The sequence below is a fragment of the Stutzerimonas sp. 21-1 genome, assembly GCF_056336065.1.
Genome location: NZ_CM150500.1, coordinates 1,580,742 through 1,811,427, shown reverse-complemented (window position 1 = coordinate 1,811,427; position 230,686 = coordinate 1,580,742). Strand labels below are relative to the sequence as shown.

Below are 230,686 nucleotides of genomic sequence, written 5' to 3'. Positions count from 1 at the left end.
TGTCGGTACGCGATCTCCAGCGCTGGAACAAGCTCTCCGGCAGCAGCTTGAAGGTAGGTCAGGCGCTCTTTCTGCAAGGCCCGGCGCCCGCGAGCGCCACCAAGGCAGCGGCACCGACTTACTACAAGGTACGCAAGGGCGATTCGCTGTACCAGATCGCCAAACGCTTCAACGTCCACGTCAGCAAGTTGAAGAACTGGAATCCCAAGGGGACACAGGTGCTGCGCCCCGGACAGCTGCTCACGCTCTACCTGCCGAACTGATCGCGCGTCAGCTGCGCCGCGATAGCGATGCGAGACAACGCCCGACCAACTGGGTGAAGCGCTGGAACGCCACGAACTGCTCATGCTTGAGCGCGCGCGCCGATATTCGACAATCGGCGTACAGCACACCGATCTCATGGGTGCCCGCCATGAGCGGCGCAATGAAGAACATGCCTTTGCCCAGCCACTGCCGGATCGGTTGCGTCACCAGGTCCTCAAGGTTGTAACTGGCCGGCACCCCCATCCAGAGCGATTGCCGCTGACGCAGGGCGTAACTGAAGATGTGCGGCTGTTCGGGCTGCTCGGCCGGAAGCAGGAACTCTTCCGCCCACTTCTGAGTGCCCTCGCCGATCGCGCCACGTACTCGGAAGCACGTCTGCCGGTCGGCCAGCACAGCGACCATCACCCGCTCCAGCCCGGCGCCGTAATGAAGCCCGTCGAGCAGCGTTTGCAGAATCAACCCAACATCGCCACCACGCGTCGCCATCAGCCCCAGATCCTGCAAGGCCTGCTGCATCTTCAGCAGATTCGGTTGCAGCAGACTGGCCTGGCGCTGCGACTGCTGCAGCTGAATCTGCTCCGGATCGGTGCTGGGAATCAGTCGACACAGCCTATCGGCGCCGAACGTCGAGGCGACCTCCACCGCCTCGTCGGCGCTGGCCAGGATCAGTCGCAGCGCATCCTCTTCGGTCACGCCGGTAAAGGCGGCGTACTCGCTGATAAGTCCGCTCATGCGTGACGATCCCCAGCCCTCCAGCGCCGCCTCGCTGATCCGCACACCGAGCGACACCGAGCGCACCCCGGCATCGCTGCTGCTGGCTGCACTGTGCGCGAGCGAGATCAGCTCGCCGAGGTTCCAGCTCTTGGTCAGTCCCAACGTCAGTTGGCGGAAACTTGTACCCAGCACCTGCTGTACGGCCTCCTCGGCCTTCACTCCGGGCTGCGCAAGCATCGCCGCCAGTTCATCAGCCTGCTCGCCACCGCAGCCCCAGAACGCCAACTCGCCGACGTTGAACAGCAGCGCTGCGATGAACACCTCTTCCTCGTGGCGCGGCATCACATAGCCGGAAACATTGCGTGCCTGTACCGCTGCATGAAAGGAGCGAGCCAGCAATTCCTGCAGTTGGTGTCGCGGCGCCCGGTCGAGCAAGCCGTCAATCAGGCTCACCGACAGGCTGATCAGGCGGACGTTGTCGAAGCCGATCATGACGATCGCGCGGGTGATCGTCTTGATGGCCTCCTGCGAGGGGTTGTAATAGCTGCTGTTGCCGATCCGCAGGACCTTCGAGGTGAGCGCCGCGTCGCGCAACAGGACATCGGCCAGTTGTTGCACCGAAGCATGCTGCTCCTGGGTCAGCCGCTGCAGGTCCTGGACCACCCCGGCCAGCGCCGGCAATTCGGATTGGTTCAGGCGTTCGATCCAAGCCTGCAAACCCTGACTACGTGCACCCAACGCAGGCCACCTTGCCGCTTCGACGGCATATTTAATTAGCTGGCAGTTTGCCCGACTCCATCTGCCTTTTTCCAGCGCAGACAAGCTGTTACTGTACCCGGCCGAGAAGCCCGAAAGCGCCATGGATCGGATTCCCAGCCTGATGCGATGCCTGTTCTCGTTACTCACCTGCCTGGTCTTGAGCTTTCCCGCCCTCGCAACCATCAGCGAAAGCCACGGTTATGCGCAGTTCGGCGTCCTCAAGTATCCGGCGACATTCACCCATTTCGATTGGGTGAATCCCGAAGCGCCCAAGGGCGGCCTTCTCAAGCTGATGGCCTTCGGCACGTTCGACACGCTCAATCCCTATACCTTCAAGGGCACCAGCCCGAGTGCCACTCCGGATTTCCTCGAATATGGCATCAGCGAGCTGAACGAGCCGCTGATGGTTGGCACTGGCTTTTACGACCCCTCCGGAGACGAGCCGGCGTCAAGCTACGGGCTGATCGCCGAATCGATCGAGTACAGCGAGAACCCAAGCTGGGTGGTGTTCAACCTGCGCAAGCAGGCGCGGTTTCACGATGGCCAGCCGATCACCGCCTATGACGTCGCCTTCTCCTATCGGCTGCTGACCCGCGACGGCCACCCGCGTTATCGGACCAACCTGCAGGGCGTCAAGCGGATCGACATCCTCTCGCGCCATCGCATCCGCTTCGTCTTCGAGCAGCCGAATGCACTGCTCATCCAACGCATCGGCGAGCTACCGGTACTGCCGCAGCACTACTGGAAAGGTCGCGATTTCAAGGCAACTACCTTCGATCCGCCGCTCGGCAGCGGACCTTATCGCCTGGTCGAGGTGCTGCCCGGACGCAAGCTGGTTTTCGAGCGGGTAAAGGATTGGTGGGGCGAAGACCTGGCAGTCAATCGCGGCAAGTACAACTTCAACCGCGTCGACGTGGAGTTCTATCGCGACAACACGGTGGCGTTCGAAGCGTTCAAGGTCGGCGAGTTCGATTTCTTCATCGAGCATCAGGCCAAGAACTGGGCCAATGGCTACCAGTTCCCGGCGCTGGCGCGCGGCGAGATCATCCGGGCCGAGATACCTCACCGGATTCCCAGCAACACCCAGGCGCTGTTCATGAACAACCGCCGTCCGGCATTCGCCGACCAGCGCGTGCGCGAAGCGCTGGGCATGCTGTTCGATTTCGAATGGACCAACCGGGCCTTGTTCTACTCCGCCTACCAGCGCAGCGAGAGCTACTACCCCAACAGCGAATTCGCCGCGGTCGGTAAACCGGAAGGCAGCGAGTGGCTGCAGCTCTCGCCGTTTCGCGAACAGTTGCCGGCCAGGCTCTTCAGCGAACCATTCCAGCTGCCACGCACGGACGGCCATGGCATCCCGCGCGACACGCTGCGCCAAGCGCTGGCGTTGCTCGCCGAAGCCGGCTGGAAACTCTCGGGCGAGTACCTGCTCGATCGCAGCGGGCGGCCGCTGAGTTTCGAGATTCTTCTAGTCAACCCGCGCCTGGAGCGAATCCTGCAGCCCTATGTGGCGAATCTCGCGCGCATCGGCATCCAGGCGCACCTGCGCACCGTCGACGGCGCCCAGTACAAGCAGCGTCTGGACCAATACGATTACGACATGATCCTCACCACCCTGGCGCAGAGTCTCAGCCCCGGCATCGAGCAGTGGCTGTACTTCCATTCCAGTCAGGTCGATGTGAAGGGCGGGCGCAACTATGCCGGTATCGCCAACCCGGTGGTCGACGCCCTGCTGGAGAAACTCCTTGCTGCCAGCACACGTGACGAGCAGGTGGCGATCAGTCGTGCCATCGATCGCGTCCTGCTGTGGAATCACTACACCATTCCCAACTGGTTCATCAGCAATCATCGCCTGGCCTACCGCAACCGGTTCGCCCATGCCGCCACGCCGCCCTACACACTGGGGCTGCGCACCTGGTGGCTGAAGGACCTGGAGACAGCCAAATGATCACTTACATCCGCCCCGCCCTGCTTCGCAGCGGACTGTTCGGTCTGCTTTGCGTCGCCGCGCTTTCCGACGCCGCGCCCCGTCATGCGCTGACGCTCTATGACGAGAAGCCGAAATATTCGGCCGACTTCAGCCACTTCGAGTACGCCAATCCCGATGCCCCCAAGGGCGGCACGCTGCGTCAGGCCGGATTTGGCAGCTTCGACTCGCTCAATCCCTTCGTCAACAAGGGTGTCGCCGCCGACGACATCGGTCTGATCTACGACACGCTCACCACCAACAGTCTGGACGAGCCATTCACCGTCTATGGCCTGCTTGCCGAGAAGATCGAAAAGGGTCCGAACAACAGCTGGGTGCGCTTCCATCTGCGCCCGCAGGCGCGTTTCCACGATGGCCAGCCGGTGACCGCCGAGGACGTGGTATTTACCTTCGAGACCCTGATGAGCCAGGGCGCGCCGCATTACCGCGGCTATTACGCCGATGTGGCGAAGGTGACAGCCGAAAGCCAGCGTCGCGTGCGCTTCGATTTCAAACATGCCGGCAACCGCGAGCTGCCGATGATCCTTGGTCAGCTGCCGGTACTGCCCAAGCATTGGTGGGAAGGTCGCGACTTCGCCTCCGGCAGCCTGGAACCGCCGCTGGGCAGCGGACCGTATCGCGTCGAGGAAGTCCAGGCGGGCCGTTCCATCCGCTACGCCCGGGTGAAGGACTACTGGGGCAAGGATCTGGCGGTCAATCGCGGCTTCTACAATTTCGACCGTCTGGTCTTCGACTATTACCGCGACAACACCGTGGCCTTGCACGCATTCAAGGCCGGACACTTCGACTACTGGCTGGAGACCAGTGCGAAGAACTGGGCAACCGCCTATGACATCGCTGCGGTGAGTGACGGCCGGATCATCAAGGAGGAAATTGCCAATCACAACCCGACCGGCATGCAGGGCTTCATCTTCAATATCCGCCGCCCCCTGCTGCAGGACCGTCGGGTTCGTGAGGCGCTGGCATTGCTGTTCGATTTCGAATGGACCAATCGCCAGCTGTTCAATGGCGCCTATACCCGCACCCGTAGCTATTTCGACAACTCCGAGCTGGCCTCCAGCGGCCTGCCGGAGAAGGCGGAGCTGAAACTACTCGAGCCCCTGCGCGGCAAGATCCCGGAGGAAGTCTTCGAACAGCCCTTCGACCTGCCCAAGACCGACGCCAACGGCATCATTCGCGAGCAGCAACGCCGCGCCTACCGCCTGCTCACCGAAGCCGGCTGGCAGGTGCGGGACGATCGAATGGTCGATGCCGATGGCAAGCCGATGAAGCTGGAATTTTTGCTGGTACAGGCCGAGTTCGAGCGTGTCCTGCTGCCGTACAAGCGCAACCTGGCCGAACTGGGGATCGAGCTCGAGATCCGCCGCGTGGACGTCTCGCAGTACATCAATCGGCTGCGCTCACGCGATTACGACATGATTGTCAGCGGCTTCGGCCAGTCCAACTCGCCCGGCAACGAGCAGCGCGAATATTGGCATTCGGCGAGCGCCGACAACCCCGGCAGCCGCAACTTCATCGGTTTGAAGGACCCGGCCATCGACAGCCTGGTGGAGCAGCTGATCGCCGCCGACTCGCGCCGGGAACTGGTGACCCGCACGCGCGCGCTGGACCGTGTCCTGCTCTGGGGGCACTATGTGGTTCCCAACTGGCATATCAAGACCTGGCGCGTCGCCTACTGGAATCACCTTGCGCACCCTGAGACCACGCCGCGGCAGGATATCGGCCTGATGACCTGGTGGAAGAAACCCGACGCAGCCGCCCCGGTCGCCAAGCCCGTCGACGAGCGCAGCGGGAAGCCGGCCGGCGAGACGGAGCACTGAAATGCTGGCTTATATCGTTCGCCGTCTTTTGCTGATCATCCCGACGCTGTTCGGCATCCTGCTGATCAACTTCATCATCATTCAGGCCGCTCCCGGCGGGCCGGTCGAACAGGCCATCGCCAAGCTGGAAGGCTTCGAAGGTGCCACCAGCCGGATCGCCGGCGGCGGCTCGGAGGTTTCCGTAGCGGGCACCAGTTACCGCGGCGCGCAAGGCCTGGATCCCGAGCTGGTGGCCGAGATCGAGCGTCTCTACGGCTTCGACAAACCGCCCGCCGAGCGCTTCTGGATCATGCTCAGCAATTACCTGCGGCTGGACTTCGGCGAGAGCTTCTTTCGCGATGCGTCGGTCACCGAGCTGATCGTCGAGAAGATGCCGGTATCGATCTCGCTCGGGCTGTGGAGCACGCTGATCATGTATCTGGCGTCGATCCCTCTCGGTATCGCCAAGGCCACACGCCACGGCAGCACCTTCGACGTCTGGACCAGTTCGGCGATCATCGTCGGCTACGCGATTCCGGCATTCCTCTTTGCGATCCTGCTGATCGTGCTGTTCGCCGGCGGTAGCTACTGGAACTGGTTTCCGCTACGAGGTCTGACGTCCGGTAACTTCGAGGAACTCAGTCTAGGGGGCAAGATTCTCGACTACTTCTGGCATCTGGCTCTGCCGGTGACCGCACTGGTCATCGGCAACTTCGCTACGCTGACGCTGCTGACCAAGAACAGTTTCCTCGACGAAATCAACAAACAGTACGTGATCACCGCCCGCGCCAAGGGCCTGAGCAAGAACCGTGTGCTTTACGGCCATGTGTTCCGCAATGCCATGCTGATCATCATCGCCGGCTTCCCGTCGGCGTTCATCGGCATGTTCTTCACCGGCTCGCTGCTGATCGAGGTGATCTTCTCCCTGGACGGCCTCGGCCTGCTGAGTTTCGAGGCAGCGATCAATCGCGACTATCCGGTGGTGTTCGGCACCCTCTTCCTCTTCACCCTGCTCGGCCTGGTGGTAAAACTGATCGGCGACCTGACCTACACCTTGGTCGATCCGCGCATCGACTTCGAAAGCAGGGAGGCCTGATATGCAGTTGTCTCCCCTCAATCAGCGTCGGCTGGCGCTGTTCAAGGCGCACAAGCGTGGCTGGTGGTCGCTGTGGGTCTTCCTTGCGCTGTTCGTGCTCAGCCTGGGCGCGGAGCTGATCGCCAACGACAAGCCGATTGTCGTGCGCTATGACGGTGAATGGTTCTTCCCGGTGTTCAAGCGTTACCCGGAAACGACTTTTGGCGGCGAATTTCCGCTACAGGCCAACTACAAGAGTCCATACATCCGCGAGCTCATCGAGGCCGGCGATGGCTGGATGATCTGGCCGCCGATTCCGTTCGACTATTCGAGCATCAACTATGACCTGCAGGTTCCGGCACCCGCGCCGCCCTCGCTGCACAACTGGCTGGGCACCGACGATCAGGGCCGCGACGTACTGGCGCGGGTGATCTACGGGTTTCGTATTTCGGTGCTGTTCGCCTTGACTCTGACGCTGATCAGCTCGGTCATCGGCGTCATCGCCGGTGCGCTACAGGGCTTCTATGGCGGCTGGGTGGACCTGGTCGGCCAGCGAGTGCTGGAAATCTGGTCGGGCCTGCCGGTGCTTTATTTGCTGATCATCCTGGCGAGCTTCGTGCAGCCGAATTTCTGGTGGCTGCTGGGCATCATGCTGTTGTTCTCCTGGATGAGCCTGGTGGACGTGGTGCGCGCCGAATTCCTGCGCGGGCGCAACCTGGAGTACGTCCGCGCGGCCCGCGCGCTGGGCATGCAGAACGGTGCGATCATGTTCCGCCACATCCTGCCCAACGCCATGGTTTCGACCATGACCTTCATGCCATTCATCCTCACCGGCGCCATCGGCACCCTGACGGCTCTGGATTTTCTCGGTTTCGGTCTGCCCCCGGGCGCGCCGTCGCTCGGCGAACTGGTCGCTCAGGGTAAATCCAACCTGCAGGCGCCGTGGCTGGGTATCAGTGCCTTTGTCGTGCTGGCGCTGATGCTGACGCTGCTGGTGTTCATCGGCGAAGCCGCCCGCGATGCCTTCGATCCGAGGAAATAGGATGGCCGAGAATCTGATTGAAGTACGCGAACTCGCCGTCGAGTTCACCCACGGCAGCCAGGCCCAGCGTGTAGTCGAGGGAGTCAGCTTCGATATCCGCCGGGGCGAGACACTCGCGTTAGTCGGTGAAAGCGGCTCGGGCAAATCGGTCACCGCACATTCGATTTTGCGCCTGCTGCCCTACCCGCTGGCGCGCCACCCTGCGGGGCGGATTCTCTATGGCGGCGAAGACCTGCTGCAGGCCGACGAGAAGCGTATGCGCGGCATTCGCGGCAATCGCATTGCAATGGTGTTCCAGGAGCCGATGACGTCGCTCAACCCGTTGCACACGGTCGGCAGGCAGATCAACGAAGTGCTGGAAATCCATAAGGGCCTGCGCGGCAAGGCCGCTACCGCTCGGACCCTGGAGCTGCTCGAGCTGGTAGGCATTCCCGATCCGCGCGAGCGCATCCGTGCCTATCCGCACGAACTTTCCGGCGGGCAACGGCAGCGCGTGATGATCGCGATGGCGCTGGCTAACGAGCCGGAACTGCTGATCGCTGACGAGCCGACCACCGCGCTGGACGTCACTGTTCAGCTGAAGATCCTGGAGCTGCTGCGCGACCTGCAGAACCGCCTGGGCATGGCCATGCTGCTGATCAGTCACGATCTCAATCTCGTGCGGCGCGTGGCGCATCGCGTATGTGTCATGCAGCGCGGTTGTGTCGTCGAACAGGCATCGTGTGAAGAGCTGTTTCGCTCGCCGCAGCATCCATACACCCGCGAACTGCTGGCGGCGGAGCCTAGCGGCAGTCCGCTGGCGGTCGAGGCGGCAGAGCCACTGCTGGAAGTCGACGACCTGCGCGTCTGGTTTCCAATCAAGAAGGGCTTGCTGCGGCGCACCGTGGACCATGTGAAAGCCGTGGATGGCGTCAGTTTCAGCCTGCCAAAGGGGCAGACACTGGGCATTGTCGGTGAAAGCGGTTCCGGTAAGTCGACGCTGGGTCTGGCGATTCTCCGTCTGATCGGCAGTCGCGGAGCCGTTCGTTTCCAGCAGCGCGATCTACAGTTGCTTTCGCAGCGCGAAATTCGCCCGCTGCGACGGCAGATGCAGGTGGTATTCCAGGATCCGTTCGGCAGTCTGAGTCCACGCATGTCAGTGGGCCAGATCATCGGCGAAGGATTGCGCATCCACCGCATGGGCAGTGCGGCCGAGCAGGAACAGGTGATCATCGATGCACTGCGGGAGGTAGGCCTGGATCCGGAAACCCGGCATCGCTACCCGCATGAGTTTTCCGGCGGGCAACGGCAACGTATTGCCATTGCCCGGGCTCTGGTATTGAAGCCGGCGTTGATACTGCTCGACGAGCCCACCTCGGCGCTTGATCGAACGGTGCAACGCCAAGTGGTTGAGCTCCTGCGCTCGTTGCAGGCCAAGTACAACCTGACCTACCTGTTCATCAGCCATGATCTGGCGGTGGTCAGGGCGCTGAGCCACCAGATGATGGTGGTCAAGCAAGGTCAGGTGGTGGAACAAGGTGCGGCCGCCGATATTTTTGCTGCACCGCAACATCCATATACACAGCAGTTGCTGGAATCCGCCTTCATGGCGCCCGGCACTGCCGAACAACCAGAAGAGGGACAAGCACATGGGTTTTCTCACCGGTAAGCGCGTACTGATCGTCGGCGTTGCCAGTAAACTGTCGATCGCCTCGGGCATCGCCGCCGCCATGCACCGTGAGGGCGCCGAACTGGCGTTCACTTATCAGAACGACAAGCTCAAGGGTCGCGTCGAGGAGTTCGCCGCCGGCTGGGGCTCCAGCGCCGAGATGTGCTTCCCCTGCGACGTCGCCAACGACGCGGATATCGCCAAGGTATTCGAGGAGCTGAGCAAGAAGTGGGATGGCCTGGACTGCATCGTCCACTCCGTCGGCTTCGCCCCGGGCGACCAGCTCAATGGTGATTTCACCGAAGTCACTACCCGCGAAGGCTTCAAGATCGCCCACGACATCAGCGCCTACAGCTTCGTAGCACTGGCCAAGGCGGGTCGCGAAATGATGAAAGGCCGTAACGGCAGCCTGCTGACCCTTTCCTACCTGGGCGCCGAGCGCACCATGCCCAACTACAACGTGATGGGCATGGCCAAGGCCTCGCTGGAAGCGGGCGTGCGCTACCTGGCCACCAGCCTCGGCCCGGAGGGCACCCGCGTGAACTGCGTCTCCGCAGGCCCCATCCGCACCCTCGCTGCGAGTGGCATCGCCAGCTTCCGCAAGATGCTCGCTGCCAACGAGAAGCAGACCCCGCTGCGTCGCAACGTGACCATCGAGGAAGTAGGCAACGCCGGCGCCTTCCTCTGCTCGGATCTGGCCTCGGGTATCAGCGGCGAGATTCTCTATGTCGACGGCGGTTTCAACACCACCGCAATGGGCTCTCTGGAAGACTGATCGCTTCGCGAGATACAAAAAACCCGCGTTTAACGCGGGTTTTTTGTATCTGCGGATCGTGCGTCAGTAGCGTTCGATTTCTGCCTGTTCCTGCAGTTTCTGGCGATAGGCGGCAAAGTCTTGCTGGCCAGCCCGCGAAGCCAGGAAGCGCCGATAGTTATCGCGCTCCGCATCGGAAAGTGCTTGCTCCGGTTCATTCACGCCATTGAGTCGCAGCAACACGAAGTCCCCGTTGGCCAATGGCATTCCGGCATAGGTCGGCTGATCCTTGGCGGCAGGTTTGGGCATACGAAAAACAGCCTGCAACACGGCCGGCTGCACACCTTCCTGATTACGGGTAGCAGCCTCGACGACCTGCCACTGCCGCTCAACAACCTGACCATCGCGCAGCTTCGTCAGCAACTCCTCGCCTTCGCTACGTGCTTTCTCGGCAGCTTTGCTACGTTGCAGCTGCTGCACGATCGCGTCACGCACCTGATCGAGCTCCAGTGCTTTTGCTTCAAGGTGCTGCTTGACCCGCACGACAACCGTGGTGTTCGGGTCAAGCTCGATTACCGAGCTGTTCGCGCCGTCGACCAATACCTCGTCGCTGAACGCAGCCTGAATGACCTGCCTGTTGGCAGCGATACCTTCTCCACCTTCACGCGGAAACGCTGGCGTGGTCTGTACAGTAAGGCCCAGTTCCTGCGCTGGCTGCGCTAGGTCCGAAGCTTCGAATGCCGAATCTTCCAGCTGCTTGCTCGCCTCGACGAATCGCTGCTCGACTTGCTGCGCCTTGAGCTCCCGCACCAGCTCCGGCTTCATGCTGTCGAAACTCGGAATCTCCGGCGATTGGACACCGAGTAGTTTGATCAGGTGCCAACCGAACTCGGTTTGCACGGGAGCGGACACCTGGCCCTCCTGCAGCGCGTACAGGGCTTCTTCGAAAGCCGGGTCATACACGTCGCGACCGGCAAAACCGAGATCGCCTCCCTCGCTGGCCGACCCCGGATCCTGCGAAAATTCCTTGGCCAGCGCTGCGAAGTCCTCTCCGGCTTGCAGGCGCTTGGAGATGTCCTCAAGCGTGCTCTTTGCGTTGGGATCGCTACCTTCGATCAAGATATGCGCCGCCCGGCGTTGCTCTGACAGGTTAGCAATCTGCTTCTGGTAGAGCTCCTGCAACGCCTCGTCAGATACCTCTACCTGATCGAAAAACGCTTCTTTATTCAGCTCGACGTACTCGAGAACAACCTGCTCGGGCGAACGAAAACGCTCGGCGTTCGCGTCGTAGAACTTGCGAACCTCATCGTCGGTAGGGGTAACTGCGCTCGAGTCCGCAGATACGATTAGGCTGGAGAAATCGCGCGTCTGCATTTCCAGACGGGCGAAATTGTCGACTTGCTGCTCTGTCACGAACCCCGTACCGGAAATGCCGGCACGCAGTTGACCGATCAGCATCTCCTGTTTCAGCAGATCGCGAAACTGCAGGCGCGAATAGCCCATCTGCTGGATCACCTGATCGAAGCGTGCAGCATTGAAGACGCCGTCAACCTGAAACTCGGGTGTCTGCAGGATCAACTGATCCAGCGCCTGGGTCGAAAAGTCGAAGCCGTTTTTCTGTGCGCCCTGAAGCAGCAACGTGCGCTCGACCAACGAACTCAGAGCTGCATCACGAAGCAGCTTATCGTCCAGCAGCGAGGCATCGAAATCACCGCCAAGCTGCTGAGCGAGCTGACGACGCTGCATATTCACTGCCTGATCGAGATCGTAGCGAGAAATCTTCTCGCCATTAACCTCAGCCGCGCTGTTGTCATTGCCTGCGCTATTGAATATCGCGTCGAAGCCCGTCAGTGCCAGAAGCACGACGATGACTCCGATGATGGTCTTGGCAATCCAGCCTTGTGAATTGTCCCTGATGTTCTGAAGCATGCGTCCCCCAAGGAGTCTGCGGCGCGATGGGTTGCGCAGCACGCGGGTCGAACTGGATAAAAGAAAGGCGCATCCAGGGATGCGCCTTCTCGGAGTTTTGCGGCAGTTGGGAATCCCAACACTTAACCCACAGATCGTAACTGTCGGCAACCGCCTCGCCAGCGTGACATGTGTCAGCCGCCAGCCGGATAGAAAAGACGCTTAGTTGACGGCGTCCTTCAGAGCCTTGCCGGCCTTGAAGCCCGGAATCTTTGCGGCAGCGATGTTGATCGGCTTACCAGTCTGCGGGTTGCGGCCAGTGCGCGCAGCGCGCTCCTTGACAGCAAAGGTACCGAAACCAACCAGTACGACAGAATCACCAGCCTGCAGGGCACCGGTGACGGATTCGATCACTGCATCCAGCGCGCGGCCAGCAACAGCTTTAGGAATATCAGCAGATGCAGCGATAGCATCGATCAGTTCCGACTTGTTCACTCTAAGTCCCCTTATTTCTGTTGAGTCGTATCTTTAATTTTCGGGTGTAAGCAAAGCGGTGCTGGAACGGCACTGACATAAAGGGCCGTTTTATAACAAGGGCCCTGAAAATATGTCAAGGAAGCCTCCCCGGCTAATGCGTGCTGATTCGCTCCTTGGAATCAGACTCGCGCGTATCTTCCTTTGCAACAATCTCGGGAGCCGCATCAGGCAAGGGCTCCGGCACGTATTGCAGCGCAATTTGCAGGACCTCGTCAATCCACTTGACCGGTTTAATCTGCAGGTCCTGCTTAATATTTTCAGGAATCTCTTTCAGATCACGCTGATTTTCTTCCGGGATGATTACCGTCTTGATCCCGCCACGATGAGCAGCAAGTAGCTTTTCCTTTAAGCCACCGATGGCGAGCACTTGCCCCCTGAGGGTGATCTCACCGGTCATCGCGACATCAGCCCGCACCGGGATCTGCGTCAGCGCCGAGACCAGAGCCGTGCACATGCCGATACCAGCGCTGGGCCCGTCCTTCGGAGTTGCGCCTTCGGGTACGTGAATGTGAATGTCCTGCTTCTCGTGGAAATCCGGGGCAATACCCATCGCCCGAGCACGGCTGCGTACCACGGTTAAAGCAGCTGTGATCGATTCACCCATCACCTCGCCCAGCGAGCCGGTCTTGGTGAGCCGCCCCTTACCCGGCACAACCGCCGCCTCGATGGTCAGCAGCTCGCCGCCGACCTGGGTCCAGGCCAACCCCGTGACCTGGCCAACCTGATCCTGCAGCTCTGCGAGCCCATAGCGGAACTTACGAACCCCAAGAAAATGCTCCAGCGAATCAGCCGTTACGTCGACATGGAAGCTCTTTTGCGTCGCATGCTCCTTGACCACCTTACGGCACACCTTGGCCAGCTGTCGCTCCAGGCTCCGCACACCTGCTTCACGGGTGTAGTAGCGGATGATGTCGCGAATCGCTGATTCATCAATGCTGAGTTCGCCTTTCTTCAACCCGTTAGCCTGGATTTGCTTCGGCGCCAGGTAGCGGGTAGCAATGTTGATCTTCTCGTCCTCGGTGTAACCCGGCAGACGGATCACCTCCATACGGTCGAGCAGCGGCGCAGGGATGTTCATCGAGTTGGCCGTACAGATGAACATCACATCCGAAAGATCGTAATCCACCTCAAGGTAGTGATCGTTGAAATTGTGGTTCTGCTCGGGATCGAGAACCTCCAGCAACGCCGAGGCCGGATCGCCACGCATATCGCTGGCCATCTTGTCGATTTCATCGAGTAGGAACAGCGGGTTACGCACACCAACCTTGGTCATTTTCTGGATCAGCCGCCCGGGCATCGAGCCGATGTAGGTGCGTCGATGCCCACGAATCTCCGCCTCGTCACGAACCCCGCCGAGGGCCATGCGCACGAACTTGCGATTGGTCGAGCGCGCAATGGACTCTGCCAGCGAGGTCTTGCCGACGCCGGGCGGTCCGACGAGGCATAGCACCGGCCCCTTCAGCTTCTTGACCCGCTTTTGCACGGCGAGATATTCAAGGATGCGATCCTTGACCTCATCCAAGCCGTAATGGTCGGCATCCAGAACCTCTTCAGCCTTGGCCAGGTCAAGGCGCACCTTGCTGGCCGCCTTCCAGGGCACATTTACCAGCCAGTCGATATAGGTGCGCACGACCGTGGCTTCGGCAGACATCGGTGACATCTGCTTGAGCTTGTTCAGCTCCGCCTGGGCCTTGGCGTAGGCATCTTTGCTCAGACCAGCGTTCTCGATGCGCTTTTTCAGATCATCGATCTCGTTGTGCCCTTCATCGATGTCGCCGAGCTCTTTCTGAATGGCCTTCATCTGCTCGTTCAGATAGTACTCGCGCTGGCTGCGCTCCATCTGCTTCTTCACGCGACCACGAATACGCTTTTCCACCTGCAACAGGTCGATTTCCGCATCCAGCAATGCGAGGACGTGCTCGACGCGAGCCGCAAGGTCGGTGATCTCCAGAATAGCCTGTTTCTGCTCGATCTTAAGCGCCATGTGAGCCGCCATGGTGTCCACCAGGCGCGCCGGATCATCAATGCCGGTCAGGGATGTCAGCACCTCTGCCGGCACCTTCTTGCCCATCTGTACGTACTGCTCGAACTGACTAAGCAGACTGCGGATGAAGACTTCCGCCTCACGAGCATCCGCCTCGGTTTCGTCGATCAGCCGAACCTCGACGCGGCAATGCTCATCCACGTCGAAGAAACGTTCGATGACGCCACGCTGCTCACCTTCCACCAGAACCTTCACCGTTCCATCGGGTAGCTTCAGCAACTGCAGCACGGTCGCGATCGTACCGACCCGGTACAGCGCTTCTTCGGCCGGATCATCGTCGGCAGGGTTTTTCTGTGCGACGAGCAGAATCTGCTTGTCACCAGCCATAGCCGATTCGAGCGCTTCAATAGATTTTTCACGGCCAACGAAGAGCGGGATCACCATGTGCGGGTAAACCACGACGTCGCGCAGCGGCAAAAGGGGCAATTCGATGGTTGTCTTCATAAATTCTGCTCTACGACGGCCATACGGCGAAAACGGGCGGGTTGCCTAGGCAACAAGATGGGGGCATGCCCGATGAAAAACAAGCTGCCCAAAATGCGAAGGGGCCCGCAGGCCCCTTGTTCATCATGCGTCAGGCGCAGCCTTTGCGGGCGGCTCATTATTTTCGTAGATCAACAACGGCTTGGACGCACCTTCGATCACGCTCTCATCAATGACGACCTTGCTGACATCCTTCTGCGAGGGAATTTCATACATGGTGTCCAGCAATACACCTTCCAGAATCGAGCGCAAACCGCGTGCACCGGTCTTGCGCTCAAGCGCACGACTGGCGATCGCCTTGAGCGCGTCCGGACGGAACTCCAGATCAACGCCCTCCAGCTCGAATAGCTTGGCGTACTGCTTGGTCAGCGCATTCTTGGGCTCGGTGAGAATCTGGATCAGTGCTGGCTCATCGAGCTCATCGAGCGTAGCGATCACAGGCAAGCGCCCCACGAACTCGGGAATCAGACCGAACTTGACCAAATCATCCGGCTCGACCGAACGCAGAGCCTCGCCAATCTTCTTGCCGGGATCCTTGCTGCGCACCTCGGCACTAAAGCCGATACCGCCTCGCGTCGATCGCGCTTGAATGACTTTCTCCAGACCGGCAAACGCCCCACCACAGATGAACAGGATGTTGCGCGTATCCACTTGCAGGAATTCCTGCTGCGGATGCTTGCGCCCACCCTGAGGCGGAACGGAGGCAACGGTGCCTTCGATCAACTTGAGCAGTGCCTGCTGCACACCTTCGCCCGAGACATCGCGCGTGATGGAAGGGTTGTCGGATTTGCGAGAAATCTTGTCGATCTCGTCGATATAGACGATACCCATTTGGGCTTTTTCGACGTCGTAATCACACTTCTGCAGCAGTTTCTGAATGATGTTCTCGACATCTTCGCCCACGTACCCCGCTTCAGTCAGGGTTGTAGCATCGGCGATGGTAAACGGAACGTTCAGCAACCGAGCCAGTGTCTCGGCCAGCAGAGTCTTACCCGACCCCGTCGGGCCGATCAGCAGAATGTTGCTCTTGCCCAGCTCGACTTCTTCTTTTTTGTCGCGCTGGTTGAGACGCTTGTAGTGATTGTAAACCGCTACCGCCAGGATCTTCTTCGCGCGCTCCTGACCAATGACATACTGGTCAAGAATGCCGCTGATTTCCTTGGGCGCAGGCAGCTTGTGCGCGCTGCTTTCCGCCTGGGCTTCCTGCACCTCCTCGCGGATGATGTCATTGCACAGGTCGACGCACTCGTCGCAGATGAAAACGGAGGGACCAGCGATCAACTTGCGCACTTCGTGCTGGCTTTTGCCACAGAAGGAGCAATAGAGCAGTTTGCCGGAATCCTCGCCGTTGCGGGTGTCAGTCATTCGAACAATCCAATCGGGAAGGCTTGAAACACAAGATGAAGGCAATCGTGGGCTTTTTCAAGCCCACGGAGCAGCCGCATATCGCGGGCTGTGGAGATCAGACAGCCAGCTGGCGCTGCGTCAGAACCTGGTCGATCAGCCCGTACTTGACGGCCTCGTCACCACTCATGAAGTTGTCGCGGTCGGTATCGCGGGCAATCACATCCATCGGCTGACCGGTGTGGTGCGCAAGCACCTTGTTCAGCCGCTCGCGGATGGTGAGGATCTCACGGGCGTGAATCTCGATGTCTGATGCCTGCCCCTGAAAACCGCCCAATGGCTGGTGGATCATCATTCGCGAATGCGGCAGGCAGTAACGCTTGCCGGCAGCTCCGCCAGTCAACAGCAGAGCGCCCATGGAACAGGCTTGCCCGATGCAAATCGTTGAAACATCCGGTTTGATGAACTGCATGGTGTCGTAGATCGACATGCCTGCAGTGACCGAACCGCCTGGCGAGTTGATATACAGGTGGATGTCCTTTTCAGGATTTTCTGCCTCGAGGAACAACAACTGGGCCACGATCAGGTTGGCCATGTAGTCCTCGACTTGGCCAACCATGAAGATCACCCGCTCCTTCAGGAGGCGAGAGTAGATGTCATAAGCCCGCTCGCCGCGTGCGGACTGTTCGATCACCATCGGGACCAGACCGCCAGCGGCCTGAATGTCCGGAACTTGCATAAAAGGATTGCGGGACATGTTCCAACGATACTCCCTTGTCATGCCTCAAAAGACACAAGCCAGCACGAGGGCTGGCTTGTGTTTGTGCACTCGAACGTTTTGAAGATCAGGCTGCTTGCGGAGCTTCCGCAGGCTTGATGGCTTCTTCGTAAGAGACCGATTTGTCGGTCACTTTCGCCTGCTGCAGAACAGTATCTACAACTTGTTCTTCGAGTACAACCGAACGGACTTCGTTCAGTTGCTCGTTGTTCTTGTAGTACCACGCAACAACCTGCTCGGGCTCCTGGTAGGCCGACGCCATTTCCTCGATGAGTTCGCGAACACGCGCCTCGTCGGGCTTCAGCTCTTTCTGCTTGACGACTTCAGCGACGATCAGCCCCAGAACAACGCGGCGCTTGGCCTGCTCTTGGAACAGCTCTGCCGGCAGCTGGTCAGGCTTGATGTTGCCACCGAACTGCTGGACTGCCTGCACACGCAAACGATTGACTTCGTTGTCGATCAGCGCTTTCGGAACCTCGATCGGATTGCCGGCAACCAAACCTTCCATTACTTGGTTCTTCACCTTGGTCTTGATGGCCTGGCGCAGTTCACGCTCCATGTTCTTCTTCACTTCGGCGCGGAAGCCTTCGACCCCACCTTCCTGCACACCGAACTGGGCAAAGAATTCATCGTTCAGCTCCGGCAGCTGTGGTGCCGCAACGCTGTTCACTGTGACGGTGAACTCCGCAGCCTTGCCGGCCAGATCGAGATTCTGGTAATCCTCGGGGAAGGTCGGATTGATCACGCGCTCTTCACCTGCTTTGGCGCCGACCAGAGCGTCCTCGAAACCGGGAATCATACGACCCGAACCCAGGACCAGCTGCGTGCCCTTGGCTGAACCACCAGCAAAGACTTCGCCATCGATCTTGCCTACGAAATCAATGTTCAGCTGGTCGCCGCTCTCAGCCGCGCGATCGACATTTTCGAAACGGGTGTTCTGCTTGCGCAGGATTTCCAGCATGTTGTCGACGTCGCTATCGGCCACTTCCGCTTGCAGACGCTCGACTTCGATGGCTTCGAAGCCGCCGACTTCAAACTCCGGGAACACTTCGAAGGTAGCGACGTACTCGAGATCCTTGCCCTTTTCAAACACTTTCGGCTCGACGGACGGAGCGCCGGCCGGGTTCAGCTTCTCGGCGACAATGGCTTCATAGAAGGTCGACTGGATCAGGTCACCCAGGGCTTCCTGGCGAGCGGCTTCCTCGTAGCGCTGACGAATAACGCTCATCGGCACCTTGCCGGGACGGAAACCGGGGATCTTGGCACGACTGGCGGTCTGTTGCAGACGCTTGTTGACTTCGGTCTCGATGCGCTCGACCGGCACGCCAATGGTCATGCGGCGCTCAAGAGCGGAGGTGCTTTCAACAGAAACTTGCATGGATTTTCCTCGTTGCACAGACATAAGCCGGGCGTTCCGGCCCCAGAATGGGCAAGCATTCTAGTGGCTCAATAAAGAGAAGTCACCCCGTCGTGGGGCAGAGGCCGCGGGCGCTCTACCGCACGATAGGATTACGGCAAAGCGCCGGACCGGACGCGACGCGGACTATTAAGAAGTAAGAGTGACGGCTCGCTCAGCGCTTGAGTGTCATCTGCCGACGTTCGAATTCGACGATACGCTGGCGATAGTGCTCGATGGTCTGAGCAGTCAGGACACTGCGCTGATCGTCCTTCAGCTCGCCATTCAGCTCAGCGGAAAGTTTGCGGGCAGCCGCAACCATCACATCGAACGCCTGCTTCGGATGGCGCGGGCCGGGTAGACCAAGGAAGAAGCTCACCGCCGGCGTGGTGAAATGATCAATATCATCCAGGTCGAAAGTGCCGGGCTTGACCGCGTTAGCCATCGAGAACAGCACCTCACCGTTGCCGGCCATGCTCTCGTGGCGGTGGAAGATATCCATCTCACCGAAGCGCAGACCGCTTTCGAGAATGTTCTGCAGCAGCGCCGGACCACGGAACCCCTGGGGATCGCGGCATATCACGTTGATGACCAGCACCTCTTCCACCGCTGCTGGGTCACGCGGCTCGTCGTTCGCCTCGTCTTCCTCATCGAGCACCGGATCGAGCAATGTCGGAACCGGCTCATCCGCCGCAAAATGCAGATCGCCCTGGCGCGGCTCGACTGGTGCGCGCCGCTTGGCGGACTCACGGGCACTCATCGATGGCATGTCAGTTTCGTCGAGCGACGGCTCGCCGGTGCGGCTGACCACTCTGGATGGCCCAAGCAGCTCTTTCGAATCTTCATCGAGCTCGGGTAGGTTTGCAGTCAAATTGCGGTCCAGCTTGAATTTCAGCTTTCCCTTGCCGCCTCGCATACGGCGCCAGCCATCGAACAGAATGCCCGCGATGACAATGATGCCGATGACGATCAGCCACTCGCGCAGACCGATATCCATTAATCCGTTTACCTCTGAACTCGATGATAACGGCGGGAATTCAACCACTTAGGTCAACATTGCCCGCATCATAAAAAATTGTGCATTAAGCTAGCACGACGAACGGTAGGTTTGCACTGTGCGCCCGTTCTCTTTGTATCGACGAATGAGAATGCCGAAGCGCCGTTGCCGTACCACGGTTCACCCCGTTCATGCTTCCACCAGCGCTACCGCCTGCTCCACATCCACGGTCACCAGCCGCGAGCAGCCGGGTTCGTGCATGGTCACGCCCATGAGCTGGTCCGCCATTTCCATGGCGATTTTGTTGTGGGTGATATAGATGAACTGCACCTTCTCCGACATCTCCTTGACCAGCCGCGCATAACGGCCAACGTTCGCGTCATCCAGCGGCGCATCGACTTCGTCGAGCATGCAGAACGGCGCTGGATTCAATTGGAAGATCGCGAACACCAGCGCCAGGGCAGTCAGCGCCTTCTCGCCACCGGAGAGCAGATGGATGGTGCTGTTCTTCTTGCCAGGCGGGCGCGCCATGATCGCCACCCCGGTATCGAGTAAATCTTCCCCGGTAAGTTCCAGATAGGCGTTGCCGCCGCCGAAGACTTTCGGGAACAGCGCCTGCAGCCCGCCATTGATCTGATCGAAGGTTTCCTTGAAGCGATTGCGGGTCTCCCGGTCGATCTTGCGGATGACGTTCTCCAGTGTATCCAGCGCCTCGACGAGATCGTCGTTCTGCGCATCGAGATACCGCTTGCGCTCGGACTGCTGCTGGTACTCGTCGATCGCCGCCAGGTTGATCGGACCGAGACGCTGGATGCGCTGAGCAAGGCGTTCCAGCTCCCCTTCCCAGCCCTGCTCGCTGGCTTCGGCTGGCAAGGTCGCCAGAACGCCGTGCAGGTCGTAGCCATCCTGGTGCAACTGATCCTGCAGCGCCTTGCGCCTGACGCTCAATTCCTGCCAGCTCAGCCGCTGCTGTTCCAGCTGGCCACGCAACACCTGCGCCTGCTGTTCCGCCTGGGTACGGCGCCGCTCGGCCTCGCGCAGTTCGCGATCGGCATCCTCCAACGCCAGTCGCGCGTGCTTGAGCTCATCCTCGACCGCCATACGCCGCTCCAGCAGCTCTTCGAGCTTCATCCGCAGCTCTTCCAGCGGCGCCTCGCCCTCTTCCAGATTCAGGCTCAGCTGTTCGCGCCGCTCGACAGTGCGTTCGAACTGCTGCTGCAGGCGCTCCAATGCCTGGCGGGTCGAGTCATGCTGTGCCCGGAGCGATCCAATCCGCAGTGCCAGCTGGTGCGCATGGTCCTTTTGCTGGCGGGCGTCCTGACGGATGCGGTCGAGCTGTTCACGCATACCGTCGCGACTGGCCAACAGCGCTTCCCGCTGCTCGGTGTCCTGCGACATGGCATCCAGCGCTTCCTGCAGGTGCAGACGAGCCTCACCCAGCTGCTCGATCTCCAGCGCGCGCTGCTCGTGCTGCTCGGTCAGCTCCTCATCCAGCCGTCGATGGCGCAGCGCCAGCTGCTCGACCTTGGCCTGCCGTGCCGACAGCTGGGCCTTGAGTTCGCCGTGCCGGCGCGCCTCGTCCTGCTGCTGGCGACGTCGCACCTCACGCTCCTGTTCGAGCTGCCGCTGGTCCGTCTGCGCCTGCTGCAGGCTCTGCTGCAGATCGTCGAGACTCGCCTCACGCTCGTCGCGCTCGGCCTGCAGGCGCTCCAGTTCCTGGCCGCGCGCAATCAGGCCGGACTCCGCCTCGCCGCCGCGGCGCACGCGCAGAAAGTGCCGACCGACCCAATAGCCTTCACGACTGATCAGGCTTTCGCCCTCGCCCAGCTCGGCACGAGCGGCCAACGCCTGTTCCAGCGACTCCACCGCGCGCACGCCGGCCAGCCACGGCGCCAGATCGTGCGGGCTCTCAACCTTATCGAGCAGGCTGCCCGGGCGCGCGGCAGCGCGATCGGTCGAGCAGACCAAGCGCAGTTCGCCCTGCTCCAGATCGTCGAAACTCAGCCCGGCGAAATCGTCCAGCACCACCGCCTGCAGATCGGCCCCGAGTACGGTCTCCACCGCCCGCTCCCAGCCCGGCTCGACGCGCAGGCCCTCGGCCAGCCGCGGCAGCTGTTGCAGTTGCTGCGTCTCCAGCCAATCAACGACGCCTTTGCCCGGGTCCAGTGCGGCCTGCTGCAGGGTTTCCAGTGAGGCGATCCGGCCATTGAGCCGCTGCAGTTCGCCATGCGCCTGCTGCTGCGCCTGCATCAGTTGCCGCACCCGCTCGCGCTGCTGCTCCAACTGCTCGTCGAGCAGTTCGCCCGCCGCAAGCAGTTCCTCCAGATTGAGCTCGCCGATCGCCAGCTGCTCGCCGAGTTCAAGAATCGCCGCATCCTCAGGATCAGCGGCAAGCAAGGCGCGCTCATCATCCAGCCGGCGCTGGCGCTCGGCCAGCCGCTCCAGGCTCTGCTCGAGATGGGCAATACGGGCCTGCTGTACTTCAGCCGCCCGGCGCGGCTCGGCACTGCGCTGGTTGAAGCGCTCCCATTGCTCCTGCCAGGCCTGCATCGAGGTTTCCGCTTCTTCCAGCTGAGCCGCGGATTCCTCGGCCGCCGCGCTGGCCAGCGCCTGTTCCGGTTCGAGCATGGCCAGCTCTTCATCGAGCGTCGCCAGCAAGGTGCGGTCGTGGCCCAGATGCGATTCGGTTTCCAGCCGTGCCTGTTCGGCCTCGCGCAAATCGTCCTGCAGCTGGCGCAGGCGCTGCTGGCCGTGCTGAATGCTCTGCTCGACGCGCGCGATGTCGCCACCGACCGAATAGAACCGCCCCTGCACCTGATTAAAACGTTCGGACAGCTCATGATGACCGTCACGCAGGCGCTCGATGCTAGCGTCGGCATTGCGTTGCTCGGCCACCAGCGCCTCGAAGGCGACCTCCTGATCGCCGATGACCTGCTCGCGCTGCCCCACCTGCTCGTTCAGTGCCTGCCAGCGCAAGGCCGACAGCTGCGCTTTGAGCTGGCGCTCCTCGGCCTTGTACTCCTGATACTTTTCCGCCGATTGCGCCTGGCGGTGCAAGCGTTCGAGCTGGCGCTCCAGTTCCTCGCGCAGGTCAGTCAGGCGCGCCAGGTTCTCGTGAGTACGACGGATGCGGTTCTCCGTCTCGCGACGGCGCTCCTTGTACTTGGAAATGCCGGCCGCTTCCTCGATGAAGTTGCGCAGGTCCTCCGGCTTGGCCTCGATCAGCTTGGAGATCATTCCCTGCTCGATGATCGAGTAGCTGCGCGGGCCGAGACCGGTGCCGAGAAAGATGTCGGTGATGTCGCGCCGGCGGCATTTGGTGCCGTTGAGGAAGTAGGTGTTCTGCCCGTCGCGGGTAACGCGGCGGCGGATGGAGATTTCGGCGAAGGCCGCGTACTCGCCGGTCAGGCTGCCGTCGGAGTTGTCGAAGACCAGCTCGATGCTGGCCTGCGTTACCGGCTTGCGGGTGTTGGAGCCGTTGAAGATGACATCGGTCATCGACTCGCCGCGCAGGTTCTTCGCCGAGCTTTCACCCATCACCCAGCGCACGGCGTCGATGATGTTGGACTTGCCGCAGCCGTTAGGCCCGACCACCGCCGACATGTTGCTGGGAAAGCTCACTGTGGTGGGGTCGACGAAGGATTTGAAGCCGGCGAGTTTGATGCTTTTCAGTCGCATGCGGCCTGTCCGTGGCGGTCAGCGTGAGAAGAAACGAGCAGGGTCGCCGCGAGCATCGGATGTCCTGGCATCGAGTAGTGGGTGCAAGGCGGCGGAGTTTATCACGCGGTTTCGCGGCCACGGCACGGACGATGCGCAGCCGTTCGCAACGCTGATGCGGCGCGCGGACGAGCGTCGCGCGCCGCATCCGGGGCAGATCAGCCGCCGGTCATGCTCATGAAGCGCACCACCTGGACCTGATCGTCGGTATTGAAATGGTGCTTCTCCGGCTTGAGCTGCAGCGCATCGACCAGCGCATTGCGCAGGCGCTCGCCGTCGCCCGGATGGGCACGCATCAGGCTTTTGAGGTCCAGCGCGCCCTCATGCCCCAGACAGAGCACCAGCTTGCCCTCGGCGGTGACCCGCACGCGGTTGCAGCTGCCGCAGAAGTTGTTGCTGTGCGGGGAGATGAAACCGACCTGAGTCTGCGTCCCGGCCACCTGCCAGTAACGCGACGGCCCGCCGGTGGCATGGCTGCTGCGCACCAGCGGGTAGCGCGTTTCGATGCGTTGGCGCACTTCGTCGCTGGAGCAGAAGGTGACGTGCCGCTCGTGGCTGGACACGCTGCCCAGCGGCATCTCCTCGATGAAGCTGATATCCAGCCCGCGGTCGATGGCGAACGTCACCAGATCGATGATTTCGTCGTCGTTGCGACCCTTCAGAATCACGCTATTGAGCTTGATGCGCTTGAAGCCCGCCGCGCGTGCCGCCTCGATTCCGACCAACACGCGCTCAAGGCGATCACGCCGGGTCAATTCAGCGAAACGCTCGCGCTTGAGCGAATCCAGGCTGATGTTCAAGCGCTTCACGCCCGCCTCGCGCAGCGTCGAGGCCAGCGCGTGCAACTGCGAGCCGTTGGTGGTGATGGCCAGGTCTTCCAATTCCTCGCGCGCACCGAGCCGCGCCAGCAGCGTCGGCAGCCCCTTGCGCACCAGCGGCTCGCCGCCGGTCACGCGAATGCGCTTCACGCCCAGGCTGATGAAGGCATCGGCGACGGCGTACAGCTCTTCCAGGCTGAGGATTTCCTCGCGCGGCGCGAAGACCATGTCCTCGCTCATGCAGTAGGTGCAACGGAAATCGCAGCGATCGGTCACCGACAAGCGGAGGTACGTGATACGCCGGCCGAACGGGTCGACCAACTGTGAATCGGACATGAGCGTCTCCAACTGCCTTGCTGTCCCCTTGTGCCCAGCCTATGCGCTCGGAGCGATTCAGGCAAAGTCTTAGGCCCACCGTTCGGCGCCGGGAGCGCCAGCAATCATCCCGAACGGCATCGGCAGCGGGCTGTCACAGCTTCAGATTCGCTATCAGCGGGACGATGCGCATGCCTTTGCTGAAACTGCTGCATTTCGCAGCCCTGCTCTGCTGGTGCGGGTCGCTGCTGTACCTGCCGGCGCTGATTAGCGCCGGAACGCGGTCGGGCGACCGGCTGTTCTACCGCGACCACGCGCACCTCACCCGCCTGGTTTTCACCCTGATCAGCACCCCGGCGGCCCTGCTGGCGATCGGCTCCGGTACGGCCCTGTTCCTGCGCGACGGCACGCTCGCTGGCTGGCTGATCATGAAACTCACGGTGGTCACCGCGATGGCGCTCTGCCACGCGCTATGCGGCGTGCTGGTGCTGCGCGTGGAACGCGCGCCCGAGCGCAGCGTGACACGCCAGTGCCTGGCCATCGGCGTGCTGGTACCGCTGCTGATCGTCATCACGCTCTGGCTGGTGCTGGCCAAACCCTTCTGACCGAGGAATGACCGTCCGCATGACCGCTAAACCGGCGTCGCCCGAAACGATCCTAGCTATCGAGCTCGACGCCCACGGCATGCTCGTACACCAGCCTTCCGCCGAGAAACGCGGCCAGCGAAATGAGCACGGCCGTCAGCAGCGAGAGGAACAGCCCCCACAGCGCATCACTGTCGCCGCCATCGATGCCCTTGTAGCGCAGCAGCCAGTTCAGCGACGCCAGCGAGAGCATCATCACGGCAAGGATCGCGTGGCACCAGGCGGTGACCTTGCGGCGTATCTGCGCCACGCTGAGCAAATCGACCACCCCGGCGATACTCGCCAGCCAGCCACCGATGGCGCCGACGCCGGCCAGCCAGAGGCCGGCACGCGACCAGAACGGATCGAGTGTCCACAGGTAGGCAAGATCGGCCGGCACCAGGCCGAGCAAGGCGGCTACCGGAAAGTGGATCATCATCGGATGCAACGGATGGCCGGCAATCGCGGCGTTGCTGCTGATGGACTCGCGGTCGATGGCCATCGGGCACTCCCAGGCGCTGAGGTTGGTGCCGCCCGCGAGATCGCGAAGCGTGGCGGCAGGCTCTTGCAATGGACCACGCTGGCGCTGGCAGTTCCTTGGCTCGCCGGCTGCGGCGGTGCGCAATCGGCGCTGGCGCCGGCCGGGCCGATGGCGCGCGACGTGGCGAACGTCTGGTGGGCGATGTTCGCTTTCTCGGTGCTGGTGCTGGTGGTCGTCAGCTGGCTGTGGATTCACGCCATGCTGCGCCAGCCGCGCGAAGTCGATGCCGAGCAGGCCGAGCGCATCAACCGGCGCTGGCTGGTCGGTGGCGGCCTGATATTGCCGACCGTCAGCATCCTCGCCCTGCTCGCCTTTGGCGTCCCCGCCGGCCGCGGCATGCTGCCGTTACCCGTCGCCGGCGAGCAGCCGCTGCGGGTCGAGATCACCGGCCACCAGTGGTGGTGGGAGGTGCGCTACCCGGACAGCGGCGTGGTGACGGCCAACCAGTTCATCCTGCCAGTCGACCGCCCGCTGGACGTCGTGGTGAGCAGTGCCGACGTGATCCATTCGTTCTGGGTGCCGCGCCTGGGCGGCAAGCTGGACATGATGCCGGGCCGGCGCAACACCCTGCGCCTGGCGGCCAGCGAAACCGGCGTGATGCGCGGGCAATGTGCCGAGTTCTGCGGCAGCCAGCACGCGCACATGATCCTGCATGTCGAGGTGCTGGAAGCGGACGCCTTCGACGGCTGGCTGGCCGCACGCGGTTCGCTTGCACACAGCCCGGCGCCTGGCGCTGCCGGCCAGGTCTTCGGCGAGCGCTGCGGCCAATGCCACCGCGTCGCTGGCGTCAGCGACGGCCAACGCGCACCGGATCTGAGCGATCTCGCCAGCCGACCGACGCTGGGCGCCGGCGTCATCACCAAAGACGCGGAAGGCCTGCGTCGCTGGCTGCGCGAGCACCAGAGCCTCAAGCACGGCAATGCCATGCCGAGCCACGACGATATTCCCGCCGAGACGCTCGGCCAGCTCGCCGACTGGCTGGAGACCCTTGCACCATGAACACGCGATCCAACAGCGCCGCGCCCGCGACCGATCCCGACCAGCTGCATGACCAGTTCAATGAAGTCTGGGGCAACCCGCGCGGCTGGCGCGCGCTGACCATCGTCAACCACACCACCATCGGCCTGCGCTTCATGGTCACCGGCGGGTTTTTCTTCCTCATTGGCGGGCTGCTGGCGATGCTGATCCGCACCCAGCTCGCGCTGCCCGGATACCAGCTGATGGAGCCGGACGTCTACAACCAGGTCTTCACCATGCACGGCACGGTGATGATGTTCCTCTTCGCGGTGCCGATGATGGAGGGGCTGGCGGTCTATCTGATCCCGAAGATGCTCGGCGCACGCGATCTGGTCTTTCCCCGGCTCTCCGCGCTGGGCTACTTCTGTTACCTGTTCGGCGGGCTGATCCTGCTGTCGAGCATCTTTCTCGACGTCGCGCCCAAGGCGGGCTGGTTCATGTATACGCCGCTGTCCAGTTCCGCCCATACGCCGGGCGTGAATTCGGACTTCTGGCTGCTGGGCATCACCTTCGTCGAGATTTCCGCGGTGAGCGCAGGCGTCGAACTGGTGGTGTCGATCCTGCGCACCCGCGCCAGCGGCATGGCGCTGCACAAGATGCCGCTCTATGCGTGGTACATCCTGGTGATGGCGATGATGATCGTCGTCGGCTTCCCGCCACTGATCCTCGGCTCGATCCTGCTGGAGCTGGAACGCGCGGCCGATATGCCGTTCTTCGACGTCGCCCGTGGCGGCGATCCGCTGCTCTGGCAGCACCTGTTCTGGCTGTTCGGCCACCCGGAGGTGTACATCATCTTCCTGCCCGGCGCCGGGATCGTCTCGACACTGATCCCGGTGTTTTGCCAGCGCCCGCTGGTGGGCTACCGCTGGGTCGTGCTGGGCGTGCTGACCACCGGGTTCATCAGCTTCGGGCTGTGGGTGCATCACATGTTCACCGTCGGCATCCCCCAGCTGGCACAGGCATTTTTTTCGGCGGCGAGCATGCTGGTGGCGATCCCGACCGGCGTGCAGATCTTCGCCTGGATCGCCACGCTCTGGCTGGGCCGGCCGGTGTATCGGGTGCCGATGCTCTGGCTGGTGGGCTTTCTGCTCGTCTTCGTCGCCGGCGGGCTGACCGGGGTGATGCTGGCGCTGGTGCCGTTCAACTGGCAGGTGCATGACACCCACTTCGTCGTCGCGCACATGCATTACGTATTGGTCGGCGGCATGTTCTTCCCGTTGATGGCGGGGCTGTACTACTGGCTGCCGCACTTCTCAGGGCGCATGCCTTCGGAACGGCTCGGCCGCTGGGGCTTCTGGCTGTTCTTCATCGGTTTCAACGCAACCTTTCTGATCATGCACTGGACCGGACTGATCGGCATGCCGCGCCGGGTCTACACGTACGACACCGGCCTGGGCTGGGACATGCCCAACCTGGTGTCGTCGATCGGCAGTTTCATCATGGCCGCGGGGGTCGCCACCATCCTCCTGGACATCATTCTGCACTTCCGCTTCGGCATTCCCGCGCGGAAGAACCCGTGGAATGCCGATACCCTGGAGTGGGCAACCAGCCTGCCGCCAAGCGCCTACAACTTCGTCAGTCTCCCTAACGTCACCGACCGCCATCCGCTGTGGCAAGACCCGGACCTGCCGGACAGCATCGCTCGCGGCGAGCACGCCCTGACGGTGATCGACCACGGCCGACGCGAAACCTGGGGCGTCGACCCGCTGACCGGCAAAATCCGCGAAATCATCCATCTGCCCGGCAACAGCTGGCTGCCCTTCATCACGGCGCTGATTCTTACTGTCCTGTGCCTGAGCCTGTTGAACAAGGCTTACGGGCTCGCCCTGGCGGCAACCATCGCGACCGCCGTGGTCGTGCTGCGCTGGTCGTGGGAAAACGGCGCGCACCCGGCCGCCGCACCGGACGCCCACACCCAGCCCGGCGAGCCGCCGCTGCATTCACGCACCTTCGACGGGCCGGGACTCTGGGGCATGGGCGTCACGCTGCTAGCCGATGGCGCGCTGTACCTCTCGCTGCTGTTCGGCTGGTTCTATCTGTGGACCGTATCGCCACAGTGGCGGGTGCCGGACAGTCAGCTCAACGGCTGGCTGATGCTGGCGAGCGCACTGCTGCTCAGCGGCGGCACACTCTGGCTGCATCGCCTGATCAAGCGCCTGCGCGCCGGCATTCATCGTGGCCTGCTGGAACAACTGACGCTGCTCGCGCTGCTGGCACTGGTGCAGTCGGCCATGCTGCTGTGGCTGCTGCTCTCGGCAGGGCTGGCGCCGACCGAAACGGCCGACGATGCGGTGATCTTCGTGTTGCTGGCCTACAGCCTGTTCCATTGCGCGCTGGCCGCAGTCGCCACCGGCCTGCAGGCATGGCGGGTGAGCTATGGTTACGTCGGCGAAGCCGCGCCGTACGAGCCGGTGGTGGTCGAGCAGCTCTGGTACTACAACCTTGGCGTGCTCTGGGTCAGCTATGCGGCGATCGTGTTGTTTCCCGCGACCTGGGGAGGCGCCTGATGCAACCCGCACGCAGCTCGCCGTTTCATCCGATCCAGATTCCGATCGGCCTGATCATCTGGAGCCTCTGGTTCGTTAGCATTTATGGCGGCCAGGCGGTCGCCTGCAAGATCAGCCCGCCCGATCCGGCACAGGGCGTGTGGAACTGGCTGAATGGCAGCCTCGGCCTGCTGACCGTGCTGACGCTGGCACTGTTGCTCTGGCTGACGCGCTACTTCTGGCGCCTGTCGCGACCGCCGCAGGAGTTGAACGAGCGGCAGCTGTTCGTCACCCGACTGGCCGCGGGCATTCACTTCATCGCGGCGCTGGCGACCCTGTTCGTCGGCATCCCGCTGTTGCAGATTCCACCATGCCTATGAGCGCTCTGGCGATGGCCGTGCTGCTGAGCCTGCCGAGTCCGGCGCTGGCCCACGGTCTGTTCGACACGCACCTGTTGGACCGCTTGCCACTACTGCTCACTGCGCTGCTGGTCGCTGCCGCGTGGCTGCTTTATGTCCTAGGCGCCCGCAAGGTGCCGGCGCGGCGCAACGAAGCCTTCTGCTTTCACAGCGCCATGCTGCTGGCAGCGTTCGCCGTCTTCGGCCCCATCGACGACTGGGCGGAAAGCAGCACCAGCTGGCACATGACCCAGCACATGCTGTTCATCATCGTGATCGCGCCGTTGTGGGCACTGGCGCGGCCGCTGCCGCAGTGGCGCGGCGTCACTGGTCGCTTCGCGCAACCCCTGTGGACGGCCATCCTGCGCGCCGGCCGCTACCCGACCCTGCTGGCGTTGCTGCATGGCGCGGTGATCTGGATCTGGCACACACCGAAACTCTATGTGCTGGCGCTGGACAACCTGTGGTGGCACGCCTTCGAGCACGCCTGCTTCCTCTTCAGCGGCTGGCTGTTCTGGTGGTCGGTGCTGCGCGCCAACCCGAAACAGGTGCCGCAGGCGCTGATGGCAGTGGTGCTGACGCTGATGCACACCGGTCTGCTCGGCGCGCTGCTCACCTTCGGCAGCACCTCGTTCTATGGCGCAGGCCGTTCGGTGGAGGATCAGCAGCTAGCGGGGCTGCTCATGTGGGTGCCAGGCGGGCTGATCTACCTGCTCGGTGGCGGCTGGATCGCCTGGCGCTGGCTGACGCGCATCTGGCGACGCCAGCCGGCGCACCGGCTCGATCAATCATCCTGACCAGGTTCGCTCGACAGCATCGGCTCCTGCTGCAGTTGCTCGATCTGCCAGCCGCCACCCAGCGCGGCGATCAGCTGCACGCTGGTCACCAGGCGGTCGCCCAGCAGGGTCAGGTTGGTGCGCTGGTTGTTCAGCGCGGTGGTCTGCACCGTCACCACGCTCAGGTAGTCGACGGTGCCGGCGCGATACTGGTTCTCGATCAGCCGCAGCGACTCCTGCGCGGCGTCCAGCGCTTCGCGTTGCACCACGGCTTCCTCATCGAGCACGCGCAGCTGCACGAGGTAATCCTCGACCTCGCGGAAGCTGTCGAGCACCGTTTGCCGGTAGGTCGCCACGGTCTGGTCGTAGGCCGCCTCGGCACGCTCCAGTTCGGCACGCCGGCCGCCGAAATCCAGCAGCGTCAGTGCCAGCTGCGGGCCGAGCGACCAGAAGCGGTTCGGCACCTCGAACAGCTGGTTGAAACTGCTGTTGCGATAGCCACCGCTGGCCGACAGGGTCAGGTCGGGATACCAGGCGGCCTCGGCGATGCCGATCTCGGCGTTGGCGGCCATCACCTCGCGCTCGGCCGCCGCGACATCCGGGCGGCGCTCGAGCAGCTGCGACGGCATGGCCAGCGGCACCTCGGGCAGCGCGGGGATGTCTTCGCGCACGGCGATGTTCAGCTCAACCGGCGGCACGCCGATCAGCACCGCGATGGCATGTTCCAGCTGCGCCCGCTGCCACTTGAGGTCGATGGCCTGGGCCTGGGTGCTCTTGAGCTGGGTCTGCGCCTGGGCAACGTCGGACTTGGGCACGATGCCGGCGCGATACTGGTTCTCGGTGAGGCGCAGCGAACGCGCATAGGCGGCGACTGTCTGGTCAAGCAGACGCTGCTGCTCGTCCATCACTCGCAATTGCAGGTAGGTCTGCACCAGCTCCGCCTGCAGGCTCAGGCGGACCGCCGCAAGGTCGGCCGCGCTGGCCTGCATGCTTGCGCGGTTGGCTTCCAGGCCACGGCGCAGGCGGCCCCAGAGGTCCAGCTCCCAGGATGCGCTGAGCCCTGCCTCGTAGCTTTCGCTGACGCCCACACTGCTAGTGGAGGAGCTGCCGCCGGTAGCCTGCCGCGAACGGGTAACCCCGGCGTTGCCGGACAGCGTCGGGAACAGCTGCGAACGCGCGCTGCGCACCAGTGCGCGCGCCTGGCGATACTGCGCCTCCGCCACGGCAAGGTTCTGGTTGGACACGTTCAACCGGCTCACCAGCGCATCAAGCTCAGCGTCGCCGTACAACTGCCACCAGTCGCCGCGCTGCAGGGCGTCGGCCGGCGCCGCGCTCTTCCAGCCTTCGGCCTGCTTGAACGCGCCGGCAACCGGCAACTGCGGCCGCTGGTAATCCGGGCCGAGGGTGCAGGCAGCGAGCGTGAGGGCCATGCCGATCACGGCCAGGGGACGAAGGGTACAGCTCGGGCTCATAGCGGATTTTCCATGGCGGCATCGGTACGCACACCGCGCCAGTTGTTGAAGCGATGGCGCAGGCGGTCCAGGTACAGGTAGACCACCGGCGTGGTGTAGAGGGTAAGAATCTGGCTGAGCACCAGCCCGCCGATGATGGTCAGGCCCAGCGGCTGGCGCATCTCCGCGCCTTCCGAGCCACCCAGCAGCAGCGGCAGTGCACCAAGAATCGCCGCCAGGGTGGTCATCAGAATCGGTCGGAAACGCAGCAGACAGGCCTTGTGGATCGAGTCGGCCGGTGGCAGACGGTCGTTGCGCTCGAATTGCAGCGCGAGGTCGATCATCAGGATGGCGTTCTTCTTCACCACACCGATCAGCAGGAACAGCCCGAGCAGCGAGATCAGGCTGAATTCGTCGCCGGTCACGATGATCGCCAGCAGCGCGCCAACTCCGGCCGACGGCAGCGTCGAGAGAATCGTCAGCGGGTGGATGTAGCTCTCGTAGAGCACGCCGAGCACGATGTACACCAGCAGCAGCGCACCGAGGATCATGAACGGCTGGCTTTCCTGCGCGGCCTTGAACACGTCGCCGGTGCCGCCCAGGCGGCCCTGCACCGAACTCGGCAGGCCGATGGCGGCGACCGCACGCTCGATGGCGCGGGTGGCCTGATCCAGGCTGACGCCCGGAGCGAGGTCGAAGTCGATGTTCTCCGCGGCGAACTGCCCTTCATGCGTGACGCGATCTTCCTCGAGGCTGCGCTCGTAGCGGGCGAAGGCGGACAGCGGCACACGGCGGCCGTCCTCGGTGACCACGTGAACCTGCTCGAGCACCTCGGGATGCTGCGCGTAGCTAGGATCGATCTCCATCACCACGCGGTACTGGTTGAGCGTCTCGTAGATGGTGGAAATCTGCCGCTGGCTGAAGGAGTTGTTGAGCAGCGTGGTCACCGTACTCATGTCGACACCGAGGCGCTTGGCGGCGTCGCGATCGACCTGCAGGCTGATCTGCTGCGCGCCCTCGCCCTCATTGGCATCAATGCTGGTCAGCTCGGGCAGCGCCATGAGCGCCTGGGTGACCTTCGGCAGCCAGGTGCGCAGGTCGGCCAGATCGCCGGCCAGCAACGAATAGGCGTAGGCCGAACTGCTCTGCCGGCCGCCGCCGAATTGCAGGTCCTGATCGGCCATCAGGAACAGCCGTCCGCCCGGCACTTGCGGCTGATTCTTGCGGATGCGCTCGATCACCTGCTGCGCCGACAGCTTGCGCTCCTCCAGCGGCTTGAGGCGCACGATCATGAACGCGTTGTTGATGCCGCCCTGCCCGCCGATGAATCCGGCCACACTCTCCACCGCCGGATCGGCGAGGATCGCCTTGCGGAATATCTCCATCTTCGGCTGCATGACCTGGAACGACAGGCCGTCGTCGCCACGGATGAAGCCGGTCAGCTGGCCGGTATCCTGCTGCGGCAGGAAGGTCTTGGGCACCTGCACGTAGAGCACCACGTTGAGCGCGATGGTTGCCAGCAGGCTCAACAGCGTGATGCGCCGATGCCGCAGCGCCCAGCTCAGCGAGCGGTCGTAGTAACCGAGCAGCCACTGGTGAGCATTGTGGCTCCAGCGATGCAAACGGCTGTCGCGCTCGGCCTGGTAGGGTTTGAGCCAGCGCGCACAGAGCATCGGCGTCAGCGTCAACGACACCAGCAGCGAAACCAGGATCGCCGCCGCCAGCGTCAGCGAGAACTCGCGGAACAGTCGCTCGACGATGCCGCCCATGAACAGGATGGAGACGAACACCACCACCAGCGACAGGTTCATCGACAGCAGCGTGAAGCCCACCTCGCGGGTGCCGATGTAGGCCGCGCGCAGCGGCGGCACGCCATCGTCGATGTGTCGGGCGATGTTCTCCAGCACCACGATGGCGTCGTCCACCACCAGCCCCGCCGCGAGGATCAACGCCATCAGCGACAGGGTATTGAGCGAAAAGCCGAACAGGTACATCACCGCGAACGTGCCGACCAGCGAGACCGGCACCGCCAGCGCTGGGATCAGCGCGCTGCGCACATGGCCGAGAAACACGAACACCAGCACGATCACCAGCACCACGGCGATCAGCAGCGTGCGCTCGGCCTCGTGCAGGGTGGCGCGGATCACCGGCGAGCGGTCCATCGCCACGTTCAGCTCGACGCTGCCCGGCAGAATCGCCTGCAACGCCGGCAGCTCGGCGCGAATGCCGGCGATGGTCTCGATGATGTTGGCGCCAGCCTGGCGGTTGACGATCAGCAGCACCGCCTGCTCGTTGTTGAAGAACCCGCTGTTGTAGCGATCCTCCACCGCGTCCTCGACCTTGGCCACATCGCTCAGGCGCAGCGTCGCACCATCCTGATAGCGCAGGATCAGCGGCATGTAGTCGGCGGCGGCATGCAACTGGTCGTTGGCGCGCACCTGCCAATGCCGCTCGGCGTCCTCGACCATGCCCTTGGGCCGACGCACGTTGGCGTTGGCAATGGTGGTACGCACGTCATCCAGCGAGACGCCGTACTGCTCCAGCTGCTGCGGCTGCAGCTCGACGCGCACGGCCGGCAGCGAGCTGCCGCCGACCTGCACCTCGCCGACGCCAGGCACCTGGGAGAGCTTCTGCGCGAGGATGGTCGAACCGATGTCGTACAGCTGGCCCTTGTCGAGGACTTCGGAGGTCAGCGACAGCACCATGATCGGCGCCTGCGAGGGGTTGATCTTGCGGTAGGTCGGCATGCTGCGCATGCCGCTGGGCAACAGGTTGCGCGCGGCATTGATCGCCGCCTGCACGTCGCGCGCGGCGCCGTTGATGTCGCGCTCCAGGTCGAACTGGATGATGATCCGCGTCGAGCCCTGGCTGCTGCGGCTACTCATCTGGCTGACCCCGGCAATGCTGCCCAGCGAGCGTTCCAGCGGTGTCGCCACGCTGGAAGCCATGATCTCCGGGCTGGCGCCGGGCAGGCTGGCCTGCACGGTGATCACCGGAAAATCCATGTTCGGCAATGGCGAAACCGGCAGCAGGCCGAAACTGACCCCGCCCAGCAGCAGAATCGCCAGGCTGAGCAGCATGGTCGCCACCGGCCGCGCAATGAACGGTGCCGACAGGTTCATCGCGTCCTGCCTACTGGCGTGCGACCGCCGTTCACGCTTGCGCCTCGCTCGGCACCGCGCCGCGACGACCGAAGCGTTGGCCCAGGCGGTCGAAGAACAGGTAGATCACCGGCGTGGTGAACAGCGTCAGCAGCTGGCTGAGCAGCAGGCCGCCGACCAGCACCAGACCCAGCGGCTGGCGCAGTTCGGCACCCGAGCCGGTGGCCAGCATCAGCGGAATGGCGCCGAACAGCGCAGCCAGCGTGGTCATCAGGATCGGCCGGAAACGCAGCAGCGCCGCGCGGTAGATCGCCTGCTCCGGCGTCATGCCCTGGTGGCGTTCGGCCTCCAGCGCGAAGTCGATCATCATGATCGCGTTCTTCTTGACGATGCCGATCAGCAGGATGATGCCGATGATCGCGATCAGCCCCAGATCGTTGCCCGTCAGCAGCAGCGCCAGCAGCGCGCCCACCGCCGCCGACGGCAGCGTGGAAAGGATGGTGATCGGGTGGATGTAGCTCTCGTAGAGCACGCCGAGCACGATGTACATGGTCACCACCGCCGCCAGGATCAGCAGCAGCGTGCTCGACAGCGACGCGCGAAACGCCTCGGCGGCGCCCTGGAAATGGCTCTGGATGCCGGCCGGCAGACCGATCTCCTGCTTCACCGCCTCGATCACCTCCACCGCCTCGCCCAGCGACACGCCCGGCGCGAGGTTGAACGACAGCGTCACCGCCGGGAACTGGCCGATGTGGTTGATCAGCAGCGGCGCGGTATGCTGCTCCAGCCGCGCCAGGCTCGACAGCCGTACCGGCGTGCCGCCCTCGCTCTGCACGAACAGCTGCTCCAGCGCCTGCGGCCCCAGGCGATTGCCGGCCTCGGCCTCGAGCACCACGCGGTACTGGCTGGCCTGGGTGAAGATGGTGGAAATCTGCCGCTGACCGAAGGCGTCGTACAGCGCATTGGTGATCGCCGAAACCTCAATGCCCAAGCGTGCGGCGGCGTCGCGGTCGATCTCCAGATAGATCTGCAGGCCGTCGTGCTGCAGGTCGCTGGCCACATCGGTGAGTTCCGCCCGCTCGCGCAGTGCCTCGACCAGCTTGGGCGTCCACTCCTGCAGCAGCGCGCCATCCGGCGACTCCAGGCTGAACTGGAACTGCGTGCGGCTGACCCGGTCCTCGATGGAGAGGTCCTGCACCGGCTGCAGGTACAGCGCGATGCCCGGCAGCTTGGCCAGTTCCGGGCGCAGGCGTTCGATCACTTCGCTGGCGGTGACGTCGCGCTCGGCGTGCGGCTTGAGGTTGATCAGCAGGCGGCCGCTGTTGAGCGTGACGTTGTCGCCGTCCACACCGATGTAGGACGACAGGCTGGCAACCGCCGGATCGGCGAGGATCACCCGGCTCAGCGATTGCTGACGCTCGCTCATGGCGCGGAAGGAGATCGACTGCGGCGCCTCGCTGATGCCCTGGATCACGCCGGTGTCCTGCACCGGGAAGAAGCCCTTGGGCACGGCGAGATAGAGCACCACAGTCAGGCCGAGGGTGGCCACCGCCACCAGCAGCGTCAGCGTCTGGTGACCGAGCACCCAGGTCAGCCAGCGCGAATAGCCGCCAATCAGCCGCTCGACCCAGTCCGGGCGCTCCGGATCATGGCTCACCGGCTTGAGCAGGCGCGCGCACATCATCGGCGTCAGGGTCAGCGAGACCACCAGCGAGATCAGAATCGCCACCGCCAGGGTGATGGCGAACTCGCGGAACAGCCGGCCGACCACGTCCTGCATGAACAGCAGTGGAATCAGCACGGCGATCAGCGAGAGGGTCAGCGAGATCAGGGTGAAACCGATCTGCTTGGCGCCCTTGAGCGCGGCATTCAGCGGCGTCTCGCCCTCCTCCAGGTGCCGCGCGATGTTCTCCAGCATGACGATGGCGTCATCCACCACGAAGCCGGTGGCGATGGTCAGCGCCATCAGCGTCAGGTTGTTCAGCGAGAAGCCGCACAGATACATCACCGCGAAGGTGCCGATCAGCGAAAGCGGCACGGCGATCGACGGGATGACGGTGGCCGAGAGTTTCTTGAGGAAAATGAAAGTCACCATCACCACCAGGATGGTGGCGAGGATCAGCTCGTGCTGCACGTCGGTGACAGCGGCGCGGATGGTCTGGGTGCGGTCGGTGAGCACGGTCACGTCGAGACCGGCGGGCATGCTGGCAGTGACTTCCGGCAGTAGCGCCTGGATGCGCTCGACCACGTCGATGACGTTGGCCCCCGGCTGGCGCTGGATGTTCAGCAGCACCGCCCGGCTTTCGTTGGCCCAGGCCGCCAGCCGCTCGTTCTCGGCGCCGGCGATGATGTCGGCGACATCCTTGAGTCGCAGCGCGGCGCCGTCCTGATAGGTGAGGATCAGTTCGGCATATTCCTCCGGCGTCTTCAGCTGGTCGTTGGCGTCGAGCATGGACACCCGTGTTGGACCGTCGAAGTTGCCCTTGGGCTGGTTGACGTTGGCGTTGCCAATCAGCTCGCGCACATCGGCCAGCGACAGGCCGTAGGCGGCCAGCGCCTCGGGATTGGTGCGGATGCGCACCGCCGGCCGCTGGCCGCCGGCGATGCTGACCATGCCGACGCCGCTGATCTGCGCCAGTTTCTGCGCCATGCGCGTATCGACCAGATCGTGCAACTGCGGCAGCGGCAGGGTTGCCGAGGTCACTGCGAGAGTGATCACCGGCGTATCGGCCGGGTTGACCTTGTTGTATACCGGCGGCGCCGGCAGGTCGCTGGGCAGTAGGTTGTCTGCCGCATTGATCGCCGCCTGCACTTCCTGCTCGGCGACATCCAACTCAACGTCAAGCGAGAAGCGCAGGGTAATCACCGAGGCGCCGCCGGAACTGCTCGAGGACATCTGCGTCAGCCCCGGCATCTGCCCGAACTGGCGTTCAAGCGGTGCGGTCACCGCGCTGGTCATCACTTCCGGGCTGGCACCGGGATACAGCGTCAGCACGCGGATGGTCGGATAGTCGACCTGCGGCAGCGCCGCGACCGGCAACAGCTTGTAGGCGATCAGACCGGCCAGCAGGATGGCGACCATCGTCAGGGTGGTCGCTACCGGCCGCAGGATGAACAGCCGCGAGATGTTCATTGCGCCGGGCGCTCCCCGGCGCTCTCACCGCCCACCTTGGGTTGCTGCGCGGCCTCTTCGGCCATCGTCGCGCGGTCGACGACCTCCACCTCGCTGCCATCGCGCAGGCGATCGGTGCCTTCCATGACGATGCACTCACCCGCCGTCAGACCCTGGGTGATCACCGTGGTCTCGCCGTTGCTCGGGCCGACTTCGACGCTGCGCAGCTGGACCTTGCTGTCCTCGCCGACGACATAGGCGAAGTTGCCGCGCGAGCCGAACTGCAGCGCCGCCGAGGGAATCAGCGTGGCGTCTTTGAGGGTTTCCACCCGCAGGCGCACGTTGACGAACTGGTTGGGGATGAGCATTTCGGTTTCGTTGTCGAAGCGCGCCTTGAGCTTGAGCGTACCGGTGGTCACGTCGATCTGGTTGTCGACGCTCTCCAGTACGCCCTCGCCCAACAGCAGCCGCTCACCACGGTCCCATGCCTGCACCTTCAGCTCGGCGCCTTGGCGAAAGCGCGTCAGCACCGGCGGCAGATCGCCCTCCGGCAGGGTGAAGGTGACCGCCATCGGCTGGCTCTGGGTGATCACCACCAGCGGTGTGGTGTCGCTGGCCGAGACCAGGTTGCCGATGTCCAGCTGGCGCAGGCCGAGGCGGCCGTCGATCGGTGCGCGGATCTGGGTGAATTCCAGGTTGAGCTTGGCTTCGTTGACCGCCGCCTGATTGGCCGCCAGCGTGCCCTGGTACTGGTTGACCAGCGCCTGCTGGGTGTCGAGCGTCTGCTTGGCGATGCTGTCGTCGGCGTACAGCCCGCGGTAGCGCTCCAGATCGACCTGGGCGTTCTGCAACAGCGCGCGATTCTGCTGCAGCGTGCCTTCGGCCTGCTGCAGGGCGACCTTGTATGGCCGCGGATCGATCACCGCCAGCAGCTCACCGGCCTTGACCCGCTGGCCCTCGTCGAAGCGCACCTCGACCAGTTCGCCGCCGACGCGGCTGCGTACGTTCACCGTGTTCAGCGGCGTCACCGTGCCGAGCGCCTTGTAGAACACCTCGAACTCACCCTGCTTCACCGTCGTCACGCGCACCGGCACCGGCCCGCTGAACGCGCCGAAGCCCGGTCGCCCGCCCGGCTGCGGCGACTTCGCCGGAGAGCTCGGCCATAACCACCAGGCAAGCAAGGCGATGGCCAGCACGGCAAGACCGATGATCAGCCAGCGACGACGGGAAGCAGCGGGAGACGAATGCGCGACGGACATGAACTGGGTTCGCTCGGGAAGGAGCGTGAACCTTAAGCAGTCGCGCCCGCCTCGCAAAGGGGATTTACGGCATTTTTACGTATCGACGCTTGTCCATCCGCGCGCGAACGGCCGGAACCATGCCGCGCCGGCCCAGTCTATGTAAGCGTTCGACCAGGGGCCAGCATCTCGCCAGCCCTGGCAGACGGAACTGTCCCAGGCACGCCACCCAACCGAACGGCGGCGCGCCGTATTACCGGAGTACCGCAGGCTGGCCTGCTACAGGATCAAGGAATGAATGCATCACTGGTCATCCTGGCGTTGACCGTCGCCAGTTTTCTGCTCGGTTTCCTGCGCGATCTGTTCATCGCCCGCGCCTTCGGCCTGAGCTGGGAAGCCGACCTGATCTTCGTCGCGCTGATCCTGCCGCTGTTCTTCGAGAACTTCCTCGGTCTCGCCCTGCGCGACACCATGATTCCCTACCTGCAGAAGCTGCGCAGCCAGTCGGAGACGCTGTTCGAGTCGGTCAGTCGCTGGCTGTACTGGCGCGTGATGCTGATGGGCGTGGCCGCCAGCGCCCTGGTGATCGTCGCCAGCTACGGGATTCTCACCCTGCTGGCGCCGGGCTGGAGCGCCGAGCAGGTGGCGACCGGGCAGTTGGTGTTCTGCGTCGGCGCGCTGCTGATCGCAGTGCAGGCGACGCTGTACTGCCAGGGCGCACTGCTCAACATGGATAGCGTGTTCATCCTGCCGATGACGCGCACCGTGCTGCTCAACGCTGGAGCGATCATCGGTATCCTGCTGTTCGAGCCGACCGGCATGGTGATCTTCATCGGCATGCTGCTGCCGCAGTTCGGTCTGATCGTCGCCCAGCACGGGCGCCTGGCCTATCTGCGCGGCGAGCCGCACCCCGTGGCCGAAGGACACGGCAGCGCTTTCGGCCTGGCCTTCGCGCCGGTGCTGCTGGCCGCCGGCGCGCAGCAGGCATGCATCCTCGCCGAACGGATGTTCGCCTCGTTCCTCGATGAAGGCAGCATCACCATGCTCTCGTTCGCCTTCCGCATCGTCACCATTCCGCTGACGCTATACGCGATGTCGGTGCTCTCGGTGCTGTTCCCGCAGTTCTCCGCGAGCTGGAACGACAACGACCACGGCGCCCACGCCGCGGTGATTCGCAAGGGGTTGCTGGCAACGCTGCTGTTCCTGGTGCCGGCGGCGGTGGTGCTCTGCTCGTTCCCGGACACCGTGGTCGCCGTGCTGCTCGAGCGCGGCCAGTTCGGCGCGGCGCAGACCAGCGCCACCGCCTCGCTGGTGATCATCTATGCGTTCGGCCTGCCGGCGATGGGGCTCGCCCTGCTCTGGGGCCGCGCCCTGCTCGCCCAGCATCAGGCCCGGTTGTTCCTGGTGCTCACGCTGATCAGCTCGGCGCTGACCATCGGTCTCGATGCGGCGCTGTATCGCCCCTACGGCGCCGAAGGACTGGCCATCGCCTTCTCCAGCGGCGCGGCGTTGCAGGCGCTGTTCATGGGTTTGTACGTCTACCGCGCGTCACCCAAGGGTCTGGGCATTGCGCTGCTGCTGCGCTGGGCGGCCACCGCCGCGGCGCTGGCGGTGGCGTTGCACTGGCTACCCGAGCCGCAGGGCTTCCTCGAGCTGTGCCTGTACATCGCACTGGTGCTGGCGGGCTTCGCCTTCGGCGTGGTGCTGCTGGGCGAGCGTGACCTGTTCCGCCGCAGCTACTGGTCGATGCGCCGCGCCTGATCTGCGTTTCGGCTATTGCTGGTCGACGCGCTGCAGCTGCTGCGCCTCGTATTTCGGATAGAGATGGGTGACGCTGCGGATCAGCTCGAAGCGCGTCAGGCTGATGCCGGCGAAGCGCTCGGGAATCGGGCTGTCGATCACCTCGTTCATGTCCGCACCGCTGGCCGCAGCGTCGCGCAGCAGACCATCGAGCCAGCCGAGGTAATCACGCATCTGCACGAAAGGCGCGTCGTCACCGGCAACCGGCCCATGACCGGGCACCGCCAGCTTCCACGGCTGGGCCTGCAACTCGTCGAGATCGGCCAGCCAGATGTCCAGCCCCGGGCTGTTCGGCGTGGTCAGCGCGCGCTGGTAGAACAGGATGTCGCTGGCGAACAGCACACCGCTGTTCTCATCGAGTACCGCCAGATCGGCGCCGGTATGCCCGCGCAGGGCGAGCAGGCGCAGCCTGTGGCCGCCGATTTCCAGCGTGCCGGGCTGCAGCGTCTCGTTCGGCAACACCACTTCGGTGCCACGCATCCAGTCGCCGACCAGCCGATACATGTTTTCCGCCATCGCATCGCCCTGCTCACGCAGCAGCTCGGTGGTGCCGGCCAGCGCGGCGATGGGGACGTCGGCGAATGCCTGGTTGCCGAGCACATGGTCAGGATGATGATGGGTGAGCAGCACCTTGATCACCGGACGGTCGGTGACGCCTGCGATGGCTTCGCGCATGGCCTCGCCGTAGCGTTTCGACGGCCCGCTATCGATCACCACCACACCCGCCTCGGTGACGATGAAGCCGGTGTTGACGATGTTGCCGCCGTTGCGCTGCTCGAAGTTGTCGGTCGAGCCTTCGAGCAGCCAGACATTCTCGGCGATCTGTTTGGGCTGCAGGTCGTAGCGCAGCTCGGCCTGCGCCGGCAGCGCCAGGCAGCAGGCAAGGATCAGGGTGAAAAGGCGCATGACGTCTCCTTGGCTGGGTGAACGAGCGCAGGCGCGGTAGCGCTACAGCGCCGCCTCGAACTCATTACCGTTGTTGTCGCGCAGCCACAGGCGGGTTTCCTCCTGGCCCTCGACTTCCAGGCTCAGACTGGGGTTCTCGCCGACTGCAGGAAACAGCTCCAGCGTCGCCAGCACCTCGCCATCGACGGTGCGCAGTTCGGCCTGGTTGACGAAGAACTCCGGAATGCCACCTACCAGGCCATTGTCCATCGGGTGCGAGACCTGCATGCGCAGCCGGCTGAATTCCCCACGGGCGAAGCGTGCGCCGTGGACCTGGCCGAGACGGTCTTCCCAGCCCGGCTGGGCCCGCACCACGCTGGGCGCCGTGCAGCCGCCACCGGCCGCATCGACCTTGGCGCCACCGACATGCCAGACACCGTCGCGCGTGAGTATCGCCGCGCGGATCGGCGTGGCCTGTTCGACGCGAATGCGGATGGCCACCAGCGGCTCGACCCGCTCGCCGGGAGTGAAGGTGAAAATGCGCGGAATCGGATTGAGATCGGCCCAGGCCTCGATACGCACCACCTGGTCGCCGAGGGCACGGGCATCGATATGCACCGGCACCTGCCGGGCATCTTCGGCGAACGGCGGGACCTGTACCTGCACACGCTCGTCGAACACGTAGGGCTCGCCGTTGAGCAGGTTGCGGTGGTGGTGCTCCCACATCACCGATTGCAGCGGATCGGGTTCGCCAGCCAGCAGGCCGCCGGCCTGGGCGAACGTCAGAAGCAACAGCAGAACGCGCATGCTCATCTCGAACTCCTCGGGCGTGGCCCGGCGGCCCGCTGAAAGGATGGCGTCAGTTGCCAGCCGCCATCTCGTTCTCTACATCCTGGTAAAGCCCGGGCAGCTCGTAGCGCAGCCCATAGCCAGCATAGATCTTCGCCAGCCGCCCTTCGGTGATCATCGGCTCCAGCACGCCTTCCAGCGCGTAGGCCAGCTGGCGGTTGGACTCGTGCACCGCCATGCCCAGATCCCAGACCTGTTTGCCCATGTCGGGGTAGGCGTTCTCGGCGAGCTTCAGATGGTTATCGTCGGCCTGCTTGAGCAGCCAGTCGATTTCCCCGCGCATGGCCATCGTCGCGTCCACCTCACCGGCCTGCATGGCAGCGAACGCGGCCTGCGGGCTGGGATAGTGATGCAGCATCTTGCTCATGCGCCCGCCGAACACCGACGACAGGTAGAAGGACGGCACGCTCTCTACCTCGACGCCCACCGGGTGGTACTGGAACACCGCCACGGTCGGCACCTCCTTCAAACGGCGATCATCGAAGGCGGACTGCCAGCGTTCGCGCTGATAAGGCCCGAACATCACCACCAGCTCATTGATCAGCTCGCCCAGCTCGTTGCGCTTGTAGGAGAACTCGCGGTCGTACGGCACGCGCAGCATCACATCGGCCAGCACGTTGGGGCGCAGGTAGTGCCCCTTCCAGATGAAGTTGCGCAGGTCATCATCCAGCGTTTCGTCCGGCGCGACCCACAGCACTTCCAGCTTGAGGCCGAGGCCGTCCGCCAGTTCGCGCGCCATGTCCACATCCACGCCGCGTGGCTGGCCGTCGACGACGAAGCTGTACGGCGGGAAGTCCTGGTACATCGCCACCTTGAGCACACCCGAGGCGATGATGTCGTCGTAAGCGCGCACCCGCACCACGTCCGCCTGCGCCAGCGCGCAGACGGCCGACAGGCACAGCGCGACGAGCCAGCGGCCGAGGCGCATCACCGCTTGGCCGCTTCGCTTTCGATATAGGTACGGATCGCCCACAGCGCTTCCTGGCTGAGGGTGTCAGCCATGCGCGGCATGTACACCGCACCGTCGCGCACCGCGCCGTTGATCACACGCTCCTTGAACCACTCGTCGCCGTCGTAGCTGGCTTCCAGATCGCGCAGATCGGGCGCGATACCGCCGGAGATGGCCTCCAGGCCGTGGCAACGGGCACAGTTCTGGTTGTAGGCGGACGAACCGATCTGCACGGCCAGATCATGGTGTTCGCTCGGGGCGCGATAGGGGTTTTCTTCTGTCCACTCCTCGCCGAGGGATGGCAGGCCCTTGGTGTCCACGGCCTGCGGTGTCACATCACCATGCGCCAGGACCAGGCCGGACATACCCAGGACACCCGCCGCCAGCAGCGAGCGCAGAAAGTTCTTGTTGTTCATGACTACCACCTCTGTTCGGAACCTGTACAAGGCAGCCCCATCGGAGCGCATGGTGGCCATGTTGGCGGCGCGACCCGGTCGGCAGAATCCTGCTTTGGATGCCTGCATCTCCTCCCTTGGTACTAGGTTTTATCCCCGTCTTTTGCAGCGGGTCGTGGCGGCACCGCGGTAGCAAGGCGAAAACAGCGCACCGATGGGAAGTTTTCCCGGCATCGGCGGGCGTTTTTCCGTGTCGGCGCGCGCGAGCGCGCTCCCACTATTCGTATCGCCAGGCTACCGGCAGACGGCGGCCTCGTCCGAATCGACCAAGGGAATCGCAACCATGACAACAAGATCGCACCCCGGCACAACCCGCCCGCTCGCCCTCGCCGTGCTGTTCGGCAGCCTCGCGCTGGCCGGCGTTGCCCAGGCCAAGCCGGTCAGCTGGGAAGACATCGCCAACGACCACCTGTCCACCGAGAACGTGCTGCAGTACGGCCTGGGCACCCATGCACAGCGCTGGAGCCCGCTGGCCCAGGTCAACGACAAGAACGTGTTCAAGCTGACGCCGGCGTGGTCGTTCTCCTTCGGTGACGAGAAGCAACGCGGCCAGGAATCCCAGGCCATCGTCCACGACGGCGTGATCTACGTGACCGGCTCCTATTCGCGCGTGTTCGCCCTGGATGCCAAGACCGGCAAACGCCTGTGGTCCTACGCGCACCGCCTGCCCGACGATATCCGCCCGTGCTGCGATGTGGTCAACCGCGGCGCGGCGATCTACGGCGACAAGATCTACTTCGGCACGCTGGATGCCCGCGTCGTGGCGCTGAACAAGGACACCGGCAAGGTCGTCTGGAACAAGAAATTCGGCGATCACGGCGCCGGCTACACCATGACCGGCGCGCCGACGCTGGTGAAGGACGGTAAGACCGGCAAGGTGCTGCTGGTTCACGGCAGCTCGGGCGACGAGTTCGGTGTGGTCGGCAAGCTGTTCGCCCGTGATCCGGATACCGGTGAAGAAGTCTGGATGCGTCCCTTCGTCGAGGGCCACATGGGCCGCCTGAACGGCAAGGACAGCACACCGACCGGCGACATCAAGGCGCCCTCCTGGCCGGACGATGCCAACTCGCCGACCGGCAAGGTCGAAGCCTGGAGCCAGGGCGGCGGCGCACCGTGGCAGAGCGCGAGCTTCGATGCCGAAACCAATACCATCATCGTCGGCGCCGGCAACCCCGCGCCGTGGAACGGCTGGGCGCGCACGTCCAAGGACGGCAAGCCGCAGGACTACGACAGCCTCTACACCTCCGGCCAGGTCGGCGTCGATCCTTCCACCGGCGAAGTGAAGTGGTTCTATCAGCACACGCCGAACGACGCCTGGGACTTCTCCGGCAACAACGAACTGGTGCTGTTCGACTACAAGGACAAGAACGGCAAGACCGTCAAGGCCACCGCCCACGCCGACCGTAACGGCTTCTTCTATGTGGTCGACCGCAAGGATGGCAAACTGCAGAACGCCTTCCCCTTCGTCGACAACATCACCTGGGCCAGCCACATCGACCTGAAAACCGGCCGCCCGGTGGAGAACGAAGGCCAGCGCCCGCCGAAACCCGAACCCGGCGAGCAGCACGGCAAGTCCGTCGAGGTTTCTCCGCCCTTCCTCGGCGGCAAGAACTGGAACCCGATGGCCTACAGCCAGGACACCGGCCTGTTCTACGTGCCGGCCAACCACTGGAAAGAGGACTACTGGACCGAAGAGGTCAGCTACAAGAAGGGCTCGGCCTATCTCGGCCAGGGCTTCCGCATCAAGCGCATGTATGACGATCACGTCGGCATCCTGCGCGCCATGAACCCCACCACCGGCAAGGTCGCCTGGGAACACAAGGAAAAACTGCCGCTGTGGGCCGGCGTGCTCGCCACCAAGGGCAACCTCGTGTTCACCGGCACCAGTGACGGCTACTTCAAGGCATTCGACGCGAAAACCGGCGACGAGCTGTGGAAGTTCCAGACCGGCAGCGGCGTCATCTCCCCGCCGATCACCTGGGAGCAGGACGGCGAGCAGTACCTCGGCGTGACCGTCGGCTATGGCGGTGCCGTGCCGCTGTGGGGTGGCGACATGGCCGTGCTGACCAAGCCGGTCGCCCAGGGCGGCTCCTTCTGGGTGTTCAAGCTGCCGGAGTGGGAGAAGAACACCGCGCAGCGCTGAGCACCGCGCCGTGCCCGCTTCGGCCGGCACGGCGTTCCCCTGTACGACGGTTCGCGGAACGTTCCCGTGGCATGTCCGGCCCCGAGTTGGCGCTCTCGCCGGCACGCCACGTGAGCCTCCGCGCAACCGCCCCTCCCTACCGCTTCGCAGGAGTACCGTCATGAAGACCTTCCAGCTACTGCTTTTGCCACTGGCCCTGCTCGTCGGTAACGCCGCGCTCGCCGCCAGCGACCAGCCCGCGGTCATCAACGGCTGCGTGATCCAGCCGGAAAGCCAGTGCCCGAACGCCGATCTGCGCGGCGCGGACCTGAGCAATCAGGACCTGCGCAAGATCAATCTCGCCGGCGCCAAGCTGGCGGGTGCCAACCTGCGCCACGCCAACCTGGACCTGGCCAATCTGGAAAAGGCCGATCTCAGCGGCGCCACGCTCAACCGCGCCAGCCTGCAGCAGGCCAATCTGCGCCTGGCCAACTTCACCGACGCCCGGCTGGTCGCCATCCAGGGTTGGGGTCTGTTCGCTCAGGCTGCGCGCTTCAATGGTGCCGACCTCACCGGTGCCTATCTCGAATTTGCCCGCCTGAGCGGCGCGAAGATGCAGCGCAGCACCCTGCGTGCCGCCGACCTGGAAATGACCTGGCTGAGCAAGGCCGACCTCGCCGGCGCCGACCTGACCGACGCCAACCTGCAGGAAGCCAAGCTCAACGATGCCAACCTGGCCGACGCTGTGCTCAGCGGCGCGCGGCGGCATTACGCGACGTTCCAGGGAACCAACATGGAAGGCTGCAAGGACTGCCCGCACGACTGGGAAAAGTAGCCGGCGCCAGAGCGATTCGATATCGACTTGCCCGTCGTGCTCGGCTAGCGTTGCCTGATCGCTCCCGCTGGCGAGCCCCGGAGCACCGACGATGCAGCAGCCCATCCGCATTCCCCACCCTAGCGACGACGACACCCTGCCGGCCTTCGCCGCGCTGACGGCCGCACACATCGTCATGCCCGCCGATGCCGCAGCGCTGGCCAGCGCCATCGGCGAGCTGCGCGCCTGCCCCTGCGTCGGCTTCGATACCGAATCCCGGCCAACCTTCCGCGTCGGCGAAGTCTCCACCGGCCCGCACCTGATCCAGCTCGCCACGCCGACGCAGGCGTACCTGTTCCAGGTCGCCGTGCCGGGCTGCGTCGAGGCGGCACGCACGATATTGCAGGCGCCCGACGTGCTGAAGATCGGCTTCGGTCTGAAAGCGGACCGCAGCCGGCTGCGCGGCAGGCTCGGCATCGAGCTGGCGAACTGTCTCGACCTCGGCACCGTGCTGCGCTACCAGGACCGCAAGGGTCAAGTCGGCCTGCGCGGCGCGGTGGCCGGCGTGCTTGGCGCGCGCATTCACAAGTCGCGCCGCGTGACGACCTCGAACTGGGCCAGCGCCGAGCTGAGCGAGGCCCAGCAGGTCTATGCGGCAAATGATGCCTATGCGGCGCTACACGTCTTCCTCGGGCTGCCCGCCGAGCAGCAGCGCCTGCTGCTGCAGCTGGCCAGCATGCCGCCGCAGGCGCGCCGCGCCAAACCCAGGCACCCGCTTCGAGAGGACGCTTCGCGATGAAAACCCTGACGATCCGCTGGCAGCGACTGGTCGACGAACACGGCCAGACCTGCGACCGCTGCGGCGCCACCGAAGTGGCCGTAACGCGCGCCACCGCTGATCTGCGCCAGGCCTTGCACATCCTCGGCATCGAGGTGCGCCTCGAAACCAGCGTGCTGAGCCCTGCCCGCTTCGCCCCGGCACCGCTGGAGTCCAATCGCCTGTGGATCGACGACGTGCCGCTGGAACAGTGGCTCGGTGCGAGCACCGGCGCGAGCCGCTGCTGTTCGGCCTGCGGTGACGCCAGCTGCCGCACGCTTAGCGTCGCGGACACGACTTACGAAGCCATCCCGGCCGAACTGATCGTCAAGGCCGGCTTGCTGGCCGCCGCCCGTCTGTCCGACCCCGTACCCGCGCGCTGTTGCGCACCGGCAGACGAGGATGGGAACGGCAGCTGCTGCAGCTGAGAGGCCGCTCAGCCAAGACCACGCGCGGTCCGCTGCAGCAGCGACAGCGCAGCGTAAGCCAGCACGCCCAGCACAGCCGACAGCCACAGCGCGCCGCTGCCGTAGCCATCGATCAGCAGCGCGAAGACGAACGGCGCGAAGGCCTGGACGAAACGCGCCGGCACCATCAGCAGCCCCTGGCGCAGGCCGTAGCCGTGCGGACCGAAGAGCACCAGCGGCAAGGTGCCTTTGGCGATGGTCAGGATGCCGTTGCCACCGCCGTGCAACAGCGCAAACCCGGTGGTCGCCGGCGCGCCGAACAGCATCACGCCGGCGGCACCGATGGGATGCGCGATGGCCGCCAGGCGTGCCGAAAGCAGCGGATGGAAGCGCTGCAGCAAAACAAACTCCAGACAGCGCGCACCGACCTGCGCCGGCCCGACCAGAGCCGCGACGGCGATGGCCGCAGCCGCCGACAGCCCGGTCTCCTGCAGCAGTCGCGGCAGGTGCGCCGCCATCGCCGTGCTGACGAACCAGGTGGCGGCGAAGACGAACGCCAGCAGCCCCATGGTCAGGCCGGCGCCAGCCGGTTCCTGCACAGGTCTGTCGGTCGGCGGCGATGCGGGCTGGATGCCCAGCGGAATCATCAGGCGGTTCAGCGGCAGGCCGAGGACGATATGCGCCGCGGCCCAGACCAGGCAGGTGCCACGCCAGCCGAGCGCAGCCTCCAGCCAGCCGCTGATCGGCCAGCACACGGTGCTGGCGAATCCGGCAAGCAAGGTGATCCCGGTGATCGCGCCACGCGCATCGCGGCCGTAGATGCCGGTAAGGGTGGAGAACGCCGACTCGTAAAGCCCCAGCGCCATGCCGATGCCGATCACCAGCCAGCCGAGCCAGAGCATCAGCGGCCCGTTCGCAAGGCCGAGGGTCGCCAGCCCTGCCGCGAAGACCAGACTGGAAAGCGCCAGCACATCGCGCCCGCCGTGATGGTCGATGCGCTTGCCACACAGCGGCCCGAGAACGGCCGTCACCACCAGCGCCAGGGAAAATGCCGCGAACACGTTGCCGCTGGTAATGCCCAACTCGCGCGCCATCGGCTCGGCGAGAATCGCCGGCAGGTAGTAGGTCGAGCCCCAGGCCAGCGTCTGCGCGCTGCCGAGTGCGAGCACGACGCGTAGGCGCGACGACTTGCTCAACACACCAGGCCTGCCGCGGTCAGGGGTGACGGCCGGGAACAGCAGGTGACTGCACAAGCGTGGTTCATTCGGGCTCCGCCAGTCGCCGCACGGGATGGCGGCCTAGCACACCAGCATACGCAGTCCGCCGTGACCATTTTGCGTCACGCCTGACACATCGTCCCGCAAAACCGGCAAGCCCGAGGCAAAAGGCCCGCACCGTCCGTACGGGCCTTTGTCCTTCGAACTACAGCGCGTCCCACTGATAGCGCACGCCCAGCCAGCCGGCGCGTGGCGCACCGGGAGCGATGAACTGCTCGTGGCGCCAGCCGTCCGGGTCGTCGGCGAAGGCGTTGCCGGCGCCGACGAAGGGGTTCTCCGCCAGCGCGCCGCTGGTGGCGTAACGCTTGTCGAACAGGTTGTCGACTCGTCCGAACAGCGTCCAGTCGCGGGCGAAACGGTAGTCGGCGGTGAGGTTGAGCACCGCGTAGCCCGGCAGCTTGCCACTGCCCTCGAACTCACCGCTCGCCTGGTGGCGGTTGTTCTCGTTGCCGCGCACGTATTGCCCGGAATAGGCCAGCAACGTGGTGCCCAGGCGCAGGCGCTCGTTCAGGTTCCAGTCCAGCCCGAGCTTGAGATTGTGCTTGGGCAAGCCCGGCAGATGGTCGCCGCTGGCGATACGGATTTCGTCATCCGGGCAGCCGCCCTCGCCTTCAGTGCTGTTGTTCTCGGCGAGGATGCATGCCGAGGAACGGAACGTCGCCTGCAGGTAGGTGTAATCCGCTCGCCAGTCGAATGCGCCGTAGCTGCCGTTCAGTCCCAGCTCGATGCCCTGGCGTCGGGTGCGGCCGAAATTGGTGAAGTAACCCTGGCTGCCACCGGTGCCGACGAACAGCAGATCGTCGTGGTTCATGCTGCGAAACGCGGTGACGTTCCATTCGGTGCCGCCCGCCAGTTGTCCGCGCACGCCGAGTTCGAGGGTACGGGTAACCACCTGCTCGAGGAACGGGTCGGCGGCCATCGCGTTGGGCAGACTGCAGGGGTTCTGCGGATCGGCGCAGCCCAGCTCGATGGGCGTTGGCGCGCGATTGCCTTGCGAGAAGCCGCCATAGACGGTCAGCGCCGGTTGCAGCTGCCAGGCGAAACCCAGCGCCGGGTTGAGCTTGCGATAGGTGAAGTCGCCGTCGAGGTCGTCGCCCATGCGATCGCTGTTGACCACGCGCGTGCGGTTGTAGCGCAGCGAGCCAGTCAGCTGCAGCGCCTCGCTCAGCGCCCAGGTGTCGGTTGCGTAAAGGCTGGAGGTACGCGTACGGCCCAGCAGGCTGTTGGCCTGTTCCTCGTCCTCGGTCGGCAGGATGCCGCGCTCGTCGGTCAGCTCGCCGCCCTGCTCGCTCTGGTGAAAGCTGGCACGGGTGTTGTCATGCGACAGACCGAAGGCGAACTGGTGATCGCCGGCATAACGCGTCCATTGCAACGCCAGACCATAGGCGCGCTGCGCGGTGCGGGTGCGGTTGAGCACGCCGCTTTGCGGCCCGTCGCCGATAAAGCCGGCGTCTTCCCATTCCTCGTATTCGTCCTCGTACTCGTCGTTGCCATCGCCATTCAGCGTCGCGGTGCGGGTGCGGCGCAGATATACCGTGCCGGACAGCCGGTCGGCGTCGCTCAGCCAGTGGCTGGCCGACAGCGCCATCAGGTGGCTGCGGTTCTCGGTCTGGTCGGGATGGGTGAAGATCGCGTCGTGATCGCGGTCATGCATGCTCTCGGGCAGCAGGCCGTTGCCGATCAGGTCGTTGTCGGCGTGCGCGAGGGTCAGCGCGATGTCGGTGGTCGCCGTGGTCCAGGCGAACTTGCCGAATAGCTGGCCGACATCCGATGGCGAGTGATCGCGCCAGCCATCCTCCTCCATGCCCTCGGCCGCCAGATACCAGGAAAATTCTTCGTGCTGGCCGCCGTGCTGCACCGCGCCACCCTTGCGCCCGAACGAGCCGGCGTAAACCTCGGCGGAACCGCCGGGATGGGTGTCGCCGCGCTTGGTCTGCAGCGCCAGCGCGCCGCCCAGGGTGTTCAGGCCGTACAGCGGATTGGAGCCGGGCACCAGCGCCATGTCGGCGATGGCGCTGCGGGGAATCAGGTCCCAGTGCACCACATCGCCGAAGGCCTCGTTGACCCGCACGCCGTCGAGGAATACCGACAGACCCTGGGCGGTGCCCAACAGCGGCGATGCGGTGAAGCCGCGGTAGTTGAGGTCGGCCTGGTATGGGTTGCCCTGGGTCTCGTTCAGATTGACGCTCGGCAGCCCGCGCTGCAGCGCTTCGGCCAGCGACTGGCCGCCGAGCTTGCGCAGTTGCGCCTCGTCCAGCGTCTGGACGTTGGCCGGCAGGCGATCCTTGGACAGACCGATACCCGGCAACGGTGTGGTGGCGACGATTTCTTCGCTGGCCAGTTCGAGCGGCTCGGCGGCATGCGCCATACCCGGCAGGAGGCTGGCGATGGCGAGCGAAAGCAGCGTGCGCCGGGGCAGCGCGCGGCGGCAGACCTGATACGACATGGATATTCCTTGTTGTTGTGCGGCGAATCGAACGGATCACGGCTGCATGCTGGCAACCTGCCAGACCGATTATCGAAAGCCGCCGAGTCGCGCCGACAGGGAAGAATTCCCGGCTCATTCGGGAAAATTTCCCGAACCGCCGGCACTTGGTCGTACGACCGATGGCGCGGTACGGACCAAGACCTGCGTGGCGGCCGGGCACGCGCAGGCCGCCCGCCTACGGCGGCAGGCGGGTTCGCGAACAGGGAACAGTCGGGGGCGGGGCGGGGCTCAGGCCTCGCAGAGCATGCGTTCGCCGACGCGCAGCAGGCCCTGATCGATGGCCAGGTGCACCAGCTCCGCCTGGGAGCTGACGTCCAGCTTGCTCTTGAGCAGAGCCATGTGATTGGAGACGGTTTTGCTGCTGATACACAGCCGCTCGGCGATCTCGCGGTTGCCGATGCCACGGGCGAGCATGATGAAGATCTCCATCTCGCGCGGGGTCATCTCGGCCAGACGGCCCTGCATCGGTGAGGTGCTGGGACGCTGGCGGGCCAGTGCGGTGGCCAGCGGCTGCTCGATAAAGGGCTGGCCGGCAAGCACCTTGCGCACCGCCTCGACCAGCACGTCCGGCGCGCAGCGTTTGGTCAGATAGCCGGACGCCCCGGCATCCAGCGCCTGGCGTACCAGCGCCAGTTCGTCATGCATGCTGAAAATCAGCACCGGCAGCAGCGGCAAACGCTGACGCAGGCGCCGGCAGGTCTCCAGCCCGCTGATGCCAGGCAGCCCGAGGTCCAGCACGACGAGGCTGGGAATTTCCTCCTGCACCCGTTGCAGCGCCAGTTCGCCGCTCTCGGCCTCAGTCACCACCACCTCGGGTAGCAGCGCGGTCAGCAGGCTGGCGTAGCCCTGGCGCACCACCGCGTGATCGTCCACCAGCAGGATTTTCATGCTGTCGCTCCTTTGCACGGCAGGTTGAGATAAAGCGTCCAGCCCTGTCCCGGGCAGTGCCGCAAACGCAGGTTGGCGCCGAGGCAGCGAGCGCGCTCGCGCATTGAACGCAGACCGACCCCGGCACGCTGCGGCGGCTCGCCGTGGCCATCGTCACGCAACAGCACACGCAGCCCATGCGCGCCGCCGCGCAGGCGCAGACGTACGCAACGGGCCTGCGCATGACGCGCGACATTGGTCAGCGCCTCCTGCAGCAGCCGGTACAGGTGCAGCTTGTCTTCGGTGGTGAACTCGGGAATCGCTCCACTCAGCTGCAGGCGGCATTCGATGCCCTGCGCGCCCTGCCATTGCTCAACCAACTGGCCAACGGCTTCTTCCAGCGGCAGGTGTTCGAGCATCACCGGATAGAGATCGCGCACCAGCGTGCGAAATCCGTTCTGCAGATCGAGGCTGTGCCGTTCCAGATGCGCCGCCGTTTCGCGCACCGCATCCGGTTGCTCGGCCTGGATGCGCAGCAGGCAGGCGCGGGCTCGAATGCCTGCAACGTACTGGCCGAGATCGTCGTGCATCACCTGCGCCAGACGGGTGCGTTCGCGCTCCTGCAGTTCCAGCAGCGTGCCGGTAAGCCGCGCGTTCGCCGCCTCGGCTTCCTCCAGTGCGCCAGCCATCTGGTTGAAATGTCCGGCCAGCCGGCGTGCCTCCGGCAGCCGCCGCGCGACCAGCCGTGTGGCCAGCTGCCCGCGGGAAATCTGCCGCAGGCCGCCGAGCAGGTCTTCCAGCACGCCGAGTGCGTGGCCGACCGCCCAGCGTATGGTCAGCAGGCTGAGCGCCAGCGCCAGGCCGAACAGCGCGAGCAGCTGCAACAGCGAATCCCAGACTTCTTCCACTTCGTCGTCGGGATTGACCGCCAGGCGAATCTGCTCGCCGTTCGCCCGCTCGATGACACGCGCCGGCATCACCTGCGGGTACAGCCAGCGGCTCAGCCAGGGCCGATCGAACGGCCCGGCAGGCTGTTCATTGCCGGCCGATACCCGCTCGATGCGGATATGTCGCAGGCTTTGCTCCAGGCCGGCCGCCAGTGCCTGCGGCTCATCGCGCAGGCTGAGTGCCAGGTAGTCGACGACCTGCTGCGCGGCATCGAGCTCGCGCTGCACGTCATGCGCGGCCTGGCGCAGCAGCACCGCCGTGCAGACCAGCGCCACCGCGACGAAGAACAGCGCCACCAGCAGGTAGGTACGCCTGAGCGCACTCATGGCCGCGCCCTCACTTGATCACGAAGCGCCCTTCCATGCCCTTGTTCTGCAGGCCCTTGCAGTAGAACGGATAGGTGCCGGGCTTGACCGGCAGAAAGAAGATCTCCGCCTCGCCGGCATCCTCGAACTCCAGCTCGACCAGCGTGACCGCCTTGATCTCCACGCCACCGGCCTCGACCTTGCGCAGGAAGATCGACTGGGCGAACTCCGGCGCCTGGAAGGCGCACTCCTTCTGCCCATCGGCAATCACCTTGAGCTGATAGGCGACGCCGGTTTCCAGCTGGTACTCCTTCTGCGAGACGGCGTAATCGCTTTCTTCGGAGCCGAACTTGAGGTCCGGCAGCGCCTGGGTGCGGCGGGTGAGATCGCCGGCGGCGTGGCTCTGGTCGAAGCCGAGCAGGCTGCCGATGAACAGCAGATTGAGCAGCATGGCTTTGCATGTGGGCATGGTGATGGCCTCTTTATTGTTTTGGATGCCCCATCCTAGGCGCCCGCGCGCCATCCACCCTCCTACCTTGGTACCGATCCGATACCGCCGCCCATCCCCGCCAGCGCCTGACGGAACGAAAAACACCGGAGTCCGCCGGTGCCCCGATCCGTTTTCGCCCGCCGCGCCACGCAGCACCGCGCCTGCGCCGGTGCCCGCCAGAAGCCACGCCAAAAGCCGCATCGCGCGTACCGCTACCAACGCAGCAGTACCAAGGTAGCGATCAATTTCTCGGCCGGCGCGCCGCAACATTCGGCATCCGGGATGCCGTTTTGCCATCGGCGATCTTCGGCCGCCCTTCGGCGTTCAGGCACGCCCCCGCAGGTTCTTTTGCATTGCTCAGGAGTAGGAACCGTCATGACACTCAGATCCATACAACAGCGAATCGCTCTCATCGGCGGGCTATGCCTGCTCGCAACGGCGGGCATACTCATCGGCTACAGCGTCTACCTCGCAAGCTCCACGCAGCAACTGGTGTCGAACCGCGTCAGCCAGCAAGCGCAGGATGAGGCGCTGCAAACCCTGCAACACCTCGGCGGCAAGTACGCCGGGGAAATCCGCGCGGAATTCACCAAGGCGCTGGAAGCCGCCCGTGGCATGGCCACGACCTTCGCCGTCGCGAAGATGGGCGCGGCCGACAATGGCGGCCTCGAGATCGGCCGCGACCAGGTCAATGCCGTCCTGCTGAACGTGCTCAAGAGTTACCCGGACTTCAACGGCACCTACTCGTGCTGGGAGCCGGACGCCATCGACGGCCAGGACGCGCTGTTCGCCGGTACGCAGAACGGCAACAACGAGCAGACCGGGCGCTTCACGCCCTACTGGACGCGCGGCGCAGACGGCAAGATCGCCGTCCAGCCGCTGGTCGAATACGACACCATGGACAAGCACCCGAACGGCGTGCTGAAGGGCGGCTGGTACATCGGCCCGAAGGAAAACCGGCGCGAAAGCGTGCTCGGCCCGCTGCCCTACATCGTGCAGGGCAAGCAGGTGTGGCTGGCGACGCTGTCGGTGCCCATCGTGGTCAACGGGCGCTTCATGGGCGTAGCGGGCACCGACTACAACCTCGATTTCGTGCAGAAGATCAGCCAGGAAGTCTCCGGCAAGCTGTTCGACGGCCAGGGCGAGGTGGCGATCATCAGCGATCAGGGTCTGGTCGTCGCGGAAAGCCGCCATCCCAACCTGATCGGCGAACACTTCAAGCAGGTGCTTCCCGATGACTGGCAAGCCGCGCTCGGCTCCATCCAGAAAGGCGAAGAGCTGGCACGGCTGGACGACAGCGGCATGGTGATCGTCTTCGCGCCCATCGCGCTTGGCCGGACCGGCAAGCCGTGGTCGATGATGCTCAAGATCGACAAAGACATCGTGCTGGCAAAAGCCGCCGCCCTCGAAGCGGAAATGCAGACCCAGAGCAGCCGGAGCATGCTTCAGCAGATCGGCGTCGGGGTGTTCATCTCGCTGCTCGCGGTCATCGCGCTGTGGATCTCCTCGCGCTCGGTGGCGCTGCCGATCCGCAAGGCGGCGCAGCTCGCTGGTGCGATACAGCGCGGCGACTTCTCGCAACGCCTCGCACACCGCTCGGCGGACGAAGTGGGCCAGCTTTCCGCCAGCCTCGACCGCATGGCCGAGAGCCTGCAGCAACAGGTGCATGTCGCCGAGCGCATTTCGCAGGGCGATCTGACGGTGGACGTGCGCCTGGCCTCGGACGGCGACCAGCTCGGCCTGGCACTGCGCCGAATGGTCGACAACCTCAACGAGCTGGTCTCCCAGGTGCAGCTCAGCTCGGCGCTGATCAACGACAAGGCCGGCGAAGTGACGCGCCTGAGCCATGACCTGTCCGGGGGCGCGACGGAGTCGGCCTCGGCGGTCACCGAGATCAGCGCCACCATCAACCAGATGGCTTCGCAGATCCGCCAGACTTCCGAGTACGCCGGCGAGGCCAATTCGCTGTCGCGCGATTCCGAGCAATCCGCGCGTGGCGGCAACGAACTCATGGCGACGCTCAAGGGCGCGATGCAGGAAATCAACCAGTCCGGCCAGGACATCACCAACATCATCCGCGCCATCGAGGAGATCGCTACCCAGACCAACCTGCTGGCCCTCAACGCGGCCATCGAAGCGGCGCGTGCCGGCGAGCACGGACGCGGCTTCGCGGTGGTGGCCGATGAAGTTCGCCAGCTGGCCGCCCGCAGCGCCGAAGCGGCGCAGCGCTCCACCCGCCTGATTCAGGAATCCAACGCGCGGACCGTCAAGGGCATGGAGCTCACCGACGAAACCGCGCAGGCGCTGGAAGCGATCGTCCAGGGCGCCGCGCAGGTCTCGCAGCTGGTCGATGAGATCGCCTCCGCCTCCAGCCAGCAGGCATCCGGCATCGAGCAGGTCAGCCTGGCCATCGAGCAGATCGATCAGGTCGTGCACCACAACAGCAGCAACTCCGAGCAGTCGACCCAGGCCGCGCAGGAGCTGACGCAACAGGCCCAGCAGATGATCGTGCAGGTCGGTCGCTTTACCGTCAGACGCACCCGCTGAGCACCCGAGCGGCACCCTCGCGGGTGCCGCTTCGATCTGTCGCATTTCTACGACCTTGGTACACCACGACTGGTACTTTCTGCATATTCCCCCCTGGTGGAGCGCTTCCTATGCTGCCCGCAAGCCTCAGGAGTCGCCCCATGCATCCATTCGCGTTCCATGCCGCGGTCTGTCTGATCGCCCTCGCCTGCGCCGACGCGTTCGCCGCACCGGCCGCGCCCGAGCCGCTGGAGGTACGCATCGGCTATCTGGGCTATCGGCCCGATCCGGGGCCGCTGCTGTCCAACGTCATACCCGAGCCGGAAGACGCCGGCCTGCGCGGCGCCGAGCTGGCCATCGTCGACAGCAACAGCACGGGGCGCTTTCTCAAGCATCACTACCGTCTCGATTCCGCCACCAGCGAAACGCCCGAAGCGCTGATCGAGCAGGCCGCGCGGCTGCACGCCGACGGCCTGCGCCTGTTCGTGGTCAGCGCCCCGGTCGACACGCTGCGCCAGCTGTCCGCGGCGCTGCCCGACAGCCTGCTGTACAACGCCGGCAGTGCCGACGATGCGCTGCGCAGCCAGAGCTGCCTGAACAACGTGCTGCACACCCTGCCCAGCCGCAGCATGCTGGCCGATGCCCTCGGCCAGTTCCTCGCCGCGCGGCGCTGGAATCGCTGGCTGCTGATCAGCGGGCCTACCGCGGACGATCAGGCCTACGCCGATGCGCTGCGCCGTGCGGCCAAGCGTTTCGGCCACAAGATCGTTGCGGAAAAACCCTGGAGCTTCGAGAACGACCAACGCCGCACGGCGCAGGCCGATATGCCGCTGTTCACCCAGACCACCGAGTACGACGTGGTGCTGGTCGCCGACGAACGCGGCGATTTCGGCGAATACGTGCCCTATCACACCTGGTATCCGCGACCGGTCGCCGGAACCCAGGGGCTGACCCCAACCGGCTGGCACAAGACCGTGGAAACCTACGGCGCCGCTCAGCTGCAGAAGCGTTTCGAGGCGCACGCCGGGCGCTGGATGAACGACCGCGATTTCGCCGCCTGGATGGCCGTGCGCAGCCTTGCGGCAGCGGTGACCAAATTGCGTACCGCCGAGGTACCGGCGGTCCGTCAGCTGTCGCTGAGCGATGAGCTGCCGCTCGATGGCTTCAAGGGCCGCAAGCTGAGCTTCCGCTCGTGGAACGGCCAGCTGCGCCAACCGATCCCCCTGGTCCACCCGCGCGCGCTGGTCTCCACCTCGCCGCAGGACGGTTTTCTGCACCCCACCAGCGAGCTGGACACCCTGGGCTTCGACGCCCCCGAGAGCCGCTGCCGGCTGAGCGAGGCACAACCATGAAGCGCCTTCCCGTGGCCGCCCTGCTGGCATTGGCCGCCCTGCCCGGCACCTCGGCGCTCGCCGACGAGCTGGGCTACGAGGCCTATGTCGACAGTCCCAAGCGCATCAAATGCCTGTACGGCTACGTCACCGCCAAGACCGGCAATTTCGAGGCGGCCAAGGCCATCTTCGAGGACTGCATCGCGCGCTGGAACGACGTCTACTCGATGATCTCCCTGGCGCAGATGTACGAGAGCGGCAACGGCGTGGAGCAGGACCTGAGCAAGTCCGCCGCGCTGCTCAAACAGGGCGCCGAACAACCCGACGACGCCAGCTACGTGAGTCTGGCCCGCTATCACTGGGGCGTCGCGCTGGCCGAAGGCCGCGGTGTGGAGGCCGATCGCGTCGCTGCGCGCGACTGGCTGCAACGCGCCGCTGCCGGCGGGCAGAGCGAAGCCGACGAATACCTGCTGCGCCTGGATGCCGCCAACGCGCCGGCCCGCTGACACACCCATTCCTATAACAACAAAGGACTCCCTCATGCCCAGAACCCTGCTTGCCTCCGCCATCGCCTGCGCCCTGAGCTGCCTGGCCGGCTCCGCCCTGGCCGCTACTGCGTACGTTTCCAACGAGAAGGATGACAGCATCAGCGTCATCGACCTGGACAAGATGGAAACGGTCGAGACCCTCGAAGTCGGCATGCGTCCACGCGGGCTGACCCTTTCGCACGACAACAAGCTGCTCTACATCTGCGCCAGCGATTCGGACACCGTGCAGGTGATGGACCTGGCCACGCGGCAGATCATCAAACAGCTGCCGTCCGGTGCCGACCCGGAGCAGTTTGCCCTGCATCCCAACAACAAGTGGCTGTACATCTCCAACGAGGACGATGCGCTGGTGACGGTGGTCGACGTCGACAAGGAAGAGGTGCTGGCGCAGATCGACGTCGGCGTCGAGCCCGAGGGCATGGCGGTCAGCCCGGATGGCAAGTGGGCAGTCAACACCAGCGAAACCACCAACATGCTGCACTGGATCGACACCGCCACCAACCAGCTGGTGGACAACACCCTGGTCGACCAACGCCCGCGGCACGTCGAGTTCACCAAGGACAGCAAGATCCTCTGGGCCTCGGCGGAAATCGGCGGCACGGTCAGCGTGGTCGACGTGGACAAGCGCGAAATCCTCAAGACCCTGACCTTCAAGATCAAGGGCATCCACCCGGACAAGGTCCAGCCGGTGGGCATCAAGCTCACCTCCGACGGCAAATACGCCTTCGTCGCGCTCGGCCCGGCCAACCACATCGCCGTGGTCGATGCGAAAACCTACGAAGTGCTGGATTACCTGCTGGTTGGCCGGCGCGTCTGGCACATGGCGTTCAACCCGGATGAAAGCCTGCTGCTGACCACCAACGGCGTGAGCAGCGACGTGTCAGTCATCGATGTCGCCAAGCTCAAGGTGACCAAGTCGATCAAGGTCGGCCGCTTCCCGTGGGGCGTGGTGGTCGCGCCATGAACGCGCTGGAAGTCGAGGGCGTCCGCTTCGCCTACGGGCCGCGGCAGGCGCTCGACGACGTTTCCTTCGCCACCAGCGCGGGGCGCTTCACCGCCCTGCTCGGCCCCAACGGCGCCGGCAAGTCGACGCTGATCGCGCTGCTGACGCGGCTGTACGACCTGCAGCACGGGGCCATCCGCATCGCCGGCGCCAGCCTGCGCCAGCAACCGCGCGAGGCGCTGCGCCGGCTCGGCGTGGTGTTCCAGCAGAGCACACTGGACCTCGATCTGACCGTGGAGCAGAACCTGCGCTATCACGCTGCGCTACACGGCATGCCGCGCGTGCTGGCCAGCGAGCGCATCGAGCGCGAACTGGAGCGCCAGCAACTCGGCGACCGCCGCAAAAGCAAGGTACGCGAGCTCAACGGTGGCCATCGCCGGCGCGTCGAGATCGCCCGTGCGCTGCTGCACAAACCCGGCCTGCTGCTGCTCGACGAAGCCAGCGCCGGTCTCGATCCGCCCAGCCGCCAGGCGCTCAACCGGCACGTCCGCGAGCTGTGCCGCACGGAAGGCATGAGCGTGCTGTGGACCACTCACCTGCTCGACGAAGTCCAGACGGACGACGACCTGCTCATTCTCAACCGCGGCCGGCTGGTCGCGCAGGGCAACGTGGCCAGCCTGACGCAACATGGCGAAGACCTGGCCGCAAGTTTCGCTCGCCTCACCGAGGTGGCGGCATGAACGCAGCGCACACCGCCCTCCAACCTCGCCCGGTGGAAAATCGCTGCGCAAGTTTTCCACCCTACGGCTGCCACACCCTGCCCGTAGGGTGGATAACGGCCGCAGGCCTTATCCACCATGATTCCACTCACCCGAGGGCACGACCATGAGCCTGTACTGGGAATGCCTGCGCGGCATCGTGCTGCGCGAGTGGCTGCGTTTCGTCCAGCAGCGTTCGCGTTTCTTCAGCGCGCTGGTGCGGCCACTGCTGTGGCTGGTGGTGTTCGCCGCCGGTTTTCGCGCCGCGCTGGGCATCGCCATCATCGAGCCGTACGACACCTACATCACCTACGAGACCTACATCGTCCCCGGTCTGGCCTGCATGATCCTGCTGTTCAACGGCATGCAGGGCTCGCTGTCGATGGTCTACGACCGCGAGATGGGCAGCATGCGCGTGCTGCTCACCAGCCCGCTGCCACGCGGTTTCCTGCTGGCGAGCAAGCTGCTGGCCACGGCATTGATTTCGCTGCTACAGGTCTACGCCTTTCTCGCCATCGCCTGGGTGTATGGCGTACAGCCGCCGCCGCTCGGGCTGCTGACCGCCCTGCCCGCACTGCTGCTGGTGGCGCTGCTGCTCAGCGCGCTGGGCTTGCTGCTATCCAACGGCATCCGCCAGCTGGAGAACTTCGCCGGCGTGATGAATTTCGTCATCTTCCCGATGTTCTTCCTTTCCTCGGCGCTGTATCCGCTGTGGAAGATGCGCGAGGCCAGCGAGTGGCTGTACTGGGTCTGCGCGTTCAACCCGTTCAGCCATGCGGTGGAGCTGGTGCGCTACGGGCTGTACCAGCGTCTCGAACCGACGGCGCTGGCCGTGTGCGTGGGTCTGACGGTGCTGTTCAGCCTGCTGGCGGTGGCCAGTTTCAATCCGCAGCACGCCGCACTGCGGCGCTCAGCATAAGGCAACCGGTACTTTGGTACTGGTTGGCGCCTCCATCGTAGGATTTCAAAGACACCTCCTTTGCTCTGTAATCGACCCCACCGACGTACGGAGAACAAAGATAAATGCCCAGGTCGTTGCTGCCCCTGCTGTTCGTCGCCCTCACCGGGATTGGCCTGAGTCCGCTCGCCAGCGCGACCGAAGACCCGGCACTGTTCTCCGCCGATGGCTACCGCCAGACGCAATACCGCAGCCCCACGCCGGCGACCGCCGAGGGCGCGCAGACGGTGGACACCGCGACGCTCCAACGCCTGCTGGCCGAGCGCTCCGACATGCTGCTGGTGGATGTCTACCGCCGCCAATGGCTGGCCGGTCAGTTCATCGACAACGAGGCCCACGCCAACCTGCCGGGCAGTGTCTGGCTGGCCAACACCGGCGACGGCTCGCTCACCCCGCTATGGGCGGACTACTTCAGCGAGAACCTGGCGCGCATCACCGAAGGCGACCTGCAACGGCCGCTGGTGTTCTACTGCCGCTCCGACTGCTGGCTGGGCTGGAATGCCACCCGGCGCGCCCGCGCGCTGGGCTACACCGACCTGTACTGGTACCGTGACGGCATTGATGGCTGGGAGCAGGCTGGTCTGCCGCTGCACCCTGCGACCCCTGAGCCCGTGCAGAGCAGCCAGCACGCTGACTAAGCTCACCATAATCAAAACAAAGAGGTGACCGGCCTTGTACAAGATTCTGATTGCCGACGACCATCCGCTGTTTCGCGAGGCCATCCACAACGTCATCCGCGACGGTTTTCCGGACAGCGAAATCCTGGAAACCGCCGACCTCGACAGCGCCCTGGCGCTGACCCTGGAACATGACGACCTCGATCTGGTGCTGCTCGACCTGAACATGCCCGGCATGCATGGGCTGAACGGCCTGATCAACCTGCGCAACGAGGCGCCGACCATCCCGGTGGTGATCGTCTCCGCCGAGCAGGACAAGCAGATCGTGCTGCAGGCCATCACCTATGGCGCGGTCGGCTTCATCACCAAATCCTCGCCGCGCGCGCAGATGACCGAAGCCATCGAGCAGATCCTCAACGGCAACGTCTACCTGCCTTCGGACATCATCCGCAGCCAGAAGGCCACCAGCCGCCATACCCATCACAGCGAACCGTCGATCCCGCCGGAGCTGCTGCAGGCGCTGACGCGCAAGCAACTGCTGGTGCTGGAACGCATGACCAAGGGCGAATCGAACAAGCAGATCGCCTACAACCTCGACATCGCCGAAACCACCGTGAAGGCGCACGTCTCGGCGATCCTGCGCAAGCTCAACGTGCACAACCGCGTGCAGGCGATCCTCTCGGCCGGCGATATCGATTTCACCGCTTATCTGCGGCGCTGAACGGCACCGCATCGCGCGGCGCCAGCCACGAGCCGGCGCGCAACCATGCGGCTTCGCAACTAACGAAGCCTGTATGACGACGCGACGCCAAGCAGTCCTTTCGAAACAGCGCCGGCAGCTCACGCCGGCGTCGTCCGCTTCCGAACCCAAGCCCTCGCACCCTGCGCATCGCCCCGCTCACACCGGCGGTTCGATGCCCAGCAAACGCATGCGGCGATACACCGTCGGCCGTGAAACCCCCAGCTCCCGGGCGACTGCGCTGACGTTCCAGCGCTGGCGCCGCAGCAAGCTGCGCAGATCATCGCCCGCGTCCTGCACCGCGGCCGGCGCGGCGGCGCGCGTCACCGCGTGCGGTAGGCACTCCTCGGGCAGGTCGTGCACGGTGATTTCGTTGCCCTCGCAAGTGGCCAGCGCGCACTGCAGCACGTTGCGCAGCTCGCGAATGTTGCCCGGCCAGGGGTAGGCCAGCAGCGCACTCATGGCATCGCCGCGCAGGTGCGGGGCGTTGCTGCGCCCCTGCGCCAGTTCGGCGTAGACCCGTTCGATCAGATAGCCCTTGTCGGCTCGCTCGCGCAGCGGCGGCAGTTTCAGCAGGGCGCCGTTGAGGCGGTAGAACAGGTCTTCGCGAAATTCGCCGGCCTCGACCATCTGTCGCAGGTCGCGGTGGCTGGCGGCGATCACGCGGATATCCACCTTGACGGGCCGCTCGGCCCCCAGCGGTGTCACCTCGCGCTCGGCCAGAACACGCAGCAGGCGGGTCTGCAGATGCAACGGCATATCGCCGATCTCATCGAGGAACAGCGTGCCGCCGTCGGCCTGCTGGATCAGCCCGCGCATGCCCTTGCTGCGCGCACCGGTGAAGGTGCCCGGCGCGTAGCCGAACAGCTCGCTTTCGATCAGCGACTCGGGCACCGCGCCGCAGTTGATCGCCACGAATGGCGCCTGGCTTCGGCTGCCGCTCTCGTGCAGGGCGCGGGCCAGGCGTTCCTTGCCGGTGCCGGTCTCGCCGTTGAGCAGCACGTTGAGCGGCTCGCTGCACAGCCGGCGGGCGCGGGCAAGCATCTTGCGCATCGCCGGATCGTCGTCGGCCAGAGCATCGAGCGCGCAGCGCGGCGCGCCCTGGGTGCGCTCGGCCGGCAGCGACACGGCACGGCGCGGCTCCATCAGTGCGGCGAAGAACAAGCGGTTGTGCCGCTGGGTGCGGAAGGCGCGCACCTGGTCGTGGCTGGCGTAGGGAATGCTGAGGATGTCCGCCAGCTCGCAATCGAAGAATTCGTCGATGCGCGCCCGCGTCAGGCTGCCGAACGGCCCCGGCGTCATCAGCCCGTGCTCGGCCAGCAGGCCGCGAGCGGCGGTGTTGCCGGCCAGCAGCTCGCCGTCGTCGCCCAAGGCCAGCAGGTAGTGGCGGTTGATCAGCACGAACTCGCGCGAGGCGTCGAAGCAGAGAATCGGCCGGTCGCGGTACAGGCGCAGGAAGTAGGCATCCTCGATCATCCGCGCGTACTGCTTGACCAGTTGCAGGGCAAAGGTCTGCGAGTCCTTGGACGGCGGCGAATACAGCGCCGAGATATCGAGCACCGCCAGCAGCTGGCCCTGCGGGTTGAACATCGGCACCGCGGTGCAGGTGAGGTTGGTGTGCCAGGCGCTGAAATGGTCGTGCTGGTGGCAGGTCAGCGCCTGCTGTTCCTTGATGCAGGTGCCCACCGCGCAGGTACCGGCGTGGTCCTCGCCCCAGTCGGAGCCAAGGTAGAGACCAGTCTTGCGGTGCGCCTTCTCGTCGGCCGGATCGCCGAGAAACTGCACGGCGATGCCACGGCTGTCGGTCAGCAGGATGATGTAGCCGAGTTCCGCGACATGCCGGTAAAGCTGCTCGACGCCGGCGCGGGCGACGTTGATCAGCTCATCGGCGTGGTCCTGGTGTTCGCGCAACACCTGGCGCGGCACGAAGCGCGCCTCGGCCGGGCGCGCCGGGTCCAGTCCGTAGTCATGCACGCAGCGCCGCCAGGAACGGGCGATGATCGGATCGCGATCACCGAGCAGCTGCGATGCGTTGGCCAGCGACAGCACCGCCTCGATATGACTGGCAGGGGTGGCAAGCGGCGTCATGCGTCCTCCTCGTCCCGAGGTGCAGGCGCTCGGGCGGATGATTCTTGTTGTTTTCGTTTCAGTTCTGCGACTGCGCCAAGAATAAATCAAATGTTCCGGCGGGGAAGTTCAACTTTGGAACATGCGCTCCCAATAAATTGCTCGTACGTTGTAAAGCCATTTACAACGACGTTACAGGTGTAAAGCCGAAGAGCTTTACAATCCAACTGACAAGTCATCCCAACTAAAAATTTAGTTCTTTATTTTCAATCTGTTAGAGAACTAAACGCGCAAACAAAGAAGTTGGCACGCCATCTGCTCCTGAAGTATTTGCGGAACAAGCCCCCCGCATAACAAGAGCGCCGCGTGCCTGCACTTTCTTTCAGGCTCCGGCAATAAGTCAGGAGCTGAGCCATGCAAAAACCCAACTGCCATGAAACCGCCATCAGTCGACGGCGCTTTCTTTCCCTCTCCGGTCAGACCGCCCTCGCCTTCAGTCTGGCGCAGCTGATTCCCGTGCGCCTGCTGGCCGACGAAGCGCTGCCGGAACTACCGCCCGGCCTGCTGCGCGTGGGCCGCGACGTGTTCCCGCATGACGCCATCGGCGATGCGCATTACGCCCGCCCGCTGGCCGAACTCGCCAAAGAGCAGCCGAAGCTGGTCGCCGACGGCCTTGCTGACCTGAATCGACGCGCCATCGAGGCCCATGACCGCCCGTTCGAGGCGCTCGACGAAGCGCAGCGCGTCGCCCTGCTGACCGAGGTCGAGCGCTCGCCGTTCTTCAAGGCGGTGCGCAGCAACCTGATGTTCGGCCTGTACGACAACAAGGCGCTGTTCCCGCTGTTCGGCTACGAGGGCTCGTCGTGGGAATACGGCGGCTACGTCAACCGCGGCTTCGACGACCTGAACTGGCTCTGAGCCGGGGCGCTTGAGCGCGCCGACTCCACAACAAGAACAAGACGAGGAATACCCCATGGCAACTTTTGCCCAGGACGACGATGGCGTCGTGGTGATCATCGGCTCCGGCGCTGGCGGCGGCACGCTCGCCAACGCGCTGGCCAAACAGAAGATTCGCAGCGTGGTGCTCGAAGCTGGCAAGCGCTTCAGCCTCGACGACATCGAAAACGACGAATGGGCGATGTTCAAGAAGATCTCCTGGCTCGACAAACGCCAGGCCACCGGTGGCTGGCACCTGGCCGAGAACAACCCGACGCTGCCCGCGTGGATCGTCAAGGCGGTCGGCGGCAGCACGGTGCACTGGGCCGGCATTGCGCTGCGCTTCCGCGACTTCGAATTCAAGATGCAGAGCATCAACGGCGACATCGCCGGCGCCAATCTGCTCGACTGGCCGGTGACGCTGGAAGAGATGGCGCCCTGGTACGAAAAGGCCGAGAAGCACATGGGCGTGACCGGGCCGAGCACCGGCATGGCCTATCACCCGTGGCACAACTCCTTCAAGGTGCTGGCCACCGGTGCAAAGCGGGTCGGCTACAAGGAGATCCTCTCCGGGCCGATGGCGATCAACACCGAGCCCTACGACGACCGCGCCGCCTGCCAGCAGATCGGCTTCTGCATGCAGGGCTGCAAGATGGGCGCGAAGTGGTCGACGCTCTATACCGACATCCCGCGCGCCGAAGCCAGTGGCTATTGCGAAGTGCGCCCGCAATCGATGGTGCTGCGCATCGAGCACGACGCCAAGGGCCGCGCCAGTGGCGTGGTCTACGCCGATGCCCAGGGCAACATCCAACGGCAGAAGGCCCGCGTGGTGTGCGTAGCGGGCAACTCCATCGAGTCGCCGCGCCTGTTGCTCAACTCCGCCTCCTCCATGTTCCCCGACGGGCTGGCCAACTCCTCCGGCCAGGTCGGGCGCAACTACATGACGCATACCACCGCCGGCATCTTCGCAGTGATGCCCAAGCCGGTGCACATGTACCGCGGCACGACCTGCGCCGGAGTCATCTCCGACGAATCCTACAACGACCCATCGCGCGGCTTCGTCGGCGGTTACCGGCTGGAAATCCTCGCCCTCGGCCTGCCCTTCCTCTCCGCCTTCCTCGACCCGACGCCACAAGGCTGGGGCCGCCAGTTCACCTCGCGGATGGAGAAGTACGACCACATGTCCGGCGTCTGGCTGTGTGGCGAAGACCTGCCACTGGAAAGCAACCGCATCACCCTGCACGCCAGCGAAAAGGACCAGTACGGCCTGCCGATCCCGGTAGTGACCAAGAGCGACCACCCGATGGATGCCGCCATGCGCAAGCACGGCGTCACCGCCACCGCCAAGTGCTACGAGGCCGCCGGCGCCACCGACATCATCGAGCTGCCGCCCTACCCGGCCAGCCACAACATGGGCACCAACCGCATGAGCGCCAAGGCGCGTGACGGCGTGGTGAACAAGTGGGGCCAGAGCCATGACATCGCCAACCTGTTCGTCTCCGATGGCAGCCAGTTCACCACCAGCGGCGGCCAGAACCCCACCCTCACCATCGTCGCGCTGGCCCTGCGCCAGGCCGAGCAGATCGGCCGCCTGCTCAACGAACGCGCGATCTGACCCGCCACTTCAAGGGAGTCCACCCATGACCCAGCCAACCCAATCACAGCGCCTGTGGATGTACGAGCGGATGCTGACCAGCCGCTACATGGAGGAATCCATCGAGCGCATCTACATGGAAGGCAAGACGCCGGTATTCAACATGGCCAAGGGGCCGATCCCCGGCGAGATGCACCTTTCCAACGGCCAGGAGCCCTGCGCCGTGGGCGTCTGCGCCCACCTGAACGCCGAGGACATCGTCACCGCCACCCACCGCCCGCACCACATCGCCGTAGCCAAGGGCGTGGACCTCAACGAGATGATGGCCGAGATCTTCGGCAAGGCCACCGGCCTCTCCGGTGGGCGCGGCGGGCACATGCACCTGTTCGACGGCCGGGTGAATTTCTCCTGCTCGGGGATCATCGCCGAGGGCATGGGCCCGGCTGTCGGCGCGGCGCTGTCGCGACAGCTGCAGGGCAAGCCCGGTGTGGCGGTCGCCTTCATCGGCGAGGGTGCAGCCAACCAGGGCGCCTTCCACGAAACGCTGAACCTCGCGGCGCTGTGGAAGCTGCCGGTGGTGTTCGTCATCGAGGACAACGCCTGGGGCATCTCGGTGGCCAAGGCCAGCGCCACCTGCATCAAGCAACACCACGTGCGCGCGGCGGCCTACGGCATGCCCGGTGTGTTCGTCGAGAACAACGACCCGGACGGCGTGTTCCGCGCCGCCGGCGAAGCCATCGAGCGCGCCCGTGCCGGTGGTGGCCCGACCCTCATCGAGATCGAAACCTACCGCCTGGCCGGCCACTTCATGGGCGACGGCGAAACCTACCGCCCCGAAGGCGAGAAGGACGGCCTGATGAAAAAGGACCCGATCCCCGGCTACCGCCAGCGCCTGATCGACGAAGGCGTGCTGAGCGAAGCGCAGGCCGAAGACATCGCGGCGCGCGCCCGCGGCCGCATCGATGAAGCCGTGCAGTTCGCCCGCGAAAGCCCCTACCCGCGCCCGGAAGAGGCGCTGGAGAAGGTGTTCGTCTGAGCCCATCCGAGAACAACAAGAGGAACACTCATGAACAGCCAAGCCACCATGACCGCCGCCGTCTGGCACGGTCGCAAGGACATTCGCCTGGAACAGGTGCCGCTGCCCGGCGCGCCGCAATCGGGCTGGGTGCAGATCCGCGTACACTGGTGCGGCATCTGCGGTTCCGACCTGCACGAATACCTCGCCGGCCCGGTGTTCATTCCGGTGGATGCACCGCACCCGCTCACCGGCATCAAGGGCCAGTGCATCCTCGGCCACGAGTTCTGCGGCGAGATCGTCGCCATCGGTGACGGCGTCGAGGGTTACGCGCCGGGCGACAAGGTCGCCGCCGATGCCTGCCAGCACTGCGGGCAGTGCCGTTTCTGCAAGACCGGCCAGTACAACCTCTGCGAACAGCTGGCCTTCACCGGGCTGATGAACAACGGCGCCTTTGCCGAATTCGTCAACGTGCCGGCCGAACTGCTCTACCGCCTGCCGGAAGGCTTTCCGCTGGAGGCCGGCGCGCTGATCGAGCCGCTGGCCGTCGGCATGCACGCAGTGAAAAAGGCCGGCAGCCTGCTCGGCGAAACCGTGGTGGTGGTCGGCGCCGGCACCATCGGCCTGTGCACCATCATGTGCGCCAAGGCCGCCGGTGCCGGCCAGGTGATCGCGCTGGAGATGTCCGCCGCACGCAAGGCCAAGGCGCTGGAAGTCGGTGCCAACCGGGTCATCGACCCCAGCGAGTGCGACGCCATCGCCGAAATCAAGGCGCTCACCGGCGGCTACGGTGCCGGCATCTCCTTCGAGTGCATCGGCCACAAGGCCACCGCCAAGCTCGCCATCGACGTGATCCGCAAGGCCGGTCGCTGCGTGATGGTCGGCATCTTCGAGGAACCCTCGGAATTCAACTTCTTCGAGATCGTCGCCACTGAAAAACAGGTGATCGGCTCGCTCGCCTACGCCGGTGAATTCGCCGACGTCATCGCCCTGATCACTGACGGCCGCATGGACGTCACCCCGCTGATCACCGGGCGCATCGGGCTGGACAGCATCCTCGAGCAGGGCTTCGAGGAGCTGGCCAACCACAAGGACCGCAACGTCAAGATCATCGTCAGCCCCAGCGCGCTGGCCGGCTGAGCAGGAGACCACCATGACCACAGCAGTAAAAGAGAGAAAGCTCACCGTCGCCCGCGCCATGGCCGAAGCCGTGGCCCAGGAGATGCGCCTGGACCCGAAGGTGTTCGTGATGGGCGAGGACATCGGCCAGCTCGGCGGCGTATTCGGCAACACCCGCGGGCTGTATGACGAGTTCGGCAAGACGCGCATCCGCGACACGCCGATCTCCGAAACCGCCTTTATCGGCGCCGCCGTGGGCGCCGCCTCGGACGGCATGCGGCCGATCGTCGAGCTGATGTTCGTCGACTTCTTTGGCGTCTGCATGGATGCCATCTACAACCTGATGGCGAAGAACACCTACTTCTCCGGCGGCAAGGTGCCGGTGCCCATGGTGCTGATGGCCTCGACCGGCGCCGGCTACTCGGACGCCGCCCAGCATTCGCAGTGCCTGTACGGCACCTTCGCCCACCTGCCGGGCATGAAGGTGGTGGTGCCGAGCAACGCCTATGACGCCAAGGGCCTGATGACCGCGGCGATCCGCGATGACAACCCGGTGGTCTACCTCTTCCACAAGGCGCTGCAGGGCATGGGCTGGCTGGGCACCGAGAAAGGCGCCACGGTGCCGGTGCCGGAAGAGCCCTACATCGTCGAGATCGGCAAGGCCAAAACCGTGCGCGAAGGCCGCGACGTCAGCCTGGTCAGCCTCGGCGCCGGCGTGCACCACGCCTTGCGCGCCGCCGCGCAGCTGGAGAAGGACGGCGTCAGCGCCGAGGTCATCGACCTGCGCAGCCTGGTGCCACTGGACCGCGAGCACGTCATCGCCTCGGTGAAGAAAACCGGCCGGCTGATCGTGATCGACGAGGACTACCACAGCTTCGGCGTCAGCGGCGAAATCATCGCCAGCGTGGTCGAGCACGACATCGGCATGCTCAAGGCCCGCCCGCAGCGGGTGGCCTTCCCCGACATCCCCATCCCCTTCACCCCGGTCATGGAGCAATGGGCCCTGCCCAACGCCGACAAGATCGTGGCCGCCTACCACGCCATGCATAAGGAATGATGTTTATGAGTACCCCCATCGTGATTGCAGACGACCTCTGGGAAGGCGACGCCGAAGCGGTGATCACCTCCTGGCTGGTCAGCGACGGCGCCGAAGTGGCGGCCGGTGACCTGGTTGCCGAGGTCATGTCGGAAAAGGCCCAGTTCGAGATCGAGGCGCCGGCTGCCGGCGTGCTGAAGATCATCGAGGAAGAAGACGCGGTGATCGCCAAGGGTGCGGTCATCGGCCAGGTGGAATAGCCATGACTCGACTGGAAATCCTGCCCGAGCGCGCGCCCGAACGGGTGCCCGAACGGGTACCGCTCAAAGGCATGCGCAAGATGATCGCGGCGAAGATGCACGAAAGCCTGCAGACCACCGCGCAGCTGACCCACCACAGCGAATGCCGGCTGGATGCGCTGAAAACCCGGCGCGCCGAACTGAAGGCTGCGGGCAGCGCGGTGTCCGTGCAGGACCTGTTGCTGCTCAAGGTGATCGAAACGCTCAAGGCCCATCCCGGCCTCAACGCGACGCTGGAAGATGAGGTGATTCACCAGCACGCGGCGGTGCATCTGGGCCTTGCCATCCCGCTGGCGGGCGATCTGCTGGTTGCCCCGGCGCTGTTCAATGCCGAACAGCTGGACGGCGAAGGCCTGTGCCTGGCGCGCAAGGCGCTGGTGGACAAGGCCCAGGCCGGCAAGCTGTCGGTCAAGGAGCTGACCGGCGCCACCTTTACCGTCTCCAACCTGGGGCTGTCGCGGGTGCACCACTTCACGCCGATCCTCAATCCGCCGCAGGTGGCGATCCTGGGTGTCGGCGGCATTCAGCGGCGGCTGGAACTCGGACCAAGCGGCGAGCTGGTGGAAGTCGAGTGGATGGGCCTGTCGCTGACCTTCGATCACCGCGCCGTCAACGGCTCCCCGGCGGCGGAGTTTCTCGACGAGCTGTGCCGACGCATCGAGGAGTACGCGGCATGAACGGCATCGCCCGGTTCAGCGTGGCAGCCGGCCTGAATGCCGAGCGGGCCTTGCTGCAGCGCGTCTGTGACGGGTTGTTCGACTGCCAGCTGCTGCTCTGGCGGCCGACCAATCAGGCACTGGTGATGCCCGGCAGCTTCGCACGCCGGCCCGGTTTCGCCCTGGCCAGCCAACGCTGCGCGGCGCAGGGCTGGCCGATCCTGCTGCGCGACACCGGCGGTGAGCCGGTGCCGCAATCGCCGGCCGTGCTCAATATCGCCCTGGCTTGCGCCCTGCCGGCCAGCGACGAGATCGACAAGCGCATCGTCGTTGCCTACGAGCGACTACTCGATCCCCTGGCGCTATGGCTTGCCGAACATGGTCTGCGGGCCGGAGTCGGCGCGGTTTCGGGGGCTTTCTGCGACGGTCGCTACAACCTCACGCTGGAGGGTCGCAAGCTGGCCGGCACCGCACAACGCTGGCGGCGCAGCCACGACGGTCGCCCGGCGGTGCTCGCGCATGCGGCTCTGCTAATGGACGACTGGCGCGAACCGATGGCCGAAGTCGTCAACCGCTTCTATCACGCCTGCGCCAACGACCTGCGCTGCCGGGCCGACAGCCATCTGGCCCTTGGCGAGCGGCTGCCGGGCGCCTGGAGCGAGGCCGAGTCATTGTCCGACCGTTATCAGCGCGTTCTGGCCTGGCAAGGCCTGGAACTCGGTGCCCGTCCATTGCCCTGTCCGGCCGCAAGCGCGGTCGCCGCTCCGCCCTCCCCTTTGCTTTGAACAACAACATGGCCAGCCAACCAGCCCGGCCACGCATCGGAGGAAACACCATGAGCCACCTCACGCCCGACCCGCCCAACGGCAGCCTGCCCGGCCAGCGCGGCATACAGCAGTTCCTTTGTAGAGCTTCGCCGCAGCGGGGCGTAACGCCACTAACGCTGGCAACAGAAGCGCAACCAGGCCGGACAATGCAGTTGTAGAAGTTTAAATAACGGCACTGAAAAACAGTTATGTACACGTATGTCGTTGCTCGCTATTGCAGCGCGCAACGCTGGGCGTTTTTTTACAAAAATAAATATCAGAAGAGCCTTAGCAATGGGCGCCCGCTTAAGGCATGCCTGAAGTGAGAAACAACCCTAAACAAGGAAATAATAAAAATGAAATTCAAACAGTCGAACCTAAGGGTACAGGTAATCATGGCGGTCTCGCTTCTTGCGATTACGCCACTGCACGCATCAGACAGAGTCATTACTGACAAGGAACTGTCTGATGAATCAAACACCACTGATTGGCTGGCTTACGGGCGAACACACTCCGAACAGCGATTCAGCCCTCTCAAAGACATCAACGTAGAAAACGTCAGCCAGCTCAAGCCTGAATGGTACGCGCCGCTGCCGGACCGCTCAGATATGGTCGGCACGCCCTTGGTGGTCGATGGCGTCATGTATTACGTTGGTGAAATGAATAGAACCCGTGCATTCGACGCTCGCACAGGCAAGATGCTTTGGGAATATGACCCAAAAGTTTCCAAAGAAATACTCGATAACAACATGAAGAAAGTCTTCTGGAAGCATAGCCGGGGCCTTTCGACCTATGGTGACAAGTTATTCATTGCCACTTGGGATGGTCGCCTGATTGCAATCAACAGAAAGGACGGCAAGGAAGTCTGGCAGACCCGAACATTCGATCACGACCAGCCATTGAATATTACCGGCCACCCGAAGGCCTTCGATGGCAAGGTATTTATCGGTAATGGCGGAACGGAGCTCGGCCCGATGCGCGGTTATGTGACCGCTTACGATACTGAAACGGGCAAGCAGATCTGGCGTTTCTATATCGTCCCCGGTAATCCTGCCAATGGATTCGAGGATAAAGCCCAAGAGATGGCCGCCAAAACATGGACTGGCCGGTGGTGGGAAAACGGCGGTGGCGGCAATGCCTGGCATGGCTGGACTTACGACGAGAAATACAACCAGCTCATCTTTGGTACAGGTAACGGCGGGCCATGGAATATCAAAGTGCGTAGCCCGGAGGGCGGCGATAACTTGTTCCTGTGTTCTGTCGTGGCTGTAGATGCGGATACAGGCGAATACAAATGGCACGTGCAAACTGCACCAGGCGACACCTGGGACTACAACTCCAACATGGACATCGTGTTGGCCGATCTGAAAATCGATGGCAAAGATGTTGATGCCGTACTGCATGCGCCAAAAAACGGCTTCTTCTATACGATTGACCGCTCGAACGGCAAGGTACTGTCCGCCGAGAAATTCACAGACGCCAACTGGTCAACCAAGTATGACCTGAAAGAACAGCGCCACATCGTTGCTGAAGATGCCAGGTATCCCGATGGCGAGAAGAATATCTATCCCTCGGCATTCGGCGCTCACTCATGGCATGCGATGTCTTATAACCCCGAGTTGAATCTTGCCTTTATCCCCACCAATCACTTAGGCAACACCTTCAAGGACAACGGCAAGGACACCAAGCCTGGCCACAAGATGGCGAGCCATAAACTTTATCTGGGACTGACCGGTTGGGAATTGACCAAAGACCCGCATGAATCCCGCGGCTCCCTACAGGCCTGGGACCCGGTCCAGAACAAGCGGGTGTGGCAAGTGAACCAGAAGAGCCCGTGGGGTGGCGGAACCTTGACCACGGCCGGCAACCTGGTTTTCCAGGGCCAGCCTGACGGCATGTTCAAGGCTTACGATGCCCGCACCGGTGACGAACTTTGGTCTTATGACGTAGGCCTCGGTATCTCTGCGCCACCGATTACTTACAAGCTGGATGGCAAGCAGATGGTTTCCCTGCTGGTCGGTCCTGGTGGTGCATTGGCCTCTAACTTCGGCGGTTCCGGTGAACTGGGCTTTGAAAGCCATGGCTGGAAATATGGTGCGCATGAGCGCCGCATCATGACGTTCTCGCTGGACGGAAAGGCGGTTATTCCCAAACAGCCGGCACCGCAGCTTGCCAAGCCAGTTATCGATGCGAAGTTTGAGATCGATGCCAAGAAAGCAGAGGCCGGCGCGGGTGTTTTTGCGGAAAACCTCTGCGTTGGTTGTCATGGCGCCGGAGCTGTTGCGGGTATGAAAGCACCCGACCTGCGGGAGTCGCCGATATTGCTCAAAGGCAATGAAAAGGCCTTTGAGAGTGTCGTTCGCGGTGGCGCGCTACTTGCCAACGGGATGCCTAAATTCCCGGATTTGACAGACGCAGAGCTTGAAAGCATTCGCCATTTCGTTCGCAGGCAAGCGCACGATGGAGTGAAGTCTGGCGGCGGACATTAGGCCAGCAATTCAAACGCCAACTGAACAAACCGGTAACGCCAACTAGCAATGTAGTCAGGCGTTACCAATGGGCAGAAGTGCACGCGAATATCGTTCATTACATAGGCCTTGCAACTAACGATATTCGCTGCACGCCGCACCGTTACATCCCAAAGGATCAAAACAATGACAACCAGCCTGCGCTTCGGCAGCGGCCTTCTCGCCGCCTGCCTGTTCACTGCTGCCCACGCGGCGGACTACTCACCCGACCAGTTCCTGCTCGGCGACTGGAACGGCAGCCGCACCCGCCTGCATGAGGCCGGCGTCGATCTGCAGATCACCTACGTCAACGAGCTGGCCTGGAACACCCAGGGCGGCGATGACCACACCGGCACCTACTCCGATCAGTTGATGTTTGATGCCGCGCTGGATCTGGAGAAATTACTGGGCTGGTCCGGCGCCGGTTTCCGCTTCACGGTGGTCAACCGCAACGGCGAGAACCTCAACGCCGAGGCGGACCTCGACGTGCTGCTGCAACCGCAGGAAATTTATGGCTACGGCAGCACCACACGGCTGGTGCAGTTCTATTACCAGCAGGCGCTGCTGGATGACCGCCTGCTGCTCAAGCTCGGTCGTCTGCCCATGAGCGGCGAGGTCTTCCCGTTCGCCTGCCCGTTTCAGAACCTCGGCTTCTGCGGCACGGTGCCCGGCTACATCACGCCCAACTGGCACACCTGGCCGATCAGCCAGTGGGGCGCCACCGCGCGTTATCAGTTGAACGAAGAATGGTCGATGCAGACCGCGCTTTATCAGGTCAATCCGCGTTTCACCGAGCGCGGGCAGGGCCTGAACGTCGGCAGCCCGTCGGGCACCACGGGCTACCACGCGGTCGCCGAACTGGGTTGGACGCCGACCTTCGCCGGCCAGCCCGGCGCCTATCGGCTGGGCCTGTGGCGCAATACCGGCGACTTCGAGGACGTCTACCGTGACGCTGCCGGGCGTCCGATGGCGCTTTCCGGCGCGCCGGCCGCCGAGCATGACCAGGCCAGCGGCGGCTATCTGATGGCCGAGCAGCAGCTCTGGCAGAGCACCGCGGTGGCGGCCAGGCGCTTCAAGCTGTTCGCCCACTTCATCCAGTCCGACCCGGACGTGACCTACATCGAGCGCATCTGGCAGGTCGGCGGCATCCTCTCCGCCCCTTTCGCCGGCCGCCCCGACGACGAAGTCGGCCTGGCCCTCGCACGGCTGGAAGTGAACGACGATTCGCGCCGCCGGCTGCGCGAACAAGGCGAGCCGGTACCGGACAGGGAATATCCGGCCGAACTCTACTACCGCATCGCGGTGACCCCGGCGGTTTCGCTGAGTCCGAACATCCAGTACTTCCACCAGCCCGGCGGCTACACGGATGAGCGGGACAGCGTCGTATTCGGCTTGAAGACCGTCATCAGCTTCTGAGCTGCTGCACTGAAGGGCGCCCTTTGCGAAGCACCCGTCGTGCGCCAATTGGCGAGTTGAGACTAGGCTTGCTGGTCTGACTCGCCTGCATCGAACCGGTGCCACGTTTGCCCGCCCCTTCGTTCTTGCCCTCGCCGGCAGCGCAGCCTGGTTGCGCTGCCGGCGAGCCCGGAAGGCGAAAGACGGCGGCGCCAAGGAGAACTTCGTGAACCCTCCCAGTGTTTCGCAAAAGCGCGCCGCCTTTCGCGCGCTGCATCAGTCCGGTTGTTTCGTGCTGCCTAATCCGTGGGATGCCGGCAGCGCCAGCGTGCTGGCCGGGCTCGGCTTCAAGGCGCTAGCCACGACCAGTTCGGGCTACGCCTGGTCGTGCGCCCGTGCGGATGGCCAGCTACCCCGCGACGCGGTGCTGGCGCACCTGCGCTGCATGGCCCAGGCCACCCACCTTCCGCTGAACGCCGATTTCGAGAGTGGCTTTGCCGACACGCCCGAAGGCGTCGCTGAAAACGTGCGTTTGGCGATCGAGACCGGCGTGGCCGGCCTGTCCATCGAAGATTCGACCGGCGATGCGCAGGCACCGCTGCGCGGCATTTCCGAGGCGGTCGAGCGCATCGCGGCCGCGCGCGCGGCGATCGACACGCACGGCGGCGATACCGTGCTGATCGGCCGTGCGGAAACCTTCTTCGTCGGTCGTGCCGATCTCGACGACGCCATTTCGCGCCTGCAGGCCTATGCCGCTGCCGGCGCTGACTGCCTCTACGCACCGGGTATCCGCACACGTGAGCAGATCGCCGCCGTCGTCGCCGCGGTCGCGCCGAAGCCGGTCAACGTGCTGATCGGCTGGGACAGCGAGCTGACCGTGCAGGACCTCGCCGACCTCGGCGTCCGACGCATCAGTGTCGGTGGCGCCCTGGCGCGGGCGGCATGGGGCGGTTTTCTGCGCGCCGCACGCGCCCTCGCCGAGCACGGCCGCTTCGACGGCTTTGCCGACGCCGCCTCCGGTGCGGAACTCGACGCGCTGTTCGGCAAGCCGGACCGGCCGTGAAACGCCAGATAGCGGGGATTTGCCGCTTGGTGAAGGGAACCCTGTGCCACCGCGTGCCTCTACTGCTCGAACGCTTGCAAGGCGAAACGAATGAACAACCCTGACCGTCCGGTGGTAGTGATCTGCGGTGCCAGCGCCGGTGTCGGGCGCGCCACGGCCCATGTTTTCGCCGCTGCCGGCTACGCCATCGGCCTGGTCGCACGCAGCGACGAGGGTCTGGCGCTGACGCTGGAAGAGTTGCAGCCCTATGAGGTCGCGACGCTGGCGATCAGTGCGGACGTGGCCGATGCGCAACAGCTGAACAGCGCTGCGCGTCGATTCGAGGCCGAACTCGGTCCGGTCGACGTCTGGATCAACGCGGCGATGGTGACGGTATTCGCGCCGGTCGACCAATTGCTGCCGGAAGAGATACGGCGAGTCACCGAAGTGACCTACCTGGGCACCGTGCACGGCACGCTGGCGGCGCTCGAGCTGATGCGTCCGCGCAACCGCGGGCTGATCATCCAGGTCGGTTCGGCGCTGGCCTATCGCGCCATTCCACTGCAATCGGCCTATTGCGGCGCCAAGTTCGCGGTGCGTGGTTTTACCGACTCGCTGAGGTGCGAGCTCATCCATCACGCCAGCAAGATCAGGCTGTGCATGGTTCAGCTGCCGGCGATGAACACGCCCCAGTTCGACTGGGCGCGCAACAAGCTCGGCAAGCGCGTTCAACCGGTCCCGCCGATCCACGATCCTTACGTCGCGGCGCGAGCCATCTTCAATGTGGTGAACGCGCCGCCGCGCGAGTTGTGGCTCGGGGCGCCGACCATCAAGGCGATCATCGGCACGCTGTTTTTTCCGGGGCTGCTCGATCGGCTCCTGGCGCGCAGCGCCTGGTCCGGCCAGATGAGCGGCGACACGGAGCTGGCACCGCAGGCGGGCAACCTGTTCGAGCCGGTCAACGGCCTGCACGACGCGCGCGGCCGGTTCGATCGCAATTCGCGCCAGCGCGCGTGGGGCCTGAGTTCGAGCCATGTCATCGCCGTGCTGATCATCGCCACCGCCCTGGTGGCCTTGTTGATTCCGTAGCACGCACGGCCCGGTCCTTCTTCATTGAAAACCGGGGTCGCAGGTCAGCTCATCCATGACCTTCACCCCGCACCTTTCGATGCGTTGCGCCTTGCGGCCGAGCAGCGCGTCACCGTGCCCGCCAGTTTTGCTTAGTCTGCCGCTGACGGCGGATCTCCCTGATTTGAAAGGCATTACCGAACAGAAAACACTCAATTCGCAGCCAGCACCCGGCCAGCAAGGCGTCGCGCGAGTTGTTCTCGAGATATCAACGCCGTTATCCACAGCATCTGTGGATTAATCCCGGTTACCGTTCGAGTCGAATTTCATCAGTTCAATGCAGCCGCACTGTGGCGATAGCCCCACGGCTCGGTTCGGGCAGTTCTCGTGTAAGCGGACCGCCGGTCAGCCGAAGCTCATGCATCGCACCCACGCGCCGATAGAACGCCATCGCCACGCCCATCCGCCGGGCCGGCTGTCTTAATGCTGAGGATTAGATGTTCGCTTTCAACACGATAAAGGCGCGTTACACCATCACCTTCATCGGCTTCGTGCTGCTTGTCATGCTGCTGACGATGCTTGGCATCCAGCGCTTCGTCGCGCCACAACTCATGGCTGCGGGCGAAACCATCGTGATGTCGCAGGTCACCGAAATCGGTGAGCACATCGCGATGGAGCTGGCGCGCGTCGAAGCCCAGGCACGCAGCATTACCCAGACCGTGCCGATGCTGGAAAGCGATGAGATCGACCGCATCCTGCCTGGCCTGATCGATCAGTACGGTGACGTGAAGGTGTTTGGTGGCGGAATCTGGCCCATGCCGGGTGCGCGAACCGCCGGACAGGATAAACACAGCACCTTCTATCACCGCGATCCGGCGGGAAAACTGATCGTCAACACGCACTGGAATTCGGCCGAATCGCTGAACTACTTCGAGCAGCCCTGGCACCGTGGCGGCATGCAGGCTCCGCGCGGGAAATGCGTCTGGGCCGCGGCCTACAAGGACGACGCCAGCGCCGAGCCACGTACCAACTGCGCGATGACCATCTACCAGAACGGCACCGCCTGGGGCGTTTCGACGATCGACCTGACGCTCGGCTTCTTCAATCGACTGGTCGCCGAGAAGCAGGATGAGATCGGCGGCGAGGTGATGGTCGTCGAGGCCGACGGCAAGATCCTCAGCAACCAGCCGCAGCTGCCGGGCGACATGGTGCTGCGCAACGTCGCGGAGCTGGCCGGCCAGTCGCCGTTCATCGCCACCATCCAGCAGGCGCTCGCGGGTCGCTCGCAGCAGGAGCACACGACCTACAGCGCCAAGGACGGTGAAGCATTCAGCTTCTTCCTGACACCGATCGAAGGCACGCCCTGGCTGCTGGCGGCGGCGTTGCCCACCGCGCAACTCGAAGCGCGCAGCGATGCCATGCTCAAGACGCTCGCATCGCTGCAGATTCCCATGGTCGTCGTGCTGCTGGCGCTGATGATCGTCGCCCTCAACCAGCTGATGAAGCGCCTCGGCGTGCTGCGCTCGAACATCGATGCGCTGTCGGCCGGCGACGCCGATCTGACCAAGCGAATCGCCATCAAGGGCGATGACGAAGTCGATCAGGTGGGACGTTCGGTCAACGGTTTCATCGGCTATCTGCAGAAGATGATGATCGACGTGAGCGACGCCACCACGCAGATCCACAGCGAGATCGGCCAGCTCAAGCAACTGTCCCGCACGACCAACGAGGCCCTGGCGCGGCATGCGCTGGAAACGGACCAGGCCGTCACCGCCATCAACGAAATGAGTTCGACGGCCGAATCCGTTGCGCAGAGCGCCAGCGATACCGCCACCTTCACCCAGACCGCCAATCACAACGCGCTCTCGTCGAAGCGGGTCGTCGACGATGCCTCCGGCAGCGTTCGGTCGCTGGTCAGCGAAGTTGAAAGCGCAACGGCGAAGGTGCAGGCGATGGAGGCCGACGCGCAGCGCATCAACGACGTGCTGGGCGTCATCGGTGACATCGCCGGACAGACCAACCTGCTGGCACTGAACGCGGCCATCGAAGCCGCGCGTGCCGGCGAGCAAGGCCGCGGCTTCGCCGTGGTCGCCGATGAAGTCCGCGCCCTGGCCGCACGTACGCAGCAGAGCACCTCGGAAATCAACGAGACGCTGCAGCGTCTGCAGGAAGCGGTCGGTTCCGCCGTGCAGGCCATGGAACAGACCAAGGTCAGCTGCCAGGCCACGGCGGACAAGACCGCCCAGGTCACCGTCGGGCTGGACGAGATGGCCGGCTCGGTGGTGCACATCAACGACCTGAGCACGCAGATCGCCACAGCCGCCGAGGAACAAAGTGCGGTGGCCGAGGAGATCAACCGCAACATGGTAGCCGTGCGGCAGGTCGTCGATGAGCTGGTGGAAAGTGGCGTGAGCGTCGACCGCAGCGCCGAATCGCTGCTGAACACCAACGGGCGCCTCACGGCTGTCGTCAACCGGTTCAAGGTGCGCTGAGTGCCCTCGGGGCATGGCGCTACCGCCATGCCCAACCTGCCCGATTCCAAGTGGCGCCTGCCGCAAGGGAGGCAACAGCCGTTTGGCCTCCTGCGCCGGCAGTGCGGATCAGCTCAGCGGGTTATGGCTGCGCCATCGAGGAACATCCGCTCGAGCATGCCCGCGGAACTGGAGCTGGCCGCACGCCCGCGGCGCTCGGCATCGACCATGCCGTATATCAGTGCGAGAAAGAGTTCGGTGAAGACCGCCGCGGTGATGTCGATACGCAGCACCCCAGCCTGCTGTCCGCGGAGGAAGAAGGCGTCCAGCGCATCGCTGTAGGGCTGCCAGCGGCCGTCGACAGCCGGGTCGAGGCTGTCCGGGCCTGCGTCGTGAGGAAACCGCACGGCGGAACCTGGCCAATACCAGCAACGCGACGCTGAAGCTCGCCAAGGCGCGCTACGAGGGCGGCGTGGATAGCCACCTGCGCTACCTCGATGCGCAACGTAGCCACTTCACCAATGAGTCCGACTACATCGAGACCAGCACACGACGACAGATCGCCCTGGTCGACCTGTTCCGCAGCCTGGGCGGTGGCTGGAGCAACGGCGCGCCGCTCGCGAATCGGTGAAGGCTGCGTCAGCGCTTCGCGGTAAGCATCGCCCGCACTGAGACGAACAGGATGAAACGCACTATGTGGTCAATACTCAGCGAACAGCCGTAACGCTGACTCAGGTCATTTCCGACGCAGCGATACAAGCGCTTGATAGCTGGGAATCGACGATAGGGAGCGTTTTCGAATGTCTCAATCTGCGCAAAAGCTGCGCCTGAGCGCGCTGGTTGCACTCGTGGTCGGCTCGATGATCGGCGGCGGTATCTTTTCGCTGCCACAGAACATGGCGGCCAGCGCCGGCGCTGGCGCCGTGCTGATCGGCTGGGCAATCACCGGGGTCGGCATGCTCACGCTGGCGCTGGTGTTCCAGACGCTGGCGAACCGTAAACCCGAGCTGGACACCGGCGTCTATGCCTACGCCAAGGCAGGCTTCGGCGACTACATGGGCTTCTCGTCGGCCTGGGGTTACTGGATCAGTGCCTGGATCGGCAACGTGAGTTACATGGTGCTGTTGTTCAGCACCCTCGGACTGTTCTTCCCGGCCTTCGGCGAGGGCAATACCGGGCTGGCGATCGCCTGCGCGTCGGTATTGCTCTGGGCCATCCACTTCCTGGTGCTGCGCGGCATTCGCGAGGCGGCCTTCCTCAACCTGATCACCACCATCGCCAAGGTCGTCCCGCTGGTGCTGTTCATCGTGCTCGCTGCGCTGGCCTTCAGGTTCGACATTTTCGTCGCCGACTTCTGGGGCAAAGGCAACCTGGAGCTGGGCAGCGTCATGAACCAGGTGCGCGGGATGATGCTGGTCACCGTCTGGGTATTCATCGGTATCGAAGGCGCCAACATCTACTCGGCGCGGGCGCAGGATCGACGGGACATCGGCAAGGCGACGGTGATCGGCTTCTATGGCGTACTGCTTCTGCTGGTGCTGGTGAACGTGCTTTCGATGGGCATCATGAGCCAGCCGGAACTGGCGGCGTTGAAGAACCCGTCGATGGCCGGCGTGCTGGAGCATGTGGTCGGGCGCTGGGGGGCCTTGCTGGTCAGCGTCGGCCTGATCGTCTCGTTGCTCGGCGGCCTGCTGGCCTGGACGCTGCTTTGCGCCGAGATTCTCTTCGCCGGCGCCCGGGATCACACCATGCCGGCGTTCCTGCGCAAGGAGAACGCCCGGCAAGTCCCGAGCAACGCGCTGTGGCTGTCCAACGGGCTGATCCAGCTGATGCTGGTGATCACCCTGTTCAACGACGCCACCTACCTCAAGTTGCTGTACCTGGCGACGTCGATGATCCTGGTGCCCTACTTCTGGTCGGCTGCCTATGCGGTACTGGTGAGCTGGCGCGGCGAAAGCTACGAGAACGAACCGGGCGAGCGCCGCAAAGACCTGCTGATCGCTTTGGTCGCGCTGCTCTATGCCGCGTGGCTGCTGTATGCCGGTGGTGTTCAGTACCTGCTGCTGTCGGCCCTGCTCTATGCCCCTGGCGCGTTGCTGTTCGCCAGAGCCAGGCGTGAGTGTGGCCAGCCGGTGTTCACCTTGCTGGAAAAGCTGATCTTCGCCGGCGTACTGATCGGTGCACTGATCGCCGCCTACGGCCTGTATGACGGCTTCCTGACCCTTTGATCGGCCTGGCCTGCCGTCGGCACGGCCAAGTCATGACAGGAGATTTCCTCATGGCTATTCCCACCCCACCCCTGGGCGTGCACTCGGAAGTCGGCAAGCTGCGCCAGGTGCTGGTCTGCTCGCCGGGGCTGGCCCATCAACGTCTCACGCCATCCAACTGCGACGAACTGCTGTTCGACGATGTGCTATGGGTCAGCCAGGCCAAGCGTGACCATTTCGACTTCGTCACCAAGATGCGCGAGCGCGGCGTCGAGGTGATGGAGATGCACAACCTGCTCACCGAAACCCTGCACAACGCCGACGCCAAGCGCTGGCTGCTCGACCGCAAGCTGACGCCCAATCTGATCGGCCTCGGCCTGCATCACGAGGTGCGCGCCTGGATGGAGGAGCTGGAGCCACGCCGGCTGGCCGAATACCTGATCGGCGGCGTCTGCGCCGACGACCTGCGCGGGACGCAGAGCGGCGACATCGTGCAGATGTTTCGCGACTACCTGGGCCACTCCAGCTTCATCCTGCCGCCGCTGCCGAACACGCTGTTCACCCGCGACACCACGTGCTGGATCTATGGCGGCGTGACGCTGAATCCGATGCACTGGACCGCGCGCCGGCAGGAAACGCTGCTCGCCGCCGCCATCTACCGCTTTCACCCGACCTTCGCCCATGCGGATTACCAGGTCTGGTACGGCGACCCGGAGCAGGATCACGGCCTCGCCACACTCGAGGGCGGCGATGTGATGCCGCTGGGCAATGGTGTGGTGCTGATCGGCATGGGCGAGCGCTCCTCGCGCCAGGCCATCGGCCAGCTGGCGCAATCGCTGTTCCAGCAGGGCGCCGCCGAGCGGGTGATCGTCGCCGGGCTGCCGGTAAGCCGCGCCGCCATGCACCTGGATACCGTGTTCAGCTTCTGCGATCGCGATCTGGTGACCATCTACCCCGAAGCCGTGCAGGCGATCACCCCCTTCAGCTTGCGCCCGGACGAGAGCAGATCCGGCGGGATCGACGTGCGCCGCGAAGAAAAGAGTTTTCTCGAGGTGGTCGCCGAGGCCCTCGGCATCCAGAAGCTGCGCACCGTGGCAACCGGCGGCGACAGCTACGAAGCCGAGCGCGAGCAGTGGGACGACGGCAACAACGTGGTCGCGCTCGAGCCCGGCGTGGTCATCGGTTACGACCGCAACACCTATACCAACACCCTGCTGCGCAAAGCCGGCGTCGAGGTCATCACCATCGATGCCAGCGAACTGGGCCGCGGCCGTGGCGGCGGCCACTGCATGACCTGCCCGATCATCCGCGATCCGGTCGACTATTAAGGAGGCAATCCGATGGCCTTCAACCTGCACAACCGGCACCTGCTCAGCCTCACCCACCACAGCGAGCGCGAGCTGCGCTACCTGCTCGATCTGGCGCGCGATCTCAAGCACGCCAAGTACAGCGGTACCGAGCACCAGCACCTCAAGGGCAAGAACATCGCGCTGATCTTCGAGAAGACCTCGACCCGCACCCGCTGCGCCTTCGAGGTTGCCGCCTACGACCAGGGCGCCAACGTCACCTACATCGACCCAACGTCTTCGCAGATCGGCCACAAGGAAACCATGAAGGACACCGCCCGCGTGCTCGGGCGCATGTACGACGCCATCGAATACCGTGGTTTCAGCCAGCATGTGGTCGAGGAGCTTGCGCAGTTTTCCGGAGTGCCGGTGTTCAACGGCCTGACCGACGAGTACCACCCCACCCAGATGCTCGCCGACGTGCTGACCATGCGCGAGCACAGCGACCAGCCGCTGCACCAGATCCGCTACGCCTATGTCGGCGATGCGCGCAACAACATGGGCAATTCGCTGCTGCTGGTCGGCGCCAAGCTGGGCATGGACGTGCGCATCGGCGCGCCCAAGGCGCTCTGGCCGCATGAAGAACACCTGGCCGCCTGTCGCACCTTCGCCGCGCAGTCCGGCGCGCAGCTGACACTGACCGAGGACCCGCGCGAAGCGGTCCGCGACGTCGACTTCATCCACACCGATGTCTGGGTGTCGATGGGCGAGCCGGTCGAAGCCTGGGGCGAGCGCATCGCCCTGCTGCTGCCCTATCAGGTCAACGCTGCGCTGATGCAGGCCGCCGGCAATCCGCGGGTGAAGTTCATGCACTGCCTGCCGGCGCTCCACAACGCCGAGACCATGGTCGGCAAGGAGATCGCCGAGCATCATCCCGAGCTGGCCGGCGGGATCGAAGTCACCGACGAGGTGTTCGAGTCGCCAGCGAGCATCGTCTTCGATCAGGCCGAGAACCGCATGCACACCATAAAGGCCGTGCTGGTGGCCACGCTCGGCGGCATCTGAGCATCCTCAGCGCAGCAGGCGGCGCGTCTGCTGGGGATGCCTCCGATGCATCGGTCGCCGCACCTACAGGGTGCCGGTGACCGCGGCGCGAATGTCATCGGCCAGCTGCCGCACGCGGGCTTCGCTGGTGTCCCATGAGCACATGAACCGCGCACCGCCGACCCCGATAAAGGTGTAGAACATCCAGCCGCGACTTCTCAGGGCGTCCAGCGCGGCTGGCGGCAGGCTGACGAAGACGCCGTTGGCCTGCACCGGAAACATCAGCTCGACGCCCGGCAGGTCCCGTATCAGCTCAGCCAGCAGCCGGGCACAACGGTTGGCGTGTTCGGCGTATTTCAGCCAGGCGCCGTTTTCCAGCAGGCCGACCCAGGGCGCCGAAAGAAAACGCATCTTGGAGGCGAGCTGACCGGCCTGCTTGCAGCGGTACTCGAAATCGGTCGCCAGTTCGCGATTGAAAAACAGAATGGCGTCGCCTACCGCCATGCCGTTCTTGGTGCCACCGAAGCAGAGCACGTCGACGCCGACTTTCCAGCTGAGCTCCGCCGGCGACAGGCCCAGGTGCGCGCAGGCGTTGGCGAAGCGCGCGCCATCCATGTGCAGGTGCAGCCCAAGCTCCCGGCAGGTCGCGCTGATCGCACGCAGCTCGTCGGGCTGGTAGACGGTGCCGACTTCGGTGGCCTGGGTCAGGCTCACCACGCGGGGCTTGGGGTAATGGATGTCCTTGCGCTTGAGCGCGACCTCGCGAATCGCTGCAGGCGTCAGCTTGCCCTGCTCCGTCGGGGCCAGCAGCAGCTTGGAGCCGTTCGAGAAGAACTCCGGGGCGCCGCATTCGTCGGTTTCGATATGAGCGATGTCACCGCAGATCACGCTGTGGTAGCTCTGGCAAAGCGACGACAACGCCAGGGAATTGGCCGCCGTGCCGTTGAAGGCGAAGAACACCTCGCAGTCGGTTTCGAACAGCTGGCGAAAGTGATTGGCCGCGCGCGTGGTCCACTGGTCGTCGCCGTAGGCCCTTTCGTGGCCCTGGTTTGCGCGGGCCATGGCCTCCCAGGCTTCTGGGCAGATGCCGGAATAGTTGTCGCTGGCGAATTGCTGATTGGCGATTGTCATCACATCCTCGTCATATGACGCTGCGGGGCGGTTGAGGCAGTAGGTTCGATTGTAGAACCCCGCAAGCCGGGTCTCGCAGTGAAGACTTCGCGGGCAGCGAAAGTGTTCCGGCCAGAGGCTAGTACGCCCGCCCCTCGCCAGCCTCTTCGTGGGTCACGCCATCTCGAATATGGTAGATGCGCTTGAAGGTCGGAATGATCTTTTCATCGTGCGTGACGACGATGATCGCCGTCTCGAAGGAGCGCGCCATCTCGTTGAGGATGCGGATGACCGCCATCGCGCGCTCGCTGTCCAGCGGCGCGGTCGGCTCGTCAGCCAGGATCACCGGTGGACGATTGACCAGGCCTCGGGCTATCGCCACGCGCTGTTGCTCACCGCCGGACAGCTGCGAGGGCATGGCATCGGCCCGATGCCGCACATCCAGTGCGCCCAGCAGGTCGAGCGCGCGGCGCCGGGCCTCGGCGTTGGGTACGTTGGCCAGCATCGGCAGCAACGCCACATTGTCGGTCACATTGAGGAAGGGGATCAGGTACGGTGCCTGGAACACGAAGCCGATCTTGTCCCGACGCAGGGCGCGCAGGTCGCTGACACTCCAGCCATCGTCGTAGATCACGTCGTCGCCCAGGGTCATCCGCCCGGTCGTGGGTTCGATGACCGCGCCCAGGCATTTGAGGAGCGTGCTTTTGCCCGACCCCGAGGGGCCGATCAGCCCCACCACCTCGCCGGGTGCGACATGCATGTTCACCTCTTTCAGGGCGAACACCGCCGTGTCGCCCTCGCCATAGCGCTTGCTCAGCCGCTCGATGCGAATGCCGTTGCCTGCCATGTCAGCCTCCTATGGCCTGCGCCGGATCAACCTTGAGCGCGATACGGATGGCAACCAGGCTGGCCAGCACGCAGATCGCCAGGACAGCGAGGAAGCCGGCAATGGAGTCGCGCGGAATCAGCAGCACGTACTTTGGAAACACCGGCGCGGAGAACGTCGCGCTGATCTTGCCCACCACAAAGCCGATCACCCCCAACGCTATCGCCTGCTGCAGGATCATCGCGGCAATGGTGCGATTGCGCGTGCCGATGAGCTTGAGTACGGCAATCTCGCGAATCTTGTCCATCGTCAGCGAATAGATGATGAACGCCACGATCGCGGCGCTGACGATGGCCAGGATCACCAGGAACATGCCGATCTGCTTGGCCGACGTCGCGATCAGCTTGCCGACGAGGATCTGCTCCATCTGATCGCGGGTGTAGACGGTCAGGCGCTTCCAGCGCCGTATGGAGTCGGCCACCACATCCGCCGAATGCCCGGGCTTCAGTGTGACCAGCACAGCATTGACGTAGGGATTGGCGACCTGCAGCGCGTTGACGGTTCCGAGGATGTCCGGCGCACCGGGGCGATTGAGCTCGGGATCGGCCGCGGTGCGACGACGCTCCTGCCAGATCGCATCGTTGTCCTTGAGGAACTGGGCTTGCTGCGCATCCTTGAGCGCAATGAACACCATCGGATCGCCGCTGGAGGACACCATGCGCCGGGTCAGGCCTACGACCGTGTATTGATTGCGGCGAATCGTCAGCCGGTCTCCCAGCTGGAACCCGGTGGCGACATCGGCCACCGCCTCGTAGTGGCCTCGGGTGATCTGGCGCCCTGCGACCAGGTAGGCCGGCCAGCCCGGTGTCACGCCTGGCGAGCCCGGCGCGATACCGACCACCATCGCGCGGACATCGCTCGCACCCTTGCGCACCTGCATGGTCAGGTAGGTGACATTCGCTGCCTGGGAAACGCCCGGCATGGCCAGGATCGTGCGGTACAGGTCGTCGTGGATGCTGGATGATTCGGCGTATGGCCCCAAGGTGTCCTGTTGCACGACCCACAGATCGGCGCCGCTGTTGTCCAGCAGCACCTTGCCGTCATCGACCATACCGCGATACAGCCCGGCCATGACCAGCGTGACACCGATCAGCAGGCCCAGACCCACCCCGGTGAAGACGAACTTGCCCCAGGCATGCAGGATGTCGCGCCCGGCGAGACTGATCATCTCGGCGCGCCCACGATGTGCTCGACGACCTGCACGCGATGGTGCGCCGCCAGCGCCTTCTCGCTATACACCACGATCTGGTCGCCGCGCTCGAGGCCTGCCGCAACCTGCACATAGCCATCGAGGTCGGCGGCTCCAAGGCGGACCGGCGCAAATCGCAAGCCCCGTTCCATGAGCTGCCAGACACCTGTGGTCTCGTGGTCACGCCTGATCGCGGCGTTCGGAATGACCAGCGTGGCAGGCAGCGCGGGCATGTCGACCGTGACCTCTGCCAGCTCCCCCACCGCCGGCAGCGGTTCAGGCATCGTCTGGAAGACCACCTTGGCCAGCAGCTCCTCGGTTACCGCATCGGCCATCGGCTCGACCCGAAGCACCCGACCTTGCAGCGCCTGGCCGCCACGCGAGCGCAGCACGACCCGAGCCGGCAGATCCTGCGCCAAGCCGGCGGCACCGACCTGGTCAAAGCGAACATTGATCCAGTAGCTGCCCGGATCAATGACGTTCACCACGGCCTGCCCGGCGACGATCGTCGAGCCGGGATCAGCCGTTCGCTCAGCCACCAGGCCGTCCACCGGAGCGATCAGGCGCAAATCCGCGCGCTGCGCCAACAGGACTTCCCGATCAGCCCTGGCGCGCGCCAGCTGTTCTTCGGCAGCAGTCAAGGCTGCGTCGGCTATCCGCAGCTCGTGACGCTTCGTTGCAGCATTCTCCTCGCTGGTCGCCCGCGCCTCGTACAGTCGTGTGTAGCGTCCAGCCTGGGTGCTGGCGTAGCTCTGTCGCTGTTGCGCCTCACGCAAGGCCGCCTCGGCAGCGTTGACGGTCGATGCCTGCGCAGCAATCCGCTTGTCGAGGTCCACCGGGTCCATTTCCCCGATCACCTGTCCTGCAATGACACGATCACCGACCTGCACGGCGAGGCGCAGCAGACGCCCGGTGGAGGTGGGACCGATCCTGTAGGTGTAGCGCGCCTCCACGGTGCCGATGCCAAACAGTGCCGGCGCCAGCGGGCGCGACTCTACCGCCGCGACCGTCACCGCAACGGGTGCGAGAGGACCGGAACGCAACGCCACATAGCCGAACAGACCAGCCAAAGGCACCACGACCGCCAGCAGTACCAGCGCGCGGCGGTGCAGGATCGGTCGCTTCATACGGCAGCCTCGATGCCACGCCGATAGACCGCGAAAACGCGCGGTGCATCGCGGCGGATTCGTTGCATATCGCCATCGAGCATCGACTGCATCACCAGCCCCTGGATCGTGCCGATGAAAAGCATCGCCGCGGCCTCGTCATCCAGTTCGGCAGCCAGCTCGCCGTTGGCTTTGCCCTTCTCGATCAGCACCTGCAAACGCTCGGCATAACGCCTGATCAACGTCTGCACCATGCGCTTGGCAGCCGACGATTCAGCGCGCTGAAGTTCGCCGAAGATCATGCGCGGCACACCCGGATGCTCGGCCACGAAGTCGACGTGACTCATGAACATCGCTTCCATCGCCTCGAGCGCGGACTCGATGCCACGAGCCGAACGGTCTATGCGCGTGAGCAGCCGTTCGGCCACCCACTCCATCGTCGCCTGCCAGATGGCGTCCTTGTTCGCGAAGTGCCGAAACAGCGCGCCCTGGGTTACATGCATGTGCTTGGCAATCGCGGCGGTGGTGATCTCGCTGGGATTGTTCGACCCAGCGAGTTCCACGACCGCCTCGATCGTTACAGCGCGACGCTCGTCAGCGGGGAGATGTTTCGAAGGATTGTCCATGAGCCGCTCAAAAGATAGTAATCGATTACTATCTTAGTCACCGAAACGAATTTTGCAACGACGCGCGCCGCAATCCGCCTCCGTCCAGACCGGCTTAGCCTTGAGGTCGCCCGCAGCACATCGAGAAAAGTCGTGGGCTGCGAGGAATGCTGACCACCCCGAAGGCCGTGCCCGCGACTCCCGACGTTCTTGATATCCAAGTGGACGCCGTCAGCTGGAGCCGTGCGACGAACTCGGCTCCACGCTGGTCGTTCAGCAAACCGAAGCGCTCATTCGATCAGCGGCACGGCTCTGTCACTGCTCGCCGCCGCGCTCAGCGCGCTCCGTCGTCAGCCACCGTGCCATCGGGCTGCACGTTCCGGGTCTTGTACATCGACACGATGACGCCTCCGGCCAGCAATGCCACGGTCACACTCAAGGAGATAACCGACGGAATCTTGCCGATGATGCCTACCAGGAAGATCTTCGCGCCGATGAACACCAGTACCAGCGCCAGTGCGTATTTCAGGTACGCAAAGCGATGGATCATCGCGGCGAGCGCGAAATAGAGCGCCCGAAGCCCGAGGATGGCGAAGATGTTCGACGTATAGACGATGAACGGATCCTGGGTAATGGCGAAAATCGCCGGGACGCTGTCGACCGCGAAGACCAGGTCGGCACACTCGATCAGGATCAGCGCGAGGAACAGCGGCGTCGCCCACAGCACCGGCTTGCCCGTCGCGTCTGGCTGACGCACGAAGAAGCGCTGCTCGTGCAGCGTATTCGTTACCCGCAGGTGCTTGCGCAGAAACCTGACCAGCAGATTGCGTTCGAGATCCGGGTGGTCATCAACCTTGCTGAAGAGCATCTTCAGACCGGTCGCGGCGAGGAAGAGCCCGAACACATAGAGAATCCAGCTGAATTCGTGGATCAGGGTCGCGCCCAGACCAATCATCAGCGCCCGCAGCACGAGCACGCCCATGATTCCCCAAAACAGCACTTTATGCTGGTACTGCCGCGGGATCGCCAGGAAGCCGAAGATGGTCGCCATGAGAAAGACGTTGTCCATCGACAGCGATTTCTCGATCAGGAAGCCGGTCAGGTAATCCATGCTGGCATCGCTGCCCTTCTGGAAATACACCCACAGACCGAACAGCAGACCGGCACTGATGTAGCCTGCCGACAGCATCAGGCTCTCGCGCACGCCGATTTCGTGATTGTCTCGGTGAAGGACTCCCAGATCGAAGGCAAGCAGCGACACCACGACGGCGATGAAGACCAGCCACAGCCAAGTGGCCGTGCCGAGAAATTCGGCAAGGAGAAACGGTTCTAGGGCAGTCATCGAGCCCCTCCTTTCAGTCATAGTCAAAACGACTGTGACTCCGACATCGCGGTAAGAAACCGCCAGAGGGGCCCGGTGTCACCCCGCTACTCTAGTGAGGCGAAGCGTCACGCCACAAGCGCGAGGTATTGCGAAGTATTTCTCATGTTTTGCCACATCTGAACGCCCTGACCGGCGCTCACGGAGGGCACTTTTCGCTAGAGACAGGTCGGTATCAATCGATCGGCCACCCCTCCCCCGGAATCGGCGCCACGATCACGAGGCGATTCGCAACCTGACGCACCGGTCACGCTGCGATTTCAACCTGCGCCGTTTCCTTTCAAATTGAAATCCGAAGAACTCAGAATTCGCCTTTAAAATCAATAAGTTAATAGTTGGCAGGCTCCTTGCTAGTTCAGGTCAGAGGACCGTTGAATGAAATAGCGAGGAGCCGCAATGACGAATCGTATAAAAATCATCATCCCGATCCCTATGGATCAGGCTGCCGCGGCCAATCGGGCCAGCCAGCTTCCGCCACATCTGATTCTTCCTGGCTTTCACCCCGAGTTCGTGCCGGTCGCCCGCGGGGCCTCGCTGGCCGACAGCCCCTACGACGTTCTGCTGATGGATTTCTCGGTGGTCGAGGCGGGTCTGCGCGCCGAGGAAGAAGGCTATGACGCGGTGTGCATCGACACCGTCAGCGACTCGGGCCTGGCCGCCCTGCGCTCGCGTCTGAATATCCCGGTGGTCGCACCCGGCATGTCGGCGTTTCACATGGCCTGCATGCTCGGCAAGAAGTTCAGCGTGATCACGATGTGGGAACCGTGGTTCGCGCTCTACGAAAAGACCCTCACCGAATACCAGCTGTGGCCGCGCGTGGCCTCGATCCGTTCGATCAAGACGCGCCCGGATCTGAAGGAGCTACTGGGCGGCAAGGAAGAAGTGGTATTCGCCAAGCTCGAAGCCGAGGCCCGTCTGGCGATGGAGGAAGACGGCGCGGATGTCATCGTGCTGGGCTCGACCACCATGCACCAATCCCACGCCTACCTCAGCGAGCGCCTGCCCATCCCGGTGATCAATCCCGGCCAGGTGGCCTACAAGCTCTGCGAGCTGATGCTGACCCTGGGCCTGAAGCCCAGCCGCAAGGCCTATCCGGCGCCGGAAAACCCCAACGACGCCGCCTACCACGCGTTCACCCGCTGACAACAAGAACAAGAGAGGAAGGAAATCATGTCCCAGCTGACCCGTGATGAGCTGATCGAACTGGCCACCCAGAAGTACTTCGCCAACGTCGACCGCAAGGCGATGGCGCCGGTGCTCGACTGCTGCAACGAGGATGTGCAGTTCACCATCCAGACCGACAACCTGACGCACAGCGGCCATGCCGGGGTGCGCAAAATGTTCGAGAACCTGTTTTCCGGTTACGAGAAAATCTGGCACGGCGATTTCGAGGTCGCCGCCGACGAGCAGTCCCAGACGGTCTGTGCGCGCTTCAACGTCTATCTCAAGGATCACCAGGGCAACGAAACACGCCTGAAGAACTGCAACTTCTGGTACGTCCAGAACGGTCGCTTCAGCCGCGTGTTCGTCTTCATGAGCGGCGAGAACGTGCTGCGCTGAGCCGCAGCCCCCACACCGCCTGATCGCTCACACGCGCAACCGGCCCGGTTGCGCCGAGGAATAACAATGTTCAGTGACCAGATGATCGTCTTGACCTACGTGATCCGCCACGACGCCGACCGGCGTGGATACAACCCCTGGCTGCGCGGCGTCGACAATCCGTTCTTCAACTCCGTGTCGCAGATCGACCGGTACGAGAACTGGAAGCTCGCCGATGCCACCGGCGACAGCCCGCGCTGGACTCACTTCGACCTGCTGCATCCGTCCAGGGGTGTCGCGCCACAGGACGTTTTCCGCATACCCGTGGTCGCGGAATTCGCCGCCAACTGGTCGCGCCTCTGGGGCGTCGACCCGGCTGCCGCAGACCAGTCGGTGAACTATCAGATTCACATCCTCGAGCGGATGCGCCAAGGCAAGCGCGCGCGCGGCGGGCTGCTGGCACTGATCGTCGACCCCGATCTGGAACGGCTGCCGACCGAGGCCGAGCTCTGGCGCACGCGCAGCATGGTAGTGGGCGACAACCAGCTCGGTGAAGTCTTCGCCCTACAGCCCCTGGCACTGAGCGATGGCCAAGCCGATGCCGGCTGGGGCCGCCAGGTGCTGGTCGGCGAGTGCATCGCCAGTCCGGCCTACCCGTGAAACCGCACCGACAGGCGTCACCGGACACCTGCTTCGACTGATTCGTCCCGAGGCACAACGAGTAGCCGACATGACCGAGAACAACAAGAAACCGGGCGAGATTGCCTACCCGCATCTTTTTTCACCCCTGCGGATCAACTCCATCACCGTGCGCAACCGGCTGATGCAGACCGCGCATGCCAAGGGCTTTCATTCCGGCTCGGGGCTGACCAACAACCGCGACATCTACTACCAGGCCGAGCGCGCCAAGGGCGGTATCGGCCTGATCGTCACCGGCGCGCGCCACACCCACCCCACATCCACCGGCCCGAACCGCTCGCTGGCGCGTGGCAACCGCCCGGAGATCATCGAGCGCGACGCCGAGATGGTCCGCGCCGTGCACGCGTTCGGCGGCCACATCATCGCGCAGATCATCCATTTCGGCCCGCAGGGTCGCAGCGGCGCCCTGGACGATTACCGCGAACTGTGGGGACCGTCGACGATGAAGTCGCCGGCCTACAACGAATGGGCGCGGGAGATGACCCGCGAACAGATGCGCGAAGTCTCCGAGCACTTCGCCCAGACGGCGCTCAACTCCAAAGCCGCCGGCTTCGACGGCGTGGAACTGCACTACTCCCACGGCTACCTGCACCAGCAATTTCTGTCCTTCGTCTACAACAAGCGCACCGACGAATACGGCGGCACGCTGGACAACATCGTCCGTTTCCCGATCGAGACCATGCAGGCCGTGCGCGATGCCGTGGGGCCGGATTTTGTCGTCGGCATCCGCATCTCGATGGATGAATGCACGGTGGGTGGCATGAAGGCCGATACCGCCATCGAGATGACCTGCAAGCTGGTGGAGACCGGGTTGATCGACTACGTCAGTGCGACCGCCGGAACCTACGCCGCCCACGCCGACCAGATTCCGCCTGGGGACTACGCCGAAGACTGGCTGGTGGAGGACGGCGCCCGTCTGCGCAAGGCGGTGCAGGCCATCCGCGACATCCCGGTGTTCATCGTCGGGCACATCGTCGATCCGAAGAAGGCCGAAGCACTGGTGGCCGAAGGCGCCGCCGACATGATTGCCATGACCCGCACACAGATCGCCGACCCGGCCTTCGCCAACAAGCTGCTCGAAGGTCGCGAGGACGAGATCAACCACTGCATCCGCTGCAACCAGGCCTGCATCGCCCGGCTGATGGCCGGCAACGCCATTTCCTGCGTGGTCAACCCCGCCGCCGGGCGCGAACAGCGCTTCGGCAGCCACACCATCGAGCCGGCCGCCGCGCCGGGTCGATGGCTGGTGGTGGGTGGCGGCCCGGCGGGCATGCGCGCAGCGCTGGAGCTGGCCAACCGCGGTCATGCGGTCGAGCTGGTGGAGGCATCGGAACGACTTGGCGGGCAAGTCAACCTGGCGGCCATGCTGCCGCGTCGCCACAAGTTCGGCTTCATCCCCCGCGACCTGCAGCGGCAACTGCACAAGGCGGGCGTGAACGTGCGCCTGAACACACGCATGACTGCCGACGAAATCGTCGCGCACGACGCCGACGGGGTGATCGTCGCCACCGGCTCCACGCCGCTGAAGACCGGTTTCACCTCCACCCGACCGGCTGTAGATCAGGTCCCCGGCATGCAACAGGCCAACGTGTTCAGCGTGGTCGAGGTGCTGGAGGGCAAGACGCCGCTGGGCAGGTGCGTGGTGCTGTTCGACGAGGACGGCGGCCGCTATGCCCTGGGCACCGCCGAGTACCTGCTCGACCGCGGCCACGAGGTGCATCTGGTCAGCCGCTTCAACGCGCTGTCGCCCAACCTCGCGCTCACGCTCGATCTGCCGGTGAACTACCGGCATGTGTTCGCCAAGGGCCTGCGCTACACGCTCAACAGCTGGGTGCGCCGCATCGAGGGTGGCACTGCGCAGCTGTTCAACCTGTTCACCGACCAGGACGAAGCGCGACTGCAGGCCGACAGCTTCGTGATCGCTGCCGGCCATCGTGCCAACGACACGCTGTACCACCAGCTGCTCGGGCGCGTGGAGCGGCTCTATTGCATCGGCGACGCTCGCCTGCCCCGCCCGCTGCAGGACAGCCTCTACGAAGCGATGCTGGCCGGACGCGAGCTGCTGGACGACCCCAACCGCTTCATCGAGCAGGGCGAACTGGAGGGCTTCGACCTCCAGTGGCAAAGGACCCTGATCACGCGTGCTTCCTGAACACGCCGCCGACCTGACCTGACGAGGGAACATTCATGACTGTCGAACGCTATCCCAACCTGTTCCAGCCGTTGCAAATCGGCAACATCACCGTGCGCAACCGCATCATGCAGTCCGCCCACGCGATGTCGTTCAACTCGCCGGACGGCCTGACCAACGACCGCGACATCCACTACCACGCCGCCCGCGCGCGCGGCGGCATCGGCCTGATGATCACCGGCAACCGGCTGATCCACCCCACCTCGAACACCTTCTGCCGCGGCTACTCATACGGCTACCGGGAGGAGATGGTCGAGCGTGACCGGGCGCTGACCGACACCGTGCACCGCCTCGGCTCGCACATCTTCGCCCAGCTCAACCACTTCGGCGTGATGGGCGAAACCCACGCGATGGATGACTACCGGGTGCTGTGGTCGTCCTCCAACATCAAGTCGCCGGTGTTCGGCGAGATGGCCAAGGCGATGGAACGCAGCGACATGGACGAAATCGTCGAGGGCTGGGTGCGCTCGGCCGAGTACTCCAAGCTCGCCGGCTTCGATGGCGTCGAGGTACACCTGGCGCACAGCTACCTGCTGCACCAGTTCATCTCGCCGCTGTTCAACAAGCGCGACGACGAATACGGCGGCAGCTTCGAGAACCGCATGCGCTTCCCGCTGGAGGTGATCCGCGCGGTGCGCGAGCGGGTAGGCCGCGATTTCATCGTCGGCATCCGCCTGTCGATGGACGAGATGGTCCCCGGCGGCATGGAAGTCAGCGACTGGATCGAGGTGGCGCGCACTGTCGAAGCCACCGGCGACATCGACTACATCATGGCCACCGCCGGGGTGTACCAGTCCGCCACCTACATCATGCCGCCGTACGACGTGCCCAACGGCTGGCTGGTCAACCCGGTCGCACGCTTGAAGCGCGCGGTGAACATCCCGGTGTTCTGCGTCTCCGGCATCGGCAGCGCTGGCGAGGCCGAAGCCATTCTGGCCCGCGGCGATGCCGACATGGTCGCCATGACCCGCGCGCAGATCGCCGACCCGGAATTCGCCAACAAGACCCGCGAAGGCCGCGAGGACGAGATCTACCACTGCCTGCGCTGCAACCAGGGCTGCGTCGGTCGGCTGTTCCAGGGCACGTCGATGACCTGCCAGATCAACCCGGCCACCGGCCGCGAAGAGGTGTTCGGTCCGCAGACGCTGAAACCGGCGACCGCGCAGAAGCACTGGGTCGTGGTTGGCGGTGGGCCGGCCGGCATGAAGGCCGCCGAAGGACTGGCCAAGCGCGGCCATCGCGTCACCCTGCTGGAGAAATCCGGCGAACTGGGCGGCCAGGTCAACTACGTGGTGCGCATGCCGCGGCGCGACTCCTTCGCCTGGATCACCGAAGACCTCAAGGTGCACATGGCCAAGGCCGACGTAAGCGTGCGCCTGAACCACACCGCCACGGTCGAGTCGGTGCAGGCACTGGCACCAGACGGCGTCATCGTCGCCACCGGCTCGCTGCCGGACCGCAGCGGCTATTCGGACATCAACCCGCTGGTTGAGCGGGTTCCCGGCATCGACGCCGACCACGTCTTCACCGCGCTGGATGTGCTGGATCACCCGGAGCGCCTGGGCAAGCGGGTGCTGGTGATCGACGACGAAGGCACCCGCTATTCCGCTGGCATCACCGAACTGTTGGTGGACAACGGCCACCAGGTACATGTGCTGACCCGCTGGAACGCGCTGTTCCACAAGCTCGGCGTCACTCTGGACCAGCCGGTGATCTACGCCAACCTGTTCGCCCAGGGCCTGACCTACACGCTGAACGCCTGGGTCAACCAGATCCGCGGCGCGGACGTGGACATCTTCAACCTCTACACCGGGGACGAGGAAACCCTCGCCGGCTTCGACAGCATCGTCCTGTGCATCCGCCACCTGCCGCAGCAGCAGCTCTATTTCGACCTGAAAGCGGCGCTACCCAACGTGCACCGGGTCGGCGACTGCGTCACGCCGCGACGCACGGACCACGCCATCTTCGAGGGCTTCCTGGCCGGCCGGGAAATCTTCGACAACTGGCAGCGCTACATCGAGCCGGGCTCCATCGAGCGCTTCAGCGGGCCGCTGGCGGACGAGGCATTGGGCTAATCCTGGGGTCGTGTTGCCTGGAGCCAGGGAAGGCTCGCCTTTTTGCACGAACCGAACGCCACGACCGTGCTCGTCCGAACGAGCGCCCGAACAAGGAATTGGATCATGCTGGACAGCCACCACCTCAACGATCTGCGAGAGATCCTCGGCCAGGACGCCCTGCTGGCGGACGAACCCTCGCGTCAGTATTTTTCCACCGACCTCAGCTTCCAGCCCGAGGCCGTCGCCGGAGCCGTGCTCCAGCCCGCCACGCTAGAGGCGCTGGCGCAGGCGGTCGCCTACTGCCACGAACAGAACATCGCCCTGGTGCCACGCGGCGGCGGCATGTCCTACACCCGCGGCTACGTGCCGACCCGCGCGCGCAGCGTGATCGTCGATCTGCGCGGGCTCAATTGCATCCTGGAGATCAACGAGCAGGACATGTACGTGCGGGTGCAGACCGGCTGCACCTGGAGCGAACTCTACGAGGCGCTGAAGGCCAAGGGCCTGCGCACGCCCTACTACGGCCCGCTGTCGGGTATGTACGCCACCGTTGGCGGGGCGCTGTCGCAGAACAGCCTGTTTCATGGCTCGGGCATCCACCACACGGCGGCAGAGAGCTGCCTGGGGCTGAAGGTCATCCTCGCCGACGGCCAGGTGGTGCAGACCGGCTCCTCGGCCCATCTGCACAGCAACGGCTTCTACCGGCATTTCGGCCCCGATCTCACCGGCCTGTTCACCGCCGATACCGGTGCCTTCGGCCTGAAGGTCGAGGCCTGCCTGCGGCTGATCAAGATGCCCGCTGAAACCCTCTGCGCGTCTTACGGCTTCGAAACCCTGCAAGCCATGTTGCAAGCGCAGACGGCCATCGCCCGCGAGGGCATCGCCAGCGAGTGCTACGGTTTCGATCCGTTCTACAACGCCGGATTCGAGGACAAGGGCTTCACCCTCAGCGAAGGCCTGTCGGTGCTGGCCGACGTGACGACCTCCGGCAAGAGCCTGCTCAGCGGCCTGAAGAATGCGGTGAAGATCGCCACTCAGGGCCGCAAGCTGCTGAGCAAGGTCAACTACTCGCTGCACATCGCCGTGGACGGCCCGACCCCGGAAGCCGTCGCCAGCATGCTGCTGATCGCCGAAACCATCGTCGGCGAAAACGGCGGCGCGCCGATCGGCAACGCCATTCCGCTGGCCTTCCGTTCCCAGCCCTTCGGCGGGGTGCGCACCATCCTGCTGGGCAGCCAGGGCGAGGTGTGGATACCGGTGCATGGCTTCTTCCCGCTGTCGCGGGCGGTGGATGCCGCGCTCACCACCGAGCGCTTCTTCGCCGAGAACGCCGAGCTGATGCAGCGCCACAACATCAAGTACTCGTACCTGACCTGCTTCTCCGGCGCCGAATTCGTCATCGAGCCCAGCCTGTACTGGTTCGATGAACTGGGACAGTTCCGCCTCGACCTCATCGAACCGTCGTACCGCAAGGACTGGGGCGCCATCCCGGCCGACCCGCAAACCCGCGAGGTCGCCCTCGGGCTGCGCGAACGCCTGCGCGAGCTGTACTTCGAGCTGGGCGCCTGCCACCTGCAGCTCGGCAAGTACTACCCCTTCCAGCGCTCCATCGGCAACGTCGGCACCCGCCAGTTGCTCGAGCAGATGAAGCGCACGGTGGATGCGAAGGGCCTGATGAACCCCGGCGCACTGGGGCTGGAGTGAAGCCATGACGACGGTGAAGAAAACCTACGTGGACGTGGCGGACGGGCAGATTCATCTGCGCTACGTCGCCGGCCGGCAGGCCGTGCCGACCGTCTTCCTGCACCAGACGGCCAGCTCCTCGGCCATGTACCAGGCGGTGATGGAGCAGCTCGGCGACCTCGCTCCGCTCTACGCCCTCGATACACCGGGATTTGGCGGCTCCTACCGGCCGCCGCTGGTTCCCACCACCGACTACTACGTCCGCGCCCTGCTGGAAGCCGTCGACGCGCTGGGCATCGAGCGCTTCAACCTGTTCGGCCATCACACCGGCGCGGCCCTGGCCTGCCAACTGGCGGCGCAGCACCCGCAACGGGTACGCCGGCTGGCGATGATCGGGCCGGTACAGCTCACCGAACAGGAGCGCCGTCTGTGGCGCGACAGCGCGGTGAAACCGCTGACCATCGACGACCAGGCCACCCATCTGGCCGAGGTGTGGCAGCGCGTCACCCACCTCGACCAGCAACCGATCGCCTATCCACCGTCGACGGCGCTGGCCACCCGCGAGGCCATCGACACCCTGATCGCCGGGGATCGCTGGCACGAGGCCTACGCGGCGGTATTCGACCAGGACTTCCCCGCCTGGTTGGCGCAGGTCGATTGCCCGCTGCTACTGATCTGCGGCGACCGCGATGTGCTTCACCCCTACTTCCAGCGCGCCTGCCAGGCGCGACCGGATGCTGAAGTGCTGGAACTGGAAGCCGGGGCCTATGTGCTGGATCAGCAGCCGCAGTACATGGCGCAGGTGATCCGCACGTTCTTTCAACAGGCCGGGACATCGGCAACGACGGCCTGAACGACGAGGTGCAACGAGATGCAAACAATAAACGACACCACAACGCAGTATCGGCACGACGTCCTGGTCGACATGACCCACGACGAGGAGGCGCGCCAGGAGTTCGTGCGCTCCTTCAAGCAATACCTGGCGCTGCACGTCTCGCCCGGCAACCGCAAGGTCTACGAGGAAAAGGTCGAGCCGCAGCTGCAGGCCAAGGGTCAGGAGCCGAGCCTGGTGGACATCGAACGGCTGATGAAGCGCGAGGAGTACTACCGCTTCTGGAGCAGCCTGCAGCGCTGCAGCCAGGAAATGATGTGGAACTCGGTGCAGATCCCGGTCGAGCGACAGCTGCCCGGGCTGGTGGAGGCCGCCCGCGAGACCGGCGCCAAGCCGGAACTGGGCAGCCTGACCCTCAATCCCGAACTGAAGATTCCCGACTACCACACCGCAATCGACATCCACTGCATGCCCGGCGGCTATCACTCCGAGTTCGGCGCCGACGACGTCGCCGCCGGCGCCGTCTATGACCGCGCCGTGTACATCTACTCGATGGGCCGCATGGGGCCGTTCAACGACGATATCGGCGCCTCCACCGCCAAGTGGCTGAAGGAAAACCACCCGGAGTTCAAGCCACAGCGCATCCTCGACCTGGGCTGCACGGTGGGCCACTCCACCCTGGCCTGGGCCGAGTACTACCCCGAGGCCGAGCTGTACGCCATCGACGTCGGCGCGCCGGTGCTGCGCTACGCCCATGCGCGTGCCGAATCCCTCGGCGTCAAGGTGCACTTCATCCAGATGAACGCCGAGCAGCTGGATTTCCCCGACGGCTACTTCGACGTGGTCAACGGCAGCATCCTGATCCACGAAACCTCGAAGAAGGCGGCGCGCAACATCTTCCGCGAGTGCTATCGCGTACTGCGTGACGGCGGCGTGATGCTCCACGGCGAGACACCGCCCTACAAGGACCTGCCGCCCTACGATGCCTTCATGCTCGACTGGGATACCCGCAACAACAACGAGCCGTTCTGGCGCGGCAGCCACCTGATCGACCCTGTCACCGACTGCAGCGCAGCCGGTTTCGCCCGCGACAAGGTGTTCGAAATCCTTGCGCCCAGCGCATTCGAATCGAAGCTGAGCCAGCGCTACACCCACGTGTTCCAGGGTGGCGATTTCGGCGGCGGCGGTCAGTGGTACGTCTATGGAGCCTGGAAATGACAGCACAATCCCCCTACAGCCTGCCGAAGAAGGCCAAGGGCGCACGCCCGTATTTCTTCGATGACCCCGCGGTGGACAAGCTGCTGGCGATGCTCATGGGCCTGGCCGGCGAGGTGTCGGTCCTCGCCGATCGCGTGGACAGCCTGGAGCGCCTGCTGGTGGCCCAGGGCACCCTGGCTGGCGACGCCGTCGAGCACTACGTCGCCGACGCGGCGGTACGCGAGGCACGGGACGCCCGGCGCGAACAGATGCTGCGCAATGTGTTGCGCATCATCGCGCAGGATCACGAGGACCCGGACGCGGGCAAGCCCAACGATGCGGCGTACCTGGCGGCGGTGGAACAGGTGGAGCAGTAATCGTCGCGCACACGACAGGCCGCCCGCTGGGCGGCCTTTTTGTTCGTTCGGCGTACTTGCGAATGCTGGGGGTAAGCAGGGGAAGTTGAGCGTTTTGCTGCATATGATTGTTTGGCGAGTTGCTTGAGAGCTTGGTTTCGCCCTGCTGGGCGAGTCACTTTTGCCAATCGCGGCAAAAGTAACCAAAACCGCTTGCCCCTACATCCGGCCCTGCGCTCCGCTCCGGGTCCGTTCGCTCCATCACTGCTCCAGGGGTCGGCTTACAAGGGCCGTCCTTGGCCCTTTAAGCCTTTCGCCGCATCCATGCGGCTCATCCCCTTACGCAGCGACTGCGCTCACCCTCCTGAAAGGGGCGGTGGGTGCTGCTTGGCAGGTCGTGCACAGAAAAAGCAAAGCCAAAGCCAAGCGCAGCGCAACCGGCTTCTCGATCTTCCAGGCGACTCAGACCCCGATCCCGTCAGGAGGCCGAGTCGCGGTGCGCGTAGGGGGATGCGATGCATGGACGCCGAGGAGCGAAGGACGGGGTCGCCTAGGCAGGGACCTCGACCGGGCACCTACGCCCCCATTGCAAGTTGAACGAAATTTTCCAAAGCGAACCGCAACCCCACCCCGAACACCGCAGAAACCCCAGCGGCAAGGGGCCTCAGGGCAATTGGCTCACTAATTGCTCCATGCAGCATGAGCAAAACCCGCAAGGAACCGCCCATGCCGTTGCCCCAGATCCTGATCGTGTCCGGCAGCCATTCGCCCGACAGCCAGTCGGCCCGCCTGGCCGACTATCTGCGCCAGCGCCTGCAAGCGCTGGAGATCGCCGACGAGGTCGCCCTGCACGACCTGGGCAGCGCGCCCCTGCCGCTCTGGCAGGAAGGCGTGCCCTACCCGTTCGCCGCGCAGGCCGCCAGCGCCGAGGCGCTGATCCTGATCTCGCCCGAGTGGCACGGCATGGCCACGCCCGCGTTGAAGAACTGGTTCCTCTACATGGACCTCGCCTGGCTGGCGCACAAGCCGGTGCTGCTGTGCGGCGTGTCCGGAGGCGCCGGCGGGCTTTATCCGGTGCTGGAGCTGCGCAGCTACTCGTTCAAGAATTTCCGCCCCTGCTACCTGCCCGACCACCTGGTCGTCCGCGACGTGCAGGCGGTGCTGCACAGCGACGAAGCAAACCCGGAGGCAACCCGCTGCCGGCAGCGCATCGACCATACGCTGCAGTTGCTGCGGGCCTACATCAGCGGCTTCGACCATATCCGCCGCGCCCTGCCGGAACCGGTCGCGGCCTTCCGCTACGGCCTGTGAACCCATCAACGCCACGCAAGCGAGGACTGTCATGAAGTTCGGAATCTTCCTTCCCAACGGTAGCAACGGCTACATCCCGTCCAAGGGCAGCCCGGTCTACCTGCCCACCTTCGAGCACAACAAGCAGATCACCCTGGAGGCGGAACGCCAGGGCCTGGACTTCGTGCTCTCGATGATGAAGTTCAAGGGCTTTGGCGGCGAAACCGGCTACTGGGATTCATGCCTGGAGACCTTCACCCTGATGGCCGGCTTGGCCGCCGTCACCGAGCGCATCGGCCTGTTCCCCACCGTCACCGTGCTTGCCCGGCATCCGGCGGTGGTCGCGCGCATGGTGGCGACCATCGACGACATCAGCGGCGGGCGCTGCGGGCTCAACGTGGTGACCGGCTGGAACCGCCCCGAATACACGCAGATGGGGGTCTGGCCGGGTGACGACTATTACGGTCGTCGCTACGAGTACGCCGCCGACTACCTGACCCTGGTGAAGAAGTTCTGGACCGAGCCCTCGGTGACCTACAAGAGCCCCTTCTTCGAGGTGCTGGATTGCGTGGTCAACCCGCGCCCAAGCCGACAGATTCCCATCGTCTGCGCCGGCCAGTCGCCTGCAGGGCTGGCGTTCACCGCCCGGCATGGCGATCACAGTTTCATCATGGCGGAGAAGCCGGCACTCGCCGCGGCCTGCGAGCAGATGCGCGAGGAAGCAGCCAAGGCCGGGCGGCAGGTGGGCATCTACGCGCTGTTCCAACTGGTGCTGGCCCCAACCGATGCCGAGGCGCGCGCGCAGTGCGAAGCCATCGTCGCCGGTGCCGACCAGGGCGCCATCGCCAACATCCTCGCCAGCGCCGCGCTGGACTCCAACCCGGGCGGCACCGCGAACCGCATGCTCAGCGGCCTGCAGCGCAGTTTCGAGGACGGCAACCTGGCCTTCATGGGCATGCCGGTGATCCACGGCTCGCCGGCCACGGTAGCCAGCAAGATCGATGACATCGCGGCGCAAACCGGGGTGGACGGCATCCTGTTCAGCATCCCCGACTTCGTGCCGAGCATCCGCCTGTTCGGCGAGCAGGTCATGCCGAAGCTGACCTGCTAGCGCGCGCCGCTTCCCCGGCAGAAGGATCGCCATGTCCATCCAGCTACTGTTCGGCGCGGCCCTCGCGCCGATGCTTTGGGGCACCACCTACTGGCTGACCACCGAGGTGCTGTGGACCGACCGGCCGCTGACCACGGCGCTGATCCGGCTGTTGCTGCCCGGTCTGCTGCTGGTTGCCGCGCTGCGCTACCGGCCGCAGCCGGGGCAATGGAAGCCGCTGCTGCTGATCAGCCTGCCGAGCATGGCGCTGACCCATGCCTGCCTGTTCTACGCCGCCTCGCGCCTGGCCGGGCCGTTGGCGGCACTGCTGGTATCGACCCAGCCGCTGCTGGTGTGGGGTCTGGCCTGGCTGCTGTTTCGCCAGCGCACCAGCCGGCTGATCAGCGCCGGCGCGCTGCTGGGTTTTTGCGGCATGCTGCTGGTGCTGGTCGCGCCCAGTCGGATGCACTGGGACCTGCCGGCCGCCGCCGCGGCGCTGGCGGCCTCGGCGAGCATGGGCACCGGCACCTTGCTGATGAAACGCTGGAAACTGGACATCCCCGCCCTGCCCTACGTCGGCTGGCAACTCACGCTGGGCGGGCTGATGCTGCTGCCGCTGGCCGCCTGGCTGGAGTTTCCGCTGCCGCTGCCAAATGCCCGCGAGATCGCCGGCTACGGCTTCCTCACCCTGTTCGGCACCCTGCTGCCTTATCTGCTGTGGTTCCGCGCCCTGCCACGCCTGGACCCGGTGCAGCTTTCGGTCTACCTGCTGCTCAGCCCGCTGACCGCCATCTGCCTCGGCTACCTGTTGCTGGACCAGACGCTGACGCCGCTGCAACTCGCCGGTGCGCTGATCGTCTTCGCCGGCATCCTGCTCAGCCAGCGACCAGCCACGACGCCCGCCTCCTCCCGCTGATCGACGGCTTGCGCGGCGCCTCGTCAGGCCAGTCCGCGAAAGCCTTTCACCACTGTGAAACCCCACCTTTCAAGTTGAAAAACAGCGCAGCTCGGCGTGGCTGAGCAACTGCTGCGCGCAACAAATAAATCTTCAATTATCAACCAGATAGAAAAACTTCGCGAAGTTGGCAGCGCAATTGCAATGGTCTGGTCGTGGCTCCAATGCACTTATAAGAGAAACAATATGAGCAAGCCTTTAGAAGGGATAAGGGTCATTGATCTGACCCACATGCTGTCCGGTCCGTATGCGGGCATGATCCTGGCCGACCTTGGTGCCGACACGATCAAGGTGGAGCCGCTGGCAGGCGAAGGTACCCGCGCCCTGCTGGCCAAGGACCCGAACAATTCACTGCACGGCATGGGGGCGTACTTCCTCACCCTCAACCGCAACAAGAAAAGCATCTGCATCGACCTCAAGAGCGAATCCGGTCTGGAGCTGTTCTACGACCTGGTCCGCACCGCCGACGTGGTACTCGACAACTTCAGCGCCGGGGTGACGACCAAGCTGAAGATCGACTTCGCGCACCTTGAGACCATCAACCCGCGCATCGTCACCTGCTCGGTCACCGGCTTCGGCCAGGACGGCCCCAACTACCAGCGCCCGGCCTTCGACCAGGTGGTGCAGGGCATCGGTGGCGGCATGTCGATCACCGGCGAGAATGCCGACAAGCCCACCCGGGCCGGCATTCCGATCGGCGATCTGGGTGGCGGCATGTTCGCCGTCATGGGCGTACTCGCCGCGCTGCAGGCGCGCAACGCCAAGGGCCATGGCCAGCACGTCGATATCTCGATGCTGGACTGCCAGATCAGCATGCTCAACTACATGGCCACCATGTACTTCCTCAGCGGCCAGAACCCCACGCCGCTGGGCAACGGCCACTTCGTCCATGTGCCGTACAACACCTTCAAGACCCAGGACGGCTTCCTCATCGTCGCGGTGATCTTCGACAGCTTCTGGGACAACCTGGTCAACCTGCTCAACATCGAGGCGCTCAAGGACCCGAAGTTCAAGGCCCAGCCCGAACGCCTGGCCAACAAGGTGCTGATCGAAGGCATCCTCAACGAGGTCTTCGCCACCCAGACCACCGACCACTGGGTCGCCCTGCTGAGTTCGGTGCGCGTGCCCTGTGCCCCGGTGAACAACTTCGGCCAGGCGCTGAGCGATCCGCAGATCCTCTACCGCCGCATGGTGGTCGAGATCGAGCACCCCGAGGGCGGCAAGGTCAACGCGCCGGGCAATCCGATCAAGCTTTCGGTGGACGGCGACGACCACTTCAGCCCGCCGCCCCTGCTCGGCCAGCACACCGACGAAGTGCTCAAGACCCTGCTCGGCTACGGCGACGCACGCATCGCGCAGTTGCGCGCCAGCAAGGTGGTGAGGTGAGCCATGAGCGAGCGCATCGTCGTCAATGAAGTCAGCCCGCGCGACGGGCTGCAGAGCCAGGGCAAGACCCTCACCGTCGAGCAGCGCCTGGAAATGATCCAGGCGCTGCTGGCCACCGGCATTCGCAGCATCGAGGTCGGCAGTTTCGTGTCGCCCAAGGCGGTGCCGCAGATGGCCGGCACCGACGCGCTGTTCGCCCGCCTGCCGATGCCCGATCAGGTCGCGTATTCGGCGCTGATCCCCAACGCCAAGGGCTACGAGCTGGCGCGGGCCGCAGGTGCTCGTTCGGTGGCTGTGGTGCTGTCGGCCACCGAGACCATGAACCAGCGCAACATCCGCATGAGTCTCGACGAGACCACCGCCGTATGCCTGGAGCTGATGCAGCAGGCGCGGCGCGACGGCCTCGAGGCGCGCGCCTACGTCGCGGTCGCCTTCGAGTGCCCGTTCGAGGGCGTCACCCCGGCCGAGCGCGTGATCGCTCTCACCCAGCGGCTGTTCGACGCCGGCGCGGACAAGGTCATCATCGCCGACACCATCGGCGCAGCCCATCCGACCAGCGTGCGCGGCGTGCTCGAACCGCTGCGTTCGCTAGGCCTGCAGGAGCGGCTGTCCTGCCACTTCCATGACACCCGCGGCATGGCGCTGGCCAACGTGCTGGCCTCGCTCGACGCCGGCGTGCGCGAGTTCGACAGCTCCATCGGCGGCCTTGGCGGCTGCCCGTTCTCACCAGGAGCGACCGGCAACCTGGCCACCGAGGACCTGGTGCTGATGCTCAACGCCATGGGCCTGGACACCGGGATCGACAGCCTGGCGCTGGTGGACGCGGTGCAGCGGGTGCAGGCACTGACCGAAACCCCGCTCGGCGGCCACAGCTTCCGCTGGCTGCAGCGCCAGCATCAGGCACATCGGGAGGCAACGCATGCTTAAGTCCAGTCTCAGCTGGGCCGGGCGGTTGTCGCCCTGGCTCATCATCGGGGGGCTGTCCTATGCGGCCCTGTTCGTTCAGCCGACGGTCAATCCGCATCCGCTCGACCAGCCGCTGCTGGAAACCCGCGATGCCTTCTTCGATGCCGAAGTGCTGGGCCAGCACTGGTGGGCAGTCGGCCAGAACGGCGCGCTGCTGGAGTCGTCCGACGACGGCCAGAGCTGGCAACGTGCCGAGGTCCCCGGCCGCGACAACCTGCAAGGCATCGCCAGCTCGCCGGATGGCCGCGTGGTGGTGGTTGGCAACCAGGGCCGCGCGTGGGTCCGCCAGGCTGACGGCAGCTGGCAGCAACAGCAGCTGCTGGGCGAGGACTCGGTGGCCAAGCTGCTCGACGTGTCGTTCATCGACGGGCACTTCTGGGCGGTCGGCGAGATGGGCAGCCTGCTGCGCGCCGATGCCGACCTCAGCCAGTGGCAAGCGCTGAGCATCGATGAGGACGTAACCCTCAACAGCATCCGCGCCGGCGCCAACGGCGATCTGTGGATCGCCGCCGAGTTCGGCCGCCTGCTGCACAGCGTCGATCACGGCGAGAGCTGGCGGGTGCAGGAGCTGAGCAGCGAAAGCCTGCGCGCGGTGCACTTCAACGGCGACACCGGCGTCGCCGTCGGCAATCGCGGCGGCGTGTACCTCAGCGAGAACGGCGGCCAGGACTGGCGCGAGCTGCCGCCGTTCACCGAGGAACACCTCTACGACGTGACCTTCCACGAGCAACGCTGGATCGCCACCGGCGACCGCGGCGCGCTCTACCAGACCCGCAATGCCGTGCCCGACCAGGGCTGGCAGCGCTGGAGCCCGGCCAGCCTGGACAAGAGCTACCACAGCCGCCTGGTCAATACCGACCGCGGCGTGCTGCTGGTCGGCAAGCAGGTCGGCCTGCTCGAAGCGCAAGACCTTCGGCTGCTGATCAAGGAGACCCCGTGATGAATAGCGTCAAGAGCTATACCGCGCGTCTGGCCGCCTGGTCCATTCGCAATCGCGTCATGGTCTGCGTGGCCATCGCGCTGGCCACCGTAGCCTTCGCCGCTTCACTGGGCGGCCTGGACATCCGCACCCGCTTCAGCGACATGGTGCCCCACGACCATCCGTACGTGCAGGTGCACCGCAAGTACCAGGACAGCTTCGCGGCCAGCAACCGCGTCACCATCCTGGTCAAGGCGCGCGAGGGGGAAATCTTCGAGCGCGACATCCTCGAGGAGATCCGCCGCATCACCTACGACCTGCAGAAGGTCGAGGGCGTCAACCCGATGCAGATCACCTCGCTGGCGTCGAAGAAGCTCAAGCGCGTCAACGCCTCCAGCGAGGGCATCGAGACGCAGCCGATGATGTGGCCGAACGTGCCGCAGACGCGGGACGAGATCAACGAGCTGCGCCAGGCGGTGCTGAACAACCCGATGGTGTACGGCCTGTACGTGGACCGCGAGCTGAGTTCGGCACTGATCCAGGTGGACTTCTACGACCACCTGGTGGACTACGGCAAGATCTTCCCGCAGATCCAGACGCTGCTCGATGCCTCGCAGGTGCAGGATCAGGTCACGCTGCATCTGGTGGGCGAGCCGATCCTCTATGGCTGGGTGGCGCATTACCTCGGCGAGACCGTCAGCCTGTCGCTGCTGTCGCTGGGCGCAATGCTGGTGCTGCTGTTCGTCTTCAGCCGCACCTGGCGCGGCACCATCCTGCCGCTGCTGGCCGGCCTGGTTTCGGCGATCTGGGCGCTGGGCATCGGCAACCTGCTGGGCTTCAACTTCGACCCGCTGGTGATCGTGGTGGCCTTCATCATCACCGCCCGGGCGCTGTCGCACTCGGTGCAGATGATCACCCGCTTCGACGACCTGACGCTGGGCGGTGAACACGTCGATCCGCGGCGCGCCGCCGAGCAGACCATGAAGGAGCTGTGGCGGCCGAGCATGCTGGGGCTGTATGCCGACGCGGGCGCGATCCTGTGCGTGATCCTCACGCCCATCCCGCTGCTGCAGAAGGTCGCCATCGTCGGTGCGGTGTGGGTGATGACCATCACTGTGTCGGCGGTGTTCCTCACCCCGGCGCTGCTGTCGTTCATCAAGCGTCCGCAGGGCTACGCCCACCCGTTCAACCTGGACGGCTTCATGCGCGCCATTCTGGCCGGTGCCAAGTGGGTGGTGCGCAGCCGTACCCGCTACTACATCGCGCCACTGGTGATCGTGCTGATGGCTGGACTGGTATTCGAGGCCACCCGGCTGACCATCGGCGATGCCAGCGATGGCTCGCCGATCCTCTGGCAGGACTCCTCCTTCAACCAGGACAGCGCGCTGATCAACCGCCTGTACCCCGGCTCCGAGCAGATGTTCGTGGTAATCGAGGGCCAGGAGCTGGACACGCTGAAAACGCCGCAGGTGCTCGACTGGATGCTGCGCTTCTCGCGCTACATGGAACGCCAGGAGGAGATCGGCGGTGCCATTTCCCTGGCCGACATCGTGGTCGACATCCGCCGCAACCTCTACGAAGGCAACCCGCGTTTCCGTGAACTGGGCGGCAGCCAGGTAGAGAACGGCGAGCTGATCAGCTTCTACATGCAGGGCGCCGACCCGGGCGATCTGGCGCAGTTCAGCGATGTGCACTTCAAGAACGGCGCCGTCACCCTGTTCTTCCGCGACCACAAGGGCGACACCCTGCGCAAGGCCACCCACTACGCCAAGGAGTTCATCGCCGAGAACCCCATCGAGGGCGCCGAGGTGAAGCTGGTCGGTGGCGTGCTCGGCATCATCGCGGCGGTCAACGAGATTCTCCTCAGCGACCAGATCGAGGCGGTGGCTCTGGCCTTCCTGGTGGTGGTGCTGTGCTGCCTGGTGGTGTACCGCTCTTCGGTCAGCGGGGTGTTCTTCATCATCCCGGTGGCGATCTCCAACGTCGTCACCTTCGCCTTCATGGCCTGGCAGGACATCGGCATGAGCATCAGCACGCTGCCGGTGGTGGCCCTGGGGATCGGCCTGGGCGTGGACTACGCCTTCTACATCGTCGACTCCATGAAGGAATACCTGGAGAAGCACCCCGACGCCGCTCCGCTGGATGCCGTGCTGCAATCGCTCGGCTCGGCCGGCCGCGGCGTGCTGCTGACGGCCTTCACCCTGGCCGCCGGCGTGCTGTTCTGGTCCTTCTCCTCCCTTCGTTTCCAAGCAGAGATGGGCATGCTGATCGGGCTCTGGCTCATGGTTTCGGCACTCACCTCCCTGTTTGTCATGCCTTCGCTGGCGCTGGTGTTCAAGCCGAAATTCATCTTCGAACACAGCACACCGAAAAAAGCCCAGTCCACCGGGCGCGCGCTAAACCTCGAGCACAATGGAGCGGCTGATAATGAAAAAAAGAATGAAGCACTTAACCCCGTTAGCTAGCGCCGTGATGTTGGCGGCCGGTGTGCACGGGCCGGCAATGGCACAGGACGGTTTCTTCGACAACTGGGAAGTCAGCGGCTACGCGCGCATGCACCTGTCCTGGAACCTCGAGAATCCCTACCTGATGGATGGCGAGGATCCGAACGGCCTGGTCGGCGCGGACCGCAAGGGCAACTACCGCTACGACATGTCGATGGCGCGCAGCATCCTCAAGCTCAACTTGTTCAAGGACTTCGGCGACTCGCAGTTCTTCGTCTCCGGTCGACTGAACCGCGAGTACGAGACCGACTACCTGGAAGACCTTCAGGAGGTGATGGACCAGAACGCACGCTCCGACCTGTTCAGCAACCGCAGCAAGTCGCAGGTCGATCTGATGGACGACGTCTACAACAGCGAAGAGCTGCGCGAGCTGTGGTGGCAGACGAACGTCACCCCGACCACCACGCTGAAGCTGGGCAAGCAGCAGGTGGTCTGGGGCGAGACCGACTTCTTCCAGTCGCTGGATGTGATCCACGGCTACGACCAGCGCATCCGCTCGTTCCTCGAGCCGGAGAACGAGGACGTGCGCAAGCCGCTGTGGATGGTCAACCTGCAGGAGGAATTCAACCAGCTCGGCGGCACCCTGCAGCTGATCTTCATCCCCGGCCAGCTCAACGGCGCGTATGACCGCGGCAACAGCTTCGACCTGGATGGCGGCCGCTGGGCCAACAACCCGAACAAGGGCATCACCTTCCGCACCGCCACCTTCGGCGCCGACGTGCCGTATAACTTCGACCACAAGGACGCCGACATGGACGATCCGTCCTACGGTCTGCGCTGGAAGTCGATGCTCGGCGACTGGGAATACTCGCTGGCCTGGTTCCACGGCCCGTCGGTCAACCCGGTGATCAACCCCAACCCGAACAACCCGCTGGGTGTCGGCGACGCCGCCAGCGGCGCGCAGTTCGGCGGCGCGTACAAGGGTGAATACAACTCGGCCGCGGATTCCACCGTGGGCGAGCTGATCTACCCGTTCGTCAACGTGTTCGGCTTCTCGGCGAACCGCTACATGGAGTCCATCGACTCGGTGTTCTCCACCGAGCTCTCCTACATCCCCGACTCGCCGTACAACTACGGCCTGCAGGCGGGCGAAGCCGGCGGCTGTGCGTTCTTCCCGGGCTTCTGCGGCATCAAGGAGAAGGACGTGGTCAAGACCATGCTGCGCCTGGACAAGCAGGTCGCGCTGCAGCACTTCCTCGGCACCAGCCGGCCGTCGTTCCTCTCGGTGCAGCTGTTCAACACCTGGATCACGGACTACGACCGCGACGACGAACTGGTCAACTCCGCCGGCTTCAGCGGCCGTACCAAGGAGTTTTCCACCATCGCCACCGCGATCCTGGCCATGAACTACGACAACGACCGGATCAACCCGAGTCTGGCCGTGGGTACGGACATGACCTACGGCGGCGCCTTCGTGATTCCGGCCGTGGAGTTCGCCTACGGCGACCACTGGCGGATTCGTGCCGAGGCCGACATCTTCTTCGATGACGAGAGCCAGGACCGTGCTCTGCAAGGCTTCAACAACACCAACCTGTTCGGCTACTTCAACGGCAACGACCAGCTGTCGTTGCGCGTGACTTACAACTTCTAAGACCAGGAGATGAAAACAATGAACATGCGTCTTAGCTGTCTGGCCACTGCATTGGCCCTGTCCAGCGTGCTCACCGCCCATGCCGCCGAGCTAAAGCCCGGCGACCAGATCAACGCCGCCAACCTCGCGCAGCAGCTCGGCAATACCTTCGAAGGCACCGCCATCGCCGACCTGCTCACCGAGCGCATGCAGACCCTGATCCGCGAGGAAGGCCTGAACATCACTCTCAAGGCGTCGCAGCCGGTCACGCTCGGCAAGGACTACATGGCGGCGACCCAGGCCAACGCCGGCAAGGCCAAGTACAACCCCGACACCCGCCAGGTGGAGGGCTGGGTCGCCGGCATACCGTTCCCGGAGGTGAAGGCCGATGATCCCCATGCGGCGGACAAGCTGATCTGGAACCACCATTACGCCCAGCCGGGCAAGAACGTGATGGACTACCCGAAGTTCGCCTACCTGTTCGTCGACGGCAAGAGCGGCCTGGAGCGCAAGCAGGAATGGCGCTTCCTGCGCTATCAGATGAAGGGCCGGCTGGGGGTGGACAACCCGGTCGAGGGCGACGGCAGCATCTTCACCAAGACCCTGCTGTACGCGACCTACCCCTCCGATATCCGTGGCCTGGGCCTGTTCACCATCCGCTACGACTCGCCCAAGCTCGAGGACTCCTGGGCCTACGTGAAGTCGGTGCGCCGCACCCGCCGGCTGTCCGGCGGTACCTGGATGGACCCGATCGGCGGTACCGACCAGCTTAACGACGACATCGAGATATTCAACGCGCACCCCAGCTGGTACCCGGAATACAAGCTGCTCGGCAAGCGCAAGCTGCTGGTCGTGGCCAACTCCACCACCACCCCCTGGGACGCCAAGGCCAAGGGTAACGCCGAGTTCCCCATCGTCGATCTCGACAACGCGCCGCACTGGAACCCCAAGGACGGCTGGGAGCCGCGCGACGTCTGGGTCATCGAGGCGATCACCCCGCCGGAGCACCCCTACGGTCGCAAGGTGATGTACATGGACACCGAGTTCCCGCGCTTCTACCAGGCCGAGGCGTATGACCGCAAAGGCCAGTTCTGGAAGTGGATGAACTACCACCTCAAGACCATCAAGCTGGCCGACGGCGATACTGCGATCACCTCGGCCGCGGGCTTCACCCTGGACTACCAGCGGCGCCACGGCACCGTCTTCATCCTCGGCGAAGGCACCACGATGAACACTCCGGGGATCACCGCGGACAACGTCAACCTGCGCGAACTGGAAAAAATCGCTCGCTAGGGCGCGCGAGGCCTGGTCGTCGCAAAGACGGCCAGGCTCTACAAGAATCAGGAAGCGTTTGGAGAGCAACCATGAGTTTTCGTTTGGGCGTAGACGTGGGCGGTACCTTCACCGACCTGCTACTGATCAATGATGTGACCGGCGAGAGCTTCACCGCCAAGGTCCCATCCACTCCTCACAACCCTTCCGTCGCGGTACTCAACGGCATCGAGCGGATCTGCGGCATCGCCGCCATCGACGCCGCGCAGATCAATTGCGTGATGCACGGCACCACCGTCGCGACCAACGCCATTCTCACCCGCCGCGGCGCCAAGGTCGGACTGGTGACCACCCGCGGCTACAAGCAGGTGCTGCACATCGCCCGTTCCTTCGTGCCGGGCGGGCTGGGTGGCTGGGTCATCTGGAACAAGGGCGAGCTGCTGGCGCCGCTGGAGCTGACCATCGAGGCCGACGAGCGCATGGGCGCCGACGGTAGCGTGGTCCGGCCGCTGGACCGCGAGGCGATCCGCCAGGAACTCGCGCGGCTGGCCGCAGCCGGCATCGAGGCGCTGACCATCAGCCTGGTCAACGCCTACGTCAACGGCGAACACGAGCGCGAGATCATGGCGATCGCCAGCGAGGTGATGCCGCACATTCCCGTGTCGCTGTCCTCGGAAGTCGTACCGGAGATGCAGGAGTACGAGCGCACCGAAACCACCGTGGTCAACAGCTACGTGCGGCCGGAGGTGGAGCGCTACATCGGCCATCTGCAGAACGAGCTGGACCGGCGCATCGGCGGCCACGCGCAGCTCTCCATCCTGCGCTCCGATGGCGGCCTGGCCACCAGCCAGTCGGCGGCCAACACCCCGGTCAACCTGCTGCTGTCGGGACCTGCCGGCGGTGTCGCCGGGGCGATCTGGTTCTGCTCGCGCGGCGGCTTCGACCGCGTACTGACCTTCGACGTCGGCGGCACCTCCACCGACGTGGCGCTGATCGATGGCAACCAGGCGCGCATCCGCCGCGAAACCCGCGTCGGCGACGTGGCCGTGCGCGCACCGTCGGTAGACGTGCGTACCGTCGGCGCTGGCGGCGGCTCGATCGCCAGCGTGCCGGAGCTGACCCGCGCCCTGCGCGTCGGCCCGGAAAGCGCCGGCGCCGTGCCCGGCCCGGCGGCTTACGATCGCGGTGGCGAGCAGGCCACTGTGACCGATGCCAACGTCGTGCTCGGCTACCTGCCGGCGGTGCAGAAACTCGGCGGCGATTTCCAGGTTCGCCATGACTTGGCCACCGCTGCGGTACAGCGGGTCGCCGATGCCATGGGCGTGTCGCTGTTCGACGCTGCCGAAGGGATCGTGCGGCTGGCTAACGAACACATGTACGGCGCCCTGCGCCTGATCAGCGTCGAGCAGGGCTACGACCCGCGCGACTTCGCGCTCTGCGGCTTCGGCGGCGCCGGTCCGCTGCATGCCAATGCGATGGGCATCCTGATGAACGCCTGGCCGGTGATCATCCCGCCGGGGCCGGGCGTGCTCTGCGCCTACGGCGACGCCACCACGCGGGTCAAGGACGAGGCGTCGCGCTCGATCATCCGCCGCCTGAGCGAGCTCGACCTGGACGAAGTGATGCAGACCCTCGATCAGCTGAGCAGCCAGGTGAGCCAGTCGCTGGCCAGCCAGGGCGTCGAGCCGCATCTGCAACAGCTGAACTATCAGGCCGACGTGCGCTACCAGGGCCAGGCCTTGCAGCTGACCTTGGAAGTGGACCGCGAACGGCTGGCCAGCGAGGGACTGCAGGTGATCACCGGCGCGTTCGATGCCGAACACGAGCAGCTGTTCAGCTTCTCGCTCGGCGATTCCCACGAGCTGATCAACCTGCGGGCGATCGCCCGTGCGCCGCGTCCGCAGATCACCGAGCGCCAGTACGAAGGCAGCGCGCCGGACCTCGCCGCGGCGGTCAGCGGCCAGAGCCCGATCTACTACGCCGGCAACAACTACAGCGCCACGCTCTATGACCGCGCCAGACTGGCACCCGGCCTGGTCGTGACCGGCCCCGCCATCGTCATGGAGATGGATTCCACCACCGTTGTGTTCCCAGGTTACGAAGCGGCGGTTGACCGCGTCGGCAACCTGCTGATCCGGCCGCAGGAGTAAGCATCATGGTTGCGCGTATCACCCAGACCAATAACACCCCTTTCGAACGCGTAGCGGTGGACAGCATCACCATCGACATCGTCGAGAACGCGCTGAGCAACGCCCGTCACGAGATGGACGCGGTGCTGTTCCGCACCGCCATGAGCCCGGGCATCCGCGAGCAGGGCGATGCCTTCCCGCTGATCGCCACCAACGAAGGCAAGATGATCGTCGGCCAGTTCGGCTCGTTCATCACCGGCTTCCTGGAGAGCTACACCGGCGAGATCGAGGAAGGCGACATCTTCCTCACCAACGACCCCTACCTGTGCAACGGCGCCGTGAGTCACCTGCCGGACTGGCTGGTGCTGATGCCGATCTTCAAGGATGGCCGCGTCATCAACTATTCGGCCATGTTCGGCCACATGTCCGATGTCGGCGGCAAGGTGCCCGGCTCGCTGCCGACCAATGCCGCCTCGATCTGGGAGGAAGGCATCCGCATTCCGCCAGTCAAGCTGTACCGCAAGGGCGTGATGAACAGCGACATGCTCGACGTCATCCTGCACAACGTGCGCCTGCCGCGCTGGAACCGCTCGGACCTCAACGCCATCGTCGCCGCCTGCCGTACCGCCGGCAAACGCTGCGTGGAACTGGCCGAGCGCTTCGGCGACGACATCTTCTACAGCGCCCAGCAGGAAATGCTCGACCGCACCCGCCGCGCGATGAAGGAGGTCATCCAGCGCGTGGTGCCGGAGCAGCGTCAGGTGTTCGAGGACTACATCTGCGACGACGGCGCCGGACTCGGGCCCTACACCCTGCGCTGCGCCCTGTGGCGCGAGGGCGAGAAAGCGATCTTCGACTTCACCGGCACCGATCCGCAGGCGCCGTCGTCGGTGAACTTCTACCTCAACGAGGAGATGTTCAAGATCTTCTTCGGCGCGCTGACCATCAGCCTGTTCGACCCGGCGATCCTGCTCAACGACGGCTTCTACGACCTGGTTGAAGTACGCATCCCGCAGGGCTCGCTGCTCAAGCCGAATTTCCCCGCCGCGCTGTCCTGCCGGACCCACGCGCTGGGACGCATCTTCGACATGATGAGCGGCCTGCTCGGCCAGGGCGCGCCGGATGCAATGAACGCCGCGGGCTTCTCCGATTCGCCGCACTTCATGTACTCGGGCTACGACAAGAACGGCGAATGGTTCCAGCTGTTCCAGATCGGCTTCGGCGGTATTCCGGGGCGGCCGGCCGGCGACGGCGCCGATGGCCACTCGCTGTGGCCGGGTTTCACCAACGTGCCCAACGAGTTCGTCGAGGCCTACTTCCCGCTGCGCATCGAAAGCTACGAGACCTTGGCGGATACCGGCGGCGCCGGCCTGCATCGCGGCGGCAACGGCCTGCGGGTCAGCTATCGCATGCTGGCCGATGGCGAGATTTCCATCCACGATGACCGCTGGCTGACCTATCCGTGGGGCGTGAGTGGTGGCGAGCCGGGCGAGCGCAGCCGCAAGGAACTGCTGCGCGCCGACGGCACCCGCCAGATGCTGCCGTCCAAGTGCGACAACATCCGGGTCAGCGCCGGCGACCTGCTGCTGTTCGACACCTGGGGCGGCGGCGGCTGGGGCGATCCGTTCAAGCGCGACCCGGCCAAGGTGCTGACCGACGTGCGGCGCGGGCTGGTCAGCGTCGACGGCGCGCGCCGCTATGGCGTGGTGATCGTCAACGATGCCGTGGATCAGGCCGCGACCGACGAACTGCGCGCTGCCTTGATCGATGCCCGTGGCCCGGTGCCGCTGTTCGATCGCGGTGGCAGCCTGGAGGAGCTCAAGGCGCGCTGCCTGGAAGAAACCGGCCTGCCCGCCCCCGCCACGCCGACCTGGAGCTGAGCCATGTCCTTGCAATCTTCCGAGCTGCAGGCTGCCGGCCGTTACGCGCTGGTGCTGGTGGACCTCAGCCTGGGGTTCACCGACCCCGGCCTGAGCCCGCTGGCCAGCGACTGTCCGCAGGTGATCGAGGCTAACCGGCAACTGCTGGAGGCCTTCCGCCGGCGCGGCTGGCCGGTGTTCTTCACCACCGTGGCCTACGACAACCCGGACCAGGCGCGGGTATTCCGCGAGAAGCTGCCGAGTCTGAATGTGCTCGCCGCCGGCAGCCGGCTGGTGGAGATCGACCCGCGCCTGGCACCGCGCGACGGCGAGCCGATCGTGGTCAAGCACTGGGCCAGCGCGTTCTTCGGTACCGAACTGAAGGCCATGCTGGATGCCGCGGGTGTCGACGGGGTGATGGTGACCGGACTGACCACCAGCGGCTGCGTGCGCGCTACGGCGGTGGACGCCCTGCAACACGACCTGCGCGTGCTGATTCCCGAGCAGGCCGTGGGCGACCGCAACCCGGCCGCGCATCAGGCCAACCTGTTCGACCTGCAGCTGAAGTACGCCGATGTGCGACCGCTGGAGCACTGCCTTGCGTTACTGGCGTGAAACCGGCTGCGCGGCCCTGGCCCTGCTGGCCGGCTGCGCGGGGGAGCGGCAGGCGATCGACAGTTCGCCGATCGTCAGCCAATCCCCCGCCTGCCGGGCCTACTCCCAGGCCTGGGTCGAACACTTTCGCGCCAACGTCGCCGCGCTGGAGGATCGGCGCGACGAAGCGGCGCGCACCCAACTGGTACAGGCCCGCACACGGCTGCGACAGCTGGAAACCGACGAGGCCTGCTACCGGCCCTATTGCCTGATCCAGCCCAGGTCCGAAGGACGACTCGATGCCTACTGCGGGTACAAGGTGCCCGACTCCAGCGGCGCCGAACTCTACCGGTGGATTCCCTGGTCCAACTTGAACTGAACCCTGACAGAGGACGATAACGTGGGAGCGCAGACACTCTACGACAAGCTGTGGGCGCGCCACCGGGTGGACGAACTGCCCGATGGCTCCACGCTGCTGTATATCGACCGGCACCTGCTGCACGAGGTGACGTCTCCGCAGGCGTTTTCCAACCTGCGCCTGGCCGGACGCAAACCCTGGCGGCTGGACACCAGCCTGGCTACGCCGGACCACAATGTTCCGACGCTCAGCCGTGAGCAAGGCGTCGAGGGCGTCAGCGACGTCATCGCCCGGCAGCAGATCGCCACGTTGGAACGCAACAGCCGCGAATTTGGCGTGCCGCTGTTTCCCCTCAACGACGTGCGCCAGGGCATCGTGCATGTCGTCGGCCCCGAGCAGGGCCTGACACTACCGGGCACCACCCTGGTCTGCGGCGACTCGCATACCGCCACCCACGGCGCGCTCGCCGCGCTTGCCCACGGCATCGGCAGCAGCGAGGTGGAGCATGTGCTGGCTACCCAGACGCTGCGCAGCCGCAAGCAGAAGAACTTCCGCATCCAGGTGAACAACCGCTTGGGCCTGGGCGTCACCGCCAAGGACCTGGCCCTGTACATCATCGGCCGGATCGGCACGGCCGGCGCCACCGGGCACGCCATCGAGTTCTGCGGCGAGGCGATTCGCGCGCTGAGCATGGAAGCGCGCATGACGCTGTGCAACATGAGCATCGAGGCCGGCGCCCGCGTGGGCCTGGTGGCGTACGACGACAAGACCGAGGCCTACGTGAAGGGGCGACCGCTGGCACCGTGCGGCGCGCACTGGGAGCAGGCCATCACCTACTGGCGCACCCTGCATTCCGATGCCGAGGCGCAGTTCGACCGCGAACTGGAAATCGATGCCGCCGAGGTCCGCAATCAGGTGAGCTGGGGCACCTCGCCCGAGCAGGTGGCCGCCATCGACGGCCGCATCCCGACCCTGGATCAGGCCCGCGACGCCCTGCAGCGCGCCGACTGGGAGCGCGCGCTGCGCTACATGGGCCTCGAACCCGGCCAGCCGCTGGCGGGCATTCCGGTTGACCGCATCTTCATCGGCTCCTGCACCAACGCCCGCATCGAGGACTTGCGCGCCGCCGCCGAGGTGTTGCGTGGGCGCACCGTTCACGAGCGGGTCCGCCAGGCTCTGGTCGTGCCGGGCTCCGGTCTGGTGCGCCTGCAGGCCGAGCGCGAGGGGCTGGATCGCATCTTCAAGGCCGCCGGATTCGAGTGGCGCTCACCCGGTTGCTCCATGTGCCTGGGCATGAACGCCGACCGCCTCAATCCCGGCGAACGCTGCGCGGCCACGTCCAACCGCAACTTCGAGGGGCGTCAGGGCAAGGGCGGCCGCACCCATCTGATGTCACCGGCGATGGCCGCGGCGGCCGCGGTGATGGGCGAACTCACGGACCTGGGGAGCTTTTGAGATGCAGCCATTGAGCGAACACGAAGGTGTGATCATCCCCTTCAACCGCGCCAACATCGATACCGACCTGCTGCTGCCCAAGCAGTACCTCAAGAGCCTGGAGGCCCGTGGATTCGGCGATTTCCTCTTCGACGACGAGCGTTACCTGGACCCCGGCGAGATCGACACGCCGATCGCCAGCCGCCGGCGCAACCCGGCATGTATCTTGAATAACCCTCCGTGGGATAAGGGTAGCGTGGTGCTGGCCCAGGCCAACTTCGGCTGCGGCTCCAGCCGCGAACACGCGGTGTGGGCCTTGCGGGACTTTGGCGTGCGGGTCGTGATAGCGCCCAGCTTCGGGGATATCTTCCGTAACAACTGCTTCAACAACGGGGTACTTCCGTTACAGCTGGCGCAGCAAGACGTGGATACGCTGTTCACCATCGTGCAAAGCCAGCCCGGCATCTGCGCGCAGGTCAGCGTCAGCGAACGCAGGCTGCGCGTCGGGGAGCTTGAACTGGACTTCGAGCTGGAGGAAGGGCGGCGCCAGCGCCTGCTGCAGGGACTGGACGAAATCGGCGAAACACTGGCTTTTGCAGACCGGATCAAAGCGTACGAGAACATGCGAAAGGCGGAGGAACCCTGGCTGTTCAAAGGGTGAATGCATCGCGACCAATACTAAGAACAAGAGGTGCGCTGTGGAGTTTGCGAACGAAGAACTGGAACGGGTGAAGATCTGCTTCATCGGCAATTCGAAGGTCAGTCGTCTGGTACACAGCCTGATCCCGGAATTCGAATCGCTGGCGAACATCACCATCGTCGACAACATTTTCAACGATGCGGTGCGCGTGGCCCGCGAGCTGGTCGAGCGCCAGGAGGTGGACATTTTCGCCAGCGCCGGCGCCAACGCCTTCTACCTGCAGGACACCCTGCCCGTCCCGGTGCTGGCGCTGAAGGTCGAGCAATCGGACCTGATCCACGCCTTCCTCACCGCGCGCCGCGTTGCCGACAAGGCGCTGCTGCTGACCTACGAGCGCCAGGAAGCCAATATCGAACTGCTGCGCCTGTTCGGCGGCATGGAGCTGATCCACCGCACCTACAGCACGGCCGAACAGGCTCACGAGATCTTCCACAGCCTGCGCGCCGAAGGCATCGGCGCGGTTATCGGTTCCAGCTATGTCTGCGACCTGGCCGACCAATGGAAGCTCGAATCGGTGCTGGTCTACTCTCGCGAATCCTGCCGCAACCTGCTGCGCAAGGCGATCCGCCACGCCGGGCTGTACAAGCGCGAACGCCAGCAGGCGGCCACCGAGCAATTCCTGCTGGAGCAGAACCCCAATCCGCAGGTCGTCACCAACCGCAACGGCGTGGTGGTGGCCTGGAACAGCGCTGCACAGAGCCTGATCCCCGGTCTGCCCAAACGTCGTCGTCTGAATGGCATCCTCGACTCGCGCGTGCTCGAAGCCGAGAGCCTCAGCGCCGAGGGTCTGCTGCTCGGCGACCGCCTGTGCACGCTGAACAAGGTCCCCTTCGACGTGGATGGCGAAGGCGTCGGCTCGCTCTATGTGTTCTATCCGCAGCCGCTGGCCCAGCCCAGCGACCAACAGCGCCGGCTGGTCTACCAATCCAGCCGCATGGTCGAAATGCAGAGCCAACTGATGCTCTACGGCTCCACCCCGGGCACGGTACTGTTGCGCGGCGAGACCGGCACCGGCAAGGAACTGGCGGCGCGACAGATCCATACCGCCAGCAGCAACGCCGCGGGCCCGTTCGTGGCGATCAACTGCGCAGCGATCCCCGCGGAGCTGTTCGAGTCCGAGCTGTTCGGCTATGCCGACGGTGCCTTCACCAGCGCCAAGAACGGCGGCAAGTCCGGCCTGCTCGAGAGCGCCAACAACGGCACCTTCTTCCTCGACGAGATCAACTCGATGCCGCTGCCGCAGCAGGCCAAGCTGTTACGTGTGCTGCAGGAACGCGAGGTGCGGCCGGTCGGTGCCAAGCGCGCCATCGCGCTGAACATCAAGTTCGTGGTGGCGTGCAACACCGACCTGCAGGCCGAAGTCCGCGCCGGGCGCTTCCGCGAGGACCTTTACTACCGCCTGAGCACGTTTGTCATCGTGCTGCCGCCGCTGCGCGAGCGCATGGAAGACATTCCGCTGCTCACCGAATACCTGGTCCGTCGCGCCGGCCAGCGCTACGCGGTGGACGTCGATCCGGCAGACATGGCGCGCGCGCTGACCCCGGTATTCCGCCGCTACAACTGGCCCGGCAACGTACGCCAGCTGGAAAACATCATCGAGCGGCTGGTGGTCTCCCTGCGCCTCTATGGCAGCAGCGACGCGCTGGTCGAAGCCATGCCACGACTGGCGCCGGAATTGTTCAACCCGATCAGCGAGGTGGACGAAGGCGGCCATCTGCACCAGGTCGAGCAGGAGGAGATCGTCAAAGCGCTCCAGCAGTTCGGTGGCAACAAGAGTCTCGCCGCCGAATACCTGGGCATCAGCCAGACCACGCTGTGGCGCCGCCTCAAGCGCATCGCCGGCGAAGTGAGCCATCCATGAAGAAGACCGCGATACAACCGCTGCCCGATCCCTTCGCGCCGTTTGCCCTGTCGCCGGGCATCGCCTATGGCGACCTGCTGTTCATTTCCGGGCAGGCAGCGCTGGACGCGCAGGGCCGAATCGTGGGCGAAGGCGACTTCATCGCCCAGGCCGAATGCGCCTTCGGCAACCTTGCGCGCGTGCTGGAAACCGCGGGCGCCACCCTGGACGACGTGCTGAAGGTCACCCTCTTCGTCACCGACATGGCCTGCTTCCCCGACGTCGTCGCGCTGCGTAAGCGCTTCTTCCGCCCGCCCTACCCGGCCGATTCGATTGTCCAGGTCAGCGCGCTGGCGTTGCCGGGGCTGCTGTTCGAGATCGAGGCCATCGCAGCCCGCCCTCGGCAGGCGGACCACTAGCCGCCCGGAACCGCCTGGCCACGCCACTTAGCGAGGCGCGGCCAGCGCAGACTGGTGCGGCGGCAACAGTCAGTCCATCGGGAGGGGCCAAGCTACCCAGCCACGCGCTGGGCTGTACGGCGCACCAGCCTTCAACACTCGTTTCAGAGGTCGGATTTAGCGTTCGTAGCGGAACGCGAGAAACGCCAAATGTTCTTCCTGCAAAAACACTTTGAAAGCCTGCCAAAGCGGGCTGCGATAGCGCTCAGGGTGCCAGACGACCGAGAAAGTGCGGCTCAGTGGCGGTGGGCTATCCCGCTCCGGTAGACATCCCCGGCCTAAGCTTTGAGCATAGGAGGAAGTTATGAGCACCCAACGATTTACCTCCGGAATTCAAGGCCGAGGCCGTCAGGCAGGTAGTTGAGCGTGGATATTCAGTAGCAGAAATCGCCGCGCGCCTCGGCGTCTACGGGTTCTACCCCGTTTCCACGGACGGTTTGAAAAGGGCTGAAAACTTCAGATCTTGCCTGGCGACTCTACGACGCATTCGTGGGTTATGAAACCGCTCGATGTAGTCGAATAAATCCGCCCGTGCTTCATCACGAGTTCGATACGACTGATGGGCAACCCGCTCCCGTTTGAGCTGACCGAAGAAGCCTTCACAGGCTGCGTTGTCGCCGCAATGCCCGACGGCACTCATGCTGCAGACCAGCGTGTTGCGATTCAGAAAGCGCTGGTAGTCGGTGCTGGTGAATTGGCTACCGCGATCCGAATGCAGGATTACTGACCAGTCACCCTGGCGCTGCCAAATCGCCATCTCCACTGCTCGAATCACCATCTGCCGATCCTGGCGGTGATGCATCGACCAACCGATCACCAGCTTGCTGTACAAGTCGAGCACCACACATAGGAAAAGCTTGCCTTCCAGTGTGGCTATTTCCGTGATGTCCGTGACCCACTTGCGCTCCGGCTCCTGCGCGGTGAAATCGCGCTCCAGCAGGTTTTTCACGCCTGCTGGGCGGCCACTGACGGCTCTTCCAAAGCCACGTCGTTTCCGGCGTGGCCAGCCTTGAATTCGCTCAGCCGCCATCAGGCGAGCAACTCGGTTCAGGCTGACGACTTCGCCCTCGTCGAGCAAATCCTCGTGCATTCGTGGCGCTCCAATCACGCCCCGGCTGTCCTCGTGAATCTCCCGAATGCGCTTCACCAAGCGCGCATTCTCCTGAGCTCGCGCACTTGGTTCACGATCCTGCCAGGCGTAATAGCCGCTGGCAGAAACCTTCAGGCAACGGCACATCAATCGTACCGGGTACTCGTTGCGGCAGCGCTGGATCACCGTGTACCGCTCGATGACTCCTTGGCAAAGTACGCTGCCGCGTCTCTTAAAAAATCACGTTCCTTGGTTACTCGGGCCAACTCGCGCTTGAGACGGGCAAGCTCCTCATCCCGCGGACTTCCCGTTCCAGGGAAGACTTTCTCAGTGCCTGGTTGCGCCTCCCGAACCCAGCGGGTGAGCAGGTTGGGAGCCACACCAATCTCTAGGGCCACCTGTCGGCAGCTGGCCCCTGAACGACGAACCAGCTCGATGGCTTCCCGCTTGAACTCGGGACTGTATTTCTTGCGCTTCATGAACACTCCTTCAGCTCGGTGTGAGCTTACTTGAAAGTGTCCGTGCTAACGGGGTAGAACCCGCCCAAGTCGGCACGCGCCAAAGACGATCAGCGCTTGCTGGGTTTGATCAAGCACTCCTAGCTTGAGAGCGGTGGCGTCTACGGCTATCGCAAGATCCATGCAGATCTGCGCGAGTTGGGCGAAGGCTGCGGACGGCATCGAGTAGCCAGGCTGATGCGTGCAGAAGGATTGCGCTCGCAGACCGGCTACCGTCGGCGCCCCGGCTATTATGGTGGCAAGCCGACGGTGGCCTCGCCCAACCGCCTGGAGCGGCAGTTCAATGTCAGTGAGCCAAACAAGGTCTGGCTTACCGACATCACTTACATCCGCACGTATGAGGGCTGGTTGTACTTGGCGGTGGTGCTGGATTTGTTTTCACGCCAAGTGAGTGGCTGGTCGATGAAGCCACGGATGTGCAGCGACCTGGCCATTGATGCATTGCTGATGACGGTCTGGCGACGCAAGCCCAAACAGGAAGTGATGATTCACTCCGACCAGGGCAGCCAGTTCAGCAGTTCGGACTGGCAGAGCTTTCTCAAGGCTAACAACCTGGTCAGCGGCATGAGTCGCCGTGGCAACTGTCATGACAATGCCGTGGCCGAGAGCTTCTTCCAGCTGCTCAAGCGTGAGCGGATCAAGCGCAGGATTTACGGCAACCGGGATGAGACACGAAGCGATGTGTTCGATTACATCGAGATGTTTTACAACCCCAAGCGGCGACAATGGTTTCGCCGAGAAGCTGTCGCCAGTAGAGTTCGAGCGACGTTATTTTCTGAGGCAGGACGGTCTCTAGAAAAGTCGAGGCTATTCAGACATTACCTAATGCACCGCTACGCTGGACTAGATCGCATTAGCCATGGACTACTCCTGCCGTGGCCGATCAAAAACTTAGGCAGCTGCTCTAGATAACCTGAGCGCAAATCCCTGCATAAGCTGGCGCAGAAAACCACCAGGCTGATGAGGGGCGGCTCTTTTCAGGAAAAGAACGAGCGCATTCCCTCGTATCCTGGCCGGCATCTTGGCACGCCGCGCTCGGTCACTCGACATTTCTTGCGCGCAAAGACAAACCCCCGATCCGCATAAGCAGATCGGGGGTTTGGGATAGAAGCTTGACGATGACCTACTCTCACATGGGGAGACCCCACACTACCATCGGCGATGCGTCGTTTCACTACTGAGTTCGGGATGGGATCAGGTGGTTCCAACGCTCTATGATCGTCAAGCAATTCGGTTGCTGCTTCGGTTTTAGCCGCTGCAGCGAATTGGGTATGTGATCTTGGTAACGCGAATTCTTGCAAATTTTCGGTTTGTTTGTCGACTTACCGTCTAACAGCCAAATTGTTTGGGTGTTATATGGTCAAGCCTCACGGGCAATTAGTACTGGTTAGCTCAACGCCTCACAACGCTTACACACCCAGCCTATCAACGTCGTAGTCTTCGACGGCCCTTCAGGGAGCTCAAGGCTCCAGTGAGATCTCATCTTGAGGCGAGTTTCCCGCTTAGATGCTTTCAGCGGTTATCTCTTCCGAACATAGCTACCCGGCAATGCCACTGGCGTGACAACCGGAACACCAGAGGTTCGTCCACTCCGGTCCTCTCGTACTAGGAGCAGCCCCTCTCAAATCTCAAACGTCCACGGCAGATAGGGACCGAACTGTCTCACGACGTTCTAAACCCAGCTCGCGTACCACTTTAAATGGCGAACAGCCATACCCTTGGGACCGGCTTCAGCCCCAGGATGTGATGAGCCGACATCGAGGTGCCAAACACCGCCGTCGATATGAACTCTTGGGCGGTATCAGCCTGTTATCCCCGGAGTACCTTTTATCCGTTGAGCGATGGCCCTTCCATACAGAACCACCGGATCACTAAGACCTACTTTCGTACCTGCTCGACGTGTCTGTCTCGCAGTCAAGCGCGCTTTTGCCTTTATACTCTACGACCGATTTCCGACCGGTCTGAGCGCACCTTCGTACTCCTCCGTTACTCTTTAGGAGGAGACCGCCCCAGTCAAACTACCCACCATACACTGTCCTCGATCCGGATAACGGACCAGAGTTAGAACCTCAAAGTTGCCAGGGTGGTATTTCAAGGTTGGCTCCACGCGAACTGGCGTCCACGCTTCAAAGCCTCCCACCTATCCTACACAAGCAAATTCAAAGTCCAGTGCAAAGCTATAGTAAAGGTTCACGGGGTCTTTCCGTCTAGCCGCGGATACACTGCATCTTCACAGCGATTTCAATTTCACTGAGTCTCGGGTGGAGACAGCGCCGCCATCGTTACGCCATTCGTGCAGGTCGGAACTTACCCGACAAGGAATTTCGCTACCTTAGGACCGTTATAGTTACGGCCGCCGTTTACCGGGGCTTCGATCAAGAGCTTCGCTTGCGCTAACCCCATCAATTAACCTTCCGGCACCGGGCAGGCGTCACACCCTATACGTCCACTTTCGTGTTTGCAGAGTGCTGTGTTTTTAATAAACAGTCGCAGCGGCCTGGTATCTTCGACCGGCATGGGCTTACTGAGTAAATCATTCACCCTCACCGGCGCACCTTCTCCCGAAGTTACGGTGCCATTTTGCCTAGTTCCTTCACCCGAGTTCTCTCAAGCGCCTTGGTATTCTCTACCCAACCACCTGTGTCGGTTTGGGGTACGGTTCCTAGTTACCTGAAGCTTAGAGGCTTTTCCTGGAAGCATGGCATCAACCACTTCGCTTTCTAAAAGAAAGCTCGTCATCAGCTCTCGGCATTAAGACCCCGGATTTACCTAAGATCTCTGCCTACCACCTTAAACAAGGACAACCAACGCCTTGCTGGCCTAGCCTTCTCCGTCCCCCCATCGCAGTAACTAGAAGTACGGGAATATTAACCCGTTTCCCATCGACTACGCTCTTCAGCCTCGCCTTAGGGACCGACTCACCCTGCGTCGATTAACGTTGCGCAGGAACCCTTGGTCTTTCGGCGTGCGAGTTTTTCACTCGCATTGTCGTTACTCATGTCAGCATTCGCACTTCTGATACCTCCAGCAAGCTTCTCAACTCACCTTCACAGGCTTACAGAACGCTCCTCTACCGCTCAACTTACGTTGAACCCGTAGCTTCGGTGCATGGTTTGAGCCCCGTTACATCTTCCGCGCAGGCCGACTCGACTAGTGAGCTATTACGCTTTCTTTAAAGGATGGCTGCTTCTAAGCCAACCTCCTAGCTGTCTAAGCCTTCCCACATCGTTTCCCACTTAACCATGACTTTGGGACCTTAGCTGACGGTCTGGGTTGTTTCCCTTTTCACGACGGACGTTAGCACCCGCCGTGTGTCTCCCGTGCTGACACTTGCCGGTATTCGGAGTTTGCATCGGTTTGGTAAGTCGGGATGACCCCCTAGCCGAAACAGTGCTCTACCCCCAGCAGTGATACACGAGGCGCTACCTAAATAGCTTTCGAGGAGAACCAGCTATCTCCGAGCTTGATTAGCCTTTCACTCCGATCCACAGGTCATCCGCTAACTTTTCAACGGTAGTCGGTTCGGTCCTCCAGTCAGTGTTACCTAACCTTCAACCTGCCCATGGATAGATCGCCCGGTTTCGGGTCTATACCCAGCGACTAAACGCCCTATTAAGACTCGCTTTCGCTACGCCTCCCCTATTCGGTTAAGCTCGCCACTGAATATAAGTCGCTGACCCATTATACAAAAGGTACGCAGTCACCTAACAAAGTAGGCTCCCACTGCTTGTACGCATACGGTTTCAGGTTCTATTTCACTCCCCTCTCCGGGGTTCTTTTCGCCTTTCCCTCACGGTACTGGTTCACTATCGGTCAGTCAGTAGTATTTAGCCTTGGAGGATGGTCCCCCCATATTCAGACAAAGTTTCTCGTGCTCCGTCCTACTCGATTTCATTGAAAAGAGATTTTCGCGTACAGGGCTATCACCCACTATGGCCGCACTTTCCAGAGCGTTCCGCTAATCTCAAATCAACTTAAGGGCTAATCCCCGTTCGCTCGCCACTACTAAGGGAATCTCGGTTGATTTCTTTTCCTCAGGGTACTTAGATGTTTCAGTTCCCCTGGTTCGCCTCTTACACCTATGTATTCAGTGCAAGATACTGAGCTTGTGCTCAGTGGGTTTCCCCATTCAGATATCTCCGGATCACAGTCTGTTTGCCGACTCCCCGAAGCTTTTCGCAGGCTACCACGTCTTTCATCGCCTCTGACTGCCAAGGCATCCACCGTATGCGCTTCTTCACTTGACCATATAACCCCAAGCAATCTGGTTACTGTCTATAACGTGAAGACGACATTCGCCGAAAATTCGCGCTTGAATTCGCAAATTTTACCTTGAGCTATCCGATCATCAGTGAAAATGATCGAACAGTCACTTCTATCACATACCCAAATTTTTAAAGAACGATTCTGGTAAAGACCAGAAATCAACATTTCACAGCAAACCTGCAAATGTTCATTTCTGAACTCTAACGAGTGGTGGTGGAGCCAAGGAGGATCGAACTCCTGACCTCCTGCGTGCAAAGCAGGCGCTCTCCCAGCTGAGCTATGGCCCCAATGTCTTGAAGCCTACGCCCCATAACATTGGTGGGTCTGGGCAGATTCGAACTGCCGACCTCACCCTTATCAGGGGTGCGCTCTAACCAACTGAGCTACAGACCCAATCGTCTTCGCAATGAATCAAGCAATTCGTGTGGGAGCTTATGAAGAAGCTGATGTCTTCGATTAAGGAGGTGATCCAGCCGCAGGTTCCCCTACGGCTACCTTGTTACGACTTCACCCCAGTCATGAATCACTCCGTGGTAACCGTCCCCCCGAAGGTTAGACTAGCTACTTCTGGAGCAACCCACTCCCATGGTGTGACGGGCGGTGTGTACAAGGCCCGGGAACGTATTCACCGTGACATTCTGATTCACGATTACTAGCGATTCCGACTTCACGCAGTCGAGTTGCAGACTGCGATCCGGACTACGATCGGTTTTATGGGATTAGCTCCACCTCGCGGCTTGGCAACCCTTTGTACCGACCATTGTAGCACGTGTGTAGCCCAGGCCGTAAGGGCCATGATGACTTGACGTCATCCCCACCTTCCTCCGGTTTGTCACCGGCAGTCTCCTTAGAGTGCCCACCATAACGTGCTGGTAACTAAGGACAAGGGTTGCGCTCGTTACGGGACTTAACCCAACATCTCACGACACGAGCTGACGACAGCCATGCAGCACCTGTGTCTGAGTTCCCGAAGGCACCCCGCCATCTCTGGCAGGTTCTCAGCATGTCAAGGCCTGGTAAGGTTCTTCGCGTTGCTTCGAATTAAACCACATGCTCCACCGCTTGTGCGGGCCCCCGTCAATTCATTTGAGTTTTAACCTTGCGGCCGTACTCCCCAGGCGGTCGACTTAATGCGTTAGCTGCGCCACTAAGATCTCAAGGATCCCAACGGCTAGTCGACATCGTTTACGGCGTGGACTACCAGGGTATCTAATCCTGTTTGCTCCCCACGCTTTCGCACCTCAGTGTCAGTATTAGCCCAGGTGGTCGCCTTCGCCACTGGTGTTCCTTCCTATATCTACGCATTTCACCGCTACACAGGAAATTCCACCACCCTCTGCCATACTCTAGCTCGCCAGTTTTGGATGCAGTTCCCAGGTTGAGCCCGGGGCTTTCACATCCAACTTAACGAACCACCTACGCGCGCTTTACGCCCAGTAATTCCGATTAACGCTTGCACCCTTCGTATTACCGCGGCTGCTGGCACGAAGTTAGCCGGTGCTTATTCTGTCGGTAACGTCAAAACAGCAAGGTATTAGCTTACTGCCCTTCCTCCCAACTTAAAGTGCTTTACAATCCGAAGACCTTCTTCACACACGCGGCATGGCTGGATCAGGCTTTCGCCCATTGTCCAATATTCCCCACTGCTGCCTCCCGTAGGAGTCTGGACCGTGTCTCAGTTCCAGTGTGACTGATCATCCTCTCAGACCAGTTACGGATCGTCGCCTTGGTGAGCCTTTACCTCGCCAACTAGCTAATCCGACCTAGGCTCATCTGATAGCGTGAGGTCCGAAGATCCCCCACTTTCTCCCGTAGGACGTATGCGGTATTAGCGTTCCTTTCGAAACGTTGTCCCCCACTACCAGGCAGATTCCTAGGCATTACTCACCCGTCCGCCGCTGAATCATGGAGCAAGCTCCACTCATCCGCTCGACTTGCATGTGTTAGGCCTGCCGCCAGCGTTCAATCTGAGCCATGATCAAACTCTTCAGTTCAATACTGCTTGGGTTTTGAGAAAACCCTAAACTTGGCTCAGCAATCGCAAATCTCTTTACAAGTAAAGAGTAACTCTCGAATTAACGAGTGTTGCTTTGTGATGCTGATAATCTTGCGACTATTCAGTCTTACATTCACAAGCACCCACACGAATTGCTTGATTCAGTTGTTAAAGAGCGTTTCGATCAAGCCTTTCGTCTCAACCGAGGCCGCGCATTCTACAGCAGCCTTTCTCACTGTCAAGCTGTTTTTTTCGAAAATCTCTTTTCTACTCAACCGCTTGCCGCTTCGATCAATCTTCATCTCTCGTCAGCGGGAGGCGAATCATACAGCGTTCAAAACCGCTGTCAACCACCTCTTTCAACCGCCTCCAATCAACCCGATCGAAGCCACCAACAGGACTCAACCACCACCCCGTCAGCCCGGCGCATCCTACTCGAATCCGCCACCAGCACAACCCTCAATCTCAAGCAACTTGCTGATTTACAAGAACTTTTAGCAGAGGACCGCGCCAGAAGTGGTGCGCATTATAGGGGGCTGAAAGTGTGAGTCAAGCGCTTTGTGCGCTCATGTCTCAACCCAACTGAGACCATGGGGGCGATTCCCCCTTGCGGAGTTTCATTCGCCCCGAAAACCCATCGGCTTTACACTGCCGCCTTTGTTATTGCTTTGGCCATGCCATGTCAGAACTCGACTCCGAACAGCTGGACCTCCTCCTTTTTCCTACCTGGCTCGTTCCGGTCGAGCCGGCGGGCGTAATTCTGCGAGAGCATGGCCTGGGTATTCGCGACGGGCGCATCGCCTTGATCGCTCCTCGGCTGGACGCTAACAAGCATGCAGCGAAATGCGTTCTGGAGCTGCCTGACATGCTTCTGGCACCAGGGCTGATCAATGCGCATGGGCACGCAGCGATGACCTTGTTTCGCGGACTTGCTGACGACCTTCCGTTCAAGAATTGGCTGCACGACCACATCTGGCCGGCGGAAAATCGCTGGGTTGACGAAGCCTTCATTCAGGCCGGCACGGAACTGGCGATTGCCGAGCAACTGCTAGGCGGTATCACCTGCTTTTCGGACATGTATTTCTTTCCAGATGTAGCCAGTGAAGTCGTACATAGATGTGGGGTGCGTGCTCAGATCACCGTTCCGGTAATGGATTTCCCCGTTCCAGGAGCCCGCGACGCAGGCGAAGCGTTGCGCAAGGGGGTCGCTCTTTTCGACGATCTCAAGCACCATCCGAGGATTAGCATTGCGTTCGGGCCGCACGCCCCCTATTCCGTCAGCGACGACAGTCTGGAAAAAATGCGCATCCTCGTCGCGGAGACGGACGCAGGCATTCATATGCACGTTCATGAAACTGCGTCGGAGATTTACGAAGCCTTGCAGCAACACGGCCAACGACCCCTAGCCCGCTTGGCAAAAAGACAACTTCTAGGACCGCGCTTTCAGGCTGTACATATGACGCAGGTCGACGACGAAGATCTCGCCCTCCTCGTCGAGCATAATTGCAGCGTCATTCATTGCCCCGAATCGAACCTGAAACTGGCAAGCGGATTCTGTCCGGTAGAACGGCTCTGGGCCGCCGGCGTGAATGTAGCGATTGGCACAGACGGCGCAGCAAGCAACAACGATCTCGATCTGCTGGGCGAAACCCGCACCGCGGCGCTTCTTGCCAAAGCCGTCGCCGGATCGGCCAGTGCACTGGACGCACATCGAGCCTTGCGCATGGCGACCTTGAATGGCGCCCGGGCGTTGGGTCTGGACGAGCATACGGGTTCGCTGGAAGTCGGCAAAGTCGCTGATCTGGTGGCATTCGATCTTTCAGGCCTGGCGCAGCAACCCGTTTACGATCCGGTGTCACAGCTTATCTATACCTGCGGCCGAGACTGCGTTCGCCATGTTTGGGTAGCAGGAAAGCAACTGCTCACCGATCGTCGATTGACCCGCATCGATCAGGACCAACTGATGGCGAACGTGCGCCAGTGGAGCACGAAGATACGCGATGGGAAAAAGCCCTGACTCTTCCTACCAGAACACTACGCCACTGCGACAAACTGCCCCACGAGAGAGAACATTACCTCTCTCCTTTATCGGACTGAGGCTGGCAACATGAGCGATTGCAGCTCAATCTTCACCTCAAGATCTTAAACGGAACAGACCATGAGCAACGTCGACAACGCCGAAATCGCCAAATTCGAAGCACTCGCCCATCGCTGGTGGGATCGTGAAAGCGAATTCAAACCGCTACACGAAATCAATCCACTACGCGTCAACTGGATCGACGAACACGTCGCCCTGGCCGGCAAGAAGGTGCTCGATGTCGGTTGCGGCGGGGGGATTCTCAGCGAGGCGATGGCTCAGCGCGGCGCCCAGGTCACGGGTATCGACATGGGCGAAGCGCCGCTTTCGGTGGCGCGCCTGCACCTGCTGGAGTCGGGACTGGAGATCGATTACCGGCAAATCACCGCCGAAGACCTGGCTGCGCAATCTCCCGAACAGTTCGATGTCGTAACCTGCCTGGAAATGCTGGAACACGTGCCGGACCCGGCTTCGGTGATTCGCGCCTGCTGCGCACTGGTGAAGCCCGGTGGCCAAGTGTTTTTCTCGACCATCAACCGCAATCCGAAAGCCTATGCGCTTGCCATCATCGGGGCGGAATATTTGCTGCAATTGCTGCCGCGCGGCACGCACGATTTCAAGAAGTTCATCCGGCCGTCGGAGCTGGGCGCTTGGAGCCGCGATGCCGGCTTGGCGGTCAAGGATATCGTCGGCCTCACCTACAATCCGCTGACCAAGTTCTACAAGCTGTCGGCGGATGTCGATGTCAACTACATGGTTCAGACCATCAAGGAGGCTTGATGCGCCTGCGCGCCGTTTTATTCGATATGGACGGAACGCTGCTCGATACCGCGCCTGACTTCATCGCCGTTGCCCAAGCCATGCGACTGGCGCGCGGCCTGAACCCGGTCCCGGATCAGCAGATACGCGATGTGGTTTCTGGCGGTGCGCGGGCGATGGTACTGAGTGCATTCGACGTCGACCCGATGTCAGGCGAATTCGAAACGCTGCGTCTGGAGTTTCTCGAGCGCTACCAATCGCATTGCGCGGTGTTCAGCCGCCTGTATGACGGGATGGAGCAACTGCTTCAGGACATCGAGCAAGCGAAGCTGATCTGGGGCGTGGTAACCAACAAGCCATTGCGTTTCGCCGAACCGATCATGCAGCAGCTCGGGCTCGCTTCGCGCTCCTCGGTGCTGATCTGTCCCGACCATGTCAGTCGCAGCAAGCCTGATCCAGAACCGATGCTGCTCGCATGCAGCAAGCTGCAGCTGGACCCGTCTACCGTGCTCTTCGTCGGCGACGATCTGCGCGATATCGAATCGGGGCGCGCCGCCGGCAGTAAGACTGCCGCAGTGCGTTACGGCTACATCCACCCGGACGATAACCCGGGCCTGTGGGGTGCCGACGTGGTGGTAGACAACCCGTTTGAACTGCGCTCCGTGCTCGACCGGGCACTGTGCAGCTGCTGAACCATAGCGTGCTGCGTTCAGATTTCTGAAACAAGAGAGACCTTCAATGTTTGACTACACCGCCCGCCCCGACCTTCTCGCGGGCCGAATCATCATGGTGACCGGCGCTGGCCGCGGCATCGGCGAAGCGGCCGCGAAGGCCTACGCCGCTCATGGCGCCACGGTGCTGCTGCTGGGCAAGAACGAAGACAACCTCAACCGCGTCTACGACGATATCGAGGCAGCGGGCCACCCACGTCCGGCAGTCATTCCGTTCAATCTGGAGACGGCACTGCCGCACCAGTACGACGAGCTTGCCGCGATGATTGAGCGCGAGTTCGGCCGTCTGGACGGCCTGTTGCACAACGCCGCCATCGTCGGTCCGCGTACACCGCTGGAGCAGCTCTCGGGCGACAACTTCATGCGTGTGATGCAGGTGAACGTGAACGCGATGTTCATGCTCACCAGTACGCTGCTGCCGCTGCTCAGACTGTCGACGGATGCGTCGGTCATCTTCACCTCCAGCAGCGTCGGTCGTAAGGGCCGCGCATACTGGGGCGCGTACGCGGTGTCGAAATTCGCCACCGAAGGGCTGATGCAGGTCCTGGCCGATGAACTCGATGGCACCGCCTCGATTCGCGCCAACAGCGTGAATCCGGGCGCTACGCGCACCGACATGCGCGCCAAGGCCTACCCAGGGGAGAATCCGCTGGTCAATCCGCTGCCACAGGACATCATGCCGGTCTATCTGTATCTCATGGGTCCCGATAGCGCAGGCATCAACGGCCAGGCATTGAACGCTCAATAACCGAAGTCGTATAGAGAAACGGGGTGCACCGCATGCGGGCACCCCGTTTTTGTTAGCGAAGAAGGTAATCACTCGCCGAACGTTGCCACCGCGCTAGGCGATGCGAGGCCCGGCGGATGCATTCACGAGCTCCGCAGCTGCTCGTCGGCGAGGAAATCCTCCTCCAGCAGCGCATCCTGCATGCCGGCGCCGCCTTCATTTTCTTGTGCCTGGGTGACGGCACGCTTGCTGCGCAGCTTGCCGAAGTGGTGATTCAACGCGTTGCCCAGCTTATCGATCGCACCGTCGATGGCCAGCTCCAGCGACTCGGCCTTGTGGGTCACGGAAATCGGCTGCTGCCCTTTCGGGCGGGCCTCGATCTGGCAGCGCTTGTCATGTGCGCCGGCCTTCTCGCCATTTTCGTCATTGAGATGCACGACGATCCGGGTCAGTTCGTCGTCGAAACGCTCCAGCTTGCTGGCGACACTGGCACTCACCCAGTCGACCAACCGGGCACTGCCTTCGATGTGGTTATCGCTATGAACCTGGATTTGCATACGTCGTCCTTACTTCCGCTTCGTGAAGGCCATCTTTTCGGATGGCTTGATACAAGCTATGCCACCGTTGCCGCTTTTAAGCAACGGGGAAAATCAGCGCAGCTGTGAAAGGAGCGCGATGGCTGCCGGCACGACCATGCCGTTTCGCAGCGCGATGCTGGCAATTGCCCGATGGTTGACGAGCGTTCGCAGCCGGCCCCGATTTTGAGGGGGCCGCATCGAAAACCTGCGAAACCACGCATCGTTTTCATGCGGCCTCGGGGAACAGCCTCACGCCGTGATCAAGACATTGATCTACCAGCCATTTTCCATGTGCCAAGGAAAGACGCTGGGCCTTGTCCAGCTCCGCCATGAAGGCGTGCTCGACGGGTAGAGGCATGCGGCGGGTAGCATGGCCTGAAGGGTCGCTGATTCGGCAACCGCCGGCCCAGGGTGTGGGCGAACCGGGATACTCCATCACATCGGCGATGATGTGATAGCCCCGGTAGGTGCATTGCATCGTGCTCATGATCGGTACCTCGCAGTCTCGAAGGCATCCATCAGGACGATACGACTGTTCAACAGCAACAAAAGCCCCGCTGGAGTACCAAGCATCCACCCGGCAAGCACTCCGAGAACGGATTCTATCCGGGCGTGTTCGACAGGCTGCGCGCCTCACTACGGCAATGCAATGCGCGACCGACGAAGGGCGCCTCAGCCATCCAGCGACGGACCGATCAATTCCGCCAGCTGGTCATAAACGCCTGGACAGGCCACCAGATAAGGATTGCCATCGAGCAAGCCATCGTTGCGAAAGAAATCGTTGATCCGCCCCCCGGCTTCCGTCACAAGCACAAGACCTGCGAGGCAATCCCAACTTTTGAGCTGCGTTTCGTAGTAGCCAATCAAGCGCCCGGCTGCGACATAGGCCGTCATCAGCGCACCAGAACCGTTGCGGATGAACATGCCGCCCTCCTCCAGCAGCTGTTGCAGAAAGGGGATGAAATGCTCCTTGCCGCGCGGATGGAAGGTTCCGGTCCCCGTCAATCCCTCGCGCACGTGCTGCGCCTGGCTGACGGCCAGCGGTGTGTCATTGACGAAGGCACCGCTGCCCTTGCAGCCGTGGAACAGTTCGCGGTGATTCGGGTCTGCGATGGCACCGAGATAGGGCTCACCATCCACCAGCAGGCCGACGGATACACACCAGTTATGCAGCCCATTGACGAAGCAGGCAGTGCCGTCGATGGGATCGATGACCCAGACGCAGCGTGCATTGAGATCGGCCGAGCCGCTCTCCTCGCCGAGAAAGCCATCCTCGGGGAAATGCTCGCTCAGCTGCGCACGGATGAAGGCTTCGATCTGCTTGTCGGCAATGCTGACCACGTCCTGTCGGTCATCCCCCTTGTGCTCTACCGTTAGATCGTCGCGTTGCAGATAGAACTCCATGCCCATTTGCGCGGCCTGCTGCGCCACGCTTTTCGCCCAGGCATAACGCGCCTCGATATCGAGCGCAGTGTCGGTATTGTGGGAAGAAGCCATCGCAAAATCCTCAGAACCCGAAGTGAAGACGGGATTCTAGAGACAGGCAGCGCTCGGGCATACCGCATCACAGCAATTTTTAGTGGCCTTTATAGGCAACATTTGAATAAGTAGCCATTTAAGGCTACTTTCTGGCAGGTAGCGCATTTACACCACGGAGCGACTCGTGAACCTGAAGGCAGTCCTGACCGGAGACCTCATCGACTCACGCGCGATGCGTGATCCCAATGCATTCATCGCTCGGCTGAAGACCTTGCTCGGCGAACTCGGCGCGCATTTTGACGCCCAGGCCGAAACCTTCCGCGGCGATGGCTTTCAGGTTGTCATGCGCCACGCGCAGGACGCCTTCGACTGCGCGGTGGCGATACGCGCCGGCCTGCTTGCCGCTAGCGCGCCAGGCGAACGCTGGGACGCGCGGCTGGCCCTGGGCATCAGTCAGGACGACACTGCCGCGCAGCCCTACAGCGAAGCCTTCGTTCTCTCGGGTAGAGGGTTGGATGGGATGAAAAAGGAAACACTCTGCATCTTCAGCGACGAGCCCCAGCTCCAGCGCTGCACCGAGTTGCCAACTGCATTCCTCGCCGCGCTGATTGATCGCTGGACCCCCGTGGAGGCGCACACCTATTTCCTGCATCTGATTCAAGGTCGCGACCAGCAAAGCATCGCCGAACAGCTGGGCAAATCCCGCGTGACGGTGACCAAGGCCCTGCAGCGCGCCGACGCGCGCCTGGTGGATCGCTATCTGACCTGCACTCGCAGCTGGGTCGAGGAGCTACCGCATGCCTGACTCGACGACGCTGTTGCTGGCGCTGCTGCTCGGGCATGTCGCCGTGGATTTCCTGCTGCCGCTGCGCCAGCGTATTCGGACTCACTCGCCAGCCTGGCGCAGCCCGGCGCTCTATCTTCTGGCATTTGCCCAAGGACTCATGGCGCTGGCGCTATTCGGGCTGCTGCGCGGCGGACTGGCGTTCGCCTGCGGTGCGGCCCTGGTATTGGCGTCGGGCCGCCTGCTGACCGCCGGCTGGGCGGCCAGTCGGGGACAACGCACTGCTGCCACACTCCTTCTGGAGCATGGCGTGCAGGTAGTACTGGTGCTGGCGCTCTGGTTAACCAGCGAACGGCTGTGGACTGCGTTGCCGAGCTTTCTGCAATCGCAGGCAAGCGTTCATCACCTGTCGATCCTGCTGACCTATCTGGTGGTCTTCAAACCAGCTTCGGCGTTGATCGGCGCCCTGCTCAAACCCTGGCAGGAGCGCATAGGCACCGACGATTCGCTGGTCAACGGCGGCGCTTTCGTCGGCTATCTGGAGCGTGGCTTGATCGTGACCTTCGTGCTGCTGGACCAATGGCAGGCAATCGGCTTTTTGCTAACGGCTAAAAGTATCCTGCGCTTCAACGAACTCAAGGGCCGCAACAACCGCCAGCGCAGCGAATATGTACTGTTGGGTACGCTGTTGAGCTTTTCGCTGAGTATCGCGCTGGGGCTGGCCGTCGCGCTTACGCAGAATGCCTGAGCGCGCCGGAGATCACGGCGCGTTGTGTTCGTGCAGACGCACGTTGAGTTCATCGACGATCGGCGCCCACTCGGCGTCCTCCAGCAATTCGCCCTTGAGGAATGCCGCTTGCGATTCGTTCCAGAACGGCGCCTCGGACACCTTCACCTCGTTGGGCAGCGGCGCATGCTGGGCGATGAACGCGTCGATACTGGCCGGATCGGAGTCCAGCCCCAGTTGCTCGAACAGGGTACCGAGGTCTTTATTGGGCAGTTCCATGAAGATTCTCCGCATCGATGGCGCAAGCGATCATGCACGCGCCGTTGCAGATAAGAGGCCATCGCAAGCGATGCAGTTCCACCAAGTTTTCTCCGGCACGATGGCATAGCGCACTCCGCGACCGCCCTCCGCTGCCTCCAGCTACAGCGCCGACAGCGCGCGGTATTCGTCCTGAGCGAGCTGATCGGTCATGCCGCTGACTAGGTCCTGCAGCAGGCGGCTACGGTAGTAGAACTCCCACAGCGGAAAATCCGGCGAATCCTGCGGCACGTCCTTCAGCGCCTCGTGATAGGCCTTGACCAGCTGATCGGGCAGGCGCCGAGCGAGCATCTGCAGTTGCGGCTCGCGCCGGCAGTCACCGGCAGCCAGCGCGCGGAAGGTCGCCGGCGCAACCCGCAGCAAAGCGCCATAGTCATCCAGCAGTCCCTGGAGGATGCGATAGCCCTGCAGTTGCAGCGTTTCCACTTCGCGATGGCAGAACACCCGATCCATCGCCACGTCCTTGAAGGTCTGCACGATGGCGTTCGGCAGGCTGCGATCCTCCAGCAGCGCTCGATCCAGTGTGCCGTGATAGACCGCTTCGATGTTGTCGATGAACTGCCGCGCGGCGTGCTGTACCAGCGGGTGAATCATCGTCACCCGCAGCCAGATGAAGAATTCGCCGGTTTTGTTAATCGGCTCACGCCCGGCGCGCTCCAGTGCGTAGCCAACCATGCTGCGGAAACTGCGCTCGGCACCGGGAATCGGCTCATCCAGCGCACCATGCTCGGCGAACTTGACCAGCAACAGCTGCGCCAACTGCTCGATGGTGAAGATGCCCTTCTCCACCGAGTCCTCGATATCGGCCAAGCAATAGGCGATGTCATCCGCGGCCTCCATGATGTAGGCGAGCGGATGGCGGCTACCGGGTCGCAAGTCGAGCACCTGCTGCAATTGCTCGATGAACGGCTGCTCCGACAGGTAGAAACCGGGCTTTTTCTGCAGATAAGCGCCGGGGCTGCCTTGCGGCGGACGCTCGGCATACGCGGCACGCACGTACTTGAGCAGTCCGGCGGTCTGGGTATAGGTCAGATTCAACCGCAACAGACTCACTACCAGACGGATCGCCTGAGCGTTGCCCTCGAAGCGCTTGAGGTCGGCCAGCATGCGCGCGCGTAGCTCGGCATCGCCTTGCTCAAGCGGCACCGCGCCGGCAAACAGCTCGTCGAGGTGACGTGCGAACCATTCGCCGATAGCGAATTCGCCGAAATGGCCGAAGGGTGGATTGCCGATGTCGTGCATCAGGCAGGCCATCTCCACCAGGGTCTGCAGCACGTTTTCCAGCCCATCCAGACCGTAGTCCGAGGCTCTGGCACCCAGTTGCTTGTACAGCGTGCGGACGATAAACCGGCCGGTCTGCTGCACCTCCAGCGAATGCGTGAGGCGGCTGCGCACCGCGGCGTTGCGCTCCAGCGGAAAGACCTGCGTCTTCTGCTGCAGCCGACGCACGGCAGCGGAATTGATGATACGGCCACGATCGCTTTCCAGCTGATCGAGGATTGCAGCAATGTCGCCGTCGCTCGCCCTCATGCCAGCCTCGACCCTGCCGTAGGGACGTTGGCGGGAAATCTTTTCCTTGAAATCAACCGGCATAGCTCGCACTCGCGCAACGGAAAGCGCCGAGCCTAACGCGCTGTCGCCGCGATACCAAGCGTGGGGCTGGCATTGGCGCACGGGCTCTGCTATCCAGTCGCCCACATCGACAGGAGGCCCCATGAAACGAGCGGATTTCCATCAGCAGAACGCAGCACGCGCCCAGGCCGAAGCACAGCGACTGCTCGACCAGCGCGCTACGCTGGGTGCGCAATGGCTCGCTTGGGTCGCGACCGAGCTTTATCGGCTCAGTCCCGCCGAATACGCCTCGATGGTCCGTCGCGAACTCGAGCGGCTCAGCCGCGAACCCGGGAATGAGCGCAGCCGCCCGTCTCGCTGAACAGGCTGCCTGACGACAGCGGGTCCATACTGTTTGGGCAGGCAGGCGCGGTTCGACCAGTCGCTCCGTACCGCCGAGTCGAAGTACCCAGCCACTTACCGTCCGAGGTGAACATCATGAGCAAGGGTATGGATACGAAGAAGCAGGCCAAGAAGAAGCCGCTGAAAAGCGCTCAGGAAAAACGCCTGGCCAAGCGCGCCAAGAAGAGCGGCTCCACACTCCTGGGCAGCCACACCGCAACCCACTAGGCGACACTCCCGCCAGACACGCCCCGCACGCTGCGGGGCGTTCGGCCTTACGGGCGTGCTCCGAGCGGACGCATGAGCCCGACCAGCCGCGCACCGCCGACATTGACCAGCAACCCCAGCATGACCAGCAGGGCGCCAGCCATCTGTAGCGTATCGAGGCGCTCGCCGAGCAGCAGCGCCGACGACGACAGACCAACCACCGGCACCAGCAGCGAGAACGGCGCCACCTGGCTCGCCGGATAGCGCGACAACAGTCGACTCCACAGGCTGTAGCCGAGAATGGTCGCGCCGAACGACAGATAGGCCAGCACCAACAAGGACTTCAGGCCGAAGCCCTGCAGTGCGGTCTCGATGGCTACCGGCCCTTCCAGCCACCACGATAGCCCCAGAAACGGCAACGGCGGCACCAGGCTGCCCCACACCACCAGGCCAACCAGATTCACATCGCCGATCTTGCGCGTCACGACGTTGCCCAGCGCCCACATCGACGCTGCGCCGATGGTCAGCACGAAGCCGGCCAGCGTCATCCCCTGCCCACTCTGCGCGCCGATCAGCGCCAGCCCGCCGGCAGCAACCAGCAACCCCAACAGATTAACGGCACGCACCCGCTCGCCCAGCAGCAGCGCGGCAAAGAACAGCGTGAAGAACGCCTGCGACTGCAGAACCAGCGAAGCCAGCCCGGCGGGCATGCCTACCTTCATTGCCGAGAACAGGAACGCGAACTGCCCCAGTGAAATGGTCAGGCCATAGGCCAACAACCAGCGCAACGGCACCCGCGGCGGCCTGATGAAGAAAACCGCCGGCAACGCCGCCAGCAAAAAGCGCAACGCCCCGAGCAGCATGGGCGGCACATCTTGCAACCCCACCATGATGACGACGAAGTTCAAGCCCCAGACCACGATCACGACCAGAGCGAGCAACAGATCTCTCGGCGACATGACACCCCACCCCGCATCGGGTAAAGAATCATTAGAGCCGCTGTCCGGCCGGGCCTCTCCGTACAGTGAACAGGCATTTCGTCGATACAGTTCGCCGCCATTCGCTGCATACAGATGCCGCCGGAACGGCGACCAGCTAGAATTCGCCGCTCGAACGACCTCACACGAGACAGGCTATGGGCGCACAGTGGAAAGCGAAGCATAAGGAAGCGGCAGCGAACGCCAAAGGACGGATCTTCGGCAAGCTGTCGAAGGAAATCATGATTGCCGCCCGCAGCGGCGCCGACCCTGACATGAACCCCCGTCTGCGTCTGGTGGTCGAGCAGGCCAAGAAGGCCTCCATGCCCAAAGACACCCTGGAGCGTGCCATCAAGAAAGGCGCGGGGCTGAGCGGTGAGGTCGTCCATTACGAGCGCACCCTCTACGAAGGCTTCGCGCCGCATCAGGTTCCGCTGATCGTCGAGTGCCTCACCGACAACCTCAACCGCACCGTGGCGGAAATCCGCGTGCTGTTCCGCAAGGGCCAGCTGGGCTCCTCCGGTTCGGTGAGCTGGGATTTCGACCATGTCGGCATGATCGAAGCGGCCCCCGAAGGCGATGCCGATCCCGAAATGGCCGCCATCGAGGCCGGCGCACAGGATTTCGAAGCGGCAGATGAAGGTGCCACGCTGTTCATCACCGAGCCTACCGACCTCGATGCGGTGTGCAAGGCACTGCCGGAATTCGGCTTCACCGTGCAATCGGCACAGCTGGGCTATCGACCGAAAAATCCGGTCAGCCTGTCGGGAGCCGAGCTGGAGGAAGTCGAAGCGTTCCTCGAAGCCATCGATGCACACGACGATGTCCAGCATGTCTACGTCGGTCTGGCCGGCTGACGTACGACGCACCTTCACCGTGAACAGACTTCAGCGAGCGGACCAGCCATGAGCACGAACAAGCCAACCACGCCCTACAGCCAGCGCGAGCAGGGTTATCGGGAAAAGGCGTTGAAGATGTATCCCTGGGTCTGCGGACGTTGCGCGCGGGAATTTTCCGGCAAGCGTCTCAGCGAGTTGACGGTCCATCACAAGGACCATAATCACGACAACAACCCGGAGGACGGTTCCAACTGGGAGCTGCTCTGCCTGTACTGTCACGACAACGAGCATTCCCGCTATACGGACAATCAGTACCAGGCAGAGGCCCGCCCCGGCAGCGACCTGGGGCCGAAGGAAACCTTCAAGGCCTTCGCCAACCTGGCCGATCTGCTCAAGAGCAAGCAATGACGAAGGGCGGCCAAGCCGCCCGAACCGTCACTTGACCAGCAGAACCGGAACGGCCACCTCGTGGATCACCCGGGTCGCCACGGAGCCCAGCACCAGTCCGGTGAAACTGCCCAGCCCGCGCGTCCCCATCACCACGGTATCGCAACCCAGACGCTTGACCGCATCGTTGATCTGCTCGGAGACGTTGCCAAGCACTGCATGGGTTGCATGGGTGATTCCGGCAGCCTTCAGCTTCTGTGCGGCCTCGTCGAGCACTTCCTGAGCTTGCGCCATCAGGCCGGCGTTGAGATCGTCGATCAGGCTGGCGGTAACGTATTCGCCGTAAATGATGGGTTCGTGCTGGACATTCAGTACCTGCACCTGCAGCGGCAACGACGTATCGCGAACCAGATCGATCACATACTGCAGCGCGCGTTTGGCGTTTTCCGAACCATCGAATGCAAGCAGAATATTGCGCATAGACACCTCCCTTGTTGAGTGAACTTGAGCATAGCCCAGCAGCATGACAGCGGCTCACCACCATCGAGGCTGTCTTGATCTGGCGCAAGCAGGCATCATTTCAGGCTAAACACGCGACGCGGAGGTAAGCATGACAACCCCTGAAACTCCCCCTTTCGGCACCGCCGACGCCTCGTTCCAGGCAGCGGGCGGCACTGCCGGCATCGAGCGACTGGTAGATGATTTCTATCACGCCATGAATCAACTCCCACAGGCAGCGGGTATTCGCGCCATGTACCCCGAAGACCTGACATTGCCACGCGAGAAACTGGCCGCATTCCTCAGCGGCTGGCTGGGCGGGCCGCGTCACTATGCGCAAAAATTCGGTCCAATCAGCATTCCGCAATTCCATACACGCTGGGAGGTCGGCGACGCCGAGCGCGACGCCTGGCTCGACTGCATGGCCTACGCCATTGCACGACAGCCCTATTCCGCCGAATTCGCCGAATACCTGCTCCAGCAGCTGCGCGTACCCGCCCAGCGTATTCTCCAGGCGCAGCCAGCGCATGGCTGCCCAGGCTCACGGGCATAACGCGGCGCAGCTTCACCATGCAGCTTCATCAGGCTTCGATCCGGGTGGATCGAACGCTAGACTAGCTGCCTCGAAAACCAGCGGACGGCCATGTCAGCCCTAGAATTCCTGCAGCTCTCTGCCGCGCAGCATCCCCTGATCATAAAGTTCTACCGCACCCATCACAGTCGCAACCGGGTTCGGCCACAGGCGCGATGCTGGGTTGTGCGGCGACGAGGCGAGATCATTGGTGGGCTGTGCCTGACACCCGTGGCCTACGGGCATTTCCTGACCGGCCTGCTGATCGCTCCAGATGAGCGCAACCAGGGAATCGGCGCACAATTGATGCGGCAGGCCCTGAAGGACATCCAGCAGCCGATCTGGCTGTTCTGCCAGCCACGTCTTTATGCTTTTTATGCACGTCTCGGATTCACCCTGGCCAGCACCTTGCCCGAAGCACTGGCCGAGCGGCTGGCACGCTACCAGCGAACCAAGACATTGATTGCTCTTCAACGCAACGCCCGGATGGCCACCTTGCCCAGACCAACGCTGACGATATCCATTGCCTGCCTGTTCGACGACTCTGGCCGTATCCTCGTCGTACGCAAGCGCGGCAGCGCCTATTTCATGTTGCCCGGCGGTAAGTCGGAGCCAGGTGAAACACCCATCCAGACGCTGCAACGGGAACTGTGGGAAGAGCTGGGGTTGCAGCTGGATGAACACGCGTTTCAGTCGCTCGGTCATCATTCAGCGCCAGCCGCGAATGAGCCGGGACACTGGGTCGAAGCGGAGGTATTCCAGGCATCCCTTACCCAGGCCGTAAAGGTGCAGGCGGAACTGGAGGAGCTGGGCTGGCTGGACTTACCAACTGCGCGTACCGAGCATCTGGCACCGCTGCTGCGTGAAAAAATTCTACCGCTGCTGCTGGAGCGCGAAGACCCGCTCTCGCTGCGCTTTACGCAACCTGCGGCGACCGATTAAAGAACTGCCATTAAACCTGATCGGCGCGGCTGCGCTTGCGGCAAGCCGTGGGGTCGATACTGCGATACTTTTCTTCGGGCAAAAAAAAGGGGCGGGAGTTTATCCCCGCCCGTCTTCTTCCCTGCTCCCTGTTGTCCATCATCTTCCTGATGAAATCGCTCCGCGATTGTTCCTTGGCCCTCATCCCTGCTGACCCGTGCTTATCCATAAGCACGGAGGGGATATTAATGACTTTAAGGGCGTCGACAACTCGCAGAGATTCGCGCGCCGTTGACGCTCAACGTTTCGCGTACATTAGAAATTACTTTTAAATCAAATAGATAAGAACAGCTCTGGCCGACTCGGAGAAAATGCAGCAGCGTGATTTCACGCTTCTCCTACAGTTCTTGTAAGTAAATGCTTACAAAAGAACGCGACATGCAGGAAATTTTCGACGGCCCCGATTAATTCCATCGACCGTTAACCGTTAAAACGACAAAGGGGCGTGACGGCGCAGGCCAACGCATCGGCCCGGCAGAGTGACCGGGCCGACAGCGGGCAGCTCCCTACTGGAACAGCGCGTCGCTAGAAAGACCGTTGCGCTCCAGAATCTCGCGCAACCGCCGCAACGCTTCGACCTGAATCTGCCGAACACGCTCGCGGGTCAGGCCGATCTCCTGCCCGACTTCCTCTAGCGTGCAACTCTCATGACCGCGCAGCCCGAAACGACGGACGACCACTTCACGCTGCTTTTCGGTCAGATCGGAAAGCCACTGGTCGATGCTGGCCGACAGGTCGTCATCAAGAAGCAGCTCACAGGGATCGCTCGGTTTGTCATCCGTCAGGGTGTCGAGCAAGGTCTTGTCGGTATCCGGCCCAAGCGACACGTCTACCGAGGTAACGCGCTCATTGAGTCCGAGCATGCGCTTCACCTCGGCCACCGGCTTCTCCAGCAGGTTGGCGATTTCTTCGGGGCTGGGCTCGTGATCAAGCTTCTGGGTCAGCTCTCTGGCCGCGCGCAGGTAGACGTTGAGCTCTTTGACCACATGGATAGGCAGGCGGATGGTGCGGGTCTGGTTCATGATCGCCCGCTCGATCGTCTGCCGAATCCACCAGGTGGCATAGGTCGAGAAGCGGAAACCACGCTCGGGATCGAACTTCTCGACCGCGCGGATCAGGCCCAGGTTGCCCTCCTCCACCAGATCGAGCAGCGACAGGCCGCGATTGACGTAACGTCGGGCGATCTTGACGACCAGCCGCAAATTACTTTCGATCATGCGCTTGCGCCCCGCCGGATCGCCCTTGCGCGCCAGGCGGGCGAAATGAACTTCTTCTTCGGGGGTCAGGAGGGGGGAAAAACCGATTTCGTTGAGATACAACTGCGTGGCGTCGAGCGCGCGGTTGTAGTCGATGAACTTGTGTTGCTTGCTGGCCGCGAGCTTGCCTTTGCTACTCGCGGGACTTCGATGCGCCTCGCCAACCGCCTCGAAGTCCAGGGTGGGTTCCATGAGCAGAACCTCGTCGTCAACGTCAAACTCCAGCGCTTTTTTTTCGAGTGCCATTTTTATTGTCCCGTTCTGAGTTCGACAACGGGCTCAGGCGACGCGCGATCCTTGGCGAAACCAGAGCCCATCCTACGTGGAACGGGTGGCCGTCAGGTCAACGCCTTGGCAGGTACTGCATGGGGTCTACGGGTTTGCCCTGACGGCGGATCTCGAAATGCAGCTTTACGCGGTCGGTGCCCGTCGAACCCATCTCGGCAATGCTCTGCCCAGCTTTGACTTGTTGACCCTCCCGAACCAGCAGCCTGCGGTTGTGGCCGTAGGCGCTCACATAGGTATCGTTGTGCTTGATGATCACAAGTTCGCCGTAACCCCGTAAACCACTACCGGCGTACACAACAGTCCCATCAGAAGCAGCCAAAACAGGCTGGCCTAATTGCCCAGCGATATCAACGCCTTTATTCAAACTCCCGTTTGAGGAAAAACGCCCGATGATCTGACCGTTCGTTGGCCATGCCCAGCCGCTGGCCGAACGTGCCACCGGAGTGACCTTCGTGGCCGGCACCGGTTGGGTAGGTGCCTTGCTGAGTGTCGGCGGCGACTGCTGAGGGACGGGCGTTGCGACAACGGCAGGCGGCACGGCCCTGGGCGCAGGCGTTGGCGCGGCTCGGGGTGTCGAGGCACTGGCGACGGTGTTGCTCGCACCCCGGTCGAAGCGGATGCGTTGCCCTGGATGAATGACATAAGGCGGCTGAATTCCGTTGGCGCGGGCCAGTGCGCGCCAATCCCAACCGTAGCGACCGGCGATCGACGACAGCGTGTCGCCGCGACGCACCGTGTGATAGCCGCTGGTAACGGCCGGACGGCCGTTACGGTCCACCACCTGCACGCCTCCCTGCTGGGGTGTCGAACAGCCGGTCAGCAACCAGCCAGCCAACAGCACACCAGGCACGAAACGGAACAAGGGATCGCGAATCAACCGCTGAATGGCTGTGAGCCTCAATGCTCGCTCCCTGATGAAGAACTATCTGTTCAGACGCTTTCTGCAGTCGACTGGCGGCGACTGGCAAGCCACTCCAGGCCGAGCACAAGCGCAATACCGGCGATTGCCAGAACAACAGCCAATACGAATTGCGGATCCTGCCCGGTGAGTTCGCCATAGGCGCCCGGAAACAGGTTCTGCTCCAGCACGGGTGTACGCTCGCCGTGCGAATTGGTGCGCCAGGTCAGCGTTTCCTTCCACGGCCAAACCTTGTTCAGCGAACCCAGCATCAGCCCGGTGAGAAAGGCCAGCGTCAGATCGCGCCAGCGATGCAGCGTCCAGTGAAGCAGTTTGGCGAAGCTGAGCAGCCCCAGTGCACAGCCGACCGCAAACACGATCAGCACGGCGATGTCGAAGCTCTTTACCGCGGCCAATACCGTCGGATAGAGACCGAGAAGCACCAGCACAAAGCTGCCGGAGATACCCGGCAAGATCATCGCGCAGATGGCGATGGCTCCGGCGAAAAACAGGCTCAGACTATCGGTTCCCCACTGCATCGGCGCCGCCACGGTGATCCAGTAGGCGAAGGCGATACCCAGCACGAAGCTGATGCCGCTCGACAGGTTGCGTTGACGGATTTCCCGAGCGACCAGGTGCACCGAGACCAGAATCAGGCCGAAAAAGAACGACCACACCGGAATCGGATGCTGCTCCAGCAGATAGGTAATCAAGCGGGCCAGACTGAAGACGCTGGTGAGGATACCGGCCAGCAGAGTTATCAGAAACCCGGCGTTGGCGATTTTCCAGGCCTCGCCCATACGGCCACGCAGCAACGAACCCAGCGCCCGGGGAAACGCCGCGATGGAACGCAGCAATTCGTCATAGATGCCAGTAATGAACGCGACAGTCCCGCCGGATACGCCAGGCACCACATCCGCCGCACCCATCGCCATGCCCTTGGCGTACAGCAACAAAGCGTCTTTCATGCTTCCTTCCACTGATGATCAAACAACCGGTCCATTGAGCAGCGGCACGAAGCGTACGGAATCCAGAAGGCGGCGCGAAAAGCCGGTTTCCTCACGAACGATCAGCATCAGGTGCTGAACCTCGCCGGCCCCGACCGGAATCACCAGACGCCCACCGGGCGCCAGTTGATCGAGCAGGGCCTGCGGTACCTCGGCAGCCGCCGCAGTAACGATGATGCCATTGTAGGGCGCCAGCGCAGGCCAGCCCTCCCAGCCATCACCCCAGCGAAAGACCACGTTACGCAGCTTGAGTTCGGCCAGACGCTCCTTGGCACGCTCCTGCAGCGCCTGGATGCGCTCCACGGAAAACACCCGCTCGACCAGCTGCGCCAACACGGCGGTCTGGTAACCCGAACCGGTGCCGATCTCCAGCACCTTGTCCAGCGGGCCGTCGGCCAGCAGCAACTCGCTCATGTGGGCGACCATGAACGGTTGCGAAATCGTCTGGTTGTGCCCGATGGGCAGCGCAGTGTCCTCGTAGGCCCGGTGCGCCAGCGCTTCGTCGACGAACAAGTGCCGCGGCGTGCGGCGGATCACTTCGAGCACATGAGGATTGGACAGCCCCTCCTCGTACAACCGCTGGATCAACCGATCGCGGGTGCGCTGCGAGGTCATGCCGGTACCGTGCCGCATCAGATCGCCCGATCCGCGATGACTCACAGCAGATCCTCCAACCAGCGATCAAGGCCCTGGAATGCCTCGCGGAACGTGCGATCCAGCTGCAGCGGCGTGATCGACACGTAACCCTGCATCACGGCATGGAAGTCCGTGCCTGGCCCACCATCCTCGACATCTCCGGCGACGGAAATCCAATAGCCTTCCTTGCCACGCGGGTTCGCTTGCTTGACCGGCGGCTTGGCGCGGCTGCGATGCCCAAGACGGGTCAGGCGGATACCACGGATGTGATCCAGCGGCAGGTTCGGCACGTTAACACTGAGTACCGTGCGCGGCGGCAGATCGAGCTGATCGTGTTTCTCGACCAGCGTCCGGGCGATAGCCGCAGCAGTCGGCAGGTTTTCCGGCGAACGGGAAATCAGCGAGAAAGCGAATGCCGGGCGGCCCGTGAAACGCCCTTCGATGGCCGCCGCGACGGTGCCCGAATAAAGCACGTCGTCGCCCAGGTTGGCGCCCAGGTTGATACCCGAGACAACCATGTCCGGCGTTTCGGCCAGCAGGCCGTTGAGCCCGAGGTGTACACAATCGGTGGGCGAGCCGTTCAGGCCGATGAAGCCGTTGGGCATGCTCACGGGGTGCAGCGGGCGATCCAGGGTGAGTGCGCTGCTGGCACCGCTCATGTCCTGGATCGGGGCAACCACCCGGCACTCGGCATAGTCGGCCAGCGCGTCATAAAGCGCGGCGAGCCCGGGCGCATGCACCCCGTCGTCGTTGGCGATCAGAATACGCATCAGATGTCCGTCTGCCCTGCCAGGTTGACCAACTCGCGCACCACAGCGGTGGCGAAACATCCGGTCGGCAGGACGAATTCCAGTTGCAGAATGTCAGGCTCGGGATAATGCCACGACAACCCCCCAATGGGGAGGCGAAGAATGCGCCGTTCGTGCTTCATGCCAGCATCTGCGAGCCACTTGGCGATCGCCGGCTCGCTGCCCGCAATCCGCTGTTCCAGCGCCTGAACATCGCCGGCCGCGGGCGATTCTCCAACGCCCCACAGCGGCCCGGTGGGATGCAGATCGAGAATCGCCAGCCGCGGATCGTCACATTCGGCCTCGCCCGCCGGAAAAAAGCTGCGGCTATCGGTGAACGCAAGCAGATCACCCACCTGTGCGCGATCCCAGGTCGCCACAGCGACCCGCTCGGCCAGAACGCGGTTGAACAGGTAGCTGCGGCCGGCCGAAAGCAACCGCGAACGCAGGTTGCGCTGCACCGGCAGTTCCCCGCGGCCGGCGAATTCGCGGGCGCCGTGCAGATTGCCACCTTCGTGGCCAAAACGCTGCAGACCGAAATAGTTGGGTACGCCGAGATCCCGGATACGCTCCAGACGGGCGTCAAGCGCTGCACGCTCGCCGCGCAGCTCCGTCAGGCGCAGGGTGAAACCGTTGGCCGAATGGGCACCGCGCTGCAATTTGCGCTGGTGACGGCTGTGCTGGAGGATCTTCAGACTTTCGTTCTCCGCAGCCGCCAGCTCCGGGTCGCTCTTGCCTGGCAGGTGCAGGCTGAACCACTGGCGGGTCAGCGCCTGACGATCCTTCAGTCCCGCGTAGCTGACCATCTTCAGCGGCACCCCGGCGGCGCGCGCGATGCGTCGGGCGGCTTCCTCCGTGTTGAGGTTGCGCTTTTCCACCCACAGCCACAGGTGCTCGCCTTCACCGGACAAGGCGATGTCCAGCACCTCGTCGACCTGAAAGTCCTCGGCCACGGCCTTCAGCACCGCGCTGCCGCAAGGCTCGCCATGCGCCCGTGGCCCCAGCAGCTGGTCCTCGGTCATGCGCGTACCAGCAGGGCGACCGCATGCACCGCGATCCCCTCCTCGCGCCCGACGAAACCAAGCTTCTCCGTGGTGGTGGCCTTGACGTTGACCTGATCCAGCGCCACCTGCAGATCGGCGGCGATCAGCTCGCGCATGCGCTCGATGTGCGGCGCCATCTTCGGCGCCTGCGCAATGATGGTGGTATCGACGTTGCCGACCGTCCAGCCCTTGGCTTTCACCTGCTCGAGCACATGACGCAACAGCACGCGGCTGTCGGCGCCCTTGAACTGCGGATCGGTGTCCGGGAAATGCTTGCCAATGTCACCGAGCGCCGCCGCGCCGAGCAGTGCATCGCTCAAGGCATGCAGCAGCACGTCACCATCGGAATGCGCCAGCAACCCGAAGCGATGCGCAATCCGCACACCGCCGAGCGTGATGAAATCGCCCTCACCGAAGCGGTGTACGTCATAACCGTGGCCGATACGCATATGAGAAATACCTTCGAAAAAACGCAGGCGGCCGATTCTACAGGACCCCGTTGCGTCCGGATGACAAAGAGCCGCTGAGCTATCGATATCGGCGATAAGCATCATCAACCGGATCGATCATATATCGGCAAATCACGATATATAGTTCGCCTCATTCCGATATACCTTTCAACGGAACCAATATGCCGGACGACCTCGACGACATCATCAAAGCGCTCGCCCACCCGCTGCGCCGCGACATTCTGCGCTGGCTAAAGGAGCCGCACCTGCATTTCGCCGAACAGCATCATTCGCTGGAGAACGGCGTCTGCGCCGGGCAGATCGATCAACGGGCCGGGCTGTCGCAGTCAACGGTATCCGCGCACCTGGCAACGCTGCAGAAGGCCGGCCTGATCAGCAGCCAAAAGGTCGGCCAGTGGCATTTCTTCAAGCGCAACGAGGCCGTGATTCAGGCCTTCGTCGAACGCATCGGCCAGTCACTCTGAAGCTCTTAATCCTCCCACTGCACAGGAGCGGTATCGCTATGCCCACTCTCTTCGACCCGATCAAGATCGGCGATCTGGAACTCACCAACCGCATCATCATGGCGCCTCTGACCCGTTGCCGTGCCGAGCCCGGCCGTGTCCCCGGCGCCCTGATGGCCGAGTACTACGCTCAGCGCGCCGATGCCGGCCTGATCATCAGCGAAGCCACTTCGGTCACGCCGATGGGGGTCGGCTACCCGGACACGCCCGGCATCTGGTCGGCTGAGCAGGTGCAAGGCTGGAAGAAGATCACCGAAGCCGTGCATGCCAAGGGCGGCAAGATCGTGCTGCAGCTCTGGCACGTCGGGCGCATCTCCGATCCGCTGTACCTCGACGGCCAGTTGCCGGTCGCCCCGAGCGCCATCAAGCCGGCCGGTCACGTCAGCCTGGTGCGCCCGATGAAGGACTACGAGACGCCGCGCGCGCTGGAAACCAGCGAGATCCCGGCCATCGTCGAGGCTTACCGCAAGGGTGCCGAGAATGCCAAGGAGGCCGGTTTCGACGGCGTGGAAATCCACGGCGCCAATGGCTATCTGCTCGACCAGTTCCTGCAGGACAGCACCAACCAGCGCACCGATGCTTACGGTGGCTCGCTGGAAAACCGTGCGCGACTGATGCTTGAAGTGACCGACGCCGCCATCAGCGTCTGGGGCGCCGGCCGGGTCGGCGTACACCTGGCGCCGCGCGCCGATTCGCATGACATGGGCGACTCCAATCGCGCCGAAACCTTCGGCTACGTTGCCCGTGAACTGGGCAAGCGCGGCGTCGCGTTCATCTGCACCCGCGAATACGCCGGCGAAGACAGCCTCGGCCCGCAGCTGAAGCAGATATTCGGTGGCGTGTACATCGCCAACGAGCGCTTCACCAAGGAACAGGGCAATGCCTGGCTGGCAGAAGGCAAGGCCGATGCGGTCGCCTTCGGCATTCCGTACATCGCCAACCCTGATCTGGTCGAGCGTCTGCGCCAGGATGCACCGCTGAACGCACCCAAGCCCGAGCTGTTCTACGGCCAGGGTCCGGTCGGCTACACCGATTATCCGTCGCTCTAAGCTCCGGCGATGGAAAGGCCCGACCGGGAATTCCGACCGGGCCTTTTTTGTGCCCGTCTTCGGCGTTCATCCTTCCGAGTGTGTTCAACGCACCCCGGCGTAGCATGCGGACGCTCGGGTGGAGCCGGCGCGTGGATGAGGCTGCGCCGTGATCCACCTACGCGTTCAGCGCCTCGGCGTGATGGCGCAGATGGTCCTCGATGAAGCTGGCGATGAAGTAGTAGCTGTGGTCATAACCCGGCTGGATGCGCAGGGTCAGCGGATGTCCGGCAGCCCTGGCGGCGGCTTCGAGCGCCCGGGGCTTCAACTGGCCATCCATGAAGTCGTCACGATCGCCCTGATCCACCAGAATCGGCAGCTTCTCGCCCGCCTCGGCCAGCAGCACACAGGCATCCCACTCGCGCCAGCGTGCGCGATCCTCGCCCAGGTAACGACTAAACGCCTTCTCACCCCACGGGCAGTCCAGCGGATTGCTGATCGGCGCGAACGCCGACAGCGACCGGTAACGCCCCGGGTTCTTCAACGCGCAGATCAGCGCGCCGTGCCCGCCCATCGAGTGCCCGCTGACGCCTCGGCGATCGGAAACCGGGAAGTTCGCCTCGACTAGCATCGGCAGCTCATGCACCACATAGTCGTACATGCGGTAATGCTGCGCCCAGGGCTGCTCGGTCGCGTTGAGATAGAAGCCGGCGCCCAGGCCGAAATCCCAGGCGCCGTCGGGGTCGTCCGGCACGTCCGCACCGCGCGGGCTGGTATCCGGCGCTACGATGATCAACCCAAGCTCGGCAGCCAGGCGCTGTGCACCGGCCTTCTGCATGAAGTTTTCATCGGTGCAGGTCAGCCCCGACAACCAGTACAGCACAGGCAGCCGAGCACCCTGCTCGGCCTGCGGCGGCAGGTACACGGCGAATACCATGTCGCAGTTCAGGCTGCTGGAACGATGACGGTAACGCTTGTGCCAGCCACCGAAACTCTTGTTGCTGGAAACGATTTCTAGAGTCATGGACGTGCCTCGCGCAGGGTGAAAAAACCGCAAGGTGTTTGCCACCGATCAAGGTGGATAAGCCGTGCGGCGGCGTTATCCACCCTACGGGTCAGAAATGGATGACGGTGCGGATGCTCTTGCCTTCGTGCATCAGGTCAAAAGCCTTGTTGATGTCGTCCAGCCCCATGGTGTGCGTAATGAAGGTATCCAGCGGGATTTCGCCGGTCTGCGATTTTTCGACGTAGCTGGGCAGCTCGGTGCGCCCCTTCACGCCGCCGAACGCCGAGCCGCGCCACACGCGCCCGGTCACCAGCTGGAACGGACGGGTGCTGATTTCCGCTCCGGCCGGCGCCACGCCGATGATGGTCGACTCGCCCCAGCCCTTGTGGCAGCACTCCAGCGCCGCGCGCATCAACTGGACATTGCCGATGCACTCGAAGCTGTAATCCACGCCGCCGTCGGTCATTTCGACGATCACGTCCTGGATCGGCTTGGCGTGGTCCTTCGGGTTGACGAAGTCGGTGAGCCCCAGTTCGCGCGCCACAGCTTCCTTGGCCGGATTGATGTCGATGCCGATGATGCGGCTGGCCTTGGCCATCTTCGCGCCGATGATCGCCGCCAGGCCGATGCCACCCAGGCCGAAGATCGCCACGGTCGAGCCTTCGGTGACCTTGGCGGTGTTGAGCACCGCGCCGATGCCAGTGGTCACGCCACAGCCGAGCAGGCAGACCTTCTCCAGCGGCGCCTCCTTGGGGATCACCGCCACCGAGACTTCCGGCAGCACGGTGTACTCGGAGAAGGTCGAGCAGCCCATGTAGTGGTAGACCGGCTGCCCCTGGTAGCTGAAGCGCGTGGTGCCGTCCGGCATCAGGCCCTTGCCCTGGGTGGCGCGCACCGCGCTGCACAGGTTGGTCTTGCCGGATTTGCAGAACTTGCACTCGCGACATTCGGCGGTATAGAGCGGAATCACATGATCGCCAACGGCTACGGAAGTCACACCCTCGCCGACCGCTTCGACGATGCCGCCACCTTCGTGACCCAGGATGCAGGGGAAGACGCCTTCGGAGTCCTGCCCGGACAAGGTGTAGGCGTCGGTGTGGCAGACGCCGCTGGCAACGATGCGTACCAGCACTTCACCAGCCTTGGGCGGGGCGACATCTACCTCGACGATCTGCAGAGGCTGGTTCGGGCCGAAGGCCACGGCGGCGCGCGATTTGATTGTCATGACGGGACTCTCGATGTGACATGGAAAGCCGAGAGTGTAATTGAGCGGCAAACTGGTTTAATCAGGCTTTCCTGGAAAACATTATTGCCAATCAGGGACAATTGACCGCCACGCATAAGAGAGAGATCAAACGATGAGTCGCTGGGAAGGCCTGGACGAATTTGTCGCCGTAGCCGAATGCGGCAGTTTCATGCGTGCCGCCGAGCACCTGCGCGTCTCGTCTTCGCATGTCAGTCGACAGGTCGCTCGCCTGGAGGAGCGTCTGCAGGCACGGCTGCTGTACCGCACCACGCGTCGGGTGTCGCTGACCGAAGCGGGTCACACCTTCTTTGCGCGCTGCCAGCGGTTGATCGAGGAGCGCGACGAGGCGTTCCTGGCGATCAGCGACCTGCACGCCGCGCCCACCGGGCTGCTGCGCATGACCGCGGCGGTGGCCTACGGCGAGCGCTTCATCGTGCCGCTGGTCAACGAATTCATGGCACAGCACCCGCAGCTGCGGGTGGAGATCGAACTGTCCAACCGCACGCTGGATCTGGTGCAGGAAGGTTATGACCTGGCGATCCGCCTGGGTCGTCTCGGCGAGTCGCGGCTGGTCGCCACCCGTATCGCGCCGCGCGCGATGTACCTGTGCGCTGCGCCATCCTATCTGGAGCGCTACGGGCGACCGCACACGCTTTCCGAGCTGGGCCGACACAACTGCCTGATCGGAACCGGTGATACCTGGACCTTCCAGATCGACGGCCGCGAACAGCACTTCAAACCGAGCGGCAACTGGCGCTGCAACAGCGGCCAGGCCGTGCTGGACGCTGCGCTGCGCGGCTTCGGCCTCTGCCAACTGCCCGACTACTACGTGCAGGAACCGCTGCGCCACGGTGAGTTGGTTTCGCTGCTGGAGGCCAATCAACCGCCGGACACCGCCGTGTGGGCCGTCTACCCGCAACGGCGTTATCCGCTACCGAAGGTGCGTTTGCTCATCGAGGCGCTGAAGACCGGCCTGGCACAGCGCCCCGAATATGCCGGAACACCGCTCTAGAACGCGTACTCAATGATCGCCTCAGACGGGCTGACGAGCTGGACGCCTGGGCACGGAGGTTGAAGTCGTCATCGTGCCGTCGACCACCAGCGATGCGGCAGCGCGCTATCGCTATCCAGCGGTAACGGGCAGCGAGGTCTAGCGGTTGTCAGGCATCTTGGCCTGCCAGCGCTGCTGCAGCCAGAGCAGGTCCTCCGGCCGGGTGACTTTCAGGTTATCCGCCCGCCCTTCCACCATGCGCGGCGCAAAGCCCGCCCATTCCAGCGCCGAGGCCTCGTCAGTGACGTTGACACCACTGCGCAACGCTCTTTCCAGCGCGTCGCGCAGCAGGCCAAGACGGAACATCTGCGGCGTGTATGCCTGCCAGATCGCACTGCGATCCACCGTTTCCAGCACGCGCCCATCGGGGCCGACACGCTTAAGCGTGTCGCGCGCCGGCACACCCAGAAGTCCACCGACGGCATCGTCGCCAAGCTCGGCCAACAGCGTGTTCAGGTCTTCGCGCGTCAGGTTGGGGCGCGCCGCATCGTGCACCAGCACCCAGTCCTGGTCCTGCGCACCCAGCTCGCCAAGTCGCCGCAGACCATTGAGCACCGAGTCACAGCGCTCGCGCCCGCCGGCGGCGCGCTGCACGCGTTCATCGCGGGCACAGGCGAGGTCCGGCCAGTACGGATCGGCGTCGGCCAGGCTCACCACCAGTCCGCGCAATCCTGGATGATCGAGGAAGCAGTCGAGGGTGTGTTCGATGATGCAGCGCCCACCGAGCGGCAGGTACTGCTTGGGGCGATCGGCCCGCATGCGGCTGCCCACGCCAGCGGCCGGTATCACCACCCAGAAGTCGGGCAATGCGCAGCTCATTCGGTCAGCTGATAGAGGGTCTCGCCCTCTTTGACCATGCCCAGCTCCTGGCGCGCGCGTTCCTCGACCGTCTCCATGCCGGCTTTCAGCTCGAGCACTTCCGCCTCGAGGATACGGTTACGTTCAAGAAGGCGCTCGTTCTCGCCCTTCTGCTCGGCGATCTGTTTGTTCAGGCTGCTGATCTGGGCAAGGCTGCCCTCGCCTACCCACAGACGATATTGCAAACCGCCCAGCAATAGGATCAGCACGACGAACAACCAGTAGGGACGGCGCATAGCAGGCATGAAACGAACTTCGGCGGTTTTCAGTAGGGAAAGATGGCGAGCGCACCGCTAGCGGCCCGAGTGACTTCCGCAGCGTTAAGCATCGAGCCGATTGAAACAAAAAAGGGCGACTTGCGCCGCCCTTTTTTAAATGCCGCAACTCAGCCGCGGAATTCGGCACGGCCCTTGTATGGTGCCTTGCCGGCCAGCTGCTCTTCGATACGCAGCAGCTGGTTGTACTTGGACACGCGGTCGGAACGGCACAGCGAGCCGGTCTTGATCTGGCCAGCGGCGGTACCCACGGCCAGGTCGGCGATGGTGCTGTCCTCGGTTTCGCCGGAGCGGTGCGAGATCACCGCAGTGTAGCCGGCGGCCTTGGCCATCTGGATGGCTTCCAGCGTCTCGGTCAGCGAGCCGATCTGGTTGAACTTGATCAGGATCGAGTTGGCGATGCCCTTGTCGATGCCTTCCTTGAGGATCTTGGTGTTGGTGACGAACAGGTCGTCGCCGACCAGCTGCACCTTCTCGCCGATCTTGTCGGTCAGTGCCTTCCAGCCAGCCCAGTCGGACTCGTCCATGCCATCTTCGATCGAAATGATCGGATAGCGCTGAGTCAGACCAGCCAGGTAATCCGCGAAGCCGGCGGCGTCGAATGCCTTGCCTTCGCCGGCCAGGTCGTACTTGCCATCCTTGAAAAACTCGCTGGATGCGCAGTCCAGAGCCAGGGTCACGTCGCTGCCCAGCTGGTAACCGGCCTTCGCGACCGCCTCGGCGATGGCCGCTAGGGCATCTTCGTTGGAGGCCAGGTTCGGCGCGAAGCCGCCTTCATCACCCACGGCGGTATTCAGGCCACGGGCTTTCAGCACGGCTTTCAGGTGATGGAAGATCTCGGCGCCCATGCGCAGGGCATCGGCGAAGGTCTTGGCGCCGACTGGCTGAACCATGAATTCCTGGATGTCGACGTTGTTATCGGCGTGCTCGCCGCCGTTGATGATGTTCATCATCGGCACCGGCATGGAGTACTGGCCGGGGGTGCCGTTCAGGTCGGCAATGTGCGCGTACAGCGGCACGCCTTTGGCCTGGGCAGCAGCCTTGGCAGCGGCCAGGGACACGGCGAGGATGGCGTTGGCGCCCAGCTTGGCCTTGTTCTCGGTACCGTCCAGCTCGATCATCGCCTGATCCAGGCCCTTCTGATCGACCGGATCCTTGCCCAGCAGCAGATCGCGGATCGGCCCGTTGACGTTGGCCACGGCGTTCAGCACGCCCTTGCCCAGGTAGCGGCTCTTGTCACCGTCGCGCAGCTCGAGGGCCTCGCGCGAGCCGGTGGAAGCACCGGACGGTGCACAAGCACTGCCGATGATGCCGTTATCGAGGATCACGTCGGCTTCCACGGTCGGATTGCCGCGGGAGTCGAGGACTTCACGACCCTTGATGTCGATGATCTTTGCCATTGTTATTAACACTCCATAGATAGCTGCAAGGCTTTCAAGCAGTTTCGATTGGCGGAAAACTCTTGACCAGATCATCCAGCTGCTTGAGCTGGGTGAGGAAAGGTTCCAGCTTGTTCAGACGCAGCGCGCAGGGACCGTCGCACTTGGCGTTGTCCGGATCTGGATGAGCTTCCAGGAACAGCCCGGCCAGCCCTTGGGACAGCCCCGCCTTGGCCAGATCAGTAACCTGGGCACGGCGCCCACCGGCCGAATCGGCGCGACCACCCGGCATCTGCAACGCATGGGTGACGTCGAAGAACACCGGATACTCGAACGACTTCATGATGCCGAAGCCAAGCATGTCGACGACCAGGTTGTTGTAGCCGAAGGACGAGCCGCGTTCGCAGAGGATCAGCTGATCGTTACCGGCTTCCTCGCACTTCTTCAGGATGTGCTTCATTTCCTGTGGCGCGAGGAACTGCGCTTTCTTGATATTGATTACCGCGCCGGTCTTGGCCATGGCCACCACCAGATCGGTCTGCCGCGAGAGGAAGGCCGGCAGCTGGATGATGTCGCAGACCTCGGCCACCGGAGCGGCCTGGAATGGCTCGTGCACATCGGTGATCACCGGCACGCCGAAGGTCTTCTTCACTTCCTCGAAGATCTTCATGCCCTCGTCCAGGCCCGGGCCGCGGAACGAGGTGATCGAGGAACGGTTGGCCTTATCGAAGCTGGCCTTGAACACGTAAGGAATGCCGATCTTCTCGGTTACCCGCACGTACTCCTCGCAGGCCGTCATGGCCAGGTCGCGGGACTCCAGTACGTTGATGCCGCCAAACAACACGAAGGGCTTGTCGTTGGCGATCTCGATATTGCCTACGCGGATGGTTTTCTGGCTCATGCCTTGCTCGCCTTGTAACCCAGCGCTGCGTTGACGAAACCGCTGAACAGCGGATGACCATCACGCGGCGTGGACGTGAATTCGGGGTGGAACTGGCAGGCCACGAACCAGGGATGATCCGGCGCCTCGACCACTTCCACCAGCGCGCCGTCGCCGGAGCGGCCAGTAATTTTCAGGCCAGCGGCCTGCAGTTGCGGCAGCAGGTTGTTGTTGACTTCGTAGCGATGGCGATGGCGCTCGACGATGCGCTCCTGGCCATAGCATTCGAATACCTTCGAGCCCTGCTCCAGACCGCACTCCTGTGCACCCAGACGCATGGTGCCACCGAGGTCGGAGGAGTCGGAGCGTTTTTCTACCGCACCGCTGGCATCTTCCCATTCGGTGATCAGCCCCACCACCGGGTGAGCGCTGTTCTTGTCGAACTCGGTGGAATTGGCGTCCGTCCAGCCCAGCACATCACGCGCGAACTCGATGACCGCTACCTGCATGCCGAGACAGATGCCCAGGTACGGAATCTTGTTCTCGCGGGCGTATTTGACCGTGGTGATCTTGCCTTCCACGCCACGCAGGCCGAAACCGCCGGGTACGAGGATGGCATCCACCCCTTCGAGCAAGCCGGTGCCCTGGTTCTCGATGTCTTCGGAGTCGATATAGCGCAGGTTCACTTTGGTACGGCTCTGAATGCCGGCGTGGCTCATGGCCTCGATCAGAGATTTGTAGGCATCGAGAAGTTCCATGTACTTGCCGACCATGGCGATGGTGACTTCCTTCTCCGGATGCAGCTTGGCATCGACCACGCGGTCCCATTCGGAGAGATCGGCACCGCCGCACTTGAGATCGAAACGCTCGACGACGTAATCATCCAGACCCTGCGCATGCAGGATGCCCGGAATCTTGTAGATGGTATCGGCGTCCGGCAGGCTGATCACTGCGCGCTCTTCGACGTTGGTGAACAGCGCGATCTTGCGCCGCGAAGACACATCGATGGCGCGGTCCGAACGACATACCAGCACGTCCGGCTGCAGGCCGATGGAGCGCAGCTCCTTCACCGAGTGCTGAGTCGGCTTGGTCTTGGTTTCGCCGGCGGTGGCGATGTACGGCACCAGCGTCAGATGCATCAGCATGGCGCGCTTGGCGCCGACTTCCACACGCAGCTGGCGAATCGCCTCGAGGAACGGTTGCGACTCGATGTCGCCGACGGTGCCGCCGACTTCCACCAGCGCCACGTCGGCATCACCAGCACCCTTGATGATGCGGCGCTTGATCTCGTCGGTGATATGCGGAATGACCTGAATGGTCGCGCCCAGGTAATCACCGCGGCGCTCGCGGCGCAGCACGTCTTCGTAGACGCGACCGGTGGTGAAGTTGTTGTTCTGGGTCATACGGGTGCGGATGAACCGCTCGTAGTGCCCCAGGTCCAGGTCGGTCTCGGCGCCGTCGTGGGTGACGAACACTTCACCGTGCTGGAACGGGCTCATGGTGCCTGGATCGACGTTGATGTAAGGGTCCAGCTTGAGCATCGTGACCTTCAGGCCCCGCGCCTCCAGGATGGCCGCCAATGAAGCCGAAGCGATGCCTTTCCCCAAAGAAGAAACAACACCACCCGTGACGAAGATGTAGCGCGTCATGAAAAACCCTAGAAGTCTGCGTTAAGCGGCCAGCGCCGCCGGGGGAAAGCGAAGATGCCATTGCGCACCAGGCGGCAATAGCGCAACTGCCACGGATTCGAAGAAACCGCAGAAGCTGTATTGAGACGGGAGCGTAGTCTACTGGAAAGCACCTACCAGCTCAAACCTGCGTCGGCCGGCGGCGGCTGCCAGTGGATCGTCAGCGGCAACGCGCACAGACCCGGCAGATTCGCCACACCGACCAGCTGGCCATTGGCGTAGAGCAATGGCAGACGCGCTCTGACGAACCGCGGCACACCTGCCTCGTTGAGCAAGCGCTTGAGATCGCGGCCACCCCGCCCGGGCACCCGCAGCACTTCACCACCCTGCCGGTAGCGCACCTCGTAACGCGCCGACGCGGCAGCGCCCGCAACCCGCACCGAGCCGTTGTCAGGCAACTGCAGCGACTGATTAGGATCATTCCAGGCGACCGAACCGACCACCGGGCGCAACCAACATCCCGACAGCCACCACAGGCGATCACCACAGCGGTGCAGTTCGCCCGCGGCCAACCGCCACACGGGCGTCGCATCGGCGGCAGCGGCGCACAGCGACTCCCAACCTTGCCAATGCTCGCTGTCAGGCAATGCGGTGAACGGTGCCAGCCAGTGGCGCAGTGCATTGCGCTGCCGGGCGGGACTGAGCGACAGCATGGGCGCGAGCGCCAGGCTCGGCACCGGCAGCCATGCGTAAGCGCCGGGCGGCGCCATCATCGCAAGATCCATCTCCGCCAGCTGGTCCAGCAACGCCTGCGCTTCGGCCATATGCGCCGCTGTGCGCGCCAGTGTCGTTGCCGTCTGCGGCCAGCGCTGCGCAAGCACCGGCATCACCTGGCGGCGGAGATAGTTACGTGAGAACTCGAGGCTGTCGTTGCTGGGATCCTCGACCCAGGTCAGCCCCAGGCGTCGAGCATGAGCCTCCAGCTCGCCCCTGCTTGCATCAAGCAGCGGCCGTACCAGCCAACCGCGACCGAGCCTGCGCCTGGCAGGCATGGCAGCCAGCCCGCGCACACCGGCGCCGCGCAACAGGCGGAACAACAGCGTTTCGGCCTGATCGTCGCGATGCTGCGCGGTCAGCAGCACTTCGCCGTCCTCGAGGCGCAGTTCGATGGCGGCGTAGCGTGCTTGCCGCGCTGCCTGCTCCAGGCTGCTCCCCGCCTCGACCTGCACGCGCACCACCTCAAGCGGAACCCCAAGCGCCGTGCAAACGCGCCGACAGTGCTCGGGCCAAGCATCCGCCGCGGACTGCAAGCCGTGGTGAACATGGATTGCCCGCAACGGGGGGAGCGTTTCGCGCCGGGCAAGATCGGCCAAGAGCTGCAGCAGCACCGTGGAGTCGAGCCCGCCGGAGAACGCCACGCACCAACGCGGCGCATGACGGACGCAACTCAACGCAGACGACAAACGGGCTTCAAGAGACATATCGATCACGGCGCAAAGTCAGAGAGTGCAATGCCCCAAATGAAAACGGACAGGGCACATTAGTGCACCTGTCCGTTCGTGTCGCGTGGATGGCAGCGCGATCAGGCGATGCCGTAGCTCATAAGACGCTCGTAACGACGCGCCAGCAGCTTATCGGTGTCCAGCGACTTGAGCATATCGAGCTGCTTGATCAGCTCCTGGCTCATCGAAGCCGCCATGGCAGCCGGATTGCGATGCGCGCCGCCGAGCGGCTCAGAAATCACCTTGTCGACGATGCCCAGATCCTTCAGACGCTCGGCAGTCACACCCATCGCCTCGGCCGCCTCCGGCGCTTTCTCGGCGGTGCGCCAGAGAATCGAGGCGCAACCTTCCGGCGAGATCACCGCGTAGGTGGAATATTGCAGCATGTTCAGCTGGTCGCAGACGCCGATGGCCAGCGCACCGCCGGAACCACCCTCGCCAATTACCGTGGCGATGATCGGCGTCTTCAGGCGCGCCATCACACGCAGGTTCCAGGCAATGGCCTCGCTCTGGTTGCGCTCCTCGGCATCGATGCCCGGATAGGCGCCGGGAGTATCGATGAAGGTCAGAATCGGCAGCTTGAAGCGCTCGGCCATTTCCATCAGGCGGCAAGCCTTGCGATAGCCCTCCGGACGCGGCATGCCGAAGTTGCGGCGCACCTTCTCGCGTACTTCACGACCCTTCTGGTGACCGATCACCATTACCGGCTGGCCGTTCAGGCGGGCCGTGCCACCGACGATGGCAGCGTCATCGGAGAAATGGCGATCTCCGTGCAGCTCTTCGAACTCGGTGAACAGATGATTGATGTAATCCAGCGTGTAGGGACGCTGCGGGTGGCGGGCCAGGCGGGCGATCTGCCAGCTGGTCAGATTGCCGAAAATGCTTTCGGTGAGCGATTCGCTCTTGTCCTGCAGGCGGGCAATCTCGTCGCCGATGTTCAGCGAGTTATCGTTGCCGACCAGGCGCAACTCTTCGATCTTGGCTTGCAGGTCGGCAATCGGCTGTTCGAAATCGAGAAAATTCGGGTTCATAGGCATCCGTCATGCGTCGACGGCCAGGCGGCCGGGAGGCTGTTCCGTTTTTTGCGCCATACCTTACGGGAGCGGCGCTTCGAGGTCGAACAAAAATTGTTCGGAACCATGACCCGATCGAGACCGGGCCGTTCTGGCACTACGCGGGCAGTGCCAAGGGATCAGGGTGCTCGGTAGCGACCACCCGTCATCGGTATTGCAGGAAGACGTTGTCGCGTCCGAACTGGTCACGCAACGCCTGAATCAAGTTGTCTGCTGGATCGATCCGCCAGTTCTCGCCAAACTGTAGCAATGCACGCGCATCGGCCCCAGTGTATTCGAGCGTGATTGGACAGGCGCCACGATGCCGCCCGAATACATCGGCAAGCCAGCGCATCCGATCACCTTTGAGCGCGTCGCTGGCGACCTTCACCCGCAGGCTTTCGGCCAACCCGGTACGCGCCTCCTCCAGACTCATCACCCGCTTGGCGCGCAGCCGCAGGCCGCCGGAAAAGTCGTCGTTGCTGACTTCGCCTTCAACCACCACCAGCGCATCCGTCTGTAGCAGCGCCTGAGCGGTGTTGAAGGCTTCGGCGAATAGCGACGCCTCGATGCGCCCGGAGCGGTCATCGAGGGTGATGAAGCCCATCTTGTCGCCCTTCTTGTTCTTCATCACCCGCAGATTGACGATCAGCCCGGCCACGGTCTGGGTATCGCGCGCCGGCCGCAGGTCGACGATGCGCTGCCGGGCGAAACGCCGCACCTCGCCCTCGTACTCGTCAATGGGATGGCCCGTGAGATACAGCCCGAGGGTATCTTTCTCACCCTTCAAACGCTCCTTGAGCGACAGCTCACGCGCCTTGCGATGATTGGCGTAGACATCCGCCTCGGGTTCGGCGAACAGCCCGCCGAACAGGTCCATGTGGCCGCTTTCCTCGCTGCGCGCCGTCTGTTCGGCAGCCTGCACCGCCTCTTCCATCGCCGCCAGCAGCACCGCACGATTACGGTCGATGTTGGCTTGGTAGGCCTTGGCTTCCTCGTGGAAGTAGGGCCCAAGGCGATCCAGCGCGCCGGAACGGATCAGCGCTTCCAGCGTGCGCTTGTTGATGCGCTTCAAGTCCACGCGACTGCAGAAATCGAACAGGTCCTTGAACGGCCCGCCTGCGGCGCGGCATTCGGCAATCGCCTCGACCGGACCTTCGCCGACGCCCTTGACCGCGCCCAGACCGTAGACGATGCGGCCATCGTCGTTGACGGTGAATTTGAACTCGGAGACGTTCACATCGGGCGGATCGATACGCAGCTTCATGCTGCGGCATTCCTCGATGAGGATCACCACCTTGTCGGTGTTGTGCATATCCGCCGAGAGCACTGCAGCCATGAACGGCGAGGGGTAATGCGCCTTGAGCCAGGCAGTCTGGTACGAGACCAGGCCGTAGGCAGCCGAGTGCGACTTGTTGAAACCGTAGCCGGCGAATTTCTCCACCAGATCGAAGATGTTGCCCGCCAGCTCCCCATCGATACCGTTATTGGCGCAACCCTCGATGAAGCCGCCGCGCTGCTTGGCCATCTCTTCGGGCTTCTTCTTGCCCATCGCCCGACGCAGCATATCGGCGCCGCCGAGGGTGTAACCAGCCATCACCTGGGCGATCTGCATCACCTGTTCCTGGTACAGGATGATGCCGTAGGTGGGCTTGAGCACTGGCTCGAGGCCCGCGTACTGATAGTCCGGGTGCGGATAGGAAACTTCGGCACGACCGTGCTTGCGGTTGATGAAGTCATCCACCATGCCCGACTGCAGCGGACCGGGGCGGAACAGCGCCACGAGTGCGATGAGGTCTTCCAGGCAGTCGGGCTTGAGCTTCTTGATCAGCTCCTTCATGCCGCGCGATTCGAGCTGGAACACGGCCGTGGTCTCGGCCTTCTGCAACAGCTGGTAGGTGGGCTTGTCATCCAACGGGATGAAATCGATATTGACCGGCTCCAGGCCCTTCTTGGCCTGCTCGCGGTTAATGGTCTCCAGCGCCCATTTGATGATGGTCAGGGTGCGCAGACCGAGGAAGTCGAACTTGACCAGGCCAGCCTGCTCGACGTCGTCCTTGTCGAACTGGGTCACCAGGCCGCCGCCCTCCTCGTCACAGGCGATCGGCGCAAAATCCGTGAGCTTGGTCGGAGCGATCACCACACCGCCAGCGTGCTTGCCGGTGCCGCGGGTGATGCCTTCGAGCTTGAGCGCCATGTCCCAGATTTCCCGGGCATCCTCGTCGACGGCGAGGAAATCGCGCAGCGGCTCCTCCATCTCGTAGGCCTTTTCCAGGGTCATGCCGACTTCGAAGGGAATCATCTTCGACAGGCGATCAGCCAGACCATAGGACTTGCCCTGCACCCGCGCGACGTCGCGCACCACTGCCTTAGCCGCCATCGAACCGAAGGTGATGATCTGACTCACCGCGTTGCGCCCATAGGCCTCGGCCACGTAGTCGATCACCCGGTCGCGGCCGTCCATGCAGAAGTCGACGTCGAAGTCGGGCATCGAGATCCGCTCGGGGTTGAGGAAGCGCTCGAACAGCAGGTCGTAGGCCAGCGGGTCGAGATCGGTAATCTTCAGCACATAGGCGACCAGCGAGCCGGCGCCCGACCCCCGGCCAGGGCCCACCGGCACGCCGTTGTTCTTCGCCCACTTGATGAAGTCCATCACGATCAGGAAGTAACCGGGGAAGCCCATCTGGATGATGGTGCCCAGCTCGAACTCGAGGCGGTCGATGTACACCTGCTTCTTCGCCGCGTAATCGGGCGTGTCCTTGGGCAGCAGGACTTCCAGGCGCTCTTCCAGCCCCTCGTACGAGACCTTACGCAGGTAGTCGTCAATGGTCATCCCGGCGGGCACCGGGAAGTTGGGCAGGAAGTAGGTGCCCAGTTGCACTTCAATGTTGCAGCGCTTGGCAATTTCGACAGTGTTTTCCAGCGCCTCCGGCAGATCGGCGAACAGCTCGGCCATTTCCTCGGGGGTCTTCAGGTACTGCTGGTCGGAATAGTTGCGTGGGCGGCGCGGGTCATCGAGGGTGCGCCCCTCGCCGATGCAGACTCGCGTCTCATGGGCCTCGAAATCTTCTTGCCGGAGGAAGCGCACGTCATTGGTCGCCACCAGCGGCGCGCCGCAGCGTTCGGCAAGCGCCACCGCGGCATGGAGATACTCTTCATCGTTGACGCGACTGGTGCGCTGCACTTCCAGGTAGAAGCGCTCGGCGAACACCGCACCCCATTCCTGCAGCAACGCCTCGGCCAGCCCTTCGTCAGCATTGAGCAGGGCCTGGCCGATCTCTCCTTCCTTGGCTCCTGACAATGCGATCAAACCTTCGGCCGCGTCCTTGACCCAGTCGCGCTCGATGACAACCAGATCGTTGCGCTGGCCCTCAGTCCAACCACGGGACACCAATTCGGTGAGGTTGCGATAGCCCTTGGCGTTCATCGCCAGCAAGGTCAGCCGACTGAGCGGACCATCCTCCTCGCGGCTGGCCAGCCAGATGTCGGCGCCGCAGATGGGCTTGATCCCAGCGCCCAGTGCCGCCTTGTAGAACTTGACCAGCGAACACATGTTGCTCTGATCCGTCACCGCCACGGCGGGCATTCCGGTACCGGCGACCGCCTTGGTCAGCGGCTTGACGCGCACCAGGCCGTCGACCAGCGAGAACTCGGTATGCAGGCGAAGATGGACGAACGAAACGGACATGAACGAATCCCGGTAGCGGCGGTGACAAGCCGGCGATTGTAACGGAAAGCCGGTCAACGGACCGCGGATGGCGCCAGAAGGCGCTGTGACAGTTGGCGGTCAGCTGACCAACTCGCCAACCGCCGCGGCGGTGCATGTGAGTGCGGCTCGCTCAAGGAGCACGCGCACTGGCGCGAAGGAGCGCCGATGGATGGGCGTCGGCCCGAGGCTTTCCAACGCCTGGAGGTGCGCCGGAGTCGGGTACCCTTTGTGGCCGGCCAGTCCGTAGCCTGGGTAAACCAGATCCAGCGCCTGCATTTCCCGGTCGCGACTGACCTTGGCAAGAATCGAGGCGGCAGCGATCGCCGGCACGCTGGCATCGCCCTGCACCACCGCCGCACTGGGCACCGCCAGAACGGGACAGCGGTTGCCGTCGATCAGTGCCAGTCGCGGCACCACGCTCAGCCCTTCGACCGCACGCTGCATGGCCAGCATGGTGGCGTGCAGAATGTTCAGCCGATCGATCTCTTCCACCTCGGCGCGAGCGATGCACCAGGCCAGCGCCTTTTCCTGAATCTCGTCGAACAGCGCCTCACGTCGGGCTTCGCTGAGTTTCTTCGAATCATTGAGTCCCTGAATCGGTCGCAATGGATCGAGGATCACCGCCGCCGTGACCACCGGACCGCACAGTGGGCCACGGCCGACTTCGTCGACGCCAGCGACCAGCTCCTGCACCAGATCGAAGTCGAGACCTAACTGCATCAGCCTTGCCCGATCAGGCCAAGCACCGCGTCCGCCGCCTGGCTGGAGGCCTCGCAGCGCAGGGTGCGGTGGATTCGGTCAAAATCCTCGGTCTGCACATCGCCGTTGTCGAGCAGCGGCGACAGAGCCTGAGCCAGCGCCTCGGGGGTCGCCGCCTCCTGCAGTAGCTCAGGCACCAACAGGCGCTGCGCCAGCAGATTAGGCAAGGCCACGTATGGGCTTCTCACCAGGCGTTTGAGAATGCGGAAAGTCAACGGTGCAACACTGTAGGCGACGACCATCGGCCGTTTGAACAGCAAGGCCTCCAGCGTTGCCGTGCCCGAAGCGATCAGCACAGCATCGCACGCTGCCAGCGCTTCGTGAGAGCGCCCATCCACCAGGGTCAGCGGCAGGTCGCGCCCGGCCAACATGGCCTCCAGTTGCGTACGACGCTCAGGGCTGGCGCAGGGCAGCACAAAATGCACACCTGGCCGCATCGCACGCAGGCGCTCGGCCGCAGCCAGGAACAACTCGCCGAGACGCGCCACTTCGCCGCCCCGACTTCCCGGCAGCAAGGCAACAACCATTCCCTGCGCGGGCAGACCGAGGGCCTGGCGCGCTGGTTCACGCTCGGTTTGCAGCGGAATCGTGTCGGCCAGCGGATGCCCGACGAAGCGCACCGGAACCCGGTGCTCCTCATAGAACTTCGCCTCGAATGGAAACAACGTCAGCATGAGGTCGCAGGCATCGCGAATCTTGAAGACCCGTTTCTGCCGCCAGGCCCACACCGAGGGACTGACGTAGTGAACGGTGCGGATACCCGCACGGCGCAGCTTGAGCTCAAGATCCAGATTGAAGTCCGGCGCATCGATACCGATGAACACATCCGGTCGCGCCTCGAGCAGATCGCGCAACAGCTGCCGGCGCCGCGCCAGCAACTCGGGAAGCCGCCCCAGCACCTCCACGAGCCCCATTACCGCCAGACGCTCAAGCGGGAAGTACGACGTCAGGCCTTCGGCTTCCATCCGCGCGCCACCGACACCGATGAACTGCACATCGGGATGGCGCGCCTTGAGCGCCTGCATCAATCCGGCGCCGAGAATGTCGCCGGACGATTCACCGGCTACCAGCGCAACCTTCAGCGGCGCGCGCATATCAGCGGGTAATACCGCGGGTCGAGGCCTGGATGGAGTCACGGAACATCGCCACCTCCGCGAATGTCTTGGCGTCCTCCGCCAGCTCCGCCAGCGCCGCCTCCACAGTCAGTCCCTTGCGGTAAACCACCTTGTAGGCACAGCGCAGCGCATGAATGGCTTCATCGCTGAAGCCACGCCGGCGCATGCCCTCGAAATTCATGCTGCGTGCCTCGGCGGGGTTGCCGAACACGGTGACGAACGCCGGCACGTCCTTACCAATGGCGGTTCCCATGCCGGAAAAGCTGTGCGCGCCGATATGGCAGAACTGATGCACCAAGGTGTAGCCAGAGAGGATGGCCCAGTCGCCAACGTGGACGTGGCCCGCCAGGGCCGTGTTGTTGACCAGGATGCAGTGATTGCCGATCACGCTGTCGTGGCCGATGTGCGCGTAGGCCATGATCAGGTTGTGATCACCGAGCGTGGTCTCGGAACGATCCTGTACGGTGCCACGATGGATCGTCACGCCTTCGCGGATCACGTTGTGATCGCCGATCACCAGCCGAGTCGGCTCACCCTTGTACTTGAGATCCGGAGTGTCCTCGCCGACCGAGGAAAACTGGAAGATCCGGTTGTGCCGGCCGATCACGGTCGGCCCCTTGATGACCACGTGCGACGCGATCACCGTTCCCTCACCAATTTCGACATTCGGCCCGATGATCGACCACGGTCCGACCTGGACGTCATCCGCCAGTCTGGCCGTGGGATCGACGATGGCGCGAGGGTCGATCAAAGTCATAGTTCGCGTTCCGCACAAATGATTTCGGCCGAGCAAACCGCCTTGCCATCGACGCTGGCCTGGCACTCGAACTTCCAGATGCCGCGCTTGACGCCGAGGAACTTCGCCTCGAGTACCAGCTGGTCGCCCGGCAGCACCGGCTGGCGAAAGCGCAGCTTGTCGGAACCGACGAAGTAGTACAAGGTCCCATCCGAAGGCGTCGCCCCCATCATCTTGAAGCCCAGCAGACCAGCGGCCTGCGCCATCGCCTCGATGATCAGCACGCCCGGCATGATCGGATGCTGCGGGAAGTGGCCATTGAAGAACGGCTCGTTGATGGTCACGTTCTTGTATGCGCGAATGCGCTTGGCGTCCGTGTCCAGCTCGACCACACGGTCTACCAGCAGAAACGGGTAGCGGTGAGGCAGGTATTCGCGAATCTCGTTGATATCCATCATGTCAGCAAAAAGCCCGTAAATGAGTATGGGAGCCGCCATCGCCCGCACCGCCGGCGCAGGCAGGCACTACCCTTGAAAAAAGACGGCGATCAGAGAGATAGCTCAGGCATCAGAAGCCGTATCCCCATCCGGGGTCACGGCGGCGAGGCGCTTTTCCAACTGCTGCAGACGACGCGCCATATCATCGAGGTGGCGAATACGCGCCGCGCTTTTGCGCCATTCGGCTGCCGTTTGCATCGCCGTGCCGGACGAATAGCTGCCCGGCTCGGTTATCGAACGCGTCACCATCGTCATCCCGGTCACGAAGACGTTATCGCAGACCTCAATGTGTCCAACCATGCCGACACCGCCTGCAATCATGCAGTTACGGCCGATCTTGGTGCTGCCGGAAATACCCGCGCAGCCCGCCATCGCGGTGTTGTCACCGATCTGCACGTTGTGCGCGATCATGATCTGGTTATCCAGCTTGACGCCGTTGCCGATCAGCGTATCGGATAACGCTCCGCGATCGATGGTGGTATTGGAGCCGATCTCCACGTCATCACCGATGGTAACGCCGCCAATCTGAGCGATCTTTTGCCACACGCCCTTCTCGTTGGCGAAGCCGAAGCCCTCGCCACCGATCACCGCGCCGGACTGAATGACCACCCGCTTGCCGATCCTGACATCGTGATAGAGCGTGACACGCGGCGCCAACCGCCCACCTTCGTCGATGCGGCAACGTGCACCGATGAAACACTGTGCACCGATCACCACATCGGGGCCGATCCAGGCGCCCGCCTCGATTACCGCATAGGCACCGATGCAGGCCGAAGGATCAATCTGAGCATCAGCCGCGATGATCGCACTCGGATGAACGCCGGCCGCAACCGCAGGGCGCGTCTCGAACAGATGCGAGGCGCGGGCGTAGGCCAGATAGGGGTTTTCGATGACTAATGCCGCGCCGCTATAGTCGCCGGCATCCTCGGGCGTCAGCAGCACCGCGCCGGCACAGGTATCTTCAAGGAACTTGCGATACTGGGCATTGGCCAGAAAGGTGAGATGCTGCGGCCCCGCGTCCTGCAGCGTCGCCAGACCGTAGATCGGCCGAGACGCATCGCCACGCAGCGTGGCGCCCAGCAGCTCGGCCAACTGGCCGAGCGTATACACGATAGAAGACATGATCAGCGCAGCTGGTTCATGCGCTCGATGACCTGGCGGGTTATGTCGAACTGCGGTTTGACATCGACCACCGCGCCACGCTCGAACACCAGATCGTAATTACCTTTCTTGATGACCTCTTCCACAGCCTGATCAAGCTTCGGTTTCAGCTGCTTGAGCATGTCCCGATCGGCAACAGCCTTGGCCTCGTTCAGCTCCTTGGACTGGAACTGGAAGTCGCGGGCCTTCTGCTTGAACTCCAGCTCCAAACGCTCGCGCTCAGCCTGCTGCATCTTGTCGCCATCCTTCACCAGGCGATCTTGGATGCGTTTGGCATCGCTTTCCAATGTCTTGAGCTTGTTCAACTGGGGACCGAATTTCTTCTCGGCATCCACTGCGTAACGCTTGGCGGCATCGGATTCAAGCAGGGCCATCTGATAGTTCATCACCGCGATCTTCATCTCGGCGAAGGCCGGAGTCGCAACCAGGGCTGCGACGACGAGGAACAACTGAGTCAACTTACGCACGGTATACACCACTCCTGAAAAGGCACTGAAGCGCGACGCTGCAGCGTTAGAATGTTTGCCCCAGCGAGAACTGGAAGACTTGGGTATCGGCATCGTCCGGCTTCATCACCGGCATCGCTAGACTGAAGCTCAGCGGCCCCATCGCCGTGATCCAGGTCAGGCCGACGCCCACCGAGCTGGCCATGTCGCCGAAGTCGATGTCGCTGCAGTCTTCCGAGCCGGAAGGACAGTTGGTGTCGAAGACGTTACCGACGTCCCAGAACACGGAGGTGCGCAGCGAACGCTGATCCTTGACGAACGGCATCGGGAATAGCACTTCCAGACCGCCCTGGACGAGCACGTTGCCGCCGAAGGGCAGCGGATCTTGGTCATCGGTGCAACGCCCCGAAGAGTCACAGGCGCCTTCCGGCAACAGATTCCCAGAAGAATCATATGCCCGGCTTGGCGTGCTGCGTGGCCCCAGACTGCTGTCCTCGAAGCCGCGCACGGAGTTGAAGCCGCCTGCATAGTAGTGCTCATAGAACGGCAGCCGCGAGGTCGAGCCGTAGGCGTCACCGTACCCCAGACGGGTGTGCATGCGCAGGGTGTAGTCCTTGCTCATCGGCACGAACAGCTGGCCGTTGTAGTCGAGCTTGTAGAACGACAGATCGCTACCCGGCAGTGTCGTTTCGAAGACCAGACTCTGCGAGTGGCCGCGCGTGGCCAGCACGCCGCGGTTGAGTGTCGACTCGGACCAGCCTATCGATCCCTTGAAGTTAAGGAAGCTATCGCCCTCTTCGTCCATGAAGTCGTAGATTTCATCGACCGTGTAGCGACCGGTGTCCAGATCGTCCTGCTGCACCGACAAACCGAACGACAGGCGCGCCGTTTCACTGATTGGATAACCGATATTCACACCGCCACCCAAGCTATCGACGGAATAGCTGGAAACGTCGTAATCCAGCTCGTCGTAGTCAGTGGTGCGATAAAACGCGTTGTAGCCCAGGCTGACACCGTCTTCGGTCCAGTAGGGATCGACGAAGCCGAAGTTGTAGCGCGACTGATACTCGCTGCGCGTCAGCCCCAGCGATACCCGGTTACCGGTGCCTAGGAAGTTGTTCTGACTGATCGAACCACCCAGGATCAGGCCGGCGTTCTGAGCGAAACCAACACTGGCCATGATCGAGCCGGACGGCTGCTCTTCGACGCTGTAGTTGACGTCGATCTGATCCTCGGTGCCCGGCACCTGCGGAGTCTCGACGTTGACTTCCTTGAAGAAGCCAAGACGCTCCAGACGGGTTTTGGACTGATCAATCAGATAGGTCGATGCCCAGCCACCTTCCATCTGCCGCATCTCGCGCCGCAGTACTTCGTCCTCGGTCTTGGTATTGCCACGGAAATTGACGCGATTAACGTAGGCACGATTACCTGGATCAACCACGAAGGTGATCGAAACGGTATTGTCCTCGTCATGAGCCTGCGGCACGCCGTTGACGTTGGCAAAGGTGTAGCCCTCGTTGCCCAGACGACGAGTAATCAGCTCGGACGTGGTGGTCATTACCTTGCGCGAGAAGACTTGCCCTTCTTTGGCCAGCAGCAGTGCCTCTACCTCCTGCTGGGGTACCTTAAGATCACCGCTGAGTTTGACTTCGCGCACGGTATAACGCTCGCCTTCGGCGATGTTCACCGTGACGTAGACATCCTTCTTGTCAGGGGTGATGGATACCTGGGTAGAGGTGATATCCATGTTGATGTAGCCGCGATCCAGGTAATAGGAGCGCAACCGTTCGAGGTCGCCTGAGAGCTTTTCGCGGGCGTACTTGTCATCGTTCCGGAAGAAGGACAACCAGTTGGTGGTCTTCAGCTCGAACAGGTCGATCAGGTCCTCGTCAGGGAAAACCGTATTGCCGACCACGTTGATGTGCTTGATGGCCGCGACCGAACCTTCATTGATCTTGATCTTGAGGGCCACGCGATTGCGTGGCTGCGCGACCACCTCGGTTTCGATGGTGGCCGAGTAGCGGCCTTGCGCGACGTACTGGCGCTGCAGCTCGTTGCGCACACCTTCGAGGGTGGCACGCTGGAAGATTTCGCCCTCGGCAAGGCCCGACTGCTGCAGACCGGCAAGAAGGTCCTCCGTCTTGATGGCCTTGTTGCCTTCGATTTCGATGGCTGAGATCGATGGACGCTCGACCACACTGACTACCAGCACGTTACCTTCGCGGCCGAGCTGGATGTCTTGAAAGAAGCCAGTCTTGAATAATGCGCGGGTGGCCTCGACCAGGCGTCCGTCATCGGCGGCATCGCCCACATTCAGCGGCAGCGCGCCGAATACGCTACCGGCGGAAACCCGCTGCAAACCGTTGACCCGGATATCGGAGATGGTGAAGGACTCAGCGTGAACTTCGGCGATCATCAACGCGGAAATTACCGCAGGTAGCAGCAGACGTTTCATGAAGTCCTTTCTTATTCAAACCTGAAAAAATGAACTCGCGTTTGGCGCAACGACATTAAGAAGCCCGCGTCACAGACGGCCGATATCGTTGACCAGCGCCAGCAGCATCACTCCGACGACCAGTGTGATACCGATCTGCATCCCCCACCCCTGGACTCGATCCGACAAAGGCCGGCCTCGAACCCACTCGACCAAATAGAAGAGCAAATGGCCCCCGTCGAGTACCGGGATAGGCAGAAGATTGAGAACCCCCAGACTAATGCTCAAATAGGCGAGGAAATTCAGAAAATCCCCCAGACCCGACTGGGCAGAAGCGCCCGCCACTTTAGCAATGGTTATCGGACCGCTCAAGTTTTTTACCGACAGCTCTCCGAGCAGCATTTTCTTCAGCGAATCGAGCGTCAGAAGGCTCATCGCCCAGGTTCGCCTGCCCCCTTCGACCATCGCCTCGAGCGGGCCGAAGCTAACCTCACGCAGCATTTCGGCGGGCCACTCGCCTGCAGCGACACCCGCGCCGAGATAACCCCGAGCGGATGCCCCTTCGCCGCGGACACCAAGGGTCAATGCGATTTCCTCTTGTCGCCCTTCCCGCTCAACAACCAAGCGAACCGGTTGACCTGGCAGGCTCCCGACTTGGTCGATAACCTGCTGCCAGTCCGCCAGCGACTGGCCATTCAGGCTCAGCAGACGATCGCCGAGAACGACGCCAGCCGACCGTGCCGGCCCCTCGGGATCAAGCTGCGCGATTACAGGGGCTACCTGAGGACGCCATGGACGAATACCGAGCGCACCGATCGGGTCCGGCTCCTCGACGCCCTTCAGCCACTCATGCAGCACAATCTGGCGGTGCTGCTCCTGCGATGCGCCCAGCTCGCGCACCGTCAGGTCCAGCTGGCCGCTTTCACCGAGACGCCGAACCAGCTGCAGATTGACCTCTCCCCAGCCCGCCACCCGCTTGCCGTTGACGGCAAGAATTTCCTCATCTGCCGCCAGTCCAGCCCGTTCGGCGAGACTGCCTGCTTCCACCGCGCCGATAACGGGCCTCACCTGTTCACTGCCAAGCATTGCCAGCAGCCAGAAGAACACTAGGGCGAGTAAAAAATTGGCCAGAGGTCCAGCCGAAACGATAGCGAAGCGCTGACGCACGGACTTGCGATTGAACGCACCACCGAGCAATGCCTCCGGCACCTCGGCCTCCCGCTCGTCGAGCATCTTGACGTAGCCGCCCAAGGGAATTGCGGCGATCACGAACTCGGTGCCGTGACGATCTGACCAACGCAGGAGCGGCTTACCGAATCCGACCGAAAAGCGCAGGACCTTGACGCCACAGCGCCGCGCCACCCAGAAATGTCCGAACTCGTGAAAAGTAACCAGCACCCCCAGAGCGACGAGAGTGCCGACAATCATATAAAGCGTGCCCATCGAATCCTCCAGGCTAACGCCCGTGACGATCGAGCCAGGATCCGGCGAGAGCCCGAGCCTGCCGATCTGCCGTCAGTACGTCCTCAAGGCAGCGAGCCGGAACCGATGCCTCGCGATCCAGTACATCACCGATAATACCCGCGATTTCAGTGAAACGAATCCGCCGATCGAGAAACGCGTCGACTGCCACTTCGTTAGCCGCATTGAGCATCGCCGGGCTGGTACCGCCCGCCTCCGCGGCCTGCCGGGCGAGGCGCAGACAAGGAAAGCGCTGTTCATCCGGAGCCTGGAAATCAAGCCGACCGATGCGCAGCAGATCGAGCGCGGACACGCCAGAGTCCATGCGCTCGGGCCAGGCCAGCGCATGGGCGATGGGCGTACGCATATCGGGATTACCCAACTGGGCGAGCACCGAACCATCGACATAGTCGACCATCGAATGAATGACGCTTTGCGGGTGTACTACCACTTCGACCTGATCCGGGCGAGCATCGAACAGCCAACACGCCTCGATCAGTTCGAGCCCTTTATTCATCATGCTGGCGGAGTCGACCGATATCTTGCGCCCCATGGACCAGTTCGGATGCGCGCAAGCCTGTTCAGGCGTAACGCTGGCGAGAGCGGCTGCCGGCAGTTCGCGGAAAGGACCGCCGGACGCGGTCAGCAGAATGCGCCGCACACCGACCTCAGCCATACCGCGCGCATAATCGCGCGGCAGGCACTGAAAGATCGCATTGTGTTCGCTGTCGATGGGCAGCAACACCGCTCCGCTGTCACGCAGCGCCTGCATGAACAGCCCGCCGGACATTACCAGCGCTTCCTTATTGGCAAGCAGGACGCGCTTGCCAGCCTGTACGGCAGACAAAGTGGGACGCAGGCCGGCGGCACCAACAATCGCGGCCATCACCACATCCGTCTCCGGATGAGCCGCCACCTCGCACAAACCGCCTTCGCCCACCAAAACCCGCGTGGACACACCATCGCGCGCCAACTCAGATTGCAGGACACGTGCCTGAGCTTCCTCCGCCACCACGGCATAACGCGGCCGATGCAACAAGCACAGCTTGTGCAAATCAGCCATCCGTGTAAATGCAGTCAGGGCGAAGACCTGGTAGCGCTGTGGATGGCGCGCCACCACATCGAGCGTGCTAAGTCCGATCGAGCCGGTAGCGCCCAGCACCGTAACGAGCAGCGGTCGCGTCACCATGCCCCCCATCCCCCCAGCCAGAGCAGCACTGCAAACAGGGGAATCGCCGCAGTGAGGCTGTCGATGCGATCCATCACCCCGCCGTGGCCCGGCAGGAGCTGACTGCTATCCTTGATTCCGGCACTACGCTTGAACATGCTTTCGGTCAGGTCTCCAATTACCGAGACACCCACCACCAACGCTGCGCCAAGCATTGCAAGCACCAACTCGCGCGCGCTCCAGCCGCGATTGAGCCCAACCGCCAGCGTGATGGCGAGGCTGGCCAGCAAGCCGCCGATGAGACCTTCCCAGCTCTTACCCGGACTGACGGCGGGCGCCAGCTTTCGCCGACCGAATGCCTTGCCGGAAAAATACGCACCGATATCCGCCGCCCAGACCAGAACCATCACCGCGATGATCAGCCAGTTGCCAGACGGCCATTGCTTGAGTATCTGGAGCGCCTGCCAAGCCGGCAGCAGAATCAGCAAACCGATCAGCAGACTGCCCGGGGCTCCGCCCCAGAAACGCCGGCTCTGCGGGTAGCCGACCACCAGCGCGGTTGCCGCAATCCACCAGAGCACCGCCGCAAGCATCAACCAGGGCGCCAGCGCTGGAAGCTGAGAAAGCGCCGCCAGCAGCAGCGCTACCAGGGCGGCGTAGGCAATGCGTACCGGCTGCGCATTGAAGCCCGCGAGATGCGCCCACTCCCAGGCGGCCAGTGTCACGACCAGACCAATGAACAGGGCGAAGGCGATGCCTTCGAGGTAAAAAAATCCCACGATGGCAACAGGCAACAATAGCGCTGCCGTGATGATCCGCTGCTTCAGCATTCGGCTCTAACCTCGTTTTCTACTTGTTCGCCAGTCTTGCCGAAGCGACGTTGACGCGAGGCGAAATCGACCAGGGCGCGACGCATCGCCTGATGCTTGAAGTCAGGCCAGAACAGATCGGAGAAATAGAGCTCCGCGTAAGCCAGCTGCCACAGAAGGAAATTACTGATGCGTCGCTCGCCACCCGTACGGATGCACAAGTCAGGTGGCGGCAGATCGCCCGTAGCGAGGTAGCCCTGAAACAGCGCAGGCGTGATCTCATCGGGACTCAAGCGTCCGGCCTGAGCCTCAGCCGCCAGCTGACGGGTGGCCTGGAGAATGTCCCATTGCCCGCCATAATTGGCCGCGACCTGCAGTATGAAACGATGGTTGTGCGTGGTAATCGCCTCGGCCTCGAGCATCGCCGCCTGCAATTCGGGGTGGAATCGCGACCGGTCACCAATAATCCGCAGGCGGATACCGTTGTCGTTCAGCTTGCGGGCCTCTCGGCGCAGAGCCCTGAGAAACAGCTCCATCAGCGCACCGACTTCATCGGCGGGACGCTGCCAGTTTTCGCTGGAGAAAGCGAACAGGGTCAACACTTCCACACCAGACTCGGCACACACCTCGATGACCGCGCGCACCGCGTCGACACCCGCCTTGTGCCCAGCCACACCCGGCAACAAGCGCCTCTTTGCCCAGCGGTTATTGCCATCCATGATGATCGCCACGTGACGGGGAATACTCCGTCCAGCGATCTGCCTGACCTTTTCCATCAAACAACTCTACTTGCGCTGAAACACGCTTCGAACGATGAGAGGCGCAGCAAAAGCCGGCCAAATGCATCGATTGGACTGCCGCGTCCGGCAGCGGTTTCGTCCATTGTGCCGGCTAGATATCAAGGATGGCGATTAGACCGCCATCAGATCGGCTTCCTTGCTTTCCAGCGCCTTGTCGATTTCTGCGACGAACTTGTCGGTCAGCTTCTGGACATCGTCCTGCCCGCGACGCTCGTCGTCTTCGCTGATTTCCTTCTCCTTCACCAGATCCTTGAGCTGCGCCAGAGCATCACGGCGAATGTTGCGCACGGCGACGCGGGCATTCTCCGCTTCGGCGCGGGCCTGCTTGGTGAAGCCCTTGCGGGTCTCTTCGGTAAGGGCCGGCATCGGTACGCGAATGGTGGTACCGGCGGTTGCCGGGTTGAGACCGAGATCGGAGGTCATGATTGCCTTCTCGACCGCCTGGATCATGCTCTTGTCGAACACGGTCAGCGCAAGCGTACGTGAATCCTCGGCGATCACGTTGGCGACCTGACGCAGCGGTGTATCGGCGCCGTAGTAGGAGACCATGACGCTATCGAGAATGCTCGGATGCGCACGACCGGTACGAATCTTGGAAAACGCGTTATCCAACGATTCCAGAGTCTTCTTCATACGCTCCTGCGCGTCTTGCTTGATCTCGTTGATCATTCGTTCGATTCCTCGATCAGGGTTCCTTCGGCGCCACCGAGCACAATGTTCAGCAGGGCGCCAGGCTTGTTCATATTGAAGACGCGCAGCGGCATGTTGTGGTCGCGGCACAGGCAAATGGCTGTGAGGTCCATGACACCCAGCTTGCGGTCGAGCACGTCATCATAGGTCAATTGCGCGAATTTCTCGGCGTTGGGATCCTTGAATGGATCGGCCGTATAGACGCCGTCCACCTTGGTCGCCTTCAGTACGACATCCGCCTGAATCTCGATGGCGCGCAGGCAGGCGGCCGAATCGGTGGTGAAGAACGGGTTGCCGGTGCCAGCCGAGAAAATCACGACCTCGCCAGACTTGAGATGGCGCATCGCCTTGCGCCGGTCGTAATGATCGGTCACACCGACCATGGAAATCGCGGACATTACCAATGCCGGGATATTCGAACGCTCCAGCGCATCACGCATGGCCAGCGAGTTCATGACCGTTGCCAACATGCCCATGTGGTCGCCAGTGACGCGATCCATACCCGCAGCGGAAAGCGCGGCGCCGCGGAACAGGTTGCCCCCACCGATGACCAGGCCGACCTCCACACCGATACCGACCAACTGGCCGACTTCCAGCGCCATACGATCCAGCACCTTGGGATCGATGCCGAAGTCTTCGGAGCCCATCAGGGCCTCGCCGCTCAGTTTGAGCAAAATGCGCTTGTAGCGAGGATTGCGTGAACTCATCTGCTGAGCCATTGGCATGTATCTCCTGCGGCGTTCAAATGACTAGATTGATTGGCCAGACAAAAAAATATCTGCGCTAGGACACTGCGTGCGCAGTTTGGTGCCCGGCTGCGAGCATAAAGCGAAAAAACAATTTGTGCGCTTCTCTGAAAAAGAGGCCGCGCGCGTAAGCGGGCAGCCTCTTCGGGGACAGCGGAACCGAGGTTTTACTGCTTGCTGGCTGCGATCTGAGCGGCCACTTCCGCAGCGAAATCGACTTCAGCCTTCTCGATGCCTTCACCCACTTCGTAGCGAACGAAGGAAACGATCTGTGCGCCGGCCTTCTTGGCCAGATCACCGACCTTGACTTCCGGGTCCTTGACGAACGGCTGCTCAACCAGGCTGGCTTCAGCCAGGAACTTGTTGATGCGGCCCTTGATCATGTTCTCGACGATGTTCTCCGGCTTGCCGGCGATCTTGTCGGCGTTGAGCTGCAGGAAGATCTCCTTCTCCTTGGCGATCAGCTCCTCGGAAACGTCCGCCGGGCTCAGAACTGCCGGATTGCTGGCCGCCACGTGCATGGCGATGTCCTTGGCCAACTCGGCGTCGCCACCCTTCAGGGTCACCAGCACGCCGATGCGATGGCCGTGCAGGTACGCACCCACCACTTCGCCCTCGACCGCGGTCAGGCGACGAATGTTGACGTTCTCGCCGCACTTGGCAACCAGCGCCTCGCGAGCGGATTCGCGCGAAGCAACCAGCGGAGCGGCTTCGGTCAGCTTCTGCTCAAAAGCCTCGTCCAGGCTGTCCTTGACGAACGCCTTGAAGTCGTCCTGCAGGGCCAGGAAGTCGGTCTGCGAGTTGACTTCGATGATCAGGCCGCGGCCGCCTTCGACACGAACAGCGATGGCGCCTTCAGCAGCGATGTTGCCGGACTTCTTGGCCGCCTTGATGGCACCGGAAGCGCGCATGTCGTCAATCGCCTTCTCGATGTCGCCACCAGCGGCAACCAGCGCCTTCTTGCATTCCATCATGCCCTGGCCGGTACGCTCGCGCAGTTCTTTGACCATCGCCGCAGTGATTTCTGCCATGTTCGGAATCCTCTCGATTGGTTTCTAACCATTCGCCCGACAGCGCGGACGATCAATTCGGAAGTGGCAAAAAGGGGGCCTAGCCCCCTTTTTGTCCATCGGGTGTCACGCTAGAGCGTCACTCTCAGCCTTGAACGGCTTCAGAAGCGACTTCCTCGACGAACTCATCGGCACCGGCACCAGCGTTCTGGCGACCGCGCAGGACAGCGTCAGCCATCGAGCCCAGATAGAGTTGCACAGCGCGGATGGCGTCATCATTACCGGGGATGATGTAGTCAACGCCTTCCGGGCTGCTGTTGGTATCGACAATGCCGATGACCGGAATGCCCAGCTTGTTGGCTTCGGAGATAGCGATGCGCTCGTGGTCGACGTCGATGACGAACATCGCATCCGGCAGACCGCCCATGTCCTTGATACCGCCCAGGCTACGCTCGAGCTTCTCGAGGTCGCGGGTGCGCATCAGGGCTTCTTTCTTGGTCAGCTTGTCGAAGGTGCCGTCCTGGGACTGGACTTCCAGTTCACGCAGGCGCTTGATCGAGGCGCGGATGGTCTTGTAGTTGGTCAGCATGCCGCCCAACCAGCGATGATCGACATACGGCGAGCCACAACGAGCGGCTTCTTCGCGAACGATCTTGCCAGCGGAACGCTTGGTGCCGACGAACAGAATCTTGTTCTTGCCAGCTGCCAGCTTTTCAACGAAACGCAGAGCGTCGTTGAACATCGGCAGAGTCTTTTCAAGGTTGATGATGTGGATCTTGTTGCGCGCGCCGAAAATGTACTTGTCCATTTTCGGGTTCCAGTAACGGGTCTGGTGGCCGAAGTGCACACCGGCCTTCAGCATATCGCGCATGGTGACTTGAGACATGATACGTCCTCGAATAAGTCGGGTTAGGCCTCCACGCGTCCCGATATCCAACTCTTTCGAGCACCCAGGATACCGTGTCGACGCGTGTGTGGGTTCAGGCGCAACGGGGAGGTCCCCGCTGAGCGGCGCGTTTTATAGCATAGAAAACCCGCACAGGCTACAGGCGAACACTGGATGCGCGGCTCGGGTCGGCCACAGCAAGCGCCCGGCTTCAGGCTTGCTGCCTCAAGCTGCTAACATACCGCCCTTTCCTTTCGTGCCCGAGAGTTCCCATGACAGTCACCATCAAGACGCCCGAAGACATCGAGAAAATGCGTATCGCCGGCCGGCTCGCCGCCGAGGTACTGGAAATGATCGAAGAGCATGTTAAGGCCGGCGTCACCACCGATGAACTGGATCGCCTCTGCCACGACTACATCGTCAACGTGCAAGAGGCGATTCCGGCGCCGCTCAACTACAAGGGCTTCCCCAAGTCGATCTGCACGTCGCTGAATCACGTCGTCTGCCACGGAATTCCCAACGATAAGCCGTTGAAGGATGGCGACATCGTCAATATCGACATCACCGTGATCAAGGATGGCTACCACGGTGACACCAGCCGGATGTTCATCGTCGGCCAGGTACCGGAATGGGCGCAGCGGCTGTGTAAGGTGACTCAGGAATGCCTATATATAGGCATCGAAATGGTCCGCCCCGGTGCTCGCCTGGGCGATATTGGCGAGGCTATCCAGAAACACGCCGAAAAGAACGGCTTCTCCGTCGTGCGCGAATACTGCGGGCATGGCATCGGCAAAGTCTTCCACGAGGAGCCGCAGGTACTGCACTACGGCCGTGCCGGCACCGGCATGGAACTCAAGGAAGGCATGACCTTCACCATCGAGCCGATGATCAACCAGGGCCGCGCCGAAACACGCCTGCTCGGTGACGGCTGGACCGCAATCACCAAGGATCGCAAGCTCTCCGCCCAGTGGGAACACACCATTCTGGTCACCGCCAGCGGCTACGAGATCTTTACCCTGCGCCGGGACGACACCATCGCGCGCACCTCGGCCTGACCTTTCCATCGTTTGCGGCATCAGGGGGTTCGCATGCCTCAGGTTGATCCAGAGCTGTTCGATCGCAGCCAGTTCCAGGCCGAACTGGCGCTCAAGGCCAGCCCGATTGCCGCATTCAAGAAAGCCATCCGCCAGGCCCGGGAGGTGCTCGACAAACGCTTTCGGGATGGCCGGGAGATTCGCCGGCTGATCGAAGACCGCGCCTGGTTCACCGATCAGATCCTGCGCGCAGCCTGGAGCCGCTTCGACTGGGACAAGGGTGCGGATATCGCGCTGGTTGCGGTCGGCGGCTACGGTCGCGGCGAGCTGCACCCCTACTCCGACATCGACCTGCTGATCCTGCTCGACGATAGCGACCAAGAATTGTTCCGTGAGTCGATCGAGGGGTTTCTGACGCTGCTCTGGGACATCGGGCTGGAAGTCGGCCAGAGCGTGCGCTCGATCGCCGAATGCGCCGAAGAGGCGCGCGCCGACCTCACCGTCATCACCAATCTGATGGAAAGCCGGACCATCGCCGGCCCCGAGCAGTTACGCAGGAAAATGCTGGAAGTCACCCGTCCAGAGGTGATGTGGCCGAGCAAGGATTTCTTCCTCGCCAAGCGTAACGAGCAGCGCCAGCGGCATTCCAAGTACAACAATACCGAATACAACCTGGAGCCGAACGTGAAGCGCTCGCCCGGCGGCCTGCGCGACATCCAGACGATTCTCTGGATCGCCCGTCGGCAATTCGGCACGCTCGATCTGCAGGCCATGGTCGACCAGGGCTTCCTCACCAAGAGTGAACTCAGTCTGCTGACCGCCGCCCAGGAGTTTCTCTGGAAGGTACGCTACGGCCTGCACATGCTGGCCGGGCGTGCGGAGGATCGCCTGCTGTTCGATCACCAGCGCTCACTCGCCGCCCTGCTCGGCTACGAGGACAGCGACGCCAAGCTGGCCATCGAGCGCTTCATGCAGAAGTACTATCGGGTGGTGATGAGTGTCGCCGAGCTGAGCGATCTGGTCGGCCAGCACTTCGCCGAGGTCATCCTCTGGGAAGGCGATTCCGGTCCGAGCACCAAGCTCAATAGTCGCTTCCTGGTGCGTGACGACTACCTCGAAGTTCGCGACCCGGCGGTCTTCAAGCGCACCCCGTTTGCGATCCTGGAAACCTTCGTCCTGCTTGCCCAGCATCCGCGGATTCAGGGCGTGCGCGCCAACACCATCCGCCTGCTACGGGATCATCGCTACCTGATCGACGATGACTTTCGCAGCGACATTCGCAACACCAGCCTGTTCATCGAGCTGTTCAAGTGCAAGGAAGGCATCCACCGCAACCTGCGGCGGATGAACCGCTACGGCATTCTCGGCCGCTACCTGCCGGAATTCGGCCATATCGTCGGACAGATGCAGCACGACCTGTTCCACATCTATACGGTCGACGCCCACACGCTCAACGTCATCAAGTACCTGCGCAAGCTGACCAAGCCAGGCGTGGCAGAAAAGTATCCGCTGGCCAGCGCGCTGATCGAGCGCCTGCCCAAGCCGGAGCTGATCTATATCGCCGGGCTCTATCACGACATAGCCAAGGGCCGCGGCGGCGATCACTCCGAACTGGGCGCGGTGGATGCGGAGCAGTTCTGCAACCGACACAAGCTACCGGCCTGGGATACGCGACTGGTCGTCTGGCTGGTACAGAATCACCTGGTCATGTCCACGACCGCCCAGCGCAAGGACCTTTCCGATCCACAGGTGATCATCGATTTCGCCCAGCAGGTAGGCGACGAGACGCATCTCGACTATCTCTACGTGCTGACCGTCGCGGACATCAACGCGACCAATCCGACGCTCTGGAATTCCTGGCGCGCGAGCCTGCTGCGCCAGCTGCACACCGCCACCCAGCGCGCGTTGCAGCGCGGCCTGGAGAATCCGCTGGGGCGCGAGGAGCAAATCCGCCAGACCCAGCGCGCCGCACTGGACGAACTGGTGCGCAACGGCGGCGACCCCGACGAGGCTGAGCAGCTGTGGGCGCAACTGGGCGATGACTATTTCATGCGCCACTCGGCCAGCGACGTGGCCTGGCATACCGCGGCGATCCTCGCGCACGGCGAAGACAACGGTCCGCTGGTGCTGATCAAGGAAACCACGCAGCGCGAGTTCGAGGGCGGCACGCAGATCTTCATCTATGCGCCGGACCAGCACGATTTCTTCGCCGTGACGGTGGCGGCGATGGACCAGCTCAATCTGAACATCCACGACGCCCGCATCATCACCTCGAGCAGCCAGTTCACGCTCGACACCTACATTGTGCTGGACGCCGACGGCACGCCGATCGGCGACAACCGCGAGCGGATCGAGGAAATTCGCCAGGGCCTGATCGACGCGGTGCGCAATCCCGACGAGTACCTCACCATCATCCAGCGCCACGTGCCGCGCCAGCTCAAGCACTTCGCCTTCCCGCCGCAGGTCACGATCCATAACGATACCCAGCGCCCGCAGACGATCATCGAGATCATCGCGCCGGATCGTCCCGGCCTGCTTGCCCGCGTCGGGCAGCTGTTCCTGGCCTTCGATCTGTCGGTGCAGAACGCCAAGATCGCCACGCTTGGCGAGCGGGTCGAGGACGTGTTCTTCGTCACCAACGCCGACAATCAGCCGCTATCGGACCCACAGCTCTGCACGCAGCTGCAGCAGGCGCTGATCGCGCAACTGCAGCAGGAAAACGAGCATCAGCCGTCGCCGAGCAGCTTCACCATCTGACGCTGCGCGACAGCTTTACTGCCAGGGCTTGCCGCGCGTGCGCTCGATGAACGGCAGCTTCTGCTGCATCGCGGCCTTGGCCAGCATGTGGGCACTCACCGGGGCGGTGAGGAAGAGAAACAGGGTGATCAGCAACTCGTGCAGACTCAGCCCCTCGGTCCGGCTGCCAAAGAAGATCATCGATGCAATGACGATCCCGCCAACCCCCAGCGTGGTCGCCTTGGTCGGGCCATGCAGGCGGGTATAGAAATCCGGCAGGCGGTACAGGCCGATGGCACCGACCAGCGCGAACAGACTGCCGACGATCAGACAAACGCTTACCAGCAACTCGATCCAGAAAGGCATGCGCAATCCTCAGTCAATGATGTCGCCGTGCAGCAGGTGCTTGCCTACTGCGACCGTGCTGATGAACCCCATCACCGCGATCAGCAGTGCGGCCTCGAAGAACAGCTCCGACGCCAGCCAGATGCCGAACAGCACGATCAGCGCGAGCGCGTTGATGTAGAGCGTATCCAGCGCCAGCACCCGATCCGGCATCTCCGGACCAATGATCAGACGTGCCAGGTTGAGTATCGCCGCCAGCGACATGATCGCCAGGCAGATGGGTATCACGTACGTGAGCATTCGAAAATCTCCAGCAGCGGCGCCTCGTAGCGAGACTTCACCTCGTGCACCAGCGCCTCGACGTCCGGCGCGTCCAGGGCGTGCAACAGCAGGGTCTTGTGATCCGGACTCAGACCGGCCGACACCGTGCCCGGGGTGAGCGAGATGATGCTGGTCAGTACCGCAAGCACGAAATCATCCTCGATCGCCATCGGCACCTCGACGAACGCAGGGGCGAGCCGGCTCTTCGGTCCGAGCACCAGTTTGGCGACATGCAGATTCGCCACCACGATGTCGTAGAACACCAGGGCGATGAAGCGGCACAGCAGCAACGGTTTGCGTACCGTCGGAACCTCGATGAGAAAACACCGCAGCAGCAGCGGCAGGCCCCAACCGAGCACAGCACCGAGCACCACATGACCGGCGCTCAAGGTGTTGTTCAACATCAGCCACAGCAACGTGAGCAATACGCTGAGGGCAGGATGAGGTAGCCAGCGTGACTTCTTCATGCGCCACCTCCGGTAATCGTCTGCAGATAGGGCTGCAGATTCAGCAACTGACTCGCCGTCGCCTGCAGATAGCCCTGCACCGGCTGCGCGAGCACGACCAGCAGCAAGCTGGCGGAGAGCAAGCCCAGGGTCGCCAGCAGCCTGATCGGATCGACACCCGCACCGGCAATGGCCGGGCACTCGTCATTGGTGCGCCAGAACACCAGACTTCCGGCGCGACTGAGGGCGATCAGCATGCCCAGTCCGCCGACCAGCAATACCGTCCACAGCCAGGCCGCCTGACTGTTCAGCTCCACCGCGCGCATCAGCATGAGCTTGCCGAGAAACCCGGAAAAAGGCGGCAGCCCGGCCACCGAGATTGCCCCGAGAAAGAACAGCATGCCCAGCAGCAGCGGCTGGCGCAGCGGCCCCGCGGAGATCAGATCCGTGCCAATCGCCCCGCGTTGCAGGCCGATCAGATCGGCCAACAGGAACAATGCGCCGGCGATCAGCGTGCTATGCAGCAGGTAGTACAGCGCCGCTGCGATGCCACTCGCGTTGCCCAGAGCCATGCCCGCCAGCAAGGTGCCGACCGAAGCCACGACCAGATAGGCCAGCATGACCTGCAGGTTGCGCGCCGCCAGCGCACCAATGACGCCCGCCGCCAGCGTGAGCAATGACAACGGCCACAGCCAGACCTGTGCCAGGTTGCTCAGCTCGCCGGCCTCGCTGCCGTAGATCAGCGTGAACACCCGCAGGATCGCGTACAGCCCGACCTTCGTCATGATCGCGAAGAGCGCCGCCACCGGAGCCGTCGCCGCCGCGTAGGCACGGGGCAACCAGAAATATAGCGGCAGGATCGCCGCCTTCAGGGCAAATACCACCAGCAGCAGGAAACCTGCGGCGGCCACCAGCGGTGCCTGCGCCGGATCGAGCAGAGCAGTACGCCAGGCCAGATCCGCCATGTTCAGCGTACCCAGTACGCCGTACAACATGCTCACGCCCAACAGGAAGAACGACGAGCCCAGCAGATTCAACACCACGTAATGCATGCCCGAGCGAATACGCGAAGGACCGTGGCCGTGCACCAGCAGCGCGTAGGACGAGATCAGCAGGATCTCGAAGAACACGAACAGGTTGAACAGATCGCCGGTGAGAAAGGCGCCGTTGATGCCGAGCAGCTGAAACTGGAACAGAGCATGGAAGTTCGGCCCGCGCTCATCGTCGCCACGACAGGCGTATAGCAGCGCAAAACCGGCCAGCAGCGCCGTCACCAGCAGCATCAGCGCGCTCAGGCGATCCAGCAGCAGGACAATGCCGAACGGCGGCTGCCAGTTACCCAGCGCATACACGCGCAGTTGATCGTCACCCGCGAGCCACAGCAGCCAGAGCGCAAGCGGCACCAGCGCCCAGGTCGCCAGCAGCGAGAGCACGCGCTTGCTGAAGCCGCCCAGCCGATGGCCAAACAGCAACGACGCGCCCATGAACAGCGGCAGCAAAATGGGCAGAATCAGCACGTGATTCATTCGCGTGGCTCCTGACCGTCCACATGGTCCGTGCGCAGCTCACCGAGCCCGCGCAGGGCCAGCACCACCACGAACGCGGTCATGGCGAAGCCGATGACGATCGCAGTCAGCACCAGCGCCTGTGGCAGCGGGTCGCCATACTCCGCGCTCTGCCCGATGACTGCCGGCACTCCGGTTGCCAGACGGCCCATCGAAAAAATGAACAGGTTGACCGCATAAGAAATCAGCGTCAGCCCCACAACCACCGGGAAGATCCGCGCCCGCAACAGCAGGTAAACACCACTGGCGGTCATCACGCCCAGGGTGATGGCAAACAAGGCTTCCATCAGAGCACCTCCTTGCTCGTTTCGTCCTGACCGACATGGCCGATGTTGGAGAGGATCAGCAGCGTCGCGCCGACGACCACCAGATAAACCCCGAGATCGAACAGCATCGCGGTCGCCAGCTCGAATTCGCCCACCAGCGGCAAATCAAAATGCCCGAACGCCGAGGTCAGGAACGGATAGCCGAACAGCCAGCTGCCAAGCCCGGTCAGCCCGGCGATCAGCAATCCGGCGCCACTGATCGCGTGATAGCTCACCGGCTGACGCTCCTGTGCCCAGGCGACCCCGTGTGAGATGTACTGCAGGATCAACGCGGCGGCGGTAATCAGTCCGGCGATGAAGCCCCCCCCTGGCAGATTGTGCCCGCGCAGGAAGATGAAGACCGAAATCAGCATGGCCAACGGCAGCAAAGCCCGCGCCAGTACATCGAGGATCATCGGATGGCTGTCCGGCGACCACGCTCTGCCACCATAGTCACGCAACGGATGCGGCAGGTGCAGGCCATACAGCAGGCCATAGATGGCCACGCCGGCGATTGCCAGCACACTGATCTCACCGAGCGTATCGAAGCCGCGGAAGTCCACCAGAATCACGTTGACTACGTTGGTCCCGCCGCCACCGGACACACTGTTCTCCAGGAAAAAGCCCGCGATGCTTTCGTATGGACGGGTCAGTACCGCGTACGCCAGCAAAGCGACCATCGTGCCGCAACCGCCGGCGAGGAGCAGGTCGCGCAGGCTACGCAGACTGCTGGATTCGGCCGGGGTCCGATCAGGCATGAAGAACAGCGCCAGGATCAGCAGGATGATCGATACCACCTCGACCGACAGCTGGGTCAGCGCCAGATCGGGCGCCGAATAGCGAGCGAATGCCAGAGACACCATCAGCCCGACCACTCCAAGCACCATCAGCGAAATCAGCCGGCGACGGTGAAAGAGCACAGTCAGTAGCGAGGCCAGCGCGAGGATCGCCATGCCCAGCACCGTCACGCCATCGAACGGGGTCATGGCGACGCTGCCGTGGAATGAGTCCAGCGTCGACAGCGCGAACACGACCAGCGCCAGTGCACTGGTCAACATCAGCGCCAGGTAGCGCTGCAGCGAGCCGTTATCCAGGCCATCGGTGAGCTTGCGTGCCGCTGCCGTGAGTGCACTCATGGCGCGCTCGAAGACCACCAGCGAGTCGACCACCGGCAGCCCCTCGTACCAGCGGAATATCCAGCGGCGCAGCGAATAGATCAGCACGCCACCGGCCAGCGCCAGGAAACTCATCATCAGCGGCAGGTTGAATCCGTGCCAGATCGCCAGGTTGTACTGCGGCGCTTCGCTGTTCAGGCTTGCCGATACGGCCGACGCCAGCAGTGGCGCCACCGTATAGGCGGGGAGCATGCCCACCAGCAGGCAGAGCAGTACCAGCACCTCCACCGGAATCTTCATGTAGCGCGCCGGCTCATGTGGCGGGTATTTCGGCAGGTCGATCGGCTCGCCGTTGAAAAACACGTCATGAATGAAGCGCAGCGAATAAGCCACCGAGAAGGCGCTGGCAATCGTCGCCAGCGCCGGGATGATCCAGTAGAAACTGCCGAGCAAATGCTGGTCCAGCGTTTCGGTGAAGAACATTTCCTTGCTGAGGAAACCGTTGAGCAACGGCACACCGGCCATCGCCAACGACGCCACCATCGCCAGCATCGCGGTATGTGGCATGTACTTCCACATGCCGTTGATGCGCCGCATGTCCCGTGTACCGGTTTCGTGGTCGATGATGCCGGCGGCCATGAACAGCGAGGCCTTGAAGGTCGCGTGGTTGATGATATGGAAGATCGCCGCCACCGCTGCCAACCGCGAATCCAGCCCGAACAACAGCGTGATCAGACCCAGGTGACTGATTGTGGAATAGGCCAGCAGTCCCTTGAGGTCGTGCTGGAACAGCGCCATCACCGCGCCCACCAGCAGGGTCGCAAGGCCGGTCATGCTCACCAGATAGAACCACAAATCCGAGTACGCCAACGCCGGATACAGGCGGGCAAGCAGGAACACCCCGGCCTTCACCATCGTCGCTGAGTGTAGGAAGGCCGAGACTGGTGTCGGCGCCGCCATCGCCTGCGGCAACCAGAAGTGGAAAGGGAACTGTGCCGATTTGGTGAACACGCCCAAAAGCACCAGTACCAGGATCACCGGATACAGCGCACTGTTGCGAATCACCTCGCCTGCATCGAGCACGCTGCTGAGTTCGAAGCTGCCGACCACCTGACCGATCAGCAGCACCCCGGCGAGCAGCGCCAGACCGCCGCCGCCCGTCACTGCCAGCGCCATGCGTGCGCCCTGGCGGGCGTCGGCGCGGTGGTTCCAGTAGCCGATCAACAGGAACGACGACAGACTCGTCAGCTCCCAGAACATCAGCATCAGCAGCAGGTTTTCCGACAGCACGATGCCCAGCATCGAGCCCATGAACAGCAGGAAGAAGCCGAAGAAGCGCCCCATCGGATCGCGCTTGGCCAGGTAGTAGCGCGCATAAAGAATGACCAGCAGGCCGATGCCGAGAATAAGCAGCGCAAACAGAAAGCCCAGACCATCCAGACGCAGACTCAGATTCAGCCCCAACTCCGGCAACCAGGGCACCTGCACGATCTGCACCTTCCCGGCGAACACTGCAGAGCGCTCGGAGAGCAGCAACACCAGGGCGACCAACGGCCCGATGCCAGCCCCAAAGGCACAGGCCGAGCGGCCGGCGCGCTCCAGCAGCAACGGCAGACAAATGCCCAAAAAAGGCAAAGCGATGATCAGCGCAAGCGTCATGGAGGAAACTCTCTAGGCCATCCGAGTCGGCGGCATTTCTTCTTCTAAGCGAACTGACTATCAGCTCGCGCGCACACATAGATACGCTCGATTATCCATATCACCGGGGTGAACGTCATGGGCCCATGTATTACGAAAAACAAAAAGGCGCCGCCCCGCCGCAAAGCGAAGCCGCGCCTTCTGTAGGGTGCCGCCGTCAGGGTGTGACGCGACTGGTTCCGCTTACGCTGAGGATGCGTACCCGCTGACCGACCCTGAACACCTGGTTCGGCTCGACTTCCTGCACATAGGCGCGGATATTGCCGTCGTCCTCACGCACGGTGATCTCGACGCCCTGCGTGCGGGTGAAGCCCTCCTCCGCCGCCGCGCCGAGCATGCCACCCGCAACCGCACCGATGACCGCCGCTACGGCACTACCGCGCCCGCCGCCGACACCGCTGCCGGCGACTCCGCCCACGATGGCGCCAGCACCGGTGCCGATCGGCGTCTTGGTTCCTTCGATCTTGACCGGTCGCAGCGACTCGATGGTGCCATAGCGAACAGTCTGGACGGCACGCGCCTCATCACGCGAATAGGTGTCGCCCGTCAGGCTGGACGCGCAGCCGCCGACCGCGAGAGCTACGGCAGTGAGTGAAGCGATACAAATTGACTTGCGCATGGGTTCTCTCCTGAAAAACGAACGAATCGCTTGGCAACCAACCGGCCCTGCCGCAGCATTCTCGCTGCTTGGCGGCATGCATGGGCCGTCAGATCGTATTCAACCGAACGAGAATGTCCGTGGATTATTTCATCATAGCCGTCACCACCTTCGCCGGCCTGGCTTTCCACGCCTGGCTGTTCATCCGCTTTCGCCGCTGGATCGAACGCGACCTGGCCTATTCGATCGCCGGCAGCGATCCCGATAAGCGCGCGTGGCTGCTGGGGCGGCTGAGCGAAGCCAAAGCGCAGAAGATCAAGCGGCGGGATCTGCAGGCGTGGCTGGAGCGCGAAATCCAGCACTATCCAACCCAGCGCGCTCAGCAATAAGCCCAGTCGGCCGCCGCTCGCTGCCCGGCTAACGGCTTGCGCTTCAGGGCGCCAGTCGCCGACGCTCCCAGCCACCGGCTACGCAGCGGTAATCGAGTCGGTCATGCAGGCGGCTCGGACGGCCCTGCCAGAACTCGATACGCTCCGGTATCAACCGGTAGCCGCCCCAGTGCGGCGGACAATGCGGCGCCTGATCGAGGAAACGTTGTTCGGTTGCTGCGAGCAGGCGCTCCAGCTCTGCGCGGTCGGCAATCACCTGGCTCTGCGGCGACGCCCAGGCACCCAGGCGACTGCCCAGCGGACGCACATGGTAGTAGGCGTCCGACTCTTCAAAGCTGACCTTTTCTACCCGCCCCTCGATACGCACCTGGCGCTCCAGTGTCGGCCAGAAAAACGTCATCGCGGCAAACGGCTGCTGACTCATCTGCTGCCCCTTGTCGCTGTCGTAGTTGGTGAAGAACGTGAAACCACGCTCATCCAGCGCCTTGAGCAGCAGGATCCGGCAGTGCGGCCGGCCCGCCTCATCCACGGTCGCCAGCGACATGGCATTGGGCTCGACCGGCGCCTGCTCGGTCTTCATCGCCTCACCGAACCACTGGCGAAACAGGCTGAACGGTTCGTCAGGAGCGTTCGCTTCGCTGAGTCCTTCACGGGTGTAGTCGCGGCGCATATCGGCCAGGGACTGGATCATTCGCGGGTTCCTTCTTCGTCAAACGGGCCTGATCGAAGGCAGCGCACGGCGCACTCGCCTCACGGGCGGTGGCCATCGCGTAGCCTGCCTGGAGCCTAGCTTATCCCTGGAACCAGGCCGCGCGCTTGATTCAACGCAAAAGCAAACGGGCCTGAAAAGGCCCGTCGGATGATGCCGTTACTGTGCTGCTATTTTTCGCTCTTGGCGGTCTTGGCGACAGCAACCTGCGTGGCCGTGGCCGGAGCCGCTGGTGTCGCGGTCGGGTCGTTATATTCGGCTACCGTCGCCAGCAAGCTGACCTGCTGCGTCAACAGCATCTCCACACGACGATTCAGCGCGCGCCCATCCTTGCTGTCATTGGCTGCCCGCGGCTTGTCCGACCCCATGCCGCGGATGCGCAGGCGATCGTGTTTCAAACCGCTGAGGCGGAATATGGCGGCCACCGCGCCAGCTCGCTCCCGACTGATGGTGCGATTGATCGCGTCGGAGCCGGTGCTATCCGCATGGCCGAGAATGACCACGGCGGCCTTGCTGTCCTTTTCCACCAGTTTGGCTACCCGCGTGATAGGACCCAGCGTGACCGGTAACAGCATGCCGGGACGATCAGGATTGAACGACGAGTCGACCGGCGCGGTGATCACCAGCAGATTGTCGCGGCGCTCCAGCTCGAAGCGGCTGTCCTTGATCGCCTCGCGCAAACGCGGCTCGTAATCGTCCATCCAGGCCGTATCGACCTTCGCCACGGCAGGCGCCGCAGCCGAGGCCTCGGTGGGCTTCTCATCCTTAGAGCTGCAGCCGACCACCAACAGGCAGACAATCAGAGAAGCGCTTTTCAGCATGTTCATGAGCGGATTCCGTCAGACGATTGAGTTCAGATTCTCGCCAGGCAGCCCAGCCGGCAATAATTGAAGAGATTGATCAAATTGTGGCCGCAAGTCCCTGCCCTGCAAAGCCTTGCCATGCAGAACTGACGAGCGGTTAACCTATGCATTGCGCCACGCTTCGCGCCAGGGCCTGCGCACGGGGGTCCATCAGCACATAAGGGCCCAGCGTATTGGTGGCGAAACCGAACGCCAGGTCCCTGTCCGGGTCGGCGAAGCCGATACTACCGCCGGCACCCGGATGGCCGAAAGCCCTCGGGCCCATCGCGAAAGTCGCGTTGGCGACCTCCGGCTGATCGAGCCAACAGCCAAGTCCGAAGCGGGTCTGGGATAACAGCGTAAGGTCTTCGCCGGCACTGTGCTCGCGACGCATTTCATCGAGCACGGCCGCGTCCAGCAAACGTCCCTGCAGCAGACCGGAATAGAAGCCTGCCAGAGAGCGTGCGTTGCCATGTCCGTTGGCGGCAGGCTGCGCCATGCGCCGCCACTCGGGCTTGTTGCCGCTGTTCATGATTGACGGTGGATTGTTGAAGGCCCGCGCGCTCAACGATGCCGGATTACTCATCAAGACCTTGAACAGCCGCTGCGCCGCCGCATCGCCGAAGTCGTTCTTGGCACGGGTCAGGTAAGCGACGCGGTGAAACTCCTCGTCATCGAGGCCGATATGGAAATCCAGCCCCAGCGGAGTGGCCGTTCTGGCCACGATGGTGGCTCCCGGCTCCGCCCCATCGACTCGCCGGATCACCTCTCCCACCAACCAGCCGTAGGTCATCGCGGCATAGCCCTGGGCCTCGCCGGGCGTCCACCAGGGTTGCTCCGCGGCCAACGCGGCGGTCATGGCATTCCAGTCGTACAGAGCCTCGGGCGGCAGCGGCTGGCGCAAGGCAGGCAGACCCGCGCGATGGCAGAGCAGCTGGCGCGGCGTAATGCGCGACTTACCGTTGGCCGCGAACTCCGGCCAGACCTCGGCAATCGGCGCGTCGAGCTGCAGCTTGCCCTCGGCGACCAGTTGCAGCGCTGCAACCGCGGTAAAGGTCTTGGTACAGGAAAACAGATTGACCAACGTATCGCCGTGCCAAGGCAGCTCACCGGCATTGTCAGCCACGCCAGCCCACAGATCGACGACCGTCTCGCCGGCAATCTGCACACAAACAGCCGCACCGCGGGTCTGGGTATGCTCGAAAAGCGCGGCGAACGCATCCCTCACCGCCTCGAAACGAAGATCGAAATAACCTTGTATCTGCACGCTGCCCCCTGTGATCGGATGTTATCGGCGCATCGTTCCAGCAGCCTCACCGGAAGAAAACCGCACGGATCTCTCGGAAAGAATCAGTCGATCTCACGACGAAACGGCGGCAACGCATTGAGAATGGCCTTGCCATAACGCTGCGTCACCACACGCCGATCAAGCAAGGTGATGGTGCCACGGTCGGCCTCGGTGCGCAGCAGTCGACCGCAGGCCTGCACCAGCCGCAGCGAAGCATCCGGCACGGCAATCTCCATGAACGGGTTGCCGCCCCGCGCTTCGATCCACTCGGCCAGCGCCGCTTCCACCGGATCGTCCGGCACCGCGAAGGGAATCTTGGCGATCACCACATGCTCGCAATAGGCACCGGGCAGATCGACCCCTTCGGCAAAACTCGCCAGGCCGAACAGCACGCTGGGCTCTCCGTCATCGACCCGCTTGCGGTGCTTGTTCAGTGTTTCCTGCTTGGACAGGTTGCCCTGGATCAGTACCCTGCGACGCCAGTCGCGCTCGAGGCCATCGAATACATCCTGCATCTGCCGGCGCGAGGAGAACAGCACCAGCGTACCGCGCGAATGCTCCACCAGCCCCGGCAGTTCGCGGACGATGGCCGCCGTGTGCGCGGCCGCATCGCGCGGATCGGCCTGCAGGTTCGGCACCCGCAGAACCCCGGCGTCGGCATGATGAAACGGGCTCGGCACCACGGCAGTGACGGCAGACCGCGGCAGGCCTGCGCGCATGCGGTAGCGGTCGAAGCTGTTGAGCGCCGTCAGCGTCGCAGAGGTCACCAACGCGCCGTAGGCGACATTCCAGAGATTGCGCCGCAACGTCTCGGCCGCCAGGATCGGGCTGGCATTGACCTCAATGTCAAACAACGCACCGCCATCGGCAAGCGTCAGCCAGCGTGCCATTGGGGGACTGTCCTGCGGGTCCTCGACGGTAAACGCCGTCCACAATTCCCAGTTGCCCTGGGCGCGCGTCAGCAGACTGCCAAACAGTGGATACCACTCTTCCGCCTGGTGACTGGCGATGCCGCCGCCCGTCTCGCCATCCATCGCCTCTTTGAGCAGCTCGGCAATGCGAGTGAACAGGTCGGTCAGGCGCGCGAAGCCCTTCTTCAACTCCACGCCTAGCTCGATCAGGTGTTCCGGTACCACGCCGCCGACAAAGCGATGGCGCGGCCGTTCGCGCCCTTCCATATCCTCGCCGGCGCGGAAATCCGCCAGTTGCTCGCAGGCGCTGAACATGAACTGTTGCTGGCTGCGCAGCTCACGTGCCAGCTCTGGCACGCCTTCGATCAGCCTGCCGAGTTCACCCGGCAACGGATGCTGGGCGAGCAGCTTGGTCAGATTCTTCTCCACCTGCCCCAACCACTCGCCGGTCGAACGCAGACGAGTGAAATGCGCGAAATGGCCGATCGCCTTGTCCGGCAGGTGATGCCCTTCGTCGAATACGTACAGCGTGTCACGCGGATCGGGCAGCACCGCACCGCCGCCGAGCGCCAAGTCAGCCAGCACCATGTCGTGGTTGGTGACGATGACATCGACCTTGGTCATGCCCTCGCGGGCCTTGTAGAACGCGCATTGCTGGAAGTTGGGGCAATGCCGGCCGGTGCACTGGCTGTGATCGGTGGTCAGGCGCGACCAGTCGGCATCGTCCAGCTCTTCGGGCCAGCTGTCGCGATCGCCATCCCAGCGGTTGCCGGCGAGCTTTTCAATCATGCCGGTGAACAGCTTCTGGCTGCGCTCGTCGACGTCGATGCGAAAGCCTTCCTCCTCGAACAGCTGAGCGGTGGCCGTCTGCGCGTGCCCTTCCTGCAGCAGCAGATCCAGCTTCGACAGGCACAGGTAGCGCCCGCGCCCCTTGGCCAAGGCGAAGCTGAAATTCAGCCCGCTGTTGCGCATCAGGTCAGGGAGATCCTTGTTGACGATCTGCTCCTGCAGCGCCACGGTCGCGGTGGCGATTACCAGGCGCTTGCCGGCAGCCTTCGCCGTAGGAATCGCCGCAATACTGTAGGCCACAGTCTTGCCAGTACCCGTGCCGGCTTCCACCGCCACCACCGCCGGCTCCCCTTCACGACGGCCCTCGTCATCGGCCTTGATGGCGCCCAGCACCTTGGTTACCTCGGCGATCATCAACCGCTGACCGTAACGTGGCTTGAGGCTCTTGGCCTCGAGAAAACGGGAATAGGCGCCCTGGATCTGGGACTTGAGTTCGGTGCTGAGCATGGGCGCTGATGCTGTATATATTTTCAGTACTTCAATCGGGCGGCTATGATAACGCGCGTCGCCCCGATCGCCAGCGGAGATTTGCCATGACCCCATTTGCCTCGCTCTATGCCTTGCACGTATTGGCCGCCGTGTTGTGGGTGGGCGGTATGTTCTTCGCCTGGATGGTTCTGCGCCCGGCGGCCGTTGCCGTGTTGCAGGCGCCCGAACGCCTGCGGCTGTGGGCCGAGGTATTCCGCCGGTTCGTGCAATGGGTCTGGATCGCGGTGGCGATGCTGCCGATCAGCGGCATCGGTATGTGGCATCTGCGCTTTGGAGAGATGGCCAGCGCCCCTCGCTACGTACATGTGATGACCGGCTTGTATCTGGTCATGCTGGCGCTGTTTCTGCGGCTTGTACTGCTGCAGCTACCGGCGCTCCGACGCGCCGTCGACAGCCAGGATTGGCCGGCCGGCGGTGCCGTTCTGGGAAAGATTCGAGCATTGGTAGGGCTGAACCTACTACTCGGCATGGCGCTCATCGCGATCGCCAGCGCGCGCCCGGAGTTCTGAGCACGGAGTGCCGCATCTGCCGGCACACCACGTTGCGCAAAAAAAAAGCCGGGCAATGCCCGGCTCGGTTGTACAGCTGGCGTCAGGGACGCGCTTCGACTTCCGCTTCCACCCGACGGTTGATTGCCCGACCGGCATCGGTCGCGTTATCCGCTACCGGGCGCGATTCACCGTAACCAACCGCATCCACCCGACCAGCCTCCACGCCGTACTGGTTGACCAGCACTTCGCGCACTGCATTGGCGCGACGCTCGGAAAGCCGTTGGTTGTAGGCGTCGGTGCCGACCGAGTCGGTGTGACCTTCCAGCACGGTGGTGGTCTGCCCGTATTCCTTCATGAAGTCCGCGAGATTCTGGATATCGCCGTAGCTGTCAGGTTTGACGACCGCGCGGTCGAAATCGAACTTCACGTCAAGCTCGACGCGCACCGGCTCGGCTGCGGGCTCCGGTTCCTCGGCCGGCATCGGCTCGACGGTTTCAACCACCGCGACCGTCTGCTCCTCGGTGCCGTTCGCCCAGCAATAGGCCGCCGCGACACCACCGCCGATCACGGCGCCCCAACCGGCATAGGTGGAGCTTTCGATCGCACCAAGCGCGGCACCCGTGACGCCGCCAACCGCGGCACAGGTAGGCCAATCCTGCTTCTGCACGCCCGCGCAACCGGCCAGGAACGTGGTCATTACAATCACGGGTACTGCTGTCCGTAGGGTACTCATCGATAAAACCTCCGCTGTGGGTTCGTCCAGAACCGCCACCTGCTCGACTTCAGGCGGCTCCGGTTGCTTTGAGACTAGGCCGCGATCGGTGACCACGCTAGTCTTGCGCCTCTTGCCAAGGATTTTTCGCGTGATTGCCAACGCCCGCACGCCGCAACAAGCGCTCGCCGCATTGCTCGAGCAGTACCAGCCAGAGCGTATTCTGCAGGTCGGCCAAAGCCGTCCGCCGGCGCTCGACGCTTATCTGGCGGGCCACCCGCACAGCCAGGTTGATCACATCGACAGCACCTTCTCGGACGCAACCGTCGTGCAGCAGCGCTACGATCTCGCACTGATCGTCGACTGCCTGGAACACCTGCCCAAACGTCGCGGGCGCGAGCTGCTGGGCGGTATTCGCAATCTCCATGCGAGCCGCTTGGCAGTTCTGGTCGATCTTGAGGCTAGCGACTGGCAGACCACCGAGTTCTTTTCGCTCGGTCTGCAGATTGCCGATCGCTTCCAGCGGGATGCGCAGACCCTCACGCTATTCACGTATGACCTACTGGACTACAAACAGATTCCCGACTGGTTGAACGCCAAGTTCTGGGCGAATCCGCAGATGTTCGGCAAATACTGGTGGTAACCATGAACATGCAGGCAGCGCAAACCGAACAATGCCCCTGCGGCAGCGCCAACACCCTGTCCCAGTGCTGTGGCCGCTATCACTCCGGCACGCCTGCGCCCAGCGCCGAGCTGCTCATGCGCTCGCGCTACAGCGCCTATGTACTCGGCCTGATCGATTATCTCCAAGCCACCACGCTGCCGGTGCAGCAGCCACTCCTGAACCTGGAGTCGATACGCCAGTGGAGCCTGGAAAGCACCTGGCTGGGGCTGGATATCGAACAGAGCACCGTGCTGGGTGGACAACCGGAGCACGCACTGGTGACCTTCACGGCGCGCTGGCACGACCACAGCGGCGAACATAGTCATCAGGAGCGTTCGGCATTCGTCCAGCGGGAGGGCCGCTGGTATTTCATCGATCCAACGGTACCGCTCAAGGTCGGACGCAACGACGACTGCCCTTGCGGCAGCGGACAGAAATTCAAGAAATGCTGTGCGGCCTACCTGTAGCGGGTCGAACCGCTAGCCGCGGCATACTTTCGCATCTGGCCAACGCGCAACGTTGTGCGCGCTGGCCGTAACGCAAACTCTGCGATTACTTCTCGACGAAAGCGCGCTCGATCAGGTAGTCGCCCGGATCGCCCATACGCGGCGAAACTTTCAGGCCAAAGCTATCCAGCACCTGGCTGGTCTCTTCGAGCATGCTCGGGCTGCCACAGATCATCGCTCGATCGTCCTGTGGGTTGATCGGCGGCAGACCGATGTCGCTGAACAGCTTGCCGCTGCGCATCAGATCGGTGAGTCGCCCCTGATTCTCGAAAGGCTCGCGCGTCACCGTCGGGTAATAGATGAGCTTTTCCTTCACCGCCTCGCCGAAGAACTCGTTCTGCGGCAGATGCTCGGTGATGAACTCGCGGTACGCCACTTCATTCACGTAGCGCACGCCATGAACCAGAATGACCTTCTCGAAACGCTCGTAGGTTTCCGGATCCTGGATGACGCTCATGAATGGCGCCAGCCCAGTGCCGGTACTGAGGAGGTAGAGATGCTTGCCCGGCAGCAGGTCGTCGAGCACCAGCGTCCCGGTCGGCTTGCGGCTGATCATCAGCTGATCGCCTTCCTGCAGGTGTTGCAGACGCGAGGTTAGCGGGCCGTCTTGCACCTTGATGCTGAAGAACTCGAGATGCTCCTCGTAGTTCGGACTGGCGATACTGTAGGCGCGCATCAGCGGACGCCCGCCCACTTCCAGACCGATCATGACGAACTGCCCGTTTTCGAACCGCAGGCCGGGATTGCGGGTGGTTTTGAAGCTGAACAACGTATCGTTCCAGTGGTGCACACTGAGGACACGTTCCACGTTCAGATTGCTCATGCTGCGAGTTCCTCGTTTACAACGGATAGTGCGTCTTGCGCGGATGAGCGCCAGTTTATATACAGATCGCTTATCCGTTAAATAAATATTAAAGATATGGGTTATCGGTTATATCGATATGCATTTCACCTTGAGACAAATGCAGGTTTTCTCTGCCGTCGCCCGGCTGGAAAGCGTTTCTCGCGCGGCCGAAAGCCTCTCGCTGTCGCAGTCGGCGACCAGTACTTCGCTGGCGGAGCTGGAGCGGCAATCGGGTTGCCTGTTGTTCGATCGCGCCGGCAAGCGGCTGTCGTTAAACGCGCTGGGCCAGCAACTGCTACCGCAGGCCGTGGCCCTGCTCGACCAGGCACGCGCCATCGAGGATCTGCTCAACGGCAAGAGCGGCTTCGGCTCGCTGGCCGTAGGAGCGACGCTGACCATCGGCAATTATCTCGCCACCTTGTTGATCGGCGGCTTCATGCAGCGCCATCCCGACTGCAGAGTAAAACTGCATGTCCACAACACGGCGCATATTGTGCAGCAGATCGCACAGCATGAACTTGATCTGGGTCTGATCGAAGGTGACTGCCAGCACCCCGACCTGATCGTCGAACCCTGGGTCGAAGACGAACTGGTGGTGTTCTGCGCTCCGCAGCATCCGTTGGCCAGCCGCGGCATCGTCGATCTGGACGAACTGGCTGGTGAGGCCTGGATTCTTCGCGAGCAGGGGTCGGGAACGCGCCTGGCTTTCGATCAGGCCATGCGCCACCGACCGGGCCGTCTGAACGTCCGCCTGGAGCTGGAGCATACCGAGGCGATCAAGCGCGCAGTCGAGTCGGGACTAGGGATCAGCTGCATTTCGCGCTTGGCGCTACGTGATGCATTCCGACGCGGCAGCCTGGTACCGGTGGCCACGCCACAACTGGATCTGAGCCGACAGTTCTCGTTCATCTGGCACTCACGCAAGTACCAGACTGCAGCGATGCGCGAATTTCTCGAACAGTGTCGGGCGCTGACTCATGGGGTGCGTCGCAGCGATGAAATCATCCTGCCACCGATTGCCTGAGTGCCTCGGTGGCGGAAGATGAGCCGTCAAGCGGTGGGAATAGAGCCCATCTGCTGCAGCAGCAGCGCGGCCTGAGTGCGCGTGCGCACACCCAGCTTGCGGAAGATTGCGGTGACATGTGCCTTGATGGTGGCTTCCGACACATTCAGTTCGTAGGCGATCTGCTTGTTCAGCAAACCGTCACACACCATCGTCAGCACACGGAACTGTTGCGGTGTCAGGCTGGCAAGTCCGGCGCTCGCGGCTTTCGCCTCGTCGCTGACATGACCGACGTCCTGGATGTTGCTCGGCCACCACACGTCCCCGTCGAGCACGGTGCGAACGGCCTCCTGGATGGTTTCCAGCGAACTGGATTTCGGAATGAAGCCGCTGGCACCGAACTCACGGGAACGCGAGACCACTGCGGCATCTTCCTGCGCCGAGATCATGACTACGGGTAGGTGCGGATACTGCCCGCGCAACAGCACCAGGCCGGAAAAGCCATAGGCGCCGGGCATGTTCAGGTCGAGCAGAACCAGATCCCAGGTGGCGCTCTGATTAAGTAGGGCTTCGAGTTCGGCGATGCTCGCCGCCTCGACCAGACGAACGTTGTCGCCCAGCCCCATGGTCAGCGCCTGTTGCAAGGCGCTACGAAACAACGGGTGATCATCGGCAATGATTATTTCGTAAGCAGCCATTGGCAGACCTGTATTTTTTATTGGCGCTTTGACCAACTGTTTCAGTCGATCCCGGGAGTTGCCGGAAAACCTCAAGCGGCGCAAGCATGCCGACCGCAGAATAAGTGGTCAAGCACGATGCTTTGCTGCAAAGTTTGCGGCTCCTTTGCAGCGAGCCCAAACATGCGTAGCCAAGCCCTCCGTGCCGATTTCCTGATGCTGATTACCGCCATGATCTGGGGCACGGCATTCGTAGCCCAGCGCGTGGGCATGGACAATATAGGTCCATTCCTTTTTACCGGGCTGCGCTTCGCGCTGGGCGCGCTCGCATTGCTGCCGCTGCTGTTGTATCAGGGGCGCCACGCCGCTCGCCATGAGCCGTTCATGCAACGTGGGCTGCTGCTCGGCGGGCTGGCGATGGGGCTGGCACTGACGCTCGGCATCAATCTGCAGCAGGTCGGCCTGCTGTTCACCAGCGTGACCAATTCCGGGTTCATCACCGGTCTTTACGTCATCGTCGTGCCACTGCTCGGCCTGATCATTGGCAACCGTACCGGGCTTGGTACCTGGCTCGGGGCCGTGCTGGCGGTAGGCGGCATGGCGCTGCTGAGCATCGGCGAGAACTTCCAGGTCGCCTCCGGTGACTGGATCCAGCTCGCCGGCGCGTTTGTGTGGGGATTGCACGTGCTGCTGGTGAGCTTCTTCGTCAGCCGCCACGACGCCATCCGTCTGGCATTCCTGCAGTTCGCCACCTGTGCAGTGGTCAGTCTGATTCTCGCCGCGCTGTTCGAGGAAACGAGCCTCGGGGCTGTCTGGCTGGCCGCTCCGGCGCTGCTGTACGGCGGCCTGTTCGCCGTGGCGGTCGGCTATACCTTGCAGGTCGTCGCGCAGAAGCATGCGATCGCCTCGCACGCTGCGATCATCCTGTCGCTCGAAGCGGTATTCGCGGCGATCGCTGGTGCGCTGTTTCTGGACGAGAGTCTTAGCCCACGCGGTTATTTCGGTTGTGCGCTGATGTTCATCGGCATGCTCACCGCGCAGCTGTGGCCGCGAACGGGGCAGCCAGCGAACGCCTGAGCCGAGGATGCTCAGGGTCGGGTGCTGGCAGCGAGCGCGCGATGTGCCGCGCTGTGCGGGTCGGTCACACGGTGGTGCTTGGCATCCAGATAATGCTCGGTGAAGACGTCGAGCCAGGCATCGAGCGCCCGCGCCGCCTGCAGGTCATCAGCGAGTTCGAGGCACAGGGCGGCGACCTCGGCAGTACACAGGTGCTCGCCTCGGGTTGAACGGCGCAACGCATAGCGCGACAACGCTTCCGGTTGCAGGCTCAGCACCGGCAACGCATCGAGATACGGGCTCTTGCGAAACATCTTGCGCGCCTCGGTCCAGGTCGCGTCGAGCAGGATGAACAGCGGACGCTTGCCCGGCGGCAGCGTGACCCGCTCGACAACCCGCGACGGCTCGGCATATTCCCCTGGAAAGATCACCCACGGCTGCCACTGCGGATCAGCCAGCAGTTCCAGCAGGCGCGGATCGACGTCGGTGCGCTGCCAGTTGAACGCATAGCAGTCGGCCACCACATCGGCGATCAACCAGCCGGTGTTGCTGGGCTTCAGGGGTTCGATATCGTGCATCAGCAGGCACACCCCACAATGCGACGGCACCTGCGGCAGCCAGCGGCACAGGCAGTGGCTGACGGCAACGCGGCAGCGAGGGCAGCGCTGCGTACGCGAACCGCGCGCAACGAACGGCTTGAGGCTGCGCGCGAGGCGCTCGTCGCGCAGGCGGGATACGGCATGAGGCATGGTCGGCTCGCAGAGAGTTGAAGGCAGACGCCGCGTTTCGGCACCTCGAATCCGTTTCGATGTACCGTTTGCGATCATCGCGAAGCCGGCGCAACCTACCGGCCCTCAGGCAAAATGGCAATGAACCGCGTAGCCCGCTACCGGTCGAACGAGCGCAGTCAAAAGGAGATCGCCATGTACCGTCTAACCCCCCTGCTCCTACTCAGCCTCGCGCTGCCTAATGCTCACGCCGCGTCGCTGCAGGAGCAGCAGCTGGGCCAACTGCTCGAGCAGGTCGCGCAGCAGAGCAGCGTCGGCACACCGCGCGCCATCAATGAGGACATCCTCGACCAGGGCTACACGGTCGATGGCAACGAGCTGGTGAATCATCTCAGCGTGCAGCCGCGCCATGCCGCGCAGATGCGCGACAACCCCGAGCAAGTGCGCAGCCAGCTGGCAGTCAGCGTCTGCGGTAACCAGGGCCTGCGTACGCTGTTGAGCAAGGGCGCGGTACTGCGCTACGAATTCAGCGAGTACAAGAGCAACCGGCCAATCGCGACCGAACGCTATCGCGCCACCGATTGCGCGCGCTGACGCCGCGCGCGCAATCGCCCCGTCAGCGCAAGCTGTCGGGGCTGCCCTTGCCGGCTACCGCCGCAGCTTCCTCGCGCGTCAGCAGCGCAGTACGTGGAACGCTGCGCAGACGCGCGCAGGCAGCCAGCACATTTGCCCAGCAGGCGCGATTGGCGAACTGCATGCCGTCCACATCCAGCGTGCCGCCACGGTTGCGATAGCCCAGCACCGAGTTGCGCCGCGCGTCCGGCAGGATCGGCCACAGGTGCCCGCGCGCCACTTCTGGCCGCATATGCGTGAGCATGATGCGCATGTCCATGCTGTCCGGGAATAGCCGTGTCACCAGCTCATCGGCGGCATGCACCTCGGCTTCCCAATGGTCGCGCGGTGCGCGGAAACGCCCCGGCTCCTGCAGATAGACCAGCCGATAGGCGCAATCCGCCTGTTTCAGCCGTTCGGCTGCACGCAGCATTTCGCCCAACTGGTAGCTGCCGTTGGCGATCAGCAGCAAAGATTCCGGACCACGGCTTTCATCGACGACGATCGCCCCATCACGTGCCAGTTGCTCGGCCTGGGTCTGGTCGAAATAGCACGGCCGCTCGCGCTTAGGCATAACCAGGCAGGCCAGCTCGCCGCGTGCCTGATAGATCGAGGGCAGCAGCGCCAGCGCACTGTTGTGGTCGGCCGGAAACAGCACGCGCACCATGTCGCTCATTTCGCCCAACAGCGCTTCGCAGAAGGTGGTGTCTTGGTGCGACTGCTGGTTCTTGCCGTTTTCCCAGGTGTGCGAAGTGGCAATCAACGGCCAGCCGAGCCACCCGGCAGGACGACCAACTTCCTTCTGCTGGCGGGCGAAGATCAGCGTCTGGCGCACGGCACCGAGCATCTTCACGCAGAAGGCTTCATAGCTCGCGACCAGGTTCAATCCGCCCTGGTTGGCCAGACAGGCAGACACCACGGCCTCCTCGTTGAGCGCGGTGATGATGTCGCCGTCGATTGCTTCCAGTTCGCTTTCCGGGTCGATGACGCGATGCTTGAGCGCCTTGAGCACGCCTCCCAGACGGTTGCTGGCCAGCTCGTCAGGGTTGCCGACGCGCGGCCGCAAGCTGGCGTTGGCCTGGGTCAGCTCGACGAAAAAGCGATCCACGGCAGACATCGGCGAGCAGGCATCGTCACGGTAGTGAAGTCTGGGGATGACCGGCGCGGCCGGACGGCGCAACGCCAGTGCGTTGTCACGCTCCAGCGGACGACCACGGCGATGCTGGGTGAACAGGGCCAACGCGGCAGTCAGTTGCTCCTGCGGCACGAACAGTTCCGCCGCGTGCTGGTTGAACAGCTCGCGCGACTCGATGTCCAGTCGCGGATTACCCGGCAATGGCAGGTTGTGCGCGGCATTGCTGCCTGCGCCGTAGAAACCGAAGCCCTTGATGGTTTCGGCGATACCGTACGGAATCGGCAACGGGTAGTTGAGAATGCCCCGCTCCTTTTCCTCGACCCGACGCGCGAGACGCTGCTCCATCTCCCACAGCGTCGCGACGAATGCCGCCGGGTCACGGCCATCGAACGGAATCGGATCGAAACCGCAGTAGCTCAGGTGCTGCCGGAAGCCGGCCAGTCCCTCGTCGGTAGCCAGCGAGGTGCGCTGCTCGATGCGCCGACCATTGGCGATCATCACCGGAAGCGCTGCGCCACAGTCTTCGGAACGCCACCAGCGCGGCATCCAGTCGCTGCCGCGCTGCTCTTCCGCCGCGCCATCCGACAGGAACGCCACCAGCGTTTCACCCGGCAACGGCATGTGCGCGTACTGCAGTTCCGCGAAGCCCAGATAGCCACCTTCGGCAATGCCACCGGCGGTATGCGGGTTGACGTGGCTGCCCAGCGGCGCCAGCGGACTTCCGTCGCTGGCCTGCCGGTAGCCATAGAAATCCTGCAACATGCGGTTGATGCCCGTTTCCCCGCCACCGTAGGCCTGAGCCTGCTCGGCATGCAGGTTACCGGTCAGCAGATTGAGCGCATCGATGGCGGCGACGCAGTGCCCCTGCCCCATCAACCAACCCCGCGTGTGCCCGGTGAGGGCGTTGAGCGCCAGATAGCCGGCATACGCCGGCACCATGTTGAGCGCACCGCCGGTATGCCCCTCGGGCGTGCGCTTGAAGTCCTCGGCCGCGAGCGGCGAGCCATTGAGATGGACCTGCTGGGCGTACGTCATGTGCACCACCAGCCACAATCCCGCGGAGGTAACGTGATCGAGCGCCTGCAGCAGGTGATACACGCTGGCGAGGTCCGGCTGCAATCCAGCCTGCACCAGTTGGTGGGCCAGACGGAAAACCGCCGCCTGGGTTTCCAGCGTGTGTTCGAGCGGACCACAGCCGGCGCGCCAGGTGGCGAATGCCGGTTGGGCTTCGGCGTGTTGCTCCAGCTCGACAAGGCTGGGCAGAAGCTGACTCATGGGATTACTCCATCACTGACCGGTTGCGATAGTCTAGGCAGCACCAGCTCCACCACCTCTGACATGTATCAAGGCGAGCCGGCGCATAAGCGAGCACCTTTGGAAACATCCTACAGACAGGGAGGCATTATGGCTTTGCTCAGTTTTCTCGGTGCCATTCAAGAGGTCACCGGTTCCTGCTACCTGATTGAGACACACGCCGGCACACGAGTTCTGCTCGATTGCGGGATGCATCAGGGACAGCGCAAGAACGAGGACAAGAACAACGCCCCGTTTCCTTTCGAGCCGGGCAGTCTGGATGCCGTGGTGCTCTCTCACGCGCACATCGACCACAGCGGCCTGCTGCCGCGACTGGTTTCGGAAGGCTACCGCGGCCGCATTCACTGCACCGACGCCACCGCCGAGCTGCTCGAGCTGATGCTGCTGGATTCGGCGCAAATCCAGGAAAAGGACGCCGAATGGGAAAACAAATGGCGCGCACGCATCGGCAAGCCGTTGATCCAGCCGCTGTACACGCGCGAGGATGCCGAACGCGCGCTGTCGCAGCGTGAACCGCACAGCTACGCCGAGACGTTCGAAGTGGCGCCGGGCGTGCGCATCACCTTCCACGATGCCGGGCATATTCTCGGCTCGGCGATCGTCCAGGCCGATGTCACCGATTTCGGCCAGACCCGCAAACTGGTGTTCTCCGGAGACCTGGGCAACACCTGCTCGCCGCTGATGTATCCGCCTACCACGCTCACCGAAGCCGACGTGATCCTGATGGAGTCGACCTACGGCGATCGCGATCACCGTGACCACGACGCGACCATCGAGGAGCTGGCCGATATCCTGCAGCAGGCCCACCGCGACGGCGGCAACGTGCTGATGCCATCATTCGCCGTCGGACGTACCCAGGACCTGATCTATTACCTGGGACGGTTCTACCGCGAAGGCCGCCTGCCGCAGCAGGTGGTATTCCTCGATAGCCCGATGGCGATCGGCGCCAACGCCATCTACGCGCACTTCAAGGACCAGCTCGACCTCAACGGCATCTCCCCGGCAATCGACCCCAGCAAGCGCAAGCTCTATGCCGAGCGCTGGCTGCCGATTCTCAAGAGCACATCCACCCCCGAGGAATCGATGGCGATCAACCGTTTCAAAAGCGGCGCGATCATCATTGCCGGCAGTGGCATGTGCAGCGGCGGGCGCATTCTCCATCACTTCAAGCACAACCTCTGGCGCGAGGAATGCCATCTGGTGATTCCGGGTTTTCAGGCGCAGGGCACCCTTGGCCGCGTGATCGTCGATGGCGCGTCGAGCGTCAAGCTGCTGCACCAGCGCATCGCAGTGAACGCGAAGGTTCACACGCTCGGCGGCTTTTCGGCACATGCCGGCCAATCGCAACTGATCGACTGGGTAAGCCACTTCAAAAAACGGCCCGAGCTGTACCTCGTGCACGGCGAGCTTGACCGCATGCAGGCGCTGCAACAGGCACTGAAACGACGCCTGAACTGGGACGCTGCCATTCCGGAACCCGGCGACCGTATCGCACTCTGACACAACGCAGAGTCATCCCAGCCCAAGCCGCGCCCGCGCTCACCACCGGGCGCGGCTTGGCGCTTGAAGCGCCCGGCATCGCACCGATAGCCTGAATGCGCAAGCCCATACATGGAGAAGTTGTATGTCCTTCGAACCGGACGACTATCTTTCCCGGCACTTCAAAACCAGCGCCGTGGACCTGTCCAGCAAGATCGACGAGCTCGTGTCACTCGTCGTCTCGGACACCAGCCCCAACCTGTCGCTGTACCGCGAGATGCTGGTCACCGTGATACGCATGGCCCAGGCGGATCGCAGCCGCTGGGATGCCAAGATCCTGCTGCAGACCATGCGCGAAATGGAGCACGCATTCAGTCGTCTCGATCAGTTCAAGCGTCGGCGCAAAGTCACCGTATTCGGCTCGGCACGCACCCCTGTCGAGCATCCGCTCTATGCCCTGGCACGCCAGCTCGGCGAGACACTGGCGCGCTACGACCTCATGGTCATTACCGGCGCCGGCGGAGGCATCATGGCGGCCGCCCACGAAGGCGCCGGGCTGGACAACAGCCTGGGACTCAACATCACCCTGCCGTTCGAACAGCACGCCAATGCCACCGTGGGCGGCACCAGCAATCTGCTGTCGTTCCACTTCTTCTTCGTACGCAAGCTGTTCTTCATCAAGGAAGCCGATGCACTGGTGCTGTGTCCCGGCGGCTTCGGCACCCTCGATGAGGCACTCGAAGTGCTGACCTTGGTGCAGACCGGCAAGAGTCCGCTGGTTCCAGTGGTATTGCTGGACGAGCCAGGCGGATCGTTCTGGACGGATGCGTTGCAGTTCATGCGCCGGCAGCTGGTCGACAACCGCTACATCCTGCCCACCGACCTGCGCCTGGTGCGGCAGGTCTACAGCGCCGAAGAGGTGGCTCAGGAGATCACCACGTTCTACCGCAACTTTCACTCGAGCCGCTGGTTGAAGGATCGCTTCGTGATGCGGATGAACCATTCCCTGAGCGATGCAGCGCTGGAATACATCAACACGACCTTCGCCGATTTGTGCCTGAGCGGCTGCTACGAACAGCAACCCTGCTGCGAGCACGAGCTGGATGAGCCGGAACTGCAGCGTCTGCCCCGCCTGAGCTTCGCTTTCAACGGCCGTGACTACGGGCGCCTGCGCGAACTGACGGACTACATCAACGAAACGGAAAGCTGGGCGACCCCGCTACCATCCGAAGACTGAACCACGTCTCACACCTGCAGACGACAGCACCACCGTTACCGCCTGCCCGGAACGCGGCACTTCGCCCGTTCCGGTGCGCCAGGCGGCATCGGGCCGGAAGCGCATCAGTCGTCCGCCACGCCGCGCAGCAGACGCCCGATCATCTCCAACGAATAACCCCGATAACTGAGGAAACGCCCCTGCCGGGCGCGCTCGCGCGCATCGCCTGGCAGCTGTCCGGCGAATTTGCGTTGCCAGACCTCGCGCAGCTGTGCGTTCCAGTCGAAGTCGCCGTCACGCAACGCCCGCTCAATCGCATCACGCGCCAGCCCGCGCTGTGCCAGCTCTTCACGAATGCGTAACGGTCCGTAGCCGGCGAGCGCACGGCTTCTGACGAAGCTCTCGAGATAGCGCGAATCCGACAGCAACCCCTCGTCGCTTAGACGATCCAGGGCTGCCTCGATCAGTTCGGCAGCTGCGCCGCGCTGGCGCAGCTTGCGGGTCAGCTCGACACGCCCATGCTCGCGGCGTGCCAGCAAGTCCATCGCAGCCCGTCGCACGGCGGCTGGGCTGTCGAGCACGACGGGCATGGCGATCAGAGGTCGACGTCGGCCAGGTCTTCGCTGACCACGGCGCCCGCGTTGGCGCCGGCTGCCTTGTTGCCGGAAACCACCAGCAGCTTGTCACGAATCTGCTGTTCGATCTCGCGACCTACCTCGGGGTTGTCCTCGAGATACTTGGCGGCATTGGCTTTGCCCTGACCGATTTTGTTGCCCTTGTAGGCGTACCAGGCGCCGGATTTCTCGACCAGGCCCTGCTGCACGCCGAGATCGATGATCTCACCGTTGCGATAGATGCCCTTGCCGTAGAGGATCTGGAACTCGGCCTGACGGAACGGAGGCGCCACCTTGTTCTTCACCACTTTGACGCGGGTCTCGCTACCGACCACCTCGTCACCTTCCTTCACCGCGCCAGTGCGGCGGATGTCCAGACGCACCGAGGCGTAGAACTTCAGCGCATTACCGCCGGTGGTGGTTTCCGGGCTACCGAACATCACGCCGATCTTCATGCGGATCTGGTTGATGAAGATCACCAGACAGTTGGCGTTCTTGATGTTACCGGTGATCTTGCGCAGCGCCTGGCTCATCAGGCGCGCCTGCAGACCGACGTGGGCGTCGCCCATCTCGCCTTCGATTTCCGCCTTGGGCACCAGCGCTGCCACGGAGTCGACAATGATCACGTCCACCGCGTTGGAACGCACCAGCATGTCGGTGATTTCCAGCGCCTGCTCACCGGTATCGGGCTGCGATACCAGCAGATCATCGACGTTGACGCCCAGCTTGCCGGCGTAATCCGGGTCCAGCGCGTGTTCGGCGTCGACGAAGGCGCAGGTGGCGCCCATCTTCTGCGCTTCGGCGATCACCGACAGGGTCAACGTGGTTTTACCCGAGGACTCCGGGCCGTAGATTTCGACGATACGGCCTTTCGGCAGACCACCAATACCCAGCGCGATGTCCAGCCCCAGCGAGCCGGTGGAAATCGCCGGAATCGCTTGGCGATCGTGGTCGCCCATGCGCATCACCGCGCCCTTGCCGAACTGCTTTTCGATCTGGCCCAGAGCTGCGGCCAAGGCGCGCTTCTTGTTCTCGTCCATTACCATCCTCACTTGATCAAGAGGGCCAAAGGCCACGACAACTGTATAAGTAGACAGTATTAGAGCATAGGGAAAATGCTCCGCCTAGCCCTGCAGCGGATTTTCTCCGGCCACCAGACGAATCAATCCGACCAGCGCTGTCTCGACCGTCTGGCCGCGTACCGCCAGGCGATCGCCAGCGAACAGGCAGCGTCGGGCGAGCAGCCGCTCGCCATCCGCCCAGGCAATCCAGACCGTCCCCACTGGCTTCTCCAGTGTTCCGCCGCCAGGTCCGGCGATACCACTGACCGCCACGGCGAAGCGCGCGCCGCTGGCCTGTTGCGCGCCGCTCGCCATGCGCTCGACCACCTCGCGGCTGACCGCGCCGACCGTTTCGAACAGGTCGACCGGCACCCCGAGCTGCCGGGTCTTCTGCGCGTTGGAATACGTGACGTAGCCGGCCTCGAACCACGCCGAACTCCCCGCAACCCGAGTGATGGCCTCGGCAATGCCGCCACCGGTGCAGGATTCGGCGGTGGTCACCTGTGCGCCGAGCGCGGACAACTGCATTCCCAGGCGAGTCGCCAGTTCGGTCAGGTCCATCGTCTTCCTCCGTAGCTGTAAACAGCCGCTACCCTACACCAGCTCCCTCCTGACTCGCCCCTCCGGTCATCGCACACTCCGCCGTAAGCGCTTGCTCAGCACGCAAGGACACGGGCGGTGCTGCCGGGTGTCCTCGGCAAGGACACCCAGCGCCCGCGCTGCTCAACCGGCGTCGGACTCAGCGCCCGCCACCCTTGCCCATGCCACCGCCTGCGCCGCTGCCCATACCGCCGCGCATGCCGCGCGCGGGCGGATCTTCCGGCAGGGTCACGCCACGCTCCTTGGCTCGCTCGCGCATCTGTTCATGGTGCTGCACGCGTACCTGCTCGCGTTCCTCCTGCGTGGCGGCTTCGCGCATGCGGTTGCGGTATTCCAGGCGCTCCTGCTGGGTCATGATTTGCGAGCCAAAGACCTGCTCACCGTCGCTGCCGGCGCCCTGGCCGCCCGCGGATTGTGCCAACGCCGCACCGGACAGCAGAACCAGCGAGAGGCCGATGGCGAATTTGATGCTTTTCATAGGTATCTCCTCATTCGAATAGGACCGACGGCGCATCAATGGTCGTGCTCTTCGCCGTCGGAGTGGTGGGATGACTCCTCATCCCGGGGCTGACCGCCCATGTACTTCGGGCCCTTGCCGCGGCCACTGTCGAACACCTTGTCCTCCATGGCCTTGCTGCCGCCTGGCCCACCGGTGTGTCCGGAGTGGCTGCCTTCCTCGTGGGTCTGATCGCTGTGGCTGCTGCCGTGGTCGCGGCCGCCGCCGTATTTCGGACCTTTGCCCTTGCCGCCGGAACTGTGGCTACTGTCATGACTGGAATGGTCGTCAGCCGCCACTGCGGGGCCGGTTACTCCGGCCAGTGCCAGCGCCATGAATGCCGCCAGCAGGCCGAACTTGTAGCGAACGCGCATAAATGTTCTCCCGGCCTGGACCGGCTGGCCTGGCGGCCAGCCGGTCCAGCGCTACCTGACTTCGTTGTCGTGCACGAACTCGATGACCTGCAGGTAATCGTTGGCTGCCGCGGCGAAATCGTCGGCGCCGCCGTCGCTGGTCGGGTCGGTCCAGGTGGTGCCGCCGAACACGGCGTCGTACAGGTTCACCAGGGTCGGCCTGTAGACGTCGTCGGCAGGGTCATCCGGATCGCCTGCGTCCAGCACCAGCACGGTGGCGGTGGCATCGGCCCAGGTGGCGGTGCGGTCGTACTGGTAGTCAGAGAAGTCGTAGTACGTCGTACCGGAATTGATGCCGAGGATCGAGTTCATGTACACCACCGTATCGACGCTGATGGTGCCGGTCTTGTCTCCCGCGGCGGCGAGCAACGCTGCAGGGTCGAAGCCTGCCGGGAGGGTCACGCCCGGTATCGAGCCGCTGGTCATGTAGGTCTCGTACAGCGCGAGGTTTTCCAGCGGCGAGTCGATGGTCACGCCGTCGACCGTCAGCCGACCGCTGGAGTCGATGGCAATCACCGCGCCCTCAGTGGTCAGCTTTGCCAGCGCTTCATCCAGCGAATGACTGAGTACCTTGGTCGGCGAACGGCCGACACTCAGACGGCCCAGCTCGACCTCGCCGGGAACGACGTCGTAGGTGGTATCGCCTACCGTCTCCGAGGTCAGCAGGTCACCTTCCTCGTTGCGCGGAATGGCAACCAGATTGCCGTCGGCATCCGTTACCGGCAACAGCGCACCGGTGCTGTCGTAGTAGAACGCGACGACCAGCTCTTCGCCGTTTGCATCCGCCAGCGGGACGCCGTTCACGTCGCGCAGCAGGATGTACATATCGCCGAACAGATCGCCCTTCTTCGTGCCCGCGCCGAACGGCTTGCCGCCACCGCCCGACTTACCGCCCTTCACCCCGGCCCACTCAGGGCGGTCGCTGTCTTCTTCTGCCGCGGCATCGGCGCGGAAGATCTTGTCGACTGCGCCCTGCCCGCCGCCCATGCGCGAGCCGCCCTGGCCTTTCTCGCCGCCACCGCCCTTGCCGGCCTGACCGCCACGGCTGCCGTGGCTATCGCTGCCACCCTTGCCGGTGCCGCCTTGCTCGGCGGCCACGCTCGGCGAAGCGAAACCAAGCGTCAGTGCGCTTGAAACCACCAGCGGAGCCGCAAGTGCGACGAGGAATGCCCCGCTGACAAATCCGAACTTGCTGCGTTTCAACGGTGTGTTTGACATGACATTGCTCCTTTGTTTGCGGGGCCGGTGCTTCAACCGGATGGCGCAAGGAAGGCACCGGTACTGCGGTTGCACCCCGACGGCGGATCATTCCTCCACCGTCGCGGAAGTACTCAGAAGCGGAAGCCCAATCCCATGCGGAACAGGCTCTCGCGGTTGTCGAACTCCATCTCGTCCGGGTTGCCATGCCCGGTCCTGAAGCCATAGCTGTCGTAATCGGTGCGGGTGTAATCCAGGCGGGCGAAGGCTTGCTGGCTCAGCGGAATTTCCGCGCCGACGCCGTAGCGCATGCCGTCAGTGGTGAAGCTGTCGTCGATATTGGCCTCGGGGTTGCTGCCCTTTTCCCAGGTGGTGTTGAAGCGCGCGCGCACCGGGCCGACGCGCCCGTAGAGCAGGGTGCCGTTGGGCAGGCTGTAGCCCAGACGCAGTGCCAGGCCGTAGTCGCTTTTCTTCTCTGCCGAGAAGTCCCGGCCACCTTTGCCGCCCGTGTCGCGGTTGTGCGACCAATCGATCCGACTGGTATCGACTTCCGCTTCTAGCCCTACGTACCAGCGGGCGAAGCTGTGGCCATAGCCGACGAAGGCACCGTAGATTCCACCCATGCCGCTGAAGTCGCCGGTATAGGCCTGCGACAGCGGCGGAGCCCCATCCTCGGAGTGATAGCCGCCGAGGTGGGAGTCAAGACCGCCGTGTCCGGCATGAGCGCCCACGTAGAATCCCTGTACCGCCGGCTGCAGCGGGATTGGTGAGGGTGCCGCACCGAACCGCCAGCCAAGGCCAAGCCGGAACTGGCCTTCCTCGTTGGCGAAGCGTTCCGAGGCACGGCCGTCGTCGTCGACGTAGTCCACCTCGTAGGCGTCGTAATCGGTGTAGGCGTATTCCATGCGCAGGAACAAACGGTCGCCGGCCGGCAGATCGGCACCGACGCCCAGGCGGGAGCCGTCCTGCCGATCATCCTGCGCGCGGCTGGCGGCGGCCTGATCGTTGATCGTGTAGTAGGAATCGAAGCGGGTCCGCACCCGCCCAAGGCGCAGGTACAGGAGTGAGCCGTTGTTCACGACGTAGCCGCCACGCAGGCTCAGACCGTAGCCGTCGTCCCTGTCGAGCGAGGTCGTGCGCGCGTCCGCCTTGTCCTTGCTGAACGACCAGTGCGCGCGGCTCCGCTCGGCCTCCGCCTCGATGCCCGCGTACCAGCGATTGAGCTGCCAGCCATAGCCGAGAAACAGTGCTTCACCCATTCCCGAGCCACCGAACTGGCTGACGTCACTGCCTTCATCACCGCGCTGGCCAGACGTCGTGCTGGCCAGCGGGCCGTGGCTCATCGCCGCTCCGATGTAAGGCCCGGTGAAGAGCGCGTCGAGCGGCAACGCGGCCAGCAGCAGATCACCGGCGGAGCGTTGCAGCGCCTGGGCAGGCAACTGATAGGTCTTCGAGCGTCCCGGCGTGTAGCCGACGCTGAAGGAAACCTGACTGCGGCTGTACTCGCCGTCCAGGTCATCCGAGTTGCGGTCGATCACACGCAAGTCGCTGCCGACGAAGACCGTTGACGAGACGTAGTAGCGCAGCCCTGCGCCGGCATCGATGATCTTGTCCCGGCGGTTGTAGCTCTGATATTCGCTGTCGATATACGTCGCATGACCGAGAACCGACAGGCGACTGGTAAGTGCCCGCTCGACCTCAAAACCGTAGGCGGTATCCAGCGACGCCGCGGCGTACACGCCGTCATCACTGACCGTGGTTTCCTCCAGCGAGCGATCGATGAAGCCGGTGACACGGGTGGCGGGTGTCGGCTTCCAGCTGGCCAGGGCGCCGAAGTAGGGTTGGTGGATGTCGGAGAAGGTCGAATGGTCGAAGCGCTGTTTCAGCATGCCGGCGAATACCTCACCGGCGAAGCGCTGCTGCGGATAAGTCACGCGCAAGCCGACTGCAGCCCGGTGACCATCCGAATCTCGGTTGAATGCCGTTCCGTTAATGTCCTTTTCGTAGCGCCGCCGATCGGTGGCGTACTGAATGAACGGCTCATGGTTAGGCGTTAGCGCATAACCCGCTCGAACACCGACTGAGCTGAGGTCGTGCTTGCGATCAGCATTGTCGATGCGCGCGCCCGCGAGCGTCTCTGCGCTGTAGTAATCGTAGCGATCGAACGTACCGCCGCCACGAAGGCGCAGACGGCCGAGCTCACCCGCAACGCCCAGATACGCTTCGTCATGCTCGTAACGGGTGGGTTCCCGCTGCAGTTCCGGCCCGGCCGCGCCCGGCACGTAGCGATCTTCGTGATCCCGCGTGTGGCGCAGCCCACCGAATACACGCGCATGCTCAGTCAGCTCGCGGGTGCCGTCGAGGCCCAGCCAGAAGTCCTCTACATCCTCGGAAGTTGCGTCCTGGTAGCGGTCGAGATCGGCACCGAGATCGACGCTCAGTTCATGCCGATCCCAATCGGACTGCAGTACCAGCGAGGGTGAAAGCGTGAAGATAGTGTCTTCTGTTTCATCGGTACGCCGGGCGTAAATGTTGTCGTCGCGGGTCGCCGAAAGAACCACCTGCGGCAATGCAATGAACGTCCCGATGGGTAAACCGGGGAACTCGCGCGTATCGTTCTTCTTCACCACCGCTGCGGAGGGAGCAACACTGGGTGCCGGTTCTGGCGCCGCGTTAGTTTGCGTAGCCGAACCTAAGCCGAGCGCTGTCACTGCGATAATTAACGTCCGCCCATCGTTCTGCCTCCAATCACGACCAACATGTTTCACAGGGGTGAAACTGCTGATAACGCCGACAGGCGCCGAAATACAGGCGTCATGCCGAGCAATGTCTATTCATTCGATTGGGAGGGGGGTTATCCAGTGGACAGCTTGGGAGCGAATCGCGTCGCTGCAGGCTGCGCCAGCACTACACGTCGCGGTACCGCGTGCTTACCGATATAAAGATAAGCGCTGAATTTTTTATTCGTTTTTTGCTTGTGTTTGTAATCGTCCATGCGACTCACCAGTCAAGTTCTAGGAAGAGCTTTCCGTAGTGGCAAATTGGCCTGGCTTTATTTGCCGCCGATTTGCTGTCGCGCACGATGATTTATGTCAATTAATTGATGCGAAAACTCATTCAAGAGTTAAGTGCTTCGACTTATATTATAAAAACAAAAGCAGAAGCTGGATTCCCAAAGTAATCGTTATAAATTTTATATAACGGCAGTCTACAATCGCGTGCTTATCGCTAACCTACTGCTTTGATTAAATAGAGAGACAATTCAGGAATAAGGGATGTCATTTGAATGATCTACCCGCTTTTGCTTATGGCAAAACTCTAAGAGTTGTAACGCTGATATAAAAAAACGAATGAGCGCAGGTTGACTCACAAGGGCAACGCCCCTTCCCCGCTGCGCTCAATACCTCCACCGACACCTGTCGCCCAATCCCTTACCCCGCTGACGCTGGCCGTCTTGAGAACCGGGGCGCAGCGGGTGCAAGCGAAGCAGTCGGGCTAACGGCGCAAGCGCTCAGGCGTTATCCGGCAGCAGGAAGTTGCCAGGTCCCTGGTTTTCCAGGGTCGGTACTTGTGCTTCGTCCTTGAGATCGACGCCCGAGAGCTGGCGCCGGCAGGCTTCGCGCATCAGGTACATCAGGCGGAAGGTGGCCATGCCGTAGCTCAGGCCTTCCAGACGCACATTGGAGATGCAGTTGCGATAGGCATCGTTGAGGCCGACGCGCGGCGCCCAAGTGAAGTACAGGCCGAGGCTGTCCGGCGAGCTGAGGCCGGGACGCTCGCCGATCAGAATCACCGTCATCTTTGCCCTCAACCGCTCGCCCACCTCGTCGGCCACCGCCACCCGGCCCTGTTCAACCAAGGTTATCGGCGCCAGCGACCAGCCTTCAGCCGTCACCTGTTCGAGCAATCGCTGGAGGAACGGCAGGCTGTGGCGGCTGACAGCAAGGGATGACAAGCCGTCGGCGATGACGATGGCGAGGTCATGGCCGCCGCCGTGCTGCTTGACGTGCTCGTCCAGCTGCGCGGCGGACGCCTCGTCCAGGCGCCGGCCCAGGTCGGGGCGCTGCAGGTAGGTGTGGCGGTCACTGGCAGCGCTGTGCAGCAACAGGGTGGTATGGCCGAGGGCGTGCAGTTGCTCGCGCAGCTCGGCGTGATCGAACGGCAGGTGCACGGCGTCGCGGGCCTGGGCGTGAGCGAACTGGAAATCCAGTTGGGCGCGGGTCGGCAGGCTGGTGCCGGCGCGGCCCAGGGCGATGCGTGCGGGGGTCAGCTGGCGCAGCTGTTGCCACGGGTTCTCGGTGGCGGGGGTGTGATCAGGCATGCGTACCTCTGCATGAGTGCGCGAATTCAGGAAAGTTGCGCCAGCGCCTGGCGGAAGGCGGATGGCAGCTCGTTACCCAGGCGCAACTGGCCGTCGCGCTGCTGGAAGATGCCCATGCGCGCCAGCCACTGCTCGAACTCCGGTGCCGCGCGCAAGCCGAGCACCTGGCGGGCATAGAGGGCATCGTGGAAGGAGGTGGTCTGGTAGTTGAGCATCACGTCGTCCGAACCGGGGATGCCCATGATGAAGTTGATGCCGGCGGCGCCGAGCAGCGTCAGCAACATGTCCATGTCGTCCTGGTCGGCCTCGGCATGGTTGGTGTAACAGATGTCGCAACCCATCGGCACGCCGAGCAGCTTGCCGCAGAAGTGGTCCTCCAGCCCGGCGCGGATGATCTGTTTGCCGTTGTAGAGGTATTCCGGACCGATGAAGCCGACCACGGTGTTGACCAGGAACGGGTTGAAGTGACGGGCCACCGCATAGGCGCGGGCCTCGCAGGTCTGCTGATCGACATCGTGATGGGCGTTGGCCGAAAGCGCGCTGCCCTGGCCGGTTTCGAAGTACATGAGGTTGTTGCCCAGCGTGCCGCGCTTGAGGCTCAGGCCGGCTTCGTAGCCTTCCTGCAACACCTTGAGGCTGATGCCGAAGCTGGCGTTGGCCGCCTCGGTACCGGCGATCGACTGGAACACCAGGTCCAGCGGCGCGCCGCGTTCGATGGCGGCGATGGAGCTGGTGACGTGGGTCAACACGCAGGACTGGGTGGGAATCTCGTAGCGCTGGATGACCGCGTCGAGCATCTCCAGCAGGGTGCAGATCGAGCCCATGCTGTCAGTGGCCGGGTTGATGCCGATCATGGCGTCACCGTTGCCGTAGAGCAGGCCGTCGAGGGTGCTGGCGGCGATGCCGGCGGGGTCGTCGGTGGGGTGGTTGGGTTGCAGGCGGGTGGACATGTGTCCGCGCAGGCCCATGGTGTTGCGAAAGCGGGTGACCACGCGGATCTTCTGCGCCACCAGGATCAGGTCCTGCACACGCATGATCTTCGACACCGCGGCGGCCATCTCCGGCGTCAGGCCCGGCGCCAGGGCACGCAGGTCGGCCTCGCCGGCCTGGTCGCCGAGCAGCCAGTCGCGCAGGCCGCCCACCGTCAGGTGGCTGACCGGGGCGAAGGCGGCGGCGTCATGGCTGTCGATGATCAGCCGGGTGACTTCATCGCTTTCATACGGAATCACCGCCTCGCTCAGAAACTGCTTGAGCGGCACGTCGGCCAGGGTCATCTGGGCGGCCGCGCGTTCGGCGTCGCTGGCGGCGGCGACGCCGGCCAGGCAGTCGCCCGAGCGCAGCGGGCTGGCCTTGGCCAGCAACTCGCGCAGGCTGTCGAAGCGCCAAGTCTGGCCGCCGATGCTGTGGGAATAGGTTGCCATGATCTGTTTCCTGTCTCGGGTGGAGGGCACGGGCTGTTTTCGCCGGTGCCGGACGAACGCCGTGCTGCCGGTGGGGCCGTGCACTCCCGGCAGCATCTGTTGCGCTCGAAGTCAGGCCTGGGCGACTTCTTTCGAAATCGGCAGAGGCCCTCCGTGCAGCTCGGAGCCAGGGTATTCGCCATCTTCGATGATGCCGGCGGCTCGATCCTGCTGTTCCAGTTGCAGCGCCTTGGGTACCGACAGCCAGTAGGCGAGGCCCACGGCGGAGAAGCCGGCGAGTATCTTGCCGATCAGCACCGGCAGGATGATGGTCGGCTGGAAGTTGGCGGTGAAAGACAGGTGGTCGCCGAGCAGGAAGGCCGCGCACACACCGAAGGCGATGTTGAGCACTTTGTCCTTCGGTGGCATGAAGCGCACCAGGCGGAACATCGCGAGGATATTGGCGATGGTCGCCAGCATGCCGGCGCTGCCGACGGCGCTCAGGCCGACCTTGCTGCCCAGCGCTTCCAGGGGGCTGCCGAGGTACTTGCGCAGCAGGTAGACCATCGGGAAGGCGCCGGCCAGCATGATGCCGATATAGCCGGCGGTTTCCAGGGCGCGGGTCTGGTCCTCTGCATCGGCGATGATCGGGTCGAAGCCCCAGCCGCCCAGCACGATGGTGAACACGCCAGTGAAGTATTCGACGATGGAGAACACCAGCACCAGCTTGATCAGCGCGTCCATACCGCGGCCGAAGCCGATGAAGCCCTTGATCATCAGGTCCGGCAGGAAGCGCAGGCCGGCCGCCAGCGCCACCACGAAGACGATGATCGGCAACAGGTTGGCGAAGATTCCGCCGAGGCTCATCGCCAACTGGTAGGTGGCCTCGCCGTTGGTGGCGACCACTTCGCGCACCATCGGATTGCTGAGCATCAGCACGACGCTGGCGATCAGCACGCCGATCGGAATGCTGAGGATGCCGGACATGATGCCCAGCGCCATGTACTTGTGGTCACGCTTGTCGAGCATGGCCAGGCCCATGGGAATCGAGAAGACGATGGTTGCGCCGCCCATGAAGCCGGTGATCAGCGCCATGATCAGGGCCTCCTTGCTGGCGGCCAGGGCGGCGGCGAGGTGGTAGCCACCCATGTCCGAGGCGATGATCATCGTCGCCGCCAGCGCCGGGTCGGCATTCAATGCATTGAAGAATGGTCCGAAGACGCTTTCGATCAATACCGTGAGGTAGGGGATGGACGCCATGATGCCAGCGGCCGGAACGAAGATGTGTCCGGTGGCATGGATGCCCTCCATGAATTCCTTGCCGAGGCCTTTTTCACTGTCGCGTATGGCTGCGAAGGCCCCAAGGACCGCGCAGAACATGATGACGTAGAGAACGTAATTACCGATCTGATCCATTGCTTTGCCCTGTTGTTATGTTTTGCCAAGCGCCAGAAAGCCAATCGAAGGCTGCACCAGGCAGGCCGAAAACCGGCTTTGAGCGGTGTCACGGTGTTCTTTGGGGAGATTCCGCCTCCCGCTGGAGAGGATCACGGTGGCTGTACCGGGGCCGTACGCACGCAAGATCGGCCCCGGTGCTGCGTTTAAAAGAAACCGAGTGGATTGATGTCGTAGCTGACCAACAGGTTCTTGGTCTGCTGGTAGTGGTCGAGCATCATCTTGTGGGTCTCGCGACCGACGCCGGACTTCTTGTAGCCGCCGAACGCCGCATGCGCGGGATACAGGTGGTAGCAGTTGGTCCAGACGCGACCGGCCTTGATCCCGCGGCCCATGCGGTAGGCGCGGTTGATGTCGCGGGTCCAGACGCCGGCACCCAGGCCGAACTCGGAGTCGTTGGCGATCGCCAGCGCTTCGGCTTCGTCCTTGAAGGTGGTCACGGCCACCACCGGCCCGAAGATCTCCTCCTGGAACACGCGCATCTTGTTGTGGCCCTTGATCAGGGTCGGCTGCACGTAATAGCCGGTCGCCAGGCTGCCTTCGAGTTTCTCTGCGGCACCGCCGGTGAGGATCTGCGCGCCTTCCTGTTGGGCGATGTCCATGTAGGACAGAATCTTGTCGAACTGCTGCTCGGAAGCCTGGGCGCCGACCATGGTGTCGGTATCCAGCGGGTTGCCGCGCTTGATTGCCTTGATCTTCTTCATCACCACTTCCATGAAGGGCTCGAAGATCGATTCCTGAATCACCGCGCGCGACGGGCAGGTGCACACCTCGCCCTGGTTGAAGAACGCCAGTACCAGGCCCTCGGCAGCCTTCTCGATGAACGCAGGCTCTGCATTCATGATGTCTTCGAAGAAGATGTTCGGGCTCTTGCCGCCCAGCTCGACGGTGCTCGGAATGATGTTTTCGGCCGCGCAACGCATGATGTGCGCGCCAACCGGGGTCGAGCCGGTGAAGGCGATCTTGGCGATGCGGGTGCTGGTGGCCAGCGCCTGACCGGCTTCGCGACCGAAGCCCTGGACGATGTTGAGCACACCCGGCGGCAGCAGATCGCCGACCACTTCGATGAACACCATGATCGACAGCGGGGTCTGCTCGGCCGGCTTGAGCACGATGCAGTTACCGGCAGCCAGGGCCGGAGCCAGTTTCCAGGCGGCCATCAGCAGCGGGAAGTTCCACGGAATGATCTGACCGACCACGCCCAGCGGCTCGTGGAAATGGTAGGCGGCGGTGTGCTCGTTGATCTCGGCGGCGCTGCCTTCCTGCGCGCGGATGCAGCCGGCGAAGTAGCGGAAGTGGTCGGCAGCCAGCGGCACGTCGGCGTTCAGGGTTTCACGCACGGCCTTGCCGTTGTCCCAGGTTTCGGCGACGGCGAGCTTTTCCAGGTTGGCTTCGATGCGATCGGCGATCTTCAGCAGGATCAGCGCACGGTCCTGCACCGAGGTCTTGCCCCAGGCATCGGCGGCGGCATGGGCGGCGTCCAGCGCCTTCTCCACGTCTTCGGCGCCCGAACGCGGGAACTCGGCGATCACTTCACCGTTTACCGGCGAGGTGTTGACGAAATACTCCCCCTTCACCGGCGGCACGAATTCGCCACCGATGTAGTTGCCGTAGCGCGGCTTGAAGGAAATGACGGCGCCTGGAGTACCGGGTTGGGCGTAGATCATGGGAATTCTCCGAAGGATGACTCTTGTAATAATCGATGCGCTGGCCGAATCTCAGCACGGCTCATATTGATCTTGAGTCAGTTTCATGCGCGCGACTTGACCCGAACAAAGCTCTGCTGTCATCTACAGTCAACTTCGTGACGAAATGTCGCAGGTCTCAGACGAGCGCTTTGTTTTGCGGCGCATTTTGGCGCGACGCTCGGAAGCGGGGATCTGTGCTTCTGGTAAGCACGAGCGCCCCGGGGCGCGGTTGCTCTTGCTTCATGTCGCGGAACATTACGGTGTGGAGACTTCGATGAGTTCCTTATTCGAGCAGACGGATGCGTCGGCCGGCCTGGCGCTTGTCACCAGCGGGCAAAAACATGCCGGCGTGCTGGCCGCCGCCGCCAGCGGCTTGTGCAGCTTCATCGAGCGGCAGGGCGGCGACGCCGAGCGGGTGCTCGGTGTGTCGGGCATCGATGCGCAATTGCTGCAGCACCCGACGCTGAGCCTCGCGCTGCCGAACTACTGCCAAGTGCTGGAAGAAGCGGCGCGGCAATCGGGCTGCGACAACTTCGGTCTGTACTATGGCCAGCAGTTCAAGCCACAGGCGTTGGGGCTGCTGGGTTATATCGGCTTGTGCTCGGCAACGGTCGAGCAGGCGCTGATCAACTTTGCCCGCGCCTTCCCACTGCACCAACGCAACAGCCTGATCCGCCTGGTCGATGATGGGGAGTGCTATCGCTTCGACTATCAGGTCCGCCACGGCGCCATCCTCTGCCGGCGGCAGGACGCCGAGCTGACCCTGGGCATGGCCCGCAACCTGATTCGTCACGTGCTCGGCAGCCAATGGGCGCCGCGCGCGGTGCACTTCGAGCACCCGCGCCCGGCGGATTGGCACGAGCACAGCAAGGTCTTCGATGCGCCGGTGTACTTCGAGCAGCCGTACAACTCGCTGCTGATCCCCAAGGTCGGCCTGAACCGCCCGATGCCGGGCAGCGACCCGATCCTGCTGATGGTCATGCAGGATTCCCTGCGCCAGCTCAGCCTGGCGGGCGGCGATGAGCCGGACGTCGTCGACGACGCGCGCGCGCAAATCCGCCAGCGTCTGATGCTGGGCGAGCCGGGACTGGAAGATATCGCCGAGCAGATGGGCATGAGCAGCTGGTCGCTACAGCGTCGCCTGCGCGAGGAAGGGCTGAGCTTCTCCGCACTGGTGGACAAGCAGCGCCAGGAGCTGGCGACCTACTACCTGCGCCAGCAGCAGCTGCCCATTTCGGAGCTGGCCCCCTTGCTGGGCTATTCCGAGACCAGCGCTTTTTCCCGTGCGTTCCGCCGCTGGTTCGGCGTGAGCCCCCGCCAGTGGCGCCAGCACAGCGATCTGGTCGACACCAGGCAGCCGTAGCTGAGCCGGGTTTGCGAGGAGCTCGAACCTTAGAACGAGCCTCAACCGCGCACGGGCGCTGACGCCTGCGAGTGCCCGGTAGCGCGTGGTAACCTTGCGTTCATCGCCAAGCAGATGAAGCACGAGGACTTTACGAGGCTGGCCCAGGTGTACGCCAGATGGCTGGACGACGAGTCCGCCAACGAGCTGCGATACATCGGGACAGGCACGCAGCCCGCCGCGTGATTCGCCCCAACTCTGCTCCACCCAGTCCAGCACCCATTTCTAAGCACCTGATGAACAAGGCAATCTCCGATCTTTCGCAGCACACCCCGATGATGGGCGGTGATTATTGAGAATCTGAGCTAAAGCCCCGTAGTCACCGGGCTACGGGGCATATCGCGCACCTAACGAGCAATAAGCTTTCGGCATTGAATGGCATGAAATGGCGCTGCGGTTGCCCCATTTTTGCCCCAAGCCCACGCCAAAGACCACGCGCACAGACATAGCTCTGAGACACGCAATACCACCCTCGCTGCAAACGAGCGGATTCATAGCAAGTGCGGTCCGACTTATGCGAACTCGCGGGCCAATGCGGCTTTCGGTTCAGTTCATTAACTTCAGTTTGCTCACCCCCTTTTGGCACCGCTGTTGCTCCATGAGAGATATCCTCTCGCGGCTGCTCCCAAATTATGGCCTAGAGCCATTATTCGGGTTATCGTCATAAGGCGCGGCAGGGGCTAGAGCCAATCTCGGCGCTACGGGAACAGCCTGTCAATCGCCCTCGCCAGAGTCGACACCTTCCACTAACAAGGACCCTCTATGGCGGCCGATCACGACGCCCCTGCCCTACGCCTAGCCGATATATTGCGTCTGGTGCAAACAGGCGGACATCCTACCCAGCTGTACCTAGCCGAGCGCTTTGGAATCTACCGACTCAGCGATGTGATCGAGCCAGGCGCTGACAGGCTCAACCAGTTAGCGAGCCAATGCAGATGCAGCCCGATTCCCGCCGACGTAAGAAATTTTGAACGTATCTGCGGAGCCGAGCAGCCCTTCCCAACAGCTGACCGACGCTCCTGGCTGGACCTTCTCAAGTCCGGCCCAACCGGCGTCTTAGGCACTCCCGGACAGCTCGGTCCTTCGTGAAAACCAACTGCTGCCGATCATCCTCTACCGGATTCCCCATATACGCATTCTAAAGCCCATCTGATTACAGCAGAGGCTTAGAGATGACCTCACCGAGTACTCGCACTTAACAAACGGACGACTGCCATGACCGAGATGGAAAAGCCTCTAGGCGAAGACTACGACGAAGATAACAGCCTCGACCCCGCGCAGATTCATCAGGCTCAAGCGGCATATCTAGACGCTGAACTATTCCAAGGCGATAGCAACAACGCCGAGAAAACAACTGCGGTGATTACCTCCTTCGTCGAGTCGTGCAAGGAGCGGGGAGAAAAGCCGCTAGACCAGTGGCTAAGCAACGAGTTTCGCAAATACCCTGATGTATGGAGCAGCGAAACGGAACTGCTGACTGCAGTCCAGCAGGTAATAACCTCCACGACGGGCTTCAACCAGTCCAGCGAATCGCTGCAAGCACACATGGACAAAGGCCGCAGCAAAGCCTCCTGGTTGGCCAGAGAGATCGAGAAGAATGCGGCCGTTTCCGGCTCGGTGCATGTAGGTCAGTACGCGGGTAGAATCGACCAGGCCCTGGCCGAGGCCACAAAAAATGCGCGCGACATGATCACGACCCTACAGGGCGAGATCAACCGCAGCCCCCACCTCAACGGCCTGATTGCCGAGCAGCACCACGTCGATACGTTCAATGTCGACGCCGTCAGCAAAGGCAGCCCATACCGTGCCAGGGTCGTGGGTTCGCAGGAAGCGAACTCGGTAGACATCGAGATCGTCGATGGCAATGGCAATGTGGTCGGCAAGTACCAATCTAAATATGGTGCCGATGCAGAAGCCACAAAAGAACTGCTCAACCGCGGCGACTACGAAGGACAGACGCCACTGGTACCTGAAGGGCAGGCCACGGATGTGCCCGGCAGCACGGAAGTGATCGAAGCTGGTGGCGTGAAATCCCAGCCCCTGTCCAAAGAGGAGGCTCGGAAACTTCAGGAAAAAGCTCAACAGGAAGCAGAATCCCGCCAATACGACTGGAACGATACCAACCGCACCACCATCGCCAGGCAGATAGGTAAGCAGGCGGTGGTGGGGGCCTGTATTGCTGTAGGCATGCAGGGAACCCGGATTCTGGCCCGGCGCTTCTGGAACAGCTTCAGAGGCCGCGAAAACCCTAGCGCCAGTGACGATCTCAAAGAGTTCTTTGAAAGCTCGTTGCGCACCAGCACCAACACCGCAGCCCAAGTGGCAGTTTCGGGCGCTGTGGTCGTGGCAGTGAAAAACGGCTGGCTTGGCGCGACGCTCCGCAATACTCCAGCAGGACTAATCACCAATATCGTCTGCGTTGGTCTGCAGAACGCCAAAATTCTCTACAAATTTGGTAAGGGTGAGTTGACCGGCGAAGAAGCGATTGATGCGATTGGCAACACCACAGTTACCACTACCATGGCCATTGCTGGAGCAACCAAGGGCGCTTCGCTGGGAGCGGCAATCGGCACTTTGTTCGGACCTGCGGGTATTGCCATCGGCGGCTTCGTCGGAGGCGTGGCTGGTGGTATCGCTGGAGGGCAGATCGGCGAGTTAGTTTACAAAGCCGGCAAGTCGATCGCCAGAACAGCTACAAGGGTGGCAGCAGTAATGCTTGAGGGAGCTGGTCGGGCAATCGAGTCGGTTGGCAGCAGCCTGCGTAATCTTGCGTCCAGCCTCTCGTCTCTGTGGTGAACGTCGTGAACTTGCTAGACGTTAAGGCCAAGATAAAGTCTTATCTGGTCGCCGGCTATCCGGGGCTGTACATCCACTCTGGGGAAGAAACCCGCGTTGATGCCATGCTCAAGGAGGTAGCCGCTCAGTTGTGCTTGCATCCAAAGGAATGGAATCTCGGCTATGGATGGGTGAATTTCTTCAACAAGCAACCGCGTACCAGTCAGCCGGCGAAGACCGACCTGGCCGACAGCCTACCGTCGCTTCTGGACGATGATCTGGACAACAAGCTCTTTATCATCAAGGACGCGCGCGGTGCTTTAGAACACCAGCCTGTGGCGGTGGCGAGGCTGAAGCAACTACTCAACCGCATTCAGCGCCACCATCGTGGCAAGGCCGCAGTCGTACTGGTCTCGGAAACCTTGTACATACCGCCCGAGATCGAAGCGCAAATCACGCTGCTACACCTACCACTGCCCCGTGGTGAGGAAGTAAGCAGCCAGGCCGAGATGGTTTGCCAGCAGCTGGATCTGCAGGTACCTGAAGCGCTTCGCCAGCGCCTGCACGCTGCATGCAGCGGTCTGAACCAGGAAGAGATTCGTTCGGCACTAGCGATGGTTAGGCAACACCACGAGCAAATCAACGAAGCATCTCTGGTACTGATCCAGCACGAGAAAGAGCAGATCATCTCCAAGAGCGGTGTGCTGGAAATGCTCAGGGTCAGCGAGAACGCTGGCGATATCGGCGGTCTGGAAAATCTCAAGACCTGGCTAAGCCGTCGTGCGCAAATCTTCCGACGCCTAGGCGAAGCCCGTGCAGCTCGGGTGTCAGCGCCCAAGGGCGTACTGATCGCTGGCATGCCGGGCTGCGGCAAGTCGCTCACCGCCAAGGCCGCCGCCGGCCTTTTCCAGTTGCCTCTGCTACGTTTGGATATCGGTTCGCTGCTTGGAAAATACGTTGGCGAAAGCGAACACAACATGCGCCGCGCCCTGAGCATGGCCGAGTCGGTCAGTCCGTGCATTCTGTGGATAGATGAACTGGAAAAGGCTTTCGTCGGCATGAACAGTGGCAGTGGTTCGGAGGTCTCGTCGCGGCTGTTCGGCTACTTCTTGACATGGATGCAGGAGAAGACGGGGGCTGTCTTCGTCATCGCTACCGCCAATAACATTATCGCCCTGCCCCCGGAACTGCTGCGCAAGGGGCGCTTCGACGAGGTGTTCTATGTCGGCTTCCCCAACGCTGCCGAACGCGGGGCGATTCTCGATATACACCTTATGGGTGAGTCCCTGAAGCTTGAACCAGGGCAACGTAGCAAGCTGGTTACCCAGTGTCGCGACTACGCTGGTGCAGACATCCAGAATGCAATCAATGAAGCTCGAGAAACGGCCTTTCTGGAAAATCGATCACTGAAACTCGAAGACCTCGAGGCCGCTATCGAACTGACCGTACCGCTGCGGGAAACCCTGCGCGAGCAGGTTGCCAAATACGAAGATCTGTTCGAGAAGCTAAAGCTAAAGCCGGCTTCGTCCAGCGATGGCCTTAGCGTAGCCCAGATGATTCAGATGACCGAGAGCCACAACGCGCTACGCCGTGAGGAAGTTGCCCGACATGAAGACTGCCCGGACGACCTGCTGGAAAAACTGGTCAACGACAGCAATTCCAAAGTTCGAACTGCGGCTTACGGAAACCCTAATTGCCCAGAAGCGTTGTTAACGCTGCGGATCAATATCGAAGAAGGTCAACCGGGATTCGATCCCGAGTTGCTGCATCTGGCCTGCTTACACA

Annotated in this window: 196 protein-coding genes, 2 tRNA genes, 3 rRNA genes and 4 pseudogenes (2 of these 205 only partly in view); 100 read left to right on the top strand and 105 right to left on the bottom strand. The window is 63.1% G+C overall.

The genetic code is table 11. From position 1 onward, the window contains the following. Nucleotides 1-263: the 3' portion of a lytic transglycosylase gene (locus AC0ZJQ_RS08850; protein WP_178091759.1), read on the top strand. It extends 1,288 nt beyond the left edge of the window; 263 of the gene's 1,551 nt are visible here — the last part of the coding sequence; the start codon falls outside the window, past its left edge; the stop codon is at nt 261-263. Between the two features lie 7 nt (nt 264-270). Here the strand turns inward: AC0ZJQ_RS08850 and AC0ZJQ_RS08845 are convergent, their stop codons facing one another. Further along, nucleotides 271-1,716 (bottom strand): HDOD domain-containing protein, encoded by a 1,446-nt coding sequence (locus AC0ZJQ_RS08845; RefSeq protein WP_155552647.1) that lies wholly within the window; start codon nt 1,714-1,716, stop codon nt 271-273. A gap of 142 nt (nt 1,717-1,858) precedes the next feature. Here AC0ZJQ_RS08845 and AC0ZJQ_RS08840 point away from each other — a divergent pair, with 142 nt between their 5' ends. The 6 genes from AC0ZJQ_RS08840 to fabI are packed head-to-tail and all read left to right on the top strand — an operon-like array spanning nt 1,859 to nt 10,063. Further along, nucleotides 1,859-3,685, top strand: a complete 1,827-nt coding sequence (locus AC0ZJQ_RS08840) for an extracellular solute-binding protein (RefSeq protein WP_476477766.1) — start codon at nt 1,859-1,861, stop codon at nt 3,683-3,685. Beyond that, nucleotides 3,682-5,544: an extracellular solute-binding protein gene (locus tag AC0ZJQ_RS08835; protein ID WP_476477684.1), complete on the top strand. Its 1,863-nt coding sequence runs from the start codon at nt 3,682-3,684 to the stop codon at nt 5,542-5,544. The genes AC0ZJQ_RS08840 and AC0ZJQ_RS08835 overlap by 4 nt, the downstream gene beginning before the upstream one ends. A gap of 1 nt (nt 5,545) precedes the next feature. After that, nucleotides 5,546-6,619 (top strand): microcin C ABC transporter permease YejB, encoded by a 1,074-nt coding sequence (locus AC0ZJQ_RS08830; protein ID WP_155552645.1) that lies wholly within the window; start codon nt 5,546-5,548, stop codon nt 6,617-6,619. Nucleotide 6,620: 1 nt separating this feature from the next. After that, nucleotides 6,621-7,640 carry an ABC transporter permease gene (locus AC0ZJQ_RS08825; protein WP_165595438.1) on the top strand — a complete coding sequence of 340 codons (1,020 nt, stop codon included), beginning with the start codon at nt 6,621-6,623 and terminating at the stop codon, nt 7,638-7,640. Between the two features lies 1 nt (nt 7,641). Next, nucleotides 7,642-9,288, top strand: coding sequence for an ABC transporter ATP-binding protein (locus AC0ZJQ_RS08820; RefSeq protein WP_102828344.1), 1,647 nt, complete (start codon nt 7,642-7,644; stop codon nt 9,286-9,288). Continuing rightward, nucleotides 9,269-10,063, top strand: a complete 795-nt coding sequence (gene fabI, locus AC0ZJQ_RS08815; protein ID WP_301617946.1) for an enoyl-ACP reductase FabI — start codon at nt 9,269-9,271, stop codon at nt 10,061-10,063. Before AC0ZJQ_RS08820 ends, fabI begins: the two co-directional genes overlap by 20 nt. Before the next feature lie 63 nt (nt 10,064-10,126). Here the strand turns inward: fabI and AC0ZJQ_RS08810 are convergent, their stop codons facing one another. From AC0ZJQ_RS08810 to moaA, 9 genes are all read right to left on the bottom strand, one after another. After that, the gene (locus AC0ZJQ_RS08810; RefSeq protein ID WP_237264777.1) at nt 10,127-11,971 is read right to left on the bottom strand and encodes a SurA N-terminal domain-containing protein; all 1,845 of its coding nucleotides are present in this window, start codon (nt 11,969-11,971) and stop codon (nt 10,127-10,129) included. Nucleotides 11,972-12,172: 201 nt separating this feature from the next. Beyond that, nucleotides 12,173-12,445, bottom strand: coding sequence for a nucleoid-associated protein HU-beta (gene hupB, locus AC0ZJQ_RS08805; protein WP_237264778.1), 273 nt, complete (start codon nt 12,443-12,445; stop codon nt 12,173-12,175). A gap of 133 nt (nt 12,446-12,578) precedes the next feature. Continuing rightward, nucleotides 12,579-14,975, bottom strand: coding sequence for an endopeptidase La (gene lon, locus AC0ZJQ_RS08800; RefSeq protein WP_237264779.1), 2,397 nt, complete (start codon nt 14,973-14,975; stop codon nt 12,579-12,581). A 123-nt stretch (nt 14,976-15,098) separates the two neighbouring features. After that, nucleotides 15,099-16,379 carry an ATP-dependent Clp protease ATP-binding subunit ClpX gene (clpX, locus tag AC0ZJQ_RS08795; RefSeq protein WP_008567895.1) on the bottom strand — a complete coding sequence of 427 codons (1,281 nt, stop codon included), beginning with the start codon at nt 16,377-16,379 and terminating at the stop codon, nt 15,099-15,101. 97 nt (nt 16,380-16,476) lie between these two features. Further along, nucleotides 16,477-17,115: an ATP-dependent Clp endopeptidase proteolytic subunit ClpP gene (gene clpP / locus AC0ZJQ_RS08790; RefSeq protein ID WP_037019733.1), complete on the bottom strand. Its 639-nt coding sequence runs from the start codon at nt 17,113-17,115 to the stop codon at nt 16,477-16,479. Nucleotides 17,116-17,203: 88 nt separating this feature from the next. Beyond that, complete coding sequence (gene tig / locus AC0ZJQ_RS08785; RefSeq protein ID WP_155552773.1) at nt 17,204-18,514, bottom strand: trigger factor; 1,311 nt, start codon at nt 18,512-18,514, stop codon at nt 17,204-17,206. Between the two features lie 193 nt (nt 18,515-18,707). Further along, entirely contained in the window at nt 18,708-19,529 is an 822-nt protein-coding gene (gene zipA / locus AC0ZJQ_RS08780; protein WP_167135142.1) for a cell division protein ZipA, read from the bottom strand. A 189-nt stretch (nt 19,530-19,718) separates the two neighbouring features. Then, a complete protein-coding gene (gene smc, locus AC0ZJQ_RS08775) occupies nt 19,719-23,207 on the bottom strand; it encodes a chromosome segregation protein SMC (protein WP_155552635.1) in 3,489 nt (1,162 codons plus the stop codon). A 197-nt stretch (nt 23,208-23,404) separates the two neighbouring features. After that, nucleotides 23,405-24,400, bottom strand: a complete 996-nt coding sequence (gene moaA, locus AC0ZJQ_RS08770) for a GTP 3',8-cyclase MoaA (protein ID WP_155552633.1) — start codon at nt 24,398-24,400, stop codon at nt 23,405-23,407. A gap of 170 nt (nt 24,401-24,570) precedes the next feature. Between moaA and AC0ZJQ_RS08765 the strand changes: the two genes are divergently transcribed. Beyond that, the gene (locus AC0ZJQ_RS08765; RefSeq protein ID WP_102828661.1) at nt 24,571-24,984 is read left to right on the top strand and encodes a CopD family protein; all 414 of its coding nucleotides are present in this window, start codon (nt 24,571-24,573) and stop codon (nt 24,982-24,984) included. Nucleotides 24,985-25,036: 52 nt separating this feature from the next. Here AC0ZJQ_RS08765 and AC0ZJQ_RS08760 read toward each other — a convergent pair whose 3' ends face one another. Continuing rightward, on the bottom strand, nt 25,037-25,504 hold the full coding sequence (locus AC0ZJQ_RS08760) for a DUF2231 domain-containing protein (protein WP_008567904.1): 468 nt from the start codon (nt 25,502-25,504) through the stop codon (nt 25,037-25,039). Between the two features lie 147 nt (nt 25,505-25,651). Between AC0ZJQ_RS08760 and coxB the strand changes: the two genes are divergently transcribed. Genes coxB through AC0ZJQ_RS08740 form a run of 4 tightly spaced genes read left to right on the top strand, consistent with a single transcriptional unit; the run spans nt 25,652 to nt 30,241 of the window. Continuing rightward, the gene (gene coxB / locus AC0ZJQ_RS08755) at nt 25,652-26,542 is read left to right on the top strand and encodes a cytochrome c oxidase subunit II (protein ID WP_476477765.1); all 891 of its coding nucleotides are present in this window, start codon (nt 25,652-25,654) and stop codon (nt 26,540-26,542) included. After that, a complete protein-coding gene (gene ctaD, locus AC0ZJQ_RS08750) occupies nt 26,539-29,067 on the top strand; it encodes a cytochrome c oxidase subunit I (RefSeq protein WP_155552631.1) in 2,529 nt (842 codons plus the stop codon). The genes coxB and ctaD overlap by 4 nt, the downstream gene beginning before the upstream one ends. After that, nucleotides 29,067-29,426, top strand: a complete 360-nt coding sequence (locus AC0ZJQ_RS08745) for a hypothetical protein (RefSeq protein WP_155552629.1) — start codon at nt 29,067-29,069, stop codon at nt 29,424-29,426. Before ctaD ends, AC0ZJQ_RS08745 begins: the two co-directional genes overlap by 1 nt. Continuing rightward, nucleotides 29,417-30,241 carry a cytochrome c oxidase assembly protein gene (locus AC0ZJQ_RS08740; protein WP_370518414.1) on the top strand — a complete coding sequence of 275 codons (825 nt, stop codon included), beginning with the start codon at nt 29,417-29,419 and terminating at the stop codon, nt 30,239-30,241. The genes AC0ZJQ_RS08745 and AC0ZJQ_RS08740 overlap by 10 nt, the downstream gene beginning before the upstream one ends. Here AC0ZJQ_RS08740 and AC0ZJQ_RS08735 read toward each other — a convergent pair. Genes AC0ZJQ_RS08735 through AC0ZJQ_RS08720 form a run of 4 tightly spaced genes read right to left on the bottom strand, consistent with a single transcriptional unit; the run spans nt 30,229 to nt 39,143 of the window. Continuing rightward, nucleotides 30,229-31,692: an efflux transporter outer membrane subunit gene (locus tag AC0ZJQ_RS08735; protein WP_155552627.1), complete on the bottom strand. Its 1,464-nt coding sequence runs from the start codon at nt 31,690-31,692 to the stop codon at nt 30,229-30,231. The two genes, AC0ZJQ_RS08740 and AC0ZJQ_RS08735, sit on opposite strands and share 13 nt — an antisense overlap. After that, a complete protein-coding gene (locus AC0ZJQ_RS08730; RefSeq protein ID WP_476477683.1) occupies nt 31,689-34,793 on the bottom strand; it encodes an efflux RND transporter permease subunit in 3,105 nt (1,034 codons plus the stop codon). Before AC0ZJQ_RS08730 ends, AC0ZJQ_RS08735 begins: the two co-directional genes overlap by 4 nt. Nucleotides 34,794-34,824: 31 nt before the next feature. Beyond that, on the bottom strand, nt 34,825-37,905 hold the full coding sequence (locus tag AC0ZJQ_RS08725; RefSeq protein ID WP_237264786.1) for an MdtB/MuxB family multidrug efflux RND transporter permease subunit: 3,081 nt from the start codon (nt 37,903-37,905) through the stop codon (nt 34,825-34,827). Then, nucleotides 37,902-39,143, bottom strand: coding sequence for an MdtA/MuxA family multidrug efflux RND transporter periplasmic adaptor subunit (locus AC0ZJQ_RS08720; RefSeq protein WP_476477682.1), 1,242 nt, complete (start codon nt 39,141-39,143; stop codon nt 37,902-37,904). The genes AC0ZJQ_RS08725 and AC0ZJQ_RS08720 overlap by 4 nt, the downstream gene beginning before the upstream one ends. A 273-nt stretch (nt 39,144-39,416) precedes the next feature. Between AC0ZJQ_RS08720 and AC0ZJQ_RS08715 the strand changes: the two genes are divergently transcribed. After that, on the top strand, nt 39,417-40,883 hold the full coding sequence (locus AC0ZJQ_RS08715; protein WP_476477681.1) for a lipid II flippase MurJ: 1,467 nt from the start codon (nt 39,417-39,419) through the stop codon (nt 40,881-40,883). Nucleotides 40,884-40,895: 12 nt separating this feature from the next. Here AC0ZJQ_RS08715 and AC0ZJQ_RS08710 read toward each other — a convergent pair whose 3' ends face one another. From AC0ZJQ_RS08710 to pedF, 4 genes are read right to left on the bottom strand one after another with little or no spacing between them, the layout of a single operon-like run. Then, nucleotides 40,896-41,828: a quinoprotein relay system zinc metallohydrolase 1 gene (locus AC0ZJQ_RS08710; protein ID WP_476477680.1), complete on the bottom strand. Its 933-nt coding sequence runs from the start codon at nt 41,826-41,828 to the stop codon at nt 40,896-40,898. Between the two features lie 42 nt (nt 41,829-41,870). Beyond that, nucleotides 41,871-42,620: a quinoprotein dehydrogenase-associated SoxYZ-like carrier gene (locus AC0ZJQ_RS08705; protein WP_008567917.1), complete on the bottom strand. Its 750-nt coding sequence runs from the start codon at nt 42,618-42,620 to the stop codon at nt 41,871-41,873. A 46-nt stretch (nt 42,621-42,666) separates the two neighbouring features. Beyond that, entirely contained in the window at nt 42,667-43,584 is a 918-nt protein-coding gene (locus AC0ZJQ_RS08700) for a substrate-binding periplasmic protein (protein ID WP_008567918.1), read from the bottom strand. Continuing rightward, a complete protein-coding gene (gene pedF / locus AC0ZJQ_RS08695; protein WP_008567919.1) occupies nt 43,584-44,021 on the bottom strand; it encodes a cytochrome c-550 PedF in 438 nt (145 codons plus the stop codon). The genes AC0ZJQ_RS08700 and pedF overlap by 1 nt, the downstream gene beginning before the upstream one ends. 322 nt (nt 44,022-44,343) lie before the next feature. Between pedF and exaA the strand changes: the two genes are divergently transcribed. The 4 genes from exaA to AC0ZJQ_RS08675 all read left to right on the top strand — a co-directional run bounded on the left by exaA (nt 44,344) and on the right by AC0ZJQ_RS08675 (nt 48,241). Continuing rightward, entirely contained in the window at nt 44,344-46,203 is a 1,860-nt protein-coding gene (exaA, locus tag AC0ZJQ_RS08690; RefSeq protein WP_037019738.1) for a quinoprotein ethanol dehydrogenase, read from the top strand. Between the two features lie 160 nt (nt 46,204-46,363). Further along, nucleotides 46,364-47,017: a pentapeptide repeat-containing protein gene (locus tag AC0ZJQ_RS08685; protein WP_008567921.1), complete on the top strand. Its 654-nt coding sequence runs from the start codon at nt 46,364-46,366 to the stop codon at nt 47,015-47,017. A 91-nt stretch (nt 47,018-47,108) separates the two neighbouring features. Further along, nucleotides 47,109-47,795, top strand: a complete 687-nt coding sequence (locus AC0ZJQ_RS08680; RefSeq protein WP_476477679.1) for a 3'-5' exonuclease — start codon at nt 47,109-47,111, stop codon at nt 47,793-47,795. Beyond that, the gene (locus AC0ZJQ_RS08675) at nt 47,792-48,241 is read left to right on the top strand and encodes a DUF2703 domain-containing protein (protein WP_008567923.1); all 450 of its coding nucleotides are present in this window, start codon (nt 47,792-47,794) and stop codon (nt 48,239-48,241) included. Before AC0ZJQ_RS08680 ends, AC0ZJQ_RS08675 begins: the two co-directional genes overlap by 4 nt. Before the next feature lie 8 nt (nt 48,242-48,249). On the opposite strand, the gene AC0ZJQ_RS08670 is transcribed toward AC0ZJQ_RS08675, so the two are convergent. From AC0ZJQ_RS08670 to AC0ZJQ_RS08650, 5 genes are all read right to left on the bottom strand, one after another. Continuing rightward, nucleotides 48,250-49,419, bottom strand: coding sequence for an MFS transporter (locus AC0ZJQ_RS08670; RefSeq protein WP_314020134.1), 1,170 nt, complete (start codon nt 49,417-49,419; stop codon nt 48,250-48,252). 223 nt (nt 49,420-49,642) lie between these two features. Further along, nucleotides 49,643-51,943: a TonB-dependent receptor gene (locus tag AC0ZJQ_RS08665; protein WP_314020133.1), complete on the bottom strand. Its 2,301-nt coding sequence runs from the start codon at nt 51,941-51,943 to the stop codon at nt 49,643-49,645. Nucleotides 51,944-52,213: 270 nt separating this feature from the next. Further along, the gene (locus AC0ZJQ_RS08660) at nt 52,214-52,873 is read right to left on the bottom strand and encodes a response regulator (protein ID WP_008567927.1); all 660 of its coding nucleotides are present in this window, start codon (nt 52,871-52,873) and stop codon (nt 52,214-52,216) included. Further along, nucleotides 52,870-54,126 carry a HAMP domain-containing sensor histidine kinase gene (locus tag AC0ZJQ_RS08655; RefSeq protein WP_301617991.1) on the bottom strand — a complete coding sequence of 419 codons (1,257 nt, stop codon included), beginning with the start codon at nt 54,124-54,126 and terminating at the stop codon, nt 52,870-52,872. The genes AC0ZJQ_RS08660 and AC0ZJQ_RS08655 overlap by 4 nt, the downstream gene beginning before the upstream one ends. Before the next feature lie 10 nt (nt 54,127-54,136). Further along, nucleotides 54,137-54,574: a cupredoxin domain-containing protein gene (locus tag AC0ZJQ_RS08650; RefSeq protein ID WP_003290309.1), complete on the bottom strand. Its 438-nt coding sequence runs from the start codon at nt 54,572-54,574 to the stop codon at nt 54,137-54,139. A 396-nt stretch (nt 54,575-54,970) separates the two neighbouring features. Between AC0ZJQ_RS08650 and AC0ZJQ_RS08645 the strand changes: the two genes are divergently transcribed. The 8 genes from AC0ZJQ_RS08645 (at nt 54,971) to AC0ZJQ_RS08610 (ending at nt 62,997) form a co-directional block, all read left to right on the top strand. Further along, nucleotides 54,971-57,142, top strand: coding sequence for a methyl-accepting chemotaxis protein (locus AC0ZJQ_RS08645; protein ID WP_167135114.1), 2,172 nt, complete (start codon nt 54,971-54,973; stop codon nt 57,140-57,142). 140 nt (nt 57,143-57,282) lie between these two features. Continuing rightward, on the top strand, nt 57,283-58,473 hold the full coding sequence (locus tag AC0ZJQ_RS08640; RefSeq protein ID WP_314020132.1) for an ABC transporter substrate-binding protein: 1,191 nt from the start codon (nt 57,283-57,285) through the stop codon (nt 58,471-58,473). Beyond that, nucleotides 58,470-58,958, top strand: coding sequence for a tetratricopeptide repeat protein (locus tag AC0ZJQ_RS08635; RefSeq protein ID WP_314020131.1), 489 nt, complete (start codon nt 58,470-58,472; stop codon nt 58,956-58,958). Before AC0ZJQ_RS08640 ends, AC0ZJQ_RS08635 begins: the two co-directional genes overlap by 4 nt. Nucleotides 58,959-58,992: 34 nt before the next feature. Next, nucleotides 58,993-59,964 (top strand): YVTN family beta-propeller repeat protein, encoded by a 972-nt coding sequence (locus tag AC0ZJQ_RS08630; RefSeq protein ID WP_008567932.1) that lies wholly within the window; start codon nt 58,993-58,995, stop codon nt 59,962-59,964. Beyond that, complete coding sequence (locus AC0ZJQ_RS08625) at nt 59,961-60,683, top strand: ABC transporter ATP-binding protein (protein ID WP_476477678.1); 723 nt, start codon at nt 59,961-59,963, stop codon at nt 60,681-60,683. The genes AC0ZJQ_RS08630 and AC0ZJQ_RS08625 overlap by 4 nt, the downstream gene beginning before the upstream one ends. A gap of 145 nt (nt 60,684-60,828) precedes the next feature. Beyond that, entirely contained in the window at nt 60,829-61,620 is a 792-nt protein-coding gene (locus AC0ZJQ_RS08620; RefSeq protein WP_213663457.1) for an ABC transporter permease, read from the top strand. 104 nt (nt 61,621-61,724) lie between these two features. Next, a complete protein-coding gene (locus tag AC0ZJQ_RS08615) occupies nt 61,725-62,297 on the top strand; it encodes a PQQ-dependent catabolism-associated CXXCW motif protein (RefSeq protein WP_301618002.1) in 573 nt (190 codons plus the stop codon). A gap of 34 nt (nt 62,298-62,331) precedes the next feature. Further along, entirely contained in the window at nt 62,332-62,997 is a 666-nt protein-coding gene (locus AC0ZJQ_RS08610; RefSeq protein ID WP_003290299.1) for a response regulator transcription factor, read from the top strand. Nucleotides 62,998-63,174: 177 nt separating this feature from the next. Here AC0ZJQ_RS08610 and AC0ZJQ_RS08605 read toward each other — a convergent pair whose 3' ends face one another. Next, nucleotides 63,175-65,103, bottom strand: a complete 1,929-nt coding sequence (locus AC0ZJQ_RS08605; RefSeq protein ID WP_155552587.1) for a sigma-54-dependent Fis family transcriptional regulator — start codon at nt 65,101-65,103, stop codon at nt 63,175-63,177. A gap of 393 nt (nt 65,104-65,496) precedes the next feature. Here AC0ZJQ_RS08605 and AC0ZJQ_RS08600 point away from each other — a divergent pair, with 393 nt between their 5' ends. The 13 genes from AC0ZJQ_RS08600 to AC0ZJQ_RS08540 all read left to right on the top strand — a co-directional run bounded on the left by AC0ZJQ_RS08600 (nt 65,497) and on the right by AC0ZJQ_RS08540 (nt 81,047). Next, nucleotides 65,497-66,000 carry a gluconate 2-dehydrogenase subunit 3 family protein gene (locus AC0ZJQ_RS08600; RefSeq protein ID WP_476477677.1) on the top strand — a complete coding sequence of 168 codons (504 nt, stop codon included), beginning with the start codon at nt 65,497-65,499 and terminating at the stop codon, nt 65,998-66,000. Nucleotides 66,001-66,055: 55 nt separating this feature from the next. Beyond that, the gene (locus tag AC0ZJQ_RS08595; RefSeq protein ID WP_476477676.1) at nt 66,056-67,633 is read left to right on the top strand and encodes a GMC family oxidoreductase; all 1,578 of its coding nucleotides are present in this window, start codon (nt 66,056-66,058) and stop codon (nt 67,631-67,633) included. Between the two features lie 25 nt (nt 67,634-67,658). Continuing rightward, the gene (locus AC0ZJQ_RS08590; protein WP_165595410.1) at nt 67,659-68,648 is read left to right on the top strand and encodes a thiamine pyrophosphate-dependent dehydrogenase E1 component subunit alpha; all 990 of its coding nucleotides are present in this window, start codon (nt 67,659-67,661) and stop codon (nt 68,646-68,648) included. Nucleotides 68,649-68,696: 48 nt separating this feature from the next. Continuing rightward, nucleotides 68,697-69,767 carry a 2,3-butanediol dehydrogenase gene (locus tag AC0ZJQ_RS08585; protein ID WP_476477764.1) on the top strand — a complete coding sequence of 357 codons (1,071 nt, stop codon included), beginning with the start codon at nt 68,697-68,699 and terminating at the stop codon, nt 69,765-69,767. Between the two features lie 13 nt (nt 69,768-69,780). Further along, nucleotides 69,781-70,803 (top strand): alpha-ketoacid dehydrogenase subunit beta, encoded by a 1,023-nt coding sequence (locus AC0ZJQ_RS08580; RefSeq protein ID WP_083862484.1) that lies wholly within the window; start codon nt 69,781-69,783, stop codon nt 70,801-70,803. A 5-nt stretch (nt 70,804-70,808) separates the two neighbouring features. After that, nucleotides 70,809-71,042, top strand: coding sequence for a lipoyl domain-containing protein (locus AC0ZJQ_RS08575; RefSeq protein ID WP_023444395.1), 234 nt, complete (start codon nt 70,809-70,811; stop codon nt 71,040-71,042). Nucleotides 71,043-71,044: 2 nt separating this feature from the next. Then, complete coding sequence (locus AC0ZJQ_RS08570) at nt 71,045-71,758, top strand: 2-oxo acid dehydrogenase subunit E2 (RefSeq protein ID WP_008567946.1); 714 nt, start codon at nt 71,045-71,047, stop codon at nt 71,756-71,758. Then, nucleotides 71,755-72,522: a lipoate--protein ligase family protein gene (locus AC0ZJQ_RS08565; RefSeq protein WP_008567948.1), complete on the top strand. Its 768-nt coding sequence runs from the start codon at nt 71,755-71,757 to the stop codon at nt 72,520-72,522. The genes AC0ZJQ_RS08570 and AC0ZJQ_RS08565 overlap by 4 nt, the downstream gene beginning before the upstream one ends. A gap of 377 nt (nt 72,523-72,899) precedes the next feature. Then, a complete protein-coding gene (locus tag AC0ZJQ_RS08560) occupies nt 72,900-75,032 on the top strand; it encodes a PQQ-dependent dehydrogenase, methanol/ethanol family (RefSeq protein ID WP_008567949.1) in 2,133 nt (710 codons plus the stop codon). Nucleotides 75,033-75,197: 165 nt separating this feature from the next. Beyond that, nucleotides 75,198-76,466 (top strand): carbohydrate porin, encoded by a 1,269-nt coding sequence (locus AC0ZJQ_RS08555; RefSeq protein WP_476477675.1) that lies wholly within the window; start codon nt 75,198-75,200, stop codon nt 76,464-76,466. 205 nt (nt 76,467-76,671) lie between these two features. Then, nucleotides 76,672-77,508: an isocitrate lyase/PEP mutase family protein gene (locus tag AC0ZJQ_RS08550; protein WP_476477674.1), complete on the top strand. Its 837-nt coding sequence runs from the start codon at nt 76,672-76,674 to the stop codon at nt 77,506-77,508. 90 nt (nt 77,509-77,598) lie between these two features. Next, the gene (locus AC0ZJQ_RS08545) at nt 77,599-78,576 is read left to right on the top strand and encodes an SDR family oxidoreductase (RefSeq protein ID WP_476477673.1); all 978 of its coding nucleotides are present in this window, start codon (nt 77,599-77,601) and stop codon (nt 78,574-78,576) included. Between the two features lie 476 nt (nt 78,577-79,052). Further along, complete coding sequence (locus AC0ZJQ_RS08540) at nt 79,053-81,047, top strand: methyl-accepting chemotaxis protein (protein ID WP_476477672.1); 1,995 nt, start codon at nt 79,053-79,055, stop codon at nt 81,045-81,047. Nucleotides 81,048-81,160: 113 nt separating this feature from the next. Here AC0ZJQ_RS08540 and AC0ZJQ_RS08535 read toward each other — a convergent pair. After that, nucleotides 81,161-81,409, bottom strand: a pseudogene (locus AC0ZJQ_RS08535) (transcriptional regulator); the annotation flags it as partial. A gap of 2 nt (nt 81,410-81,411) precedes the next feature. On the opposite strand from AC0ZJQ_RS08535, the pseudogene AC0ZJQ_RS08530 reads away from it, so the two are divergent. The 4 genes and pseudogenes from AC0ZJQ_RS08530 to AC0ZJQ_RS08515 all read left to right on the top strand — a co-directional run. After that, nucleotides 81,412-81,657: pseudogene (locus AC0ZJQ_RS08530) on the top strand (TolC family protein); the annotation flags it as partial. A 169-nt stretch (nt 81,658-81,826) separates the two neighbouring features. After that, nucleotides 81,827-83,254 carry an arginine-ornithine antiporter gene (arcD, locus tag AC0ZJQ_RS08525; RefSeq protein WP_008567957.1) on the top strand — a complete coding sequence of 476 codons (1,428 nt, stop codon included), beginning with the start codon at nt 81,827-81,829 and terminating at the stop codon, nt 83,252-83,254. Nucleotides 83,255-83,304: 50 nt separating this feature from the next. Further along, on the top strand, nt 83,305-84,561 hold the full coding sequence (arcA, locus tag AC0ZJQ_RS08520; RefSeq protein ID WP_008567958.1) for an arginine deiminase: 1,257 nt from the start codon (nt 83,305-83,307) through the stop codon (nt 84,559-84,561). Between the two features lie 12 nt (nt 84,562-84,573). Then, a complete protein-coding gene (locus tag AC0ZJQ_RS08515) occupies nt 84,574-85,584 on the top strand; it encodes an ornithine carbamoyltransferase (protein ID WP_155552563.1) in 1,011 nt (336 codons plus the stop codon). A 63-nt stretch (nt 85,585-85,647) separates the two neighbouring features. Here the strand turns inward: AC0ZJQ_RS08515 and AC0ZJQ_RS08510 are convergent, their stop codons facing one another. From AC0ZJQ_RS08510 to AC0ZJQ_RS08485, 6 genes are all read right to left on the bottom strand, one after another. Next, nucleotides 85,648-86,694, bottom strand: a complete 1,047-nt coding sequence (locus tag AC0ZJQ_RS08510) for a threonine aldolase family protein (protein WP_155552561.1) — start codon at nt 86,692-86,694, stop codon at nt 85,648-85,650. Nucleotides 86,695-86,812: 118 nt separating this feature from the next. Further along, nucleotides 86,813-87,520, bottom strand: coding sequence for an ABC transporter ATP-binding protein (locus AC0ZJQ_RS08505; protein WP_155552559.1), 708 nt, complete (start codon nt 87,518-87,520; stop codon nt 86,813-86,815). A gap of 1 nt (nt 87,521) precedes the next feature. Beyond that, nucleotides 87,522-88,727, bottom strand: a complete 1,206-nt coding sequence (locus tag AC0ZJQ_RS08500; protein ID WP_155552557.1) for an ABC transporter permease — start codon at nt 88,725-88,727, stop codon at nt 87,522-87,524. Continuing rightward, the gene (locus AC0ZJQ_RS08495; RefSeq protein WP_155552555.1) at nt 88,724-89,875 is read right to left on the bottom strand and encodes an efflux RND transporter periplasmic adaptor subunit; all 1,152 of its coding nucleotides are present in this window, start codon (nt 89,873-89,875) and stop codon (nt 88,724-88,726) included. The genes AC0ZJQ_RS08500 and AC0ZJQ_RS08495 overlap by 4 nt, the downstream gene beginning before the upstream one ends. Further along, nucleotides 89,872-90,480, bottom strand: coding sequence for a TetR/AcrR family transcriptional regulator (locus tag AC0ZJQ_RS08490; protein ID WP_155552553.1), 609 nt, complete (start codon nt 90,478-90,480; stop codon nt 89,872-89,874). The genes AC0ZJQ_RS08495 and AC0ZJQ_RS08490 overlap by 4 nt, the downstream gene beginning before the upstream one ends. Before the next feature lie 313 nt (nt 90,481-90,793). Continuing rightward, complete coding sequence (locus AC0ZJQ_RS08485; protein ID WP_476477671.1) at nt 90,794-91,801, bottom strand: TerC family protein; 1,008 nt, start codon at nt 91,799-91,801, stop codon at nt 90,794-90,796. 435 nt (nt 91,802-92,236) lie between these two features. On the opposite strand from AC0ZJQ_RS08485, the gene AC0ZJQ_RS08480 reads away from it, so the two are divergent. The 27 genes and pseudogenes from AC0ZJQ_RS08480 to AC0ZJQ_RS08350 all read left to right on the top strand — a co-directional run. Beyond that, nucleotides 92,237-92,983 (top strand): aspartate/glutamate racemase family protein, encoded by a 747-nt coding sequence (locus AC0ZJQ_RS08480; RefSeq protein ID WP_156714707.1) that lies wholly within the window; start codon nt 92,237-92,239, stop codon nt 92,981-92,983. A gap of 27 nt (nt 92,984-93,010) precedes the next feature. Further along, nucleotides 93,011-93,400 carry a nuclear transport factor 2 family protein gene (locus AC0ZJQ_RS08475; RefSeq protein ID WP_476477670.1) on the top strand — a complete coding sequence of 130 codons (390 nt, stop codon included), beginning with the start codon at nt 93,011-93,013 and terminating at the stop codon, nt 93,398-93,400. Nucleotides 93,401-93,466: 66 nt separating this feature from the next. Continuing rightward, complete coding sequence (locus AC0ZJQ_RS08470) at nt 93,467-94,039, top strand: hypothetical protein (protein ID WP_476477669.1); 573 nt, start codon at nt 93,467-93,469, stop codon at nt 94,037-94,039. Nucleotides 94,040-94,109: 70 nt separating this feature from the next. After that, on the top strand, nt 94,110-96,230 hold the full coding sequence (locus AC0ZJQ_RS08465; protein WP_476477668.1) for an oxidoreductase: 2,121 nt from the start codon (nt 94,110-94,112) through the stop codon (nt 96,228-96,230). A 35-nt stretch (nt 96,231-96,265) separates the two neighbouring features. Continuing rightward, nucleotides 96,266-98,344, top strand: coding sequence for an oxidoreductase (locus tag AC0ZJQ_RS08460; protein WP_476477667.1), 2,079 nt, complete (start codon nt 96,266-96,268; stop codon nt 98,342-98,344). 105 nt (nt 98,345-98,449) lie between these two features. Next, nucleotides 98,450-100,030 carry an FAD-binding oxidoreductase gene (locus AC0ZJQ_RS08455; protein ID WP_237264817.1) on the top strand — a complete coding sequence of 527 codons (1,581 nt, stop codon included), beginning with the start codon at nt 98,450-98,452 and terminating at the stop codon, nt 100,028-100,030. 4 nt (nt 100,031-100,034) lie between these two features. Then, nucleotides 100,035-100,862 carry an alpha/beta fold hydrolase gene (locus tag AC0ZJQ_RS08450; RefSeq protein WP_237264818.1) on the top strand — a complete coding sequence of 276 codons (828 nt, stop codon included), beginning with the start codon at nt 100,035-100,037 and terminating at the stop codon, nt 100,860-100,862. 18 nt (nt 100,863-100,880) lie between these two features. Next, the gene (locus AC0ZJQ_RS08445; protein ID WP_237264819.1) at nt 100,881-102,059 is read left to right on the top strand and encodes a class I SAM-dependent methyltransferase; all 1,179 of its coding nucleotides are present in this window, start codon (nt 100,881-100,883) and stop codon (nt 102,057-102,059) included. After that, a complete protein-coding gene (locus AC0ZJQ_RS08440; protein WP_237264820.1) occupies nt 102,056-102,415 on the top strand; it encodes a hypothetical protein in 360 nt (119 codons plus the stop codon). Before AC0ZJQ_RS08445 ends, AC0ZJQ_RS08440 begins: the two co-directional genes overlap by 4 nt. Nucleotides 102,416-103,120: 705 nt before the next feature. Then, nucleotides 103,121-103,705, top strand: a complete 585-nt coding sequence (locus tag AC0ZJQ_RS08435; protein WP_237264821.1) for an NADPH-dependent FMN reductase — start codon at nt 103,121-103,123, stop codon at nt 103,703-103,705. 31 nt (nt 103,706-103,736) lie between these two features. Then, the gene (locus AC0ZJQ_RS08430) at nt 103,737-104,795 is read left to right on the top strand and encodes an LLM class flavin-dependent oxidoreductase (protein WP_102828291.1); all 1,059 of its coding nucleotides are present in this window, start codon (nt 103,737-103,739) and stop codon (nt 104,793-104,795) included. A 31-nt stretch (nt 104,796-104,826) separates the two neighbouring features. Next, on the top strand, nt 104,827-105,690 hold the full coding sequence (locus AC0ZJQ_RS08425) for a DMT family transporter (protein WP_102828290.1): 864 nt from the start codon (nt 104,827-104,829) through the stop codon (nt 105,688-105,690). A gap of 225 nt (nt 105,691-105,915) precedes the next feature. Further along, nucleotides 105,916-107,115, top strand: a complete 1,200-nt coding sequence (locus tag AC0ZJQ_RS08420) for a CaiB/BaiF CoA transferase family protein (protein ID WP_314020116.1) — start codon at nt 105,916-105,918, stop codon at nt 107,113-107,115. Between the two features lie 3 nt (nt 107,116-107,118). Next, nucleotides 107,119-108,042: a hydroxymethylglutaryl-CoA lyase gene (locus tag AC0ZJQ_RS08415; protein ID WP_314020115.1), complete on the top strand. Its 924-nt coding sequence runs from the start codon at nt 107,119-107,121 to the stop codon at nt 108,040-108,042. Continuing rightward, nucleotides 108,035-109,021 (top strand): WD40/YVTN/BNR-like repeat-containing protein, encoded by a 987-nt coding sequence (locus AC0ZJQ_RS08410; RefSeq protein ID WP_417520215.1) that lies wholly within the window; start codon nt 108,035-108,037, stop codon nt 109,019-109,021. The genes AC0ZJQ_RS08415 and AC0ZJQ_RS08410 overlap by 8 nt, the downstream gene beginning before the upstream one ends. Continuing rightward, complete coding sequence (locus tag AC0ZJQ_RS08405) at nt 109,021-111,465, top strand: efflux RND transporter permease subunit (protein WP_237264825.1); 2,445 nt, start codon at nt 109,021-109,023, stop codon at nt 111,463-111,465. The genes AC0ZJQ_RS08410 and AC0ZJQ_RS08405 overlap by 1 nt, the downstream gene beginning before the upstream one ends. Before the next feature lie 37 nt (nt 111,466-111,502). Beyond that, nucleotides 111,503-113,095, top strand: coding sequence for a DUF1302 family protein (locus AC0ZJQ_RS08400; protein WP_476477666.1), 1,593 nt, complete (start codon nt 111,503-111,505; stop codon nt 113,093-113,095). Between the two features lie 18 nt (nt 113,096-113,113). Then, nucleotides 113,114-114,367 (top strand): DUF1329 domain-containing protein, encoded by a 1,254-nt coding sequence (locus AC0ZJQ_RS08395; protein WP_197931610.1) that lies wholly within the window; start codon nt 113,114-113,116, stop codon nt 114,365-114,367. A 71-nt stretch (nt 114,368-114,438) separates the two neighbouring features. Beyond that, nucleotides 114,439-116,496, top strand: a complete 2,058-nt coding sequence (locus tag AC0ZJQ_RS08390) for a hydantoinase/oxoprolinase family protein (protein WP_476477665.1) — start codon at nt 114,439-114,441, stop codon at nt 116,494-116,496. Between the two features lie 5 nt (nt 116,497-116,501). Continuing rightward, on the top strand, nt 116,502-118,355 hold the full coding sequence (locus AC0ZJQ_RS08385) for a hydantoinase B/oxoprolinase family protein (RefSeq protein ID WP_237264828.1): 1,854 nt from the start codon (nt 116,502-116,504) through the stop codon (nt 118,353-118,355). Nucleotides 118,356-118,358: 3 nt separating this feature from the next. Continuing rightward, entirely contained in the window at nt 118,359-118,949 is a 591-nt protein-coding gene (locus AC0ZJQ_RS08380; RefSeq protein ID WP_237264829.1) for an isochorismatase family protein, read from the top strand. Beyond that, entirely contained in the window at nt 118,933-119,307 is a 375-nt protein-coding gene (locus AC0ZJQ_RS08375) for an isopropylmalate isomerase (protein ID WP_237264830.1), read from the top strand. The genes AC0ZJQ_RS08380 and AC0ZJQ_RS08375 overlap by 17 nt, the downstream gene beginning before the upstream one ends. Nucleotides 119,308-119,328: 21 nt before the next feature. After that, the gene (gene leuC, locus AC0ZJQ_RS08370; RefSeq protein WP_102828279.1) at nt 119,329-120,741 is read left to right on the top strand and encodes a 3-isopropylmalate dehydratase large subunit; all 1,413 of its coding nucleotides are present in this window, start codon (nt 119,329-119,331) and stop codon (nt 120,739-120,741) included. 1 nt (nt 120,742) lies between these two features. Further along, nucleotides 120,743-121,381 (top strand): 3-isopropylmalate dehydratase small subunit, encoded by a 639-nt coding sequence (gene leuD, locus AC0ZJQ_RS08365; protein ID WP_314020110.1) that lies wholly within the window; start codon nt 120,743-120,745, stop codon nt 121,379-121,381. A 37-nt stretch (nt 121,382-121,418) separates the two neighbouring features. Continuing rightward, complete coding sequence (locus AC0ZJQ_RS08360) at nt 121,419-123,281, top strand: sigma 54-interacting transcriptional regulator (RefSeq protein ID WP_237264832.1); 1,863 nt, start codon at nt 121,419-121,421, stop codon at nt 123,279-123,281. Then, nucleotides 123,278-123,679 (top strand): RidA family protein, encoded by a 402-nt coding sequence (locus AC0ZJQ_RS08355; RefSeq protein ID WP_314020109.1) that lies wholly within the window; start codon nt 123,278-123,280, stop codon nt 123,677-123,679. The genes AC0ZJQ_RS08360 and AC0ZJQ_RS08355 overlap by 4 nt, the downstream gene beginning before the upstream one ends. Before the next feature lie 343 nt (nt 123,680-124,022). After that, nucleotides 124,023-124,125: pseudogene (locus AC0ZJQ_RS08350) on the top strand (transposase); the annotation flags it as partial. Nucleotides 124,126-124,133: 8 nt separating this feature from the next. Here AC0ZJQ_RS08350 and AC0ZJQ_RS08345 read toward each other — a convergent pair. After that, a protein-coding gene (locus AC0ZJQ_RS08345) for an IS3 family transposase (RefSeq protein ID WP_476477637.1) occupies nt 124,134-125,287 on the bottom strand; the annotation gives its coding sequence in 2 pieces (ribosomal slippage) (nt 124,134-125,050 and nt 125,050-125,287; 1,155 coding nt in all). A 63-nt stretch (nt 125,288-125,350) separates the two neighbouring features. On the opposite strand from AC0ZJQ_RS08345, the pseudogene AC0ZJQ_RS08340 reads away from it, so the two are divergent. Next, nucleotides 125,351-126,122: pseudogene (locus tag AC0ZJQ_RS08340) on the top strand (IS3 family transposase); the annotation flags it as partial. A gap of 314 nt (nt 126,123-126,436) precedes the next feature. Here the strand turns inward: AC0ZJQ_RS08340 and rrf are convergent. The 5 genes from rrf to AC0ZJQ_RS08315 all read right to left on the bottom strand — a co-directional run bounded on the left by rrf (nt 126,437) and on the right by AC0ZJQ_RS08315 (nt 131,586). Then, a 5S ribosomal RNA gene (rrf, locus tag AC0ZJQ_RS08335) occupies nt 126,437-126,552 on the bottom strand. Nucleotides 126,553-126,682: 130 nt separating this feature from the next. After that, a 23S ribosomal RNA gene (locus tag AC0ZJQ_RS08330) occupies nt 126,683-129,573 on the bottom strand. A 230-nt stretch (nt 129,574-129,803) separates the two neighbouring features. Beyond that, nucleotides 129,804-129,879, bottom strand: a tRNA-Ala gene (locus tag AC0ZJQ_RS08325). Between the two features lie 29 nt (nt 129,880-129,908). Beyond that, nucleotides 129,909-129,985: transfer RNA gene (locus AC0ZJQ_RS08320), tRNA-Ile, on the bottom strand. Nucleotides 129,986-130,049: 64 nt separating this feature from the next. Further along, nucleotides 130,050-131,586: ribosomal RNA gene (locus AC0ZJQ_RS08315) — 16S ribosomal RNA — on the bottom strand. Together the 16S, 23S and 5S rRNA genes with 2 tRNA genes alongside form the textbook arrangement of a ribosomal RNA operon. 88 nt (nt 131,587-131,674) lie before the next feature. Here AC0ZJQ_RS08315 and AC0ZJQ_RS08310 point away from each other — a divergent pair. The 5 genes from AC0ZJQ_RS08310 to AC0ZJQ_RS08290 all read left to right on the top strand — a co-directional run bounded on the left by AC0ZJQ_RS08310 (nt 131,675) and on the right by AC0ZJQ_RS08290 (nt 135,903). Continuing rightward, entirely contained in the window at nt 131,675-132,136 is a 462-nt protein-coding gene (locus tag AC0ZJQ_RS08310) for a hypothetical protein (RefSeq protein WP_476477664.1), read from the top strand. Between the two features lie 131 nt (nt 132,137-132,267). Then, the gene (locus AC0ZJQ_RS08305; protein WP_314020321.1) at nt 132,268-133,605 is read left to right on the top strand and encodes a TRZ/ATZ family hydrolase; all 1,338 of its coding nucleotides are present in this window, start codon (nt 132,268-132,270) and stop codon (nt 133,603-133,605) included. Between the two features lie 141 nt (nt 133,606-133,746). Further along, nucleotides 133,747-134,445: a bifunctional 2-polyprenyl-6-hydroxyphenol methylase/3-demethylubiquinol 3-O-methyltransferase UbiG gene (gene ubiG, locus AC0ZJQ_RS08300; RefSeq protein ID WP_008566934.1), complete on the top strand. Its 699-nt coding sequence runs from the start codon at nt 133,747-133,749 to the stop codon at nt 134,443-134,445. Next, nucleotides 134,445-135,116 carry an N-acetylmuramic acid 6-phosphate phosphatase MupP gene (gene mupP / locus AC0ZJQ_RS08295; RefSeq protein WP_165595033.1) on the top strand — a complete coding sequence of 224 codons (672 nt, stop codon included), beginning with the start codon at nt 134,445-134,447 and terminating at the stop codon, nt 135,114-135,116. Before ubiG ends, mupP begins: the two co-directional genes overlap by 1 nt. 46 nt (nt 135,117-135,162) lie before the next feature. Continuing rightward, nucleotides 135,163-135,903 (top strand): YciK family oxidoreductase, encoded by a 741-nt coding sequence (locus AC0ZJQ_RS08290; protein WP_165595032.1) that lies wholly within the window; start codon nt 135,163-135,165, stop codon nt 135,901-135,903. Nucleotides 135,904-136,025: 122 nt separating this feature from the next. On the opposite strand, the gene AC0ZJQ_RS08285 is transcribed toward AC0ZJQ_RS08290, so the two are convergent. From AC0ZJQ_RS08285 to AC0ZJQ_RS08275, 3 genes are all read right to left on the bottom strand, one after another. After that, a complete protein-coding gene (locus tag AC0ZJQ_RS08285; protein ID WP_008566931.1) occupies nt 136,026-136,439 on the bottom strand; it encodes an HPF/RaiA family ribosome-associated protein in 414 nt (137 codons plus the stop codon). A gap of 247 nt (nt 136,440-136,686) precedes the next feature. Then, nucleotides 136,687-136,947 carry a hypothetical protein gene (locus AC0ZJQ_RS08280; protein ID WP_155553072.1) on the bottom strand — a complete coding sequence of 87 codons (261 nt, stop codon included), beginning with the start codon at nt 136,945-136,947 and terminating at the stop codon, nt 136,687-136,689. 185 nt (nt 136,948-137,132) lie between these two features. Next, the gene (locus tag AC0ZJQ_RS08275; RefSeq protein WP_314020320.1) at nt 137,133-137,957 is read right to left on the bottom strand and encodes an inositol monophosphatase family protein; all 825 of its coding nucleotides are present in this window, start codon (nt 137,955-137,957) and stop codon (nt 137,133-137,135) included. Nucleotides 137,958-138,123: 166 nt separating this feature from the next. On the opposite strand from AC0ZJQ_RS08275, the gene AC0ZJQ_RS08270 reads away from it, so the two are divergent. Next, on the top strand, nt 138,124-138,744 hold the full coding sequence (locus AC0ZJQ_RS08270) for a sigma-70 RNA polymerase sigma factor region 4 domain-containing protein (protein ID WP_178091780.1): 621 nt from the start codon (nt 138,124-138,126) through the stop codon (nt 138,742-138,744). 13 nt (nt 138,745-138,757) lie between these two features. Next, a complete protein-coding gene (locus AC0ZJQ_RS08265; RefSeq protein ID WP_256662733.1) occupies nt 138,758-139,471 on the top strand; it encodes a hypothetical protein in 714 nt (237 codons plus the stop codon). A gap of 12 nt (nt 139,472-139,483) precedes the next feature. Here AC0ZJQ_RS08265 and AC0ZJQ_RS08260 read toward each other — a convergent pair whose 3' ends face one another. Together AC0ZJQ_RS08260 and dgt are read right to left on the bottom strand one after the other, a co-directional pair. Continuing rightward, the gene (locus AC0ZJQ_RS08260) at nt 139,484-139,729 is read right to left on the bottom strand and encodes a DUF2789 domain-containing protein (RefSeq protein ID WP_043296704.1); all 246 of its coding nucleotides are present in this window, start codon (nt 139,727-139,729) and stop codon (nt 139,484-139,486) included. A 141-nt stretch (nt 139,730-139,870) separates the two neighbouring features. Then, nucleotides 139,871-141,361, bottom strand: a complete 1,491-nt coding sequence (dgt, locus tag AC0ZJQ_RS08255; protein ID WP_155553078.1) for a dGTPase — start codon at nt 141,359-141,361, stop codon at nt 139,871-139,873. A gap of 121 nt (nt 141,362-141,482) precedes the next feature. Here dgt and AC0ZJQ_RS08250 point away from each other — a divergent pair, with 121 nt between their 5' ends. Together AC0ZJQ_RS08250 and AC0ZJQ_RS08245 are read left to right on the top strand one after the other, a co-directional pair. Continuing rightward, a complete protein-coding gene (locus AC0ZJQ_RS08250; RefSeq protein WP_043296471.1) occupies nt 141,483-141,701 on the top strand; it encodes a hypothetical protein in 219 nt (72 codons plus the stop codon). A 116-nt stretch (nt 141,702-141,817) separates the two neighbouring features. Further along, a complete protein-coding gene (locus AC0ZJQ_RS08245; RefSeq protein ID WP_256203196.1) occupies nt 141,818-141,949 on the top strand; it encodes a hypothetical protein in 132 nt (43 codons plus the stop codon). 47 nt (nt 141,950-141,996) lie between these two features. Here AC0ZJQ_RS08245 and AC0ZJQ_RS08240 read toward each other — a convergent pair whose 3' ends face one another. After that, on the bottom strand, nt 141,997-142,887 hold the full coding sequence (locus tag AC0ZJQ_RS08240) for an EamA family transporter (RefSeq protein ID WP_155553080.1): 891 nt from the start codon (nt 142,885-142,887) through the stop codon (nt 141,997-141,999). A gap of 176 nt (nt 142,888-143,063) precedes the next feature. On the opposite strand from AC0ZJQ_RS08240, the gene AC0ZJQ_RS08235 reads away from it, so the two are divergent. Both AC0ZJQ_RS08235 and AC0ZJQ_RS08230 read left to right on the top strand, forming a co-directional pair. Further along, the gene (locus tag AC0ZJQ_RS08235) at nt 143,064-143,762 is read left to right on the top strand and encodes a YebC/PmpR family DNA-binding transcriptional regulator (protein ID WP_008566919.1); all 699 of its coding nucleotides are present in this window, start codon (nt 143,064-143,066) and stop codon (nt 143,760-143,762) included. Between the two features lie 48 nt (nt 143,763-143,810). Further along, complete coding sequence (locus AC0ZJQ_RS08230; protein ID WP_102829484.1) at nt 143,811-144,152, top strand: YajD family HNH nuclease; 342 nt, start codon at nt 143,811-143,813, stop codon at nt 144,150-144,152. Nucleotides 144,153-144,179: 27 nt separating this feature from the next. Here the strand turns inward: AC0ZJQ_RS08230 and AC0ZJQ_RS08225 are convergent, their stop codons facing one another. After that, nucleotides 144,180-144,611 (bottom strand): universal stress protein, encoded by a 432-nt coding sequence (locus tag AC0ZJQ_RS08225; RefSeq protein WP_237265005.1) that lies wholly within the window; start codon nt 144,609-144,611, stop codon nt 144,180-144,182. Between the two features lie 130 nt (nt 144,612-144,741). On the opposite strand from AC0ZJQ_RS08225, the gene AC0ZJQ_RS08220 reads away from it, so the two are divergent. Further along, complete coding sequence (locus AC0ZJQ_RS08220) at nt 144,742-145,182, top strand: group II truncated hemoglobin (protein ID WP_037019262.1); 441 nt, start codon at nt 144,742-144,744, stop codon at nt 145,180-145,182. Nucleotides 145,183-145,272: 90 nt separating this feature from the next. Next, nucleotides 145,273-146,142 carry a GNAT family N-acetyltransferase gene (locus AC0ZJQ_RS08215; protein ID WP_476477663.1) on the top strand — a complete coding sequence of 290 codons (870 nt, stop codon included), beginning with the start codon at nt 145,273-145,275 and terminating at the stop codon, nt 146,140-146,142. 545 nt (nt 146,143-146,687) lie between these two features. Here the strand turns inward: AC0ZJQ_RS08215 and rpoS are convergent. From rpoS to ispF, 7 genes are all read right to left on the bottom strand, one after another. Then, nucleotides 146,688-147,683, bottom strand: a complete 996-nt coding sequence (gene rpoS / locus AC0ZJQ_RS08210; protein ID WP_008566913.1) for an RNA polymerase sigma factor RpoS — start codon at nt 147,681-147,683, stop codon at nt 146,688-146,690. Between the two features lie 97 nt (nt 147,684-147,780). After that, on the bottom strand, nt 147,781-148,626 hold the full coding sequence (locus tag AC0ZJQ_RS08205) for a peptidoglycan DD-metalloendopeptidase family protein (RefSeq protein WP_237265003.1): 846 nt from the start codon (nt 148,624-148,626) through the stop codon (nt 147,781-147,783). Between the two features lie 29 nt (nt 148,627-148,655). Next, nucleotides 148,656-149,591: a polyprenyl-phosphate transporter gene (locus tag AC0ZJQ_RS08200; RefSeq protein ID WP_155553088.1), complete on the bottom strand. Its 936-nt coding sequence runs from the start codon at nt 149,589-149,591 to the stop codon at nt 148,656-148,658. Nucleotides 149,592-149,609: 18 nt separating this feature from the next. Beyond that, a complete protein-coding gene (locus AC0ZJQ_RS08195; protein ID WP_476477763.1) occupies nt 149,610-150,245 on the bottom strand; it encodes a protein-L-isoaspartate(D-aspartate) O-methyltransferase in 636 nt (211 codons plus the stop codon). 41 nt (nt 150,246-150,286) lie between these two features. After that, on the bottom strand, nt 150,287-151,036 hold the full coding sequence (surE, locus tag AC0ZJQ_RS08190; protein ID WP_008566907.1) for a 5'/3'-nucleotidase SurE: 750 nt from the start codon (nt 151,034-151,036) through the stop codon (nt 150,287-150,289). Then, a complete protein-coding gene (truD, locus tag AC0ZJQ_RS08185) occupies nt 151,036-152,076 on the bottom strand; it encodes a tRNA pseudouridine(13) synthase TruD (protein ID WP_008566906.1) in 1,041 nt (346 codons plus the stop codon). Before truD ends, surE begins: the two co-directional genes overlap by 1 nt. Beyond that, nucleotides 152,073-152,546: a 2-C-methyl-D-erythritol 2,4-cyclodiphosphate synthase gene (ispF, locus tag AC0ZJQ_RS08180; protein ID WP_054095303.1), complete on the bottom strand. Its 474-nt coding sequence runs from the start codon at nt 152,544-152,546 to the stop codon at nt 152,073-152,075. The genes truD and ispF overlap by 4 nt, the downstream gene beginning before the upstream one ends. Nucleotides 152,547-152,728: 182 nt before the next feature. On the opposite strand from ispF, the gene AC0ZJQ_RS08175 reads away from it, so the two are divergent. Both AC0ZJQ_RS08175 and AC0ZJQ_RS08170 read left to right on the top strand, forming a co-directional pair. Then, complete coding sequence (locus AC0ZJQ_RS08175; protein WP_003290692.1) at nt 152,729-153,031, top strand: ArsR/SmtB family transcription factor; 303 nt, start codon at nt 152,729-152,731, stop codon at nt 153,029-153,031. Nucleotides 153,032-153,069: 38 nt separating this feature from the next. Then, the gene (locus AC0ZJQ_RS08170; protein WP_155553092.1) at nt 153,070-154,119 is read left to right on the top strand and encodes an alkene reductase; all 1,050 of its coding nucleotides are present in this window, start codon (nt 153,070-153,072) and stop codon (nt 154,117-154,119) included. A 157-nt stretch (nt 154,120-154,276) separates the two neighbouring features. Here the strand turns inward: AC0ZJQ_RS08170 and fghA are convergent, their stop codons facing one another. Together fghA and AC0ZJQ_RS08160 are read right to left on the bottom strand one after the other, a co-directional pair. Beyond that, nucleotides 154,277-155,122: an S-formylglutathione hydrolase gene (gene fghA / locus AC0ZJQ_RS08165; RefSeq protein WP_008566903.1), complete on the bottom strand. Its 846-nt coding sequence runs from the start codon at nt 155,120-155,122 to the stop codon at nt 154,277-154,279. 91 nt (nt 155,123-155,213) lie between these two features. After that, the gene (locus tag AC0ZJQ_RS08160; RefSeq protein ID WP_314020316.1) at nt 155,214-156,329 is read right to left on the bottom strand and encodes an S-(hydroxymethyl)glutathione dehydrogenase/class III alcohol dehydrogenase; all 1,116 of its coding nucleotides are present in this window, start codon (nt 156,327-156,329) and stop codon (nt 155,214-155,216) included. A gap of 133 nt (nt 156,330-156,462) precedes the next feature. Between AC0ZJQ_RS08160 and AC0ZJQ_RS08155 the strand changes: the two genes are divergently transcribed. Further along, entirely contained in the window at nt 156,463-157,362 is a 900-nt protein-coding gene (locus tag AC0ZJQ_RS08155; protein ID WP_008566901.1) for a LysR substrate-binding domain-containing protein, read from the top strand. Between the two features lie 138 nt (nt 157,363-157,500). On the opposite strand, the gene ispD is transcribed toward AC0ZJQ_RS08155, so the two are convergent. The 23 genes from ispD to rpsB all read right to left on the bottom strand — a co-directional run bounded on the left by ispD (nt 157,501) and on the right by rpsB (nt 183,402). Beyond that, nucleotides 157,501-158,220, bottom strand: a complete 720-nt coding sequence (ispD, locus tag AC0ZJQ_RS08150; RefSeq protein WP_213663130.1) for a 2-C-methyl-D-erythritol 4-phosphate cytidylyltransferase — start codon at nt 158,218-158,220, stop codon at nt 157,501-157,503. Beyond that, nucleotides 158,217-158,495, bottom strand: coding sequence for a cell division protein FtsB (ftsB, locus tag AC0ZJQ_RS08145; protein WP_008566898.1), 279 nt, complete (start codon nt 158,493-158,495; stop codon nt 158,217-158,219). Before ftsB ends, ispD begins: the two co-directional genes overlap by 4 nt. A 149-nt stretch (nt 158,496-158,644) precedes the next feature. Continuing rightward, nucleotides 158,645-159,934, bottom strand: a complete 1,290-nt coding sequence (eno, locus tag AC0ZJQ_RS08140; RefSeq protein ID WP_237264995.1) for a phosphopyruvate hydratase — start codon at nt 159,932-159,934, stop codon at nt 158,645-158,647. Between the two features lie 34 nt (nt 159,935-159,968). Continuing rightward, complete coding sequence (kdsA, locus tag AC0ZJQ_RS08135; RefSeq protein WP_476477662.1) at nt 159,969-160,814, bottom strand: 3-deoxy-8-phosphooctulonate synthase; 846 nt, start codon at nt 160,812-160,814, stop codon at nt 159,969-159,971. After that, nucleotides 160,811-162,442, bottom strand: a complete 1,632-nt coding sequence (locus tag AC0ZJQ_RS08130; protein ID WP_237264993.1) for a CTP synthase — start codon at nt 162,440-162,442, stop codon at nt 160,811-160,813. The genes kdsA and AC0ZJQ_RS08130 overlap by 4 nt, the downstream gene beginning before the upstream one ends. Before the next feature lie 152 nt (nt 162,443-162,594). Further along, complete coding sequence (gene tilS / locus AC0ZJQ_RS08125; RefSeq protein ID WP_476477762.1) at nt 162,595-163,902, bottom strand: tRNA lysidine(34) synthetase TilS; 1,308 nt, start codon at nt 163,900-163,902, stop codon at nt 162,595-162,597. A gap of 101 nt (nt 163,903-164,003) precedes the next feature. Further along, nucleotides 164,004-164,954 carry an acetyl-CoA carboxylase carboxyltransferase subunit alpha gene (locus tag AC0ZJQ_RS08120; protein WP_155553101.1) on the bottom strand — a complete coding sequence of 317 codons (951 nt, stop codon included), beginning with the start codon at nt 164,952-164,954 and terminating at the stop codon, nt 164,004-164,006. Nucleotides 164,955-165,141: 187 nt separating this feature from the next. Next, complete coding sequence (dnaE, locus tag AC0ZJQ_RS08115) at nt 165,142-168,663, bottom strand: DNA polymerase III subunit alpha (protein ID WP_314020314.1); 3,522 nt, start codon at nt 168,661-168,663, stop codon at nt 165,142-165,144. Nucleotides 168,664-168,762: 99 nt separating this feature from the next. Beyond that, nucleotides 168,763-169,404 carry a ribonuclease HII gene (gene rnhB / locus AC0ZJQ_RS08110; RefSeq protein ID WP_237264990.1) on the bottom strand — a complete coding sequence of 214 codons (642 nt, stop codon included), beginning with the start codon at nt 169,402-169,404 and terminating at the stop codon, nt 168,763-168,765. After that, nucleotides 169,404-170,537, bottom strand: a complete 1,134-nt coding sequence (lpxB, locus tag AC0ZJQ_RS08105) for a lipid-A-disaccharide synthase (protein ID WP_314020313.1) — start codon at nt 170,535-170,537, stop codon at nt 169,404-169,406. Before lpxB ends, rnhB begins: the two co-directional genes overlap by 1 nt. 1 nt (nt 170,538) lies before the next feature. After that, the gene (lpxA, locus tag AC0ZJQ_RS08100) at nt 170,539-171,315 is read right to left on the bottom strand and encodes an acyl-ACP--UDP-N-acetylglucosamine O-acyltransferase (protein WP_008566889.1); all 777 of its coding nucleotides are present in this window, start codon (nt 171,313-171,315) and stop codon (nt 170,539-170,541) included. Beyond that, a complete protein-coding gene (gene fabZ / locus AC0ZJQ_RS08095; protein ID WP_008566888.1) occupies nt 171,312-171,752 on the bottom strand; it encodes a 3-hydroxyacyl-ACP dehydratase FabZ in 441 nt (146 codons plus the stop codon). Before fabZ ends, lpxA begins: the two co-directional genes overlap by 4 nt. A gap of 102 nt (nt 171,753-171,854) precedes the next feature. Continuing rightward, the gene (lpxD, locus tag AC0ZJQ_RS08090; RefSeq protein WP_272875813.1) at nt 171,855-172,913 is read right to left on the bottom strand and encodes a UDP-3-O-(3-hydroxymyristoyl)glucosamine N-acyltransferase; all 1,059 of its coding nucleotides are present in this window, start codon (nt 172,911-172,913) and stop codon (nt 171,855-171,857) included. Nucleotides 172,914-172,915: 2 nt separating this feature from the next. Next, entirely contained in the window at nt 172,916-173,419 is a 504-nt protein-coding gene (locus AC0ZJQ_RS08085; protein ID WP_003290720.1) for an OmpH/Skp family outer membrane protein, read from the bottom strand. Between the two features lie 46 nt (nt 173,420-173,465). Continuing rightward, nucleotides 173,466-175,853 (bottom strand): outer membrane protein assembly factor BamA, encoded by a 2,388-nt coding sequence (bamA, locus tag AC0ZJQ_RS08080; RefSeq protein WP_213663125.1) that lies wholly within the window; start codon nt 175,851-175,853, stop codon nt 173,466-173,468. A 69-nt stretch (nt 175,854-175,922) separates the two neighbouring features. Then, complete coding sequence (rseP, locus tag AC0ZJQ_RS08075) at nt 175,923-177,275, bottom strand: RIP metalloprotease RseP (protein ID WP_237264988.1); 1,353 nt, start codon at nt 177,273-177,275, stop codon at nt 175,923-175,925. Nucleotides 177,276-177,288: 13 nt separating this feature from the next. Continuing rightward, a complete protein-coding gene (ispC, locus tag AC0ZJQ_RS08070) occupies nt 177,289-178,491 on the bottom strand; it encodes a 1-deoxy-D-xylulose-5-phosphate reductoisomerase (RefSeq protein WP_314020312.1) in 1,203 nt (400 codons plus the stop codon). Next, a complete protein-coding gene (locus tag AC0ZJQ_RS08065) occupies nt 178,476-179,291 on the bottom strand; it encodes a phosphatidate cytidylyltransferase (RefSeq protein WP_237264987.1) in 816 nt (271 codons plus the stop codon). Before AC0ZJQ_RS08065 ends, ispC begins: the two co-directional genes overlap by 16 nt. Continuing rightward, nucleotides 179,285-180,046 carry a polyprenyl diphosphate synthase gene (gene uppS, locus AC0ZJQ_RS08060; protein WP_237264986.1) on the bottom strand — a complete coding sequence of 254 codons (762 nt, stop codon included), beginning with the start codon at nt 180,044-180,046 and terminating at the stop codon, nt 179,285-179,287. Before uppS ends, AC0ZJQ_RS08065 begins: the two co-directional genes overlap by 7 nt. A 135-nt stretch (nt 180,047-180,181) precedes the next feature. Then, complete coding sequence (gene frr / locus AC0ZJQ_RS08055; RefSeq protein ID WP_008566880.1) at nt 180,182-180,739, bottom strand: ribosome recycling factor; 558 nt, start codon at nt 180,737-180,739, stop codon at nt 180,182-180,184. Then, the gene (gene pyrH, locus AC0ZJQ_RS08050; protein WP_008566879.1) at nt 180,736-181,479 is read right to left on the bottom strand and encodes a UMP kinase; all 744 of its coding nucleotides are present in this window, start codon (nt 181,477-181,479) and stop codon (nt 180,736-180,738) included. Before pyrH ends, frr begins: the two co-directional genes overlap by 4 nt. 194 nt (nt 181,480-181,673) lie before the next feature. Continuing rightward, nucleotides 181,674-182,537 carry a translation elongation factor Ts gene (gene tsf, locus AC0ZJQ_RS08045; RefSeq protein ID WP_008566878.1) on the bottom strand — a complete coding sequence of 288 codons (864 nt, stop codon included), beginning with the start codon at nt 182,535-182,537 and terminating at the stop codon, nt 181,674-181,676. Nucleotides 182,538-182,661: 124 nt separating this feature from the next. Then, nucleotides 182,662-183,402: a 30S ribosomal protein S2 gene (rpsB, locus tag AC0ZJQ_RS08040; protein ID WP_237264985.1), complete on the bottom strand. Its 741-nt coding sequence runs from the start codon at nt 183,400-183,402 to the stop codon at nt 182,662-182,664. Between the two features lie 272 nt (nt 183,403-183,674). Here rpsB and map point away from each other — a divergent pair, with 272 nt between their 5' ends. Further along, complete coding sequence (gene map / locus AC0ZJQ_RS08035) at nt 183,675-184,457, top strand: type I methionyl aminopeptidase (RefSeq protein WP_314020311.1); 783 nt, start codon at nt 183,675-183,677, stop codon at nt 184,455-184,457. Nucleotides 184,458-184,490: 33 nt separating this feature from the next. Continuing rightward, complete coding sequence (locus AC0ZJQ_RS08030; protein WP_314020310.1) at nt 184,491-187,193, top strand: [protein-PII] uridylyltransferase; 2,703 nt, start codon at nt 184,491-184,493, stop codon at nt 187,191-187,193. Between the two features lie 15 nt (nt 187,194-187,208). Here AC0ZJQ_RS08030 and AC0ZJQ_RS08025 read toward each other — a convergent pair whose 3' ends face one another. From AC0ZJQ_RS08025 to AC0ZJQ_RS07995, 7 genes are all read right to left on the bottom strand, one after another. Further along, complete coding sequence (locus AC0ZJQ_RS08025) at nt 187,209-187,538, bottom strand: Na+/H+ antiporter subunit G (protein WP_301620339.1); 330 nt, start codon at nt 187,536-187,538, stop codon at nt 187,209-187,211. 9 nt (nt 187,539-187,547) lie between these two features. Then, nucleotides 187,548-187,817, bottom strand: coding sequence for a K+/H+ antiporter subunit F (locus AC0ZJQ_RS08020; protein ID WP_008566870.1), 270 nt, complete (start codon nt 187,815-187,817; stop codon nt 187,548-187,550). Beyond that, nucleotides 187,802-188,305 (bottom strand): Na+/H+ antiporter subunit E, encoded by a 504-nt coding sequence (locus tag AC0ZJQ_RS08015; protein ID WP_314020309.1) that lies wholly within the window; start codon nt 188,303-188,305, stop codon nt 187,802-187,804. The genes AC0ZJQ_RS08020 and AC0ZJQ_RS08015 overlap by 16 nt, the downstream gene beginning before the upstream one ends. Continuing rightward, entirely contained in the window at nt 188,302-189,810 is a 1,509-nt protein-coding gene (locus AC0ZJQ_RS08010; RefSeq protein ID WP_237264983.1) for a monovalent cation/H+ antiporter subunit D, read from the bottom strand. Before AC0ZJQ_RS08010 ends, AC0ZJQ_RS08015 begins: the two co-directional genes overlap by 4 nt. Beyond that, nucleotides 189,807-190,136 carry a Na+/H+ antiporter subunit C gene (locus AC0ZJQ_RS08005; RefSeq protein WP_008566867.1) on the bottom strand — a complete coding sequence of 110 codons (330 nt, stop codon included), beginning with the start codon at nt 190,134-190,136 and terminating at the stop codon, nt 189,807-189,809. The genes AC0ZJQ_RS08010 and AC0ZJQ_RS08005 overlap by 4 nt, the downstream gene beginning before the upstream one ends. Next, nucleotides 190,136-192,928 carry a monovalent cation/H+ antiporter subunit A gene (locus AC0ZJQ_RS08000; RefSeq protein ID WP_165595006.1) on the bottom strand — a complete coding sequence of 931 codons (2,793 nt, stop codon included), beginning with the start codon at nt 192,926-192,928 and terminating at the stop codon, nt 190,136-190,138. Before AC0ZJQ_RS08000 ends, AC0ZJQ_RS08005 begins: the two co-directional genes overlap by 1 nt. A 196-nt stretch (nt 192,929-193,124) precedes the next feature. After that, nucleotides 193,125-193,586 (bottom strand): outer membrane lipoprotein, encoded by a 462-nt coding sequence (locus AC0ZJQ_RS07995; RefSeq protein ID WP_102829457.1) that lies wholly within the window; start codon nt 193,584-193,586, stop codon nt 193,125-193,127. Nucleotides 193,587-193,705: 119 nt separating this feature from the next. Here AC0ZJQ_RS07995 and AC0ZJQ_RS07990 point away from each other — a divergent pair, with 119 nt between their 5' ends. Next, the gene (locus tag AC0ZJQ_RS07990) at nt 193,706-193,954 is read left to right on the top strand and encodes a hypothetical protein (RefSeq protein WP_138299690.1); all 249 of its coding nucleotides are present in this window, start codon (nt 193,706-193,708) and stop codon (nt 193,952-193,954) included. 43 nt (nt 193,955-193,997) lie between these two features. On the opposite strand, the gene pdxH is transcribed toward AC0ZJQ_RS07990, so the two are convergent. The 4 genes from pdxH to dinG form a co-directional block, all read right to left on the bottom strand. Next, nucleotides 193,998-194,645: a pyridoxamine 5'-phosphate oxidase gene (gene pdxH, locus AC0ZJQ_RS07985; RefSeq protein WP_476477661.1), complete on the bottom strand. Its 648-nt coding sequence runs from the start codon at nt 194,643-194,645 to the stop codon at nt 193,998-194,000. A 188-nt stretch (nt 194,646-194,833) separates the two neighbouring features. After that, on the bottom strand, nt 194,834-195,490 hold the full coding sequence (locus tag AC0ZJQ_RS07980) for an OmpA family protein (protein WP_165595004.1): 657 nt from the start codon (nt 195,488-195,490) through the stop codon (nt 194,834-194,836). A gap of 133 nt (nt 195,491-195,623) precedes the next feature. Beyond that, complete coding sequence (locus AC0ZJQ_RS07975; protein ID WP_476477660.1) at nt 195,624-196,772, bottom strand: serine hydrolase domain-containing protein; 1,149 nt, start codon at nt 196,770-196,772, stop codon at nt 195,624-195,626. An 83-nt stretch (nt 196,773-196,855) separates the two neighbouring features. Continuing rightward, nucleotides 196,856-199,000: an ATP-dependent DNA helicase DinG gene (gene dinG, locus AC0ZJQ_RS07970; RefSeq protein WP_476477659.1), complete on the bottom strand. Its 2,145-nt coding sequence runs from the start codon at nt 198,998-199,000 to the stop codon at nt 196,856-196,858. Nucleotides 199,001-199,086: 86 nt separating this feature from the next. Between dinG and AC0ZJQ_RS07965 the strand changes: the two genes are divergently transcribed. Then, nucleotides 199,087-199,551: a CopD family protein gene (locus AC0ZJQ_RS07965; protein ID WP_476477658.1), complete on the top strand. Its 465-nt coding sequence runs from the start codon at nt 199,087-199,089 to the stop codon at nt 199,549-199,551. An 82-nt stretch (nt 199,552-199,633) separates the two neighbouring features. Here AC0ZJQ_RS07965 and AC0ZJQ_RS07960 read toward each other — a convergent pair whose 3' ends face one another. Continuing rightward, nucleotides 199,634-200,266, bottom strand: a complete 633-nt coding sequence (locus AC0ZJQ_RS07960) for an OmpA family protein (RefSeq protein WP_476477657.1) — start codon at nt 200,264-200,266, stop codon at nt 199,634-199,636. 130 nt (nt 200,267-200,396) lie between these two features. On the opposite strand from AC0ZJQ_RS07960, the gene AC0ZJQ_RS07955 reads away from it, so the two are divergent. Both AC0ZJQ_RS07955 and AC0ZJQ_RS07950 read left to right on the top strand, forming a co-directional pair. Beyond that, complete coding sequence (locus AC0ZJQ_RS07955) at nt 200,397-200,888, top strand: DUF6231 family protein (protein WP_178091783.1); 492 nt, start codon at nt 200,397-200,399, stop codon at nt 200,886-200,888. 2 nt (nt 200,889-200,890) lie between these two features. Continuing rightward, the gene (locus AC0ZJQ_RS07950) at nt 200,891-201,376 is read left to right on the top strand and encodes a YchJ family protein (RefSeq protein WP_155553139.1); all 486 of its coding nucleotides are present in this window, start codon (nt 200,891-200,893) and stop codon (nt 201,374-201,376) included. An 85-nt stretch (nt 201,377-201,461) separates the two neighbouring features. Here the strand turns inward: AC0ZJQ_RS07950 and fpr are convergent, their stop codons facing one another. Next, on the bottom strand, nt 201,462-202,238 hold the full coding sequence (fpr, locus tag AC0ZJQ_RS07945; RefSeq protein WP_476477656.1) for a ferredoxin-NADP reductase: 777 nt from the start codon (nt 202,236-202,238) through the stop codon (nt 201,462-201,464). A gap of 118 nt (nt 202,239-202,356) precedes the next feature. On the opposite strand from fpr, the gene AC0ZJQ_RS07940 reads away from it, so the two are divergent. Beyond that, nucleotides 202,357-203,283, top strand: coding sequence for a LysR family transcriptional regulator (locus AC0ZJQ_RS07940; protein ID WP_476477655.1), 927 nt, complete (start codon nt 202,357-202,359; stop codon nt 203,281-203,283). Between the two features lie 26 nt (nt 203,284-203,309). On the opposite strand, the gene erdR is transcribed toward AC0ZJQ_RS07940, so the two are convergent. Next, the gene (gene erdR / locus AC0ZJQ_RS07935; protein ID WP_008566850.1) at nt 203,310-203,960 is read right to left on the bottom strand and encodes a response regulator transcription factor ErdR; all 651 of its coding nucleotides are present in this window, start codon (nt 203,958-203,960) and stop codon (nt 203,310-203,312) included. 162 nt (nt 203,961-204,122) lie between these two features. Between erdR and AC0ZJQ_RS07930 the strand changes: the two genes are divergently transcribed. After that, the gene (locus AC0ZJQ_RS07930; RefSeq protein ID WP_008566849.1) at nt 204,123-205,016 is read left to right on the top strand and encodes a DMT family transporter; all 894 of its coding nucleotides are present in this window, start codon (nt 204,123-204,125) and stop codon (nt 205,014-205,016) included. 11 nt (nt 205,017-205,027) lie between these two features. Here the strand turns inward: AC0ZJQ_RS07930 and AC0ZJQ_RS07925 are convergent, their stop codons facing one another. After that, entirely contained in the window at nt 205,028-205,744 is a 717-nt protein-coding gene (locus AC0ZJQ_RS07925) for a tRNA-uridine aminocarboxypropyltransferase (RefSeq protein ID WP_314020305.1), read from the bottom strand. Between the two features lie 174 nt (nt 205,745-205,918). Here AC0ZJQ_RS07925 and AC0ZJQ_RS07920 point away from each other — a divergent pair, with 174 nt between their 5' ends. Then, on the top strand, nt 205,919-206,317 hold the full coding sequence (locus AC0ZJQ_RS07920) for a PA3611 family quorum-sensing-regulated virulence factor (protein ID WP_175415026.1): 399 nt from the start codon (nt 205,919-205,921) through the stop codon (nt 206,315-206,317). A gap of 22 nt (nt 206,318-206,339) precedes the next feature. Here AC0ZJQ_RS07920 and AC0ZJQ_RS07915 read toward each other — a convergent pair whose 3' ends face one another. Further along, nucleotides 206,340-208,745, bottom strand: a complete 2,406-nt coding sequence (locus AC0ZJQ_RS07915; protein ID WP_476477654.1) for a phosphoketolase family protein — start codon at nt 208,743-208,745, stop codon at nt 206,340-206,342. A 129-nt stretch (nt 208,746-208,874) separates the two neighbouring features. Between AC0ZJQ_RS07915 and AC0ZJQ_RS07910 the strand changes: the two genes are divergently transcribed. Next, nucleotides 208,875-210,284, top strand: coding sequence for an MBL fold metallo-hydrolase RNA specificity domain-containing protein (locus AC0ZJQ_RS07910; protein ID WP_165594994.1), 1,410 nt, complete (start codon nt 208,875-208,877; stop codon nt 210,282-210,284). 124 nt (nt 210,285-210,408) lie between these two features. Further along, nucleotides 210,409-211,500: an LOG family protein gene (locus AC0ZJQ_RS07905; protein ID WP_213663113.1), complete on the top strand. Its 1,092-nt coding sequence runs from the start codon at nt 210,409-210,411 to the stop codon at nt 211,498-211,500. 104 nt (nt 211,501-211,604) lie between these two features. Here AC0ZJQ_RS07905 and recX read toward each other — a convergent pair whose 3' ends face one another. The 12 genes from recX to exaC all read right to left on the bottom strand — a co-directional run bounded on the left by recX (nt 211,605) and on the right by exaC (nt 224,703). Beyond that, the gene (gene recX, locus AC0ZJQ_RS07900; protein ID WP_213663112.1) at nt 211,605-212,069 is read right to left on the bottom strand and encodes a recombination regulator RecX; all 465 of its coding nucleotides are present in this window, start codon (nt 212,067-212,069) and stop codon (nt 211,605-211,607) included. Between the two features lie 5 nt (nt 212,070-212,074). After that, the gene (gene recA, locus AC0ZJQ_RS07895; protein WP_102829446.1) at nt 212,075-213,133 is read right to left on the bottom strand and encodes a recombinase RecA; all 1,059 of its coding nucleotides are present in this window, start codon (nt 213,131-213,133) and stop codon (nt 212,075-212,077) included. Nucleotides 213,134-213,217: 84 nt separating this feature from the next. Next, complete coding sequence (locus tag AC0ZJQ_RS07890; protein ID WP_476477653.1) at nt 213,218-213,715, bottom strand: CinA family protein; 498 nt, start codon at nt 213,713-213,715, stop codon at nt 213,218-213,220. A 178-nt stretch (nt 213,716-213,893) separates the two neighbouring features. Further along, the gene (locus AC0ZJQ_RS07885; protein ID WP_314020301.1) at nt 213,894-214,232 is read right to left on the bottom strand and encodes a hypothetical protein; all 339 of its coding nucleotides are present in this window, start codon (nt 214,230-214,232) and stop codon (nt 213,894-213,896) included. A gap of 35 nt (nt 214,233-214,267) precedes the next feature. Further along, nucleotides 214,268-214,624 (bottom strand): hypothetical protein, encoded by a 357-nt coding sequence (locus AC0ZJQ_RS07880; RefSeq protein WP_314020300.1) that lies wholly within the window; start codon nt 214,622-214,624, stop codon nt 214,268-214,270. A gap of 51 nt (nt 214,625-214,675) precedes the next feature. Continuing rightward, entirely contained in the window at nt 214,676-215,881 is a 1,206-nt protein-coding gene (locus tag AC0ZJQ_RS07875; RefSeq protein ID WP_314020299.1) for a hypothetical protein, read from the bottom strand. A gap of 113 nt (nt 215,882-215,994) precedes the next feature. Continuing rightward, on the bottom strand, nt 215,995-218,628 hold the full coding sequence (locus tag AC0ZJQ_RS07870) for an outer membrane beta-barrel protein (RefSeq protein ID WP_476477652.1): 2,634 nt from the start codon (nt 218,626-218,628) through the stop codon (nt 215,995-215,997). Between the two features lie 86 nt (nt 218,629-218,714). Beyond that, nucleotides 218,715-218,855, bottom strand: a complete 141-nt coding sequence (locus AC0ZJQ_RS07865) for a hypothetical protein (RefSeq protein ID WP_314020297.1) — start codon at nt 218,853-218,855, stop codon at nt 218,715-218,717. A gap of 516 nt (nt 218,856-219,371) precedes the next feature. Continuing rightward, nucleotides 219,372-220,181 carry an ethanolamine ammonia-lyase subunit EutC gene (gene eutC, locus AC0ZJQ_RS07860; RefSeq protein ID WP_476477651.1) on the bottom strand — a complete coding sequence of 270 codons (810 nt, stop codon included), beginning with the start codon at nt 220,179-220,181 and terminating at the stop codon, nt 219,372-219,374. A gap of 26 nt (nt 220,182-220,207) precedes the next feature. Next, on the bottom strand, nt 220,208-221,602 hold the full coding sequence (locus tag AC0ZJQ_RS07855; protein WP_476477650.1) for an ethanolamine ammonia-lyase subunit EutB: 1,395 nt from the start codon (nt 221,600-221,602) through the stop codon (nt 220,208-220,210). A gap of 111 nt (nt 221,603-221,713) precedes the next feature. Beyond that, nucleotides 221,714-222,997 carry an ethanolamine utilization protein EutH gene (gene eutH, locus AC0ZJQ_RS07850; protein WP_476477649.1) on the bottom strand — a complete coding sequence of 428 codons (1,284 nt, stop codon included), beginning with the start codon at nt 222,995-222,997 and terminating at the stop codon, nt 221,714-221,716. Nucleotides 222,998-223,182: 185 nt separating this feature from the next. Next, nucleotides 223,183-224,703, bottom strand: a complete 1,521-nt coding sequence (gene exaC / locus AC0ZJQ_RS07845) for an acetaldehyde dehydrogenase ExaC (RefSeq protein WP_476477648.1) — start codon at nt 224,701-224,703, stop codon at nt 223,183-223,185. A 295-nt stretch (nt 224,704-224,998) separates the two neighbouring features. Between exaC and qhpR the strand changes: the two genes are divergently transcribed. From qhpR to AC0ZJQ_RS07830, 3 genes are all read left to right on the top strand, one after another. After that, a complete protein-coding gene (gene qhpR, locus AC0ZJQ_RS07840) occupies nt 224,999-226,087 on the top strand; it encodes an AraC-like transcriptional regulator QhpR (protein WP_476477647.1) in 1,089 nt (362 codons plus the stop codon). 1,254 nt (nt 226,088-227,341) lie between these two features. Then, nucleotides 227,342-228,922, top strand: a complete 1,581-nt coding sequence (locus AC0ZJQ_RS07835) for a hypothetical protein (RefSeq protein WP_476477646.1) — start codon at nt 227,342-227,344, stop codon at nt 228,920-228,922. A gap of 5 nt (nt 228,923-228,927) precedes the next feature. Next, nucleotides 228,928-230,686, top strand: partial view of an AAA family ATPase gene (locus AC0ZJQ_RS07830; RefSeq protein WP_476477645.1) — the 5' portion only. 2,534 nt of this gene lie beyond the right edge of the window; only the first 1,759 of its 4,293 coding nucleotides appear in the window; the start codon lies at nt 228,928-228,930; the stop codon falls past the right edge of the window.

Coding starts and splice junctions, on each gene's coding strand:
- AC0ZJQ_RS08840 (WP_476477766.1), top strand. CDS start 1,859: ATGCGATGCCTGTTCTCGTTACTCACCTGCCTGGTCTTGAGCTTTCCC.
- AC0ZJQ_RS08835 (WP_476477684.1), top strand. CDS start 3,682: ATGATCACTTACATCCGCCCCGCCCTGCTTCGCAGCGGACTGTTCGGT.
- AC0ZJQ_RS08830 (WP_155552645.1), top strand. CDS start 5,546: ATGCTGGCTTATATCGTTCGCCGTCTTTTGCTGATCATCCCGACGCTG.
- AC0ZJQ_RS08825 (WP_165595438.1), top strand. CDS start 6,621: ATGCAGTTGTCTCCCCTCAATCAGCGTCGGCTGGCGCTGTTCAAGGCG.
- AC0ZJQ_RS08820 (WP_102828344.1), top strand. CDS start 7,642: ATGGCCGAGAATCTGATTGAAGTACGCGAACTCGCCGTCGAGTTCACC.
- fabI (WP_301617946.1), top strand. CDS start 9,269: ATGGGTTTTCTCACCGGTAAGCGCGTACTGATCGTCGGCGTTGCCAGT.
- AC0ZJQ_RS08810 (WP_237264777.1), bottom strand. CDS start 11,971: ATGCTTCAGAACATCAGGGACAATTCACAAGGCTGGATTGCCAAGACC.
- lon (WP_237264779.1), bottom strand. CDS start 14,975: ATGAAGACAACCATCGAATTGCCCCTTTTGCCGCTGCGCGACGTCGTG.
- clpX (WP_008567895.1), bottom strand. CDS start 16,379: ATGACTGACACCCGCAACGGCGAGGATTCCGGCAAACTGCTCTATTGC.
- clpP (WP_037019733.1), bottom strand. CDS start 17,115: ATGTCCCGCAATCCTTTTATGCAAGTTCCGGACATTCAGGCCGCTGGC.
- tig (WP_155552773.1), bottom strand. CDS start 18,514: ATGCAAGTTTCTGTTGAAAGCACCTCCGCTCTTGAGCGCCGCATGACC.
- zipA (WP_167135142.1), bottom strand. CDS start 19,529: ATGGATATCGGTCTGCGCGAGTGGCTGATCGTCATCGGCATCATTGTC.
- smc (WP_155552635.1), bottom strand. CDS start 23,207: ATGCGACTGAAAAGCATCAAACTCGCCGGCTTCAAATCCTTCGTCGAC.
- moaA (WP_155552633.1), bottom strand. CDS start 24,400: ATGTCCGATTCACAGTTGGTCGACCCGTTCGGCCGGCGTATCACGTAC.
- AC0ZJQ_RS08765 (WP_102828661.1), top strand. CDS start 24,571: ATGCCTTTGCTGAAACTGCTGCATTTCGCAGCCCTGCTCTGCTGGTGC.
- AC0ZJQ_RS08760 (WP_008567904.1), bottom strand. CDS start 25,504: ATGGCCATCGACCGCGAGTCCATCAGCAGCAACGCCGCGATTGCCGGC.
- coxB (WP_476477765.1), top strand. CDS start 25,652: ATGGCGCGCGACGTGGCGAACGTCTGGTGGGCGATGTTCGCTTTCTCG.
- ctaD (WP_155552631.1), top strand. CDS start 26,539: ATGAACACGCGATCCAACAGCGCCGCGCCCGCGACCGATCCCGACCAG.
- AC0ZJQ_RS08745 (WP_155552629.1), top strand. CDS start 29,067: ATGCAACCCGCACGCAGCTCGCCGTTTCATCCGATCCAGATTCCGATC.
- AC0ZJQ_RS08740 (WP_370518414.1), top strand. CDS start 29,417: ATGCCTATGAGCGCTCTGGCGATGGCCGTGCTGCTGAGCCTGCCGAGT.
- AC0ZJQ_RS08735 (WP_155552627.1), bottom strand. CDS start 31,692: ATGAGCCCGAGCTGTACCCTTCGTCCCCTGGCCGTGATCGGCATGGCC.
- AC0ZJQ_RS08730 (WP_476477683.1), bottom strand. CDS start 34,793: ATGAACCTGTCGGCACCGTTCATTGCGCGGCCGGTGGCGACCATGCTG.
- AC0ZJQ_RS08725 (WP_237264786.1), bottom strand. CDS start 37,905: ATGAACATCTCGCGGCTGTTCATCCTGCGGCCGGTAGCGACCACCCTG.
- AC0ZJQ_RS08720 (WP_476477682.1), bottom strand. CDS start 39,143: ATGTCCGTCGCGCATTCGTCTCCCGCTGCTTCCCGTCGTCGCTGGCTG.
- AC0ZJQ_RS08715 (WP_476477681.1), top strand. CDS start 39,417: ATGAATGCATCACTGGTCATCCTGGCGTTGACCGTCGCCAGTTTTCTG.
- AC0ZJQ_RS08710 (WP_476477680.1), bottom strand. CDS start 41,828: ATGCGCCTTTTCACCCTGATCCTTGCCTGCTGCCTGGCGCTGCCGGCG.
- AC0ZJQ_RS08705 (WP_008567917.1), bottom strand. CDS start 42,620: ATGAGCATGCGCGTTCTGCTGTTGCTTCTGACGTTCGCCCAGGCCGGC.
- AC0ZJQ_RS08700 (WP_008567918.1), bottom strand. CDS start 43,584: ATGCGCCTCGGCCGCTGGCTCGTCGCGCTGTGCCTGTCGGCCGTCTGC.
- pedF (WP_008567919.1), bottom strand. CDS start 44,021: ATGAACAACAAGAACTTTCTGCGCTCGCTGCTGGCGGCGGGTGTCCTG.
- exaA (WP_037019738.1), top strand. CDS start 44,344: ATGACAACAAGATCGCACCCCGGCACAACCCGCCCGCTCGCCCTCGCC.
- AC0ZJQ_RS08685 (WP_008567921.1), top strand. CDS start 46,364: ATGAAGACCTTCCAGCTACTGCTTTTGCCACTGGCCCTGCTCGTCGGT.
- AC0ZJQ_RS08680 (WP_476477679.1), top strand. CDS start 47,109: ATGCAGCAGCCCATCCGCATTCCCCACCCTAGCGACGACGACACCCTG.
- AC0ZJQ_RS08675 (WP_008567923.1), top strand. CDS start 47,792: ATGAAAACCCTGACGATCCGCTGGCAGCGACTGGTCGACGAACACGGC.
- AC0ZJQ_RS08665 (WP_314020133.1), bottom strand. CDS start 51,943: ATGTCGTATCAGGTCTGCCGCCGCGCGCTGCCCCGGCGCACGCTGCTT.
- AC0ZJQ_RS08660 (WP_008567927.1), bottom strand. CDS start 52,873: ATGAAAATCCTGCTGGTGGACGATCACGCGGTGGTGCGCCAGGGCTAC.
- AC0ZJQ_RS08655 (WP_301617991.1), bottom strand. CDS start 54,126: ATGAGTGCGCTCAGGCGTACCTACCTGCTGGTGGCGCTGTTCTTCGTC.
- AC0ZJQ_RS08650 (WP_003290309.1), bottom strand. CDS start 54,574: ATGCCCACATGCAAAGCCATGCTGCTCAATCTGCTGTTCATCGGCAGC.
- AC0ZJQ_RS08645 (WP_167135114.1), top strand. CDS start 54,971: ATGACACTCAGATCCATACAACAGCGAATCGCTCTCATCGGCGGGCTA.
- AC0ZJQ_RS08640 (WP_314020132.1), top strand. CDS start 57,283: ATGCATCCATTCGCGTTCCATGCCGCGGTCTGTCTGATCGCCCTCGCC.
- AC0ZJQ_RS08635 (WP_314020131.1), top strand. CDS start 58,470: ATGAAGCGCCTTCCCGTGGCCGCCCTGCTGGCATTGGCCGCCCTGCCC.
- AC0ZJQ_RS08630 (WP_008567932.1), top strand. CDS start 58,993: ATGCCCAGAACCCTGCTTGCCTCCGCCATCGCCTGCGCCCTGAGCTGC.
- AC0ZJQ_RS08625 (WP_476477678.1), top strand. CDS start 59,961: ATGAACGCGCTGGAAGTCGAGGGCGTCCGCTTCGCCTACGGGCCGCGG.
- AC0ZJQ_RS08620 (WP_213663457.1), top strand. CDS start 60,829: ATGAGCCTGTACTGGGAATGCCTGCGCGGCATCGTGCTGCGCGAGTGG.
- AC0ZJQ_RS08615 (WP_301618002.1), top strand. CDS start 61,725: ATGCCCAGGTCGTTGCTGCCCCTGCTGTTCGTCGCCCTCACCGGGATT.
- AC0ZJQ_RS08605 (WP_155552587.1), bottom strand. CDS start 65,103: ATGACGCCGCTTGCCACCCCTGCCAGTCATATCGAGGCGGTGCTGTCG.
- AC0ZJQ_RS08600 (WP_476477677.1), top strand. CDS start 65,497: ATGCAAAAACCCAACTGCCATGAAACCGCCATCAGTCGACGGCGCTTT.
- AC0ZJQ_RS08595 (WP_476477676.1), top strand. CDS start 66,056: ATGGCAACTTTTGCCCAGGACGACGATGGCGTCGTGGTGATCATCGGC.
- AC0ZJQ_RS08590 (WP_165595410.1), top strand. CDS start 67,659: ATGACCCAGCCAACCCAATCACAGCGCCTGTGGATGTACGAGCGGATG.
- AC0ZJQ_RS08585 (WP_476477764.1), top strand. CDS start 68,697: ATGACCGCCGCCGTCTGGCACGGTCGCAAGGACATTCGCCTGGAACAG.
- AC0ZJQ_RS08580 (WP_083862484.1), top strand. CDS start 69,781: ATGACCACAGCAGTAAAAGAGAGAAAGCTCACCGTCGCCCGCGCCATG.
- AC0ZJQ_RS08575 (WP_023444395.1), top strand. CDS start 70,809: ATGAGTACCCCCATCGTGATTGCAGACGACCTCTGGGAAGGCGACGCC.
- AC0ZJQ_RS08570 (WP_008567946.1), top strand. CDS start 71,045: ATGACTCGACTGGAAATCCTGCCCGAGCGCGCGCCCGAACGGGTGCCC.
- AC0ZJQ_RS08565 (WP_008567948.1), top strand. CDS start 71,755: ATGAACGGCATCGCCCGGTTCAGCGTGGCAGCCGGCCTGAATGCCGAG.
- AC0ZJQ_RS08560 (WP_008567949.1), top strand. CDS start 72,900: ATGAAATTCAAACAGTCGAACCTAAGGGTACAGGTAATCATGGCGGTC.
- AC0ZJQ_RS08555 (WP_476477675.1), top strand. CDS start 75,198: ATGACAACCAGCCTGCGCTTCGGCAGCGGCCTTCTCGCCGCCTGCCTG.
- AC0ZJQ_RS08545 (WP_476477673.1), top strand. CDS start 77,599: ATGAACAACCCTGACCGTCCGGTGGTAGTGATCTGCGGTGCCAGCGCC.
- AC0ZJQ_RS08540 (WP_476477672.1), top strand. CDS start 79,053: ATGTTCGCTTTCAACACGATAAAGGCGCGTTACACCATCACCTTCATC.
- arcD (WP_008567957.1), top strand. CDS start 81,827: ATGTCTCAATCTGCGCAAAAGCTGCGCCTGAGCGCGCTGGTTGCACTC.
- arcA (WP_008567958.1), top strand. CDS start 83,305: ATGGCTATTCCCACCCCACCCCTGGGCGTGCACTCGGAAGTCGGCAAG.
- AC0ZJQ_RS08515 (WP_155552563.1), top strand. CDS start 84,574: ATGGCCTTCAACCTGCACAACCGGCACCTGCTCAGCCTCACCCACCAC.
- AC0ZJQ_RS08510 (WP_155552561.1), bottom strand. CDS start 86,694: ATGACAATCGCCAATCAGCAATTCGCCAGCGACAACTATTCCGGCATC.
- AC0ZJQ_RS08505 (WP_155552559.1), bottom strand. CDS start 87,520: ATGGCAGGCAACGGCATTCGCATCGAGCGGCTGAGCAAGCGCTATGGC.
- AC0ZJQ_RS08500 (WP_155552557.1), bottom strand. CDS start 88,727: ATGATCAGTCTCGCCGGGCGCGACATCCTGCATGCCTGGGGCAAGTTC.
- AC0ZJQ_RS08495 (WP_155552555.1), bottom strand. CDS start 89,875: ATGAAGCGACCGATCCTGCACCGCCGCGCGCTGGTACTGCTGGCGGTC.
- AC0ZJQ_RS08490 (WP_155552553.1), bottom strand. CDS start 90,480: ATGGACAATCCTTCGAAACATCTCCCCGCTGACGAGCGTCGCGCTGTA.
- AC0ZJQ_RS08485 (WP_476477671.1), bottom strand. CDS start 91,801: ATGACTGCCCTAGAACCGTTTCTCCTTGCCGAATTTCTCGGCACGGCC.
- AC0ZJQ_RS08480 (WP_156714707.1), top strand. CDS start 92,237: ATGACGAATCGTATAAAAATCATCATCCCGATCCCTATGGATCAGGCT.
- AC0ZJQ_RS08475 (WP_476477670.1), top strand. CDS start 93,011: ATGTCCCAGCTGACCCGTGATGAGCTGATCGAACTGGCCACCCAGAAG.
- AC0ZJQ_RS08470 (WP_476477669.1), top strand. CDS start 93,467: ATGTTCAGTGACCAGATGATCGTCTTGACCTACGTGATCCGCCACGAC.
- AC0ZJQ_RS08465 (WP_476477668.1), top strand. CDS start 94,110: ATGACCGAGAACAACAAGAAACCGGGCGAGATTGCCTACCCGCATCTT.
- AC0ZJQ_RS08460 (WP_476477667.1), top strand. CDS start 96,266: ATGACTGTCGAACGCTATCCCAACCTGTTCCAGCCGTTGCAAATCGGC.
- AC0ZJQ_RS08455 (WP_237264817.1), top strand. CDS start 98,450: ATGCTGGACAGCCACCACCTCAACGATCTGCGAGAGATCCTCGGCCAG.
- AC0ZJQ_RS08450 (WP_237264818.1), top strand. CDS start 100,035: ATGACGACGGTGAAGAAAACCTACGTGGACGTGGCGGACGGGCAGATT.
- AC0ZJQ_RS08445 (WP_237264819.1), top strand. CDS start 100,881: ATGCAAACAATAAACGACACCACAACGCAGTATCGGCACGACGTCCTG.
- AC0ZJQ_RS08440 (WP_237264820.1), top strand. CDS start 102,056: ATGACAGCACAATCCCCCTACAGCCTGCCGAAGAAGGCCAAGGGCGCA.
- AC0ZJQ_RS08435 (WP_237264821.1), top strand. CDS start 103,121: ATGCCGTTGCCCCAGATCCTGATCGTGTCCGGCAGCCATTCGCCCGAC.
- AC0ZJQ_RS08430 (WP_102828291.1), top strand. CDS start 103,737: ATGAAGTTCGGAATCTTCCTTCCCAACGGTAGCAACGGCTACATCCCG.
- AC0ZJQ_RS08425 (WP_102828290.1), top strand. CDS start 104,827: ATGTCCATCCAGCTACTGTTCGGCGCGGCCCTCGCGCCGATGCTTTGG.
- AC0ZJQ_RS08420 (WP_314020116.1), top strand. CDS start 105,916: ATGAGCAAGCCTTTAGAAGGGATAAGGGTCATTGATCTGACCCACATG.
- AC0ZJQ_RS08415 (WP_314020115.1), top strand. CDS start 107,119: ATGAGCGAGCGCATCGTCGTCAATGAAGTCAGCCCGCGCGACGGGCTG.
- AC0ZJQ_RS08410 (WP_417520215.1), top strand. CDS start 108,035: ATGCTTAAGTCCAGTCTCAGCTGGGCCGGGCGGTTGTCGCCCTGGCTC.
- AC0ZJQ_RS08405 (WP_237264825.1), top strand. CDS start 109,021: ATGAATAGCGTCAAGAGCTATACCGCGCGTCTGGCCGCCTGGTCCATT.
- AC0ZJQ_RS08400 (WP_476477666.1), top strand. CDS start 111,503: ATGGCACAGGACGGTTTCTTCGACAACTGGGAAGTCAGCGGCTACGCG.
- AC0ZJQ_RS08395 (WP_197931610.1), top strand. CDS start 113,114: ATGAACATGCGTCTTAGCTGTCTGGCCACTGCATTGGCCCTGTCCAGC.
- AC0ZJQ_RS08390 (WP_476477665.1), top strand. CDS start 114,439: ATGAGTTTTCGTTTGGGCGTAGACGTGGGCGGTACCTTCACCGACCTG.
- AC0ZJQ_RS08385 (WP_237264828.1), top strand. CDS start 116,502: ATGGTTGCGCGTATCACCCAGACCAATAACACCCCTTTCGAACGCGTA.
- AC0ZJQ_RS08380 (WP_237264829.1), top strand. CDS start 118,359: ATGTCCTTGCAATCTTCCGAGCTGCAGGCTGCCGGCCGTTACGCGCTG.
- leuD (WP_314020110.1), top strand. CDS start 120,743: ATGCAGCCATTGAGCGAACACGAAGGTGTGATCATCCCCTTCAACCGC.
- AC0ZJQ_RS08355 (WP_314020109.1), top strand. CDS start 123,278: ATGAAGAAGACCGCGATACAACCGCTGCCCGATCCCTTCGCGCCGTTT.
- AC0ZJQ_RS08305 (WP_314020321.1), top strand. CDS start 132,268: ATGTCAGAACTCGACTCCGAACAGCTGGACCTCCTCCTTTTTCCTACC.
- ubiG (WP_008566934.1), top strand. CDS start 133,747: ATGAGCAACGTCGACAACGCCGAAATCGCCAAATTCGAAGCACTCGCC.
- mupP (WP_165595033.1), top strand. CDS start 134,445: ATGCGCCTGCGCGCCGTTTTATTCGATATGGACGGAACGCTGCTCGAT.
- AC0ZJQ_RS08290 (WP_165595032.1), top strand. CDS start 135,163: ATGTTTGACTACACCGCCCGCCCCGACCTTCTCGCGGGCCGAATCATC.
- AC0ZJQ_RS08285 (WP_008566931.1), bottom strand. CDS start 136,439: ATGCAAATCCAGGTTCATAGCGATAACCACATCGAAGGCAGTGCCCGG.
- AC0ZJQ_RS08280 (WP_155553072.1), bottom strand. CDS start 136,947: ATGAGCACGATGCAATGCACCTACCGGGGCTATCACATCATCGCCGAT.
- AC0ZJQ_RS08275 (WP_314020320.1), bottom strand. CDS start 137,957: ATGGCTTCTTCCCACAATACCGACACTGCGCTCGATATCGAGGCGCGT.
- AC0ZJQ_RS08260 (WP_043296704.1), bottom strand. CDS start 139,729: ATGGAACTGCCCAATAAAGACCTCGGTACCCTGTTCGAGCAACTGGGG.
- dgt (WP_155553078.1), bottom strand. CDS start 141,361: ATGCCGGTTGATTTCAAGGAAAAGATTTCCCGCCAACGTCCCTACGGC.
- AC0ZJQ_RS08250 (WP_043296471.1), top strand. CDS start 141,483: ATGAAACGAGCGGATTTCCATCAGCAGAACGCAGCACGCGCCCAGGCC.
- AC0ZJQ_RS08245 (WP_256203196.1), top strand. CDS start 141,818: ATGAGCAAGGGTATGGATACGAAGAAGCAGGCCAAGAAGAAGCCGCTG.
- AC0ZJQ_RS08240 (WP_155553080.1), bottom strand. CDS start 142,887: ATGTCGCCGAGAGATCTGTTGCTCGCTCTGGTCGTGATCGTGGTCTGG.
- AC0ZJQ_RS08235 (WP_008566919.1), top strand. CDS start 143,064: ATGGGCGCACAGTGGAAAGCGAAGCATAAGGAAGCGGCAGCGAACGCC.
- AC0ZJQ_RS08230 (WP_102829484.1), top strand. CDS start 143,811: ATGAGCACGAACAAGCCAACCACGCCCTACAGCCAGCGCGAGCAGGGT.
- AC0ZJQ_RS08225 (WP_237265005.1), bottom strand. CDS start 144,611: ATGCGCAATATTCTGCTTGCATTCGATGGTTCGGAAAACGCCAAACGC.
- AC0ZJQ_RS08220 (WP_037019262.1), top strand. CDS start 144,742: ATGACAACCCCTGAAACTCCCCCTTTCGGCACCGCCGACGCCTCGTTC.
- AC0ZJQ_RS08215 (WP_476477663.1), top strand. CDS start 145,273: ATGTCAGCCCTAGAATTCCTGCAGCTCTCTGCCGCGCAGCATCCCCTG.
- rpoS (WP_008566913.1), bottom strand. CDS start 147,683: ATGGCACTCGAAAAAAAAGCGCTGGAGTTTGACGTTGACGACGAGGTT.
- AC0ZJQ_RS08200 (WP_155553088.1), bottom strand. CDS start 149,591: ATGAAAGACGCTTTGTTGCTGTACGCCAAGGGCATGGCGATGGGTGCG.
- AC0ZJQ_RS08195 (WP_476477763.1), bottom strand. CDS start 150,245: ATGACCTCGCAGCGCACCCGCGATCGGTTGATCCAGCGGTTGTACGAG.
- surE (WP_008566907.1), bottom strand. CDS start 151,036: ATGCGTATTCTGATCGCCAACGACGACGGGGTGCATGCGCCCGGGCTC.
- truD (WP_008566906.1), bottom strand. CDS start 152,076: ATGACCGAGGACCAGCTGCTGGGGCCACGGGCGCATGGCGAGCCTTGC.
- ispF (WP_054095303.1), bottom strand. CDS start 152,546: ATGCGTATCGGCCACGGTTATGACGTACACCGCTTCGGTGAGGGCGAT.
- AC0ZJQ_RS08175 (WP_003290692.1), top strand. CDS start 152,729: ATGCCGGACGACCTCGACGACATCATCAAAGCGCTCGCCCACCCGCTG.
- AC0ZJQ_RS08170 (WP_155553092.1), top strand. CDS start 153,070: ATGCCCACTCTCTTCGACCCGATCAAGATCGGCGATCTGGAACTCACC.
- fghA (WP_008566903.1), bottom strand. CDS start 155,122: ATGACTCTAGAAATCGTTTCCAGCAACAAGAGTTTCGGTGGCTGGCAC.
- AC0ZJQ_RS08160 (WP_314020316.1), bottom strand. CDS start 156,329: ATGACAATCAAATCGCGCGCCGCCGTGGCCTTCGGCCCGAACCAGCCT.
- AC0ZJQ_RS08155 (WP_008566901.1), top strand. CDS start 156,463: ATGAGTCGCTGGGAAGGCCTGGACGAATTTGTCGCCGTAGCCGAATGC.
- ispD (WP_213663130.1), bottom strand. CDS start 158,220: ATGAGCTGCGCATTGCCCGACTTCTGGGTGGTGATACCGGCCGCTGGC.
- ftsB (WP_008566898.1), bottom strand. CDS start 158,495: ATGCGCCGTCCCTACTGGTTGTTCGTCGTGCTGATCCTATTGCTGGGC.
- eno (WP_237264995.1), bottom strand. CDS start 159,934: ATGGCAAAGATCATCGACATCAAGGGTCGTGAAGTCCTCGACTCCCGC.
- kdsA (WP_476477662.1), bottom strand. CDS start 160,814: ATGAGCCAGAAAACCATCCGCGTAGGCAATATCGAGATCGCCAACGAC.
- AC0ZJQ_RS08130 (WP_237264993.1), bottom strand. CDS start 162,442: ATGACGCGCTACATCTTCGTCACGGGTGGTGTTGTTTCTTCTTTGGGG.
- tilS (WP_476477762.1), bottom strand. CDS start 163,902: ATGTCTCTTGAAGCCCGTTTGTCGTCTGCGTTGAGTTGCGTCCGTCAT.
- AC0ZJQ_RS08120 (WP_155553101.1), bottom strand. CDS start 164,954: ATGAACCCGAATTTTCTCGATTTCGAACAGCCGATTGCCGACCTGCAA.
- dnaE (WP_314020314.1), bottom strand. CDS start 168,663: ATGTCCGTTTCGTTCGTCCATCTTCGCCTGCATACCGAGTTCTCGCTG.
- rnhB (WP_237264990.1), bottom strand. CDS start 169,404: ATGCAGTTAGGTCTCGACTTCGATCTGGTGCAGGAGCTGGTCGCTGGC.
- lpxB (WP_314020313.1), bottom strand. CDS start 170,537: ATGCGCGCGCCGCTGAAGGTTGCGCTGGTAGCCGGTGAATCGTCCGGC.
- lpxA (WP_008566889.1), bottom strand. CDS start 171,315: ATGACTTTGATCGACCCTCGCGCCATCGTCGATCCCACGGCCAGACTG.
- fabZ (WP_008566888.1), bottom strand. CDS start 171,752: ATGATGGATATCAACGAGATTCGCGAATACCTGCCTCACCGCTACCCG.
- lpxD (WP_272875813.1), bottom strand. CDS start 172,913: ATGTCTTCTATCGTGTATACGCTCGGCCAGTTGGCCGAGCTGCTGGGC.
- bamA (WP_213663125.1), bottom strand. CDS start 175,853: ATGAAACGTCTGCTGCTACCTGCGGTAATTTCCGCGTTGATGATCGCC.
- rseP (WP_237264988.1), bottom strand. CDS start 177,275: ATGGGCACGCTTTATATGATTGTCGGCACTCTCGTCGCTCTGGGGGTG.
- ispC (WP_314020312.1), bottom strand. CDS start 178,491: ATGGGGGGCATGGTGACGCGACCGCTGCTCGTTACGGTGCTGGGCGCT.
- AC0ZJQ_RS08065 (WP_237264987.1), bottom strand. CDS start 179,291: ATGCTGAAGCAGCGGATCATCACGGCAGCGCTATTGTTGCCTGTTGCC.
- uppS (WP_237264986.1), bottom strand. CDS start 180,046: ATGGAAAAGGTCAGGCAGATCGCTGGACGGAGTATTCCCCGTCACGTG.
- frr (WP_008566880.1), bottom strand. CDS start 180,739: ATGATCAACGAGATCAAGCAAGACGCGCAGGAGCGTATGAAGAAGACT.
- pyrH (WP_008566879.1), bottom strand. CDS start 181,479: ATGGCTCAGCAGATGAGTTCACGCAATCCTCGCTACAAGCGCATTTTG.
- tsf (WP_008566878.1), bottom strand. CDS start 182,537: ATGGCAGAAATCACTGCGGCGATGGTCAAAGAACTGCGCGAGCGTACC.
- rpsB (WP_237264985.1), bottom strand. CDS start 183,402: ATGTCTCAAGTCACCATGCGCGATATGCTGAAGGCCGGTGTGCACTTC.
- map (WP_314020311.1), top strand. CDS start 183,675: ATGACAGTCACCATCAAGACGCCCGAAGACATCGAGAAAATGCGTATC.
- AC0ZJQ_RS08030 (WP_314020310.1), top strand. CDS start 184,491: ATGCCTCAGGTTGATCCAGAGCTGTTCGATCGCAGCCAGTTCCAGGCC.
- AC0ZJQ_RS08025 (WP_301620339.1), bottom strand. CDS start 187,538: ATGCCTTTCTGGATCGAGTTGCTGGTAAGCGTTTGTCTGATCGTCGGC.
- AC0ZJQ_RS08020 (WP_008566870.1), bottom strand. CDS start 187,817: ATGCTCACGTACGTGATACCCATCTGCCTGGCGATCATGTCGCTGGCG.
- AC0ZJQ_RS08015 (WP_314020309.1), bottom strand. CDS start 188,305: ATGAAGAAGTCACGCTGGCTACCTCATCCTGCCCTCAGCGTATTGCTC.
- AC0ZJQ_RS08010 (WP_237264983.1), bottom strand. CDS start 189,810: ATGAATCACGTGCTGATTCTGCCCATTTTGCTGCCGCTGTTCATGGGC.
- AC0ZJQ_RS08005 (WP_008566867.1), bottom strand. CDS start 190,136: ATGGAAGCCTTGTTTGCCATCACCCTGGGCGTGATGACCGCCAGTGGT.
- AC0ZJQ_RS08000 (WP_165595006.1), bottom strand. CDS start 192,928: ATGACGCTTGCGCTGATCATCGCTTTGCCTTTTTTGGGCATTTGTCTG.
- AC0ZJQ_RS07995 (WP_102829457.1), bottom strand. CDS start 193,586: ATGCGCAAGTCAATTTGTATCGCTTCACTCACTGCCGTAGCTCTCGCG.
- pdxH (WP_476477661.1), bottom strand. CDS start 194,645: ATGATCCAGTCCCTGGCCGATATGCGCCGCGACTACACCCGTGAAGGA.
- AC0ZJQ_RS07980 (WP_165595004.1), bottom strand. CDS start 195,490: ATGAACATGCTGAAAAGCGCTTCTCTGATTGTCTGCCTGTTGGTGGTC.
- dinG (WP_476477659.1), bottom strand. CDS start 199,000: ATGCTCAGCACCGAACTCAAGTCCCAGATCCAGGGCGCCTATTCCCGT.
- AC0ZJQ_RS07965 (WP_476477658.1), top strand. CDS start 199,087: ATGACCCCATTTGCCTCGCTCTATGCCTTGCACGTATTGGCCGCCGTG.
- AC0ZJQ_RS07960 (WP_476477657.1), bottom strand. CDS start 200,266: ATGAGTACCCTACGGACAGCAGTACCCGTGATTGTAATGACCACGTTC.
- AC0ZJQ_RS07950 (WP_155553139.1), top strand. CDS start 200,891: ATGAACATGCAGGCAGCGCAAACCGAACAATGCCCCTGCGGCAGCGCC.
- fpr (WP_476477656.1), bottom strand. CDS start 202,238: ATGAGCAATCTGAACGTGGAACGTGTCCTCAGTGTGCACCACTGGAAC.
- AC0ZJQ_RS07940 (WP_476477655.1), top strand. CDS start 202,357: ATGCATTTCACCTTGAGACAAATGCAGGTTTTCTCTGCCGTCGCCCGG.
- erdR (WP_008566850.1), bottom strand. CDS start 203,960: ATGGCTGCTTACGAAATAATCATTGCCGATGATCACCCGTTGTTTCGT.
- AC0ZJQ_RS07930 (WP_008566849.1), top strand. CDS start 204,123: ATGCGTAGCCAAGCCCTCCGTGCCGATTTCCTGATGCTGATTACCGCC.
- AC0ZJQ_RS07925 (WP_314020305.1), bottom strand. CDS start 205,744: ATGCCTCATGCCGTATCCCGCCTGCGCGACGAGCGCCTCGCGCGCAGC.
- AC0ZJQ_RS07920 (WP_175415026.1), top strand. CDS start 205,919: ATGTACCGTCTAACCCCCCTGCTCCTACTCAGCCTCGCGCTGCCTAAT.
- AC0ZJQ_RS07915 (WP_476477654.1), bottom strand. CDS start 208,745: ATGAGTCAGCTTCTGCCCAGCCTTGTCGAGCTGGAGCAACACGCCGAA.
- AC0ZJQ_RS07910 (WP_165594994.1), top strand. CDS start 208,875: ATGGCTTTGCTCAGTTTTCTCGGTGCCATTCAAGAGGTCACCGGTTCC.
- AC0ZJQ_RS07905 (WP_213663113.1), top strand. CDS start 210,409: ATGTCCTTCGAACCGGACGACTATCTTTCCCGGCACTTCAAAACCAGC.
- recX (WP_213663112.1), bottom strand. CDS start 212,069: ATGCCCGTCGTGCTCGACAGCCCAGCCGCCGTGCGACGGGCTGCGATG.
- recA (WP_102829446.1), bottom strand. CDS start 213,133: ATGGACGAGAACAAGAAGCGCGCCTTGGCCGCAGCTCTGGGCCAGATC.
- AC0ZJQ_RS07890 (WP_476477653.1), bottom strand. CDS start 213,715: ATGGACCTGACCGAACTGGCGACTCGCCTGGGAATGCAGTTGTCCGCG.
- AC0ZJQ_RS07885 (WP_314020301.1), bottom strand. CDS start 214,232: ATGAAAAGCATCAAATTCGCCATCGGCCTCTCGCTGGTTCTGCTGTCC.
- AC0ZJQ_RS07880 (WP_314020300.1), bottom strand. CDS start 214,624: ATGCGCGTTCGCTACAAGTTCGGCCTGCTGGCGGCATTCATGGCGCTG.
- AC0ZJQ_RS07875 (WP_314020299.1), bottom strand. CDS start 215,881: ATGTCAAACACACCGTTGAAACGCAGCAAGTTCGGATTTGTCAGCGGG.
- AC0ZJQ_RS07865 (WP_314020297.1), bottom strand. CDS start 218,855: ATGGACGATTACAAACACAAGCAAAAAACGAATAAAAAATTCAGCGCT.
- eutC (WP_476477651.1), bottom strand. CDS start 220,181: ATGCCTGATCACACCCCCGCCACCGAGAACCCGTGGCAACAGCTGCGC.
- AC0ZJQ_RS07855 (WP_476477650.1), bottom strand. CDS start 221,602: ATGGCAACCTATTCCCACAGCATCGGCGGCCAGACTTGGCGCTTCGAC.
- eutH (WP_476477649.1), bottom strand. CDS start 222,997: ATGGATCAGATCGGTAATTACGTTCTCTACGTCATCATGTTCTGCGCG.
- exaC (WP_476477648.1), bottom strand. CDS start 224,703: ATGATCTACGCCCAACCCGGTACTCCAGGCGCCGTCATTTCCTTCAAG.
- qhpR (WP_476477647.1), top strand. CDS start 224,999: ATGAGTTCCTTATTCGAGCAGACGGATGCGTCGGCCGGCCTGGCGCTT.
- AC0ZJQ_RS07835 (WP_476477646.1), top strand. CDS start 227,342: ATGACCGAGATGGAAAAGCCTCTAGGCGAAGACTACGACGAAGATAAC.